At 36.4% G+C, this 170,034-nt stretch carries 144 protein-coding genes, 16 tRNA genes, 2 rRNA genes and 6 pseudogenes (2 of these 168 cut by a window edge); 126 read left to right on the top strand and 42 right to left on the bottom strand.

Annotated elements, in window-relative coordinates:
* The 26 genes from AB1279_RS21525 to yhbH form a co-directional block, all read left to right on the top strand.
* Positions 1 to 1,593: ribosomal RNA gene (locus AB1279_RS21525) — 23S ribosomal RNA — on the top strand (it extends 1,329 nt beyond the left edge of the window).
* Between the two features lie 106 nt (positions 1,594 to 1,699).
* A 5S ribosomal RNA gene (gene rrf / locus AB1279_RS21520) occupies positions 1,700 to 1,815 on the top strand.
* Between the two features lie 9 nt (positions 1,816 to 1,824).
* Positions 1,825 to 1,899: transfer RNA gene (locus AB1279_RS21515), tRNA-Asn, on the top strand.
* A 3-nt stretch (positions 1,900 to 1,902) separates the two neighbouring features.
* Positions 1,903 to 1,994, top strand: a tRNA-Ser gene (locus tag AB1279_RS21510).
* Between the two features lie 9 nt (positions 1,995 to 2,003).
* Positions 2,004 to 2,078, top strand: a tRNA-Glu gene (locus AB1279_RS21505).
* A 4-nt stretch (positions 2,079 to 2,082) separates the two neighbouring features.
* Positions 2,083 to 2,158, top strand: a tRNA-Val gene (locus tag AB1279_RS21500).
* Between the two features lie 20 nt (positions 2,159 to 2,178).
* A tRNA-Met gene (locus tag AB1279_RS21495) sits at positions 2,179 to 2,255 on the top strand.
* Positions 2,256 to 2,258: 3 nt separating this feature from the next.
* A tRNA-Asp gene (locus AB1279_RS21490) sits at positions 2,259 to 2,334 on the top strand.
* A gap of 8 nt (positions 2,335 to 2,342) precedes the next feature.
* A tRNA-Phe gene (locus AB1279_RS21485) sits at positions 2,343 to 2,418 on the top strand.
* Positions 2,419 to 2,452: 34 nt separating this feature from the next.
* Positions 2,453 to 2,528 (top strand) — tRNA-Thr (locus AB1279_RS21480).
* 8 nt (positions 2,529 to 2,536) lie between these two features.
* Positions 2,537 to 2,620: transfer RNA gene (locus AB1279_RS21475), tRNA-Tyr, on the top strand.
* Between the two features lie 14 nt (positions 2,621 to 2,634).
* A tRNA-Trp gene (locus AB1279_RS21470) sits at positions 2,635 to 2,708 on the top strand.
* A 10-nt stretch (positions 2,709 to 2,718) separates the two neighbouring features.
* Positions 2,719 to 2,794: transfer RNA gene (locus tag AB1279_RS21465), tRNA-His, on the top strand.
* 113 nt (positions 2,795 to 2,907) lie between these two features.
* Positions 2,908 to 2,982 (top strand) — tRNA-Gln (locus AB1279_RS21460).
* Between the two features lie 5 nt (positions 2,983 to 2,987).
* Positions 2,988 to 3,062, top strand: a tRNA-Gly gene (locus tag AB1279_RS21455).
* Positions 3,063 to 3,072: 10 nt separating this feature from the next.
* A tRNA-Cys gene (locus AB1279_RS21450) sits at positions 3,073 to 3,146 on the top strand.
* Between the two features lie 6 nt (positions 3,147 to 3,152).
* A tRNA-Leu gene (locus AB1279_RS21445) sits at positions 3,153 to 3,234 on the top strand.
* 235 nt (positions 3,235 to 3,469) lie between these two features.
* Positions 3,470 to 4,237 (top strand): transglycosylase domain-containing protein, encoded by a 768-nt coding sequence (locus tag AB1279_RS21440; RefSeq protein WP_429760865.1) that lies wholly within the window; start codon positions 3,470 to 3,472, stop codon positions 4,235 to 4,237.
* A 192-nt stretch (positions 4,238 to 4,429) separates the two neighbouring features.
* The gene (locus AB1279_RS21435) at positions 4,430 to 5,080 is read left to right on the top strand and encodes a DsbA family protein (protein ID WP_429760863.1); all 651 of its coding nucleotides are present in this window, start codon (positions 4,430 to 4,432) and stop codon (positions 5,078 to 5,080) included.
* 113 nt (positions 5,081 to 5,193) lie between these two features.
* Positions 5,194 to 5,267: transfer RNA gene (locus AB1279_RS21430), tRNA-Gly, on the top strand.
* A gap of 479 nt (positions 5,268 to 5,746) precedes the next feature.
* Positions 5,747 to 6,886 (top strand): tRNA epoxyqueuosine(34) reductase QueG, encoded by a 1,140-nt coding sequence (gene queG / locus AB1279_RS21425; RefSeq protein ID WP_429752421.1) that lies wholly within the window; start codon positions 5,747 to 5,749, stop codon positions 6,884 to 6,886.
* A 48-nt stretch (positions 6,887 to 6,934) separates the two neighbouring features.
* Positions 6,935 to 7,831, top strand: coding sequence for an amidase domain-containing protein (locus AB1279_RS21420; protein WP_429760862.1), 897 nt, complete (start codon positions 6,935 to 6,937; stop codon positions 7,829 to 7,831).
* A gap of 55 nt (positions 7,832 to 7,886) precedes the next feature.
* On the top strand, positions 7,887 to 8,375 hold the full coding sequence (trmL, locus tag AB1279_RS21415) for a tRNA (uridine(34)/cytosine(34)/5-carboxymethylaminomethyluridine(34)-2'-O)-methyltransferase TrmL (protein ID WP_429752418.1): 489 nt from the start codon (positions 7,887 to 7,889) through the stop codon (positions 8,373 to 8,375).
* A 132-nt stretch (positions 8,376 to 8,507) separates the two neighbouring features.
* Complete coding sequence (locus tag AB1279_RS21410; protein WP_429760860.1) at positions 8,508 to 10,601, top strand: sensor domain-containing protein; 2,094 nt, start codon at positions 8,508 to 8,510, stop codon at positions 10,599 to 10,601.
* Between the two features lie 299 nt (positions 10,602 to 10,900).
* Complete coding sequence (locus tag AB1279_RS21405) at positions 10,901 to 12,796, top strand: PrkA family serine protein kinase (RefSeq protein ID WP_377882737.1); 1,896 nt, start codon at positions 10,901 to 10,903, stop codon at positions 12,794 to 12,796.
* A 378-nt stretch (positions 12,797 to 13,174) separates the two neighbouring features.
* The gene (yhbH, locus tag AB1279_RS21400; RefSeq protein ID WP_429760859.1) at positions 13,175 to 14,350 is read left to right on the top strand and encodes a sporulation protein YhbH; all 1,176 of its coding nucleotides are present in this window, start codon (positions 13,175 to 13,177) and stop codon (positions 14,348 to 14,350) included.
* 59 nt (positions 14,351 to 14,409) lie between these two features.
* Here the strand turns inward: yhbH and AB1279_RS21395 are convergent, their stop codons facing one another.
* Complete coding sequence (locus AB1279_RS21395; protein ID WP_429752410.1) at positions 14,410 to 15,672, bottom strand: S-adenosylmethionine decarboxylase related protein; 1,263 nt, start codon at positions 15,670 to 15,672, stop codon at positions 14,410 to 14,412.
* A 1,041-nt stretch (positions 15,673 to 16,713) separates the two neighbouring features.
* Between AB1279_RS21395 and AB1279_RS21390 the strand changes: the two genes are divergently transcribed.
* The 4 genes from AB1279_RS21390 (at position 16,714) to AB1279_RS21375 (ending at position 21,348) form a co-directional block, all read left to right on the top strand.
* Positions 16,714 to 17,259: an NfeD family protein gene (locus AB1279_RS21390; RefSeq protein WP_429760858.1), complete on the top strand. Its 546-nt coding sequence runs from the start codon at positions 16,714 to 16,716 to the stop codon at positions 17,257 to 17,259.
* 9 nt (positions 17,260 to 17,268) lie between these two features.
* Positions 17,269 to 18,795, top strand: a complete 1,527-nt coding sequence (locus tag AB1279_RS21385; protein ID WP_429761528.1) for a flotillin family protein — start codon at positions 17,269 to 17,271, stop codon at positions 18,793 to 18,795.
* A 254-nt stretch (positions 18,796 to 19,049) separates the two neighbouring features.
* Positions 19,050 to 20,651 carry an ATP-binding protein gene (locus tag AB1279_RS21380; RefSeq protein WP_429760857.1) on the top strand — a complete coding sequence of 534 codons (1,602 nt, stop codon included), beginning with the start codon at positions 19,050 to 19,052 and terminating at the stop codon, positions 20,649 to 20,651.
* A gap of 1 nt (position 20,652) precedes the next feature.
* Positions 20,653 to 21,348, top strand: coding sequence for a response regulator (locus tag AB1279_RS21375; RefSeq protein WP_429752405.1), 696 nt, complete (start codon positions 20,653 to 20,655; stop codon positions 21,346 to 21,348).
* 241 nt (positions 21,349 to 21,589) lie between these two features.
* Here AB1279_RS21375 and AB1279_RS21370 read toward each other — a convergent pair whose 3' ends face one another.
* Positions 21,590 to 22,897 carry a CitMHS family transporter gene (locus tag AB1279_RS21370; protein ID WP_429752403.1) on the bottom strand — a complete coding sequence of 436 codons (1,308 nt, stop codon included), beginning with the start codon at positions 22,895 to 22,897 and terminating at the stop codon, positions 21,590 to 21,592.
* Between the two features lie 317 nt (positions 22,898 to 23,214).
* Here AB1279_RS21370 and AB1279_RS21365 point away from each other — a divergent pair, with 317 nt between their 5' ends.
* From AB1279_RS21365 to AB1279_RS21350, 4 genes are all read left to right on the top strand, one after another.
* Complete coding sequence (locus AB1279_RS21365; protein ID WP_429760855.1) at positions 23,215 to 23,469, top strand: hypothetical protein; 255 nt, start codon at positions 23,215 to 23,217, stop codon at positions 23,467 to 23,469.
* 219 nt (positions 23,470 to 23,688) lie between these two features.
* A complete protein-coding gene (locus AB1279_RS21360) occupies positions 23,689 to 24,234 on the top strand; it encodes a helix-turn-helix domain-containing protein (protein WP_429760853.1) in 546 nt (181 codons plus the stop codon).
* 5 nt (positions 24,235 to 24,239) lie between these two features.
* Positions 24,240 to 25,184, top strand: a complete 945-nt coding sequence (locus tag AB1279_RS21355) for an alpha/beta hydrolase family protein (protein ID WP_429760852.1) — start codon at positions 24,240 to 24,242, stop codon at positions 25,182 to 25,184.
* Entirely contained in the window at positions 25,157 to 25,921 is a 765-nt protein-coding gene (locus AB1279_RS21350; RefSeq protein ID WP_429760851.1) for an ankyrin repeat domain-containing protein, read from the top strand. Before AB1279_RS21355 ends, AB1279_RS21350 begins: the two co-directional genes overlap by 28 nt.
* A 126-nt stretch (positions 25,922 to 26,047) precedes the next feature.
* Here AB1279_RS21350 and AB1279_RS21345 read toward each other — a convergent pair whose 3' ends face one another.
* The gene (locus AB1279_RS21345) at positions 26,048 to 27,409 is read right to left on the bottom strand and encodes a transglutaminase domain-containing protein (RefSeq protein WP_429760849.1); all 1,362 of its coding nucleotides are present in this window, start codon (positions 27,407 to 27,409) and stop codon (positions 26,048 to 26,050) included.
* A gap of 461 nt (positions 27,410 to 27,870) precedes the next feature.
* Between AB1279_RS21345 and AB1279_RS21340 the strand changes: the two genes are divergently transcribed.
* From AB1279_RS21340 to AB1279_RS21305, 8 genes are all read left to right on the top strand, one after another.
* The gene (locus AB1279_RS21340; RefSeq protein WP_429760848.1) at positions 27,871 to 31,887 is read left to right on the top strand and encodes a Pls/PosA family non-ribosomal peptide synthetase; all 4,017 of its coding nucleotides are present in this window, start codon (positions 27,871 to 27,873) and stop codon (positions 31,885 to 31,887) included.
* A 254-nt stretch (positions 31,888 to 32,141) separates the two neighbouring features.
* Positions 32,142 to 32,606: a hypothetical protein gene (locus AB1279_RS21335; RefSeq protein ID WP_429760847.1), complete on the top strand. Its 465-nt coding sequence runs from the start codon at positions 32,142 to 32,144 to the stop codon at positions 32,604 to 32,606.
* 15 nt (positions 32,607 to 32,621) lie between these two features.
* A complete protein-coding gene (locus tag AB1279_RS21330) occupies positions 32,622 to 32,915 on the top strand; it encodes a DUF2653 family protein (RefSeq protein ID WP_429760845.1) in 294 nt (97 codons plus the stop codon).
* A 231-nt stretch (positions 32,916 to 33,146) separates the two neighbouring features.
* On the top strand, positions 33,147 to 34,172 hold the full coding sequence (locus AB1279_RS21325; protein ID WP_429760843.1) for an efflux RND transporter periplasmic adaptor subunit: 1,026 nt from the start codon (positions 33,147 to 33,149) through the stop codon (positions 34,170 to 34,172).
* Positions 34,173 to 34,174: 2 nt separating this feature from the next.
* On the top strand, positions 34,175 to 34,912 hold the full coding sequence (locus AB1279_RS21320) for an ABC transporter ATP-binding protein (protein WP_429752385.1): 738 nt from the start codon (positions 34,175 to 34,177) through the stop codon (positions 34,910 to 34,912).
* Entirely contained in the window at positions 34,860 to 36,029 is a 1,170-nt protein-coding gene (locus AB1279_RS21315; protein ID WP_429760841.1) for an ABC transporter permease, read from the top strand. The genes AB1279_RS21320 and AB1279_RS21315 overlap by 53 nt, the downstream gene beginning before the upstream one ends.
* Before the next feature lie 338 nt (positions 36,030 to 36,367).
* Positions 36,368 to 37,039, top strand: a complete 672-nt coding sequence (locus AB1279_RS21310; RefSeq protein WP_429760840.1) for a response regulator transcription factor — start codon at positions 36,368 to 36,370, stop codon at positions 37,037 to 37,039.
* Positions 37,036 to 38,331, top strand: coding sequence for a sensor histidine kinase (locus AB1279_RS21305; RefSeq protein WP_429760839.1), 1,296 nt, complete (start codon positions 37,036 to 37,038; stop codon positions 38,329 to 38,331). The genes AB1279_RS21310 and AB1279_RS21305 overlap by 4 nt, the downstream gene beginning before the upstream one ends.
* 300 nt (positions 38,332 to 38,631) lie before the next feature.
* On the opposite strand, the pseudogene AB1279_RS21300 reads toward AB1279_RS21305, so the two are convergent.
* Positions 38,632 to 39,275, bottom strand: a pseudogene (locus AB1279_RS21300) (alpha/beta family hydrolase).
* A 202-nt stretch (positions 39,276 to 39,477) separates the two neighbouring features.
* Here AB1279_RS21300 and AB1279_RS21295 point away from each other — a divergent pair.
* Together AB1279_RS21295 and AB1279_RS21290 are read left to right on the top strand one after the other, a co-directional pair.
* On the top strand, positions 39,478 to 39,915 hold the full coding sequence (locus AB1279_RS21295) for a hypothetical protein (protein WP_429760838.1): 438 nt from the start codon (positions 39,478 to 39,480) through the stop codon (positions 39,913 to 39,915).
* A gap of 89 nt (positions 39,916 to 40,004) precedes the next feature.
* Positions 40,005 to 40,775 carry a transporter gene (locus tag AB1279_RS21290; protein WP_429761526.1) on the top strand — a complete coding sequence of 257 codons (771 nt, stop codon included), beginning with the start codon at positions 40,005 to 40,007 and terminating at the stop codon, positions 40,773 to 40,775.
* 547 nt (positions 40,776 to 41,322) lie between these two features.
* Here the strand turns inward: AB1279_RS21290 and AB1279_RS21285 are convergent.
* Together AB1279_RS21285 and AB1279_RS21280 are read right to left on the bottom strand one after the other, a co-directional pair.
* Positions 41,323 to 41,856 carry a DUF4871 domain-containing protein gene (locus AB1279_RS21285; protein ID WP_429760837.1) on the bottom strand — a complete coding sequence of 178 codons (534 nt, stop codon included), beginning with the start codon at positions 41,854 to 41,856 and terminating at the stop codon, positions 41,323 to 41,325.
* Between the two features lie 80 nt (positions 41,857 to 41,936).
* Positions 41,937 to 42,875 carry a DMT family transporter gene (locus tag AB1279_RS21280; RefSeq protein WP_429760836.1) on the bottom strand — a complete coding sequence of 313 codons (939 nt, stop codon included), beginning with the start codon at positions 42,873 to 42,875 and terminating at the stop codon, positions 41,937 to 41,939.
* A 129-nt stretch (positions 42,876 to 43,004) separates the two neighbouring features.
* Here AB1279_RS21280 and AB1279_RS21275 point away from each other — a divergent pair, with 129 nt between their 5' ends.
* Together AB1279_RS21275 and AB1279_RS21270 are read left to right on the top strand one after the other, a co-directional pair.
* On the top strand, positions 43,005 to 44,402 hold the full coding sequence (locus tag AB1279_RS21275) for a PLP-dependent aminotransferase family protein (protein WP_429760834.1): 1,398 nt from the start codon (positions 43,005 to 43,007) through the stop codon (positions 44,400 to 44,402).
* Between the two features lie 238 nt (positions 44,403 to 44,640).
* Positions 44,641 to 45,159, top strand: coding sequence for a hypothetical protein (locus AB1279_RS21270; RefSeq protein ID WP_429760833.1), 519 nt, complete (start codon positions 44,641 to 44,643; stop codon positions 45,157 to 45,159).
* A gap of 75 nt (positions 45,160 to 45,234) precedes the next feature.
* On the opposite strand, the gene AB1279_RS21265 is transcribed toward AB1279_RS21270, so the two are convergent.
* From AB1279_RS21265 to fdhD, 5 genes are all read right to left on the bottom strand, one after another.
* Positions 45,235 to 45,750: an N-acetyltransferase family protein gene (locus AB1279_RS21265; RefSeq protein WP_429752365.1), complete on the bottom strand. Its 516-nt coding sequence runs from the start codon at positions 45,748 to 45,750 to the stop codon at positions 45,235 to 45,237.
* A gap of 127 nt (positions 45,751 to 45,877) precedes the next feature.
* A complete protein-coding gene (locus AB1279_RS21260; RefSeq protein WP_429760832.1) occupies positions 45,878 to 47,254 on the bottom strand; it encodes an ATP-binding protein in 1,377 nt (458 codons plus the stop codon).
* A gap of 288 nt (positions 47,255 to 47,542) precedes the next feature.
* Entirely contained in the window at positions 47,543 to 48,214 is a 672-nt protein-coding gene (locus AB1279_RS21255) for a response regulator transcription factor (protein WP_429760831.1), read from the bottom strand.
* An 814-nt stretch (positions 48,215 to 49,028) separates the two neighbouring features.
* On the bottom strand, positions 49,029 to 49,535 hold the full coding sequence (locus AB1279_RS21250) for an N-acetyltransferase family protein (protein ID WP_429752359.1): 507 nt from the start codon (positions 49,533 to 49,535) through the stop codon (positions 49,029 to 49,031).
* A gap of 258 nt (positions 49,536 to 49,793) precedes the next feature.
* The gene (gene fdhD / locus AB1279_RS21245; RefSeq protein WP_429760829.1) at positions 49,794 to 50,594 is read right to left on the bottom strand and encodes a formate dehydrogenase accessory sulfurtransferase FdhD; all 801 of its coding nucleotides are present in this window, start codon (positions 50,592 to 50,594) and stop codon (positions 49,794 to 49,796) included.
* A 433-nt stretch (positions 50,595 to 51,027) separates the two neighbouring features.
* Here fdhD and fdhF point away from each other — a divergent pair, with 433 nt between their 5' ends.
* From fdhF to AB1279_RS21205, 8 genes are all read left to right on the top strand, one after another.
* Entirely contained in the window at positions 51,028 to 53,970 is a 2,943-nt protein-coding gene (fdhF, locus tag AB1279_RS21240; protein WP_429760827.1) for a formate dehydrogenase subunit alpha, read from the top strand.
* A gap of 11 nt (positions 53,971 to 53,981) precedes the next feature.
* A complete protein-coding gene (locus AB1279_RS21235) occupies positions 53,982 to 54,467 on the top strand; it encodes a DUF1641 domain-containing protein (protein ID WP_429760825.1) in 486 nt (161 codons plus the stop codon).
* A 118-nt stretch (positions 54,468 to 54,585) separates the two neighbouring features.
* Positions 54,586 to 56,925, top strand: coding sequence for a xanthine dehydrogenase family protein molybdopterin-binding subunit (locus AB1279_RS21230; RefSeq protein WP_429760823.1), 2,340 nt, complete (start codon positions 54,586 to 54,588; stop codon positions 56,923 to 56,925).
* On the top strand, positions 56,922 to 57,764 hold the full coding sequence (locus tag AB1279_RS21225) for an FAD binding domain-containing protein (protein WP_429760821.1): 843 nt from the start codon (positions 56,922 to 56,924) through the stop codon (positions 57,762 to 57,764). Before AB1279_RS21230 ends, AB1279_RS21225 begins: the two co-directional genes overlap by 4 nt.
* The gene (locus AB1279_RS21220) at positions 57,761 to 58,228 is read left to right on the top strand and encodes a (2Fe-2S)-binding protein (RefSeq protein ID WP_429760819.1); all 468 of its coding nucleotides are present in this window, start codon (positions 57,761 to 57,763) and stop codon (positions 58,226 to 58,228) included. Before AB1279_RS21225 ends, AB1279_RS21220 begins: the two co-directional genes overlap by 4 nt.
* Positions 58,228 to 59,184, top strand: coding sequence for an XdhC family protein (locus AB1279_RS21215; RefSeq protein ID WP_429760817.1), 957 nt, complete (start codon positions 58,228 to 58,230; stop codon positions 59,182 to 59,184). The genes AB1279_RS21220 and AB1279_RS21215 overlap by 1 nt, the downstream gene beginning before the upstream one ends.
* A gap of 1 nt (position 59,185) precedes the next feature.
* Positions 59,186 to 59,776 (top strand): NTP transferase domain-containing protein, encoded by a 591-nt coding sequence (locus AB1279_RS21210; protein ID WP_429760815.1) that lies wholly within the window; start codon positions 59,186 to 59,188, stop codon positions 59,774 to 59,776.
* Positions 59,777 to 59,785: 9 nt separating this feature from the next.
* On the top strand, positions 59,786 to 59,887 hold the full coding sequence (locus AB1279_RS21205) for an FbpB family small basic protein (RefSeq protein WP_429752341.1): 102 nt from the start codon (positions 59,786 to 59,788) through the stop codon (positions 59,885 to 59,887).
* Between the two features lie 99 nt (positions 59,888 to 59,986).
* Here the strand turns inward: AB1279_RS21205 and AB1279_RS21200 are convergent, their stop codons facing one another.
* Positions 59,987 to 60,652, bottom strand: coding sequence for a Crp/Fnr family transcriptional regulator (locus tag AB1279_RS21200; RefSeq protein WP_429760813.1), 666 nt, complete (start codon positions 60,650 to 60,652; stop codon positions 59,987 to 59,989).
* A gap of 173 nt (positions 60,653 to 60,825) precedes the next feature.
* Entirely contained in the window at positions 60,826 to 61,455 is a 630-nt protein-coding gene (locus AB1279_RS21195) for a Crp/Fnr family transcriptional regulator (protein ID WP_429760811.1), read from the bottom strand.
* Positions 61,456 to 62,058: 603 nt separating this feature from the next.
* Between AB1279_RS21195 and AB1279_RS21190 the strand changes: the two genes are divergently transcribed.
* The 22 genes and pseudogenes from AB1279_RS21190 to AB1279_RS21085 all read left to right on the top strand — a co-directional run bounded on the left by AB1279_RS21190 (position 62,059) and on the right by AB1279_RS21085 (position 83,939).
* Complete coding sequence (locus AB1279_RS21190) at positions 62,059 to 63,537, top strand: 4-hydroxyphenylacetate 3-hydroxylase family protein (RefSeq protein ID WP_429760809.1); 1,479 nt, start codon at positions 62,059 to 62,061, stop codon at positions 63,535 to 63,537.
* A gap of 84 nt (positions 63,538 to 63,621) precedes the next feature.
* Positions 63,622 to 64,158: an FAD synthetase gene (locus AB1279_RS21185; RefSeq protein WP_429752333.1), complete on the top strand. Its 537-nt coding sequence runs from the start codon at positions 63,622 to 63,624 to the stop codon at positions 64,156 to 64,158.
* 56 nt (positions 64,159 to 64,214) lie between these two features.
* A pseudogene (locus AB1279_RS21180) lies at positions 64,215 to 64,436 on the top strand (NADH-dependent FMN reductase); the annotation flags it as partial.
* A gap of 49 nt (positions 64,437 to 64,485) precedes the next feature.
* A complete protein-coding gene (locus AB1279_RS21175; RefSeq protein ID WP_098308999.1) occupies positions 64,486 to 64,677 on the top strand; it encodes a tautomerase family protein in 192 nt (63 codons plus the stop codon).
* Positions 64,678 to 64,773: 96 nt separating this feature from the next.
* Positions 64,774 to 65,313 carry a 3-hydroxyanthranilate 3,4-dioxygenase gene (locus AB1279_RS21170; RefSeq protein ID WP_429761524.1) on the top strand — a complete coding sequence of 180 codons (540 nt, stop codon included), beginning with the start codon at positions 64,774 to 64,776 and terminating at the stop codon, positions 65,311 to 65,313.
* Positions 65,304 to 66,341: an amidohydrolase family protein gene (locus AB1279_RS21165; protein ID WP_429761523.1), complete on the top strand. Its 1,038-nt coding sequence runs from the start codon at positions 65,304 to 65,306 to the stop codon at positions 66,339 to 66,341. Before AB1279_RS21170 ends, AB1279_RS21165 begins: the two co-directional genes overlap by 10 nt.
* Positions 66,313 to 66,771, top strand: a complete 459-nt coding sequence (locus tag AB1279_RS21160; RefSeq protein WP_098309001.1) for a RidA family protein — start codon at positions 66,313 to 66,315, stop codon at positions 66,769 to 66,771. Before AB1279_RS21165 ends, AB1279_RS21160 begins: the two co-directional genes overlap by 29 nt.
* A 13-nt stretch (positions 66,772 to 66,784) precedes the next feature.
* On the top strand, positions 66,785 to 68,251 hold the full coding sequence (locus tag AB1279_RS21155) for an aldehyde dehydrogenase (protein ID WP_429760807.1): 1,467 nt from the start codon (positions 66,785 to 66,787) through the stop codon (positions 68,249 to 68,251).
* Between the two features lie 223 nt (positions 68,252 to 68,474).
* The gene (locus AB1279_RS21150; protein WP_429760805.1) at positions 68,475 to 69,254 is read left to right on the top strand and encodes a 2-keto-4-pentenoate hydratase; all 780 of its coding nucleotides are present in this window, start codon (positions 68,475 to 68,477) and stop codon (positions 69,252 to 69,254) included.
* Between the two features lie 15 nt (positions 69,255 to 69,269).
* The gene (locus tag AB1279_RS21145) at positions 69,270 to 70,169 is read left to right on the top strand and encodes an acetaldehyde dehydrogenase (acetylating) (protein ID WP_429760804.1); all 900 of its coding nucleotides are present in this window, start codon (positions 69,270 to 69,272) and stop codon (positions 70,167 to 70,169) included.
* A 24-nt stretch (positions 70,170 to 70,193) separates the two neighbouring features.
* Positions 70,194 to 71,222 carry a 4-hydroxy-2-oxovalerate aldolase gene (gene dmpG / locus AB1279_RS21140; protein WP_429760803.1) on the top strand — a complete coding sequence of 343 codons (1,029 nt, stop codon included), beginning with the start codon at positions 70,194 to 70,196 and terminating at the stop codon, positions 71,220 to 71,222.
* Between the two features lie 2 nt (positions 71,223 to 71,224).
* Positions 71,225 to 72,013 carry a 2-keto-4-pentenoate hydratase gene (locus tag AB1279_RS21135; RefSeq protein WP_429760801.1) on the top strand — a complete coding sequence of 263 codons (789 nt, stop codon included), beginning with the start codon at positions 71,225 to 71,227 and terminating at the stop codon, positions 72,011 to 72,013.
* Positions 72,014 to 72,503: 490 nt separating this feature from the next.
* Positions 72,504 to 73,292 carry a DeoR/GlpR family DNA-binding transcription regulator gene (locus AB1279_RS21130; RefSeq protein WP_429760799.1) on the top strand — a complete coding sequence of 263 codons (789 nt, stop codon included), beginning with the start codon at positions 72,504 to 72,506 and terminating at the stop codon, positions 73,290 to 73,292.
* A gap of 170 nt (positions 73,293 to 73,462) precedes the next feature.
* Positions 73,463 to 74,329 (top strand): carbohydrate ABC transporter permease, encoded by an 867-nt coding sequence (locus AB1279_RS21125; protein ID WP_429760798.1) that lies wholly within the window; start codon positions 73,463 to 73,465, stop codon positions 74,327 to 74,329.
* A gap of 1 nt (position 74,330) precedes the next feature.
* On the top strand, positions 74,331 to 75,158 hold the full coding sequence (locus tag AB1279_RS21120; RefSeq protein WP_429760796.1) for a carbohydrate ABC transporter permease: 828 nt from the start codon (positions 74,331 to 74,333) through the stop codon (positions 75,156 to 75,158).
* A 25-nt stretch (positions 75,159 to 75,183) separates the two neighbouring features.
* Positions 75,184 to 76,545, top strand: coding sequence for an ABC transporter substrate-binding protein (locus AB1279_RS21115; protein WP_429760795.1), 1,362 nt, complete (start codon positions 75,184 to 75,186; stop codon positions 76,543 to 76,545).
* 115 nt (positions 76,546 to 76,660) lie between these two features.
* Positions 76,661 to 78,079: a CehA/McbA family metallohydrolase gene (locus tag AB1279_RS21110; RefSeq protein ID WP_429761522.1), complete on the top strand. Its 1,419-nt coding sequence runs from the start codon at positions 76,661 to 76,663 to the stop codon at positions 78,077 to 78,079.
* Positions 78,072 to 78,779 carry an HAD family hydrolase gene (locus tag AB1279_RS21105; protein WP_429760794.1) on the top strand — a complete coding sequence of 236 codons (708 nt, stop codon included), beginning with the start codon at positions 78,072 to 78,074 and terminating at the stop codon, positions 78,777 to 78,779. The genes AB1279_RS21110 and AB1279_RS21105 overlap by 8 nt, the downstream gene beginning before the upstream one ends.
* A 40-nt stretch (positions 78,780 to 78,819) precedes the next feature.
* Complete coding sequence (locus AB1279_RS21100; protein ID WP_429760792.1) at positions 78,820 to 79,920, top strand: ABC transporter ATP-binding protein; 1,101 nt, start codon at positions 78,820 to 78,822, stop codon at positions 79,918 to 79,920.
* Positions 79,921 to 80,627: 707 nt separating this feature from the next.
* Positions 80,628 to 81,761: an alanine dehydrogenase gene (gene ald, locus AB1279_RS21095; protein ID WP_377882791.1), complete on the top strand. Its 1,134-nt coding sequence runs from the start codon at positions 80,628 to 80,630 to the stop codon at positions 81,759 to 81,761.
* An 88-nt stretch (positions 81,762 to 81,849) separates the two neighbouring features.
* Positions 81,850 to 83,265, top strand: coding sequence for an amino acid permease (locus tag AB1279_RS21090; RefSeq protein WP_429760791.1), 1,416 nt, complete (start codon positions 81,850 to 81,852; stop codon positions 83,263 to 83,265).
* 113 nt (positions 83,266 to 83,378) lie between these two features.
* Entirely contained in the window at positions 83,379 to 83,939 is a 561-nt protein-coding gene (locus AB1279_RS21085; protein ID WP_429752301.1) for a class I SAM-dependent methyltransferase, read from the top strand.
* A 30-nt stretch (positions 83,940 to 83,969) separates the two neighbouring features.
* Here AB1279_RS21085 and AB1279_RS21080 read toward each other — a convergent pair whose 3' ends face one another.
* Positions 83,970 to 84,587 (bottom strand): class I SAM-dependent methyltransferase, encoded by a 618-nt coding sequence (locus AB1279_RS21080; RefSeq protein ID WP_429752299.1) that lies wholly within the window; start codon positions 84,585 to 84,587, stop codon positions 83,970 to 83,972.
* A 148-nt stretch (positions 84,588 to 84,735) separates the two neighbouring features.
* Between AB1279_RS21080 and AB1279_RS21075 the strand changes: the two genes are divergently transcribed.
* Together AB1279_RS21075 and AB1279_RS21070 are read left to right on the top strand one after the other, a co-directional pair.
* A complete protein-coding gene (locus AB1279_RS21075; RefSeq protein ID WP_429760789.1) occupies positions 84,736 to 85,110 on the top strand; it encodes an ArsR/SmtB family transcription factor in 375 nt (124 codons plus the stop codon).
* A 26-nt stretch (positions 85,111 to 85,136) separates the two neighbouring features.
* Positions 85,137 to 87,497, top strand: coding sequence for a heavy metal translocating P-type ATPase (locus AB1279_RS21070; protein ID WP_429760788.1), 2,361 nt, complete (start codon positions 85,137 to 85,139; stop codon positions 87,495 to 87,497).
* Positions 87,498 to 87,549: 52 nt separating this feature from the next.
* On the opposite strand, the gene AB1279_RS21065 is transcribed toward AB1279_RS21070, so the two are convergent.
* Positions 87,550 to 89,013, bottom strand: coding sequence for a nicotinate phosphoribosyltransferase (locus AB1279_RS21065; RefSeq protein WP_429752293.1), 1,464 nt, complete (start codon positions 89,011 to 89,013; stop codon positions 87,550 to 87,552).
* A gap of 196 nt (positions 89,014 to 89,209) precedes the next feature.
* Here AB1279_RS21065 and AB1279_RS21060 point away from each other — a divergent pair, with 196 nt between their 5' ends.
* The 3 genes from AB1279_RS21060 (at position 89,210) to AB1279_RS21050 (ending at position 92,753) form a co-directional block, all read left to right on the top strand.
* Entirely contained in the window at positions 89,210 to 90,478 is a 1,269-nt protein-coding gene (locus AB1279_RS21060; protein WP_429760787.1) for a tetratricopeptide repeat protein, read from the top strand.
* A gap of 2 nt (positions 90,479 to 90,480) precedes the next feature.
* On the top strand, positions 90,481 to 90,609 hold the full coding sequence (locus AB1279_RS21055) for an NprX family peptide pheromone (protein WP_429760786.1): 129 nt from the start codon (positions 90,481 to 90,483) through the stop codon (positions 90,607 to 90,609).
* Between the two features lie 461 nt (positions 90,610 to 91,070).
* Entirely contained in the window at positions 91,071 to 92,753 is a 1,683-nt protein-coding gene (locus AB1279_RS21050) for a M4 family metallopeptidase (protein WP_429760784.1), read from the top strand.
* Positions 92,754 to 92,803: 50 nt separating this feature from the next.
* On the opposite strand, the gene AB1279_RS21045 is transcribed toward AB1279_RS21050, so the two are convergent.
* The gene (locus tag AB1279_RS21045; protein WP_429760782.1) at positions 92,804 to 93,352 is read right to left on the bottom strand and encodes a TVP38/TMEM64 family protein; all 549 of its coding nucleotides are present in this window, start codon (positions 93,350 to 93,352) and stop codon (positions 92,804 to 92,806) included.
* 153 nt (positions 93,353 to 93,505) lie between these two features.
* On the opposite strand from AB1279_RS21045, the gene AB1279_RS21040 reads away from it, so the two are divergent.
* Both AB1279_RS21040 and AB1279_RS21035 read left to right on the top strand, forming a co-directional pair.
* Complete coding sequence (locus AB1279_RS21040; RefSeq protein ID WP_429752285.1) at positions 93,506 to 94,024, top strand: RNase A-like domain-containing lipoprotein; 519 nt, start codon at positions 93,506 to 93,508, stop codon at positions 94,022 to 94,024.
* A gap of 16 nt (positions 94,025 to 94,040) precedes the next feature.
* Positions 94,041 to 94,313 (top strand): hypothetical protein, encoded by a 273-nt coding sequence (locus AB1279_RS21035; RefSeq protein WP_429752283.1) that lies wholly within the window; start codon positions 94,041 to 94,043, stop codon positions 94,311 to 94,313.
* Between the two features lies 1 nt (position 94,314).
* Here AB1279_RS21035 and AB1279_RS21030 read toward each other — a convergent pair whose 3' ends face one another.
* From AB1279_RS21030 to AB1279_RS21015, 4 genes are all read right to left on the bottom strand, one after another.
* A complete protein-coding gene (locus AB1279_RS21030) occupies positions 94,315 to 95,571 on the bottom strand; it encodes a VanW family protein (RefSeq protein WP_429760781.1) in 1,257 nt (418 codons plus the stop codon).
* Positions 95,572 to 95,863: 292 nt separating this feature from the next.
* Positions 95,864 to 96,334 carry a nucleoside deaminase gene (locus AB1279_RS21025; RefSeq protein ID WP_336484023.1) on the bottom strand — a complete coding sequence of 157 codons (471 nt, stop codon included), beginning with the start codon at positions 96,332 to 96,334 and terminating at the stop codon, positions 95,864 to 95,866.
* Positions 96,335 to 96,722: 388 nt separating this feature from the next.
* Positions 96,723 to 97,736, bottom strand: a complete 1,014-nt coding sequence (locus AB1279_RS21020) for an LCP family protein (protein WP_429752279.1) — start codon at positions 97,734 to 97,736, stop codon at positions 96,723 to 96,725.
* Between the two features lie 510 nt (positions 97,737 to 98,246).
* Complete coding sequence (locus AB1279_RS21015; protein ID WP_429752277.1) at positions 98,247 to 99,425, bottom strand: NupC/NupG family nucleoside CNT transporter; 1,179 nt, start codon at positions 99,423 to 99,425, stop codon at positions 98,247 to 98,249.
* 153 nt (positions 99,426 to 99,578) lie between these two features.
* On the opposite strand from AB1279_RS21015, the gene gloA2 reads away from it, so the two are divergent.
* Both gloA2 and AB1279_RS21005 read left to right on the top strand, forming a co-directional pair.
* A complete protein-coding gene (gloA2, locus tag AB1279_RS21010; RefSeq protein WP_429754375.1) occupies positions 99,579 to 99,965 on the top strand; it encodes an SMU1112c/YaeR family gloxylase I-like metalloprotein in 387 nt (128 codons plus the stop codon).
* A gap of 114 nt (positions 99,966 to 100,079) precedes the next feature.
* Positions 100,080 to 101,390, top strand: coding sequence for a hemolysin family protein (locus AB1279_RS21005; RefSeq protein WP_429760780.1), 1,311 nt, complete (start codon positions 100,080 to 100,082; stop codon positions 101,388 to 101,390).
* 24 nt (positions 101,391 to 101,414) lie between these two features.
* Here AB1279_RS21005 and AB1279_RS21000 read toward each other — a convergent pair whose 3' ends face one another.
* Complete coding sequence (locus tag AB1279_RS21000) at positions 101,415 to 103,037, bottom strand: lactate permease LctP family transporter (RefSeq protein ID WP_429760779.1); 1,623 nt, start codon at positions 103,035 to 103,037, stop codon at positions 101,415 to 101,417.
* A gap of 643 nt (positions 103,038 to 103,680) precedes the next feature.
* Between AB1279_RS21000 and AB1279_RS20995 the strand changes: the two genes are divergently transcribed.
* The gene (locus AB1279_RS20995; protein WP_429752272.1) at positions 103,681 to 103,968 is read left to right on the top strand and encodes an ArsR/SmtB family transcription factor; all 288 of its coding nucleotides are present in this window, start codon (positions 103,681 to 103,683) and stop codon (positions 103,966 to 103,968) included.
* A 144-nt stretch (positions 103,969 to 104,112) separates the two neighbouring features.
* On the top strand, positions 104,113 to 104,292 hold the full coding sequence (locus AB1279_RS20990; RefSeq protein ID WP_429752270.1) for an acid-soluble spore protein H: 180 nt from the start codon (positions 104,113 to 104,115) through the stop codon (positions 104,290 to 104,292).
* Positions 104,293 to 104,324: 32 nt separating this feature from the next.
* Here AB1279_RS20990 and AB1279_RS20985 read toward each other — a convergent pair whose 3' ends face one another.
* Together AB1279_RS20985 and AB1279_RS20980 are read right to left on the bottom strand one after the other, a co-directional pair.
* Positions 104,325 to 105,716 (bottom strand): peptide MFS transporter, encoded by a 1,392-nt coding sequence (locus AB1279_RS20985; RefSeq protein WP_429760778.1) that lies wholly within the window; start codon positions 105,714 to 105,716, stop codon positions 104,325 to 104,327.
* A gap of 601 nt (positions 105,717 to 106,317) precedes the next feature.
* Positions 106,318 to 107,049, bottom strand: coding sequence for a class I SAM-dependent DNA methyltransferase (locus tag AB1279_RS20980; RefSeq protein ID WP_429760776.1), 732 nt, complete (start codon positions 107,047 to 107,049; stop codon positions 106,318 to 106,320).
* Positions 107,050 to 107,265: 216 nt separating this feature from the next.
* Here AB1279_RS20980 and AB1279_RS20975 point away from each other — a divergent pair, with 216 nt between their 5' ends.
* Positions 107,266 to 108,456 carry a glycine C-acetyltransferase gene (locus AB1279_RS20975; protein WP_429752264.1) on the top strand — a complete coding sequence of 397 codons (1,191 nt, stop codon included), beginning with the start codon at positions 107,266 to 107,268 and terminating at the stop codon, positions 108,454 to 108,456.
* Positions 108,457 to 108,490: 34 nt separating this feature from the next.
* On the top strand, positions 108,491 to 109,465 hold the full coding sequence (locus AB1279_RS20970) for an L-threonine 3-dehydrogenase (RefSeq protein WP_230575157.1): 975 nt from the start codon (positions 108,491 to 108,493) through the stop codon (positions 109,463 to 109,465).
* A gap of 333 nt (positions 109,466 to 109,798) precedes the next feature.
* Here AB1279_RS20970 and AB1279_RS20965 read toward each other — a convergent pair whose 3' ends face one another.
* From AB1279_RS20965 to AB1279_RS20950, 4 genes are all read right to left on the bottom strand, one after another.
* Positions 109,799 to 110,056, bottom strand: a complete 258-nt coding sequence (locus AB1279_RS20965) for a hypothetical protein (RefSeq protein WP_429760775.1) — start codon at positions 110,054 to 110,056, stop codon at positions 109,799 to 109,801.
* Positions 110,057 to 110,248: 192 nt separating this feature from the next.
* Positions 110,249 to 112,132, bottom strand: a complete 1,884-nt coding sequence (locus AB1279_RS20960) for a vWA domain-containing protein (RefSeq protein ID WP_429760774.1) — start codon at positions 112,130 to 112,132, stop codon at positions 110,249 to 110,251.
* Positions 112,133 to 112,135: 3 nt separating this feature from the next.
* Positions 112,136 to 113,029: an AAA family ATPase gene (locus AB1279_RS20955; protein ID WP_429752259.1), complete on the bottom strand. Its 894-nt coding sequence runs from the start codon at positions 113,027 to 113,029 to the stop codon at positions 112,136 to 112,138.
* Positions 113,030 to 113,231: 202 nt separating this feature from the next.
* Positions 113,232 to 114,758 (bottom strand): cardiolipin synthase, encoded by a 1,527-nt coding sequence (locus tag AB1279_RS20950; RefSeq protein WP_429760772.1) that lies wholly within the window; start codon positions 114,756 to 114,758, stop codon positions 113,232 to 113,234.
* A gap of 877 nt (positions 114,759 to 115,635) precedes the next feature.
* Here AB1279_RS20950 and AB1279_RS20945 point away from each other — a divergent pair.
* From AB1279_RS20945 to AB1279_RS20920, 6 genes are all read left to right on the top strand, one after another.
* On the top strand, positions 115,636 to 115,995 hold the full coding sequence (locus AB1279_RS20945; RefSeq protein ID WP_336484003.1) for a 6-carboxytetrahydropterin synthase: 360 nt from the start codon (positions 115,636 to 115,638) through the stop codon (positions 115,993 to 115,995).
* 13 nt (positions 115,996 to 116,008) lie between these two features.
* Entirely contained in the window at positions 116,009 to 118,420 is a 2,412-nt protein-coding gene (locus tag AB1279_RS20940; protein WP_429760771.1) for a 6-pyruvoyl-tetrahydropterin synthase-related protein, read from the top strand.
* Entirely contained in the window at positions 118,417 to 119,001 is a 585-nt protein-coding gene (gene xrtG / locus AB1279_RS20935; protein ID WP_429760769.1) for an exosortase family protein XrtG, read from the top strand. The genes AB1279_RS20940 and xrtG overlap by 4 nt, the downstream gene beginning before the upstream one ends.
* Positions 119,002 to 119,003: 2 nt before the next feature.
* Complete coding sequence (locus tag AB1279_RS20930) at positions 119,004 to 120,353, top strand: TIGR03111 family XrtG-associated glycosyltransferase (RefSeq protein ID WP_429761520.1); 1,350 nt, start codon at positions 119,004 to 119,006, stop codon at positions 120,351 to 120,353.
* Between the two features lie 39 nt (positions 120,354 to 120,392).
* On the top strand, positions 120,393 to 121,127 hold the full coding sequence (locus AB1279_RS20925; protein ID WP_429760768.1) for a Firmicu-CTERM sorting domain-containing protein: 735 nt from the start codon (positions 120,393 to 120,395) through the stop codon (positions 121,125 to 121,127).
* A gap of 332 nt (positions 121,128 to 121,459) precedes the next feature.
* Positions 121,460 to 123,172 (top strand): putative bifunctional diguanylate cyclase/phosphodiesterase, encoded by a 1,713-nt coding sequence (locus tag AB1279_RS20920; RefSeq protein ID WP_429760767.1) that lies wholly within the window; start codon positions 121,460 to 121,462, stop codon positions 123,170 to 123,172.
* A 41-nt stretch (positions 123,173 to 123,213) separates the two neighbouring features.
* On the opposite strand, the gene AB1279_RS20915 is transcribed toward AB1279_RS20920, so the two are convergent.
* On the bottom strand, positions 123,214 to 124,638 hold the full coding sequence (locus AB1279_RS20915) for an amino acid permease (RefSeq protein WP_429752248.1): 1,425 nt from the start codon (positions 124,636 to 124,638) through the stop codon (positions 123,214 to 123,216).
* Positions 124,639 to 125,201: 563 nt separating this feature from the next.
* Here AB1279_RS20915 and AB1279_RS20910 point away from each other — a divergent pair.
* Complete coding sequence (locus tag AB1279_RS20910) at positions 125,202 to 127,160, top strand: electron transport protein (protein WP_429760766.1); 1,959 nt, start codon at positions 125,202 to 125,204, stop codon at positions 127,158 to 127,160.
* Positions 127,161 to 127,386: 226 nt separating this feature from the next.
* On the opposite strand, the gene AB1279_RS20905 is transcribed toward AB1279_RS20910, so the two are convergent.
* On the bottom strand, positions 127,387 to 128,277 hold the full coding sequence (locus AB1279_RS20905) for an SDR family oxidoreductase (RefSeq protein WP_429752245.1): 891 nt from the start codon (positions 128,275 to 128,277) through the stop codon (positions 127,387 to 127,389).
* Between the two features lie 271 nt (positions 128,278 to 128,548).
* On the opposite strand from AB1279_RS20905, the gene AB1279_RS20900 reads away from it, so the two are divergent.
* The 15 genes and pseudogenes from AB1279_RS20900 (at position 128,549) to fsa (ending at position 141,722) form a co-directional block, all read left to right on the top strand.
* On the top strand, positions 128,549 to 129,187 hold the full coding sequence (locus tag AB1279_RS20900) for an NAD(P)-dependent oxidoreductase (protein WP_429760764.1): 639 nt from the start codon (positions 128,549 to 128,551) through the stop codon (positions 129,185 to 129,187).
* Positions 129,188 to 129,423: 236 nt separating this feature from the next.
* Positions 129,424 to 129,627, top strand: a complete 204-nt coding sequence (locus AB1279_RS20895; RefSeq protein WP_429752241.1) for a hypothetical protein — start codon at positions 129,424 to 129,426, stop codon at positions 129,625 to 129,627.
* 193 nt (positions 129,628 to 129,820) lie between these two features.
* Positions 129,821 to 130,795, top strand: coding sequence for a phosphotransferase enzyme family protein (locus AB1279_RS20890; protein ID WP_429760762.1), 975 nt, complete (start codon positions 129,821 to 129,823; stop codon positions 130,793 to 130,795).
* Between the two features lie 402 nt (positions 130,796 to 131,197).
* Complete coding sequence (locus AB1279_RS20885) at positions 131,198 to 131,926, top strand: amino acid ABC transporter ATP-binding protein (protein ID WP_429760761.1); 729 nt, start codon at positions 131,198 to 131,200, stop codon at positions 131,924 to 131,926.
* 12 nt (positions 131,927 to 131,938) lie between these two features.
* Complete coding sequence (locus tag AB1279_RS20880; RefSeq protein WP_429760760.1) at positions 131,939 to 132,769, top strand: glutamate ABC transporter substrate-binding protein; 831 nt, start codon at positions 131,939 to 131,941, stop codon at positions 132,767 to 132,769.
* A gap of 73 nt (positions 132,770 to 132,842) precedes the next feature.
* Positions 132,843 to 133,499 carry an amino acid ABC transporter permease gene (locus tag AB1279_RS20875; protein ID WP_429760758.1) on the top strand — a complete coding sequence of 219 codons (657 nt, stop codon included), beginning with the start codon at positions 132,843 to 132,845 and terminating at the stop codon, positions 133,497 to 133,499.
* On the top strand, positions 133,500 to 134,144 hold the full coding sequence (locus tag AB1279_RS20870) for an amino acid ABC transporter permease (protein WP_429752229.1): 645 nt from the start codon (positions 133,500 to 133,502) through the stop codon (positions 134,142 to 134,144). It abuts the gene before it with no gap.
* Between the two features lie 135 nt (positions 134,145 to 134,279).
* On the top strand, positions 134,280 to 135,707 hold the full coding sequence (locus tag AB1279_RS20865; RefSeq protein WP_429760757.1) for an amino acid permease: 1,428 nt from the start codon (positions 134,280 to 134,282) through the stop codon (positions 135,705 to 135,707).
* Positions 135,682 to 136,059 (top strand): OsmC family protein, encoded by a 378-nt coding sequence (locus AB1279_RS20860; protein WP_429760755.1) that lies wholly within the window; start codon positions 135,682 to 135,684, stop codon positions 136,057 to 136,059. The genes AB1279_RS20865 and AB1279_RS20860 overlap by 26 nt, the downstream gene beginning before the upstream one ends.
* A 238-nt stretch (positions 136,060 to 136,297) precedes the next feature.
* Entirely contained in the window at positions 136,298 to 136,756 is a 459-nt protein-coding gene (locus AB1279_RS20855) for a MarR family winged helix-turn-helix transcriptional regulator (RefSeq protein ID WP_429752224.1), read from the top strand.
* A 19-nt stretch (positions 136,757 to 136,775) separates the two neighbouring features.
* Positions 136,776 to 138,395, top strand: coding sequence for an MDR family MFS transporter (locus AB1279_RS20850; RefSeq protein ID WP_429760754.1), 1,620 nt, complete (start codon positions 136,776 to 136,778; stop codon positions 138,393 to 138,395).
* Positions 138,396 to 138,543: 148 nt separating this feature from the next.
* The gene (locus AB1279_RS20845; RefSeq protein WP_429760752.1) at positions 138,544 to 139,515 is read left to right on the top strand and encodes a LacI family DNA-binding transcriptional regulator; all 972 of its coding nucleotides are present in this window, start codon (positions 138,544 to 138,546) and stop codon (positions 139,513 to 139,515) included.
* Between the two features lie 13 nt (positions 139,516 to 139,528).
* Positions 139,529 to 140,428 (top strand): ribokinase, encoded by a 900-nt coding sequence (rbsK, locus tag AB1279_RS20840; RefSeq protein ID WP_429760751.1) that lies wholly within the window; start codon positions 139,529 to 139,531, stop codon positions 140,426 to 140,428.
* Positions 140,429 to 140,500: 72 nt separating this feature from the next.
* A pseudogene (rbsC, locus tag AB1279_RS20835) lies at positions 140,501 to 140,801 on the top strand (ribose ABC transporter permease); the annotation flags it as partial.
* A 273-nt stretch (positions 140,802 to 141,074) separates the two neighbouring features.
* Positions 141,075 to 141,722 (top strand): fructose-6-phosphate aldolase, encoded by a 648-nt coding sequence (gene fsa / locus AB1279_RS20830; RefSeq protein WP_429752214.1) that lies wholly within the window; start codon positions 141,075 to 141,077, stop codon positions 141,720 to 141,722.
* A 254-nt stretch (positions 141,723 to 141,976) separates the two neighbouring features.
* Here the strand turns inward: fsa and AB1279_RS20825 are convergent, their stop codons facing one another.
* Positions 141,977 to 143,131, bottom strand: coding sequence for an MFS transporter (locus AB1279_RS20825; RefSeq protein ID WP_429760750.1), 1,155 nt, complete (start codon positions 143,129 to 143,131; stop codon positions 141,977 to 141,979).
* A gap of 392 nt (positions 143,132 to 143,523) precedes the next feature.
* Between AB1279_RS20825 and AB1279_RS20820 the strand changes: the two genes are divergently transcribed.
* Both AB1279_RS20820 and AB1279_RS20815 read left to right on the top strand, forming a co-directional pair.
* On the top strand, positions 143,524 to 144,372 hold the full coding sequence (locus AB1279_RS20820) for a phospholipase C (protein ID WP_429760748.1): 849 nt from the start codon (positions 143,524 to 143,526) through the stop codon (positions 144,370 to 144,372).
* Between the two features lie 218 nt (positions 144,373 to 144,590).
* On the top strand, positions 144,591 to 144,791 hold the full coding sequence (locus AB1279_RS20815; RefSeq protein ID WP_336483978.1) for a hypothetical protein: 201 nt from the start codon (positions 144,591 to 144,593) through the stop codon (positions 144,789 to 144,791).
* Between the two features lie 58 nt (positions 144,792 to 144,849).
* On the opposite strand, the pseudogene AB1279_RS20810 reads toward AB1279_RS20815, so the two are convergent.
* Positions 144,850 to 145,371, bottom strand: a pseudogene (locus AB1279_RS20810) (methyl-accepting chemotaxis protein); the annotation flags it as partial.
* Between the two features lie 966 nt (positions 145,372 to 146,337).
* Here AB1279_RS20810 and AB1279_RS20805 point away from each other — a divergent pair.
* The 5 genes and pseudogenes from AB1279_RS20805 to AB1279_RS20785 form a co-directional block, all read left to right on the top strand.
* Positions 146,338 to 147,139 (top strand): annotated as a pseudogene (locus AB1279_RS20805) (coiled-coil domain-containing protein); the annotation flags it as partial.
* An 83-nt stretch (positions 147,140 to 147,222) separates the two neighbouring features.
* Positions 147,223 to 147,540: pseudogene (locus tag AB1279_RS20800) on the top strand (3D domain-containing protein); the annotation flags it as partial.
* Between the two features lie 96 nt (positions 147,541 to 147,636).
* Positions 147,637 to 147,855 (top strand): helix-turn-helix transcriptional regulator, encoded by a 219-nt coding sequence (locus AB1279_RS20795; RefSeq protein WP_429752205.1) that lies wholly within the window; start codon positions 147,637 to 147,639, stop codon positions 147,853 to 147,855.
* Positions 147,848 to 148,321 (top strand): DUF2178 domain-containing protein, encoded by a 474-nt coding sequence (locus AB1279_RS20790; protein WP_429760747.1) that lies wholly within the window; start codon positions 147,848 to 147,850, stop codon positions 148,319 to 148,321. The genes AB1279_RS20795 and AB1279_RS20790 overlap by 8 nt, the downstream gene beginning before the upstream one ends.
* Before the next feature lie 104 nt (positions 148,322 to 148,425).
* Positions 148,426 to 149,061, top strand: coding sequence for a class A sortase (locus AB1279_RS20785; protein ID WP_429760746.1), 636 nt, complete (start codon positions 148,426 to 148,428; stop codon positions 149,059 to 149,061).
* Positions 149,062 to 149,241: 180 nt separating this feature from the next.
* Here AB1279_RS20785 and AB1279_RS20780 read toward each other — a convergent pair whose 3' ends face one another.
* The 3 genes from AB1279_RS20780 to AB1279_RS20770 form a co-directional block, all read right to left on the bottom strand.
* Positions 149,242 to 150,627: a peptide MFS transporter gene (locus tag AB1279_RS20780; protein ID WP_429760745.1), complete on the bottom strand. Its 1,386-nt coding sequence runs from the start codon at positions 150,625 to 150,627 to the stop codon at positions 149,242 to 149,244.
* Positions 150,628 to 150,814: 187 nt separating this feature from the next.
* Positions 150,815 to 152,371, bottom strand: coding sequence for a DNA-binding protein (locus AB1279_RS20775; protein WP_429760743.1), 1,557 nt, complete (start codon positions 152,369 to 152,371; stop codon positions 150,815 to 150,817).
* Between the two features lie 236 nt (positions 152,372 to 152,607).
* Entirely contained in the window at positions 152,608 to 154,005 is a 1,398-nt protein-coding gene (locus AB1279_RS20770) for an amino acid permease (RefSeq protein WP_429760741.1), read from the bottom strand.
* A 314-nt stretch (positions 154,006 to 154,319) separates the two neighbouring features.
* Between AB1279_RS20770 and AB1279_RS20765 the strand changes: the two genes are divergently transcribed.
* Positions 154,320 to 155,612, top strand: a complete 1,293-nt coding sequence (locus AB1279_RS20765; RefSeq protein ID WP_336483968.1) for an NCS2 family permease — start codon at positions 154,320 to 154,322, stop codon at positions 155,610 to 155,612.
* Between the two features lie 61 nt (positions 155,613 to 155,673).
* Here the strand turns inward: AB1279_RS20765 and AB1279_RS20760 are convergent, their stop codons facing one another.
* The 7 genes from AB1279_RS20760 to AB1279_RS20730 form a co-directional block, all read right to left on the bottom strand.
* Positions 155,674 to 156,111: a GNAT family N-acetyltransferase gene (locus tag AB1279_RS20760; protein ID WP_429760739.1), complete on the bottom strand. Its 438-nt coding sequence runs from the start codon at positions 156,109 to 156,111 to the stop codon at positions 155,674 to 155,676.
* Positions 156,112 to 156,476: 365 nt separating this feature from the next.
* The gene (locus tag AB1279_RS20755; protein WP_429752194.1) at positions 156,477 to 156,701 is read right to left on the bottom strand and encodes a DUF4022 family protein; all 225 of its coding nucleotides are present in this window, start codon (positions 156,699 to 156,701) and stop codon (positions 156,477 to 156,479) included.
* 397 nt (positions 156,702 to 157,098) lie between these two features.
* Positions 157,099 to 157,398: a cytochrome aa3 quinol oxidase subunit IV gene (gene qoxD / locus AB1279_RS20750; RefSeq protein ID WP_429752192.1), complete on the bottom strand. Its 300-nt coding sequence runs from the start codon at positions 157,396 to 157,398 to the stop codon at positions 157,099 to 157,101.
* Between the two features lie 2 nt (positions 157,399 to 157,400).
* Positions 157,401 to 158,003, bottom strand: coding sequence for a cytochrome aa3 quinol oxidase subunit III (qoxC, locus tag AB1279_RS20745; protein ID WP_336483964.1), 603 nt, complete (start codon positions 158,001 to 158,003; stop codon positions 157,401 to 157,403).
* 13 nt (positions 158,004 to 158,016) lie between these two features.
* The gene (gene qoxB / locus AB1279_RS20740) at positions 158,017 to 159,951 is read right to left on the bottom strand and encodes a cytochrome aa3 quinol oxidase subunit I (RefSeq protein WP_429752188.1); all 1,935 of its coding nucleotides are present in this window, start codon (positions 159,949 to 159,951) and stop codon (positions 158,017 to 158,019) included.
* A gap of 33 nt (positions 159,952 to 159,984) precedes the next feature.
* Positions 159,985 to 160,860 carry a cytochrome aa3 quinol oxidase subunit II gene (gene qoxA / locus AB1279_RS20735; protein ID WP_429760738.1) on the bottom strand — a complete coding sequence of 292 codons (876 nt, stop codon included), beginning with the start codon at positions 160,858 to 160,860 and terminating at the stop codon, positions 159,985 to 159,987.
* 295 nt (positions 160,861 to 161,155) lie between these two features.
* Positions 161,156 to 162,562, bottom strand: a complete 1,407-nt coding sequence (locus tag AB1279_RS20730) for an amino acid permease (RefSeq protein WP_429760736.1) — start codon at positions 162,560 to 162,562, stop codon at positions 161,156 to 161,158.
* Positions 162,563 to 162,851: 289 nt separating this feature from the next.
* Between AB1279_RS20730 and AB1279_RS20725 the strand changes: the two genes are divergently transcribed.
* The 7 genes from AB1279_RS20725 (at position 162,852) to AB1279_RS20695 (ending at position 169,388) form a co-directional block, all read left to right on the top strand.
* Positions 162,852 to 163,601, top strand: coding sequence for a C39 family peptidase (locus AB1279_RS20725; RefSeq protein ID WP_429760734.1), 750 nt, complete (start codon positions 162,852 to 162,854; stop codon positions 163,599 to 163,601).
* Positions 163,602 to 163,607: 6 nt separating this feature from the next.
* The gene (locus AB1279_RS20720) at positions 163,608 to 164,081 is read left to right on the top strand and encodes an IS200/IS605 family accessory protein TnpB-related protein (protein WP_429761518.1); all 474 of its coding nucleotides are present in this window, start codon (positions 163,608 to 163,610) and stop codon (positions 164,079 to 164,081) included.
* A 99-nt stretch (positions 164,082 to 164,180) separates the two neighbouring features.
* On the top strand, positions 164,181 to 165,356 hold the full coding sequence (locus AB1279_RS20715) for a M20 family metallopeptidase (protein WP_429760733.1): 1,176 nt from the start codon (positions 164,181 to 164,183) through the stop codon (positions 165,354 to 165,356).
* A gap of 114 nt (positions 165,357 to 165,470) precedes the next feature.
* The gene (locus AB1279_RS20710) at positions 165,471 to 166,940 is read left to right on the top strand and encodes a spore germination protein (RefSeq protein WP_429760731.1); all 1,470 of its coding nucleotides are present in this window, start codon (positions 165,471 to 165,473) and stop codon (positions 166,938 to 166,940) included.
* A 1-nt stretch (position 166,941) separates the two neighbouring features.
* Positions 166,942 to 168,060 (top strand): GerAB/ArcD/ProY family transporter, encoded by a 1,119-nt coding sequence (locus AB1279_RS20705; protein WP_429760730.1) that lies wholly within the window; start codon positions 166,942 to 166,944, stop codon positions 168,058 to 168,060.
* Entirely contained in the window at positions 168,044 to 169,231 is a 1,188-nt protein-coding gene (locus AB1279_RS20700) for a Ger(x)C family spore germination protein (protein ID WP_429760728.1), read from the top strand. The genes AB1279_RS20705 and AB1279_RS20700 overlap by 17 nt, the downstream gene beginning before the upstream one ends.
* Before the next feature lie 16 nt (positions 169,232 to 169,247).
* Positions 169,248 to 169,388 (top strand): hypothetical protein, encoded by a 141-nt coding sequence (locus AB1279_RS20695; RefSeq protein WP_429760727.1) that lies wholly within the window; start codon positions 169,248 to 169,250, stop codon positions 169,386 to 169,388.
* Between the two features lie 18 nt (positions 169,389 to 169,406).
* Here the strand turns inward: AB1279_RS20695 and AB1279_RS20690 are convergent, their stop codons facing one another.
* On the bottom strand, positions 169,407 to 170,034 hold the final stretch of the coding sequence (locus AB1279_RS20690; RefSeq protein WP_429760725.1) for a nucleoside recognition domain-containing protein. The gene runs 773 nt beyond the window's last position; 628 of the gene's 1,401 nt are visible here — the last part of the coding sequence; its start codon lies off the right edge, out of view — the gene reads right to left on this strand; its stop codon occupies positions 169,407 to 169,409.

Genomic DNA, 170,034 nt, shown 5'->3' with positions numbered 1-170,034 from the left:
ATCCCGTCCACCGAATGCCTAAGGTTTCCTGAGGAAGGCTCGTCCGCTCAGGGTTAGTCAGGACCTAAGCCGAGGCCGACAGGCGTAGGCGATGGACAACAGGTTGATATTCCTGTACCACCTCTTTATCGTTTGAGCAATGGAGGGACGCAGAAGGATAGAAGAAGCGTGCGATTGGTTGTGCACGTCCAAGCAGTTAGGCTGGTAAGTAGGCAAATCCGCTTACCGTGAAGGCTGAGCTGTGATGGGGAAGCTCCTTATGGAGCGAAGTCTTTGATTCCCCGCTGCCAAGAAAAGCTTCTAGCGAGATAAAAGGTGCCTGTACCGCAAACCGACACAGGTAGGCGAGGAGAGAATCCTAAGGTGAGCGAGAGAACTCTGGTTAAGGAACTCGGCAAAATGACCCCGTAACTTCGGGAGAAGGGGTGCTTTCTTAACGGAAAGCCGCAGTGAATAGGCCCAAGCGACTGTTTAGCAAAAACACAGGTCTCTGCGAAGCCGTAAGGCGAAGTATAGGGGCTGACACCTGCCCGGTGCTGGAAGGTTAAGGAGAGGGGTTAGCGCAAGCGAAGCTCTGAACTGAAGCCCCAGTAAACGGCGGCCGTAACTATAACGGTCCTAAGGTAGCGAAATTCCTTGTCGGGTAAGTTCCGACCCGCACGAAAGGTGTAACGATTTGGGCACTGTCTCAACCAGAGACTCGGTGAAATTATAGTACCTGTGAAGATGCAGGTTACCCGCGACAGGACGGAAAGACCCCGTGGAGCTTTACTGTAGCCTGATATTGAATTTTGGTACAGCTTGTACAGGATAGGCGGGAGCCTTTGAAGCCGGAGCGCTAGCTTCGGTGGAGGCGCTGGTGGGATACCGCCCTGGCTGTATTGAAATTCTAACCTACGGGTCTTATCGACCCGGGAGACAGTGTCAGGTGGGCAGTTTGACTGGGGCGGTCGCCTCCTAAAAAGTAACGGAGGCGCCCAAAGGTTCCCTCAGAATGGTTGGAAATCATTCGTAGAGTGCAAAGGCATAAGGGAGCTTGACTGCGAGACCTACAAGTCGAGCAGGGACGAAAGTCGGGCTTAGTGATCCGGTGGTTCCGCATGGAAGGGCCATCGCTCAACGGATAAAAGCTACCCCGGGGATAACAGGCTTATCTCCCCCAAGAGTCCACATCGACGGGGAGGTTTGGCACCTCGATGTCGGCTCATCGCATCCTGGGGCTGTAGTCGGTCCCAAGGGTTGGGCTGTTCGCCCATTAAAGCGGTACGCGAGCTGGGTTCAGAACGTCGTGAGACAGTTCGGTCCCTATCCGTCGTGGGCGTAGGAAATTTGAGAGGAGCTGTCCTTAGTACGAGAGGACCGGGATGGACGCACCGCTGGTGTACCAGTTGTTCTGCCAAGGGCATAGCTGGGTAGCTATGTGCGGAAGGGATAAGTGCTGAAAGCATCTAAGCATGAAGCCCCCCTCAAGATGAGATTTCCCATAGCGTAAGCTAGTAAGATCCCTGAAAGATGATCAGGTTGATAGGTTCGAGGTGGAAGCATGGTGACATGTGGAGCTGACGAATACTAATAGATCGAGGACTTAACCATATAATATGTATACTACATTGATGTTATCTAGTTTTGAGAGAATATAAAAACTTGTTGACTTTCTTTTTGAATCAAGTATAATAATGATTGTCTCAATTGAATATAGTCTGGTAATGATGGCAGAGAGGTCACACCCGTTCCCATACCGAACACGGAAGTTAAGCTCTCTAGCGCCGATGGTAGTTGGGACTTTGTCCCTGTGAGAGTAGGACGTTGCCAGGCTTACAGTATTCCGCAGTAGCTCAGTGGTAGAGCTATCGGCTGTTAACCGATCGGTCGTAGGTTCGAGTCCTACCTGCGGAGCCAATTGGAGAGCTGTCCGAGATGGCCGAAGGAGCACGATTGGAAATCGTGTATACGTCATAAGCGTATCAAGGGTTCGAATCCCTTGCTCTCCGCCATAACATTTTGGCCCGTTGGTCAAGTGGTTAAGACACCGCCCTTTCACGGCGGTAACACGGGTTCGAATCCCGTACGGGTCACCACTTTGGAGGATTAGCTCAGCTGGGAGAGCACCTGCCTTACAAGCAGGGGGTCGGCGGTTCGATCCCGTCATCCTCCACCATATAATTTTATAAATATCATCGCGGGGTGGAGCAGTCTGGTAGCTCGTCGGGCTCATAACCCGAAGGTCGCAGGTTCAAATCCTGTCCCCGCAACCAAATGGTCCCGTGGTGTAGTGGTTAACATGCCTGCCTGTCACGCAGGAGATCGCCGGTTCGACCCCGGTCGGGACCGCCATTTATGAAGGCTCGGTAGCTCAGTCGGTAGAGCAGAGGACTGAAAATCCTCGTGTCGGCGGTTCGATTCCGTCCCGAGCCACCATTTTAAATAAATAGCAATTTTTATACATTATAATGCCGGCTTAGCTCAATTGGTAGAGCAACTGACTTGTAATCAGTAGGTTGGGGGTTCAAGTCCTCTAGCCGGCACCATGTAAGTCGGAGGGGTAGCGAAGTGGCTAAACGCGGCGGACTGTAAATCCGCTCCTTCGGGTTCGGCAGTTCGAATCTGCCCCCCTCCACCATTTACATTTTATATAGGGGCATAGTTTAACGGTAGAACAGAGGTCTCCAAAACCTCCGGTGTGGGTTCGATTCCTACTGCCCCTGCCAACACAGCATGGCGGCTGTGGCGAAGTGGTTAACGCATCGGATTGTGGCTCCGACACTCGTGGGTTCGATTCCCATCAGTCGCCCCATTTTTAATATTACTTTACAATTCAAATTAATTGTGATAATATACTAAATGTCGAGTTTGGATATTTAAAGTAATAAAAATGATAATAAATCATATAATGTATTAATTATTCGATGGGCTATAGCCAAGCGGTAAGGCAACGGACTTTGACTCCGTCATGCGCTGGTTCGAATCCAGCTAGCCCAGCCATTTTTGCGGAAGTAGTTCAGTGGTAGAATACAACCTTGCCAAGGTTGGGGTCGCGGGTTCGAATCCCGTCTTCCGCTCCAAATTTAATATGGCGGCATAGCCAAGTGGTAAGGCAGAGGTCTGCAAAACCTTTACCACCGGTTCGAATCCGGTTGCCGCCTCCATATTATGCCGATGTGGCGGAATTGGCAGACGCGCACGACTCAAAATCGTGTTCCGTAAGGAGTGTCGGTTCGACCCCGACCATCGGTACTGTTTAGACGAGGATAACTCGTTTTTTTTGTGTTTATTTATAAGTGTAAAATATGAGTGGATACTCTATAATATTAAGCGTTTCCTACTGCAGTGGGAAACGTTTTTTTCTTTCAAGTGATTTCTCTTACAACTTTGTAAGGTAGTTGTAAGAGAAATCGATTGGATATTTTTAAAAAGCAAGGTATTCTTAAATCAAGAACAATGAATGTTAGAGAAACGGGGGGTGTCTGTCGTGAAAGAACGAACAGTATCTCGTACTGCTTTTGATCATAATATTACTTTAATTCCGAGAACAAAATTTTTGTATAAAGCTCTTATATTATTAGTAGTACTAAGTTGTGCATTATTATTTGTTGGAAATAAAATGATTGAACAAAAAGATATAAGTAAATTGAAAGTACCTGTTCATTTTGAGGTGCCAGAACAGTTAGGTAATGCATTTATTGCAACAGAAGATAAGCGCTTCTATCATCATAATGGGCTAGACTATATTGCAATTGTTAGAGCGGCAGTGGAAAATATAAAGGCGGGCGGTGTTGTACAAGGTGGCAGTACAATAACTCAGCAGCTTGCTAAAAATGTTTTTTTAACAACAGACCGAACATTTTCTCGTAAATGGAATGAAGTTTTCTATACAAAAAAAATTGAGCGAACATTTACGAAAAATGAGATTTTAAAACTGTACTTAAGCAATATTTATTATGGAGAAGGAGCATGGGGCGTTGAGAATGCGGCGAAGCTTTATTTTGGTAAAACGGTAGATCAATTAACATTAAGTGAAAGTGCTATGCTTGCAGCTGTTGTGAAAGCTCCTACTTATTATTCGCCTGTACAGCACTATGATAAAGCTGTAGAAAGACGTAATATGGTGTTAAAGCTTATGGAACGAGAAGGATATATAACTCACGCGGAATATGTACAAGCTACAAATGAAAAGCTTATTATTCGTAATGATATTCCAAAAAGTCAACCAGTACAGCAGGAAAAAGCGGTTAGTTAAGAGTAAGTTCAAAATGAACTTACTCTTTTTTTAGTGAATGAATTTAAGAGAAGTGAGACACAATATTGTCACATTTGTTTAATTTTGCTGATTTTGTGAGCGACTTCAATGGACTGTTTATATGAGAATTGATATCATGAGTAATGTGTATAAGCATCATACAAAGAATAAAAACATTAAAGAGGAATGTGTATGAAATCAAAAAATATTATAATTCTCGGCGTTATTTTTTCTATTGCGGCACTGATTGTAATTGGGACAATTGCATATAGCATCGTGAGTAACAAGACGGAAAATGGAAAAGATACATTTTTATATGGCACACAACAATCGTTAGGAGAGAAAGATGCTCCGATTCATATTGTTGAGTTTGGAGATTTTAAATGTCCAGCTTGTCGTACATGGGATGCAACGGTATTACCACGTTTAAAAGAAGAGTATATTAACAAAGGGAAAGTTCAGCTGCATTTTATTAACTTTCCATTCATTGGGAAAGATTCTGATTTAGGAGCAGCTGCTGGAGAAGCGATTTATAAGCAAGATCCAAAAGCTTTTTGGGCATTTTATGATGAAATATATCAAAATCAAAAGAATGAAGATGAAAAGTGGATTACAGAGGATCTATTAGTAAATATCGTAAAGCAAAAGCTACCTAGTATTGATGTAACGGAGTTTAAAAAGGATTTAAATAGTAAGGAAATAAAAGATAAAGTACAGAAGGATCTTGACCTTGCTCAGAAGTTAAAAGTACAAGGTGCACCATCCATATACGTAAATGGTAAACTTGCTAACCCAGACTATGATAGTATTAAAAATGCAATTGAGAAAGAAGCGAAAAAGTGATGAATAATTCATCACTTTTTCGACTTTTTTCGATAAAATTCTTGCAACACCTAATATTCCATGCTATACTTCTTAACATAAGTTAACAAAAAATTAATATTTTCTTTATATTTGCGGGTGTAGTTTAGTGGTAAAACAAGAGCCTTCCAAGCTCTGGTCGAGAGTTCGATTCTCTTCACCCGCTCCAAATCTCATTCCAAATTCCCATAATAATTGTGATCAACGCAGTGTTTCGTTTCTTAGATAAACGAGGTATTGCGTTTTTTTATGTTTGGAATGCAGGAATATATGTGAAAATAGTAATGTGGAATTTCCTATAATATGTATTGTTTAACAAAGTGGGATATTTATCAGTGAATATATTAAGAAGCGGTGAATCGTTTGTAAATATAAATGAAACATAATTAATGAGGACATTAAAGCGTGAACAGCAACCTCTATATGGATTCTATAAAAAGAAAGGCGGTAAAACTGTTACTGAAAAGAGGCGGAACCTCAATAAACAGAATATGTTGTATGAATTTAATTAATCAACATATATACCAGTAACTAGGCGGAAATTTACGCCTATGGAACTATACAAGCCAAAGTGTCGAGGCAGGGTTTGTAGAAGCAGGAAAACTCTGAATAGGTATGTTTGTACACATTTTCAGTAGCAGAGTAAGTGTGAACTTTGAACAATTAAAGCAAGATGTGATAGCTTATAGTAAAACAATTGGAATTGATAAAATAGGTTTTGCGAGCGCTTCGCCATTTGAAGAGTTAAAGCAACGACTTATGCAGCAGCAACAATTAGGATACCAATCTGGATTTGAAGAGTCTGATATAGAAAAAAGAACGAATCCGCAATTATTATTACCAGGTGCAAAATCAATTATTGCGATTGCATTGGCTTATCCTTCAAAATTGAAAAATGCACCGCTAAGCAAACGTGGTGAGCGACGAGGTATTTTTTGCCGTGCTTCTTGGGGACAAGATTATCATCTCGTTCTGCGTGATCGTTTAGAGAAGCTGGAAGCATATTTAATTGAACGTTTACCAGGGATAGAAGTAAAATCGATGGTAGATACGGGAGAGTTAAGCGATCGAGCCGTTTCAGAGCGAGCAGGCATTGGGTGGAGCGGAAAGAACTGTTCCATTATTACGCCGGAATTTGGTTCGTATGTGTATTTGGGTGAGATGATTACAAATATTCCTTTTCCACCAGATACTCCAATTGAAGATCAATGCGGGAGCTGTACAAAGTGCATTGATGTTTGTCCAACAGGGGCGCTTGTCCAAGGCGGACAATTAAATGCTCAAAAGTGTATTGCGTTTTTAACGCAAACGAAAGGATTTCTTCCGGAAGAATACCGAGATAAGATTGGAAATCGCATTTACGGATGCGATACGTGTCAAACTGTTTGTCCAAAAAATAAAGGGATGGATTTTCATAATCACCCAGAAATGGAACCAGATCCTGAACTTGTAAAGCCGCTATTAAAGCCCCTTCTGACCATTAGCAATCGTGACTTTAAAGAAAAGTATGGTATTATGTCTGGTTCGTGGCGGGGGAAAAAGCCATTGCAGAGAAATGCGATTTTGGCACTTGCGCATTTTAAAGATACGACGGCTATTCCTGATTTAGTTGCCGTAATGAAAGAAGATCCTCGTCCCGTTATTCGTGGAACAGCGGCGTGGGCACTAGGTAAAATTGGTGGAGAAGGGGTTCAAGAGGCTATTGAAAAAGCAAAAGAGCGGGAGAAAGATGAAGAAGTACTTCATGAAATGAATCGTGGTCTTGAACTATTAGCTGAGAAAAAATAGCAGATTATTGCCCATTCCCTCATATTGTAATAGGGGGAGGGAAGCGTTATGACTGTAAAACAGCATCTTCAAGAATGCCTTCAAAGGCAATTGGATTATATAACAAATAAACGTATAGATGAACAAGAAATTTCAGATGATATTGTTGATATGCTACAGCGTAAACGGACGCTCTTTAAGCAGCGAAATGCTGAAATTGTAAAGAGCAATGCTAATGTATCTTTTATTAGACAGTTAAAAGGCGTTAACTATGATGAGGTAGATTATCAAATTCATTTTCAGTATCTCATTCGTCATCATCATTTATTTTATGTAGAGGAAGAACAAATGGAGAGGCGTTTACGATTAGAAGATGGATGTATCACGCAAGATATAATGATTGGAACACCAATGGATGAAGAGAAAATTGGAACGTTAGAACGAGAAGTAATAAAGGGAAAAGGACAATATATCCCATATAGTTATAATCGATTAGAGGCAGTAAAATATGCAGAGCGGTGGTGGGATGACCGTAATCCAGCTTATCAGAACTTCCCTGATAATTGTACAAATTTTATTTCACAATGTCTTCATGCCGGGGAAACGCCGATGACTGGATATCCGAATATTCGCAGTGGGTGGTGGCAGCAAAACAGCCAATGGAGCTGGAGCTGGGCGGTAGCACATTCCTTTCATTGGTACTTATCAAGTACTTCCGCAGGACTTCGAGCAAAACAAATGGAGAAACCAGAAGATCTTATGCTTGGGGATGTGATCGTATATGATTTTGAAGATGATGGAAGATGGAATCATACAACGATTGTCGTAGCAAAAGATGCGAATGGTATGCCCCTTGTAAATGCGCATTCTGCCAATAGTCGCAGGCGTTATTGGAATTATGAAGACTCAAGTAAGTATACACCGCAAATGAAATATAAGTTTTTTCATATTCTCGATAACGACTAGAGATTTTTTGCCCAAGTGGTATAATACGTAGTAGAAAAAGATTGAGGTGAACATTGTGGGAATACATGTTGTTTTATATCAACCAGAAATTCCAGCGAATACAGGTAATATCGCGCGTACTTGTGCAGCAACGGGTACGGAATTACATTTAATTAGACCGCTTGGATTTTCTACTGACGATAAAGCGTTAAAGCGTGCTGGATTAGACTATTGGGAACACGTAAAAATTACGTATTATGATTCTATTGAGGAATTTTATGAAAAAAATGCAAATGGTGAGTTTTTCTACTTAACAAAGTATGGTGAGAAAGCCCACACGACATTTGATTATGGCAATGTAGAACAAGATTACTATTTCGTATTTGGAAGAGAAACAAATGGTCTTCCAGCAAATGTGATTGAAGAGAATTTTGATCATTGCTTACGCATCCCAATGACTGATAAAGTCCGTTCTTTAAACTTATCTAATACTGCAGCAATTTTAATTTATGAGGCATTGCGTCAACAAAATTATCCAGGATTAGATGTAGAAATCGTTTATTAAAAGCCGTCCTATGACGGCTTTTTTTTGGAAGAAAATTAATATTTTTGATAAAAATTTGCATCTGTTTAAAAAAACGACAAATTACGCTAAAATAGTATATATAAATACAAAATAAGACAGGTTGCGATGCTGATGAAAGAATTATGTAAAAACAAGAAAAGTATAGTTAGCTTTTTACAGGATATAGATATGAATTTAATTCACCAAGGATTGCTTCATGCCATTCAAGATTTAGTGTTTATTGTAAAAGTTGTAGAAAATAAATGGTTTCAATATATATATGTGAATGAGAAAGGGCTGCAATATGCGAATTTAGATGAAAGTTGTTATGGTAAGACATTTCAAGAATTATTACCTTCAGATGTTGCCCATTTACTACAAGTACAATATGAGGATGTCTTACAAAAGAAAAAAGCAAGTACGTTTCGTGATTATGTGACCTTACATACAGGAGAAATTTCACATTATGAGTCATCATTAAATCCAATATGTTCAGAGGATGGCACATGCCAATATATTATTTGTATTACACGTAACATTACAGAGCAGATACAGGAGAAGGCAGAAATCCAAGAAAAGCAAATGTTATTTCAATCCTTATTAGAATATAATGATGATGCTATTATATCGCTTGACTTAACGGGAAAAATTATGTATACAAATCCTGCGACATATACGATTTTTGGTTACAGTGATGCTGAGTTGAAAAATCAATCTATCTTTCAATATATTGCAGATGAGGACATAAATAAATTTAAAAACATGTTTCAAGATGCGTTACAAGGTTATACTAACCAGGTTTCTGCCAAAAAATCTGATCATAAAAATGGCTACGAATTGTATGTATCGTTTAAAACTGTTCCAATTATTATTAACAGCCAGATTACTGGTGTATATTTTATAGCACGGGATATTACGAAGCAGATACTAAATGAACGGAAAACAGAACATCTAGCCTACTATGATCAACTGACAGGCCTATTGAATCGTATTTCATGTACAGAAATGTTAGCTCATTTGTTAAGGGGAAAAAAGAACTTTACACTGATTCTTATAGACTTAGATCAGTTTCATTTGATCAATGATATATTTGGTTATGAAACTGGAGACGAAGTATTAAAAAAAGTGGCAAGACGTTTAAAATCTCTTCTTCCAAAGGAAGCATATCTCTTTCGAGAGCATGGTAATCAATTTGTGATTGTAAAAGAACATACAGATAAAGAGTGCGTTGAAAAATTTGTTCGGATGTTATTAAAAGGAATGGAGAAGCGTTTTGTCATAAAGGAAGAGGAAGTATATATAAATGCTTCTATTGGAATTGTAATGTCACCTACAGACGGAGAAGATGAGAAAATATTATTAAAATGTGCGGACGTAGCATTAGTACATGCAAAAGAGCAAGGAAAAGGTAACTATAGCTTCTACCATTGCGGTCTCAATGCGCAGCGTGAGAAACAATTTATGATGGAAAATCAATTGCATCAAGCTCTAGAGCGTAATGAGTTTACAGTATATTATCAGCCGCAAATTAATATTGTGACAGAAGAGATGGTAGGGATGGAAGCTTTGCTTCGTTGGAACAATAAAGAACTCGGAAATGTGTCACCTGAAGAGTTTATTCCACTTGCAGAAAAAACGGGATTTATTCTTAAAATTGATGAGTGGGTATTACATGAAGTGTGCAGACAAATACGTGAATGGTTGGACAAGGGGATTACTCCTGTACCAATTGCAGTAAATATTTCTGCAAAGCATTTTCGTTCTTTTAAATTAATAGAGGCCGTTACGAATGCTTTAACAACATATCGTATTCCGTCGCATTTACTAACAATTGAAATTACAGAAGGAGCTTTAATGCATAAAGAATTATCAGAGAAAGTGCTTATTCGCTTAAAAGAAAAGCAGTTGGAAATTCATCTTGATGATTTTGGAACAGGATATTCATCGCTTAGCTACTTAAAACAATATCCCATTGATACTTTAAAAATTGATCGATCTTTTATGCAAGAAGTGGGTGCGGATGAAAAGGGGACAAATATTACGACAGCTATTATTGATCTTGCCCACACACTGGGATTGAATGTTATTGCCGAAGGAGTAGAGGAGGCAGAACAAATTCAATTTTTGAAAGAAAAAAATGCGATTTTGGCCCAAGGTTATTATTTTAATAAGCCTCTTTCTATAAACGATATTGAGAGATTCTATTTTAAAACAGATAAAAAGTGATGAGCATCAAGCTCATCACTTTTTATTTTGTTCCTGGTTTATCATTATATCCTGATGTAAAAATTGCAGTGAGAAATGTGAGCATAACACCCAAAATTAATAAAAGTTTCATGAGAATTTAGCCTCCCATTCATATTCATTCCCCATTACTTGTATTATAACGAATTTTCTTTCAATTTTGGTAATAAAATTTATAAAGTTTGTATGTGATTTCATTTTGATTCGTATGAATGTTTAAGGACATCCTCGCATAGTTTTATAATAATCCGCTTGAACAAGGAGATGGGGGAGGAGCTATAATGGATATTTTAAAGAAAATCGAACAGCACCGGGAAGCAGAAGAACGCTTAAAGTGGGAAGGTACATTTGCTGACTATTTAGAAATTCTGAAAGAAAGACCATGGGTGGCGCAAACAGCACATTCTCGTATTTATAATATGATTAAGGATGCTGGAATTGAGGAAGTAGACGGCCGGAAAAAATACAATTTCTTTAGTAATCAATTATTTGGATTAGAAGAAGCATTAGAGCGCCTTGTAGAAGAGTATTTTCATCCATCTGCAAAACGTTTAGATGTAAGAAAACGGATTTTATTGTTAATGGGACCAGTTAGTGGTGGGAAATCTACATTAGTTACGATGTTAAAGCGCGGATTAGAGGCATATTCACATACAGATCGCGGTTCAGTTTTTGCAATAAAAGGGTGCCCAATGCATGAAGATCCGCTTCATCTTATTCCTCATCATTTACGTGATGATTTTTATGCAGAGTATGGCGTGCGAATTGAAGGAAACTTGTCACCATTAAACTTAATGCGTCTAGAACAAGAGTATGGGGGCAGAATTGAAGATGTAATTGTGGAGCGTATTTTCTTCTCAGAAGATCGCAGAACAGGGATTGGAACATTTAGTCCATCTGATCCGAAATCACAAGATATTGCTGATTTAACAGGTAGTATTGATTTTTCTACTATTGCTGAATTTGGTTCAGAATCAGATCCACGCGCTTACCGCTTTGACGGAGAATTAAATAAAGCGAACCGTGGGATGATGGAATTTCAAGAGATGTTAAAATGTGACGAAAAGTTTTTATGGCATTTATTATCGTTAACGCAGGAAGGAAATTTTAAAGCAGGGCGATTTGCACTGATCTCCGCAGATGAATTAATTGTTGCGCATACGAATGAAACAGAATATCGTTCTTTTATTTCTAATAAGAAAAATGAAGCACTTCATTCGCGGATTATTGTAATGCCAATTCCATATAACTTACGGGTAAGTGAGGAAGAGCATATTTATGAAAAAATGATTCATGAAAGTGATGTTGCCAATGTTCATATTGCACCGCATACATTTCGCGTTGCAGCAATGTTTACAATCTTAACACGCTTAAAAGATCCGAAGCGGCCAGACATCGATTTAATTAAGAAAATGCGTTTATATGATGGTGAAATGGTAGAAGGATACAATGCTATTGATGTAGAGGAACTGCAGCGCGAATATCAAGATGAAGGTATGAGTGGAATTGATCCGCGTTATGTTATCAATCGTATTTCTTCTACAATTATTCGTAAAGAAGTAGCATCAATTAATGCTTTAGATGTACTACGTTCTTTAAAGGATGGCTTAGATCAACATCCATCTATTAGCAATGAAGATCGTGAGCGCTATATGAATTTCATTTCATTAGCACGTAAAGAGTATGATGAAATTGCGAAGAAAGAAGTACAAAAAGCATTTGTATATTCATATGAAGAATCTGCGAAGACACTTATGGATAATTATTTAGATAACGTAGAAGCATACTGTAATAAATCGAAACTACGTGATCCATTAACTGGAGAAGAAATGAGTGCGGATGAAAAACTTATGCGCTCCATTGAAGAACAAATTGGCATTTCTGAAAATGCGAAGAAAGCGTTCCGTGAAGAAATTTTAATTCGTATCTCTGCATATGCTCGCAAAGGGAAGCGATTTGATTATAATTCACATGAGCGTCTTCGTGAAGCAATCCAGAAGAAACTATTTGCCGATTTGAAGGATGTTGTGAAGATTACGACTTCAACGAAAACGCCGGATGAAAATCAGCTGAAGAAAATTAATAATGTTGTAGCACGATTAATTGATGAACATGGCTATAATTCCACATCTGCAAACGAATTACTGCGTTATGTAGGTAGTTTGTTAAATCGATAATAATCATAGTTGTAGAAAAAGAAAAGCTGTCTCTTGGAAGGAGGCAGCTTTTTTATATTTTTTCAATTATAAGAGGTGCTTGTCCATTATGAGTAAATTAAAATGCAATCTTATGAATTTATTTGTCAATTATTTTCACAACGAGCATATGATAGAGTAACCAACCATTCATACAGAAAAAAGCCAACACAATACAATATGTTGTGCAGCTGTAAAGTGTGCAACAATGCATTGTGTTTCTTTCTTAATTATGAAAATGTAGAAGGAAATTTTTCTTAGTAGGATTTGTTTTTTCACTGTTTGTTTTCTAACGAAGAAGCTAATGTTTTAATCTGTGTTTAAGTGAAATCATAAAAAACTAAGTAAGGAGGGAAAGGAATGGAAGAAGAAAATCAATATAATTATACGGTTTCACAGGAAAATTGGTCCCTCCATCGGAAAGGACATGATGACCAACAACGGCATCAAGAAAAAGTACAAGAGGCAATAAAAAATAATTTACCAGACCTTGTTACAGAAGAAAGTATTATCATGTCCAATGGCAGGGATGTTGTAAAAATACCAATTCGTTCATTAGATGAATATAAAATTCGTTATAACTATGATAAAAATAAACATGTCGGTCAAGGAACAGGTGATAGTAAAGTCGGTGATGTTGTAGCGAGAGATGGATCGAGTGGCCAAAAGCAAAAGGGACCAGGGAAAGGGAAAGGAGCCGGAGACTCTGCAGGAGAAGATTACTACGAGGCAGAGGTATCGATTTTAGAGCTTGAGCAAGCATTTTTTAAGGAATTAGAGCTTCCTAACTTAAAGCAGAAAGAACGGGATGAAAATCGTATTGAACACATTGAATTTAACGACATTCGTAAAACAGGACTTTGGGGAAACATTGATAAAAAACGGACAATGATATCTGCTTATAAACGAAATGCAATGAATGGCAATCCAGCTTTTCATCCAATTAAACAAGAAGATTTAAAATTCCGTACGTGGAACGAAGTCTTGAAGCCGGAATCAAAAGCTGTTGTGTTAGCGATGATGGATACGAGCGGTTCGATGGGACTTTGGGAAAAATATATGGCTCGTAGCTTTTTCTTCTGGATGGCACGTTTTTTACGCACGAAATATGAAACAGTAGATATTGAATTTATCGCACACCATACAGAAGCAAAGGTTGTTACAGAAGAAGAATTTTTCTCAAAAGGTGAAAGCGGTGGAACAATTTGTTCATCAGCATACAGAAAAGCATTAGAATTGATTGAAACAAAATATTCTCCGGAACGCTATAATATATACCCGTTCCACTTCTCAGATGGAGATAATTTAACATCTGATAATGCCCGCTGTGTGAAACTTGTGCAAGAGTTAATGACAGTATCTAACATGTTTGGGTACGGAGAAGTGAATCAGTACAATCGTCACAGTACACTCATGTCAGCATATAAAAATGTGAAAGATGAGAAGTTTCGCTATTATATTTTAAAACAAAAAGCTGACGTGTTTCATGCGATGAAAAGCTTTTTCCGTGAAGAATCGAAAGAGCAGATGGCTTAAACCCCTAAGTGCAGGGGTTTTTGTTTTTAAGTGAAACCAAAAAGATTGAGTAGAAAAAACTACTCAATCTTTTTCATGCGATCAAATAATAAACCATCTGTTGTATGATTTTCTCCTATTACAAAATCTTTCATATAATAAGAAAGATACTGACCGTACTTTGAATCTGTATTTAACAGAAGTTCATCTACAAAATGACAACCAAGTGGTAAATCATCGAGTAAGAGGCTAGCGAGTGCCCCGTAAACGCCGCAAGCTACTTGAAAATAGGTTGCGTTTGTTCCGTATTGTGTGTACACATGTTGGGTAGCAGTTGTATTGTACATATATACTTCTTTGTCTTTATACACAAGTAATACACCAATTAAGTCTTCACCGATAAGTTGTCCCATTTCGGGATTTAATACGTGATGATTCCAGCTCCATAGTTCATCAATGTTATGTTGATTGTCATGGATTAATTGTGTCATATAATCATTGATACGATACAGAAAGCCAACCTCCATATCGTACAATTTTCCGAGATTAATTACTTCTTCGTGCCCCATTAAACAACCGAAAAACTGTTTATCTCCTAATGTTACTTTAAACTCTTGTTCATAAGCGGTGTTACATAAGAGAATGGGGGTTTGATGTTTCATAAAAAGAGGATAGTTTAAAATGCCTTCTTCTAAAAAACCTGCTGGAGACCATGTCGAGTATACTGTTTTTTCTTTAATAAGAGTTGGATCATGATAGAAAGTTGTATCGTGTTCGACGATGAAACAAGCGACGGGGATTTCCGTAGGATTTTGCTTCATTAATTTAATTGCCATCCATTGAACGACGCCGGGATTCATACCGGAACAAATAATACCTGTCATTTGTGTGAAGGTAGGTTTATGCTCCTCAAAGAAATTTTGTCTTTCTAGTAAACTGAAGCGTTTTATATGCTCATTCGCATCGATTTTTGGTGATTGCAGTGCCGTATTAATATAATGCACACCAAATTCATTACAGCATGTTAACATTTCTACTGCATCTGCTAAGGAAGCATCAATGACTAGGGTTGTCCCCGTTTTTTGTAGATGATTTCGAAATAATGTGTTATCGCTTAGATCGAACACATGGAATGTAAAACTATCGTATAATGCAGGATACGTATCTTTAAAATAGGATTGCGGTTTTTGCTTTATGTCAATTAAATGAATGGAACAGTTTTGCAACTGAGAGTATAAAGGATTATGAATGTCTTTCACAGCATGATTTAATAAAGATAAAAATGCGCGAGCAGCACCGCCGCTGCTTCCAAGTATAGTAAGAATGAGTTGTTCTTTTTTCATGTTTTCCCTCCTATGTGATTAAGATATTCTCTTCACATGAGGAAGGCTTATTTGTTTGTCCATAAATGCATAAAAATCCGCGTCTATTTATAATACAGATTTTTGCTCCATGTTTATCATTTCTAGCGATTCATCCCCTAAGGCGGGGGGAGTTCAATAATAAAAACTATGTTATATACCGAAAACAATACAACTACATATTAAAATTAGAAATATAATTAATAAACCTTTAGAGAAATTTTCCATAGGACAAGACTCCTTATTTATAGGATGCTTAAAAGATTTTATCATAAATTGAATTAGAGAATAATAATAAAAAAAGACATTGTTTCTACAATGTTTTAAAGTTTAAAGTAATATTTAATTCAACTTCAAATGAAATGTCAAACTTGCTAGAATTCCGTGTTGTTTGTTCGTTTTTTTCGAACTCTTTATTTACAGAGTTTTGAATGTATACTTTTGTTGTGCGAACACAACGTACAAGTTCAAAGGAGTGAAGTTTTGTTTTTCCTGCGATAAAGTCTATTGAATCAAAAATAGTCATGGGTGATACTAAACTTGCTACAGCAGCAGTATTTTGTTTGGATAATTCGAGTTGATTTACAGTATTTTTTATAAAAATATATAATTTTAAAAACGAAACATTATATTTTATTGATATGATCATAATGAATACATCAATAAAATATAGATAGTATAGGGATAAAATTGAGTTACAAAGAAAACACCAATATATATAATTCTTTACTTTTTATGTAAAAAAATGTATTCTATAAATGTATAATATAGTAATTTATTTTCAGGAGGAGGCTGTCACCATAGCTTCCTCCTGTTCTTTTTTTGGGAGTCTGTAGTATAAGGCTCTATTTTTAAAAGTTTAAATAACTGAAAATTAAGATAATTAGAAGGGAGGTAGAATGCATATTAAGAAAAGGGCAGTGATATCACTATTTCAAAATTCAGCAAAAAGGGAAGAGGGTAAATTGGAGAAAAAACCTTCATTGATTAAAGTTTCGCTTATGGTGAAAGGGGTGAAGCAGTATGTTATTTCATTTTCCAATTGAAACAATTTATTTATATGGACTTATTATAACTGCAGCTATTGCCATTCTTTATTTGCTTTTTGGGGATATTTTAGAATCTCTTTTTAGTATATCAAGCGGAGCTACTTCGCCTTTTACACTGTTATTTAGTTTTCTTGCTATGCTATGTGGGTTTGGTTACATATTAGAATATATATTTCCTTGGAGTAGTGTTTCTATTTTTGTTATTTCTTTTTTTCTTGCACTTGTTGGTGTTATTACAATGAAAATGCTTGTTTTAGCACCCATTTCTAAAGCAGAGCAAAATACAGTGCAGCGTATGGATGAATTTATTGGCTGCAAGGGTGAAGTGCTGATTACGATTCCGAAAGAAGGTTTTGGTGAGGTGCTGGTGTCCTCTCAATTTGGAAGCAATGCGATACCGGCAAAAACAGTTGGGAAAAAAGATATTTCCCAAGGGTCTTATGTCATTGTAGAAGGAGTACAAGATGGTGTTTTGCTTGTGCAAAACATAACTTGTTCTTTAAAAAAACCTAAATTGTAAGGGGGATATATTATGGTTCCATTAATTATTGGCGGTGTTTTATTAGCGATATTAGCAATCCTTATTTTAGTTTTTATTACAAAATATCGTACTGTTGGGCCGGATGAAGCCTTGATTGTAACAGGAAGTGGGCTCGGCACCGGGAAAAATGTTGTTACAACAGATGATGGTAAGAAGATTAAAATTATTCGCGGCGGCGGTACATTTGTTGTGCCGATTATGCAACAAGCGGAACCTCTTAGCTTACTAAACTATAAGCTAGAAGTAGGAACACGCGATACATATACGAAGCAAGGTGTTCCTGTAACAGTAAATGGTGTTTCTATTATTAAAGTAGGTTCTACAATTGAAGAAGTATCAACAGCAGCAGAGCAATATTTAGGAAAAGAAACAGAAGAGCTAAAGGTAGAGGCAAAAGAAGTGTTAGAAGGGCATTTACGAGCAATTCTTTCTTCGATGACAGTAGAAGATGCGTATAGTAACAGAGAACAGTTTGCCCAGAAAGTACACGAAGTTGCTTCGACTGATTTGAAGAAGATGGGACTTCGCATTGTATCATTTACGATTAAAGAGATTAGTGATAAAAACGGATATTTAGATGCACTTGGCCAACCGCAAATTGCGACAGTAAAACGTGATGCACAAATTGCAAACGCAGAACGAGAAAAAGAGGCAAGGATTGAAAAGGCGCGTGCTGAAAAAGAAGCAAAAGAAGCAGAGTATCAACGCGATGCACAAATTGCTGAAGCTGAGAAACATAAAGAATTAAAGGTGCAATCATATAAAAGGGAGCAAGAACAAGCACGTGCTGATGCGGACCTTTCATATGAATTACAGCAAGCAAAAGCACAACAAGGTGTAACAGAAGAACAAATGCGTGTAAAAATTATTGAGCGTGAAAAACAAATTGAATTAGAAGAAAAAGAAATTGCTCGCCGTGAAAAGCAATACGATGCAGAAGTAAAGAAAAAAGCAGACGCTGATCGTTATGCAGTTGAGCAAGCGGCCGAAGCAGAAAAAGTGAAACAAATTAAAAAAGCAGATGCTGATCAGTATAAAATTGAAGCGGAAGCAAAAGCGCGGGCAGAAGAAGTACGCGTTGAAGGTTTAGCAAAAGCAGAAGTACAAAAAGCACAAGGTACAGCCGAAGCAGACGTTATTAAACTAAAAGGTCTTGCCGAAGCAGAAGCAAAACAAAAAATTGCTGAAGCATTCGAACTATACGGTCAAGCAGCGATTATGGATATGGTACTCAAAATGTTACCAAGTTATGCGAAAGAAATTGCAAGCCCGCTTAGTAATATCGACAAAATTACAGTTGTGGATACAGGCGGCGGTGGAAAAAACAGCGGTGCTGGTAAAGTAGCAGGCTATGCAACAGATTTAATGGCGACCATGCAAGAAACATTAAAAGCTTCTTCTGGCATTGATTTAAAAGAATTGCTGGAGAGTTTTGCAGGAAAAGGTGCAGTGCAGCAGACACCTAAGGAAAAAATGGTTGTGCAAGTAGTTGAAGAAAACAAAGAGAATAATTAGTTAAAAATAAGAAAACTCTAGAAAAAACTCTAGGGTTTTCTTATTTTTAATATATCTAAAAAAGGGGTTGGATATAATTGAATCAAGTAACATAGGGATTACATTGCTATAAGGCTGGTTATAGATTCATAGCTTGTATAGGAAATAGATCTCTTAGTACAATATAGATAAGGGGAATATGGTTCATATCATGCAGAATTAAATTTCTGTATATTCTAAAAAATAAAGTGTGGTATCAGTTAGGGGATCTTGCTTTGAAACTGAAAAAACTAAGATTGCAGCCAAGAGTTGCATTATTTATAGGTATTCTTGTTTTGTTTGTTATCGTTCAAATGAGTATTTTATTTTATTACATATTATCTGATAGCATGGAAGATCAAATTGGGAAAAGAGCTTTACAGGTAGCTAAGACAGTGGCTTCTATACCAGAAATTCGTAATGCATTTCATACAAATCATCCATCTGAAGTGATTCAGCCAATTGCAGAACAAATTCGAGCTGAAACGGGCGCAGAATTTATTGTAGTCGGTAATAAGGAAGGAATTCGTTACGCGCATCCTGTACCAGATAGAATCGGTGAAAAAATGGTTGGTGGAGATAACGAAGGTGTGCTAAAAGAGGGAAGGTCTTACGTATCAAAGGCGACTGGAACTTTAGGGCTTTCTGTACGCGGGAAAGTTCCAATTCGTGATGAAACGAATAGGGTTATAGGAGTTGTGTCCGTGGGGTTTCTTGCGGAGGATATACATGAAGTAATAGAAAAACATAGTGTTCCAATCTTGTGGGTAGCTGTATGTGGACTTGTAGTAGGTATTGTTGGTTCTGTCTATTTGGCACGGGGTATTAAAAAATTAATGTTTGGATTAGAGCCGGAAGAGATTTCTTCTTTGTATGAGGAGCATAGCGCTGTAATTCAATCTGTACGTGAAGGGATTATAGTTATTGATAAACGAGGATGTATTAGTTTAGTAAATCATGCAGCCTGCGACATCCTTTCTCTAAGGCAAGAGGAGTCTGTTATTGGGGAGCCTATTTTGCAAATTGTGCCCAATTCTTCCATATTAGAAGTACTTCGGACTGGAGAGGAACAATTGGATCGACAAATGGATTTAAACGGGAAAGTAGTGATTGTAAATCGATTGCCTGTCAAAGTAGAAAATGAAGTAATCGGAGTTGTTTCTAGTTTCCGTCTAAAATCAGAGATTGATCAGTTAACTGAAGAACTCTCACAAGTAAAAACATATACAGAAGCACTTCGTGCGCAGACACATGAATATAAGAATTTTTTATATACATTATCAGGATTAATTCAACTAGAGTCTTATGAGGAAGCGATAGAACTCATTCATAAAGAAACGGCCATTCAGCAGGATTTTGTACAATTTATTATGACAAAATTACAAAATCCGTGGTTAGGAGGAATTATAGTTGGTTTTTATAATCGTGCTAGAGAGTTAAAAATTGATTTAACAATAGATCGAGAGAGTTGTTTGAAACAATTGCCAGCTCATATAGATAGTAACCATGTTGTATCAATTCTCGGCAATTTAATTACGAATGCTTTCGAAGCAGTAGAGAGAAAAGAAGAGAATAAGAAAATAGTAAACTTATTTGTAACAGATATTGGAGATGAAATTATTATTGAAGTAGAAGATTCTGGACCTGGAATTGATGATAAGATTGTTGCACATATCTTTCATAAAGGTTTTTCCACGAAAGAAGGCGAAAAGCGTGGATATGGATTGGCTAAAGTGAAAGAATTAGTAGATGAATTGCATGGTAACATTACGATTGAAAAAGGGGACTTAGGGGGAGCTTTATTTATTGTGGCGTTACCAAAGGAAAGAGGGGAATAACATGTCTCAAACTATTGAGGTGTTAATTGTAGAGGACGATGTTCGCATTGCTGAAATTCATCGCCGTTTTACTGATAAAGTAGAAGGGTTTACTGTAGTGGGTACAGCAATAACAGGGGAGCAAGCAAAGGAATGGATAGAGCTTGTAAAGCCGCAGCTTGTATTACTTGATGTTTATTTACCTGATATGAAAGGAACAGATTTAGTAACGTTCATTCGTCATAATGTGCCAGATACAGATGTCATTATGATTACTGCAGCATCTGAAGTTGAGGTTGTTCAGCGTGCACTCCGTGGCGGGGTATTTGATTATATTGTAAAACCGCTTATGTTTGAAAGGTTCAAGGAAAGTCTCGAAAACTATCAAAATAAAGTGGAGAAATTGAAGCAATCTCAAAAATTATCACCAGAACAGATTGAAAGTTTATGGAACAGGAGAAATCAGGGGGGGAGTACTCATATAGAACATTCGCCTAAGGGGATTGATCCTTTGACTCTAAAAAAAATTTTACAGTGTGTGTTAACAATGGAGGATAACGGAATAACTGCGGAAATGCTTAGTAAAGAATCAGGAGTCAGCCGTTCGACAGCAAGGCGATATTTAGAGTATTTAATTTCACAGAAGAGAATTTATGCTGAACTGATTTATGGAAATGTGGGACGACCAGAAAGAAGATATTTTCCTATTTCTTCATAATTTAAAAAAGGGGAAGAGCAGCTCGTATACAAAGGGGCTGCTCTTTTTTGTGGGAAATAGCCCAGAGTAGATAAACAAAGAAACTCCTTATGAGAAAGGAGTTTCTTGTATAGAATAAGTGAGTCCGATTTCTATCTTATTAGCCTAAAACATGATTATACATGTTACAAATTATTATGATGCAGGCTTTTTTATCCCGCTATTCGCGGACAGTAAGACCCCCACTGATGGAAGTTTCACTTTAAAAAGAAATTACTCCTGTAAGAATAGCAATGAACAACATAAAGAGTGTCGTTCCAACTGCCCATTTTAATGTAAATCGTTGATGATCTCCAAAATCAACTTTTGCCATTCCTACTAATAAATATGTGGATGCAACGAGTGGGCTAAGCATATGAACAGGTTGTCCTAATAAGGAAGCTCGTCCCATCTCAGCAGCGCTAACGCCATAGTTTGCCGCAGCTTTTGTAAGAATAGGTAGTACACCGAAATAGTAAGCATCATTGGACATAAAGAACGTGAATGGCATACTTGTAATGGCTGTAATGATTGGAAGATGTGGGCCAAGGGAATCTGGAATAAGAGCAACTAAACTATGTGCCATCGCATCGACCATTTTTGTGCCTGATAAAATACCCGTGAAAATACCAGCTGCAAATACTAAGGAAACAACTGATAATACATTTCCAGCATGAGAAGCAATCCGTTCTTTTTGTTGTTCGAGGTTCGGATAGTTAATCATGACAGCGATTGCAAAGGCAATCATGAATAAAACAGGAAGAGGTAAGATTTCCATAATTAAACATGTCATAAGAGCTACAGTTAATAAGAAATTAATCCATAATAATTTTGGGCGTTTATAATCATAGACTTCTACAGTTGCTGCTTGTTCTGTAAAAGCTGATTTCTCTGCTTTGGAAAATTGAATATCGACGATTCCTAATCGTTTCTGTTCCTTTTTTCCAAGCATGTAAGCAACAAAAATAACCCATAGTGCCCCTCCAATTAACGCAGGAATAAGCGGTGTAAATAATTGAGAAGCATCAAGGCCAAGTGCGCTCATTGCTCTAGCAGTAGGACCACCCCATGGAATAATATTTGTTACACCAGCGCCTAGCATGACAATTCCGGCCAAAATGAGTGGATTCATATTAAGGCGTTTATACAGCGGATACATAGCAGATACAGTAATCATATATGTTGTAGTTCCATCGCCATCTAAAGAAACAAGTAATGTTAAAATGGCTGTTCCAACAACAATTTTTAATGGATCACCTTTTACCACTTTTAATATTCTCGAAATAACGGGATCAAATAAACCGCTATCAATCATAATGCCAAAGTATAAAATTGCAAACATTAACATGATACCAGTAGGTGCTAGATTTTTAATCCCCGCTAGCATCATCGGACCTACATTAGCATAAAAACCGCTTATTACAGCAAATAAAGTAGGAATAAGCATTAAGGCTACTAGTGCGGACATTCGCCTTGTCATAATTAAAAACATGAACACAAATACCATCGCAAATCCAAATAGTGCTAACATGAAAAATCCCTCCTTAATAGATTGATTGCGCTTACAATAAAAGATTTAATTTTCAGATAATAAAGTTATTACGGTCATAATACGTGATAAAGGATAACTGGTAAATAATTAGAGAAATAAATTTATTAAAAGCATAATTTTTATATAGTTCATTTTGTTCACAGGTTTATGATATGACGGATTTATTATATTGGTATAGATAACTAGAAAATGTAATACAATTCAAACCTTTTAAAATATAAAAGATCTGGAATAACAGTGTTAGAATGGGTGAGGAAAATGAGATTTTGAATAGGAAAGTAAGGAGTAGAGCTTGTATGAAAGCAGTTATTGAAAGTGTCTATAGTCCATGTAATGGAGTAGTAGAAGAAGTGTTAATCAATGAAACGTCTTATGTATATGAATGGGAAAAGCTGCTTATTATTAGAAATAATAAAGGGATATTAGAAGAAGCAGCGGTTGGAATTAGTGGAAATGTATTATCTGTAGATGTAGCAGTTGGACAGGAAGTAGATACGAATACAGTATTGTGCAAAGTAGAAGATGATTTTTTAATAACGGGATGCGAATAAATTTCATTTTATTAAAATATAAAAAATACAAAAACGAGTATGTGTGTAAGTAATACATGTGCTCGTTTTTTTGTAACGAAAAATGATATACCGAAGGGTTCTATTCATTGCTATCTATTAATATTTTTAATATGAATTAAAATTAATTTTGTATTTATTTTTGTTATCATAATTGATAATATAATCATAAGATATAGAAAAGGAAGTAGGGTTTTAAATATGAAAGAAAAAAAGATGGATATATTATTTCATCCGATTCGATTTCAACTTATTCAAGAGTTTATTGGAGGGGAAAAATTAACTGCAAAGCAGCTTGCTAAAAAATTACCTCATATTCCACAAGCGACGTTATATCGTCATTTAGAAAAATTAACAACAGCAAATATTTTACAAGTTGCTCAGGAAACACAAATACGAGGAACAGTTGAAAAACTATATGTGTTAAATATCAGTGTGGCCAATGTTTCACAAAATGATTTGCAAGATGTAACAAAAGAAGAACATATGCAATATTTCATGATGTTTGTCACACAGCTTATAGCAAATTTTAAAGATTACTTGCAGCAAGATCATATTGATTTTGAGAAAGACGGAGTGGGATATCGACAAGCAAGTTTTTATATGAGTGATGAGGAGTTTCAAGAATTTATACAGGAAATGAGTGGAGTATTTTTAAAAGCAATGGAGCGCAAGCCATCTCCAGAGCGTAAGCGAAGAACAATTTCAACAATTATCATTCCTGAAAGAAATGGGAAGGGAGAATAAAAAAGATGGGGAAAGAATTGTTTGTTACAATTGCAAGTACAGTTTCACTTCAAGGGACGTTAACAATTCCGGCATACGACGCACCAACATACCCGGCAATTTTACTTATTGGCGGCACTGGAAAAGGAGATCGGGATGGAAATGTTCGCGGTTTAAAACTACATTTATATAAAGATTTAGCAGATTATTTCACGTCATTAGGATTTGCAACGCTGCGTTACGATAAGCGTGGTACGCACAAAAGTGAGGGCGATTATTACAAAACAGGTGTTGCAGACTTAATTGATGATGGGGTTGCTTGCGTACGCTTTTTGAAGGAGCATCCGCAAATTGATCCAAAGCGAATCGTAATTCTGGGGCATAGTGAAGGTGCTTTACTTGCGCCCGCAATTTATGTAAGGGAATCAGTTGCTAACTTAATTTTACTTAGCGGCGTAGCTGAACCTTCGAAAACGGTACTTCCAAAACAAATGGAAATGGTAGTAAAAGAACTAGAAGAAACAGATGGATTTCGAGGATGGCTATATCGCTTTTTAAAACTTCCACAACGTATTAAGAAACAGAATGAAACGGTGATGGGAAAAATACAACAATCATCAAATCCTGTTATGCGAATAAAAGGGGCAAAGGTAAATGCAAAGTGGATACGTGAACAATTTCAATACAATGTCGTAGAGTACTTAGAGAGAGTAACATGTCCTGTTTTAGCGATTACTGGAGATCGGGATATACAAGTGCCGCCAGAACAAGCAAAGGATATTGCTGAATATGTAGCAGGTGAGGCAGAGTGGCACATCATTCCGAATATGAATCATATTTTACGAGAAGTTGAGAAAAATCATACAATGCTAGGCTTAATGAAGGAATATAAAGGGCTTGTGGATAAGAATATTCAAGAAGAGTTATTGTATGTTATGAAGGAATGGTTAGCAAAATACAATCTTCCATAGGGGATGAGACTGTGCAAAGAAAAAACGGTTCATTTCTCGTGTTACTTGGATTATTGGTGGTAATGACGGCTTGCGGAAAACAGAATCAAACAGAGTTGATGATAGTGAAAAAGGAAGACGTAGATACAAAGAAAGAGAACTGGATGGATAAGCAGTTATTACTTTCAGCACAGCTCGGAGATACAGAAACAGTTGTAAAATTGATAAACAGCGGAGCAAATTTGAATGTAAGAGGTACACAAGGGGAAACACCAGTTATGGCAGCGACGTATTATAACCATATTGATACTGCGAAAACATTACTGGCAGCTGGAGCAGATGTAAATATTCAAGATAATCACAAAGATAATCCATTTTTATATGCTGCAGCAGAGGGGACTTTAGAAATTTTAAAGTTAACAATTGAAGCAGGTGCGGATCCAAAGATAATGAATCAATTTGGCGATACAGCATTAATTCCGGCAGCAGAGCGCAGCCATGTTGAAGTTGTAAAGGAACTTCTCACTTATACAGATATCGATGTCAATCATATTAACAATCTTGGCTGGACTGCATTAATGGAAGCTGTTCTTTTAGGAAGTGGAGGTAAAGAATATCAGCAAATTGTACAGATGTTAATAGAGCACAATGCTGATGTAAACATTCCCGATAAAGAAGGGGTTACTCCGCTTCAGCATGCTAAAGAAAGAGGATTTACAAACATCCAGTCCATACTAGAAAAAGCGGGGGCTTATTGAATGGGCAACCCTCACATATTTTATTATGTGAGGGTTGCCGTTTAACCGTTGAAAGTATTATTTTTTGTTTATCCCGCATTAGCGGGCAGTGAGGGATGAAGCCCCCCACTGATAAGAAGTTTCACTTTATTTCCAAGAACCATCTTGATTCAAGAAATACCACTTACCATTATCTTGAATCCATCCAGTTTTCATAACACCAGAGGAATCGAGGAAGTACCATTTCCCTCCGTTTTGCACCCATCCAGTCTTCATAGCTCCGGAAGAATCAAGGAAATACCACTTACCGTTATCTTGAATCCATCCGGTTTTCATAACACCAGAGGAATCGAAGAAGTACCATTTCCCTCCGTTTTGCACCCATCCAGTCTTCATAGCTCCGGAAGAGTCAAGGAAATACCACTTACCGTTATCTTGAATCCATCCAGTTTTCATAACACCAGAGGAATCGAAGAAGTACCATTTCCCTCCATCTTGCACCCATCCAGTCTTCATAGCTCCGGAAAAATCAAGGAAATACCATTTACCATTCTTTTGAATCCATCCTTTTTGTATGGAATTATTTTGGTTTTGTGATTCATAAGGTAGATGTGCATCTTGTAAGATTTTTTTATAAGCCGCTGCTTTTGGAGCACCGTTATTCACTTTTTGTGAAAGTTCTTTTGCATAATTTGTTGTCGCAGAAGGATATTGGCTGCGGTCCCACACGTGGTCGCCCGAGATTTGGTCGTCTGTTAAATTAAAATAAGAATATGTAACCCGATTTTGTACATCTGGAACGGGATCATCAAAGGTCGTATCAAGATGGTACCATTTCCCTTCTATTTCAACAAGGTTCCATGCATGTGGTTGTCCATTTCCAGTTCCCTCAACAATCTTTACATGAAGTCCAGCTTCTTTTAACAATTGATATGTTAATAACGCATAGCCTTGGCATACAGCAGAATGATTGGTCAACGCTTCGTATGCTGTATGCGCTTGCAATGAAGTGTCATATGAGATGAGTTTTACAACATAGTCATGCACGGCCTTTACTTTTTCATGGTCATCCATATTTATTGTAATAATGGAATTGATAATTTGTTTCGCTTGTTCTGCTACATATTGTGTCTGTTCTTTTGATTCTAAGTAGTTCATAGTTAATGTAAGTGTATAACTACCTGGTAGTCCCCGAATAGAAAAGTTAGCGGTACCTACAGTGAAATGTAAATAATCGTTTTGTTTAAGTATCTCATTGTATGAATTCATAAGTTGGTTGAGTACTTCTTGTATATTACTACTTTGCGTATTATATGGAAGGACAATTTGTGTTTCACGATTGTTGAGATGGGCTGTGAGTTGTTGCTTAAATTGCTGTAATAATTGTTCATCATTTTGCGAGATTGCTAGTTTTGTTTCTGCATAACTATGAGAAGGTATAGTAGATATGCCAAGAACGAATGTAGAACAAAGAGTTAGTGTAGAAATATGTTTTTTTAATGATTTCATAGTAATGTGTTCACTCCCTTAGATATGCTTCGTATATTTCTAAATAAAAGTCCTATCAATTATTTATTAAAATTTATCTGAATAAATTTTACAAGTGTATTTTTTATGAATTTATTACATTATTAGGAAATATAAATTTATAATGATAGTTCCGCTATAAAAACTTTATTATCAATTAACTCAATAAATGTAATGGAATACAGTGAAACTTCCATCAGTGAATAATGAAGAAAATTCCTGTTGACGGAGGGATCATATATATCGTTTTTTTTGTATATATATTGAACACATGGCGGACACACATTTGACATATTTGTGTGCTATATTTCAAATTAAAGCTGTTTGCTCTTGTTCTTCGTGTTTTTTGCGTAATAATACGAGCACGCCAATCATACAGCTTTCGGTGATAAAAAACGATTTGTTATTCATCATATGTTATTTTTTGGAAAGGGTTGAATTGCATGAGGTCTATACTTGAAGCATCTACACATACGCATTTTCCTCCTTTCGAATGGAATTACGGTCAAAGAAAACCAGAACTTCTTAAAGAGGAATGTTTACATTATATATTTGAAGAAACTGTAGATCGTTACGAAAATAGAGTAGCTGTTATTTGTGACGATAGAACGATAACGTATAGGGAGCTAGAAGTAGAAGCGAATAAATTAGCAAGATATTTACGATTGAAAGGAATTAAACGCGGCAGCTGTGTAGCGATTCTTCTAGATAAGTCTATAGAATCTTATATAGCAATGCTAGGTATTATGAAAGCGGGGGCAGCATATGTACCGCTAGATCCGAGTTATCCGGAAGATCGGGTGCAATATATTGTACAAGACTGCGGGATTGCTGCAGTTATTATGACTGAGGAAATTGCCGCTCGGTATCATGTAGGATGCTTAGCTGTACGATTGGATCAAGAGGCTGTGTTGATTGCAAATCAAGACGGTGAACGCTTATGTAGGGAAGAAGTGCAAGTACAATGTAATGATTTGTCTTACATTATTTACACTTCAGGCACCACAGGGCGTCCAAAAGGTGTGCTAATCGAGCATCATACTGCAGCTCATGTTGTGAGAGCTTCGCAAACTTTTTATAACGTTGTGCCAGAAGATCGAGTGTATCAAGGATTTACGACTGCGTTTGATGCCTCTGTGGAAGAAATTTGGATGGCATTTTCAAACGGTGCAGCTCTTGTAGTTGGTACACGTAAGTTACAGCAAAGCGGAATGGAGTTACCGAAGAGATTGACGGAGCTTGGCGTGACTGTTCTTTCTTGTGTACCAACATTGCTTACCATGTGGGAAGAAGATATTCCGACACTTCGTTTGCTAATTGTAGGAGGAGAAGAGTGTCCAAGTCATATTGTGAAGCGCTGGTGTCATCCAGGAAGGCGCATGATGAATACGTACGGTCCAACAGAAGCAACAGTAATTGCTACTTATGCAGAATGTGATCCGAATAAACCAGTGACAATTGGAAAACCTCTGCCTAACTATAGTGTTTATATTTTAGATGAGCAGATGAATTCCGTTCCAATTGGAGGATCTGGTGAATTATATATTGGAGGCGCCGGATTAGCTCGTGGCTATGTGAATCGAGAAGATTTAACGAAAGAAAAGTTCGTTAATAATCCATTTTGTAAAACGCCTTTTGATTCTTCACGTTTATATCGGACAGGAGACTTAGTTCGTTTTAACGAGGAAGGAGACATTGAATTTTTAGGCAGAATTGACAGTCAGGTGAAAATTCGTGGATATCGAGTTGAGCTGAACGAAATTGAAGCAGTTATTATGGACGTTCCTGATGTACGCAATGCTGTTGTGAATGTACATGAGCAAGCACCTGGACTACAAGTATTAGTTGCTTATATTGTATTGGATGAAGAAAAAACGTTGGATATATCGGTTATACACAATCGTCTTAAAGAACGTCTTCCAGCATATATGGTACCTTCTTACATTGAGGTACTTGATGAGCTTCCGACTCTTCTAAGCGGGAAGGTTGATCGTAAGAGTTTACCGGCACCGACAGGGCAGCATCGTTTCAATAAAGAATATACAGCGCCTAAAAACGAAACAGAAGAAATAATCGCAAAGGCATGGCAAGAAGTTTTCCAGCAAGAGATGATTTCTGTTACAGAGCATTTCTTTGATGACTTGGGCGGACATTCCTTATTTGCTGCACTTGTTGTATCAAAACTTCGGGAACATAGTATGATGACAGGCATGGCTGTTTCAGATGTGTATGCACATCCAACGATTGAACAGCTTGCTGACTTTATACAATCACAATCTAGAACTGAAATAAAGCAACCAGTTCGTAAAGAATTACCGCCTGTATCAGACGGTGTATATAAGAGAAATGGGTTTATGCAGGGAATCAGTATATACGCTCTTACACTGCTAGCATCTTTGCCATTTGTACTTGTGTATTTACATTTATCTAATAGTCCGTGGGGAGATGAGCAAATTTTCTTAGCTGCAGTTTCTATGTTTGCTATTTATTGCCCGGCTATGATTATTATTTCTATTGCGGCAAAGTGGCTCTTAATTGGTCGTTTTAAAGAGGGAGAGTATCCACTTTGGGGAAGTTATTATTTTCGTTGGTGGCTTGTGCGCCGAATTCAAGCACTTGCACCGGTTAGCTTCTTAACAGGAACACCATTTTTAAATTGGTATTATCGTCTGATGGGAGCAAAAATCGGAAAAGATTGTTATATTGGCACGCAGCACTTGCATTCGTTTGACTTAATTGAAATCGGAAATGAAAGCAGTATTGGATTAGACGCCCAACTGCTTGGTTACACAGTTGAAGGGAATATGCTGAAAATCGGTAAAATTTCAGTGGGAAGCAACTGTTATATTGGATCAAATGCTGTTATTTCACCTAATACAACTGTCCAAGATCACTCGCAATTAGGAGAGCAATCGATGCTTCCTTCTAATATGGTCATACCATTCAATGAGCGTTGGAGCGGCTCTCCTGCAAGACAAACAAATGTAAAAGATGAGCATGTAGAGGCAATGGCGGCTGTTACAGAAAGCCACAGCAGATTTCACCGTTTTGGGCTTGGGGTATTGTATGTAATGGGCGTCATTATGCTTATGCTCGTTCCAAGTATGAGCTTTTTACCAGCTATTTTTATAATACGAGGCTTATTTCCGTATACGGGAGCTTGGGAATTGCTTCTAGCACCTATATTTTCGCTTATTGGTGTAGTTACGTTAAGTTTTGTAATCGTATTGCTAAAACGAGTTATACTAGGCCGAGTAAAAGAAGGACAATATTCGCTCTATAGTACATTTTATGTACGAAAATGGTTTGTAGATAAGCTGCTTATGATGAGTTTAGTATTCAACAATTCGCTGTATGCAACAATTTATGCAGCACCATTTTTACGTCTACTCGGTGCGAAAATGGGGAAAATGGTTGAAGTTTCTACAGTTACGAATATTGCTCCGGATTTACTAATCGCGGGTGAAGGCAGCTTTATTGCTGATGCTGTTTCTATTGGTACACCAAAAGTATTTCATAATCAAATTCATATTGCGAAAACAAAGATTGGAAGCCGTACGTTTATTGGAAACAGCGCTCATATTGAAGGAGGAAAAACAATCGGAAATGGTTGTTTAATTGGAGTCATGTCTATTCCTCCTGAAGAAAAAGAGATTTCGGATGATACATCATGGTTAGGTTCACCATCTATATTTTTACCAAACCGAGACATTAATACTTCTTTTTCGGAAGAGGAAACATATCATCCAACAAGAAGTCTTTATATAAAACGACTTATGATTGAATTTTGTCGCGTTACGCTGCCTGGTGCTTTTGCGATTTGGATTAGTGGCTTGTTAGTGTTTAGTCTCTGGGAGGAAACTCGCTATTTTTCTGCCTTCGAGATCATTGCGTTGTTTCCATTGTTGGCTATAGGATCGGGTTTGCTAGCATCAGGAGCAGTTGTTATTATTAAAAAGTTGCTCATTGGCAGTTATGAGCAGACAGCGAAGCCATTATGGAGCACATTTGTATGGCGCAGTGAATTAGTGACAGCTTTATACGAAAATGTGACTGTCCCTTACTTGTTAAATCTATTTCTTGGGACACCATTTGCTCGCTATATCCTTGGTTGGTTTGGTGTGAAAGTAGGAGAAAGAGTCTTCCTGGATTCTACACACATATCAGAATTTGATTTGGTTCATATTGGAAATGGGGCTGCTATTAACTTGAACAGTACATTGCAGACTCATTTATTTGAGGATCGTGTGATGAAAATGTCCAATCTTGTTATTGGTGATAATTGTTCAATCGGAAATGGTTCTGTTGTTTTGTATGATACAGTTATGAATCAAGGATCATCGCTTGGAAATCTTTCGCTTGTCATGAAAGGAGAAACTTTGCCAGCTTATACACATTGGGAAGGGACATCTGCTCGTTATTGTTATGCCAAGCAGGGACAAGTTAAGGAAGTTGGGTGATTTCATATGCTAAAAATATATGCTGTGCATATGGAGAAAGAGACGTTCATCAATTGGGAACGTCCTCTTTCTTTTATTACAATCATAGCGGGAAATACAGAAGAACTGTTCTGATTTTTGTTGTTTTATCTTAAAAAGCATAGTGTTAGCAAGGTATTTCAGCTGTAGTTATCCCTTGTACAAAATACGTGCAAGAAATAGAAAAGTTGCTTATACTATTGCTACACTTCATTTTGATTAAAAGAGGGATTCAGATGAATATAAGTAAGAAAATTTTTACGCTAATGTTAGCTTTCACGTTGTTTGCCTTACCAACATTTGCACAGGCAAAAACCTTTAGTGGCGGCAAATCGTCAGTTTCATCTCATTCTAGTAGTAGTGGATTTAGCACGAAAGGATCGACTTCTGGTAGCTATCGTTCTTCAGATGGGACATATCATTCTGGCTATAAATCTTCGTCATCAAATGTGCAATCGAAGAAACCAGCTTCTGTAGATCAACATACATCACAGCCACAGCCAGCTCCTAAAAAATCTAGCTTTTGGGGTCATGCAGCATCATTTGGAGCAGGAGCTTTACTAGGTAGTATGCTACATCCATTTGGAAATCATGGAGTTGGTGGAGTAGGCGGCAGCTTTTTCTCTAGTGGTTTATTAATAGATATTGTCATCATTTTAGCAATTGTTTGGATTCTGCGACGTATTTTCGCAAGACGTTAAGAAGGAGAGAGAACGATGAAGATTTTCTTTATTGAACAAGATGTAGTTGATGCGGTTTGTGTACATGCGGCTTCTATCCACGCGTATCGTCCGGAACAAATTGATGTTGATTTGCAGTTTCATCCGAATAGAGGATTTGGCGCCAATGCTCGTTTACCGTACCGAACTGTAGAGCTTGGTGAGCAGGAGTTAATTGATGCAATTGCATTTTATCTAAGGGAATATCACAACTTTATTCCAGAAAGTTTGCGTATTGACTTACAATTCAATGAGCAAACAGGATTTGCAGCGGATATCGAAGTAGCGTAAATAAGAAAACATTCCGTAAGTTAAGTTGCTTTAAGAAGATTGTATGAAAAATGTTGTTTTACGGAATGAATAGATAGAAATGAAAAAGTAAATTGATTATAGTACATGAGATATGTTTAAAAGACTAGCATCTAAATAGACGCTAGTCTTTTTATTTTTGTTAAGGGAATTTTAAGGAATAGATTCGATAATAAGTCTTATTTAATGAACCATAGAAAAGGAGATAGGACTGTGAAAAAATGGATTAGTATTTTAGGGGTTCTTATCATTGTATTTGGTGCAGGGGCTTGGTATGTATTGAAGAATAAGTCGCAACCAGTGATGAATCAAGCAGTAAGTGTGGCAGTTCAAAAAGGGAAACTAGATGTGAAAGTAACAGGTTCTGGTTCTACTCAATCTGTGACAAATGAAGATATTACAGCAGACGCAAATAAAGTAGTCGATTCCGTATTAGTTTCAGCAAATGATGTAGTAAAAAAGGGTCAGGAGTTAATTACATTTACAGATGGAAGTGATTCAATTGTAGCACCAGCTGATGGAACAATTACATCTATATCAGTGCAAGCTGGAGATCGTGTAACGAGTGGGAAGGCTGTTGCTCATATTACAAACTATAGTGATTTAGAAACAGTTACTCAAGTTGATGAATTAGATATTCCAAAAGTGCAGGTTGGACAAAGTGTAACGGTAAAAGTAAATTCATTTCCAGATACAACCTATACAGGAAAGGTAACAGATGTAGCAAAGGAAGGAACAGTTTCTAATGGTGTATCTACATTCAATGTAACAATTCATATTGATAATCCAAAAGATTTGAAAATTGGAATGACAACAGAAGCTAGCATTTTGACTGATAGTAAAGATAATGTTCTATATGTTCCAGTAGAAGCAGTTCATACAAGAGGAGATCAAAAGTTTGTTCTCGTTCAATCTTCAACAGCTTCTTCTAATGGACAGACAAGTTCTAATGGACAAGTAAGTTCTAAGGGTAAGACAAATTCTAATGGACAGGCAAATATGGAACGAAAACTTGTTAAAACAGGTATTCATAATGAAGATTACGTAGAAATTACGGAAGGATTGCAAGAAGGGGATCATGTTCAATTACCTATGGCTGCACAAGGAAATGCAGCAAATAATAACAATAATAAACAAAGAGGCTTTATGATGTCACCAGGCGGAGGCATGGGAGGCGGCTACGGTGGCGGCTACGGCGGCGGAGGTATGAATAGAAATAGAGCTGGAGGGAGAGGGTGAGAATGAAACCAATTATTGAGATTCATAATATGGCTAAATCATATGAGATGGGCGGCGAAATTGTACGTGCGCTCGATAATGTTTCTCTTACAATCTATGAAGGTGATTTTCTCTCCATTATCGGTCCTTCTGGATCAGGAAAGTCTACGTTTATGAATATGGTTGGTTGTTTAGATCGTCCAGATGATGGACAGTATCTATTGGATGGAGATGCAGTAGATAAGATGAATGATAATCAACTAGCCACGATTCGAAATGAAAAAATCGGATTCATTTTTCAAAACTTTAATTTGCTTACAAAACTAACTGCGCTTGAAAATATTGAATTGCCCCTTTTATATCGAGGGATGAGTCAAAAGGAAAGAACAAATATGGCGTATAGCTGTTTAGAGAAAGTGGGTTTACAAGAGAGGGCTCATCATTTGCCGAGTCAATTGTCAGGTGGACAGCAGCAGCGCGTTGCGATCGCACGCGCTTTAGCTGGAAACCCGCCAATCTTATTAGCGGATGAACCGACAGGGGCATTAGATAGCAAAACAAGTGAAGAGATTATTGAGGTCATGAAAGAGCTTCATATGCAAGGACATACAATTATTTTAATTACGCACGATTTAGAAGTAGCAAAACAAGCAAGCCGGATTGTTCGTATACAAGATGGGCAATTGTTTGAAAGTAGAGGTGAGTACATTGGGACTGATACAATCCGTCAAAATGGCAATGCGCAGTATCAAAGGCAATAAGTTACGAGCATTTTTAACGATGCTAGGCATTATTATTGGTGTTGCGTCTGTTATTGTACTTGTCTCGATTGGTCAAGGCTCAAGTCAAGCTGTAACAAATCAAATTAATAGCTTAGGAACGAATTTGTTAACAGTAAACATGATGGGATCTGACACGATAAAACTTACTGAAGAAGATGTTGCAAAGTTTCAAAAGATTGATGGGGTAAAAAACATGTCCCCTGTTGTTTCAGGACGAGTTACTGTAAAAAATGGGAAAGTTTCAACACAAGTATCACTTACTGGAACAAATAGTTCTTATGAGCAAGTTCGCGATATGAAAGTAAATGAAGGTCGTTTTTTATCAGATATGGATGTAGAATATAGACAAAAAGTTATTGTACTTGGTGCGAATACAGCACAAAATCTATTTGGATTTGAAAACCCAATTGGAAAATATGTACAAGTAAATGGTGCGTCTTTTAAAATAGTAGGTGTACTTGCTTCAAAAGGTGGTTCTATGGGACAAAGCGGTGACGATGTTATTATTATGCCGCTAAGTACAGCGCAGCGAGTTGTGAAGAATACAAGTATACAAACGTTGTATGTGCAAGTGAGTAGCGAGGGAAAAATAGATACTGTCATGGCACAAATTCAAAATAAATTAGCTGTAATGTTCCCAAATAAGCAAGATAACTACAGCGTATTTAGTCAAAAAGATTTAGTAGATACGATGAGTTCGGTAACAGGTACAATGACGATGATGCTCGGAGGAATTGCTTGTATTTCTTTATTAGTTGGCGGAATCGGAATTATGAATATTATGCTTGTATCTGTCTCAGAACGAACGAAAGAAATTGGCATTCGTAAAGCAATTGGTGCGAAAAGAAGAGATATTTTATTACAATTTCTCATTGAATCAGTGGTACTAAGTTCGCTTGGAGGATTAATCGGAATGGGAATAGGGCTATTGGTTGCAAAGGTTCTTTCCGCGGCAACGGGTATGACGGTTGCTTATTCTCTTCCTATTACATTGCTAGCATTTTTATTCTCCTTATTAGTAGGAGTTGGATTTGGGGTGTTTCCAGCCAATAAAGCATCAAAGCTGCATCCTATTCAAGCACTTCGATATGAATAGAACATGTTATTGACGGCATTTTTGCCTAGAAAAGAAAGCGATCGCATATTGCGGCCGCTTTCTTTTGCTAGTAGAAAGTGGAACTTCCATCAGCGGAGGAGTTACTCTATGATAGTCTTATAAGTAAATTTCTCTTGTGGTTCCTCATAATCTAGGGGTGTTACTACTCGTTAATGCGGGATAAAGTAGAGATTTTTCATTCCTACTGATTAGCATCATCAATCGGACCTTTACGAACATTCATTGTCCACCTATCTTCTTTGTTTTTTAGAATGATGATGTGAAAGTCTTATTGTTTGTGAATATATCGAAGAAAAAATAAGGGGTGAAGAAGTGAGATGCGTTTATTAGTTGTGGAAGATCATCCTCCATTATTGGAGTCAATTACACAAATTTTACGAAATGAATTTGAAGTAGATACAGCAAAAAGTGGTGAAGAAGGATTATTTCTAGCATTGCAAAATATTTATGATGCAATTCTTCTAGATGTGATGCTTCCAGAGATGGATGGATTTGAAGTAATTCAGCGGATTCGAAGTGAAAAGATTCAAACGCCAGTTTTATTCCTTACTGCAAAAGACTCTTTAGAAGATCGAGTAAAAGGATTGGACTTTGGCGGAGATGATTATTTAGTGAAACCATTTCAGGCACCAGAACTTCAGGCAAGAATTCGCGCTTTATTAAGAAGGAGCGGGAGCCTAACAACTAATCAAACGATTCAGTATCGTGGCATTGAGTTGTTTGGAAAAGAGAAAGATATTCAAGTGGATGAGGTACCTATAAAATTAACGTTAAAGCAATATGAGCTATTAGAGTATCTAATTCAAAATAGCGGGAAGATTTTAATGCGCGAACAAATTTTTGATAGAGTATGGGGATTCGATTCTGATACAACAGTAGCCATCGTGGAGGTATATGTGCATCATCTGCGAAAAAAATTAGAACCATTTGGATATCATAAAGATATACAAACTGTTCGTGGGATTGGATATATATTAAAAGAACAATGAGAAAACAGAGTATGTTTCAAAAAACGCGCATTCAACTTACGATTTTGAACTCATTAGTATTCATCATATTCATTGGTATGTTAGGAAATGTTATTTATTCATATACACATAAACGGCTATATGAAGGAATAGATGATTCAATGGATAGGTCCATTAAGAAACTAGAACAAGGAGCCAATTCTATTCCAGGTCAGTTTGATTTTAACAAAGACGTGCATATTGGTGATTCCCGGACTATCGTTTTACAATGGGATGCAAAGAATCAACTGGCAGGGATGGAACCACGATTTATAGATCCAAGCTTTTTTGAGAGAAATCAATCTAAATTATTTCCTAAAACATTTGGAGAACGGCAGGATATAGAAGTAGAAGGCGTAAATTTTCGGATGATTGCAGTTCAAGGAGATATTGATTCAGGAAAAATTACGTTTCAAGTGTTACGAGAAATAAACGCTGAAAAGGAAATGCTGCATACACTTCTGCTTATTCTAGTAATTGGATGCAGTATAGCAAGTATATGTGCGGTAGGAATTGGATTTTTCTTAGCTGGCAAGGCGCTTATACCAATTACGAATGCTTGGCATAAACAACAGCAGTTTGTTTCAGATGCTTCACATGAGTTACGAACACCTTTAGCAGTAATTCAATCTAAAGCAGACGTATTGTTTCAATCACCTACCGCAACAATAGAAGACAAGGCGATGGATATTTCAATTATATCAAAGGAATGCCGACGCTTATCCAAGCTAGTTGCAAGTCTGCTGACATTAGCACGTTCTGATTCAGATCAAATTGAAATGGACAAGAAAACTTTTGCATTAGATAAATTGCTAAGTGAAATTGTAAATCCTTATTCGGAAATTGCTTTATATGAAGAAAAAACAATCACGTTAGATGTAGTTCCTTCTATTTTGTTTATGGGAGATAAAGAGCGTATTCATCAATTAATTGTAATTTTATTAGATAATGCGATGAAGTATACAAATGCAGGTGGAAATATTGAGGTATCTTGCTCTGAAACAACAAATGGGATTGTAATTCAAGTGAAAGATGATGGTGTTGGTATCGCTGAAGAAGACATCTCAAAAATTTTTGACCGTTTTTATCAAGTTGATAAATCAAGAGCAGCATCAAACGGAGCTGGATTAGGCCTTTCTATCGCAAGCTGGATAGTTGAAAAGCATTCTGGAAAAATAAAAGTGCATAGCAAAGTTGGAGAAGGTACTTGTTTTGAAATTATATTTCCAAAGAATCCAAAGTACGAAATATTTATAAGAAAGAAAAATAGGTAATTACAAAGACAATCTTGTTTTATCCCGCTATTCGCGGGCAGTAATACTCCCACCTCAAAACTCGGCGAAAGCAAAGAAGTTAGGTGGGAGATAAACTGCCCGTAAAAGCCCGATTGGTTCAACTAATAATCAGTGGGGGATGGAGAAAATCCCCACTGATTAAAGTTTCACTTTATACTGATGAGTTCGGATTTGAAGAAAAATAACCATTTAAAAGAGGTGCAATTCGCACCTCTTTTGCATTTACTTTAGCAATGAAATTAGCACCCAAATTGGTGAACTTTTGATAGCAGTTTATCCCTAATTTGTCCTAACGATTTCTTGGAGTTTTTCTATTACCCTTGATAAAGCTAAAATTGAATTTGTTGTTTCAAATTCTTCAACATCTAAGGAATGGTTTGCATTTTGGACAACATCAATCTTTAAATTTGATTTACTTAATTGGTCAATTTGATTTGAATTGTAATGATGATCTTTATCCCCGATAACTAAAAGCCCTTGATGTTCACTATTCAAGATGGAATCAAAAATTGAATCAGACTGTAACAGTGGAGTAAGTAAAATCATTTTTGACTTTAAGAATTCATCTCTCTTCATTAAGTCATTCGCAATTGGAATTGTTCCGAGTGATTTTCCTAAAAAAATTGAATTGTTGTATTGCCCATTTTTAAAAACATCTAAAATCACAGGATTAATGTCATCCATCATTATTTTGGTTAGTTCTTCAATCGTTTTTTTCATTGTTTGCTCATCATAGGAGTAATGGATTGGACAATATCGATGTTGTTTTGGCGCATTACCATCGTCGAATAATAAAACAAGGGTTTGTCGTAATTGTAACCTGAACCTGAAAACATAAAGCAAATCGTTTTGGAACCCATTTCTATATGTGTATAACGAATCGTTTTGTCGTTTACTTGTATTTCCTTTTTATTTCCTTTCATCATTTTCCCCTCCGAAACTTTTATAATATCATAACATAAATTACCAATTTATTTATTGGAAATAGATTATATCCTTACCTGTTAGTTTTATACAAGACTGTCTTTTTTAAGGAAAAGTTAAGGAATCCTTTTCATAATAAATATAGACATAATGACGAATTACAAATGAGAAATGATGAAAAAGGAGAGTGAAGAGTGGAAAATGAAAAGAATGAGAAAACTCCATTTTTGGATTGGGTTAATTGCTTCGGTATTTATTTTTATTCAATCTGTAACAGGGATATATATGTATTTTAATGAAAAAGGCCACGGTGAAAGAATAGGAGGAGCTGCTAATTTTAAAGAACGAGGATTTGGTGGAAATGGTGCTATAGGGAATGGACAAAATGGACAAGGAATGCAAGCTGGGAATTCCAATTTTAATCAAAGAGATGCAGCGACAAATGGACAATTTTTTCAAGATAGAAATAATGGGGGATTCAATTCTCTATCAAAATTAGTTAAGGAACTGCATACAGGAGTAATTGGACTAATTGGTGCGATTATTATGCTTATTTTAACTGGAACTGGACTATGTATATCTTTTGTCATGTTGCGAGCAAGATGGAGAGTAAGGCGTCAAAAAGACATAACGGCTTAAGGAACAGTCATGATGAAGGGAGGAAGTGAAAGGTGGTTAGAAAAAAGACGTTTGGTTTACTGGTTGTTGGAGTATTAAGTCTCAGTGTAATGGGTGGAGCTTCTGCTTGTTCAAATAAGGAAGCAAATCAAGGGAAATTATCTCAACCTAGTAGTGCACAAGTAAATGGTGAGACTGTACATGCTGCATATACAGAAGATAAAGCACAGAATTTAGGAATTTCCACAGAAGGAAAAGAGCTACTTACACTTGAGAAGGAAATTCATGAAACGGAAGTAGAAAAAGAAGCAAATCAGCTGGGAATTTCTACAGAAGGAAAAGATGCTGGAACACTTTCTGAAGAAATATATGAAGCGAAGGTCAAAAAAGAAGCAGAAAAACTTGGAATACCAGTAGGGGGAAAAGCAATTGTAGATTTAATAGCGGAAATTAATAAAATTAAAATAAAAAGTGAAGCAGAAAAATTAGGAGTTTCTACAGAAGGGAAAGAGACTGGTGCGATAGCTGAAGAGCTTTATGGCACAAAAGTAAAAAACGAAGCAAAGCAACTTGGTATTTCGGAAAAGGGAAAAAGTATGGAAGCGTTAGCGAAAGAAATATATGAAACGAAAATTCAAACAGAAGCAAAAAACCTTCATATTGATTTGTACGGAAAAGATATTTATCAAGTGTTACAAGAAATTAATGATCAAAAGGCTTTGCAAGTGGCAAAAGAACTTGGGATAGATGTGACGGATAAGGATACAGAGCAGCTTACAGAGGAAATTGGAAAACAACAGCCAGACCGAGTGCAAGAACTTCACTTTTCACCTTGGATACAAACAGATGCAGATGCATTTTACTATTATTTAACATCCTAAAAAGAAGTTTTATAACGTATGCTGGCTTTTCGAAAAAAGAGATAAGGGATCGAAACAATGAAACCTTATCTCTTTTTATTTGATTGTATGAGTGATATTCATTATTTGTTTAACTCCATTGCAATAGTTTTACCATTCACTAAAACTAAGACTACCGCTACTACAACTTCCATTATTTTTTTCATCTCTTATCTCTCCTTGTTTTTGGTTTTATTTCTTACTCTTAGTATAAATGGGAGGAAGAGATGGAACCATTGAATTAGATGACGTGAGAATTACAGTTTTGTAAGGAAAATGCTATGATCTGTCCCGCTATTCGCGGGCAGTAAGACCCCACCTCAAGATGCAGAGAAGATCGTTGTTAGAATCTCTGGTCGTTTCGCTCCCTCGGACGAGGCAAAAAGCGCCTCTCTGCCTTGAGCTCCAATGTCCTGTGATTCTGGGCGAGCCGCTTCCGCTTTTCTATAGAAGTTAGGTGGGGGAATAACTGCCAGTAAAAGCCCGATTGGTTCAACTAACCATAAGTGGGGATGAAAAAACTCCCCACTTATGGAAGTTTCACTTTATCACTTTCTTCTACATGTACAACAATCTGTCCATACAACATTTCTCCGATGTATACATTTAATAGCCATAAACCAGAAGAAGGGAGTGACATACTAGAGGGAATACTCGTGATATCTTTTGTAATCTCTTGCGGTGCCGTCCATATATTACCTGTTACTTTATCTTGAGAAAAGACAGGAACTGGTTTTGTTGAGCCTTGTTTTATTGCAATGACGGTTAGCTTTCCAGAGGGGATATTTGGACCCAGAAAGAACCACATATATTTATTTGGTTGATTAGCAATCCAAGTAGTATCTACAAGTGCGACCTTATTTTCTATACCTTTTAGAGATATTTTATCATGCTGAAATGATGGACTTTCCTCCCAATTGACATCTTTAAGAATGCTGAGGTGAAAGAAAGAGGGAATGTTATTTTGTGGTTGTGTCGTTTCCATTATTTTTTTTGAATCTACTGTAATCGTACAGCCAGTGATGAGAGAGGAGAGAAGTAGCACGGTTCCAAGTTTTTTCATTTTGCCACGCTCCTATGCATATTTGTATTTTAATTGTATTGGACAAAAGAAAGAACAATTCCTGTAAAAGAAAAGAGAGGCTACGCGGACAGCGTTTCCCCTTTTCTTACATGTGTTCTGTTGCTAGATTTTTCTGGCATTGTTAAAAAGACAACTGCGACAATAATGAAAATACCACCTAATAATTGATAGGCTCCAAATGATTCATTTAACCAGATAATTGAAACAATAGCTGCTACGAGTGGTTCAATACTTGATAAAATACTTGTTTCTGTTGCAGATAAATATTTTAGACTACCAATATAGAGAAAGAAAGAAAGTGTTCCACTTATAATTACGAGAATAAGCATAGAAAATGTGCTCATTGTTAATGTATTTGCTACATGACGGAAATGGAATTCTTGATTATATAGAAATAAAGAAATTCCTCCAAGTAACATCCCCCAACCGACAATTACTGATGTTCCCCATTGTTTAATAAGAGAAGCGGGATGGAGTGTGTAAAAAGCAAAGCCGACTGCTGTTAAAATACCAAATAATATCGCTTGTTTAGAGAGAACAATATTTTCAATTGAACCGTTAGTAATAAGAAAATACGTACCTGTCAGTGCAGCGACGATTGCTATAACCTGCATAAAGGAAGGAAGTTTTTTATGCTGCATTGTAACATAAATAGTAATAAGAACTGGACCGAGAAATTGAAATAGTGTCGCGGTTACAGCATTACTTATATGCACTGTTTCAATAAATGCATACTGAGCACCAAGCATGCCAACAATCGCAAAAATTAGTAGTTGAATCCAATGACTTGGATACTTCCAAATCCCAAATATATTTTGTTTTGTAAGTAGTAAGAAGCATAAAATAAACATGCCTGCTAATAGTAGGCGTATGACTAAAAAATCAGTAGATGATAGTTCAGTATGGTTAAATAGCCATTGAATCATAGGACCAGATAATCCCCATAATGTTGCTCCACTAATAATCATCATCAGACCGAGATGTCGAGGTGATTTCATGATGTATCCTCCTTTGATATGAAAGTTCTTGATTTATTAAAACAGAAATGATAAGCATGAAAGTATTATATATAACTTCTGATACTGTAAAAAGTGTCAGTTTTTTATAAAATAAAGGGGTCAGTTTGTATGTTAGAATTAACACCGAAATTTGATATTCATAGTAAAGAGCCATTATATGTACAACTATATAATTACATAAAAGAGGAAATGAAATCTGGAAATGTCCCACCTCATACGAAATTACCATCGAAGCGTAAATTAGCTCACTATTTGCAAATTAGCCAAAATACAATTGAAGCTGCATATGGTCAGCTTGTTGCAGAAGGTTACATAGAGGCGATTTCACGTAAAGGATATTTCGTATGTGAAATGGAGCAAAATGTATTGCATGTACAACAAAAAATGCAACATGTAAAAGAAATGCTTTATGATGAACGAGACTATGTATTTGACTTTACGCATACAGGTGTTGATGCTCAGTCATTTCCATTTGCCCTATATCGTAAATTGACGAATGAAGTGCTGCAGATTGAGAATGAAAAAGTACTACTGCTTGGGCATCCGCAAGGGGAACTTGGATTGCGAAAAGAAATTGCAAAATATCTGTACGAATCGCGAGGTGTCCATTGTTCACCAAGTCAAATTATTATTGGAGCAGGAACACAATATTTAATAAGAATGCTATTTCAATTGTTAAAGGAAAGTACATTTGCGGTAGAAAATCCAGGATACCATCGAAAAATTGTTACGTATGAAAAAGGGATAGAGCATGTGGAACTGCTTCCCCTTGATAAAGATGGAATTATACTTTCGCATTTAGAAGAAAGCGATGCAAATGTCGTGTTTGTTACGCCGTCCCATCAATTTCCGTGCGGGATGATTATGCCGATTTCAAGGCGAATGCAGCTCTTACATTGGGCAGAGAAAGAGGAAGGGCGTTATATTGTAGAAGATGATTATGATAGTGAATTTCGCTATTCTGGTAAACCAATTCCAGCTCTCCAGGGACTGGATAAAAACGGAAAGGTTATTTATATGAGTACTTTTTCGAAAGCGCTGCTACCATCGTTACGTATCAGTTATATGGTGCTCCCAAAAGCGCTAGTTGAAGTATATCAACAAGACTATTTCTTTTATACGCAGACTGTATCGCGAATTGATCAAGAAATTGTGAAACGCTTTCTCGAAGGTGGACATTGGGAAAAGCATATTCATAAAATGAGAGTTGTGTATCGAAAGAAAAGAGATACATTAGTTTCAGCAATTTCAACACATTTTCCGAAATATGTTGAAATAATTGGACAAGATTCAGGACTGCATATATTATTACGCACAAATAATGGCATGACAGAACAAGAACTTATTGAACGAGCGGCAGTATATAGTATTAAGGTATATCAGGTTTCTATGTACTATGATGAGATGAACGCTGATAATAAAACAATCTTGCTTGGTTTTGCGATTTTATCTGAGGAAGAAATTGAGGAAGCTGTTCAATTGTTGGCAAAAGCATGGTTTAACTGAGGAGTTTAACGATTTTTTTTAGGAAGGCTACATATAATCCTTCTCCTGAATGAAACTTATTCACAAGTCTACTTCTTTATCTCATATTAATGGAGCGTAATCCCTCTATCGAAGGAAGTTCTACTCTATGTAAAAGTGGCTACATCCACATATACATAATGGTGGAAGAACAATCATAGGTTAGGAAAAGAAGAGGAAAAGCTTGCAGCATAGATATTGAGATGGGAGGGAATGGCTAGTGGAGGATGCTTATAGGGAGATATTTTGGAGAATAGTCCTTGCAGCTATTTGCGGCTGTGTTGGAGGAATTGTAAACATTGTAGTAAATGGGAATTATATTAAAAGTCGAATGATACTCTCAGATCAAAGTGGAATTGAAAGTCGATATGTGTTTGGAACAATTAAAGAGCCTATTGCAGGTATATTTAGTGCAATTTTAGTAACACTACCGATGGATGTAACGAAAGAGCACTATTTATTCATACAAACAGCTTTAATTGCAGGTTTTGGGAGTAGCACATTTCTGAAAAGTTATGTGCAAAAATCAATGGTAATAGAAGCTCAAAAGAGTAGTGATATTATTAAGAAATATGAAGGGAAACTTGCTTCATTAGAAATAAATTTAGAAGATGAGGCTAAAGAAAAACTTAAAAATTTACAAATGCAAGTAAAAACGGCTGTTAGTCCATCAGAAATTCGGTTTTATAATAAACAAATTGAAGGGATATTAAAAGGAGCAACTCATTTTACTTCATAAATTGAGTTCAGTGTTTGTAAAACAAAAAAGTTTCTATAATTATAAAGAAAAAGGGACTCTTGCAAGTTCCTTTTTCTATGCGTTTTCTTCATGTAAAAATAAAACCATATGCTCTTCGTCCCAATATTGATCGTTATATTTTAATGAACGTTCTTGTACGCCAAATGTTTTAAAGCCTAATGATTCATAGAGTTTTTTTGCACCTTCATTGCCAACGACAACATCAAGCATCAGTTGTTCTACTTCTAATTCTTTTGCTTTTTCAATGGCTGCTTGCATAAGTGCTCTACCAGCACCGAGTCCACGCGCTTTTGGAGAAACATAAACAGCACCGATTTTTGCTTTATGTTCCTGCTTTAAAAATGATTTCGTTTCCAGAGTTGCAGCACCGATTAATTCGCCATCTTTAAAAGCGCCAAGTGTATAATTTTCATTTTGAGATAATACTTCTGCTTTATATTCAACAGGATCTTCTTTGTTAAGAATATCTTCGTAAGCGGAGCTGAAGGCTTCTGGGTTTTGCTTTAATCCTTCAACGCGAAGTTCTAAATAAATTTCTGCATCCTTTTTTGTCAATACACGAATTTCCAATCATATCACCTTCTAAATCTTTGGTAGTTGTATATACATATTATATTAAAGTAATAATAATTTCAAAAATATACTATTTATGGTTAATGTTATTGGTTGAAAATTATTTACTAAAATAATAAAAATGTTATTGAATTGGTAATTCTATCGTAAATACAGTTCCAGCTCCAACTTCACTTGTTACATGTATAGAACCACCGTGTAATTCTACGATTTCTTTTGCAACAGCTAAGCCAATACCTTTTCCACCAGTTGCTCGTGTTCGGGATTTATCGACCCGATAGAAGCGCTCAAAAATATGCGGTAAGTCTTCACTTGGAATTCCCTCTCCTTCATCTTGCACATGTATAAGAAAAGTATGCTCCTTTTTTAATACTTGTACTGTAATTTGAGAATCTTCGTGAGAATGTTGGTGTGCATTATGGAGTAAATTCAGCATGACTTGCTCCATGCGGCGTTCGTCTATGCAGACAGATAAATCTTCAGGGCAATATAAAGAGATGTCCATTTTCTTTTTTTGAAGAGATGGTTTTATTTTTTCAACCATACGCTCTACAAATGGTAGCAGTGAAATGGGCTGCTTTTTTATAGCAAATTGGTGTTGTTCAAGCTGTGCAAGTTCAAATAAATCTTGTACGAGTTCGGTAATATTTTCTGTTTCTTCTTCAATGATTTGTAAATATTCTTCCCGTTCTTCTTTCGATAAAGACTCTCTTTTTGCAACTTTTGTATATCCTTTTACATATGTGAGCGGGGTTAATAATTCATGTGCGACACTTGCGAGAAATTCGTTTCGTTCCTTTTTCATATAGGTTAGCTCACTAGAAAGCTGTTCAATTGTTCCTGCTAAACTTCCTAATTCGTCCTTACTCTTAATACCTAATGTAATCGGTTCATTTTGCTTCATCATTTTTTCGGTTGCTCGCTTCATTTTGATAAGTGGATTTGTAATAACTCTTGAAAATAAAAACACTAAAATTGTTGTGAGAGCCACTGTCAATGCACCGACGGTAACGAACTGTTTCGTTAAGCGATAAATCATTTCTTTTATAGAAGCAGTTGCTAAAAACATATGGACATAGCCAACCACTACCCCATATTTTGTAATAGGACTGACTGTTGAAATATATTTTGACGCTTTCCAGCGATCTTCTGTTATCATTCCATCTCTAGGAATATACGTAATCTTTTTTACAAGTTGTTTGTGCATGTCTTCTGTAATGGGATCAGAAGAAGATAAAATATTACCCGCTGCATTTGTTATGACGAGTTTCGTATGAGAAGGGGAGTTAGATTCCATCATCGTTGCGCGTTCAACGGCTCGTTCGCTATAGCGTTTTTCAATAATATCACGATACCAATTTCCCTTTGCTAATAAGGATGTAGTTTCTTCATTTACACGCATTTGCGCCAGTGTTGTATGAAAGGATACAAATAATACGGATTCAATGCAAAGAGATAATAATAAAAAGTATGTACCAAGCTTTATAGAAAGTTTATTCATTATGATTCACAACCTTTTTCCTGTACTAACAGGCAGTAAGACTCCCGCCGCAAAGTTCTGAAGAAACAACGAAATTCGGTAGAAGAAAAACTGCTGGCATATGCCCGATTGGTGAGGGCTAACCATCGGAGAAAGGCATTCCGATGGAAGTTTCACTTTACCCCGCTCTAACAGTCGGTAAGATGCTTAGCTACGAGGTAATACCAAACCGACTGTAAGAGCCCGATTGGTTCAACTAATCTTTTGGAGAAGAGCGTTCCAAAAGGAAGTTTCACTTTATCTTTACGATTAGTTACCTTTCCATTTGTAACCGATTTTATAAACAGTTTCTAGATAATCTTCAATAGGGAATCCTACTTTTCGAAGCTTTTCGCGTATATTACGAATGTGAGAATCAACGGTACGATATTCAATATCTGTTTGAAATCCCCATATTTTTTCGATAAGTTCATCACGGCTATAAGCACGGTTTATATTTTGCAAAAAGAGTCCAAGTAATGAAAATTCAATTGGTGTAAGAGCGAGCTTTTCATTATAGACAGTCACGGTATGCCTCGTTTTATCCCAGTCAATTCCGTTAAAGCTTACGAACCCTTCCTTTTTCGTACGACGCAGTACAGCTTCAATACGAGCAATTAATACTTGCTCATCAAACGGTTTTGTAATATAGTCATCAGCACCTAAGGTGAGACCTTTTACCATGTCATAATTTTGATTACGTGCAGTTAGCATAATAATGGGTACGTTACTTATTTGCCGAATTTGAAAGCAAGTTTCCCAGCCGTCCATTTTTGGCATCATCACGTCTAATAAGATAAGATCAAATTCTTTTTGTTGAACGAGTTCAAGTGCTTCTTGTCCTGAAGTTGCCTTCATGCAAAAATGCCCGCGCGGACTTAAAAATAAATCTAATAAGCGCAGCATACGTTCTTCATCATCTACTAATAATAGTTTTGCCATAACGATGTACACCTCAAATTTCCAGTATTTATCCCGCTATTAACGGGCAGTAAGCCCCTCACTTCAAGATTCAAAGAGGAACAAGGAAGCTAGGTGGGGGATAACTGCCCGTAAAAGCCCGATTGGTGAGGGCTGACCTGTTGGAGAAGAGCGCTCCAACAGGAAGTTTCACTTTATCCCGCTATTCGCGGGCGGTAGGTCCCCACTTCAAGATTGAGAGAGAATCGTTGTCCAGCTCTAGCGGCTAGAATCCCCGGTCGTTTCGTCCCCTCGGGCGAGCCGCTTCCGCTTTTCTACAGAAGATAGGTAAAGTTAAGTCCTCATTGCTAGAAGTTTCCCTTATATATTTTACATGAACTTTATAAAAAACACTGTTCATATTATAAAGAAAAGGACAATTGCCATAAAAAATGCACTACTTTTGCAAATCTTTCTTTTATAATTGGGAATGTAGCAGCACAAAAAATACCCTATGTTGCGACATAACGTCTTGTCATTTTGTTTTTCAAAATGGCAAATTCCATTCTATTGTGTAAGTGAGATAGAGAAAATTTTTCGTATTCACCTCGCATCGGATAAGAAAAATTTCTATCTCACCTTTTTTTGTTAATAAAGGGAATTTAAATAATGAACATAAAGAAGGATTCCTAAAAAATAGAAACGAAATGCAGCTATAGCCTGTATTACGGTAACGATGATAATGAACTGAGCCAATTGGGCTCTTATAGATGAGTTTGTATTAAAACCCGCCTGGACGGGATAAAAATAAGAAGCCTCGCACAATGTGCGGGGCTTTTTTAGTGGTCTTCTATGACTAAGTATTTAAAAATAAAACCATATGCTCTTCATCCCAATATTGTCCGTTATATTTTAAACCGCGTTCTTCTACGCCATATGTTTGGAAACCGAGTGATTCGTATAGTTTCTTTGCCGGTTCATTTCCGACAACAACATCAAGCATGATTTGTTCTATATTTAACCTTGGTGCATTTTCAATGATTGTTTCAATTAATGCTCTTCCAGCACCAAGACCACGTGCCTTCGGAGAAACATACACAGAGCCAATTTTTGCTTTATGCTCTTGTTTAATAAATGGTTTAATTTCAAGTGTAGCGATGCCGATTAATTCATCGTCTTTAAAAGCACCTATTGTAAATTTTTCAGGATTGTCTAATCGTTTCGCCATTGCAGCAACAGGATTTTCTTGTTTCATAACATCTTCATAAGAGGAACTAAATGCTTCAGGATTTTGAGTTAACCCTTCTACGCAAAGCTGTAAATATATACTTGCATCTTCTTTTGTTAAGACACGAATGTTCATACAAGCAACCTCCTAATGGTTTTATGTAATGAAATTATATATTAACTTTATTAATTATTCAATAGCTATATATGTTACGTTTTTATAACTAAAAAGGTTCCTCATGTGAGAAACCTTTTTAATTTTTTATATGGAAGCTTCACTTTACCCCGCTCTAACAGTCGGTAAGGCGCTTAGTTGCGAAGTAATACCAAACCGTCTGTAAGAGCCCGATTGGGTCAACTAACCTTTTGAAGAAGAGCGCTTCAAAAGGAAGTATCACTTTATAAACCCTTCGATTCGCTGTGGATGTGTGTAAATATTACAAGAATCACCGCGAATAAAGCCAACGACAGTAATTCCTAAATCTTGAGCAAGCTCTAAAGCTAATTTTGTCGGGGCTGATTTCGATAGGACAATTTCACAGCCGATTTTTGCTACCTTGAGTAAAATTTCCGATGATATGCGGCCGCTAAAGGCAATTACTTTTCCATGTATTGAAATGTTATTACGTAAGCAATGACCGTAAATTTTGTCCAAAGCATTGTGGCGCCCAATGTCCATTCGGGAAATAAGAATTTGTGTTGCATCACATAACGCAGTGTTATGTACACCGCCTGTTTGCTTGAAAGTAGTAGAGGACTCTTGTAAATCTTTCATTAAGCGAAAGCAATCTTCTGGCTTGAGAGTAATATGAATATCGTGCATTGTTTTTGCTTTTGCAGCATCATTGACAAATACAAAGCCTTGTCTGCTTTTCCCGCAGCAAGATGTAACATAACGTTTGTTATAACAAGTTTGATATAGTGGATTTGTTTGCGATGTTGTTACATGCGCAAATCCTTTTTCTTTTTGGATCCATAATTGTTCAATGTGTTCATAGGAAGGAATGATCCCTTCTGATACTAAGAAGCCAACGACCATATCTTCAATATGATCAGGTGTACAGACAATCGTTACATATTCTTCACCATTTAGTTTAATTGTAAGTGGATATTCTGTTACAATTTCATCATCTTTTTGATGAAATGTACCATTTCGGTACTGAATCATTGGATATGTACCTTGAACAGACTCCATATAAAATTCCCCTTTATCAATTATTCTCCCATTTTCATCCCGCTATTTTAGGGCAGTAAGACCCCCACCTCAAGATTGAGAGAAAAGCGAAGAAGACAGGTGGGGGATAACTGCCCGTAAAAGCCCGATTGGTGAGGGCTGACCTTTTGGAGAAGAGCGCTCCAAAAGGAAGTTTCACTTTATCATAAAACAATAGAAAAGGAAACGCATTCGTTTTGTATTTTTGCTACATTTCTTGGTGATTATTTGTGTTCTACGATATAATAGAATAGTAGTAATATACATCGATTGTAAGCTTATTTTATACATCAAGAATCTAACTCTAAGAACTGCTTTCTATTTTGAAAAATAGTGTATAGCAACATTGTTTTGAAAACGTATTCAAAATGTGTTTAAAACATGTTGTACAGTTGGTTGTAAGGAGAGGGGAAAGATGTCAGAACACACAATTCGTGTAACTGTTGATGGCGTAGAGTATATTTCATCTGGTAAGAAAACGATCTTGCAGTTATTAAACGAAAGAAAGCTTGAACATCCGCAAATTTGTCACGTACCAGAAGTAGATCCAATTCAGACATGTGATACGTGTATTGTTGAGGTAAACGGGAAGTTGGTGCGTGCATGTTCAACGAACCTTGAAGAAGGTATGTATATTGAAAGAAAATCAAAGCGAGCGATTGAAGCACAAACAGAAGCGATGGATCGGTTATTGGAGAATCATCTATTGTATTGTACTGTTTGTGATAATAATAACGGGAATTGTAAAGTGCATAATACAGTGCATATGATGGGGATTGAAGAGCAGAAATATCCATATGAACCAAAGGTGAGCGCTTCAGAAGTGGATATGTCTCATCCATTTTATCGTTATGATCCAAATCAATGTATTGCATGTGGTCAATGTGTAGAAGTATGTCAAAACTTACAAGTAAATGAAACCTTATCAATTGATTGGAATTTAGATCGGCCGCGTGTGGTTTGGGATAATGGCGTATCAATTAATGATTCGTCTTGTGTAAGTTGCGGTCAATGTGTAACTGTTTGTCCATGTAATGCTTTAATGGAGAAGTCGATGCTTGGGGAAGCTGGCTTTATGACAGGTCTCAAACAAGATGTTTTAAATCCAATGATTGATTTTGTTAAGGATGTAGAACCGGGTTATAGCAGTATTTTAGCTGTTTCGGAAGTAGAGGCAGCAATGCGTAAAACGAAAATAAATAAAACGAAAACTGTTTGTACGTTTTGCGGTGTAGGATGTTCATTTGAAGTATGGACGAAAGACCGTCAAATTTTAAAAGTACAGCCTGTATCAGATGCACCGGTAAATGGGATTTCAACGTGTGTAAAAGGGAAATTTGGATGGGATTTTGTAAATAGTGAAGAACGTATTACAAAGCCGCTTATCCGTAAAGGAGACATGTTTGTTGAAGTAACTTGGGAAGAAGCGATGGAAGTTGTTGCAGCAAATATGAGTCATATTAAAAATCAATACGGCAGTGATGCTTTTGGTTTTATTTCTTCGTCTAAAGTAACAAATGAAGAGAACTATTTAATGCAAAAGCTTGCACGCCAAGTATACGGAACAAATAACGTGGATAACTGTTCCCGTTATTGTCAATCACCGGCAACAGACGGTCTATTTAAAACTGTAGGCATGGGCGGTGACGCAGGGACAATTAAAGATATCGCAGAGGCTGGGCTTGTTATTATTGTTGGGGCAAACCCAACAGAAGGTCATCCAGTTCTTGCAACGCGCGTGAAACGTGCACATAAATTGCATGATCAAAAATTAATTGTGGCTGATTTACGTAAACATGAAATGGCAGAGCGTGCCGATTTATTTGTTCACCCGCGTCAAGGGACAGACTATGTTTGGCTTGCAGGTGTAACGAAATATATGATCGATCAAGATTGGCATGATAAAGCATTTGTGACTGAAAACGTAAAGAATTTTGATGAATATAAAACAATGTTAGAGAAGTATACGCTTGATTATACAGAAAGTATAACAGGCATTTCCAAAGATACATTAAAAGAAATGGCAAAAATGATTCGCGATGCAGATGGCACATGTGTACTTTGGGGCATGGGTGTGACGCAGAATACAGGTGGAAGTACTACGTCTGCTGCTATCTCAAACTTATTGCTTGTAACAGGTAACTACCGTCGTCCGGGTGCTGGAGCATATCCGCTTCGCGGGCATAATAACGTACAAGGTGCTTGTGACATGGCAACATTACCAAACTGGTTGCCTGGTTACCAAGCGATATCGGATGATGCACTGCGCGCAAAATTTGAAAGTGCATACGGCGTACCTATTCCGAAAGAACCAGGATTAAATAATATTGCGATGCTGATTGCTGCAGAAGCAGGGAAATTACGTGGCATGTATGTCATGGGGGAAGAAATGGCATTAGTCGACTCTAATGCTAATCATGTGCAGCACATTTTAGGAAATCTTGATTTCCTTGTTGTACAAGATATGTTTTTAACAAAAACAGCTCGTTTTGCAGATGTCATTTTACCAGCAGCACCGAGTTTAGAAAAAGAAGGCACATTTACGAATACAGAACGCCGCATTCAACGTTTATACGAAGTAATGCCGCCGCTTGGTGATTCGAAACCAGACTGGTGGATTCTTCAAAAGGTAGCTCGTACGCTAGGAGCAAATTGGAATTATGAACATCCAAGCGAAATTATGGATGAAATCGCATCACTTGCTCCGTTATATTCACAGGCAACATATGACCGTTTAGAAGGATGGAATAGCTTGTGCTGGGGCAGTCATGATGGCAGTGATACACCATTATTATATGTAGATGGATTTAATTTTCCTGATAAAAAGGCACGTCTATCACTTAATGAATGGGTACCGCCAGTCGAGGCCCCGGAAGAATATGATTTATTATTAAATAATGGCCGAATGCTCGAACATTTCCATGAGGGGAATATGACAAAAAAATCGGCAGGTATTTTATCGAAAATGTCAGAGGTATTTGTTGAGATTTCTCCAGAGCTAGCGATGGAGCGAAATGTGAAAGATGGAGGTCTCGTAGAACTTGCATCACCGTTTGGAAAAATAAAAGTTCCGGCACTTATTACAGATCGTGTGACTGGAAACGAATTATATTTACCGATGCATGCAACAGTAAATGAAGAAGCAATTAATATTTTAACAGGAACGGCGACCGATCTTTATACATGTACACCGGCATATAAACAAACACGCGTCAAAATGCGTGTGCTGCGTGAAAAAGGAAATCGTCCGCTGCCTGCTTCTAACCCGCGAAATAAAAAGCGTCATCCGCAAAATGGTGTTGAAGTGCAGAAGAAATGGCAACGAAAACAATATGTATCACTTGTGGATGAAAACTAGGGGGGAGCACTGTGGCAAAAGAAATTACGATGATTCAAAAAACGGTTGTAACAGAAGAACAAAAGAAGCAACAGGCTTCTGAGGAATTATTACAGCAATTAGGAGAGAATCAACAGGCAATTGAAGAAACGATTCATTTGCTAGCACAGCTTCAAAAAGCTGGTTTGTTAGATGCTGCAGTGAGCTTGTTGGCAGCGAAAGAAGATGTTTCGAAAATTGCGATCGAACAACTAAACCGTGAACCAGTAAAAAATGCATTAAATAATATGATGGGTGCAGGAGAAGCACTATCTTCAGTAGACCCAGAAGTGACTAAGCAAGTAACATCCAGTTTAGTTACAGGTTTACAATATGCAACAGATGAATTAAAAAAAGGTCAGAAAACAAGTGTAATGGATTTCTTTAAAGTATTACGAGATCCAGATATAAATCGAGCAATTACATTTGGATTTAACTTTTTGAAAGCATTTGGTCAAGAACTAGAAAAGAAGAACTAATAAGAAAAATAGGCTGCTAGCTAAATACTAGTAGCCTATTTTTTGTATAGAGAGATTTGTACTAAATTGTTAGTAGTGTAAATAGGATGGTAGAAGGATACAACAAAGGAGGCTCGGAATGGAACGGTATCGTATCATTGGGAAAAGTGTTAAGCGAAAAGAAAGTGCCGATAAGGTAACGGGAAGAGCGAAGTATATTAATGATGAAATAGAGGTTGGCACGCTATACGCAAAACTTCTTACGAGTACATATGCGCATGCTTATATTAAGAGTATAGATATTCGTGAAGCGAAGAAAGTACAGGGCGTACATGCTGTGATAACAGGAGCTGATTATCCTATTCTTGTCGGTTCAAGCATCGTTGATCGTCCTCCGTTAGCCTTTGAGAAAGTACGATATTTTGGTGAACCTGTTGCGCTTGTTGTAGCGGATAATGAAGCGATTGCAAGAGAGGCAACGACACGGATCCGTGTGATATATGAAGAGCTTCCGGCTATTCGTTCGCCCTTGCAGGCCTATAACGAATCAAACATATTAGTACATGAACATGTGGAACAATATGACTTAGAAGACAAAGTATACCCAAAGCCGCATACAAATATCGCAAATCGGACGAAAATCCGTAAAGGTGATATTCAAAAAGGATTTACTGACAGTGATGCGGTTGTTGAAGAAACATTTTCTTTTCGGCAATCCGATCATGCGGCAATGGAAACACGGTGTGCTAGGGTAGAAATTAAGCCTAATGGAGACGTTATTGTTCATTCTACTTCGCAGGCTCCTTTTGAAATAAAGAGGCAGTTAAGTAAATCGTTTCAAATTGATGAAGGGAAAGTCATTGTATACGTGCCGTTAGTTGGAGGCGCATATGGGGGGAAAACAGCGGTACAACTTGAATATTTAGCATATCTTGCTTCAAAAGCAGTAGGGGGAAGACGAGTTACTCTTCGAAATAGTAGGGAAGAAGATTTTATTACGTCTCCTGTTCATATCGGTTTACAAGCAAAAGTAAAGCTTGGATGCACAAAAGATGGAAAGCTACAAGCAGCCGAAATTTTGTATTTATTTGACGGCGGTGCTTATGCTGGTCGGGCAGTAAAAATGAGCCAGGCGGCTGGACTGGACTGCACAGGCCCATATGCTATCGAGAATGTTTGGTGTGATTCGCTTGCTATGTATACAAACCATACATATGCAACGTCGTTTAGAGGTTTTGCGCATTCGGAGTATACGTTTGTAATGGAACGAACGATTGATATACTTGCTCAGAAGTTAGGGATGTGTCCGCTTAAATTTCGCCTGAAAAATGCGATTAGACCAGGAGATACAACACCGACACAAGTACCTGTCACATCAAGTAATACGGGAGACGTGACAGCGTGCCTACAAAAATTAAAATCGCTTATAAATTGGGAAGCGGGAAATAAAGTTGTTCTATCTAATGGCATGGTACGTGCAAAAGGGATTAGCTGCTTCTGGAAAAATTCCACTACACCAAGTAATGCCGGAGCAGGTGCTGTGTTAACCTTTAACGGTGATGGCAGTGTCAATATTAATTGCGGTGCTGTTGAAATTGGGCAGGGAACAAAAACGGTGCTCACACAAATGGTTGCAGAGAAAATGAACATGAATACTGATGATGTACATGTAATGATGGAGGTAAATACACAAGTTTCTCCAAAACATTGGAAAACAGCAGCGAGTCGAACGACACTCCTTGTTGGAAATGCGGTTGTAATGGCTGCAGAAGATGCAATGAGACAGTTGCGACAAACGGCTTCAAATTTACTTGGATACCCCGTGGAAGAATTAGAGATTGCAGGAAAACAAGTCTATGTCAAAATGAATCCGACTATGTATGTACCTTTTTCGAAAATTGTGTTTGGATATGTAGATTCAAATGGAAATGTAAAAGGAACTGAAGTGGTGGGGAGAGGTAGTTACGTATCTGAGGGACTTACAGAAATTGATTATGAGACAGGGAAAGGCAGACAAGGACCTGAATGGGGAGTAGGAGCGCAAGCAGTAGAAGTGGAGTTTAATCCTAAAGACTATACATACCGATTGTTGAATGCTGTAACAGTTGCAGATGCGGGAACAATTTTAAATAAAAAGGGAGCAGAGACGCAAATTATGGGAGCCATGAGTATGGGGCTAAGTTTTGCAACGCGAGAAACATTTCACTATGATGCAAAAGAAAGGAACTTGAATCATCAGTTTCGTTCTTATAAAGTCATCCATTATGGACAACAGCCAAAGTATATAGTGGACTTTGTAGAAGTACCGCATGAGCAAGCTGCATTTGGCTCTAGAGGACTTGGGGAACATGGAATTATTGGCATGCCGGCAGCTTTAGCGAATAGTCTATCAATTGCGGCTGGTATTTCATTGCGAAACTTACCGCTTACTCCAGAATTACTTTGGAAAGAGACGCAAAAAAAGGATGGGATTGAATGATACCATTTGATTTTGAGTATTATCGTCCGAATTCTATTCAAGAAGCAATTCAGTTATTTCACCAGCTAGATAAAGAGGGAAAGAAGCCGCTTTACTATGGAGGCGGCACAGAAATTATTACGATGGGGCGTTCACAGCGAATTAGAACAAAAGCTGTTATTGATATAAAAGATATTCCGGAATGTAATGTTTGTGAATGGAAGGACGACAAACTTATACTTGGTGCAACATTAACGATAACGAGTGTTCAAGAAGCGCAAATCTTTCCGCTTCTTGGTGAAACTGCAGGCCGGGCTGCGGATCGTACAGCAAGAAATAAAATTACGATTGGTGGAAATGTTGCGGGAAGGATTAAATATAAGGAGGCAGTGCTGCCTTTTTTACTAGCTGATAGTACATTTATCATTGCAGGGATAGAGGGGATTCGGTATGTACCTGCTCATCGAGCCTTTGTGGAAAAATTACAATTACAAAAGGGTGAGTTTCTTGTACAAATCATTACAGAGAAGCGGTATGTAACATCGCCATATTATAGTGTGAAAAAACGGCAACTTGAAAAAATTGATTATCCTCTTGTGACAGTTGCAGCGATAAAATATGGTGACGAAATTCGGATGGCGTGCAGCGGCTTGTGTGTTTTTCCGTTTCGTTCATTTAGGATGGAAGCGGATTTAAATAATAAGCATATTCCATTTGAGGAAAGAATTGAACGAGCTCTAACCCATACGCCTGCTCCTGTATTAGATGATATAAGAGGCTCGCATGCCTATCGGACATTTGTATTTCAATATGTACTTCATGATATGCTGATCAAGCTTGAAGGGATGGGAGAATCATGAGGGACGTCCAACTTATTTTGCATGTAAATGGCGAAAGACGAGAAGTAGTTGCCAGGATGGCTGATACGCTGCTACATATATTACGTTATGAACTTGATTTAACAGGAGCGAAGCCTGGCTGTGAAAATGGTGATTGTGGTGCTTGTACAGTTCTTGTTGATGGGACACCCATTAAGTCTTGTATTATGTTAGCTGTTGAAGCAGTTGGAAAGCAAGTTACAACGATTGAGGGATTACAAGGAGCACCCATTCAACGAGCTTTTGAAGAGAAATGGGCTTTCCAGTGCGGGTACTGTACACCAGGATTTATTATGAATTGCCACGGACTTGTGTCGCAAAGGCCTGATGCAGATGATCGAACGATTGAGGAATGGTTAAGTTCTAATATTTGCCGATGCACAAGTTATCAAGAAATTGAAGAAGCTGTAAAGTCTGTCTTACAAAAGCAGCGAGGAAATTCATAATGGCTTCCACATATGATGTACTAGAAGCGCTTTTATGTTGTGAAAAACGCTGTGCGTTAGCGACGATTATTCATGTTGAAGGATCGGCATATAGAAAAGAAGGAACGATAATGCTTTTCCGAGAAGATGGTACAAAAGTAGGAATGCTAAGCGCAGGTTGCATAGAAGAAGAGCTTTTCTACTATGCAACAGATGTTATGGAGCATAACACTTGGGCGATCCATACATTTAATACGAAAGCAGAAGATGATTTGTCTTGGGGAGTAGGATGTAATGGTGTCATTCATGTATTAGTGGAGCATATAGATGATAACTATAAAGCGATTTTACAAGAGTTATATATTCACCTTACAAATGGTTCCTCCGCTTGGATGGTGAAAAATCTTTCCTTAGAGCAAACTGCACTTATATATAACAATGGTAATACGCGTGGTAATTGGGAAGGATTTATTCCGCAGGCAACTGACTTGAAAAATGGTTTACAAGATGACTATTATAGCCAACATTTTATACCAAAGCCCCGCCTATTTATTTTTGGCGCAGGAGAGGATGCAAAGCCACTCGTTCGTTTTGCGAAGGAAACGAGCTTCTTTGTATCAGTTTGCGATTGGCGGGAGGCCTTATGTAATACTGATCAATTTCCACATGCTGATGCATGTGTAGTTGGTTTTCCAGTAGAAGTGATACAACAACTTTCATTATATCCAAGTGATTTTCTTGTAATTATGACGCATCATTTTGAAAAAGATCGACAATTACTATCTCTCTTATTAGAAAAAAATGTTCGTTATATAGGTGTTTTAGGACCCCGTCATCGTACAGAGCGCTTATTAGAAGGGAAACCAATCCCTCATCATCTCCATTTTCCAGTTGGAATTTCAATTGGTGCACAAGGTCCAAGTGAAATTTCCATTAGTATCATGGCTGAAATCATCGGGCAGTTGCGGGGAAAGTGAGATGAACATCATTGGTATATACTTGGCGGCTGGAAATAGTAGACGAATGGGACCGGGAATACATAAACTTTCTCTTCCTTTACATAATGAACCACTAGGTAATGCAGCCCTCAAAACTGCCTTGTCCTCAAACCTCTCCGATATTATTATTGTCACGAATGACGCGAGTTGGGTTTCACAATCATTACGATATGAGAACTTGCACATTCTTTCTTGTTCCCATTCTAGCCAAGGACAATCACATTCACTTCGCTGCGGTGTTAAGAAAGCAATGCATATGAATGCCGATGGAATTGTTGTCTTACTGGCTGATCAACCCTTTATTAAAACAGAGCTAATTAATGAATTAATAGATTGTTATAAACAAAATGAAACGGTCCATTATGTAGCAGCAAAGTATCGCGGAATTGTAAGACCGCCTGTTTTATTTGCAAAGAAAGTATTTCCTTATTTGCAAAGATTAAAAGGTGATCAAGGAGCTCGTACTATTTTTCAAGAGTCATTTGTAAAGGGCATAACGATACCATATGAAGAAGCGGCCTTTTTTTATGATGTGAATAGTTGGAGTGATTATACGAAAATTATAAAGTGATGAATATATTTGGTACAAGAAAATACACAAAAAATAGTCAATGATAAAAAAGCCTTAGAAAAAATTGAGCAACGAATCGAACAATCTTATATAACAAAAAAACTAGCCTAGTAATGGCTAGTTTTTTATTCATTCACTAGTTGACGAAAAATTCAATTATTTGAAGATATTCTTCTTTCATATATATTTTTTAGATGTTCCCCAATACATTTATTTTTGAGAGGATGATAATATTAGCATATCCAAGTTTGGTAAATTTCTCATACCAGAGCCTTGAATTTCTTTCATTTTATTAGTATCAATAATATGGATTGTTCGATCAGAAAGTTTAATTATTCCATCCTTATTCCACTTTTGGAAAATTTTATTTACGGTAATACGAGATGTGCCAATGTAACGGGCAAATGATGTTTGATTAATGGTAAACTTACCGTTTTCATTAACAAGCTTTAGTAAATAGTGTGCCATTTGTTGTTCAACAGGGCTATCAAGAAAAGCAATAATCTCTGCCAACAATCTGAATTTATAAATTAAGGAATTCGTAAATATAGTCGCTGCATTTGGGTGTTCTTTACATATTCTTGTTAATGCTTCATCGGAGAAATGATACAAAACTGAAGGAGATGTTGTGATTGCGGTAGTTAAATAGACTTCTTTATTAATTCCATTCTCCCCAAACAGCATACCTTTCGGAACATAGTTAACGGTACGCTCTTCTCCTTTATCGGATAGAATTGTAATTTTTATTTCTCCTTTGCTTAAGTAATAAAATCCTTTTCCGTCACTTCCCTGGTGGTAAATAACTGTATTTTCTTTCACCTCGATAAATTGTCCATATTTTAAAAATGAACTCCATGCGTAGCGAAGATTTAACATTTGACACCCTCTTTTGATAAATAATGTGTTTTTCCTTTAGGTAATGCAACAGAAATTTTATATTTCAACTAATTATCCACTTTTTATCTCTGCCAAAGTGGATAATTAAGGAATATATACGAAATGAATGTTAGAGGAAAAAGTTTTGCACTATATGCGTTAAGTACAATTGTCTATGAATTGATAACATAGTTTCTTAATAAATCTGGATTTGTAATTATAAATTTTCGCTTATGAATGTCTATTATATTTTCTTTCTGCCATTGTTTTAATATTTTGTATACAGTTATCCGTGTTAAGCCTGTACACTTCACGAGATCTTGTTGTGTTAGAAGAACTTCATAATTTTTAAATTCATAACAAATATTTAGAAGGATTGAGGCAATTTGTTTCTCTGCAGAATGCGTGTTTAAATGAATTTGCTCAGTAAGAAGGTGCATTTTTTGGATTACCGTTTTTGTAAAAAGGTTTAATAACGTTGGATGTAAGCTTATGAGTTCTTGGAACTTCTCATAAGAAAAATAATAGAGTATGGAGTCTTTTGCTGTTATAGCCGTTGTAAAGTGAACCTGTCGATCCATTGTTTGGACACCTAATAACTGGCCAGGGACTACGATATTTAATATACGGTCACTTTCCTTTATTGTAGAGGTAATCACTTTAACTAAGCCCTTATGAACATAGTAAAAGCCATCTCCGATTGTACCCTGCTCATATACCACTGTTTTTTCTTTGAAAAATTGCCTAGTTCCAAATTTTAAATACTCATTCCAATTAATGTGATTATTAAAGAACATAATCATAGTATTCACTCCTGGAATATTTATTTTTGAAAATTAGGAATATTCACTCTGGATCTATCAGCACTGTCCCCCTCTTTATAAGGAAATAGAAGTAATCGGCACCATAATATTTCGTTATATTAAATTGATTTTCTATGAATATTTTTTGATGGGAAATCTACTTCACATATAATTGGTAGCGCTTTCTTTTTTGAGGGTTTGATTACCTTTTATAGGATAAGACTCTTTAAATCATTCCTATCATACCTGCGCTGAAAAAAATTAAAAAATGTTAAATACTTTACACTAGTTTAAATTTAAATGTATTTAAAATCAATATAACACAGATTATTATCTGAAAAATCAATAAAATGTTAACTGGATTACAGTGATCCAGATGATTCATCACTATAATATGCCTTAGGTAAGCAATAACAATTGAGATCTGTAAAAAATTATGAAGGAAGTGACAACTGAAAGGACATTAAAAGCAGCTTATCAATAATTTACGGAATCTTCAGTGTGATTATCGAGCGAGAATTTAAGTTAATCTTGTTTAAAGAGGATATTATTTGAAATCAAAGAGATGAAAAGATATAAAACTATAAAACTAGGAGGATTGTTATGGGAATCCGTACAGGTGATCAATATATTAATGCTGTAAAGTCTCGAAAACCAGAGGTATGGCTTGCAGGAAAAAAAGTTGAAAACGTGTTTGATGAGCCGGTATTAAAGCAAACAGTGCTAGAAATCGCAAAGCTATATGATATGCAACATGATCCGGAATATCAAGATCAGATTACCCACATCTGTGAAGAAACTGGAGAAAGAGTGAACAATGCGTTTTTGGTTCCAAAAAACTATGAAGATTTAACGAAACGCAGAGCGGCATTTGAAGCTTATGCAAAGGCTACTTTTGGTTTAATGGGAAGATCTCCGGACTTTTTAAACATAGTAATTACCTCAATGTATAGTAATTCTGACTTTTTTGAAGGATACAATAAGCAATGGGCTGAAAATATACGCAAATATTATCGCTATGTTCGCGATAATGATTTGTTTTTAACGCATGCCATTATCAATCCTCAAAATGACCGAAGCAAATCTTCTCATGAGCAACAGGATATGTTCACTCATTTAGGAGTCGTTGAAGAGACGTCTGAAGGACTTGTCGTGAGAGGTGCTAAATTTTTAGCTACACTTGCTCCTGTCACAGACGAAGTTATTATCTATACCTTCCCAGGATACAAACCTGGTGATGAACGTTATGCGCTATCATTTGCGCTGCCAATTGATACGCCAGGTCTTCGAATCATTTGCCGTGAACCGATGCAGGATGGAACCCGTCCGTTGTTCGATCACCCATTAGCATCACGCTTTGAAGAAATGGATGCGCTATTAGTCTTTAAGGATGTTTTAGTTCCTTGGGATCGAGTATTTATTTATAACAATGTGGAAGCCGCAAACCTTCTTTATCCAAAAACAGGAATTGCACAGCAGCCAGCGCATCAGTCTGCAGTGAGAGGGCTCTTAAAACTTCAATTTGCTACGGAAGTAACATGCAGGTTAGCTGATTCAATTGGAGTAGATGGATTTTTACATGTTCAAGAAAGCCTCGGGGAGTTACTCCAAGCTGTGGAATCCATAAGGGCATTATTGCGTGTTGCAGAGTATGAGTATGAGATTACCCCTAAGGGTGAGGCTATGCCAAATTGGGTGCCTCTTGAAACGATTCGTGGCTTATTGCCAAAGATGTATCCGCGTGCCATTGAACTGATGCAAACCATAGGGGCTGGCGGATTATTGTTGTCTCCAACTGGTGCTGATTTTGAAAGCCCGGAATTGAGAGAAGATATGGATCGTTATTATGTTGGAAGAGCGGGCGTATCTGCAACAGAACGTGTAAGCGTATTCAAGTTAGCTTGGGATTTGTGCGGCGAGGCTTTCGGTCAACGATTACTTCAATATGAACGTTATTATACAGGTGACCCAATCCGGAAAAAAGCTATATTTTACAATTCAATTAAACGTCAGCGTACATTTGATATGGTTGATGACGCATTACAAGTAAGTAAATTGAAAGAAATAGTAACAAATAAATAGATATAGAGTTTATCTGCAAATATATGAAGTTTGTGCTCATGATTCAAATCGAAACAGCTTTTAATCCCAAGAGGAGGCGGGGATATGGAAACGCATGTAAATGAAATTTTAAGGTTACCTGGATCGGTGATAGCAATTGGCGCTTTTGATGGAGTTCATCAAGGGCACCAAGCTGTGATTAGAGAAGCGGTGAAAAAAGCTAGGATTCTAGGGGTACCAAGTGTGGTGTATACTTTTGATCCGCCTCCTCGACATTGTTTCCAAGGGGCACGTATTTTGACACCAGTTCCAAAAAAATTGATTCGATTGGGACAGTTGGGAATAGATCATGTAATCATTGCAAGGTTTGATGAATTATATGCTAGTCGCCATCCTCTTGATTTTATTAAAAATTTAATGAATCTGAATCCTTTAGAAATCATGGTGGGAGAAGATTTCCGCTTTGGGAAAAACAGAGAAGGGGATATAAATCTTCTGGCACAGCATTTTTGTGTTCAAATTGCTCAACCTGTTTGTTGTTCAGATGGAATTCTGATTTCGTCTACTAGAATACGTCAATTGATTTCTAAAGGAGACATTAAACAATCTTATTCTTTATTAGGATGGCCGCTTGGAAGCTAAGGTTTGAAAGAATTAAGAATGTGCCATAGTATTGTCCATCGTCGTTATGATGAAGGGGGACTTATCAACATTACCTGGTGATTGAAAATCAATTAAAACCAATTGCTGGTTACTTCCGCGCCTATGTGGCACCGGGCTCTGTTTACGCTCATACCGACCATTTCAATAAGCAGAATGAAATAGTAGATGAGGAAGTATTAAGCAGAATTGCGGATTTGGCTAAAGAAGTAGTATGGATGCAAAAAGGATTAAAGAATAATACATTAGCTCTGTTGTAATGCGTCTGAATGGTAATTTGGTTTTTAATTTTGTAAACGGGGGATTCCAATGCCTATTGTTGAACTGAAAATTATCGAGGGTCGAGATCAAGAAGTAAAAGAACGTTTGATTGAAAATGTAACACAAACGGTATCTGAAACGTTAGCGGTTTCTCCTGAAAGGGTTAGGGTATTAATTTACGATATTCCATCGACACATTGGGCAATTGGTGGAACGACGGTGGAAAAAAGAAGAGGCTGAAAATAGAAAACATTCATCTTTGTTTTCGCTTCAAAATAAAGTGTCAAGAAATACAGCCAATATTAAATGATATGAGGAGTGTATAAAACGATGAAAATGACGAGTGCATTCAAACCGATTCATTTGTGGAAATTTATCGAGGAAAATAAAGATCAGCTAAAACCACCAGTAAATAATAAAGTGATATGGAAAGATTCAGAGTTAATGTTTATGGTACTCGGAGGTCCGAATAAACGACGTGATTTTCATGTAGATCCCTCAGCGGAAATTTTCTATCAACTACAAGGGGATTGTTACGTTGAAATTATTAATGAAGAAGGAAAGCGAGAAGTAATCACTGTAAAAGAAGGAGAAGTATTTTTACTCCCTCCGAATGTTCCCCATTCCCCGCACCGAGTTGCTGATACAATCGGTATTGTTATAGAACGTAACAGGAATGAAGGGGAATTAGAGGATTTTGTATGGTTCTGCGATGAGTGTGATTCTGAAATGCATCGGGTTAGTGTGCAATTAACTAACATTGAAGTTCAAGTAAAGGAAGCCATCAACCAGTTCAATGGCAGCCTGGAATTACGAACATGCAAACATTGCGGACATGTTATGTCGCCGGAAGCGAGTGAATGGAAATGCGAATAGATTTTCATACACATATTATTCCAGAAAGCTTTCCGGACTTTGCAGAGAAGTATGGAGGGGAACGCTGGCCGGTGCTGCAACGGACATGTACGTGCGGTGCATCTATTATGGTGGGAGGAAAGAACTTCCGCGATGTAACCGATCAGGTGTGGTGTCCTGAAAAACGTATAGCGGATATGGATCGTGAAGGGGTAGACATTCAAGTATTGTCACCGATTCCTGTTACTTTTTCTTATTGGGCGGAGCCGAAGCATGCGGCGGAAATGGCACGAATTCAAAATGACTTCATTGCCGAAACGGTTGCCAAGTATCCCGATCGCTTCGTTGGATTAGGAACGGTTCCGATGCAGGATGGACCAACCGCTGTAAAAGAGATGGAACGCTGCATGAACGAATTACAGCTGCATGGGATTGAAATCGGTACGAATGTAAACGGCCAAAATTTAGATGATCCTTCCTTCATCGAATTTTTCGAAATGGCTGAGAAGTGGGAAGTGCCTCTTTTTATTCATCCATGGGAAACGTTAGGCCGTGATCGAATGCCGAATCATAATTTCATGTATACAGTAGGGATGCCGAGTGAAACGGCTCTTGCTGCGGCGACGTTAGCATGGAGCGGTATCATGGAGAAGTTTCCGAGATTGAAAGTTTGTTTTGCGCATGGAGGCGGATCCTTCCCGTACATACTTCCGCGATTAGATAAAGGGTGGGAAGTATGGCCGCATTTACGGTTGACGACACATCCTCCAAGTCACTATGCAAAGCAGTTTTATTTTGATTCGTTAAATTATGACCCACTAAATATTAAATACATGATTGAGCGTTTCGGACATGAGAAGATTTTCATGGGTTCGGATTATCCGTTTTTGCTTCGTGAAATCGACCCTGGAAAAGTCATCGATGAAACGATTGAATTAACAGAGCAGCAAAAAGCAGATATGCTGGGCGGCAATGCTGCCAAGTTTTTAAATATTGAAAAGAAGAAAAGAGGAGCTGTCTATGCCAACAGTGCAAACGCCGGAGAGTAGATTAAAGGAAATGGGATTAACGCTGTCGCCCGTTCGTTCTGCGGTAGGAAATTACGTGAGCTGCGTACGGACAGGAAACTTATTGTTTACAGCTGGACAGGGTGTTGACCAATATCATGGGAAATTGGGAAGAGATTTGACAGTTGAAGAGGGGTATCTGGCCGCCCGTCAATCGATGCTAAATTTATTGAGTGCTGTTAGCCATGAACTGGGCGGATTAAGCAAAGTGAAGCGTGTTGTCAAAATTCTTGGATTTGTGAATAGTACGGAAGATTTTACGTCTCAGCCTAAAGTGATGGATGGGGCTTCTGACTTGCTTGTGAAAGTATTCGGAGAAAAAGGGAAGCATGGCCGCTCTGCAGTAGGAATGGCTCAATTGCCGAACAATACAGCTGTTGAAATTGAAATGATTTTAGAGATTGAGGAATAGGAGGAGGGATCGTATGAGCAAGATTTTAGAAAATCAAATAAAAATCAAGGATGCAAAGCTATTTATTAATGGCGAATATATAGACTCGATTTCCGGAGAGACATTCGATACGATCGATCCTTCGACCAATCGAAAGTTAGCATCCGTGGCGAATGCAAATGAGCAAGATGTTGAAAAGGCAATTACAGTGGCTCAGCGCACGTTTGAAAGCGGTATTTGGAGCGAAATGCCGGTTGAAGAGAGATCAAAAATCCTTTGCAGAATGTCTGATCTTGTGATGGAAAGAGTCGATGAGTTAGCTATGATTGAAACGCTTGATGTAGGGAAACCAATTAAAGAGAGCCGAGGTTTTGATATTCCTAGAGCGGCATCTAATCTACGTTTCTTTGCCGAAATGGCCAAATATATCAATCACGAACATTATGATCAATCTAAGCACATGAGCTATTCGAAATATGCACCAGCAGGTGTAACGAGCTTGATTATTCCATGGAACCTTCCTTTTATGCAAATGACTTGGAAGGCATCCGCAGCATTAGCTGCCGGGAATACCGTGGTCGTGAAGCCAGCTTCTTATACTCCTCTCAGTGCTGTGATGTTAGGGGAGATTGCTAATGAAGCAGGTCTTCCTCCGGGGGTATTGAATATTATTACAGGTCCAGGTGGGACGGTTGGTACAGCAATGACGACTCACCCTCATGTTCGACGGATTTCTTTCGTTGGGGAAACTACTACTGGAAAAACGGTTATGAAGAATGCAGCTTCCCAGTTAATTCCTGTATCACTTGAATTAGGTGGAAAGTCAGCTAACATTGTTTTTGAAGATGCAGACCTGGATGAGGCAGTAAAAGGTTCAATTGAGGCCATTTTTAGGAATCAAGGAGAAATATGCTTAGCTGGATCTCGCTTATTAGTACAAGAAAGTGTGTATGATAAATTCCTAGAAAAGTTTGTTGAGGCTGTGAGAAAGATTAAAGTTGGAAATCCATTGGATGAAGATACAGATATGGGTGCTCTTGTTTCCCGTGGTCATCTGGAAACAGTGGATAATTATGTACAAATCGGGATTTCTGAAGGTGCGAAGCTTGCTATTGGCGGTAAGCGGGTTGAAGGATTGACTGAAGGGAATTTCTACGAGCCGACTGTTTTCTATGATGTAGATAACAAGATGAGGATAGCGCAAGAAGAAATTTTTGGTCCTGTACTAGTTGTGATTCCGTTCAAAACAGAAGAACAAGCGATCCAAATTGCAAATGACTCTATTTATGGTCTTGCGGGTGTCGTTTGGACAAATGATTTACGGCGTGCTAATCGTGTAGCATCTCGAGTAAATTCAGGATTGCTATGGATCAATTGTTGGTACCATAGGGATTTAAGAACGCCTTTCGGAGGATCGAAGGCGAGCGGAATTGGCAGGGAAGGCGGACGCCATAGCTTTGAATTCTACACTGAAGCGAAAACTATAACAATGAAGTTATAAAGTGAAACTTCCGTCAGTGGGGGTTTTCTTCATCCCCCACTGACGGTTAGTTGAACCAATCGGGCTTTTATGGACAGTTATCCCCCACCTATCTTCTTTGCTTCTCTCTGAATCTTGAGGTGGGGGTCTTACTGCCCGTTAATGCGGGATAAATTTCAAAACATAAAAGGTGGCCTATAAGCCACTTTTTATGTATCTAAGCAAACAAGGAAGGAGCAAATATATGAAACTATTAATTGAAGAACTTGCGAATGAATTGATAGAAGCGGAGCGAAGCAAACATCCAATTGCCCCTCTTACGCAGCGATATTCCGAATTAAATACTACGGACGCTTACGAAATTCAGCTGGCAGTCATGGAGAAAAAGAGAAAAGAAGGGCGTCAAATTATTGGTAAAAAAGTAGGGCTGACGAGTATAGCTATGCAGGAAATGCTTGGGGTCGATGAACCTGATTATGGTCATTTATTTGATGATATGCAGGTATCTGATGGTGAGGTCGTAAAAATAAGTGATTTGGTTAGTCCGAAAGTAGAGGCGGAAATTGGTTTCATTCTCGGTCAAGACTTGATAGGCCCGAATGTCAACTATCTTGATGTATTGATGGCTACTAAGTATGTAGTACCAACAATTGAGATTATTGATAGCCGCATTGAGGATTGGAAGATTCAATTGGTGGATACCGTCGCTGACAATGGTTCTTCAGCCAAAGTAGTTGTAGGAAACAAGCTGAGTACGGTCGATGGTTTGGATTTGCGAAGTGTAGGGATGGTTCTTTATAACAATGATGAACTGGTAGCAACGGGTGCAGGAGCTGCAGCACTTGGACATCCGGCACAGGCTGTCGCATGGTTAGCGAATAAATTGTACGAGTTTGGTATTGGACTTAAAGCGGGAGAATTAATACTTCCTGGAGCCCTTTCCGGTGCACTGACCGTTAAGCAAGGGGATACCATTTCAGCCTACTTCGGTCCTCTTGGTTCTGTTTCTGTAACATTTGAGTAAAGGGAGGTTGTTATTGTGAGTAAAATTAAAGCGGCTATTATCGGTTCAGGCAATATCGGTACGGACCTTATGTATAAGCTCGAAAGAAGCGAAGTAATCGAATTGACCACCATGATTGGCATCGATCCTGAATCCGATGGATTGAAACGGGCAAAAGAGCGAGGTTACCATGTGTTAGCGAACGGAATTCAAGGCTTAGTGGATAATCCTGATTTGGCGCATATTGTGTTTGATGCGACATCAGCCAAGACGCATGTCAGACATGCGAAAATCCTTAAAGAATTGGGGAAACTTGCAATTGATCTTACTCCTGCTGCTAGGGGGCCATTTGTGAGTCCGGCTGTCAATTTGGGTGCCAGCCTGGATGCTGAGAATGTCAACATGATTACATGTGGTGGACAGGCGACAATTCCAATTGTACACGCTGTTAATCGTGTAGCTGATGTATCATATGCTGAAATTGTCGCTACCATTTCAAGTAAAAGCGCAGGACCGGGAACGCGTGCTAATATTGATGAGTTTACGATTACGACACGCCGTGGAATTGAAGAAGTGGGAGGTGCCGATCGAGGAAAGGCAATCATCATCCTAAACCCGGCAGAGCCTCCAATTCTCATGCGCGACACAGTCTACTGTGAAGTAAAGAATATGGATAAAGAAGCAATTCGCAAGTCCATTTATGACATGGTGAAAACTGTGCAGCGATATGTGCCGGGGTATCAACTCAAACAGGAACCTTTATTTGATGAAGATCGAGTGACGGTTTTCCTTGAGGTAGAAGGAGCAGGAGATTACTTCCCGAAATATGCGGGGAATTTGGATATTATGACTGCTGCAGCGACACGCGTAGCCGAGGATTTTGCACGCGATATTTTGAATAAGAAAACCGTTGGAATTGCTGCAAATGAAGAATAGTCAGAAAGGAAGAGGTGATCACCGATGAATCGTAAAAGCGATAAACCTATAAAAATTACGGAAGTATGTTTACGCGACGGAAGCCATGTTATGGCACATCAATATACGGAGGAACAGGTTCGTAAAGTTACTCGTGCACTGGATGATGCAGGCATGCACTATATTGAGGTTAGTCATGGTGATGGATTAGGAGGTTCGACACTTCAATACGGCCGTTCTCTTGTTGATGAAATGAAATTGATTGAAGCTGCTGTAGAAGAGTGTAAGCAGGCGAAGGTTGCGGTCCTGTTGCTGCCGGGAATCGGTACTGTTCATGATTTGAAGCAGGCGAGGGAACTCGGAGCAGGGTTGGTTAGAGTAGCGACACATGTAACAGAAGCAGATGTATCAGCTCAGCATATTGGTAAGGCACGGGAGCTCGGAATGGAAACATTAGGATTTCTTATGATGGCTCATATGGCTCCTGTAGAGAAGTTAGTGGAACAAGCCAAATTGATGGAAAGTTATGGTGCTCAAGCGGTGTATGTGACCGATTCGGCCGGTGCTCTTTTGCCTGATCAAGTTCGTGAACGAATCAGCGCCCTTCGTAATTCCCTAGACATTGAGATTGGTTTTCACGGACATAATAATTTATCTGTTGCCGTTGCCAATACCCTTGTGGCCATTGAAGAGGGTGCAACGCGAATTGATGGCAGTATTCGCTGTTTAGGAGCGGGAGCGGGAAATACACAGACGGAAGTCTTATTAGCTGTATTGGATCGAATGGGAATCGATGTAGGAATGGACCTTTACAAAATGATGGATGCTGCTGAGAATATTGTGGGCCCTTTGCTTCCTCGACCACAGGAGATTAATAAAGGAAGTTTGGTTCTGGGGTATGCCGGTGTTTACTCCAGCTTCCTTCTTCACGCGGAACGGGCGAGCAAACGGTTTGGCCTTGACCCAAGGGATATCCTAATTGAACTTGGAAAGAGAAACGTGGTTGGGGGTCAAGAAGACATGATCCTTGATGTGGCAGCCGAATTGGCGAAAGCCCAAAAAGTGGAGGTGTAAAAATGACAATTGTGCAAGGAGCAGATATGGAAATTGTTGATTATCTTTTGTCAGCGGAAAAGGAACGCCGGGAAGTCGTAAAAATCACGGATAAATACCCGAATTTGACTTTTGAGGAAGCGTATGTGTTACAGGAAAAGTTGATTCAAAGAAAAGAACAAGAGGGTGCAAGGCGAATTGGATTGAAACTTGGTCTTACAAGTAAAGCTAAGCAGCAGATGATGGGTGTTCACGAGGCTATTTACGGATATTTGACGGATGATATGCTAGCCTTGGAATGGGAACCTATTGATTTCAATCAACTCATCCATCCAAAGGCAGAACCGGAAATTGCCTTCTTTATCAATGAAGATCTTCAGGGAACTAACATTACAGCAGTAGATGTTTTGCGTGTAACCCAATATGTGGCGCCGGCGATCGAAATCATTGATAGCAGGTATTTAAATTTTAAATTTACTCTTGCAGATGTTATTGCAGATAATTGTTCTTCGTCCCGCTTTATAGTAGGAAACAAGTGGCTGTCACCTGCTGGGCTGGACTTGGCTAATTTGGGAATGGTTATGTCTAAAAATGGAGAAGTGGCTACGGTAGGAGCAAGTGCTGCTGTCTTAGGCCATCCTGCTACCTCTGTTGCCTGGGCGGTTAATAAGCTTGGAGAAATCGGAAAGGGCTTAAAGAAAGGAGATATCGTGCTAAGCGGAGCTATATCGGAAGCGATCTCCTTCCAACCGGGTGATTCAATTTTTGCCCAATTTGCAGAACTAGGAAGCGTTTCATTTACTTGCAAATAGGACGACAATGTTTAATTGTGTATAAAAATGGTTGGTGCTTAGTATTTTTCGCTAAGCACCAACCATTTGTTATATTATATAAAAACAATTTATGAGTTTGATATGAATTTCGTCCATCGCCAGCTTTCTCGAAAGCTGGCGATGGACGAAATTCAACTTCATGTTGAAAATTCATTTAGGATATATAGAGATTTACGGTCATAATTTTATGAATTGAGTAGGATGACTTCTGTTCCACGAAATATTTTAGCAAAGCAATGAGACATTCCTTTCAAACTATGTGATGTGCCCTTTGGAATGTTTTCAACGAAAGTATTGGCTAGTTACTACTAGTTACACTATACTTTAAGTAAATGAGTAAGATGCACTGAAGAAAGATGATTTTTTTAATACTACTATAGATAGTGTCATTCTAAAAGTATTATTGTAATCTTTATAAGCATTTCTAGAAATATGTATATTTTGTGTAATACAAAGAGGTGTGAATTGGATGAAATCTTATACACAATTTGAACGAAGAAAATACATACTTGATGAGTTAGAAAAATACAATCGGGTAATGGTAAATGATTTAGCTAAAGCGTTAAATGTTACCACAGAAACAATTCGAAGAGATTTAGATATGATGCATAAGGAAGGTAAGCTTACAAAAATACATGGTGGTGCAGTTAAGAAAAAAGATCATACTATTGAATTCTATTTTGATAAACGTCGATCTGAGAATATTGAAGAAAAACGAAAAATTGCTATGGAAGCAAGTAAATTAGTAGAAGATAATGATATTATCGCAATTGAAATTGGGACAACCACGATGCAAATTTTAGATTTTATACATGATAAAAAGAACTTGACGATTCTAACAAACTCGATACCAGCTGTTAATAAAGTTATTGAGCTTAAAGAGCAGTATCATTCATTTGATTGCAAATTAATAGTATTTGGTGGAATGCTAAACTCAAATTCATTAGCATTGTCTGGAGAAATGATGTTAAATTATCTTGATCAATTTACTGTTAATAAGTTATTTGCTTCATGTGATGGAATTTCTTTAGAAAAGGAGCTGACGTGTTCGTATATTGAGGATGCGCAAGTTTTTCAGCAATTAAAGAAAAATGCAAAACAAGTTGTGATGATGATAGATGAGTCAAAGTTTAATTTAACAAAGTTTTATAAAAGCGGAAATTTTGAGGATATCGATGCGCTGTATACAAATGCTAAACTCGATGAAAAATGGCAAACCGCTCTATTAAGTAAAGGGATTGAAGTAATAACGGTATAGAAAGAACATCTTAAAGTAGACTATTTCTTAATGAGAAATAGTCTTTTTTGTTATGTTTTTTGTAAATGTATTGTTTTACTTGGGTATTATGTTGATTTTACAATTCATTAACATAAGAACAACATTGTATTAATAATGTGCCCGTACAATATGAATTAGGAGGTGCGAGAATGCAAATAAAATTATCAAAAGCTGTGTTCTTTTTATTACCGGTTGGAATACCTCTAATATTGTTTTGGATCATTCCGAATTTCATTAGTTTGGGTATTAGTTTTACAGACTGGGATTTCATGACCAATGGCTTTAATTTTGTTGGTTTAAATAACTATATGAATTTGTTTACGCAGGATTCTTTTATACAGGCATTGTTAAATACTCTTTATTTTGGAATTGGGACAGTCGTTCCAACGATTGTATTAGGTTTAGGTTTAGCATTATTCTTCCGAAAGAAGTTCAGAGGTTCTGCAATTTATCAATTAATGATTTTTTCACCTTGGGTAACGCCAACGGTAGCTGTATCCATTGTATGGTCACTTCTATATGAACCTCAATTTGGAGCTATCAATAAGGTGCTAGAATTTTTCGGGATACCGGGTTTGGACTGGCTGAAGAGTAGTCATACAGCGATGCTAGCGGTCATTATTGTAACGGTATGGAAACTAGTTGGATGGACGATGCTTTTCTATATCGGTGCACTAGAGAAAGTACCAGATAGCTTGTATGAAGCTGCTAGTATTGATGGAGCAAATGCATGGCAGAAATTTCGATATGTAACACTACCGATGGTTTCACCAACAACATTCTTCTTAGTTGTTGTCAATATCATTACTTCGGTGCAGGCTTATGATCAAATTAAAATTTTAACACAAGGTGGACCGAGCGGTTCGACACGAACGTTACTTTACTTATTCTTCCAACAAGCGTTTGAACAGTTCGATATGGGGTCTGCAACGGCAATCGCATTTATTATATTAATCATTACAATTCTGCTATCCGTTATAAACAAGATAGTAGGTGACAAGTGGGTGAACTATTAAGATGAATGATACGAAAAAGAAGCCATTAATTCTAAAGCATATCTTTTTGATCCTATCAAGTATTGTGTTTGTCTTTCCATTCATATGGATGGTACTTGGTTCGTTTAAAACGTCCAGTGAAGTATTACAAGGAGGTTTTTGGCCTACGCAATTTCACTGGGAAAATTATCGTCAAGTATTAGACACTCTTCCATTTGGCACGTATATATTTAATAGTTTTTATACCTCTTTCCTTATCACGATCTATGTACTTGTTTCTTCTGCACTCTTTGCTTATATGTTGGCATTTTATAAGTTCAAAGGAAAGAACTTGACATTTAGTGTTGTTATGGCAACGTACATGATTCCTGGGGCTGTATCTTATGTTCCGGTATATGTGATGTTAGGAAAAATGGGCTTACTTAATTCACACTTTGGATACATGATTACTATGGCTGTTAGTGTATTCGGTATTTTCTATTTAAAACAATCATTCCACAAGGTTGGTTATGAAACAGTAGAAGCAGCCAAAATTGATGGAGCAAGTGATTGGCGTATTCTTTGGAAGATTGTTTTTCCGATGACGCGATCATCATTTGTAACATTAGGTTTAGTTACATTTATCGGTAATTATAATAACTATATTTGGCCAGCTCTTATATTGAATGATGGCCACAAAAAATTAATTACTAACGGAATTGCTGATTATTTCATTAATAGTTCTTTAGGCCGAGATTGGTCGCACATTATGGTTGCAAGTACAATCGCCACAGTGCCGCTCTTAATCGTATTTTTAGTTTTACAAAAATGGTTCCTCTCAGGCGTTACTGATTCAGGAATAAAAGGCTAACTAAACATTAAAGGAGACATTCGGGATGAGAAAATTATTAATGCTTTTAACAGTTTTGTCCTTATTTGTTGGTGCACTTGCAGGCTGTTCAGGTGGAACAGGAAGTACCGTCAAAGTAAGTAAAGAAGGAGATAAGATTGTTGTTCCGTTTATTAATGGTGTAGGTGGTTCACTTGCAGACAAAGTAGATAAGATTGTCGAGGAATACAATAAAAGTCAAAACAAATATGTAGTGAAAACAACAAAAGCAGGTAACTACGATGAGTCTTATCAAAAGCTTCAAAGTGGATTTGCAGCGAATAACCAAGAGGCAATTGCATTGTTAGGTTCAGACGTTGTGCAAGAATATGCGAAGAAAAAGTTAATTGTACCTTTAGATCAATATGTTAAAGATGATAAGCAATTTAACAAAGAAGATTACGGAAAAGGTTTTATGGATCAAGCGACAATTGATGGGAAATTATATGGAATTCCTTTTTACGGTACAACTCAAATCTTTTATTACAATAAAAAAGTGTTAGCGGAAAATGGCTTTACACCTGACGATTTAAAGACGTGGGAAGGTGTAGAAAAAGTAGCGAAAAAAGTAGCAAAACGTGACGCAAGCGGAAATGTAACATACGCAGGTTGGATGCCGATGTGGGGTACGTCAAACTTAATTGATGCGGTTCGCAGTGCTGGAGGAAATGTATTAAGTGAAGATGGAACAAAAGTATTAATCAACGATGACACTTGGGTTACAGTGTGGGAAAAATTCCGTACATGGCTTCACCAAGATAAAATTATGAAGATTAATTCAGGTGGAACTGGATGGGAATATTGGGATAAAACAATCATTGATTTAGTTGAAGGTAGAACGTTAGGATTTACAGGCTCATCTGGTGACCAAGGATTTGTATTTAAATCGTTAGGTAAAGGAATGACTGAGCAAGAACGCCTTGACACATTTGGAGCAGTACCACAACCAGCTTGGGGTAATAATAAACCAGCACCAAAATTAGAAAGTTATTTATTCACATTAACGAGAAATGTTGATCCAGAAGTAGCAAAAGGTGCATATGACTTTATGAAATTTGCCACAAGCACTGAGAAAACGGCTGAATGGTCAATGGCAACAGGCTATATCCCTGTTCGTAACCATGTAACAGATTATGCTCCTTATGCTGAATTTGTTAAAAAACAACCACAAGCATTAGTTCCATTAGAGCAAGCTAACAAATATGGAGTTGCGCCATTTGTGGATCCAACAGGCGGTAAAATCAATGACGCATTAAATGTAGCTAAGGATAAAGTAGAAATTGAAGGCGTCCCTGCAAAACAAGCATTAGATGAAGCAGCTAAGGTTGCGCAGGAAGAATTAGATAAAGTTTTGAAAAAGCAGAAATAAATTTTCCATGAATTAGTTTGTAGAGAAACGAGGGGTGCTTTTGAATCAAAGAGGTACCTCTCCTCTATATTTTGGTAAGTAAAAAAAGAAAAAAGGTGTGGAAATCATGATTGAAATGAAAGGTGCCATGACTCTTTCTCCATTCGTCAAAAATAAACATTGTTTCCAAATAGATTCAACTGACATTGTCAACTTTACATTAACTATCGATCAAGGGATCGGCCGAAAAATTCCGCTTTTACTAATTTTGAGAGATCCTAATGGGTATGTACGTATACAGTATCAAACGCCAATTGTTGATGAAAAACTAGTTGTTGCAAAAGATCCAAATTTTTGTTCAGCTGGTTGCGTTGGAGGGGAAATACCATCTGGTAATTGGGAATTAGAAGTAGTATATACCCCTCATTGTGCAAATAAAGCACTAAAGTTTACCGGAAGAGAAATGGACTATCAGGTAAATATATTGGTGAATGACGAGGTAGAACGAGAATATGATCGAGAGCATTTTTGCAAAGAAAATGTTTTTATTCAGGAACGTGATTTTGAAAAAGTAGTGAATGAAGAGCATCGTTGGTACAAAGGAGATTTTCACGTCCACACAGATTTAACAGATGGCGAGATGGATGACGAGCTGGCAATGAGCGTATGTGAAAAACAGGAGTTAGATTTTTTATATGCGACGGAACACAATATCGTTATGCCATCTTATCAAAAAGGAAGCACATTGATCATACCATCTATGGAACTTACAACTCCTTACGGTCATTACAATGTGTTCGGGATGAAAGAATACGTGAACTTCACAGAGTATTTAGATGAATCGCTTAACGCTAAAAGCATGGATGAACTATTTTCTTTCATAAAAGAAAAAGGCTATTTAATTAGTGTGAATCACCCATTTATGAAACCTTGGACGAATCAAATTGATATTGATCTAGAAAATATTCATACAATGGAAATCATGTGTGACCCAACTTATAGCAAAAGTAAACCGTCTACTTTAGAAGCTTTAAAGTTCTTCGATCAAATGTGGTTAAGTGGTCTTAAAATCTGGGGAATTGGCGGAAGTGATTCTCATTTACATCCATCTAAAACATTCCCAGGATCTAAAGACCCATCGATTTATGGTGACCCAGGAACGTACGTATTATGTGATGGCTTATCCATGAAAAACTTAAAAGATTCTATTCAAAGAGGCAGAATTTATTTTTCTCGATTTAGAAAATTAGAGATAGCTATTCAAAACGAAGGTAAAACCATTTATGTCGGTGACGAGGCGCAAGGAAATATTCGTTACAGCATTCATACAGATAAACCGTGCGAGTGGAGATTCATTGTGAATGGCCAAGTGATTGAAAAAGAATTTGGCAGCCAAGTAGCTTTTGACTTTTCTTTAAATGAAGGAGCATATGCTAGAGTTGAAGGTTGGGAAGATGATGAATTAGTAGCGTTTATAAATCCTATTCATAATAACGTTAAGCGTCAGAGCATAAAAACATGGTATGAAGTTTTAGGAGGACCAGAAGGTGAATAAAGGAATTATTTTTGATAAAGATGGAACACTCATACAGCTAGATTCTGTATGGTACAAGGTTGTTCATCGTGTGCTAGATGATATATTTCAAATGCATCCAAATGAAAAAAGTAAACGAAATGAATACCTTAAAATTATTGGTATGGGTGATAATGATTTTGAGAGTACGAGTTTACTAGCTTGTCAAACAAATTACTTTATTGCGGCTGCATGGTTTTCGTTATTAGAAAATCAAAATGTGGATAAAGAGAGTTTTATTGATCATGTATGTGCATTATTTAAAAAACATTCTACAGCAGATGATCTCGTATTTACAGAAGTGAAAGGTGCAAAGGAAACCTTAAAATATTTAAAAGATCATAAATATGTAATAGGGGTTGTTACAGCAGACGACGTTGATGCAGCTGTTCACTCACTTAAAATGACAGGATTATATGATTATGTAGACTTTTTAGGTGCAGATGATGGTGTTCATAAGACAAAGCCTGAAAGTGATTTCTATTATATGTTCAAAGAGAAATTTTCACTGAATGAAGAAGATGTTTTAATGGTAGGCGATACACTAACAGACATTAAATTTGCAAGAAATAGCAATATTAAAGTAGTGGGCGTTTTATCGGGTGCAAGCAGTAAGGAAGATTTAGAAGGCGAAGCGGATTATATTTTAGACAGTATGAAGGATATTACAAAAATTTTATAAAGTGAAACTTTAAAAATAGTTAAAATTCTAGGAGGCAATTATGGCTCAGCTATCATTCAAAAATATTTATAAGAAATATGATCATGATGTGACAATCGTAAAAGATTTTAATCTAGAAGTGAATGATGGGGAATTTATCGTTTTGGTTGGACCTTCAGGATGCGGAAAATCGACGACATTACGTATGATTGCAGGACTTGAGGAGATTTCAGAGGGAGACTTTTATATTGATGGAGAGCGTGTAAATGATGTTACACCGAAAGATCGAGATATCGCAATGGTTTTTCAAAACTACGCTCTTTATCCACATATGACAGTTTATGATAACATGGCGTTTGGCTTAAAGCTGCGAAAATATAGTAAAGAGGAAATTGATCAACGTGTGAAACATGCGGCACAAATCCTTGGACTTGAGCAATATTTAGATCGAAAGCCAAAAGCACTTTCTGGTGGACAACGTCAGCGTGTTGCATTAGGTCGAGCGATTGTTCGGAATGCAAAAGTTTTCTTAATGGATGAGCCATTGTCAAACTTAGATGCGAAGCTGCGCGTTCAAATGCGTGCCGAGATTACAAAGTTACACCAACAGCTGCAAACAACAACCGTGTATGTTACGCATGATCAAATAGAAGCGATGACAATGGCAACACGCTTAGTTGTATTAAAGGACGGTATCATTCAACAAGTTGGCACACCTAAAGAAGTTTATGAAAAACCAGAAAATGTATTTGTCGGAGGCTTTATTGGTTCTCCTGGAATGAACTTTTTCAAAGGAACATTAACAGAAAATGCTGTTATGATTGATAAATGGAAAATTGAAGTTCCAGAAGAGAAGATGAAGAGTTTACGAAACAAAGGCTATGTGAATAAAGAAATTATCATAGGTATACGTCCAGAAGATTTTTATTACGGCAAAACACTTTTAGAGTCACCTCATAATACAAAGATAACGGTAACGATTGATGTGTCAGAATTAATGGGATCAGAAACATATCTTTATTCTAATATCAATGGTCAATCCTTCGTTGCGCGTGTTAATTCCTCAGTTGATGTGCATAGTCAATCTGAGATGGATCTAGCTTTGAATATGGACAAAGTTCATTATTTTGACTCTGAAACTGAAAAACGAATTGTGTTATAGATTATTCAACGAACCAGTCATTAATATTTCAACAAAGGCCTATCCCAAACTTGGGTAGGCCTTTGTTGTTGATTACTTTCTTTAATTTTTAATAAGGTGAAACCTCCGTCAGTTGCCCAAATTAGGGTGCAGCTGATACTATTTCGGAAAATGCAGATGATGTAAGAAAAAATTATTCGAAATCGTATAGAAGCTTATATATGATGTAACTTAACTATACTTGGCATTCTTTTAAAAACACGGATTGATGTAAAAAGATACAATAATAATGCTCTGCTTTATAAGCGATTTTGTTCAATTGAATGTAATGAGCATAGTAGTTGATTTAGTTTCGGGAATTATACTGATAAAGGAGTAAGTATGTAATCTAAGCTTTTGTAAAGGTGTTAAACAGGAATTTAAAAGAACCATTTCTGAAGTTTTACCTATATAATCCAAATTAATCTTCTGATATTTGTCTATTTTAGAGCATTTTCTGGGAATAATAAAAATAGAATGGTAGAATAGAGAAAGAGAGTATGCACCCTTTTTAAATAAATATAATTCCTTATATTTACACTATTCGAAATATAAAGACTTTTACTTTTTAAATATGTTAGCGTTTTCATAAATATGAAGTTATGCTAGAATAAATTCATAAGTTATTAATTATTATAAAAAGAAAAAAGAATTGCTTTTTTCTGTTAATTATAAGGGGGCATTTCATTATGCGTATTGGGGTACCAGGAGAAATTAAAAACAACGAAAACCGTGTAGCTATGACACCAGCTGGTGTTGTACATTTAATTCGTAACAACCACGAAGTATTCATTCAAAAGGGTGCAGGATTAGGATCTGGTTTCACTGATGAGCAATATGTAGAAGCAGGAGCAAAAATCGTAGAAACAGCTGAAGAAGCTTGGTCTATGGAAATGGTAATGAAAGTTAAAGAGCCAATTGCGAGCGAATACAAATATTTCCGTGAAGGTTTAGTGTTATTCACTTACTTACACTTAGCTCCAGAACCAGAATTAACAAAAGCATTAATTGAAAATAAAGTAGTAGCAATCGCTTACGAAACAGTTCAATTAGAAAATCGTTCTTTACCATTATTAGCACCTATGAGTGAAGTTGCAGGTCGTATGGCAGCACAACTTGGTGCACAGTTCCTTGAGAAAAACAAAGGCGGAAAAGGTATCTTACTTGCGGGTGTTCCAGGAGTAAAACGCGGTAAAGTAACAATTATCGGTGGTGGACAAGCTGGTACAAATGCTGCTAAAATTGCAGTTGGTCTAGGTGCTGAAGTAACAATTATCGACTTAAGTGCAGAGCGTCTTCGTCAATTAGATGATATTTTCGGCAACCAAGTAGCAACTTTAATGTCTAATCCTTACAATATTGCACAAGCTGTAAAAGAGTCTGATCTTGTAATCGGTGCAGTATTAATTCCAGGAGCAAAAGCACCAAAACTTGTAACTGAAGAAATGATCAAATCTATGGAGCCAGGTTCTGTTGTTGTTGATATCGCAATCGACCAAGGCGGTATTTTTGAAACTACTGACCGTATTACAACTCATGACAACCCAACTTACGAAAAACACGGCGTAGTTCACTATGCAGTTGCAAACATGCCTGGTGCGGTTCCACGCACATCTACACTTGCATTAACAAACGTTACAGTACCATATGCAGTACAAATCGCAAACAAAGGCTACAAAAAAGCTTGCTTAGAAAACACTGCATTATTAAAAGGTATTAACGCATTAGAAGGCTATGTAACATTTGAAGCAGTTGCAGAAGCTCATGGTGTAGAATATAAAGCAGCAAAAGAATTATTAGAAGCAGAAGCAGTATCTTGCTAATTTAAATATCGGACAATATTTTCATGCATCAGGATAAGAGCTAAGAGAAATGCCTCTTAGCTCTTCTTACTAGAAGGAGGTAAGAAGAGTGGCCAACTTATTCAAAAAGAAATCTGTGACACAATTGTTAAGCCAAAGTCAAGGTAAGACTTTGACAAAAACATTAGGGGCATTTGACTTAACAATGTTAGGAATTGGTGCGATTATCGGTACAGGCGTTCTTGTATTAACTGGAATCGTTGCCGCAAGAGATGCTGGTCCAGCTGTTATTTTCTCATTTATGATTGCAGCAATTGTTTGTGGCTTTGCGGCATTATGTTATGCAGAGGTTGCCACAGCACTACCTGTATCAGGGAGTGTATATACGTATGCATATGCAACGATTGGAGAATTTATTGCTCATTTAATGGGATGGACATTGTTGGCAGTGTATGTCGTAACAATAGCAGCAGTAGCTGGTGGTTGGACAGGTTACTTTAGTAATTTAGTGAGTGGATTCGGATTAGAAATTCCGAAACAATTGTTAACGATTCCAGCTCATGGCGGAATTGTGAACCTTCCAGCGATTGTAATTACGTTAGTATTAACATGGTTACTATCTCGTGGTACGAAAGAGAGTAAACGTGTAAATAATGCAATGGTATTAATTAAACTCGGTATTGTTATATTGTTTATTGCAGTTGGTGTGTTCTATGTAAAACCAGCAAACTGGACACCGTTTGCACCTTATGGTTTAAGTGGAATTTTCGCTGGGGGAGCTGCGGTATTCTTTGCTTTCTTAGGGTTTGATGCGTTAGCAACTTCGGCTGAAGAAGTAAAAAATCCACAGCGTGATTTACCGATTGGTATTATTGCTTCACTTGCAATTTGTACAGTTATTTATATTGCAGTTTGTCTTGTTATGACAGGAATGGTGTCATACAAAGAATTAAATGTACCAGAAGCGATGTCTCACGTATTAGAAGTTGTTGGACAGGATAAAGTAGCAGGTGTTATCTCAATTGGTGCAGTAATTGGTATCATGGCTGTAATTTTTGCTTACATTTATGCAACAACACGTGTATTTTTTGCAATGAGCCGTGACGGTTTACTTCCGAAATCATTTGCAAAAATTAATCCAAAAACAGAAGCACCGGTATTTTCAACATGGTTAACAGGTATCGGAGGTGCTTTAATTGCCGGATTTGTCGATTTGAAAGAATTGTCAAACTTAGCGAATATTGGAGCGTTATTAACATTTTTGATGGTAGGTATTGCAGTACTGATCCTTCGTAAAAAACATCCGAATTTAAAACGCGGTTTTATGGTGCCGCTTGTACCAGTACTACCAATCATTTCGATTGCATGTTGTTTATTCTTAATGGTTAACTTACCATTGACAACATGGTTATACTTCGGTGGATGGCTTGCATTAGGTGTTATTGTATACTTCGGGTATTCTAAGAAACATAGCCATTTAAAAGAAGATGAAAGTTCGCAAGATCATTTAAAACAAGCAAATTAAAGGGAGAAAGCCTTGTACGCTTAGGAGCGTGCAAGGCTTTTTGGTTTTTAGAAGGAAGTTTAGGAAAGTATATAGAAACCTTTATGTCGAAAGATGTAAAAGGGGGAGAAATAATGTTTGTAAAAGAAGAAATAAGAGTTGTAGTTGGAGCAGAAGGATATAACAATAATCCAGGGTGGTTGCATACACAAGAAGATGAACTGAATTTATTAAAAAGGGAAGATTGGATGAAAAAGTTTGCTCCAAACTCTATAGCAGCAATCTTGGCAGAGCATGTGTGGGAGCATTTAACGTATGAAGAGGGAATAGAAGCTGCGAAAGTTTGTTATGAATTCTTACAGCCAGGCGGCTATATTCGCTGTGCAGTACCAGATGCGTTTTTTCCAGATGAAGATTATCAAGCTGGGGTACAAGTCGGGGGGCCGGGACCGCTAGATCATCCAGCTGCAAGTCATAAAATTGTTCATAACTATAAAACAATGACTTCGATGTTTGAAGAAGCTGGTTTTGAAGTAAATGTACTAGAGTATTGTGATGAAAATGGAGAATTTCATTATAATGAATGGAATGAAAAAGAAGGCTTTATTTACCGATCAAAACGCTTTGATCATCGCAATCAAGATGGGAAACTTGGTTTTGTCTCATTAATTGTCGATGCAGTTAAGTCTGAATAAAAGAAAAAAGAACTGGTGGGCAAATCTCATTCAGTTCTTTTTTTTATATTTTAAAAGCACAATGCGGTAATTACCATGCAAAATAGATGACTCTTCGTATTGGATGATGAGTGGCAACGTTCCTATAATATTACTCAACTTACGATTAATGTTTGTTCCAAGTCGCTCGGTAATAAAGTTCATTAATTTCCTTGATGTATGTAGTTGTTTTTCTTCAGGAAGAAACTTATCTAAAATTACAATAGTCCCTTCTTCCTTCATTACGCGCCGCGCTTCTGAAAGCGCGGCATTAGGATGTTCTACAACGCTTAAAATGAGATTTAAAATAACGACATCAAATGAATTATTTGGAAATGTAAGCTCTTCGGCATTCATTTGTTGATATGTAACATGAGAATAAGGATACTTTCTTTTGGCTTGCTTTAGCATATGTTCTGAGAGGTCAATTCCAGTGATGAGGGTATCTTTCGGAAGAAGAGGAATATCTTGTCCTGTACCAACTCCAACTAATAATATGTTCTGATTTTCTGTAAAAGGTATAAGCGAAAGTGCTCGTTTTCTTGCTTTGATAAAGAAACGGTTTTGCATAAACAAATCATAAAAGCTAGATAATATTTTATAAATTTTTTGATTTTGCTTATTTTTCATGACAATTCCTCCAGTTTTTTTACTTTTACATATAATGTTCAAAAAATAAAAGCGGAAATTATTGACACATATGAGCAATCGTTCATATAATAAAAGTATAACATATATGAATGATTGTTCATATGTTCAAATAAAGAGGTGAGCTATTGTGACTGAACAAAAAGTAGAAACAACCGAAGAAACGTGTTTACAAAATGTCATTCATCAAGAAATTGTAGAACAAGTACAACAAACAATTCCCCAAGATGATAGCTTAAGTCAAGTAGCAGAGTTATTTAAAGTATTAGGAGATCGTACACGCACACGTATTTTGCATGCTTTATTTGAAGCAGAGCTGTGCGTATGTGATTTAGCATATTTACTCGGAATGACACAATCGTCTATTTCTCATCAATTACGTGTATTAAAGCAAGCAAAGCTTGTGAAAAATCGTAAAGAAGGAAAAGTAGTGTACTATTCACTTGCTGACGATCATGTCATTCGCATTTTCGAACAGGCATTTGAGCATGTAAACGAAGAGTAGTAGTAGAGACACAAGGAGGGAAACATATGGGGGACGCATTGGTAAAACGAAAACTTGTGTTAGAGGGATTAGATTGTGCGAACTGCGCAATGAAAATTGAAAAAGGTGTTGGGGAGTTAGAAGGAGTATCTTCTTGTTCTGTTAATTTTGTAACGAAAACAATGACGGTAGAAACAGCGAAACAAAAAGAAGAACACGTTGTAATGGAAGCAAAGCAAATTGTAAATAAATTAGAACCACATATTCATGTGAAAGAAGAACAAAAAACAAAAGCAACAAAAGAAACATTTGTGTTAGAAGGCTTGGATTGTGCGAATTGTGCAATGAAAATAGAAACAAAAATAAACGAAATGCCTGCAGTTGCATCTGCGTCTGTTGATTTTGTTTCGAAAAAATTAAGAGTAGAAGTAGCAAATAAAAAAGAATTAGAGACTACTATTGAAAACATAAAAGAAATTGTACAGCGACTAGAGCCAGAAGTGAAAGTAGTACGAGAGAAAGAGCAAACAGAGCATGATCATAGTCATGACCACGGAGACGCTGGTATGAAAAAAATGATTTGGCGCTTATCGATTGGGGCAATTTTCACAGTTGTTGCTGCACTAGCTTCATTACCGCAAGTCATTGCAATCCCGCTTTTCCTTATTGCTTATATTATTATAGGTGGAGAGATTGTTTTACGTGCTGTAAAGAATATTACACGCGGGCAAGTGTTTGACGAAAATTTCTTAATGGCAGTTGCGACGCTTGGTGCTTTTGGGACTCAAAACTATCCAGAAGCTGTCGCGGTTATGCTCTTTTATCAAGTAGGTGAACTGTTCCAAAGTATTGCGGTGAATCGTTCGCGTAAGTCGATTAGTTCGTTAATGGATATTAGACCTGATTATGCAAATTTAAAGCTAGGAAATGAAACGAAACAAGTATCACCAGAAGATGTGCAAATTGGTGATTTCATTATCGTCAAGCCAGGTGAAAAAGTACCGTTAGACGGTAAAGTAATAGAAGGAACATCGATGGTAGATACATCAGCGTTAACTGGAGAATCTGTGCCGCGTGAAGTAGAAGTCGGCGGTGATGTATTAAGCGGTTTTGTGAACCAAAATGGTGTATTAACAATTGAGGTGACGAAAGAATACGGTGAATCTACCGTTTCAAAAATTCTTGATTTGGTGCAAAATGCAAGTAGCCGTAAAGCACAGACGGAAAACTTTATTACGAAGTTTGCTCGTTATTATACACCGGCGGTTGTAATTACAGCTGCAGTATTAGCATTTGTCCCGCCAATTATTTTGGAGGGAGCAACGTTCTCAGATTGGATTTACAGAGCGCTAGTCTTTCTTGTTATTTCTTGTCCTTGTGCATTAGTTGTTTCTATTCCACTTGGTTTCTTCGGCGGTATTGGCGGAGCATCTAAAAGCGGAATTTTAATAAAAGGAAGTAACTATTTAGAAGCGTTAAATGATGTGAAACATATTGTATTTGATAAAACAGGCACGTTAACAAAAGGTGTATTTAAAGTAACAGATATGCAGCCAAGTGAATTTGTGTCGAAAGAAGAATTATTAGAGTATGCAGCATTTGCAGAAGTATATTCAAATCATCCAATCGCCCAGTCGATTCGAGCTGCATATGGAAAAGCAGTGAACGAGCATATGATCGAGGAGTATAATGAAATTTCTGGTCATGGTACAGTTGTGAAAGTAAGCGGAAAAGAAATTTTTGCTGGAAACGCAAAGTTAATGAGTAAAGAAAATATTACATTCCAGCAACCGCAAACTGTTGGAACACTGGTACACGTAGCCGTAGATCGTGTGTATGCCGGATACATTGTCATTTCTGATGAAATCAAAGAAGATGCTAAGCAAGCAATTCAATCATTAAAACAACTTGGTGTGAAGAGAACAGTAATGTTAACTGGTGATGCGAAATTAGTAGGTGAAGCAGTTGGAAAACAGCTTGGGGTTGACGAAGTACATGTAGAACTGTTGCCGCATCAAAAAGTAGAAGAAATCGAAAAAATTGATGCGACAAAACATCCGAAAGAAAAAATTGCGTTCGTTGGAGATGGCATTAACGATACACCAGTATTAGCAAGAGCAGATGTTGGTATTGCAATGGGTGGTTTAGGATCGGATGCAGCAATTGAAGCAGCTGACATTGTTATTATGACAGATGAACCTTCGAAGATTGTAACGGCTATTCAAATTGCGAAACGTACACGGAGTATCGTATGGCAAAATATTATTTTTGCTTTAGGAATAAAGGGAGTTTTTCTTTTATTAGGAGCATTTGGCATTGCGACAATGTGGGAAGCAGTCTTCTCAGATGTTGGTGTAACTTTGCTAGCTGTGTTAAATGCGATGCGTGTATTACGAGTAAAAGCCTGATAGAAGTTTCACTTTATAAAAGCAAAAGGAGAGAAGCGAGATGCTTCTTTCCTTATTTTTTTGTAGAATTTGCAATTTGTTCTCGAACTGTTTGAATATAGTTCATTTTATGATCCCAGCACGCTTGACTTAAATCGACGGGGTATTCTTCTGGATTTAGTGTCCGTTTATATTCTTCCCACAAGGATGCTAAACTGTGTTGTGTGTGACTCTGAATAGTAAGTATGTCCGGCAATTCGTATGTGCGCTGTCCGTTTACGAAAATATCATGATGTAGTTCTTTTGCTTCAAAGTCCGTCACAAACTTACTAATATACGTATGAACAGGGTGGAACATTTTTAAGCGCTCTTCTTGTTGCGGTTCTTCTGTTTCTAATGCAATATAATCACCTTCTGCATGCTGATTGACGCGATTGATAATACGATAGAGACGCTTTAATCCTGGTGTTGTAATTTTTTCGGGATTGGAAGAAATTTTAATCGTGTCGTTTAGTACGCCGTTTTCGTCTTCAATACAAACTAGTTTATAAACGGCGCCTAATGCTGGTTGTTCAAATGATGTAATTAATTTTGTTCCAACACCCCATACATCAATTTTTGCTCCTTGCGATTTCAAATGTAAGATGGTGTATTCATCTAAGTCACTTGAAGCGATAATTTTTGTATTTGTAAAACCTGCAGCATCTAGCATTTTACGTGCTTCTTTTGATAAGTATGCCATATCACCGCTATCGAGACGAATGCCATAGAAGTCAATACGTTCACCAAATTCTTTCGCTACGCGGATGGCATTTGGCACACCAGATTTTAATGTGTCATATGTATCGACAAGAAAAACGCATTTCTTATGTGTTTCTGCATATTTTTTGAATGCCACATATTCATCACGATACGCTTGTACAAAAGAATGAGCATGTGTGCCGGCAACAGGGATGCCAAAACGTTTTCCTGCCCGAACATTACTTGTTGAAGAAAAACCACCGATGAATGCTGCACGTGTTCCCCAAAGTGCCGCATCGAATTCATGAGCGCGGCGTGTTCCGAATTCGAGGAGCTCATTATCACCAGCTGCATGCTTCATCCGAGCAGCTTTCGTTGCGATTAATGTTTGGTAATTCACGATATTTAAGAGAGCCGTTTCAATAATTTGCGCTTCTCCAAGTGGTGCTTCTATACGTAAAAGCGGTTCGTTATGAAAGACAACTTCGCCTTCCTGCATGCTGCGAATGGATCCACTAAACTTCATATTTTGTAAGTAGTGTAAAAAATCTTCTTCAAATTGAAGTTCCTTTAGATAGGCAATATCACTTTCTGTAAACTGAAAGCTCTCCACGTACTCTATAATCTTTTCAAGCCCTGCAAAAATAGCATAACCATTGTCAAAAGGCAGCTTGCGAAAGTATAAATCAAATACTGCACGACGGTTATGAATATTATCTTTCCAATATGTATAGGTCATATTAATTTGATATAAGTCTGTGTGTAAGGCGTAACTATCGTCTTTATAATGCGTCATAACGTAAACACCTCCATATTTTGGTTATAGTATACCTCTTTTTTCTAGTTTTTGCTAAAATGATAACTATCATGAATATTATAGAGTAAAAATAAACGAAAAATATTCGGAACATTTCTATTTATCAATTTATATTTCATCCAATTTTATGTATTATTAAAGTAATAGGGTATACATTAGAATGGAGGAGGGACGTATGCAGCAAAATTTAGAAAAAATGGGTAAACAAATTTTTTATAAACGACTTCAACAAAGAATGACTCAAGAAGAGCTCTGTCAGGGCATTTGTTCCGTCTCATATTTAAGTAAAATTGAAAATGGAAAAATTGAAGCTTCTGAAGAAATATTGCAGTTGCTATGTACGAGATTAGAGATTGCGGTTTCAGATTTAAGAGATATTGAGGCGGAAGTGAAAGAGAAGTTAGATGAGTGGTTACAAGCGCTAGTTCATTTAAATAAGCATAAAGTTGAAGAGCTATATAGAGAATTAGAAATTGAAATGAAACAAATTAGTGATTTTGAAATTGTGAATTATTATAAATTGTTATATACGCGGTATTTAATTATGAAGAGAAATATACCAGTCCTTAAAGAGGAATTGGAGAAACTTAAAAAAGTTTATAAAAAATACTCTCCATTTCAGCAACTGTTGTATAAGTATAGTCAGGCTTTATGCTATTGCCTACAGCATAAATGGCAAGAGGGATTGCAGCTTTTAATTCAGACGGAGTTAATGATAAAAGAGCAGAATTATTATGAAACCGGAATTTATTATAATTTAGCACTTGCATATAGTTATTTGGAAATTCCACATATGGCACTTCATTTTGCTAATATTGCTATGGAAGGATTTCGTAGTGAATATAAGTTCCGAAATGTGATTAATTGTCAAATCATCGTTGCGATAAGCTATGCTGAAAAAGGACAGTATGATGAAGCATTAAAAATTTATGAAAGTATACTGCGTGAGGCAGATTCTTTTTCAGAAAAAGATGCATTAATGTCAATCACATTAAGTAATGTTGGAGATATATACAATAGAAAGAAAAATTATGAAGAGGCCAAAAAATATTATGTAGAAAGTTTACAATATCAAAAAGAAGATGTGAATTACGTTGATACTTTATATGAGATGGCCCTTCAATGTATTCATCTTGAACAATTAGAAGAAGCAAAAGAGTGGATTGATAAGGGGATCATTTCTGCTAAGAAAGATGAAAGGTGCAATACGAAGTTGTACTTACTCCTTATGCTTCGTTATAAGTATTTTGCAGAGCCAAGTGCGTATAAACTATTTTTAGAAACAGAGGCAATTCCTTTTTTCAAAAGTGCAGGAAGTATAAAAGAATTAAAGAAAGTATATGTAGAGATCGCTGAATATTTTGCTAATTGCTTGGAATTTAAAGAAAGTAATAAGTATTATAAACTAGCCATTGAGGCTCTAGAAACAATCCGGGAGGGATAAGAATGAAAAAAATAGTACTCGGTATCATTGTAACAGTAGTTTCAATAGTTGTAATAGCTGATACGCAGTATGCTAATAGACCAGATGTTTTTGGACAAGGGACAAATGAAGCTGAAGTTGTAAATATATAATGGAAAGCTCTCACCAATCGGGTTCTTACTGCCTAAAAGTAGCGGAGAATCTTTAGAAACGCAAGAATTTAAAAGATGGTTTCGGTACTATACCGAGGCCATCTTTTTTAGTGTTCGCTGGTAGCGATGATGATTGTAATCCTGCATATGATGATCTATCCGCTCTGGAGAGGCTTTTCAAAAAGTGTTAGTCGAAACTCTCCAAAACTTGAGAAATAATATATTTTAATATTGCGACTTTGATATGTTGATTGTTAGAATCAACCCGACATAAATATTTAAATAGCATAGCGTAGAAGAGAAAACCTCTTTTCATCAGGAAAGAGGTTTTTCAAAAATTGTTCGTCAAAATTCTCCAAAACTTGAGAAAGAAATTATTTAAATTTTCAGTATTTTAATAGTGGAAACTTAATGCTACTATAAAGCTACTCTTTTAAAAAAATTTTTAGGGGGAAGAGAATATGAAGAAAAAGGGTTTAGCGTTTGTGTTAGCAGCTGGAATGGCAGTGACAACATTTGGAGGGACAAGCTCTGCATTTGCAGATTCAAAGAACGTACTGTCCACAAAGAAATACAATGAGGCAGTACAGTCTCCTGAGTTTGTATCGGGCAATCTAACTAGTGCATCAGGAAAGAAGGCAGAATCTGTTGTATTTGATTATTTAAACTCTGCTAAAAAGGAGTATAAATTAGGAGCAAAAAGTGCAGAAGAATCTTTTAAAGTACAGAAAGTTGAAAAGGATTCTGTTGGAGGAGCAACAGTTGTACGCTTACAACAAATGTATGAAGGTGTACCAGTATGGGGATCTACTCAAGTGGCTCATGTTGGGAAAGATGGTGCATTACAAGTTGTATCAGGAACAGTTGCGCCTGAGTTAGACAAGAAAGAGAAATTGAAGAACAAAAATAAAATTGAAGGCAAAAAAGCAATTGCAATTGCACAACAAGACTTAGGATTCACTCCAAAGTATGAAGTAGATCCATCTGCAGACTTATATGTATATCAAAATGGTGAAGACACAACGTATGCATATGTTGTGAAATTAAACTTCTTAGATCCAGAGCCAGGAAACTATTATTATTTCATTGAAGCTGATAGCGGTAAAGTTTTAAATAAATATAATACAATTCATAATGCAACAGAAAATAAGTCACCAATTAAACCTGCAGCTGGTACTAGTGTGAAGCCTGTAACAGGAACAAATAAAGTAGGAACAGGCGTAGGTGTGTTAGGTGATACAAAGTCTATTAATACAACATTATCTGGCTCTAGCTATTATTTACAAGATAATACACGCGGTGCAGTAATTTACACATATGATGGGAAAAATCGTACGACTCTCCCAGGAACGCTATGGGCGGATGCAGATAACATCTTTAATGCTACTCGTGATGCAGCGGCAGTGGATGCGCAGTACTATGCTGGTGTAACGTATGATTACTATAAAAACAAATTTAACCGTAATTCTTATGACAACGCTGGTGGGGCGTTAAAATCAACAGTTCATTATGGAAGCAACTATAACAATGCTTTCTGGAATGGAACACAAATGGTGTATGGTGATGGAGATGGAACTACATTTATTCCATTATCCGGTGGTATTGATGTTGTCGGACATGAATTAACGCACGCTGTGACAGAAAGAAGTTCTAATCTTATTTATCAAAATGAATCTGGTGCATTAAATGAAGCAATCTCTGATATTTTTGGGACATTAATAGAATACTATGATAACCGTAATCCAGATTGGGAAATTGGGGAAGATATTTATACACCTGGTAAAGCTGGGGATGCGCTTCGTTCTATGAGCGATCCAACAAAATATGGTGACCCAGATCATTACTCTAAACGTTATACTGGAACGAGCGATAATGGCGGCGTTCATACAAATAGCAGTATTATCAATAAAGCTGCTTACTTATTAGCAAATGGCGGTACACATTATGGTGTAACTGTGAATGGTATTGGTAACGATAAAGTAGCTGCAATCTACTATCGTGCAAATACAGTATATTTCACTCAATCTACAACATTTAGTCAAGCTCGTGCTGGATTAGTACAAGCAGCGGCTGATCTATATGGTGCAAACTCTGCAGAAGTGGCAGCTGTGAATCAGTCTTATGATGCAGTTGGTGTGAAATAGGTTCCACTCCCGTTTATAAAAAATGAAAAAAGGAGCATTTGCTCCTTTTTTCATTTTTTCCTCCATGTTTTCCATACATAAAACAAGCCGATACAACCAGCAATGGCAATAATCCACTTTGCTTCATTTGTTCCCTTCATGACGTGATAGGTGGAATACACTTCAATAAGTAATGCTGGTATTTTACCAAGTGTACTAGCGACGCTAAAAGTTAAAAGGGACATCGTTCCTAAAGACGCAAATAATGTAACGATGCCAGAAGGGATAAAGGGGAAGAGGCGAAATGATAAAACGAGAAAGAAAGCCTCTTTTCCTTGTACATAAAGAAGTTTTTGTACTTTTGGATGCTTATCTATATTTTTTTGAGCTATTTTTTGAAAACCAAGTCGATATAAATAAAAAGAGAAAATAGCGCCTAACGCTTCCCCAGCAATGGATATAAGTGTCCCCTCAGTTATTCCAAATAACGCGATGTTAATAGCAGTTAAAAAAATACTAGGAATAAAGGCTACTAAGCTAATAAGAATATTGAGTAAGATGCTAAGTGGGATTGCAATTGTATGATGCGCTGTGAGAAAAGATTGAATCGTTTCTTCCATATGAATTAAATTTCCTTTGCCTTTTTAAGAATTACATCACATTTTTCATATGAAGACAACATCTATCTATGGTTCATCCCCCATTTTTTTGTGATAAACCATAGAATTGACTTTTTCTAAAGATAATACAATAATCATGAAAGAGGTGATACGATGAAACGATTATGGAATGTTGTTATAAGCGTAATGCTTATGATGATACTTGTATTAAGTGGATGTTCAGGACAACAACAAAAACAAACGAAGCAAAAAGAAAATAATGCAGCATCAGTTGTAAAAGTTAGTGACAACATTTTAGATGAAATGGAAGGACCACCGAAAAATGGTCATACGTTAGAGCGTCACGTTGGTAAAACAGAAGAGCAGTTAAAAGAACGATTGCGTACAGATAAAGTATCTGCTGCAAGTACATATTATGATAAAGAAACGGCAACAAAGGCGGTAAAAGATAGTTTAAAGCAGCATGAAAAAGAAATTGATACATGGCTGAAAGAATCGAAGGAAAGTCGTCTTGTATTGAATACAAAGCATGCATTTCCAGTTGGAAAAGCAGTATTAAAAAAAGATATGCGTGTAAAAGATGGGCTTCGTAATACGGTAACTGTGTTGCAGAAAGATAAGGGAAGTCAGCTCGGTTTTAAAATTATTACTTCTTATCCTTCTGAGAAATAAGAAAGGCGGGGAATTTATGTATTCGACATTTCAATATTTCCTTAAGGCATATTGTACATTAAGTATATATGAAGAAGAAATGAATGATATTATGCAACAGTTTGAAGAACAGGAAGAACAAGAAACGAAAGAGAAATTATTACAAGAATTTGCTCAAATGCAAAAAACAGCAGATTGGAAGAAAGCATGTCAAGAAGCTGAGCGGTATGGGAATCGTATATGGACAATAGAAGAAACAAAAGCACATATAAATAATTTTGTTTCTATATTACAAAACAAAAAGGCGTGAATTATCCCGCCTTTTTGTATGTGCTTTTTGAAATTTGACCGTTGGAGAGCACTTGGCCATTTTGTGTTACTTTTTTATATGTTACAGCTACAATGTTTTGATCAGTTTCACTTACAACTTTCGAAGAAATTTCTACATTTTTTCCTGTATCTGTACCGAAAATACGAGCAGTTACACTACTACCATTCGTGAATGATTGAATGTAAATATACTTGCCAGTATTATTTGTAAATTTCAAATCAGGACCATAGTCAGCAACAGCTGCATCTTGACCAAGTGGTAAGTAATGTACTGGTAAAGAATGATTACTCCGAGCTACAACACCTAAATCAGCACGTAATACAGCACCATATAATGTACTACTTACTTGGCAAACACCACCACCAGCACTTTGTTCAACTTTTCCGTTTACATATACAGCAGCTGATTTATAGCCATGTGCCCCATCTGTTATGCCAACACGGTTGTTAAAGCTAAATGTTTCACCTGGTGCAATAAGTACTCCTGTTAATGTATTCGTAGCGCGTTGTACGTTAAATGTTTGGTTTGCATTTCGTCCAGCCAGCGGAGTAGAAAACTCACCAATTACTTCTTGAATCCCCATGTTTTTTATATCTTCTGTTGAGTGTTCGGGTTTCACGGCTACGACTGGAACTTGGATGTCCTGCTTATTTGTAGCAATTGCTTCTGCTGTTAAAGATTTTAATTTTTCTTTATCAACCTTTTCGCCATCCTTACTCTCGCTAATATTAACTGTTGTTCCCGAAACAGATAATTCTGCATTGGCAGGCTCTACTAAGAGATCATTGTATTTATCTTTTATAAATGCATCGTATTTTGCTGTGTTTATAGAAGGATCTATCTTATAGTCACGCTTTAGTTCACCTTTTTCAGCTTGTTTACGCATTTTATAACGATTGGAAATATTTCCTGTTTGTTCTTTGAAAATTTTATCTGCAACATCTGTTTCCTTATATTCAACGCCTAGTTCTTGCCAAGTATATGTATGTGCGTTGTCTTGTAAGGCATAGTTTACGGATTTTTTATTTAATTCATCAACTTTTTGCTGAATAATTTTTTGAACGTCAGCTTTCGTTTTGCCATCTAAGGAAATACCTTCAAATGTTGTGTGGGGTAAAACGTATGTATCTAACTGATGATTCAATTTGGATACATATTGATATGCGCCAACACCGCCAGCACAAAGCACGATTCCACCAGCAATCGCAGAACCAATAATCCAATTGCGTAATTTCATTTATTTCCCCCCAAAAAGAAAATGTTTAGGTTATTATATGTATGATTTCTAACGTATAAAATGATAAAAACGATATTGATTACAAACTAGTATACTACTAATTTTATCGTCTGTGTAATATTTTTGTAAAAAAACGTTACATTTTTGTAATATAATTACCTTTAATTAGGATTTTTATGTGGGGGAATGAAAGAAATTCATGCTTGTATTGCAGTATGAAATGTATATTTCGATGTGTAATGGAAAGATAAGTGTGTATAAGAAAAAAAGCAGCTGTTGTATACAGTAATGATTAGTACAATGTTTTGTTTTCTGTATTATTCCATGTTGTAAAAGGTTCGTGGTGTTCAATTGAAGAAAGGTGATAAAATGGTAGGGAGCGTTTCTCTGGTTCTAGTGGTACTTCGTCATAAATAAAATCATCATCAAATCCAGCGTGTGCTGCTTCTTTTCGTGATGCTGCATAATACACTGCATTAGGTCTTGCCCAATATATTGCTCCTAAACACATTGGACATGGTTCGCAACTTGTATATAAGGTGCATCCACTTAAATCAAAGGTTTGCAGTGTTTGACAAGCATTACGAATCGCAACAACTTCGGCATGAGCGGTTGGATCACAAGAGTCTGTGACGCGATTAACTCCTTTTGCAATGACCTTTCCATCTTTTACAATGACAGCTCCAAACGGTCCGCCTTGATTCTTTACATTTTCTGTTGCAAGTGTAATGGCTTCTTTCATAAACCTACTATGTATGTTCATTTTGTTCTCCTTTTTGCTTTATCGGTGAATACTATTATTCAGCGTCTTCATCGTATTTTATTAGATTTACATGATAATTAGCACACAAAATAACATAGTTTTTGACAACGTGACAACGGATATTGTCAATGTGATGAATGCGATGAAGATTTATATGAATTTGAAACGCATATTTCAAAAAAGTAATAACGGCATAAGGAACTGAACAATTTGAGAAATAAGTACAGTAAAGTAAAAAACACAAAGAACAAAATGTCCTTTGTGTTTTTTACTTTACTTGTTATTTGTTAGGTTGATTACATTGCGTTTTTGTTAGCTTTTTGCTTTTTTATTTGCAATTTTCTTCACGTTATCTGAACTACTTATTGTATACAACAGCTGGTTTTTCTTATAGTTTCTTATGATCTGATTTACCCGTAACACCGAGGTGGTTTTGTAGTTCTTCAGAAATAGATTGAACATTTTTTTCGTCAGGGATGTAATAATATACACCATCGATATATTCGTCTTTCCCTTTTACTTGTAATTTATCCATTTTCAGGCCGGAATCCATTGTGTTTTTAGTAATTGCCATCATATCATCGAAAGTTAAGTTTGTTTTAATATCATTGTCTACTGCATCTAGTAAGCCACCAAGTTTGTCAATCGAATTTACAGATAATGCTTTTTTAGCAATTGCTTCTAAAACAAGTTGTTGACGCTGACCACGCATATAGTCAGTATCAATATGACGTGTTCTTGCTAATGCAAGTGCTTGTTCGCCATTTAAGTGCTGACGACCTTTTTCAAGGTGAATAGCACCAGGTTGGTCTTTACTGTCTTGTTCAGTAAATGTAACTGGTACATCTACATCAATGCCGCCAAGAGAATCAACAATTTTTATAAATGATTTAAAGTTAAATTTTACGTAATAATCAACAGGAACATCTAAAAAACGTTCTACTGTATTTATTGTACTATCAACGCCACCAAATACGTGTGCGTGTGTAATTTTATCTTCTTTCTTTTCTGATGGAATATATACGCGAGAATCACGAGGAATGCTTAATAGCTTTACAGATTTATCATTTTTATTAATAGTTGCAAGTAATAATGCATCTGTACGAATTGCTTTTCCGTATTCTTTTGCGCGTGTATCACTTTCATCTACACCCATGATTAAGATGGAAACATTATCTGTCATCGGTTTCACTGCTTTTTCGCGTTTATCAGATTTATCTCCTCGTCCTAATTGGGAGTATGCACCATCCGCAACAGCTTGTGCTTTGTTATATATGTGGAAGAAATAGCTGCCTCCTCCAATAATCACAAGGAATAAAGGAACGAGAACAAACCATAGTATACGCTTTTTCTTAGAGTGTCTTGTTGATACTCTATCTGTCGTTTCTAAATCAGGCTTCATTAATATTTCTCCTTTTAAACAATCAATTAAAATATTTTCTTATAATTTTAAAAAAGGCACACTTTCTATTGTACATAAATACAATGGGTTTTCACTATATATTTCTAATTGACATGAAAATGAAATATATGAAACATATAATTTGACATAAAGTGAACTTTCCATCAGTGGGGCGCATGCCAGCAGTTATCCCCACCTATCTTCTGTAGAAAAGCGGAAGCGGCTCGCCCAGAATCGCAGGATGCCCGCGCCTAAGGCAGAGAGGCGCTTCTTGCCTCGTCCGAAGGGGTGAAACGACCGGAGATTCTTGCCGCTAGAGCTGGACAACGATTCTCTCTGAATTTTGAGATGGGGATTTTACTGCCCGCGAATAGCGGGATAAATGTTTCATACGTTACACTGTATGAAAAGGTTCTATACAAAAAACAGATACCTTACACATAATGAAGGCATCTGTTTAAAAATTATTGTATACAAAAAATAAAGGAAAAAAGATCAACATTTACCTATTTAAATCATAATACTGACAATAGTTGCAGATAGAATACTTACTAATGTTGCTCCGTATAGGAGTTTTAAGCCGAACCTTGCAACGACATTTCCTTGTTTTTCATGTAAGCTTTTTACTGCTCCTGAAACAATTCCAATAGAAGAGAAATTTGCAAAAGAAACTAGAAAGACGGAAATAATACCTACAGTACGAGGAGAGAGTGTATGGGCAAGTTTATTTAAATCCATCATGGCTACAAATTCATTTGTAATAAGCTTTGTTGCCATAATACTGCCTGCCTGTACAATTTCTGTAGCAGGTACGCCAATAATGAAAGCAATTGGAGAAAATGCATATCCGAGTAATTGTTGAAATGTAATACCAAAAATGATTGCAAATAAGCCGTTTATGGCGCTTATAAGAGCAACGAAACCAATCAACATTGCTCCAACAACAACTGCGACACGAAATCCATCTAAAATGTACTCTCCTAGCATTTCGAAGAAAGTCTGTTTTTCTTCCTTGATTTCTAAAATATCTTCTTCGTCTTTCACATCGTATGGATTAATGATTAATACGATAATAAATCCACTAAATAAGTTTAAGACGAGAGCAGTTACAACATACTTTGGTTCAATCATCGTCATATAGGCACCAACGATAGACATGGATACTGTGGACATTGCTGAAGCACATAGCGTATATAGACGATGTTTTGGAATTTGCCCGAGCTGTTTTTTTACAGTAATAAACACTTCTGATTGTCCAACAATAGCAGATGCAACTGCGTTATAGGACTCTAGTTTACCAAGTCCATTTATTTTGCTAAGTAAAAAGCCAACCCAGCGAATAATAAATGGTAAAATTTTAAAGTGTTGTAAGATTCCAATTAACACAGAGATAAATACAATTGGAAGTAAAACACTTAAAAAGAAGGACATTTCTCCTTTGTTTAAAAGACCACCAAATACGAAATTTACACCTGCAGCAGCGTATTCTAATAATTTACTAAACAAATTAGAAATTGCTGTTACAAGGATAAGCCCCATTTGTGTATTTAATAATAGGAACGTTAAAATTAATTGGATGATAAGCATGATAAGAATTGACTTGAACTTAATATGTTTTCTATTGTTACTTGCTATAAAAGCAAGAAAAAAAACAACAATGAGTCCGAGCACAAATGTGAAAAATTTCATAGTAAGCCTCCTTATGAACTGTTTTATCCCGTAAAAGCCCGATCGGGCGGGCTTTCCATCAGTGGGAGATGAAAGAACTCTCCACGGATGGAAGTTTCACCTTATATAGGTTTTTCATTTCATAGAAGAATATGCAAGAAAGGAAAAGATACGATGAATATTACTCATGTTCACCACATCGCAATTATTTGTTCAAATTATGAAGCATCAAAAAAATTCTATACAGAAGTACTTGGTTTTCAAGTTTTACGTGAAGTATATCGAGAAGAAAGAGAGTCATATAAGCTTGATTTATGTGTTGGAGATACATATCAAATTGAATTATTTTCATTTCCTAATCCACCAAGGCGAAAAACGTTTCCGGAGGCAGCGGGATTGAGACACTTAGCGTTTGCTGTTGAATGTATAGAAGAAGCTGTGTCATATCTACAGCAGCATGGTATACAAACGGAAGCAATTCGAATCGATGAAATTACTGGAAAACGTTTTGTGTTTTTTCAAGATCCCGATGGATTACCGCTGGAATTATATGAGAAATAAAAATATGTGAAATTTATACAGGTTTTCTTATGAAGGAATGAGGGAAAATAAAGAAAGTTAAACTTATCTTTTGCAGGAGGTGTAACCTTAGCTGTCTGCAGCTGAGGGAGGTATTTGGAAATAGGAAATTTAATACTGGTTGCCGTTTTAATTGCGTTAACAGGCTTTTTTGTTGCAATTGAATTTGCCATTGTTAAAGTACGCAGTAGTCGCATTGATCAACTCGTAGGAGAAAAAAGGCGAGGAGCAATAGCGGCAAAAAAGGTGATTTCTAATTTAGATGAATATTTGTCAGCGTGTCAATTTGGGATTACAATTACGGCACTTGGACTTGGATGGTTAGGTGAACCAACTGTAAAACATGTATTAGAACCTGTATTGATTACACTTCGAATGGCTCCTCCAATTGCTAATACTGTATCTTTTATTATCGCATTTGCTGTTATTACTTTTTTACATGTTGTAATTGGAGAATTAGCACCAAAAACATTTGCAATTCAAAAAGCAGAGCAAATTAGTCTAATGTTTTCAAAGCCATTAATTTATTTTTATCGCATAATGTATCCATTTATTTGGACATTAAATCATGCCGCTCGTTTTGTGACGAGTTTATTTGGACTAAAACCTGCTTCTGAACATGAAGTTGCACACTCAGAAGAAGAGCTCCGCCTTATTTTATCAGAGAGTTATGAAAGCGGAGAGATTAATCAAGCGGAATTCAAATACGTAAATAATATTTTTGAATTTGATAATCGTCTTGCGAAAGAGATTATGGTGCCGCGAACGGAAATTGTTGGATTATATGCGGAAGATTTATTTGAAACACATATTGAAATTATTCGGCAAGAAAAATATACAAGATATCCAGTATTCGGTGAAGATAAAGATGAGGTTATAGGAATGGTGAATGTGAAGGATTTCTTTATCCGTTATATGGATGGAGAAAAGCAAGAAGCAAAATCAATCACGACATATACAAGGCCTGTTATTGAAGTAATGGAAAACATTCCAATACATGATCTATTGTTAAACATGCAAAAAAAACGTATTCCGTTGGCCATTTTATATGATGAATACGGTGGAACAGCAGGACTTGTTACGCTTGAAGATATTTTAGAAGAAATTGTGGGAGAAATTCAAGATGAATATGATGAGGATGAACATCCACCTATTCAACATGTTACTGACGATTGTAAAATAGTTGACGGAAAAGTATTAATAAGTGAGATTAATGATTTGTTCGGTTTACATTTGGATGAACAGGATGTTGACACAATTGGGGGATGGTTAATGATGCAAGGACAACCAATTGCAGAAGGGGATACGGCTGTTGTTGGTGAATGGACATTTACTATTCTTGAAAAAGATATTCATCAAATTAAGCGAGTAGAGATTAAAAAAATGGAAACGAAAGAAAAAGGCTGATGAACGAGTCATCAGCCTTTTATATTAGAAAATATGGAACACAGCGTTAAGCTGAAGTAAGCTAATAATTAATAAGAAGATTAAACTATATTTCATTGTTGTTTTAAATAACGCTGATTCCTTACCAACTAGTCCAACTGCCGCACAAGCTACAGCAACTGATTGTGGTGATACCATTTTTGCCATTGTACCGCCTACTACGTTTAATGCAACAAGAGTAGAAGGAACGATATCTAATTGAGCGGCTGTAACAGCTTGAAGAGGCGCAAATAGAGAACCGCTGGATACTACAGAACCAGTTAAGAATACGCCAATCCAACCTAAGATTGGAGAAAGAATAGGGAATGCATCTCCAGTAGATGATAAAGCTAATCCAAGAGTTGAAGACATACCAGAATAGTTTGTTACATATGCTAATGCAATTACACTACAGATTGTATAAATTGGTGTTTTTAACTCTTTTAATGTTTCAATAGTTAATTCTTTTACTAACTTACCGCTGACACGAAATACAAGTAAAGATACGATAATTGCAAGTACAATTGCAGTAGTTGTTGATGAGAATACATCTAATTTAAAGATTGCTGGAAACGGTGTATTTGCTTTAACGATTGGCGCTGTTTTAATCACGTGATTGTGCAGGCCAGGTACTTGAATATTCCATACTAAGTTACTTAATGCACCATTTGGAGCGAATAAAGCTTTTACTACTTTTAAGTTGAAAATTGTTACAAATACAGTTAAGAATACAAATGGTGACCAAGCATATAAAATTTGTTTCATTGTATAACTTTGTTTTTCATTTTGTTTTGCTTTCTCTTTTGTTGAAGATTTTGGTTGCCATACACGTAAAAATAATGCTAATGCAACCATGCTAACTACAGCTGCGAAAATATCAGTAAGTTCTGCACCAAGGAAATATGTTACAACGAATTGAGTAAGAGCGAAAGAACCGCCGCTTACAAAAATACCTTGCCAAGTTTCTTTAATTCCTTTAAAACCATCAACGATTGCAACAAGTAAGAATGGTAAGACGAAACTAATAAATGGTAAAATTCCAACTGTATAACGACCAACAGTTAATGCGTCAAGTTGAGTTAATTGAGCAGGTACTGTAACTGGAATACCCATTGCACCCATTGCACCGCCGGCAATATTAGCAACTAAGCATATCCCTGCTGCTTTTAATGGATCAAATCCCATACCTACAAGCAGTGCTGCTGTAATAGCAACTGGTACACCGAAACCTGCTGCACCTTCTAAGAAAGCGCCGAAGGAAAAAGCAATTAATAATACTTGAAGGCGAGGGTCGTCTGTAATGCTAGAAATACTGTCACGAATGACGTTAAATTGCTTAGTTTTTACAGTTAATTTGTAAAGGAATATGGCTGCGATAACAATTGTACAAATTGGATAAAATCCAGCGGCTACACCAAAGGCAGCGGATGTTACAGCCATAGTTGCGGGCATTTTATAGACAAATATAGAAAGAATAATAGCTAAAATAACACTATAAAGTCCAGACAAGTATCCTTTAATTTTAAAGACTGTTAAACATATTACGAAAAATAAAATTGGTAGAGCGGCTACAAGTGCTGATAGCCAAATGTTGTGTAATGGGTCATAAATCTGTGTCCATGTACTCATAATTGCGACATCTCCTATATATAATTTGTGAAGCTATTCACATTTATTTGTGAAATAATTCACAATCAACTTACATTGTTAGTATAGTCTCCTTCAACACTATTGTCAACGTGGAAAAGTATAATTATTCCATAGAACCTTTAACTGTAAAAAATCTGCTACATTTTATGAAAAAATTGGAAGATGTAAAAGGGGGTTGGTATACAGTAAAAAGCGTGCATGAATAGGATATGTTATATGGTGCTTATATATTCTTTGATTTTATATGTTCTATCCCGCTATTCGCGGGCAGTAAGATCCCTCTTCAGGAGTTAAAGAGATAGGGGATATGTCTTGTACGTGCCGAATTGAAGAGAACGATTACTAGTGGGATCTAATATAGAAAAATGAGATGTAAAAAATATAACAAAAGTATTGAGAAAATAGTTTTGGAAAGCAATGAACATGATTAGAGATACTTTGCTTTTTGTCGGAGTCGTATAGTATAATATTCAAACATCAAAAAGAGGATTTTCTCTTTATATAAAGGGGGAAGGTAGGTTTTATTGTTAGAAATTATTCAGTATAAAATTTAATAATAGGTAGAAATATAAAAATAAACGTGTACAAATAGAAAAATAAAAAGAAAAAATGAGGGGAAAGTATGTGTCCAAATCAATTTGAGTGTCGTATTTCAGAAGAGGATGTACAAATGTTGCGAGCGCTGGCTCATCCGCTTCGTCTTCGTCTTGTAATGGAGCTTATGCAGCGTGGAACTTGTAACGTAACACAGCTACAGGAAGTATTAGAAATTCCGCAATCTACAGTATCACAACATTTAACAAAGTTAAAGCAAAATAAAGTCGTACGTTTTGAAAGACGTGGTTTAGAAGTATATTATCAAGTTTACAGTGATAAAGTAAGTGAAGTTGTAAAAACATTATTTTCTTAAAATTTGGATATTATGGAAAAAAAGGTATGTATTTGTACATGCCTTTTTTTTGTGAAGTTAGGTTATAGAAGTGAAGGAGGATAAAATTCATCCAGACATGGCAATATAAAAAAGAATGTAATAAAGAATAAGGAGGGACCAATAGTGGATATAAAGCGAGCGAAACAAATTTTATCATCATCAAGTAGAATTGACGTTACATATCACGGTGTGCCTGTCTGGATTGAAAGCTGTGATGAGGCAAGTGGACTTGCTAATGTACACGATATAAAAACACCACATGAAACAGTACAAGTAGATATTACTGCATTAGAAGAGCATTAAAAAAAGCGGAGATATTTCTCCGCTTTTTACATTTATTCCATCATACGTGAAATCATTTTAGAGAACATAAGAAGTATTAAACCGAGTACCATAACGATAATACCGATGCTTGCAAATACTTCTAAGTAGCCTAAAGATTGTGTGAAGGAAGCTAGTGCACCAGCTAGATAGTTCGCCATACCAGAACCCGCTAACCATACTCCCATTAATAGAGATGCTAATTTTACAGGGGCAACTTTACTTACCATTGATAGACCGATTGGTGATAGGAATAGCTCACCAATTGTATGGAATAGGTATGTGAAAACAATAAATAGTAAGTTAGCTTTTGTAACAATATGAGCTTCATCACTACCTGTTTTTAGAACTGCTAATGTTAATACAAGGTAACCGATTCCTAACAAAATCATACCAAGTGCCATTTTTGTCGGGATTTTTAAATCGCCATTTTTTGTTTTAGAAAGTTTTACCCATAACGTAGAAACAAGTGGTGCTAATAAAACGATAAATAATGGGTTAACAGATTGGAACCAAGGTGTTGGAATTTCCCATCCGAAAATCGTACGATCAACGAATTTATCTGTATAAAGAGTTAAAGAACTACCGGCTTGTTCAAAACCTGCCCAGAAGAAAACAACGAAGCAAGTTAAAATGATGATTGCCCAAGTACGGTTCTTTTCTTGTTTTGTTAAAGGTTTTTTCTCAATTACTTTTGCGCTTTTGTCTTTTGATTTTTTACCTATAACTGTTGTTCCTGCTTTACCAAGGTAACGAGGAGCTAATAGGTTAAATAAAATCTGACCGATAATCATACCGATACAAGCAGCTAGGAAGCCATATTTGTATCCCATTACCATAGTACCGTTAACGCTTGTTTTAAAGAAATCTTGTGCTAGGAAACCACAAACAAGTGGTGCAAAGAAAGCCCCTACGTTGATACCCATGTAAAAGATTGTGAAAGCACTGTCACGGCGTGAATCATTTTCACCGTATAGTTCACCTAATAGGGTAGAGATATTTGGTTTGAAGAATCCATTACCAATAACTAATAATCCTAATCCTAAAAAGAGTCCAGTTTTTGTATTCATTGAAAATAATACAAAGTTACCAAGTGCCATAACAATACCACCAATAGTAATTGCAAGACGTCTTGGGATAAAGCGGTCAGTTAACCATCCACCAAAAATTGGTGTGAAATATACTAAAGCTGTAAAAGTTCCGTATAATTGCACTGCAAAAGCTTTGTCAAATCCAAGTCCACCGCTAACAACTGCAGTTGTTAAATAAAGAACTAAAAGTCCACGCATTCCATAATAGCTGAATCTTTCCCACATTTCTGTTAAGAACAACAAGTATAATCCCGGAGGATGTTTCTTCGGTGATTGTTGTTCTTCAGCTTTTTGTAACTTTAAAGCTGCATCCATATTTTTTCCTCCTAATCCTGTCCTGTATAACGGATATTTATGTAATCATTTTAATTTACAAAATATTTAGAAGTCAATAGAATTATATGGAAATATAATAAAAACATTTCGTTAATTCTAAAAAAACCTCGTCATAATTTGTATTTTTCCCCGAAAACCTTAAAATAAGCGTTTTCAAATGTGTTCTTTTTTGTCCAAAAAGAATAAAAAAGTGTACTAATTCAGAAAATTCCAATTAAAATAATTTTTCTGATATATATAATATTTTTCTGATATACTTTTGGAATATAACATATTTTGAATAAGAATACAAAGTAAAAAACAACTTCTATACTATAGAAGTTGTTTTTTACTAGATATTTTATTTTACAAAGTAAAGTATTATTCAATGCTATCTAGCATTAAGTTAGCAACCAGTACGTCATCAGTTGTATTTAAAACATTATCACTAATTTTGTATATTTTATCGTTTTTCGCAGCATTAATAAAGGAGCATTGATGTATTCTTTTGCTAATTTTATCCCGCTATTCGTGGGCAGTAAGATCCCTCCGCCTCAAGATTGTGAAGTGGGGATGAAAAAACATTGATGAAAGCTTCACTTCATTTTGTACATGAAAATAATAAAAACAGAGGAATACGCAGTCTACGTTCATATTCTTCTCCACTTTGAAAATGCTGAGGTTCTGGTGTTGCTTCGCGTAAACGAGTAATTGTGAAACCAGCCTTTTGTAAAGAGAGGAAGTATTGCTCAATTGTACGATGATATTTAATAACTTGCTCATTCATCCATGGCTCGACGCGTTTACCAGTTTTAAAATAATCATCAACAAGCCAGCTAGTTCGTTTTCCACTTGTTTGTAAGCTTTCAAATGCGGAAGTAATAACTGGGTGTTGAACACTAAAGGAAAAAGTGCCACCAGGTTTTAACGTTTGAAAAATTTGTTTGAAAGTATCATCAATATGTTCAATATAGTGAAGGACAAGTCTAGATGTAACGATATCAAAAGTAGAAGGTGGGTATGTATAGTCCTTGAGGTTTAAGAGATGAACAACTCCATTTGTATTTTGTAATTGCTTTTGAGCTTCTTCATACATACGATGAGAGCCTTCAATTCCGGTATAAGATTGGCAGCCTTTCTGCATTAGCTCTACTCCAAAGTGTGCATCGCCGCAGCCAAGGTCAAGAATACTTTTATCTTTTATATGGCCAAGTAACTGTAAGAGAGCGGGCTTTTCAATCGTGTCGTTTGGATTATCGGTTCGATGTCTACGTTTCATATATTGTTCAAAAAATAGGTCCTCATTGTAAACATCAGATTCTGTATAAGACATTCACTCATCTCCCTGTAAGCGTTTTTTAAATTCTAACAAAATCCAAATAATAATAATAGATTTCTGCAATTGTATAATATATAATCATTATTTGTAAGCGTTTACTTTTGGCTATTTTCCTATAATATTTTTTTGAAACGTGTTAAGCTATTAAAGGGAGTATTGCCTATATTATGATAATGCTTTCTTTAATATGAATGATAGGGAGGTTTCACGATGTCTAGCAAAACACTTGACAAATTTTTAGTAGAAAACCTAGATGATTTGAAATCAAAGGGGCTTTATAACGTTATTGATCCGCTTGAAAGTTCTAATGGACCAGTCATTACAATTGGCGGAAAAGAATATATTAATTTATCTTCAAACAACTACCTTGGTTTAGCAACAGACGAACGTTTAAAAGAAGCAGCAATTGGTGCAATTCATAAATATGGCGTTGGTGCAGGTGCTGTTCGTACAATTAATGGTACGCTTGATTTACATGTGAAATTAGAAGAAACAATTGCAAAGTTTAAACATACAGAAGCAGCAATCGCATATCAATCTGGTTTCAACTGTAATATGGCAGCGATTTCAGCTGTTATGGATAAAAATGACGCAATTCTTTCTGATGAATTAAATCATGCATCTATTATTGATGGTAGCCGTTTATCAAGAGCGAAAATTATTGTTTATAAACATTCCGATATGGAAGATTTACGTAAAAAAGCAATCGAAGCAAAGGAATCTGGCTTATACAATAAATTAATGGTTATTACAGACGGTGTATTCTCAATGGATGGCGATGTAGCAAAACTACCAGAAATCGTTGAAATTGCAGAAGAACTAGATTTAATGACTTATGTTGACGATGCGCACGGTTCTGGCGTACTTGGAAAAGGTGCTGGTACGGTTAAACATTTTGGACTATCTGATAAAGTTGATTTCCAAATCGGTACATTATCTAAAGCAATTGGTGTAATTGGTGGATATGTTGCTGGTAAGAAAAACTTAATCGATTGGTTAAAAGTTCGTTCACGTCCGTTCTTATTCTCAACAGCATTAACGCCGGCTGATGCAGCAGCATGTATGAGATCCATTGAAATTTTAATGGAAAGCACAGAATTGCACGATCGTTTATGGGAAAATGGTCGTTATTTAAAACAAGGCTTAAAAGAGCTTGGTTTTAACATTGGAGACAGTGAAACACCAATTACACCTTGTATTATTGGTGATGAAGTATTAACACAACAATTTAGTAAGCGTCTAAATGAAGAGGGCGTATATGCAAAATCAATTGTGTTCCCAACTGTAGCAAAAGGCACAGGCCGTGTTCGTAATATGCCAACAGCAGCACATACGAAAGAAATGCTTGATGAAGCAATTCGCACGTATGAAAAAGTTGGGAAAGAAATGGGAATTATTTAACACATTCGCATCTATGAAAGCTTGCAAATGAGGAGTGGGGAAAATGAAAAAAATTCTAGTAACCGGTTCTTTAGGCCAAATTGGTTCTGAACTTGTAACGAAACTTCGTGATGTATATGGTGCATCAAACGTTATCGCAACAGATATTCGTGAAACAGATAGTGAAGTTGTAAAGTCTGGCCCATTTGAAATACTAGATGTAACAGATGGTCAAAAGTTACATGAGATTGCAAAGCGTAATGAAGTGGATACAATCATTCATTTAGCAGCATTACTTTCTGCAACGGCGGAAAAAAATCCACTATTTGCTTGGAACTTAAATATGGGTGGTCTTGTAAACGCGTTAGAAGCGGCTCGTGAATTGAACTGTAAGTTCTTCACACCTAGCTCAATTGGTGCATTCGGCCCGACAACACCAAAAGATAATACGCCACAAGACACCATTCAGCGTCCAACTACGATGTATGGGGTAAACAAAGTAGCTGGAGAACTTTTATGTGATTATTACTATCAAAAGTTTGGCGTAGATACACGCGGCGTACGCTTCCCAGGTTTAATTTCTTATGTTGCGCCTCCTGGAGGGGGAACAACTGACTATGCAGTTGAGATTTATTATGAAGCAATTAAAAAAGGTACGTATACTTCTTACATTGCAGAAGGAACATACATGGATATGATGTATATGCCTGATGCACTGCAAGCTATTATCTCTTTAATGGAAGCAGATCCAAGTAAGTTAAAACATCGCAATGCATTTAACATTACAGCAATGAGCTTCGAGCCAGAACAAATTGCAGCATCTATTCGTAAGCACATTCCAACATTCACGATGGATTACGCAGTTGATCCAGCTCGTCAAAAGATTGCAGATAGCTGGCCAAACTCAATCGATGCAACGGCAGCGAAAGAAGAGTGGGGCTTTAAAGCAGACTACGACTTAGACAAAATGACTGCTGATATGCTTGCGAAATTAAAAAAAAAATTAGAAGCTGAGCTAGTACTTGGCTAATTGAGAAGAAGCCGATTCAATGTATTGAATCGGCTTTTTTGTCTGCATGTCCAGTTAGCTTGAGGGCTACTTGCTGTTGAAAGTTCAATTTAGGTAAGAAACAAGTCGCCTAGTAGCGATTAAAGACGTTATCCCGCTATTTGTGGGGGAAGAAAATCCCCGCTCTGATGGGAGTTTCACTTTATCCCGCATTAACTGGAAGTAATACTCCCACCTCAAAATTCGGTGGAAGCAAAGAAGTTAGGTGGGAGATAAACTGCCCGTAAAAGCCCGATTGGTTCAACTAATAATCAGTGGGGGATGAAGAAAACCCCCACTGATTAAAGTTTCACTTTATCTAGACTTTCGTTCATGCGTGTCTATATTTTCCGCTTCTGGGTATTGGTATTCTGTTTCTTCGTATTGTTTTTCATATTCGTAGCTAAATGCTTTATGTGTTTTTTGATCCGCATTCCAAGGTGTCGATTTTCCTAGCTTTCTGTTAGTGGGAGAACCGTAAGGTCCTTCAGGAAGTTCCTCAGGAATGACATATTGATGTCGAGCTTTAGCAGCAGTAACATCTGTATATTGTTCATCTTTTTTGGGAGACAAATGGAACACCCTTTCAAATATATTTAATAGTAGACTTCTTTCTTAATATACCCAAAAAGATTTCTATGGATTTTGAATTTCCTTTTATCCCGTTATTTGCGGGCAAAAAAATCCTCACTGAGGGAAGTTTCACTTTATCGACGCTTCGACGCAAGACGACTAAAAAACAGGAGCTGCCCCCAGCTCCTGTTTCTATTCGATCGTTTTCAATAATAACTTCTTCAATAAAGGCTTAATCTTTAATCGTAAATCTTCAGCATGATTCGCTACTAAGAAATGGTGGTTATAAATGTTTTTCATCAACTGATAGGTCGCTTCTTTTGCTTCACCTTCCTCGATGAAGATTCCAATGACTTCTATGCCGCTTTTACGAGCTAGTTTTACAGCTTCATGTGTATCTAAAATACCATCTTGTTGATAATCTAATGCAGATGGTTCGCCGTCTGTAAATACAAGTAGGAATTTATGTTTTTCAGGACGTTTCGCAAGTTTTTCTGAAACGATGCGAATGATGTATCCGTCGCGATTATCTTCTTCTTCACGAAGTTGCATGACTTCTGGGCCGATGCTTGGAATCGTTGAATTTTGATACGTTACGACTTCGTGAATGACATTTGGTTTGTTTTCTGGGGTCGCGCTAGAAGCATCTTCCCAAAACCCACTAATTGCATGCGGGATTTTTAATGATTTTAAAGCTTCATGGAAAAGAACAACGCTTTTTTTCGTTTCTTCCATTTTGTTATACATTGAACCAGAGCAGTCAACTAATAAGTGGAACACAACGTCAAGTTCTTGTGATTCTTGTCCTTTTTTATAGAACATACGTGGTTGTTTTTCTGTATAAATACGCAGGAATTTTTTACGAAGTCTCCCGTAGAATTTATCAGCATGTGCGTTTGTTTTATTTTCAATCGTTTTTTCGATAATTTTCTTTAGTTCTTTCACATCTTTATTAACGACAGATTTAATGGCCTGATAGTCTTTCTTTTCGTCAGGATTAGGCTTTCGTGCTTCTTTAAATGTATGTGATGCACCGACGTTATACTTACCGTACACACCTTCATTTTGACTAGAAGCATGGGATGCTCTCGTATCTTCAGTATCCGTTCCGTCGAAATTCGACTGCGTACTTTTTTGTGAAGTACCTTGTACAGAAGCGAGCGCTTGATCGCTATCCTCAGATTCCCGGGCCGTATCACCCATCATGTTCGTTTTTGTGCCGCTTTCTAATTCAAAGCGCAAGAAGTTTTCGTTTTCATTGTTTTTATTTTCACGATGCCAAGTTGAAAAGCTTTCGTTTATTTTGCTTTTATTATCGTCATCATCAACAATTTGAACATCGTCATTTGCTAATTCATCTACGCGTTCCTCTATTTTTTCAAAAACTACAGAAGTATTGAGCGGCGCAAGGCCAAAGTAGTTATTAATCATATCGTTCTCTAAGAGATCTTCTAAACGATAGCGAATTTTTTCTACAATATACATTGTATCTTCTGTAGTACGCGTTTGGAATGTTTCGTGTAAGATTGCTTCAATGTGTTCAAAGTAATCGTTGTTAAACATTTCGTATTTGTCGCTTGTTAATGTTAAGTAACATAAACAAATGAGCATATCAGTATGATAGTTACGAATACGGTTAATTTCGTATTGTGAGCTGAAATAATTCCGATACATTTCTTTTCGGCGTGCAAAAATTGGTTTTGTACCAGGGCGCTCTCGTTTAACAATTTCTTCAACTCGTAAATCTTCTAATAGAACAAATAATTGCGTTAAAAAATTTTTAAGTGGTGATTGCTGCAATTCTTTTGCATAGTTGCGAATAAGTTGCATATCGGAATGATGTTTGTAGCCGAGAGCTTTTAAATATACCTCACTTTTTAAACCGACCACTTTATCGGTTTCGCTTCGATCATCCCAAAAATGACTGATGACAATTTTATTTTCGATTTCGTCATAATATGCTTTATATCCATATTCTAAATATGCATTTTCTTCTTTTAGAAGGGCATACATTAAATTTTCCATTTGCAGAAACAGAGACGCATCGATTTTTTTGTCACTAAAAATTTGTCTCATGAATTATCCCTCATAGAAATAACTTTCTGCTAATTCACGCACCGTCATTTGTTCTGTTTCATCGCTTAATTTTGCAATAATGCTTCGTTCAATTGCACGCATTACTGGAATATATACACTTAAATCACATGCATCGATAATACCGCGAATACTTGCAGCTTCTTCACTTACACGGCCATCGCGAGCAAGCGGCATCAGGTCACTTGCGAATGCTACAAAATTTTCGATTGTTGCTGTTTCCTTTAATTTCGATTCTGCTAATAAGAGTTCTTTTAATGTATCACCTTGAATATAAGGAACTTCAATAATAACAAAGCGATTTTTTAATGCTTCATTTAGTTCGCTCGTTCCAACATAGCCTTCGTTAATCGCCGCAATTACACGATATTCATCACTACCGTACACAACTTCTTGTGTGAATGGATTTGTAATCATTTTACGATAGTCTAGTGCACCGTGAAGAAGCGGAAGTGTTTCTGGTTTTGCCATGTTAATTTCGTCGATATAAAGGAAGTGACCGTTTTTCATTGCTTTCATTAATGGACCATCAACGAAAGTAACTTCAGATGCACCGTCTGTTGTTGTTAATGTGTTGTATCCTAAAATACCTTCTACATCTAAATCAACAGAACAGTTAATGCTATGCATTGGCTTTTGGAATAAATAAGATAACGTTTCCGCAAGAACGGTTTTCCCACTTCCAGTAGGGCCTTTTAATAAAACGTTTTTCCCAAGAAGTAATGCAGTAATTGCATCTTCAATAATGCTGTTATCTGATGCTTTATACATTTTTGTTCCAATTAAAGTAGCAGCATTGCCAGCTGTATGTTTATTTGTTTCGTGAATATTTACAAGTTGCTCTTTTAATCCTTCATGTATATGAAATTGTTCTAACATGTATTTCCCACCTAACATTATTTTCATAAAGTAAACAATCCTTCTTATGATAACGCGTTTTCATAGGCGAAGCAAAGAAAAAACATCTTCCAATTTGGAAGATGTTCCCTTATCTCGCTATTCGTGGGCAGTAAGACTCCCACCTCAATATTTAGAGAGAAGCAAAGAGGATAGGTGGCCCCACACTGATGGAAGTTTCACTTTATAAAAGTGGCGAAATAAGTCGCATTAGTGATTCAAGCATTCTTTTTCGAATGCTTCTCTTTTGAAATACTTCCCAGCGAATTTCTGTGGAATCTTTAAAGTCTTGTTCGAAATCACGTTTAATATCAAGGACAGTCGAAGAATCATATAACATAGCGATTAATTCATAATTCAGTTCAAAACTACGAATGTCCATGTTCGCTGTTCCAATTGTTGCAATTTCCTCATCAATTAATACAATTTTAGCATGCATAAATCCGTCTTTATAACGATAAATAGAAACGCCTGCTTCTAATAACGGGGCAAAATAAGATTGAGAAGCTTGATCGCTTATAACGCTATCGCTTATACCAGGATATAGAATACGGATATCAATTCCAGCGATTGCACTTAAACGTAGTAATGTTAATGTTTCTTGATCGGGAATAAAGTATGGCGTTGCAATCCAAATGGAACGTTTTGCAGATGTCATAGCCGCTAATAGGGCATTTCGAATTGTTTTGTCATTTGCACTCGGGCCGCTTGCGACAATTTGGACAGCACCTTCTGCGTCAACGGTCCACCTTGGAAAATATTCTTTATTCATGAAAGGTTCCCAAGAATAGCTATTTAATCCACTACATGCGTATAACCAATCTTCTAGAAAGATGGCTTGTAGCTTGTACAATGCTTTCCCTTCAAGTTTTAAATGACTATCTCGCCAAATTGGAAATTTCTTAGAACGACCAAGATATTCATCTCCAACATTCAATCCGCCTGTAAATCCAATTTTTCCATCAATAATAATAATTTTACGATGATTCCGGTAGTTGACGGTTTCGATTAGCCACGGAGAAAGGATAGGTTCGAATTCTACTACTTCAATTCCTGCGTCCTTCATCGGTTGCAAAAAGCTGCTTCGTAACTGGGAGCTTCCGAGGTCATCAAATAAAAAGCGGACAATTACACCAGCTTTTGCTTTTTCAATTAAAGCATCCCGGATCTTTGTTCCAATTTCATCAGCTCGATAAATGTAATATTGAATATGAATGTGATGTTTTGCCTCTTGAATGGAGGTCAAAATTTCTGTAAATGTTTCATCTCCGTTTGTTAGTAATTTTGTTGCAGTTTCATTAGCGATGGGTCCCCCGCCAAATTTTTGAACGATAGTAGCCAAATGGGCAGCGCGTTCATTTAGAGGTGCTGGTATTTCTTGTTTTAATCGACTTCCTTCTAAAATTGCGCGGAACACCTTTCTTCGCTCTTCATCACGATGTAAATGTTTTTTTCGGCGCCATCTGCTTCGACCAAATAGTGCATACAAAAACACACCAAAAACAGGAAGAATTGCTAATACTAAAAACCAAGCTAACGTACTTTGTGGGGAGCGGTTTTCAATAAAGATGATGAAAGCAATACCAAGAGATGTAATAAAGAATACTGTTCCAACGAAGGTATATAACGATATGGATGATTTGTTTAATAGAAATAATATAACAGTTGTAATTGCAATAACGAATAATAATTGCAGAACGCGATTTTTCATTGGTAGGAATGTCACCTTTTTCTGATTAGTTATATCCTTATTATAAAGTGTTTCATTTTCATTAAACAATAGCCCGCGCTTCCTAAATTTGTCCTGTGTATATCTGTATTGTCGGCGGGTTTGGTCATGTGGCATGCCGAACTACAGTTACGTATTATTAAAAGGTACTGATTTAAAGGAGATTTTTGAGTGTGGGGTCTAAAAACTATTATAGGAAGAGATATCATCTGTTAGAGCGGGTAGTGTTTTTTTGTTCTTCATTTCACTAGTTAAAAAGAGTGTAGATAATAGAGGGAGATCTAGATTCGAGACCTTCACTCCTATAAAGCTGTGGAAGTTTTCATAATTATAGTTAAAACGAGGAGGATTATACTTGTTGTGTTCAAGAAGCATAAGGTTTTATGATAAGGTATCTATACAAAATTCATTTAATTTAATATGATCATAATAAAATTTCAAATGTTAAATATGATAGGAAAAGGAGGAGATGGCTGCTAAATAGGCTGTATAATCGCAAAATCGTTAAGTATTTATTGGTAATTGATTTTTTAGTATCAATGCGTGTTATTATATATTTCGTCATTCATCTCTTGTTCCTCAAATATTGGTGTTATGAGTATTGCTGTGCTTCATTATATATTATGTACTCGTTATGTATTTTCAACTAAGACAAATTCATAGACTGGCTCTGTTTATTTATTAACCTTTATGAGGGGAAATTTTTTCTTAAATTCTATTTTACGGATCTTGTATGATGTTTTACATATTTCGTTTCAATATTCTAAAGTAATTTCAGTAGGAGAAAGTTTTTTTAAAATTATGGAGTTCGTAATGTATGATTTACGAATGCTGAAAAATGGTTAAAGGAGAAATTGTAATGATTACAAAATATCGTTTACATTTTTATTTGAATGCAAGACATTATGTATCTATCAATGGAAATAAGTCTACTGTACATCCACATACATGGGAAATTACATTGCTTATTTCACATGATGGAGCTGAAGAGTTAAATTTTGCTCATATTGAAGATGTCATTGGGGGGTATTTAAATGAATACCAGGGAACATGCTTAAATGATTCTCCTAGATTTTCAGGAAAAAATTGTACGATGGAGCAAATTGGGAGAATCTTTTTTACAGACTTAACAGAGAATTTAAGAAAACAGCACGTGCCATTAGAAGAATTAACAATTAGTGAAAATCCAATGCGACAATATGTTATTCAAAGAGGATAGAGAGGAAAGTAGTATGACAATTGAACAACGAAAACGAGTTTGGCTGTTTTTTTTTCAATTTTCTTTATTAGTAGCATGTGCTTTACTTATGTCATGGTATGTGAATCGTTTCGGGCGTTATCCGTGGGGTTCGGACACGTATGGACACTTATATAAAGCAAATTTACTATATGAAGAGTTTCAAAAAGGAAACTGGTATGTTAATTACAGTGCTGAATGGTATAACGGATTTCAACCATTTCGATTTTGGGCACCTTTATCTTATTATATCTTAGCTGTATTACGAATGTTTACAACGGATATGATTGGAGCTTATCAATTATTTTTTATTTTTCTTTTTATTGTAGGGGGCTTGGGCTGGTTATTGTGGGGAGTGTATACAAAACGGCAATGGCTAGCATTTTTTATTAGTATATTATGGTTCTTTGTTCCGGAAAATCTTCGCATTTTATTTGCAGAAGGAAATGTTCCCTTTTGTACTATAACATCGATATTACCATTTCTATTTTTAATATTTTACCGTGCAGTACGTGAAAAAAGAATTCACTTGTACATAATTCTTTCTATATTAATGGCAATTATAACACTCATTCATCCGATGTTAACAGCTATGGTTGGTATTTCATTCTTTTTATTTTGTCTTATCGACTCAATTGTAAACAAAGAGATGATTCATAAGTTTATTGTTCTCATCTATGCTGCATTAGGGATTTGTTTATCTGGATTTTGGCTATTTCCAGCACTAAATGGCGGTATTATTGGAATGGACCGAGATGCTAATTTAGAAGTAATGGCACTACACTCTTATCCATTAACTGTTTCGTTGCATCCATTTTTACGTTTTAATGATATTGAAATGTATTATTTTGGACTTTCGTTTGCCTTGCTTGCTTTATTTGGTTTACTTTTTGGATCCAAAAAACAGGTGACAGGGTTTTCGGTTGCATTATTAATTATGATAGGCACAACAAAACTAGCTCTACCACTCTTACAGAATATGCCTCTTGTTCAAGTATTATGGATGCGCCGCTTTACTGCAATGGCCATGGCGATGATCTTATTTTCTTTTTTATTATGGAAAAATCTTCGTAAGTCTCTTATGTGGATGTTTATTTTGTTGTTAGCTGTTGATTCAGGTGCTTCTTTTTATACAGTTGGATTTAACCGAGAGTTTCCGAAAGGACAAGCTGAAGATTTAGATGTAGCGATTTCTGCAGCATCGCAGCGTATATCAATGTTAGATAACTCCGAATATGGTTCTTTTCCAAGTTACTATTTATCCTATCATGGAAAACAAAATAAGGTAAAAGATCAAGTGTATGGATGGGCATGGCAAGGCGCAACAACGACACAAAATTTAGTACAAATTAATACAGCATTAGAACATGAATATTATGATATTTTATTTGATCGTACTTTAGAAGCAGGAGCGGATACATTTGTATTAAAGAAGAATTTTGTTAAGCACCCAGAGGAAATGAAGAAATGGGCCAAACAAGTAGGATATGAATTAATAAAGGAGACACCTAGTAACTATATTTATAAATATCCTATCGAAGGAAATTTTGGAACGAAAGTGCAATATGAAGGGATTGCAATTGGAAAATATGCACCCAATATCACTTATATGTTTCCACAATTGTTAATAGGGGACAAAATGAACATTGATGACTACACTTTTAGCGAGTTGAAAAATTATAAAGTTGTTTACATTTCAGGATTAGCTTATAAAGATAAGAAAGCGGCGGAACAGTTAGTAAAAAAATTGGCTGATTCTAATATTAGAGTGGTAATTGATACAGCTGGAATGACAGAGCCATTTCTGAATGTAAATGTGCAACCAATTTCGCTGCAAGGTGAGTATGGGGAATTATATTATAAAGATAAAAAAATAAAAACAAAACCGTTTCCTAAAAAATCAAGTGATTGGAGAACGAATATTATTAGTAATACAAACAATTCAGAATCACAGTTATATGTTAATAAACAGATTTTGAATTATACTTCTACAAGCAAGAATGATAACTTAATTTTTATGTCATTAAATATTCCTTATTATACATTTTTAACGAAAAATGAAGATACATTGCAAGTTCTTGAGGATGCTTTGCAATTAAAAGCTAATACATTACCAAAAAGAGAAGTCGTACCAGTACGTTTAAAACGAAATCATAATGAAGTAATTGTTGATAGTGAACAAGTAAATGTGCTTGTACCTGTTGCAGCAATTGATGCTTTCCAAACAGTAGAAGGTAAATATGAAAAAATGAATCAATTTATGAATGTGAAGACGAAACATGTGAAAGTACATGTTGGGTACCCATATATGCTACAAGGTGTTATTTTATCAGTGAGTGCTTTATGTATAATTTGTAGTTTATCGTATGGAATGTATAGAAGACAAAGAAGGGAGGGAGAAGCATGAGTTTTATTATAATGGGTATTTTATTAATTACACTTTGTGCTTTCGGTTATATGATGATGCAACGTATTGGATTACGTTTTTTTGCTTTTGTAGTAGGAAGCGTAGGTTTTTTTACAATTTGTATGATGTACTTTCTGTCTTATATTGAGAAATACACAAACCTTATGAATTCCTATATGTTAGAGTGGATTTCGAATGTAGTTCCAGTATTTCATGTACATAGTGAATTTGCATTAATAACAATTGAAACAGGAAAAGATATTGTAACCATGGTATTGGATTATGAATGCTCTGGTGGTATTGAGTTACTTGTGTTTCTTTCTCTAGTGCTTTTCTTCCCGTTTGGAAATATAAAAACAAAGGTATTATCAACTATTTTTGGTGTATTGTTTTTATTTGTAGCAAATATTTTGCGGTTGTTATTCATTATTGTTATGACAAAGATATTTGGAGCAGAAGCATATAAGCTTGTTCATATGGTATTTGCTCGTATTCTTTTTTTTGGTTTAACAGTATATCTTTATTATGTATTATTTACACTTGTTCAAATCAAATATCAGAAAGTGGGTGAATTAAAGTGACGATGGATGCTTTTTTACAGGAAGCCTTTTTTTGGACTGCGTGGCTTATTATTCCGTTACTTGTTGATTTTCTCACTGGCTTTGCAAGTGCTATTGTTGTATTGCATGCTTACTTAAAAAAGAAAGAGGTAGAATTAACCTTTTTTCCATATGTAACCATTCTTGTTCCTGTATATAATTCTGAGAAAACATTGGGAGATTGTTTGAATTCAATTGTAGCTCAACAATATCCATTGAAAAATATACAAGTTATTTTAATTGACAATGGTTCGGAAGATAGATGTTTTGAGGTGTTTCAACAATTTCAAATGGAGAATCCGGTTTTAAACATTAGATATATAAAATCAAAGCAAGGAAAAGCACAAGCTTTGAATCAAGGAATCTATCTTTCAAGAGGAAGATATATTTTAAATGTGGATTCAGACGGTATGCTTGATTCAAGAGCCGTTTATAATACAGTAAGAAAATTTGAGCAAGATATGAGTATTTCAGCAATGACCGGTGTGGTTATGATTAATCCTGAGTTAATTCAAGAAAATAATAAACCATTATTAAAATTATTACAGCGCTGTGAGCTGTTTGAGTATGTAGAAGCATTTTTAGTAGGGCGAGGCTATCAATCAAAGCGTAATTCTATTTTTACGTTATCAGGAGCGTTTTCAGCATTTCGAAAAGAGGTATTAACAAAAACACAAATGTATAATATTGAAACGCTTGGAGAAGACACGCATATGACAACGCAAATTCGTCTTATGTACGATGGAAAAGTAGCATTATGTGAAGACGCTTTTTTCTATGTAGATCCAATTGAATCTGCGGACCGTTTGTACGTACAAAGGCAACGCTGGCAACGTGGCAGTATAGAAGTTACTGCGTTATTTAATAAATTCTTAAGTAAAAAAATGCGAGGTAGTTTAGATGTACTTCGCTATACAATGATTAAAGATCATACATTAATTTTTTCAAGAATGATTTGGCTTTTTGCGCTAGTATACTTAATGTTTTTAGATTATCCATTATATTTAATTGTAACTGCAAATATTATTCTTTATTTTTGTTATGTAGCAAATTCGTTGTTGTTTTATGCCGTTTCAAAATTGTATTTGAAGCCACAACCACATGTAAAGAAATATATGCGTAAGCATATATATGCAATATTTTTACTTCCATTTTATCGGATGTTTATCTTTTTTTGCCGCATTGCTGGAACGATTAATGCAAAAGAAGAGAAAGCAAGCTGGAATGTGCGTGCATTAAGTGAAGAAATGCAGATGATTCGTGAGAAAATGAAGAAACAGTTTTCCTTCTATTTTAAATTTAAGAAATGGATTAATGGCAGCAGTGATAAATGATTTTATATGAGCACGATTCATTAATGGAGGATATCTACTATGAAATCTAGAAAACTACTTGCGTCACTTTTAGTCAGTATAAGTTTATTAAATATCGGACAACTACAAGTATTCGCAGAAACTAAGAAATCTCCTATTACAATTGACGGGAATTTTTCTGATTGGAATAATATGCCGTATGTTTCGGATAGAAAAGGTGATGTGCCAAATGGAATGAATAATGAAGATATTACGGGTGTTAAATATTACTCCGATGGTGAGTACTTATATTTATATGTAGAAAGACAATCGGCAGGACATTCTAAGCAAGATGGCTGGACATTTCACGTGATTTTTCCAGATGCGAAACAAGGCGGGAGAGGTAACTCGGAATCCATTGAGGTAAATGGTAAATGTCAAATGGTTCAGTATCGTTATGCAATTGTAAATCTTATTAGTGGAAAAGGGAATGAATATTCTCTAAATGTGGACTCAGGAAAATACCAAGAACAAACCCTTTCTGTAAGTGATAATAAGAAGGAAATGGAATTCCGAGTTCCTTTAAAAGAATTTGGACTAGATAAGCAGAAGGAGATTCGCTTTGCATTAAAATCAAATGTAAATGGAGAAGTTTGCCCGGCAAAAAATACAATTGACTGGGTTCCAGACAGAGATGGCTGGATTAACATTGACAATGGTCCAACATTATGGCAATTCTCTGCAATCATAGGATTTGGAATCGCAGGATTTGCAGCATATCGCATTTTTCGTTTTCAAAAGCGAAGTAAAAACTAGTCGTTTAGTAGACTAGTTTTTATTTTATACATCAGATGAGTAGATTATCGCATTTTAAATGAAATGATTTCCAATTTTTTAATGAAAAAGTGTAAATATTTTGGTATTATTATTTTATAATTTTATATATAGTTATTGCGTTGATAGTGAACAAGAATAAAACGTGCTATGATGTTTGTATTCAAAAGTTGTAATTAGAGATATTTATAAAATAAAATTCTTGTCAGTGAGGTTTCTATTGATTGGTAGCTTAATCAATGGAACTTTTATAAGTATAAAAAAGAAAACGTATTGTCTTGTTATTAAGAGAGGAAAACAAGGAGAGATAGTGCATGATAGAGCAGCAAGATCTTGTGTTACATGATTCGTCGCTCAATGGGGCGATGAAAGCATTGCAAGATATAAAATTTGCTTTAGATGAATCATCAATTGTTGCTATTACTGACCGGGATGGTTATATTACATACGCAAATGAAAAATTTTGTAAAATTTCGAAGTATACAAAGGAAGAACTAATTGGACAGAATCATCGCATTTTAAATTCTGGATATCATCCAAAGTCTTTTTTTAAGCACTTATGGAAGCGTATTCTAAGTGGAAAAGTTTGGCGTGGAGAAATACGTAATAAAGCAAAAGACGGATCCTATTATTGGGTAAGTACTACCATTGTTCCTTTTCTAGATGATAGCGGGGAACCATATCAATTTGTTTCCATTCGAAATGAGGTAACAGGACGAAAAGAGATGGAGCAACGGTTAAGGGTAAGTGAAAGTCGCTATCGTAAATTAGCATATCATGATATGCTAACGGGCTTGCCAAATCGTTTACAATTAACGACATTAGCAAATAAACATGTAGACGGAAAAACACCGTTTAGTCTTATTTATTTTGATTTAGATCGTTTTAAATTGGTAAACGATACATTAGGACATGCGATGGGGGATTTATTACTTGAAGAAGTGGCATCACGTCTCTACTATGAATTAAGTGATATGGATGTGCTCTCAAGATTTGGCGGGGATGAATTTGTCTTATTAACGCAAAAGAATACCTTAAAAGATCTACAACAGTTAGCAAGTTTGATTCTTTCTTGTTTTCAAGAACCATTTATACTAGATGGAAATGAAGTATATGTTTCTGCTAGTTTAGGAATATGTTCATATCCAAAAGATGGTGAGGATATTGAAGTTTTATTAAAAAATGCAGATTTATCAATGTATAGTGCAAAAGAGCAAGGCAATAACCCTATTTGTTTTTTTACAGATGATTTACGAGCAAAAGTGCATCGGAAAATGGAAGTTGAACTTGTATTGCAAAAGGCAATTCGTGACGAAAAATTAAAAGTAGTAATGCAGCCAATCGTCGATTTACAAACAAAGCAATACTCTGGGGTAGAGACATTACTACGCTGTTATACGGAAGAAGGGCCGATTTCTCCGTCTGAATTTATTCCAATTGCAGAAGAATGTGGATTGATTTCAAAGTTAGGGGATTGGATATTAGAGCAATCATGTAGAATATTTAAAACATTGCCGGCATATGCAGAAGGTTTACAGTTATCTGTAAATATATCCATTCAACAAATTATGCAAAAGCGTTTTATACCTGCTTTGCGTAGTATATTAGCGCGTACGTCATTTTCACCAAATCGATTAATTTTAGAGATTACTGAGAGTATCGCGATAAGCCACTTTGAGGATATTATTGCTTCCCTTCAAGAATTAAGAAATATGGGAATTTTAATTGCACTAGATGATTTTGGAACAGGGTATTCATCGTTATATTATTTAAAGCGGTTACCACTTGATATTGTAAAGATTGATCGTAATTTTATTCAAGAATTTCATCATATCCAGGCACAATCTGAAAGAACAATTGTAAAATCGGTTATTGACATTGCACATAGTTTAAATATGAAGGTTGTTGCAGAAGGGGTGGAAACTGTTGAACAAGAAACGTTACTACAATCAATGGGATGTGACTATGTACAAGGATTTTATTATGCTAAGCCGTTAACAGTATCAGAATTAAAAAATGAATTTTAACCGAAAAACACTAGCTCTTTAGGGAGCTAGTGTTTTTAAGTTTAACTAATTTTTGTATTAAGTGTTTCTATGTTCTTTTCAGTAGTATTTTTCATGATAAATGGATAAATAATTAATCCGATTACGAATAATCCTATTCCTAGGAAAAAAGTTTTCATATCAGCTGTTCCTGTTTTGATAACCCAAATGGAATAGATAAGAGCAAGTACTGTAACTACACCGTCAAGTTTACGAGAGCCTTGCATGTTCTCATATGTTTCACCAGTAATAATAAGTTTTAATTGATATAATGTTGAAACAAGATATGGAATTAAATAAGCAAGCGTAGCGACAACAACAGCAAAGCTATACGCCTCTGATACTGAACCGGAAATAGTAGAGAATAAGAATATTTGTGTCATGATATTTGTTAGTAATAATGAGTTCTTTGGGCTTCCCTTTTTATTTGTTTTTCCAAAGAAAGCTGGGAATAATCCGCTTTTTGCTGCTTGATAAGGAACTTCTGCACTTACAACAATCCAGCCGACTGTAGAGCCGAATAGGGAGACAAGTGCTAGGAATGCCATAATATATGCACCCTTATTACCGATAGCCATATTTAATGCATCAACCAATGGTTTTTGTGATGCTTTCAGCGCATCTTGTGGAAGAGCACCCATTGTTAACAATGTAATTGCTACATAAATTAGAAGAGCAATTACTAATCCGAAAATCGTAGCTTTTTTTACATCGCGTTGTGACTTTGCGCGGTTGGAAAGCATAACAGCTGACTCGATACCAATAAACGCCCAAAGTGTTGAGATGGCAGCAGCATTGATTTGTCCGCCTAATGGAATGGACTTTCCAGCTTCATTCATAAAAGTTTGACCATCACCGAAATTAGCTGCATTAAAAATGAATAATGTAATGATAATAAACATTGTAAATCCAATAATTTTTGCGACAGTTGCCAGTAAATTCATATTACCAGCACGATCAATATTTTGAGAAAGAATATATTGAATGCCCCATAGCATAATACTACATACAGCAAATGTTAAGGCTTTTCCAAGCTCTAATGAAAAACCATTTGTTGTGAATAAAATTTGTTTACTTTGCAGAACTGGGAAGAACGTAGATAAATATCCAGCAAATGAAATAATGACAGAAGCTGTTGCAGCCCAGTTTGCAGCCCAGTATCCCCATGCCATGCTATAACCAGCCACTTTACCAGCTTTTGGTGATGTAAACATTGCTTGCGCATAGCTTTGCGGACCTGCTTTTAAATTTGGTTTTCGCATTGCTAAGTTTCCGAACACGAGTGCAATCATAAATACACCAAGACCAGTAATTGTCCATGCAAGCGTGGATCCCATTGGTCCTGATACTTGCGCTAAATTTGCTGGAAGCATAAACACGCCGCCGCCAACCATATTTCCAACAACGAATGCTGTTAAAACCCATAAACCCCATTTTTTTGTTGCCATGATTGTCTAACTCCTTTTTGTAATAGTTTTTTTGTTTTATTATTTTTTGTACCTAGTGTTTTTTGGAAATAAAAAAGAGCCATGTAGATAAAAAATACCTACATGGCTCTTTGCCTAACGTAGGTACAACGGGAATAACCCTTGTACCTACGCGTGAATTTTTCCGCTAGGTTTCAAGGGTTTACGTATGATGATGATGTTTTTGTGCAAATGTAACTACAGTTGTATAAGTAAGCATAGTTCTTTGCTCCCTTTCTCCTCTGATTTTGAAGTAAGTATACTACATGTTTTTTAGAAAGGGAAGAGAAAAATATAAACTTTTTTATAAAAATTCATACAGGTGATTAAATATTTACCCTGTTTTTTCTTACTATTTGTAAAGTAACAAATTTAGGAATTCATTTTTAACATACTGTAATCACAAAATTGTAGGCGCTAGATGTTCATGAGATGAAAACAGAAGACGGAAAGTATGTTTTCGTATTTATATCTCTTTTTACAGGGAATAGTAAGGTTGTTACTGAGCGTTTGTAATATTTTTTGATGGACATGGAGGAAAGTAAATGGAAAATAGGAAGTCCGCTAGAGCTCTTATGTGGGGGATAATCTTTGTATGTGTTGTCCTTTTTAACTTTTCAAAACCAACATACGCTTATATTCCTTCTGAAGATCAAATTGTAAAGAGCAAACCAAATCATTATGGAACTGAGGAAAACCAACCGGCATACGATATTTGGGGACAAACGATTTCGCAAAAAAAGGCGAATGAGTTGTTGAAAACGAATGAAGGCAAAATGTTATTATCACCACAAAACGGAGCAGTGAAAATTGACAAGAATTTATTAAAAGTGGGGAGAGAGTCTTTTTATGAAGAAACATTTGGAAATGAAGTGTTTCTTACAGACATAATGGGGATTTTAAATGGTGCGTTAACTTTAGAAAATATTAAAAAAGCAATTTACGACTTGCATGGAAAAGGGACAACAAATTTACGTGTCGAACTGGCGAAAACTGTGAAAATAGGAGATAAAACGTTTGAAAAAGGAACAAAGGTTGATACGGGTTTAGATGTTGCAAGAGGTTCTAATGAAGTGTTAGGGATGCCTATTATTAAGCCTGAAGGAAAAGAGAAGATAGGAGTAAGCTGTGCTGCATGCCATGCAACGGTAACTAGAGATACAAAAAAAGTGATTGAAGGTGCTGCAAATAATGATTTTAATGGTGGCCTCATTTTAGCACTAGGGACAAATTCAGCAGCTTATTTTTCTCGTGCAGAAATTAAGTCATTACAAGACTATATAAAAGATTTAGGGCGAACAGTAGTGACTTCTGATGGGAAAAAAGCTCCGCTTCCTGATCCAGAGATGATAGAGGAGACTGTAGATCGTACTTTATTAAAATGGCCAAGCGGAAATTTTGATGCGAGTAGTGATTTGGTGAATAATCCAACACAAATTCCAGATTCTTTTACATTTGGAGATCATCCTTATGGGTGGAATGGGTTTGCACAAGCTGGTCCGTTTAAAGGGCTAAGTGTAATTAATAGTGCTGTAAATATTCAAGGATCAGATTTAACGACATTAGCACATGCTAGTCCATTCCTTTTCAAAATTGACAAGGAAGTTTATTTAGGAACAATGTTACAAAATGCAGCGAATCCAAAATATCGATATGATCCTAAAAGTGGAAAGAAACCATCTGATTTTTTTGCTTCAGTTGATCCGACCCCAGGAGTTCCAGGAGTAAATGAGTTAATTATGCTTCCGACATTTCCAAGGCCGTCTTTAATCTCTCCTAATGGTTTATTATCAAGTTCCCCTGGCTATCGGGTTATGGAGCAAAATAATGGAATGTCGGCATTACAAAATACATTTGTTTCTCCTAAGCCCCCATTATCTGTTGATGAAAAGACGATAAAACAAGGGAAGAGTGTGTTTATACGTGCAGGTTGTATTACTTGTCATGCTGGACAAGCCTACACAAATAATCGAATTATCCCAGTTAATGAAATTAAGACCGAGCCATCAAGAGCGAAATCATTTGAAGCGATAGGTAAAAGTTTAGCAGATCCTATCATATATTCACCAGATACACCAGTACCTGTACCGAAAGGAGCGAAACAGTTAAAAGTTCCGGCTTATTCGTTAGATAAGGAGAAAATTGATTTAGCATATATGTTAAATGGTTCACCTGGTGGTTACAAAGTTCCAAGTTTGTTAGGGCTTTATTGGGGAGCGCCGTATTTACATGATGGAGGTATTGCGGTTGGCCAAAACGTGGAGAGTGAACTAGGTATGACAGGAACGGTATCAAAAGGAATTGAGCCTAATCCGTTTAACAGTTTACGAGCATTAATTGATCAAAACTTGAGAAGAAAAGTAATTGAAGCAAACAAAAGTTCAAAGGATTTACAAGACACACATATTACGGGAGAAGGACACGAATATTGGATAGATTCTTCTACAGGTTTTTCAAAACAAGAGCAGGAAGCTTTAATCAACTATTTACTCACATTAGAATGAAAACTTCTGCCACTTATCCCTTTCGGATCTTGAAGTGGGGGTCTCTCCGTGTATCACCTTCAAGAGATGCTTAACACGACAGCTGCCTGATGGTACAACCCCTCTATTCCATATGTAACAGGAAATAAAAAAACGTCATTTTGAAAATAGATTGATCAAAACGGCGTCTTTCTTTTCACTAAAATACAATTTTTTATAATAGAGTTTGAATCGAAGGCATTCACTCTTATCCATTTATAATCACTCCACCGTTTACATGAAGAATTTGTCCTGTCACATATGAGGAGTCGTCCGACGCCAAATAAACATAGGAAGGTGCCAGTTCAAAAGGTTGTGCAGTACGTTTCATTGGCGTAGTGCTTCCAAGTGTTGCATAAAGTTCCGGCGGAGCGCTTGAAGGGATAAGAGGGGTCCATACAGGCCCTGGAGCAACGCCATTGACCCGGATTCCTTGATTAATGACTGATAATGCTAACGAGCGGGTAAATGCAACGACAGCTCCCTTGGAAGCGGCATAATCAATGGCGGGATCAAGTCCGTTGTATGCGGCGAGTGAAGCCGTATTGATAATAGAGCTTCCATTTTTTAAATAGGGCATGGCTGCTTGTGTTAAATAAAAATATGAAAAAATGTTTGTTTTAAAAGTACGTTCGAGCTGCATTGCTGAAATGTCGCTGATACTTGCTTGTGTATGTGCTTCTCCCGCATTATTGACCAGGATTTCAAGGTGGCCAAATACTTCCATTGTCTTTTTAACGACAGAATGACAAAACCCGATATCCCCAATATCACCTGCGATTGTCAGGCATTGTCTGCCCAATTGGTTCACTCTGTCTTTTGTTTCGGATGCATCCCCATGCTCATTTAAATAAACAATTACAATATCCGCCCCTTCTTTTGCGAAAGCAATGGAGACAGCCCGGCCGATACCGCTGTCTCCCCCAGTAATGATGGAGACTTTGTTCAATAGTTTGTTGCTTCCAGAATAATTAGGGTTTTCGGAGAGAGGTCTTGGAATCATCAAAGATTCAATACCCGGCTGCTGAGGTTGGTACTGCGGGGGAAATTCGATTGGAACTGTATCGCACTGTTCTACAAACCCAAAATGCTTAGACATAATAAGCCAGCCCCCTTCGGTTATATGTGATTTAGCATATTCTTCAAAAGATTATAGGTGCATGCCCATTCCCTATCTGCGTAAACACAAAGTTGGACATCATTAGGTACTTCCATTTCAGTTGTGATTTAGGCTGTTATTTAGGGTGTTAAATGAAAAATCCAGAAGAAACAGGAAATTTATGTTAAATTATAAAGAGAAATGATAAAATTCTTTACTTGCTTAAGAAAAGAACAGGATTGATTTTTTATATATTCTTAGGGGTGGAAGTATGGATAATCTTTATAAAATAGCTGTAATTGGTGGAACTGGTAAGGTAGGACGTTATATAGCTTCAGAAGCGTTAAAAAATGGCTATCAAGTTCGTATGCTTGTTCGAAATCCAAAAAAATTAAAATGTAGCGATGATAAAATTGAAGTTGTAACAGGTGATGCAGGGAATATTGATACAATAGGACAACTACTCGAAGGGTGTCAAATCGTTATAAATTGTTTTGGTCAACCAATGAGAGATACACCTATGTATAGCAGAGTTACAAGAGATATACTTAAAGTAATGAAGGAAAAGGATATTAAGAGATATATTGGAGTTACAGGAGCTTCTCTCAACATTATAGGAGATGAAAAAAGTCTTTTAAATAAGATTGGAGCAAAAATGTTTGAAATGTTCTTTTCCAAAATGATGAAAGATAAAAAAGAAGAGCTGGATATTCTTTTGGAAAATAAAGAACTAGATTGGACACTAATAAGACTGCCTTTTGTAAAAGAGGGTGTTGAAGTAAGAACAGTCAAAGAAAGTCTTACCGATATGCCTGGAACAATGATTTCAAACAAAGAAATAGCAAGTTTTATAATTAGTCAGATTGATAACAAAGCGTATATTCATAAAACACCTTTTATTGCGATTTAATATAGGACTATCCTCATATGACAATAGGGAGCCTTCAGGGTATAACTCCATTATAAAAAAAAGCTCAGAGTATAAAAACTCTGAGCTTTTTGTACGCTATTTACTATGTGAATTAACTTGCGAATTCAACTGTTATTTCTTTTGTTATTTGCATGATAAATATTATTTAGAAATTACTGTAAATAAAAGGGGGATGTGATAATCTTATAAGGAGTGTTTTGTTAAGGAGTGGGAGCTTGCCGTATGTCGTACATATTTTAAGTATTTTCATGATTTTTGTAGGAGGAATCAGTTTATATCGCTCTCTTAAATATAAAGGGCATGGAGCTTATTTTAAAGTGAAAAAATTGAAAATTCCGTTATGGATCATTACATTAGGCGTTTCACTATTTGTTATGAGCATGGGTATTTATGCACTAATATTAGAGGGGAAATGGTAAGGAATATAGGAATGGAGTATATCACTATGTAAGTTTAAATCTAAGTGAATTGTAATAAATTTGTTTACTTGTATAGTTATAGTCTTCCATTGCTTGGATTGAGAAGGAGTAGAACGTTCTGCTTCTTTTTTTATTTTATAGCAGTGATTCTACGATTTATGGCGAATTACGTAGAGAGGAAAGGAGTGGTCATATGGAATTAGTAGTTGAACGAGTATTTACAAAAGAAATTTTACAAGAAGGGGCAAAACGCTTCGGTGTAACTGTTATGGAAGAACCGCTTGGAGACTTTGAAAATTATATTTTTCGTGCGGAGGGAGAAGGAAGTACATCATATGTGCTTCGTTTGACACATTCATCTCATCGTACATATAAGCAAATTGAGGCCGAATTAGATTTTCTAGCATATCTCGGGAAAAACGGTGCAAAGGTAGCTGCGCCGCATCGCTCAAAAAATGCTCTATTTGTTGAAAGTCTACAAGCAACTGATGGAACTTTTTTTTATGTTTCTCTTTTTGATTATGCAAAAGGAGAAAGGGCGAAAGATAACGATCCCAACATTTGGAATGATAAGCTCTTTTATGCTTGGGGGAAAGCAATTGGTCAGTTACATCGCCTTACAATGCATTATCCGAAAACAGAGAATCGTGTTACATGGATGGATGATGAGATTACGATTATTGATATGTTAAAAGAAGATAATGAACTGCATCAAATTGCCTATGAAATTGTAGCAGAAATTAAGAATTCACCTTCTACAAGTCGTACATTCGGACTCATTCATGGGGATATTCATCACGGGAATTTTCACTATGAAAATGGAGAGTTAACAATCTTTGACTTTGATGATGCAACGTATAATTATTTTGTCCATGACCTTGCAATGGTTGTATATTATTCAGTTTTACGAAAAGATTGGTCAGAGGAAGAAAAGGCGGCTTTTACACGTCACCAGTTGCAAGTATTGCGAGAAGGGTATGAGACAGAGCATATTCTTGATGATTCCGTATATGATACGATACCACTTTTCATGCGCCTTCGAGATGTTACTTTATATGGAACAATCATGAAAAAGTTTAACGGTAAGGAAATGCCAGAGCATTTTCAAACATTAACAAAGGCTATTCGTCAAAGAATTTTGGCAAAAATAGCAATTGTTGAATGTTAAAAAAAAGCTGACTTAAGACACCCTTTCGTGGAGTCATAGTCAGTTTTTTCTTTTTTGGGCTACTTCGATTATATAGATTATATTAGATAGTTGCGATTCTGTTTTTTTTACTAAATAAATATATTCTGTGTTTTTATGCGAAAATGTGTTTATTTTCTCGGGATAATATTAAATTGCATAAGGTGTATATTTTATACCTTATGTATATCCTGGAAATTCCAATTATAAAGAAGGAATATAGAACAGATAAACAAGAAGGGGTTTCGTAAAAAGAATGAAGAAGCAAAGAGAGCGATTTCTTTGCTTCTTTTTTATGCCTAAAAGATTACTAGTTATTTTTTTAGATGTTTTCGAATATAAAAAACTATACAAGCTTTTTGAGTTGTAAAGGAGGGGAGTAGATTGATTGTTTTTCGCGATGTTAACAAATATTACGGCAGCTTTCAGGTTTTAAAAGATATTAATTTACAAATTGAAAAAGGGGAAGTTGTCGTAGTCGTTGGCCCATCGGGGTCAGGGAAAAGTACGTTGCTGCGCTGCATAAATCGACTAGAGATGATTACTGATGGTGAATTGTTTGTGAATGGTGTAAACATATATGGTGTAAAGAAAGATATAAATCAATTAAGACGAAGCATCGGCATGGTATTTCAACATTTTTATTTATATCCTCATAAAACGGTGCTTCAAAATATTACACTTGCCCCCATAAAAGTACTCAAAAAGTCGAAAGAAGAAGCAGAAAAAATTGCTATGTTTTATTTAGAAAAAGTAGGAATTACAGATAAAGTAAATGCTTATCCGCACCAGCTATCAGGCGGACAGCAACAGCGCGTTGCCATTGCGAGGGGGCTAGCGATGAAGCCGGAAATTATGCTGTTTGATGAACCAACTTCTGCACTTGATCCTGAAATGATTGGCGAGGTACTCGACGTTATGAAAACATTAGCAAAAGAAGGCATGACGATGGTTGTTGTTACACATGAGATGGGATTTGCCAGTGAGGTAGCTGATCGTATTTTATTTATGGACAAGGGTCAAATTGTGGAAGAAGCAGCACCTGCTGATTTCTTTGCGAATCCAAAGCAAGAACGAGCCCGATTATTTTTAAGTCGTGTGCTTAATCGTTAAGGGAGGAATTAGATGATTAAAATGAAAAAGTGGTTCACGCTTATTGTTTGTGCGTGTTTATTTATACTGATTTTAGCTGGGTGTGGAAATAAGAAAGAGGAAACGAAAGAAGCTGTAAAAAATGAGAAAGAAACCGTTATTGATCAAATTAAGAAACGTGGAAAATTAGTTGTCGGTGTGAAGTATGATACGAATCTATTTGGATTAAAGAATCCGGCAACGGGAAAGGTAGAAGGATTTGATATTGATATTGCAAAAGCACTTGCGAAAAAAATTTTAGGCGATGAGAATAAATTAGAATTAAAAGAAGTTACTTCTAAAACGCGCATTCCAATGCTGAAAAACGGTGATATTGACTTAATTATTGCGACAATGACAATAACCGAGGAACGTAAAAAAGAAGTTGATTTCTCAGATGTGTATTTTAAAGCTGGGCAATCTTTACTTGTAAAAAAAGGAAGTGGAATTAAGGATATAGCTGATTTGAAAAAAGGGGTAAAAGTGTTGGCTGTAAAAGGCTCTACTTCTACGAACAATATTCGTGCCAAAGCACCGGAAGCGACTGTACTTGAATTTGAAAATTACAGCGAAGCATTTACGGCATTGAAGGCAGGACAAGGTGATGTTTTAACAACAGATAATGCCATTTTATATGGTATGGAAAAGCAAGATGCAAACTATGAAGTAGTTGGAAAAAAATTCACGGACGAACCGTATGGCATTGCGGTGAGAAAAGGCGAAACGGAGCTTACGAAAGTAATTAATGAGTTGCTAAAAGAGATGCAAGCAAGTGGAGAATACGATAAATTGTATGAAAAGTGGATTGGGAAAAAGCCTGAATAAAACTACAAAATATAGGATAACAAGAGGATGAGAAATAATCATCCTCTTGTTATGAAGAAAGAGGGGAGAGTTTGTGCCCAATTTTTCTATTCTCTCAAATAATCTAGATTTGTATTTAGAGGGATTCAAATATACGGTGATGTCTAGTCTTACTGCGTTAATTGGTAGTTTTATTGTTGGTATCATAATCGCAGTGATGCGAATTGCACCAATTCGGATTCTAAATTGGCTTGGTGCAGCATATGTAGAGTTTATTCGGAATATCCCTTTAGTTTTAATTGCATTTGCTTTTTATTTTGCTTTTCCGGTAATTGGCATTACATTAAGTGGCTTTGTTGCTGGTACAACTGCACTTACTATATATACAGCGGCTTTTATTACAGAGGCAATTCGGGCGGGAATTTTATCAGTTCCGAAAGGGCAGATGGAAGCAGCGCGTTCTTCTGGCTTAACGTATGTGCAAGCGATGTATCATATCATTTTGCCGCAAGCGATAAAAATTGTGATTCCGCCGCTAGGCAATCAATTTCTAAATTTAGTGAAAAACTCTTCTATACTAGGTATTATCGCTGGGGCGGATTTAATGTACCAAGGTGATTTAATCTCTACAAGAACATTTGTCACATTTGATGTATATATATTTGTTGGTATGTTTTATTTACTTTTAACTGTTCCGCTTAGCGTGGGTGTTCGATACTTAGAGAAACGCTTGGCGAAGGGAGCTGTGTAAATGGATTTTCGAGGTGCTTATACAGGGGATCATATTATCTTTTTACTAAAAGGATTACTTGTTACGTTAGAAATTGCTCTTATAGCAATCTTTCTTAGTTTTGTAATTGGTAGTGTAATTGGTACGTTACGATATACGAAAATGCCTGTTGTATCAGCAATACTTGCCTGTATTGTTGAAATCATTCGTAATTTACCGTTGTTATTAATTATTTTCTTTACATATTTTGCGCTCCCAGAAGCTGGATTGAAATTAGAGATTACAACAGCGGCCATTGTGGCTTTGACGATATTTGAAGCAGCGATGATATCAGAAATTATTCGCAGTGGTTTATTATCAATTGAGAAGGGACAAATTGAAGCAGCGCGTGCCTCTGGACTATCGTATGTACAGACGCTTCAGCATATTATTTTACCGCAAGCACTGCGGCGTATGGTGCCGCCGCTAGTCAGTCAATTTATATCTCTTTTAAAAGATACATCGTTGGCGGTCGTAATTTCATTGCCAGAATTAATGCATAATGCTCAAATTATTAATGGTCAAAATGTAAACTATATGATTCCAATGTTTCTTCTCGTTGCATGTATGTATTTCATTGTAAATTATAGCTTGTCGATTTTTTCAAGACGTTTAGAAAGCAGATAACTCTTGCATTTTTTTTATGCAAGAGTTATTTTTTTAGAAAAGTTTTAATTTTATATAGAAATTGTAAACGCTTTATTGTATATTTTATATTATCAGAAATTTTAAAATACAAAGAGCGTTTAGGGGAGGAAGAAGATGAGTCAGACAACGAATGAGCAATTACATCGTACAATGAAAAGTAGACACTTATTTATGATTGCACTCGGAGGAGTAATCGGAACAGGTTTCTTTCTCGGATCAGGATATACAATTCATGAAGCAGGACCAGGGGGAGCAATTCTTTCTTATTTAGTCGGCGGTTTTATTATGTATTTAACGATGCTTTGTCTTGGTGAACTAACAGTTGCAATGCCTGTTTCTGGATCGTTTCAAAAGTACGCGACGAAATTTATCGGACCTGGAACAGGATTTATGATTGGCTGGTTGTATTGGCTTGGCTGGGCTGTAACGGTTGGTTTAGAGTTAACGTCAATTGGTCTAATGATGAAAAGATGGTTTCCGGATGTTAATGTTTGGGTATGGTGCCTTGTGTTCGGTAGTCTTTTATTTATTTCAAATGCAGTATCAGCAAAAAGTTATGCAGAATTAGAGTTTTGGTTTTCAAGTATTAAAGTAGTTACTATTATTGCATTTATACTTCTTGGTGGAAGCGTATTGCTTGGATTTTTACCATACGATGGAAAAGAAGCAGCACCGCTTTTTTCTAACTTTGTACAAGATGGCGGATTATTTCCACACGGAATTGGAGCGGTATTATTGACAATGATTACTGTAAACTTCTCTTTCCAAGGAACAGAGTTAATTGGAATTGCAGCAGGTGAAAGTAAGGAACCAGAAAAAACTATTCCACGTGCAATTCGTAATACAGTATGGCGTATTATGTTATTCTTCGTTTTAACAATGACGATTTTAGTAGGACTGATTGATTGGAAAGAAGCAGGAGTTATTGAAAGCCCGTTTGTTGTTGTATTTGATAAAATCGGTATTCCATATGCAGCGGATATTATGAACTTTGTTATTATTACTGCTTTATTATCTGTAGCAAACTCTGGTTTATATGCAGCAACACGTATTTTATGGTCATTAGCAAATGAAGGTATGGCACCAACTTCCTTTAAGAAGTTGAATAAAAGAGGTATACCTGTTACGGCATTAGTTATAACGGTAGCTGTTGCAGCACTATCATTATTAACAAGTGTATTCGCGGAGAGTACAGTATACATGTATTTACTATCTGTTGCAGGTTTATCAGCAGTAGCGAGTTGGGTTGTTATCGCATTTTCACAAATTCGATTTAGACAACAACATTTAAAAAATGGTGGTAAGCTGGAAGATTTAAAATATAAGACACCATTATATCCAATTGTTCCAATTGCCGCGCTTATTTTAAATAGCATTGTTATTATTAGTTTAGCTTTTATTCCAGAACAGCGTATGGCACTATATTGTGGCATCCCATTTATCATTTTTTGCTACGTATATTATTATATAAGTAAAAAGCGAAAGCAAAAGGTGCAAGCAGAGATGGGGAATGCATATGAAACTGACAGTCAAGCACAATGAAATAACAACTGATCTTCCGTATGGTGAATTGCAAATCGGAAAAGAAAATGGGTATACGCCATTAAATCTTCTTATTGCTTCGATTGCAGGATGCAGTGCAATTGTGCTTCGAACGATTTTAGAAAAAAAACGTATTACGTATAATAAGTTTACAATTGCAACTGAAATTGTAAGAAGTGATGTTTTGCCAAAACCAGTGGAGAGCATCCATTTGCACTATACAATAAAGGCGGAAGGAATCACACAAGAGCAGTTAGAAAAGGCGTTAGAGCTTGCTGTGAAGAATTGTACAATTGTTCAATCTGTGAAGGATAGTATTAAAATTACTGAAACAATTGAATTGATTTTATAAAAGAGAGAAGACTACCATTGCTATGGTTTGTATACATAGTAATGGTAGTTTTTGTTGTGGAGAAATCATCCTATATTTTAATTTAAACATGCTCTTCGCTATTGTTTTCATCAAAAAAATTATGAAAATTTTTAAGAAATGAAATCATTGACATTATTAATTAGAGGGTTTAATATTTAAAAGTGTTAAATATTTAAAGTCGTTAAATATTTTATTGTTTAAATAAGAGGTGGAACAAATGCAAAATGATATAACTCATATTGATAAAATTCAAGCTCTTACATTTTCTATTACAAAGAAAATGCAAACGGAGTTATTAGAGCAATTGCAATCATCTGGACTAACACCACCGCAATTTTATATTTTAAAAATTTTAAGTCATCACGGCACAGCAAGAGCGACAGAATTAGCAAAAATAATGTATGTGAAACCAAGTGCAATCACAGTGATGATTGATCGGTTAGTCGATCAAGAATTGGTTTTACGTTATCATGATAAAAATGATCGCCGCGTTGTCGTAATTGAGTTAACTGCGAAGGGGAAAGATGTATTAGAAGAGGCAATGACTGCTAGGAATCAACATATTGCAAAATATTTTTCACAACTAGAAGTACAAGAGAGAGAAGATTTACTTCGTTTGTTTGAAAAACTAGAAGCAATTATTTGCCAAACATCAGAGAAGAAAGAGAGAAAATAAAGAGAATCGAGGAGATTACATGGAACAACAAGCAAATCAAAATAGAACATTGTTGTTAATTGGTTTAGTTATCGCGATGTTATTTGCTGCATTAGACGGAACAATTGTCGGTACAGCAATGCCGCGTATTGTCGGTGAACTTGGTGGATTAAGTTTAATGACATGGTTAACAACAGCATATTTGTTAACATCAACAACGGTTGTACCGATTGCTGGTAAATTAGCAGACTTGTTAGGTCGCCGTAATGTATATATGACAGGATTAATCATCTTCATGGTTGGTTCTGCACTTTGCGGTATGGCAAATGGCATGACAGAATTAATTATTTTCCGTGGTATTCAAGGGCTAGGCGGCGGTATTATGATGCCGATGGCTATGATTATCATTGGGGATATGTTTACAGGGAAAGAACGTGCGAAATGGCAAGGGATTTTTGGAGCACTTTATGGTCTTGCTTCTGTCGTTGGTCCACAAATTGGCGGTTGGATTGTTGATTCAATGAGCTGGAGATGGGTGTTCTACATTAACTTACCAGTTGGGATTTTAGCTACAATCTTTATTGCAATGGGCCTAAAAGGTAAGAAACAAACTGGTCCAATTCAAATTGACATCGCGGGTATTTTCACTATGATTCTCGGTGTTGTGAGCTTATTATTAGCATTAACATTTGGCGGAAAAGACTACGCTTGGGGTTCTTGGCAAATCATTGGATTATTTGCGCTTGCAGTTATTGGTCTTGTAAGCTTTGTCATTGTTGAAACAAAAGCAAAAGAACCGATTTTACCTGTCCATTTCTTTAAAAATCGTACATTTACACTATTAAATGCAATTGGTTTCTTTATGAGTGTTGGAATGTTTGGAGCGATTACGTTTGTTCCATTCTTTATGCAAGGTATTGTCGGTGTAAGTGCTGCTCAATCTGGAACGATTATGACGCCAATGATGATCACGATGATTATTACAAGTATTATTGGTGGTCAGCTTGTATTAAAGGTAGGAGTAAAGCCGCAAATTATTACTGGTATGCTGATTATGGCCGGTGGATTCGGACTTTTAACGACAATGGATATGCATACAAGTAAGCTTGTAGCAACATCGTATATGGCGGTTATTGGTTTAGGAATGGGTCTTGTAATGCCAACCTTAACATTAGCATTACAAGAAAGCTTCCCGAAAAAAGATCTTGGAGTTGTAACTTCATCAAGCCAATTCTTCCGTCAAATCGGTGGTACATTTGGAATTACGATTTTAGGTTCCATTATGAATAACACATCTGGTACAGTATTAACAGAGAAGTTAGTACCTGTACTGAATACATTCCCGCCACAAGCAGGAGAAATGGTGACGAAGTTTAAAGATATGATTCATACAAATCCACAAGGGCTGTACTCAATGCTATTTAGTCCAGAAGCATTGAAGCAAATGCCAGAAGCAATTGCAAACAGCATTGTACCTGTATTGAAGACATCATTATTAGATTCTCTTCATCATGTATTTATGACTGGATTAGTGTTCATTATAGTCGGTGCCTTCTTTACACTTTTCTTGAAGAAAATTAAGCTTTCTGGTCGTAAAAAGGGAACAGAAGAACAAAAGAATGAAACAGAAGAGAAAGATGCAAGTGTATCTTATTCATAATAAGGAAGAGCATCGCCTATAATGGCGATGCTCTTTGTATTTTTACATAGATTTAATCGCGTCTTTTTACTTATAAACAATTGACGGATTTTACTGAATAAGTTATATTATTTGTGTAAACGGTTACATAGGATGGAGATGGAAAAGAATGAGTACGATAAAAGACGTCGCCAAATTAGCAGAGGTATCCGTTGCTACTGTTTCTAGAGTATTAAATCAGAATGGCTATGTGCATGAAGATACGCTCAAAAAAGTAAAGCGAGCAATTGAGTTATTAGATTATAGGCCAAGTACGGTGGCACGTTCTCTAAATAATAAGAGTTCTCGTCTAATCGGATTAGTTGTCCCAAACATCGTAAATCCATTCTTTCCAGAGGTAGCTCGGGCAGTAGAAGACGTAGCTCATAAACAAGGATATACGGTTGTGCTATGTAATTCTGATGAAAGCTTAGAAAAAGAGAAACAATACATTGATGTGCTTATACAAAATAACGTCGATGGCTTTATTGTCGCAACAAGTCCGCAAAATAGTAGTAATTACATGAATTTACAAGTGCCGGTTATAGCAATTGACCGCATGTTTCATGAAAGTATTCCAACCGTATATGCCGATAACTATGCTGGAAGTAAACAAGCGACAGAGCTTTTATTAGCAAAAGGATGTCAAGCGATTGCGCATATTCGTGGACCGCGAAATCTCAGTACTGCAAATGAGCGTTTTCAAGGATTTATCGATGCTGTTACGAAGCAAAATGTTTCTTACGTTATTGCAGAAAGTGAATTTCATCCTACGAAAAGTGAACATGTTGCCTCAGAATTGCTTGAGAAACATCCACATATTGATGGTATTGTAGCAGGAAATGATTTGATTGCATTAGGTGCAGTCAAAGCTGCATTGCAAAAGGGAATATCTATTCCAGATGAATTACAAATTATCGGATTTGATGGAATTTCTTTAGCTGAAATGATGTATCCAGCTATTACAACAGTTGCACAGCCTATTTATGAGATGGGTAAAATAGCAACGCAGTTATTAATTGAGAAAATAGAAGGACGTCAATTAAAGGAAGAGCATCATCGTTTAGCAATTACAATTATAGAGCGAAATACAACGAAGTAAGGGGAGAAAAGGATTGGCGAATATTGCGGTAATCGGCAGTATTTCCGTGGATTTAGTTGCCATTTCAAAAAAGCGCCCCAAAGCTGGTGAAACAGTAATTGGAGAAGCATTTCATACTGTTCCAGGTGGAAAGGGTGCAAACCAAGCTGTAGCTGCAGCGCGTTTAGGCGCGAATGTTGCGATGGTTGGAGCGATTGGAAATGATAATTACGGAAAGTTTGTTCGAAAAAATTTAGAGAATGAACGCATTTTTATTGATTTTTTGGAAACGATTACACATGAAACAACAGGAATTGCCCATATTGTATTGGCTGAAGAAGATAATAGTATCATTGTTGTACAAGGTGCAAATCGTCTTGTAAGTGAGCAACTTATAAGTCATGCAAAAGATCTTTTTACAAAAGTGGATATGGTTGTTTTGCAGCTAGAGATTCCACTCGAAACAGTAAAGTATGTACTAAAAATTTGTGAAGAACATCAAATTCCAGTAATTTTAAATCCAGCTCCAGCACAGATACTGCCAGAGGAAGTCCTGCAAAAGGCAACGTACATTACGCCAAATGAACATGAATGTCGAATTGTGTTAGATGATTTCACGTCACCAATTGAATCGTTGCTTGCAAAATATCCTAATAAACTGTTAATGACAGAAGGTAAAAACGGTGTTCGATTCCATAATGGAAAAGAGATTGTTCATGTACCAAGTATTTCTGTAGAAGTCGTCGATACGACAGGAGCTGGAGATACATTTAACGGTGCATTAGCAGTTGCGATTGCAGAAGGAGAAGAATTGCAAAAAGCGATTCATTTTGCAAACATTGCAGCAGGGCTTTCTGTAACAAAATTAGGAGCTCAAGGTGGAATGCCATCACGAGATAAAGTACGAGAAGTGCAGATGATTGTAGGATGGTGAGGTTTTAATTAGCGTGTATTGAACTGTCAAATACATTTAAAATTATGACTTTTAGCGTAATTTTAACTTTGAGGTATTGACTTATTAGTAGGTTCTATTTTAGCATTATTACGTACACTTATTGCTGGTATGAATTCATTCTTTGCAATAGGAGTGGGATTGCTTGCCGTTCTTATAATGGGAATTATAAACGGTGTCATCCTTGAGAAAGGGGAAGTAGCAGCTTTTATCAACAATGATGTTTTTTAGGGGCTTTACACTCGTTTTTATGGACAGACGTCTGATCACTGATCTTGATTATTGCTTTGATATTTCTGTATGTGATATAACGAAGATAACTGCTGTTGCTATACAATACTTGATTTTAAAGAAAAACAACGTATTGGTTGGCATGAAGAAGCAGAGGTGATAGCAGATACTGGCGTTAAATGAATAGTAGTTGATGTACAAAATGATGCAGAAAATGTCATTCAAAAAAGCGTATATGTAACCGGTATCACTTTAACAGATTCCAAAGCAGTTGCGTCAGCGGTAAGTGTGGAAAAAGAAAAAAGCAAATAAAAAAGTAAAAAAATTATTTTGGTTGAATTAGGCCTTATTAAGCAAAAATAAACATATACTCGAATTCAGAAAGGAAGAAAAAAACATGAAATTTTTTATTGATACAGCAAACATTGATGAAATTAAAGAGGCAAATGCTCTTGGCGTATTAGCAGGTGTAACAACGAATCCATCTCTTGTTGCAAAAGAAGGCGTAGATTTTCATGAGCGCATTCGTGAAATTTGCAGCGTTGTAGAAGGACCTGTAAGTGCAGAAGTTATTAGCTTAGAAGCAGATAAAATGATTGAAGAAGGAAAAGAGTTAGCAAAAATTGCACCTAACGTTGTTGTAAAAGTACCGATGACAACAGAAGGTTTAAAAGCTGTAAAAGCATTTGCTGATTTAGGCATTCGTACAAATGTAACATTAGTGTTCTCAGCTGTACAAGCATTAATGGCTGCACGTTCTGGTGCAACATATGTATCACCATTTTTAGGTCGCCTAGATGATATTGGTCATAACGGTATGGACTTAATTCGTCAAATTGCTGATATCTTTGCAATTCATGACATTAAAACAGAAATTATTGCAGCATCTGTTCGCCACTCTGTACACGTAACAGACGCAGCATTAAATGGTGCGCACATTGCAACAATTCCAGCAAATGTTATTGCGTCATTAGTGAAACATCCATTAACAGATCAAGGAATTGAAAAGTTTTTAGCAGATTGGGAAAAAACACAAGGAAAATAATTTTTTTATGAAGCGGTTCAACTTTTGAGTTGAACTGTTTTTTTATCCTGCTATTTGCGGACAGTAAGCCCCCTACTTCAAGAGGCAGAGAAAAGCGAAGAAGATAGGTGGGGGTAGTTTGAGTTTCTAACGGATTTTGTAGGAGAAATGAATATTTCCCAGGGAATTGTCGAAATGTGGATGGGATTTGCACAGCTTTTCTACAAATGGATTGTATCGACATGCTTTTTAAAATAAAAAAACAATGATGGGATCTATCCCATCATTGTTTTTTTGAATCTTCCTCTTACATAAATCATCGAAGCGAATGTAAGCAAGAAAGCTGTTCCAATTACAAAACTTACGCTTGGTGATGCGCCAATTGCTCCAACTGTAAATGATCCGCCAACGACACCGAGTGAGAAGAACGCATAGAATAACCCGAATGCCTTTCCGCGATTATCTTCTGTTGTATTTTCAACAAGTAAGGCATTAATAGAAGGAAAGAGAATTGCAAATCCAATTCCGTAAATGATCATAACAATAAAGAGCATGCCTTTTGTTGTAAATATACCAAGTAAGGATAATGCAAATGCCATAACTGTAATACCAATGACCATCATTTTTTGACGGTTAAAGTAATCGTATATACGGTTTGTTGGCAGTAAGAAGAAAAGAATTGCGGTGATTCCAAAGACACTAAGCATCATTCCTGTTAGGGATGCTTTAAGTCCTAAAGCTTCTATTTTCATAGGTAACATATAGGTGACAATTCCTTGTGAGAACATTAACGTAAAGGCACCGATGTATGCTTGTAATAACGGTTCAGATTTTAATAATCCAAGCATATCTTCTTTGTTCATCATTTGCGTCCGTAATGTATTTGTTTTTGTTATATGATTTGGCAACAAGAAGAGCGAGACAATTGTACCAAGTATCATTAAGATAGAAATTGTAATAAAGACCCAATGTATGCCCGCGGTTGCTTTCATAATCCCACTGAAAGCTGGACCGACGATAGCTGCTGTTCCAACAGCTGCACCAGATAAAGCCATTGCTTTCCCTTGTTTTGTTGCTTTTGTTTGTTTTGATAAGAAAGTAAAGGCAGCTGGTATTAAGAAGCCGTCACTAAATCCGTGTAGAAAACGAACGATAATAAGTTGTTCGCCGTTTTGGACAACCGTATACAATAAGACTATGAGACTTGTAATTGCCATGCTAATAGAAAGAACTTTTTTGGCTCCATATTTATCAACAGACGCACCTGCGATGATATTGCCGATCATATTTGCAAATGAGTACATTCCAATGACAAGGCCAATAATTAGAGGTGTTCCTCCCAGGCTTTGTGCGTATGTACTCATAATTGGTAATTGTGAAAATGTATCTAAAAATGCAATGATAACAATAAAATAAATAAAGTATTTCAAACTTTTCACCTCTCCTTGCTATTATGGCATAATGCTATTTTTCTCTGCAATGAAATTAAATTGTTATGTGTGGAAATTTGTATACTTTGTTAGAGGTTAGTGAAATGTAGTGTGTTTTATAGCTCTTTACGAAAATTCGGGAAAATCATAACAAATTAATTTTTGTAATATTTACATTATTTTATCGATTATCTTATATAAGATTAATATTTTTCCATTATAGTTTGAAGTGTAACATTATAATTATATATTAATTCATTGAGATATGAACATTTGCATATTTTGTTTTAATGATAGGAAATCATCAAAAGATGGGATATCCTTATAATAGATTTACTAAATAACATCAGAGGTTCTACTTCATATATAAATATAAAATGGGAGGATTTTGTATGAAAAAGAAAGTATTAGCATTAGCAGCTATGGTTGCATTAGCTGCACCAGTTCAAAGTGTAGCATTTGCGCAAACAAATAATAGTGAAGGTCCTAAACCGATTTTAAGGTGGTCAGCTGAGGATAAGCATAATGAGGGAGTTAGCACTCATTTGTGGATTGTAAATCGTGCAATTAATATCATGTCTCGTAATACAGCGACTGTGAAGCCGAATGAAACTACTTTATTAAATGAGTGGCGTACTGACTTAGAAAATGGTATTTATTCTGCTGATTACGAGAATCCTTATTATGATAATAGTACATATGCTTCTCACTTTTATGATCCGGATACTGGAAAATCATATATTCCTCTTGCAAAACAGGCAAAAGAAACAGGTGCAAAATACTTTAAACTTGCTGGAGAGGCATATCAAAATAAAGATATGAAACAGGCATTTTTCTATCTAGGGTTATCTCTTCATTATTTAGGAGATGTAAATCAGCCGATGCATGCAGCAAACTTTACGAATCTTTCTTATCCAATGGGCTTCCATTCTAAATACGAAAATTTTGTTGATACAATAAAAAATAACTATATAGTTTCAGATAGTAATGGATATTGGAATTGGAAAGGGGCAAATCCAGAAGATTGGATTCAAGGAGCAGCGGTAGCAGCTAAACAAGATTATCCTGGTATTGTGAACGATACGACAAAAGATTGGTTTGTAAAAGCAGCTGTATCTCAAGAATATGCAGACAAATGGCGAACGGAAGTGACACCGGCGACAGGAAAGCGTTTAATAGAAGCACAGCGCGTTACAGCTGGTTATATTCATTTGTGGTTTGATACGTATGTAAACCGTTAATGACTTATAGAAAGACCAAATACTTACTCTTTAAGTATTTGGTCTTTTTTTATATGAACTTAGAAACAGTTCTAGCTAAAGGGAGATGCCTTATAATTGTTTAATTAATAATTAGTAAAATAAATAATTTTAAATTTAACTTTAAATAGCCTATAATTTAAATATAATGTTAAATTAATTTTAACAATGGATTCTGGCTGAGGGAGAGATGACAAACTATGAAATATGAGCTGTTTTTGGTAAATGGGGGTCATATAACAACGTTTGATAGCATGTGGCAGTTTAAGGAAGGGGAACAAATTTTTTTTCACGAAGAAAAAGAAAAACGTAATTTTATTATTATCCGTTTAACACATGATGTATTTCATAAAAATGAACATGTCATTCGTTTATATTGCCAAGAAAAGAAAGTATATTAATTATGAAAAGCACTGAAGCTATATTGCTTCAGTGCTCTTTTTAGTAGGTTCTATATTATTAGTTTTTCGTTACAGTTATTTCTCCTAAACTTGTAGATAATTTTGAATCAACTTTTTGAGTATCATTTATATGTTTTACCATCATGTCATTTAATTTTTGGAACATATGCTGTGTTTTTGTAAATTCACGTAATATGTCTTCGTTGCAATGCTTTTGTTGCTCAATTGATTCAATGACACTTGTAGCACCTGTTTGTAATGTTTGAACCATCATTAATATTTTTTCAATTTTTGCATTTGTATCTGCACTTACTTCAACACCTTCATCAACGAGATGAAGATTATCTTTTGTATTTTCATATGCTTTTTCAATTTCTTCTTGAATTTTCTTTGTTAAATCTCCGATGTTCTTTGTGCTTTCTGCAGTGCTTTCTGCAAGTTTTCGAACTTCATTGGCAACGACTGCAAATCCTTTTCCATGTTCGCCAGCACGAGCAGCTTCAATACTCGCATTTAAAGCAAGGAGATTTGTTTGTGCAGCAATATTTTGAATTACCTCTACGATTTGTTCAATTTCCTTTGAGCGCTCACTTAAATGATTCATACTACTAGATGTACGTTGTGATTGCTCACCTAATTTGTTAATAACAGTCAGTAATCCGTGAACAGAATCCTTTCCTTCATTGGAACATGTTACGATTTCTTCAATAGCTTGAATAAGGCCTTGTTCTTTTTGCAGCATATCACTATTGATCGTGTTGGAATGATTTGTACGCGTTGTAACGTTGTTAAAGCAATCACTTAATTGTTGAATTAAATTTTGTAATGTATGATGCTGTCGATTGATTTCTTCATGTTCACTTACAACTGTTAATACATTTTCATGTAATGAAGTGATAACATTTTGATGTTCTTTCTCTTTTTGATGTAATTGTTGTTCTAACTCTTGTACTTGATTTTGTAATTGAGTAATTTCTTTTTCTAGTGATTTTGTCTTTGTAAACATAATATTCTCCCCAAGCTTCTATGATTTTCTATTTCTTTTGTTACTAGATAGTAAGAGTTTGCTTATAGAAGTTTCATTTTATCTTGCTACTTGTAGGCAGTAAGACTCCCACCTCAAGATTATGAGAAAAACGTTGTCCAACTCTAGCGGCTAGAATCTCCGGTCGTTTCGCCCCCTCGGACGAGGCAAAAAACGCCTCTCCGCCTTGAACTTCAACGTCCTGCGATTCTGGGCGAGCCGCTTCCGTTTTTCTACAGAAGCTAGGTGAGAGATAACAACGGCCCGTAAGAGCCCGATTGGTGAGGACTTTCCATCATTAGAGATGACAAACAAACCCACTGATGAAAGTTTCACTTTATATTGAAATTGTAGCATTATTTTTAAATATATACATATAAAATTTTAAAAATATCAAAGGTATTTATTACAATTTTTTCAGTATTCGTTATTTTTCGTCATGAAAAATAAACTGTATTTAATGATTTTGTAAACAAACTGTAAAACAAATCATGTATAACTGTAGAAGAAGGGAGTCGGATTATGAACTATTTTAAGCGTATCAGTAGCGTTGTATTAGCTGGATTCATTTGTTTTTCTAGTACAGTTGCTGTAAAAGCTGAGTCAAACGACGATAAACTAAACAACATGCAGCAGCAATTGCAGCAAAATAACAATACTATTCAGCAAAAAGAGCAAGAACAACAAGCTGTAGTAAAAGAAATTGAAGGTATTCAAAAAGAATTAAAAGATTTAAATGATACAATTTCTAAAAATAAAACAGAGCAAGACCAAATTCAACATAAAATTGATGAAACAAATAAACAAATTGAACAAAAAAAGAAAGAGATTATTGCTTTAGAAAATAAAGTACTTATGCGTAAAGATATTATGAAAAAGCGTATGGTCTCTGTTCAAAATAGTTCAAATGTGAGTTTAGTAGTAGAGGTAATTGTAAACTCAAAAAATATTGCAGATCTCTTAGAACGTATGAATGCGGTTTCTACAATTATGGATGCAGATAAAGAGATTCTTCGTTTACAAGAACAAGATCTTCGTCAAATCGAAGCTGATAAAAAAGTGATTGATGAAAAAGAAAAATCTTTAGAAGTAGATAAACAAAAATTAGCAAAGGCACAGAATGAGTTACAAGAGAATTTAAAGAAACGCCAAGAAAACTTGCAGGCTGTGCAAACAAAATATAATGAAATTTCAAGTCAACTTACGCTTGCTGCGCAAGAAAAAGCACAACTTGAGGCCAATATGAAGAGCGTACAAGATGCAATTGCTCGTGAGCAAGCAGCGGCTGCTGCTGCGGCAGAGCGTGCAAAAGCTCAAGAAACATCAAAAGCAGGCCAAAGCCAAAGCCAAAGCCAAAGCCAAAGCCAAAGCCAAAGCCAAAGCCAACCAGCTTCAGACAAACCAGCTAAAGGCGGAGGCAATGAGATTTATGTAGAGGCTACGGCTTATACAAATGATCCAAGCGAAAATGGGAATTCGCAAGGCGAACATGTATATTCTGCTTGGGGACACTATGATTTAACGGCAAATCCAAATATGAAATTAATTGCTGTTGATCCAAAAGTTATTCCATTGGGCTCACACGTATGGGTTCAGGGATATGGAGATGCGATTGCTGCTGATACTGGTAAAGATATTCAAGGATATAGAATTGATGTATTCATGCCAGATAAAGGATCCTCTAACGCTTGGGGAAGAAAGCAAGTTCGTGTTATCATTTATTAAAAAACCTACTTTTAGTAGGTTTTTTTTATATTAAATGTTAAGTTGAGTTTACATTTTGTAAAGTTTAGCATACAATAATGGTAAGGGGTGGTAAAATTGTCCATTTGTAATCGGGTAAAGGAGTTACGAGCCCGTTTTAATTTCACACAAAGCGTATTGGCTGAAAAAGTAGGTGTAACGAGGCAAACCATCGCTGCTATTGAAAAAGGGGATTATGTACCATCATTATTATTAGCGCTCATGATTTGTGATGTGTTTAGTTTACAGATGGAAGAAGTATTTGTATTACAAAAGGAGGAAGAAGAAAATGAATAGAATTGGTCTTTCTTATGTAATAAATATATTTATTCTTGTTATAACGAGTTGGGCATTTGTTGAGTATTTTCATATCATTATGGATCTTGCAAACATCATCCGTACTGAAGAGCAAACGTGGACTGTTACGATGAATATAACGCCAATTACATTGATGTTGATTGTAGCGGTAGGGGTATTCATTGGTTACAAGGTACAAAAAAAGAAATATAAGAAATTATCATTTTGGACATTTCCGTTGTTATTTCCAAGTGAAGATGAGAGAGAAGAAATATTGACTGCAAAAGCGTGTCGCACTACACTTCTTTCATTATGGTTTATTATACCTTTCGCGGCTGTCTCGTTAACTGTCTATCCACTATTCAATCGAAAGATTCCAGAATATCCGCTATATGTATTATTTGTCATTTTATTAATTCAAATAACAGTATTTCATATTTCTTTATATCGTAATAAGGTTGTGTAAAAGATGTGCCCTTTCCCATATCTTACGTATGTTGCTTGTATATCTAGCATTCTTACTTTATCATTTTATATAAGAGGAACTTTGTGAAGGAAAGGAATTGGGGTATGAATAAAAAAAGGATTTATAGTATATTAGCACTTTTATTATTTGTCGTAGGTGGTATTTTAATTGCAAAACCTTTTTATGACGGTTATAAAGCTGAAAAAATACAAGGAGAAAACCTACAGAATATTAAGAGAATGAAGTATGAAAAGCAAGAAACAAAATTTGTTGATGCTTCTAAAATAAAACAACCGGGTTTAGCGGATGTGGCAAATGCTTCATTAGATAAGAAGCAAGTTATCGGGCGCATGGCTATTCCAACCATTGGATTAGAGTTGCCAATTCTAAATTCTTCGACAGAGAAAAATTTATTATCAGGTGCAGCAACGGTAAAAGAGAAACAAGAGATAGGAAAAGGGAATTACGCATTAGCAGGACATAATATGTCAAAAAAAGGTGTATTATTTAGTGATATTTCGAAATTAAAAAAGAACGATAAAGTATATTTATATGATAACGAAAATGAATACGAGTATGAGGTACAACGCGTGACAGAAGTAACGCCGGATAAGTGGGAAGTTGTTGAAGATCATGGAAAAGATGAAGTGACGCTTATTACGTGTGCATCTGTGCTTGATAATTCAAAGCGATATGTAGTGTCTGGAGACTTAATGCATGTGAAGAAAGTAAATAGTTAAAAAAAGATGAGGGGTTGTCCCCTCATCTTTTTTATCCGGCTATTCGCGGGCAGTAACCCCCCATCTCAAGATCGAGAGAAGCGAAAAAGCCAGGTAGGGGGACTGCCCGTAAAAGCCCGATTGGTGAGAGCTTTCCATCAGTGGGGGATGAAGAGGACCCCCACTGATGGAAGTTTCACTTTAGTCCATCATTTTTACTAATTTTTTTGAAAGCAATAGCAATATACAACCTAAGAAAATAGCGGCAGCTCCAATAACAGCAAATATTTCTGAATAACCTAATGAAGTTGTGAGATTTGCTAACTGTCCGCCTAAAATATTAGCTACACCTGTACTTGCGAACCAAACACCCATTAATAAAGATGCGAGTTTAACAGGAGCGAGTGCACTTACCATTGATAGTCCAACTGGAGATAAGAACAATTCACCTAACGTATGGAATAAGTAAGTAAAGACAATAAAGAGCAGATTTGCTTTTTCTGTAATGTTTTGCTCATTACTTCCTGTTTTTAATGTAGCGACAAGAAGAACCATATAACCAATTCCAAGTAAAATCATACCGAGACCCATTTTTGTTGGAATTTTCAAATCACCGCGTTTTGTAGAAGCGAGCTTTGTCCAAAGTGCTGAAACAATTGGTGCTAATAAAATAATAAATAGTGGGTTTACAGACTGAAACCAAGATGTTGGAATTTCCCAACCGAATACAGTACGATCTACAAAGCTATTTGTATATAAAGTTAAAGAACTACCAGCCTGTTCAAATCCAGCCCAGAAGAAGACAACGAAACACGTTATAATGATAATAACCGCTGTATTCTGTTTTTCTTTTTTTGTTAATGGTGTATTTCCAGCTGTTTTATTGCCTGTTCCTGTTTGTAAAGCTGCTGTCGGTTTTTTACCAATGTCACCAAGAAAACGATTGGATAATGTTGTGAATAAAATTTGTCCGACAATCATCCCGATGGACGCAGCTAAAAATCCATATCGGAACCCATAATGAATAACACCATCTGCAGCAGTTTTAAACAAATCTTCTGATAAATATCCGCAAACGAGTGGAGCAAGGAATGAACCAACGTTAATTCCCATATAGAAAATCGTAAAGGCACCATCACGGCGCGAGTCATTTTCTGCATATAACCCTCCGACAAGAGTAGAAATATTTGGTTTAAAGAAACCGTTCCCCATAATAATGAGCGCTAATCCGAGGTATAATCCTAATTGGCTTTGCAGAGCAAATAACGTAAGGTTACCAAGTGCAATTGTTATACCGCCAAGTGTAATAGCTAATCGTTTGCCAAGATAACGATCTGTTAAGAATCCACCAATCATTGGGGTAAAATAACAAGCTCCTGTATAAAAACCGTAAATCGTAAGTGCCCAGCTTTTACTAAACCCAAGACCACCGTTTATTAAGGCTGTTGTTAAATATAATGTTAATAACCCTCGTAATCCGTAATAACTAAATCTTTCCCACATTTCTGTGAAGAAGAGTAAGTATAAACCTGGAGGATGTTTCTTTTTTTGCTGCTGTTTTTCATCAATATGCATCGCAGTTTCCATATATAGTTCCTCCTTGCATAAACAAAAACAAAGTTAATAGTTTTTAATATTTAATAGTTTACCTTATTAACTATTAAAAGTCAATAAAGGCTGATTTTTTGGAAGAAATTAATAATGAAAAATAAAAATCAAGAAAAAGTGTTCATGTATAAAGAGACCCCCTTTTCATAAGAAAAGGGGGCTGCTTTTATTGAAGGGCAGGTGCTCCAATTACAACAGTTTCACTTACTTTTGCAGTTGTATTTTGACGAAGGCGTAAAGTAGCTTGACCTACTGTATTAGGTGCAATTTGTACATTAAATATTTTTTCAGCAGAACCTAGGTTATTAGTAGTAAGAGAAAAGGAATTGCTATAACCATAGGAAGAAGGCCAAGTGCCATTTTCGTTTTGAATTTTTGCGACTTGCATACCGCCACTTGTATAAATACCTAAAGAATAATTATTATAGGTAGCGTTTGGTAATAAATGATTCACTTGTACTTTAACCTGAAATATACCGCTGTTTGGAAGGATACTAGGATGGATAAAGCTATAGTCACTCGTTGAGATATTTCCATTATAGCCGTATGAACCCGGCTTAAATGTACTGGTATTAAACCATTGGTATCCTGCATTAGGAGCGCTCCAAGGTTCTGGCTGCGGCTCAGTTGATGCACTTGGTTCTTCAAATGCTTGTAATGGTGTTGGCTTGTCTAGCTGTAATCCGGCTACTTGGTCTAAACTTGTATATGTTTCTTGTACAGAAAGCCAATTTATGACATTGGTTAATAAAGCAGCGTCATTTTCTTCTTTATACCCATCGTATGTTGTTTTTGACAGACCAGTATCTTCACGAACATATTTTGGCGTTGCATCTTCAACTGGTGAAGAGTCACCGATAAAAGCAGCTTTTCCTAATCCAACCTTTGCAATAGCGACATAAGGGCCTTCAGCGATGCCGCCGCCATTATACACACCGCTATCAACGGCATTGTTCCACTTTGGTAAACCTTCTGGTAAGTAGACGATTCCTTTTGCTAAATTAGGGTTTACAATTGCAAGTGTGGACCCAGCGTGCATGGCAATGGATGAAACACCTGTAGTAATTCCGAATGATTGATCTGGCGTCTCCGTTTTATTTGTAGAAACGTCACCAATTGCATTATATCGAAAGCGTACGCCAAAGTTGTTTGCAAGCCAGTCAGAGCTTTCTACACCTTGCATAGCTTGTGAAGATGCTTCTTCTATAGACATCCCTTTAGCCGGATTATCCCAGGCTCCGCGGCGATATCCGTTGAAAACCTCTGAGGAATCCCAGCGGTTTTTATTACGGTCAGCATTATAATGATCGGCAATAAAAAAGATACTACCCCCATTTTTTACATATTGTAGCATGGCATCTTGTTCTGATTTTTTGTAGGGAATATTTGCTTCTGGAATGATAAACATATTGTAATCTTTTAAGTCATCATACGTAATAGATGTTGATTTACGAAGTTCTTTTACAAAAAAGCCTTTGTTTGCAATACCGTTTCCAAAATCAGAAAATCCTCCATCAATAACCCAATCAGCTGTTCCTGCTGTTTGCCCGTGCGTATTATCAAATAGTACTTTTTTTCCAGCATTTTCATTGACAATTTTTGCAGAAATCTCTGGAGCTGGATCCACAGCACTTTCAGCAAAAGTTTTTGTACTAAATATGGTAGCCATACTTAAAGTAATTCCTGTTGCTAATGTAAGGTTCAGCCATTTGTTTTTCTTCATAATAATCCTCCTAATCATAATAAAATGAGTTGTTTGTTTCTGCACTAAAAATCAGTCGGGCCCAACTGATGGAAGTTTCTTCTTATTACTCTAGTTAATTATTACTCTAGCTAATTTTAGAAGGATAAAAAAGATGAAAATTATAAAAATTTCGTAAATTTAGGGTGAATTTTATTGAGAAATATTTTTTAGATTCATAGAAAAACTCCCTTCCTAATATGAGGAAGGGAGTAGCTTTACCCGATTCTTGAAGAAGATTTTTGAGTTTTACCTATTACATGAAATCCTTTCATATAATAGACAGCAACTAAAGCGATAATCCAAATCGGTCCAACGATTAATGCGATACGTGTATCAGTAGAATATGCCATAACTCCTAATACTAAAACAAGGAAAGCGAGTGTAATATAAGAGCTAAGTGGATACAGTGGCAATTTGTACGTTAATTTATTTTGTGCTTCCTGTGATAAGCCTTTACGGAAGCGTAGCTGCGCAACTAAAATGACGCCCCAAGTCCAAATTGCTCCGAATGTTGAAATACTAGTTAGCCACGTAAATACTTTCCCAGGAACAAGGTAGTTTAAAACAACACCTATTAATAATACGAAAGCTGTTGCTAAAATTCCTTTACTTGGAATGCCGTTTTTATTTAAATGACCAAACTTTTCTGGTGCTTGTTTTTGCTGTGCTAATGTAAATAGCATACGGCCTGTACTAAAGAGACCGCCATTACAAGAAGACAGGGCAGCTGTTAATACAACAAAGTTAATAATTCCTGCTGCTTTCGCAATGCCGATTTGTTCAAACGTTAGTACAAATGGACTTCCTTTTTCGCCAATCTCATTCCATGGGTAAATTGCCATCATGACGAATAGAGCCCCTACATAGAAAATTAAAATGCGCCAAAATACGTTATCGATTGCTTTAGATAATGTTTTTTTCGGATTTTCTGCTTCTCCAGCTGTTACACCGATTAACTCCACTCCTAAGTAGGCAAATAGTACCATTTGTAGAGAAAGAAGAAGACCAGAGAAACCATTCGGGAACCAACCACCGTGAGACCAAAGATTTGAAATTCCAGTCGCTACGCCGCCGTTTCCAAAACCAAATAGAATAATACCAGTACCAATTACAATCATACAGATAATTGTGACAATTTTAACTAGAGCAAACCAAAATTCAAGTTCTCCATACACTTTAACAGATAAAAAGTTTAATGCACTCATTAATACGAGAGCAATTAAAGCCCAAATCCAACGTGGAATGTCAGGGAACCAATATTCCATATAAATACCTGCAGCTGTAATTTCCGCCATACAAGTAACAACCCATAAAAACCAATAATTCCAGCCTGTTATATAACCTGCTAATGGACCTAAATAGTCATGCGCATATTTACTGAAAGAACCGGCAACAGGTTGTTCAATTGCCATTTCTCCAAGCGCACGCATAATGAAAAAGATAGCAAGGCCTGCAATGATATAACCAAATAAAATGGATGGTCCTGCTAGTTTAATAGCAGAAGCGGATCCTAAAAATAACCCAACTCCAATAGCAGATCCAAGAGACATAAGTGTAATATGTCGTTGTTTTAATCCACGGTTTAAAGTGTCTGCTTTGTCTGTGTGCTTCATAGTAAACCTCCTTTATTATAAGAAAAAATATTGTATTCGCTTTCGAAGTATCTAACTATTTAAAATTATAAAACATTTATCCCTGTTATGCTACAAAAAAAGACAATGTTTTCTGTACTATATCTATAGAGTGTTAAACTTAATTTTAAAATTCGAACTATTAGTAAGTGTATTGACGCTCCTTTTTAGTAATTGATAAGATTAAGTATTATATTTTTTTGCACAATAAAGTCTTTATTTTATTGCTGTTAGAAGAAGTTAATTTGAAAAGGTAGTTATAATCATAATTTTATTAAATAGGAAGGATAGCTAGTATGTTTCAATTAAAGAAATACAATACTTCTGTAAAGCAGGAGATTTTAGCGGGAATTACGACGTTTTTCACATTTGCGTACATTCTTGTCATCAATCCGAAGATTTTATCTGATGCAGGAGTACCGTTCGATCAAGCTTTTACGGCAACAATTATTGCAACAATTGTTGGAACATTATGTATGGCATTTTTAGCAAATTATCCAATCGTCATTGCACCAGCAATGGGAATGAATGCTTACTTTGCTTACTCTGTTGTTCAACAAGCAGAAGGCATTACATATGTTATTGCATTTTCAGCGGTATTTTTGACAGGTATTATTTTTCTTTTACTTTCATTTACATCGTTTCGTCAAAAATTAATTGAGTCTATTCCTGATAGTTTAAAGCATGCGATTGCAGCAGGAATTGGTTTGTTCATTGCGTTTATAGGGCTTCGGTTATCTGGTATTATCGTAGATCATCCTACAAACTTAGTTACCATTGGAAATTTTCATTCTCCCTCTGTTGTGCTAACGTTAATTGGTTTAGTGTTAGCTGCAATATTAATGGTATTAAACGTAAATGGTGCACTATTTATTAGTATGATTGTAACGGGAGTCATTGCCTTTTTTACAGGACAATTGAAGTTTAGCGATAAACTTGTAGCAGTTCCGCATTTACCAGAAGGAATGATTACATTTAATCCGATTCACGCTGTGACGGATGTAATTCACTATGGATTATATGGTATTGTTTTTTCATTTTTGCTTGTATTGTTATTTGATACAACAGGAGCATTGCTTGGGTTAATTAAGCAGGCGGGTTTAAATACGGATAATGCGGAAGGACGTTTTGGAAAAGCGTTTATTGCAGATGCAATTGGAGGAACAGTAGGGGCAATGTTTGGAACAAGTCCAACAGCAGCTACAATTGAATCTTCTGCTGGTATTGCAGCAGGAGGAAAGACAGGATTAACAAGTATTGTCGTTATTGGATTAACAATCATTACAGCTTTTTTGAGCCCTGTAATCGCATCATTATCAAGTGTAGCGGCAATTACAGCACCTTCTCTTATTATTGTTGGCAGCCTTATGGCGCAAAATATTCGGGAAGTAAATTGGAATGACTTTGAAGATGCACTTCCAGCATTCTTTATCTTTGTTGGTATTCCACTCACATCAAGTATCGCGAACGGTATAGCACTTGGCTTCTTAATTTATCCGATTTTAAAAATTGTAAAAGGAAAAGGGAAGGAAGTACATCCGTTTCTTTATTTCTTTGCTATATTATTTGGTTGTCATTTGTTTTTATAATTCATTATAAAAAAGAGCTTCTCAAAAGGAGACGCTCTTTTTTGCATACAATAAAGTAAGATCATAATATTTTGTACATTAATTTGTGTAATCCGATTGGAGGAATATCGAATATTTCACCATATTCTTGAAATCCTAATCGTGTATAATAATTTGCAACAGTGATTCTGGCGTTACACCATAGAAGCTGTGCATGGCGCTCTGCTAATATTGCTTCAGCACTGTGAATTAATGTACTCCCAGCATGTTGTTTGCGGAAATTTTGTTCTGTGGCCATTCCTCGTAAACGATAATGAATGCCTTCTCCTAAAGAGGGATGAATTTCATAAGAAAAGGAAGCAATGCTAATAAGCTTATCGTCCATAAATGCTCCAAGGTGAAAGGTATTTTCTTCATTATCAGAAGTATATCTACAGTCTTCTAAACTTTGATTAGGCCGTAAAATTTCGTGTCGAAGTGCATATGTCTGAGAACAATCAATTCGTTTTATTTCTATCATACACATACCTCTCTTCTTATAGTATTAACGGACAGGAACAGTCCTTATTTCTAGTTTTTATCTCGCTATTCGCGGGCAGTAAGAACCCCACCTCAAGGCTAGGAGAGAATCATTGTCCAGCTCTAGCGGCTAGAATCTCCGGTCGTTTCGCCCCCTCGGACGAGGCAAAAAGCGCCTCTCTGTCGGGTGCGCGGGCGTCCTGCGATTCTGAGCGAGCCGCTTCCGCTTTTCTTAAGAACATAGGTGGGGGATGAAGAAAACCTCACTGATGGAAGTTTCAATTTATAAGGGATTAACGAAGGGGATAGGGATGAAATCTGCTCATATACTTCAATTGATTCGACGAATAATTAATAGCCATATGGTTAAAATTTAACCTTATCTGTAAGTTGTATAAAAAAATAAGCTGGTGCTATACAAAGTCCCAATACACTGCTAGTTCCAATAATAAGAGAAAGTAAAATGCAAGAATACTTTACTCCGTTTGTTTTTTTCCACCCATAGCTCCAAATTTCAATGCTGAGCCCAATCAGAATAATTGCGACAAGTACTTCTCCGAGTAATAAAAGAGCTAAAGTTGATATTGACATGTCTTGACACTTCCTTAGTTATATATGATAGTAATATTTTACCATACATAAAAATAGAACTTAAGGAATATTATGGATTTTCTATGCAATTAAGGTTTTATAAATTAATTTCTTTCTAGAAAGAATAAAGTGAAACTGTCATTAGTGGGGGAGGGAAGTTACTGCCTATTACTTACTCTAATCTACTCCTTTTGAACCTGCTAAAAAGGGAGTATCTGCATGCTATAGATGAAATATTAAATTACCTAAGGGGAGCAGAAGACGCAGTGCTAACCATTATATATAAGTATTTAATATCCCGCTATTCAAGACTCAGAGAGAAGCGAAGAAAATAGGTGGAAGTTTTACTTTATATAAAAAAGCCTGCTGAGACATTGTCCCAACAGACTTTTGAAAATTACATAGAGAAGAAAATCCAAACCGTACCAACAACAGTTACTATAGCGATGAAGAAGCTGAATAGTATTGCTATTGTTTGTGTTATGCCTTCTCCTTCTTTTAAGTGCATAAACATAATTAATTGTAATGCTGCTTGTGCCAATGCCATTGCAATAATGCTTGTTAAGATTGTTGAAAGTGGCAAACTTGTATATAACGCTACGTATACAGCAAGGAACGTTAATGCAAGTGATAAAATAAATCCGAAAACGTGTGACCAAGGAAACCCGCTATGAGCGTGTGTATTGTTTTGTCCCATTATTACGCCACCATCCCGTTCAAGTAAACTAGTGTGTAAATGAAGATCCAAACAACGTCAAGGAAATGCCAGTACAAGCTGATAATAAATACTTTACGTGCTGTAACTGGTGTTAGTCCTCGTTTTAAAATTTGGATAATAACACAAGTTGCCCAGATGATACCACCCGTTACGTGGGCACCGTGCGTTCCAAGTAGAACGAAGAATGCTGATAAGAAACCACTTGTTTGAAGTGTAGCACCGTGGCTTACGTACATCATGAATTCTTCAATTTCCATGTAAAGGAAGCCTGCACCTAATAGTAATGTAAGGATAAACCAAACGAGCATAGCATTTTTGTTTTCTTTACGCATTTCATGAATTGCAATCCCGCATGTGAAACTACTTGTTAAAAGTAAAAGTGTTTCAATCATAACAGGCTTTAATTCAAAAATTTGTGCTGCTGTCGGCCCATCTGCCGAACGACCAGCTAATACTAGGTAAGAGGCGAAAAGTGTTGCGAACAGCACGATTTCAGCCCCAAGGAAAATCCAGAACCCTAAAATATTCAATCTGCTTTGTTCAGATTGATATTCTAGAGGTAAGCTTTTATCTAAAGCCGCCATTTCGTTTCACCTCTCATGCAACATGTTCTGTCTTTTTAATTTCATCTACGCTAATGTAGTATCCGTCGTCGTAATCAAACGAACGCCAAATCATACAAGCTAACATACCAATACCACCGATAATAGCTAACGTGAACCAGCTAAATACTAATGCAAAACCAGCAAGGCCGATGAAGCAAGACATAATAATTGGAACACCTGAATTGCTCGGCATATGAATTGGTTTTAATTCTTCAGGTTTTGGTGCAATAGTTTCACCGTTTTTCTTCATTTCCCAGAATACATCGCTATGCTTAATTTCTGGGATTTTTGCAAAGTTGTAATGTTGTACAGGAGATTGTGTTGCCCATTCAAGTGTACGGCCATCCCAAGGATCTCCAGTTAAGTCACGTTCACCATGACGAATGCTATAAACTACGTTGTAGCATAATAAGATAAAGCCAATACCCATCATTACTGCACCGACAGATGCGATTTGGTTTAATAAGCCCCATCCAAGGTTTGCAGAGTATGTGTACATACGACGTGTCATACCATCTAAACCTAGGAAGTACATTGGGAAGAAACAAATGTTAAATCCGCTCATAAAGATCCAGAATGTCCATTTACCAATACGTTCATTTAGCATATGGCCAGTCATTTTTGGATACCAGAATGTAAATCCAGCAAGCATCGCAAATACTGTACCTGCGATTAATACGTAATGGAAGTGAGCAACTAGGAAGTAGCTGTTATGGTACTGATAGTCAGCTGCTGCCATCGCAAGCATAACACCCGTAACCCCACCAATTACGAAGTTTGGAATAAATGCCAATGACCAAAGCATTGGAACTGTAAAACGAATACGACCTTTATAAAGTGTAAACAACCAGTTAAAGATCTTAACACCGGTTGGAATTGAAATTGCCATTGTCGAAATCGAGAAGAATGAGTTAACTGATGGTCCTGCACCCATTGTAAAGAAGTGATGCAGCCATACAAGACCACTCAAGACTGCGATAGCAATCATTGAATATACCATTGCGCTATATCCAAATAGACGTTTACGCGAGAATGTACTTACGATTTCAGAGAAAATACCGAATGCCGGTAAAATAACGATATATACTTCAGGGTGACCCCATACCCAGAATAAGTTCGCCCAAAGCATTGGCATACCTTCGCTCGCCATCGTAAAGAAGTGAGCATCAAACAGACGGTCAAATGTCATTAATGCAAGAGCAACTGTTAATACTGGGAAAGCAAAGATAATGATGACACATGTGATTAAAATAGACCATGTGAACATTGGCATTTTCATTAATTTCATGCCTGGTGCACGCATTTTCAAGATTGTAACAAGGAAGTTAATCCCTGTCATCAGCGTACCGAGACCCGCAATCTGCAATGCAATTGAATAATAGTTGTTTCCTACGCCTTGACTAAACTCTTTCCCAGCCATTGGGAAGTACGATGTCCATCCAGCGTCTGGAGAACCACCGATAACGAAGGAGATGTTAAATAACATAGCACCTACGAAAAATAACCAAAAGCTTAAGGAATTTAGATAAGGGTATGCAACGTCACGTGCCCCGATTTGAAGAGGTACAACAACGTTCATAAGTCCCATAACAAATGGCATTGCCATGAAAAGAATCATAACAGTACCATGTGTTGTAAAGATACCGTTGTAGTGTTCAGCATTTAAATAAGTTGTGTCAGGAAACGTTAGTTGGGCACGCATCATTAATCCGTCCATACCACCACGGAACAGCATTAAAATTGCTGAAATGATATACATGACCCCAATTTTCTTATGGTCAACAGAAGTTAACCACTCATCCCAAAGCCATCTCCACTTTTTGTACTTTGTTAGCACAAAAATGATTCCTAACGTCACAAGAACGATAGATGCATCCGCTCCGTATAGAATCGGATCGCCTGTGACAAAAAATTCATCAAGCTTCACTATATTCACTCCAATCTGTTGGAATAGTCGTTATTACTTTTTGTTTTTGTAGTAGTTGTAATCACAATATTCAAGTGATTTTGGATCTACATATTTTAAATGGTTGCTAGAGAACGACATACGCCCTACTACACCTGGTTCAACAATTTCTTTATATTTGCTTTCAGATAATTTAGGGGCAGTTTGTTGTACTTCTTTTACCCATTTGTTATAGTCATCTTTTGTTTTAGCTTCAAGTTCAAACTCCATGTCAGTAAATCCTTTACCAGAGAAGTTTGCACTACGTCCAGTGTAAGAACCTGGTTTATCAGCTTGTAGGTATAAGTCCATGACCATACCATCCATGTTGTACTTCATTCCACCAAGCTCTGGAATCCAGAAAGCATTCATTGGACCAACAGAAGTTAACTTAAATTGAATTGGAACACCTGCTGGTACATTTAAATAGTTAACGGTTTCAATTCCTTCCTCAGGATAACTGAATAACCATTTCCAGTTAGCAGATGTAACGTAAATTTCTACAGGTTTTATATCTTTTGATTGCTCTGGTGGCTTTTCCGATGCATATGTTGCTTTTACTGTCGGGATTGACAATGCAATCACGATGATAACAGGGAAAATAGTCCAGATAATTTCTAAAAGAGTATTACCATGTATATCAGGTGGCTCATAGTCCATATTCTCTGGTTTTTCACGGTAACGAATTAAAATAACTGTAAACAGGACGAATACGACTACAATAATTACAGACATCAGTATGAGCGACCAAATAATTAAATCATACTGCGTTTTTGCAACAGGTCCTTGTGGATTTAATACAGCAATTTTTTTGTCGCATCCACCGAGGAACAAGAGTAATGATAGTGGAAGAAGTGAAGCCAACTTCCAAAATTTTTTTTTCAGTTGCACGATTGAAAATCTCCTTTCTCCTTGGATTGAAACTATGCCAATAAAACAATATAAACCTATTAATTTATAGATGGCAATAGTTTTTAAGATATTGTTAAAAAATAGACACAAATGCACAGTTTTTACGATGAAAAACTTTTGTAACTTGCTAATATTGTAAACTATTTTTGATGCCATATCGCGATTTTTAAAATTTTAAGATAAATAAAGTTATACCAGGATATCCAAAAAATAGAAAAAAGCTATCTTATAATAAGTAAAGATAGCTGAATATTTTATATATTTAGTATACTTCTTACGAAACATTTTTTTGCTGTTCAAATGTGACAATTTTTTTATATTTTACTTTATAAAAAATGTAACAAATAATCATGAATGGGATTCCGCAATATAAAGCAATACGTTGATCTGGAATAAACGCTAAGCTTATAAATGTAATGAAGTTTAACGAAAATGCTGCAATAGGAACAAGCGGATATAGCGGCGCACGATATTTTAAGTCTCGTATATCCCCGCCATTTTTTATAAATTCTCTTCTAAAGAAAAATTGAGATGCAGCAATGGACATCCAAACAACGACAGCTGCCATGGCCGCAATCGATGTTAATACTAAAAAGACTGTATCAGCGGCAAATACACTTGTTAACAGAGAAAGACCGGCAAAGAGTAAGCTGAAAATTAAGGCGTTGATCGGTACCCCTTTTTTCGTTAATTTTGTGAAATGCGGACTTCCCATTCCTTGTTTTGCCATCGCCCACAGCATACGAGAGTTTGCGTATAAACCAGAGTTTGCTACTGATAATACAGCCGTAATAATGACAAAGTTCATAATGTCTGCTGCATATGGGACTCCAGCTGTGTCAAAAACGAGTACGAACGGGCTTTCTACAAGATTTGCTTCTTGCCATGGTAATAATCCTACGACTACAGAAATGGCAAGAACGAAAAAGAAAAGTGTTCGCCAAATTGTACTTTTTATAGCACGTGGTATTGTTATTTCTGGCTGCTTACTTTCACCCGAAGCAATACCAATTAATTCTGTTCCTTGGAACGCATAATTAACAGTAATCATTGTAAGCAGAACAGCTGGAAGTCCATTTGGAAATAATCCGCCATTTCCTGTGAAGTTATGGAACATTGGTGCCGGCTTACCGTTAAAGTCTAATACACCAAACATAACAGCACCGCCGAGTAGAATAAAAAGAATAATTGTTATTACTTTAACACTTGCAAACCAAAACTCAGCTTCAGCATACGCACGCGCAGAGGAAGCGTTTACAATAAAGAGTATGGCCGCAAATATAACACACCATATCCAAGATGAAACATCTGGAAACCAGCGCTTCATTAAAATACTGACAGTCGTTAATTCAACTCCGACGGTTACAGCCCAGTTTAGCCAATACATCCATCCAACCACAAATCCAAAACCAGGTGAAATAAATTTGCTGGCATAACTTTGAAAAGAACCTGCTTCAGGCATTGCAACTGTTAATTCGCCAAGACAAAGCATCGTTAAATACATAACAAATCCGCCGACTAAATAGGCAAGAATGGCTCCGCCGGGTCCAGCATTGTGAACAGTTTGTCCAGATCCCATAAATAATCCGGTTCCGATAACTCCTCCTAGAGCAATCATGAAGAGGTGTCTGCTTTGCATCGTACGTTTTAGTTCATTTGACTGCTTCTCCTTTTGTATCATATACCCCTCACCTCATATTTTTTAGTTAAAATTACAATGAAAACTGCTAGTGAATTCGCTTATCTTTATTGAAGAAATTTCACTATATTAAGCATATTTCATTCTAACAAAATATTCTGAAATTGTATATTAAAAAATCTTTTTATTTTAAAAAGTAAGAATTTTACGTTGATATCCTAAAATCACAATTCGTAGAATCATTCTAGTAAACTAGTGAAAACAACGGTACAATAAAGAGGGTATTATTTTGGGAAATGTAAGAAAATAATTATGTAATGGAGTTAGATATATGTTTAGGATAATGAAATACATATGTATTTTAGGAGTTGGAGTTCTTGTCGGTGCGGCATGCAGTAAGGATGTTATGGGAGTATTTGAAAAAGGGAAAAATAAAATTTTTCAAAAAACTGAGGAACTTCGCTTAGACTTTTCATATGAAATGAAAGAGCAAGTGATGATTGAAAATGTGCCATTTATAAAGCAACTTCCTGAATTAGAAAGAGGTTGTGAAGTGACAAGTTTAGCAATGTTACTGCAATATAACGGAATTCAAGTTGACAAAATGAAGCTTGCAAATGAAATTACACGTGTACCGTTTGAGGCAAATGGTTTGCGAGGAAATCCTCATGAAGGATTTGTAGGAAATATTTATACAAAGTCTGAACCAGGTTACGGGGTATATCATCAGCCGATTTTTCAATTAGCGCAAAAATATGTTCCAGATAAAACAATTGATTTAACAGGAAGAGATATAAAAGATATATATAAAGTGCTTAGTGCTGGTTCACCGGTATGGGTTATTGATAATACAACTTTTCAGCCACTAGATGAAGGAAGCTTTGAAACTTGGAATACAAATGCTGGAGAATTAAAGGTTACATATTATGAACATAGCGCTGTTATTGTAGGTTATGATCAAAATTTTGTATATATAAATGATCCATTGGCAAACAATCCGCGTAAAGGTATTCCGCGTGCTCAATTTGAAAAGTCATGGGAACAAATGGGGAAACAAGCGATTACGATTCTAAAAAAATAAAAAGCTATCAAATTTGATAGCTTTTTTATTTTTTTCATCGTTCAGATAGCGATTCAACAGGAAATCTCTACGATTGCGATTGGAAAAAATACATCATGGAAACAAAACAGTAAGATGGGGGAACGACAAAATCAATCATTTTGTCATGTCCCACATAATTTACTCATTGAAATGATCATCTATAAGGCAAAACGAAAAGGTATTGCTGTACAAGTTGTAGAAGAATCGTATACAAGCAAGGCATCCTTTCTAGACAATGACGTGATCCCAACTTATGGTGAGGAAGATATTCCTATATTTAGTGGAACACGTATCAAACGTGGCTTGTACCGTACGAAAGAGAACAAACTACTGAACGCAGATGTGAATGGTGCCTATAACATCTTAAAAAAAGCAGTTCCAAAGGCGTTTGCTGATGGAATAGAGGGGTTGTGCCATCGGGCAGCTGTGTCAACTCTACTCGTGTTAAGCACCTTTTGAAGGGGATCCACGAGAAACCCCCACTTTAAGATCTGAATGAGATAAGTGGCGGGAGTTTTCATAATAACAGGTAATGTAGTGAAGAAAGGATGATTGTATATGGATATTATACAAGAAGTATCTATTTCGAAAGAGCAGCTTATTCAATGGAGAAGACAGTTTCATATGTATCCTGAGCTCTCTTATCGTGAAGAAAAGACATCTCAAACGGTTTATGACATACTGCAAACATTTCCTCATTTAGAAGTTTCACGTCCAACGCAATATAGTGTAATGGCAAAATTGGTAGGTAAACAGCCAGGAAAAACAATTGCGCTTCGTGCTGATATGGACGCATTACCTATTGAAGAAGAGAATAAATTTGATTTTGTTTCTAGATATCAAGGAGTTATGCATGCGTGTGGACATGATGGACATATGGCGATGTTACTTGGCACGGCATACACACTTTCACAAAAGCGAGATCAAATTCAAGGGGAAATTCGTTTTTTGTTTCAACATGCTGAGGAGAACTTTCCGGGCGGTGCACAGGAAATGGTTGACGCTGGTGTTATGGAAGGAGTCGATTATATTATCGGCGCGCATCTTTGGGCACCACTGGAAGTTGGCAAAGTTGGTGTTGTGTATGGTCCAGCAATGGCTGCTCCTGATGCGTTTTCGATTACGATTGTTGGGAAAGGCGGACATGCTGGGATTCCGCATGAAACAGTTGATAGTATCGCAATTGGTACACAAGTTGTTTCTCAATTACAACAAATTGTCTCCAGGCTTACTAATCCATTAGATTCATTAGTGTTATCTGTAACACAGTTTCATGCAGGGACAACTCATAATGTAATTCCTGATAGTGCGATAATTGGAGGGACAGTGAGAAGTTTACGGGATGAACTTCGGAAGCAAACGGCAGAACGAATTGAGAAAATTGTAAAATGTATTACAGAGGCATACGGGGCATCTTATAAATTTACATACGAATACGGATATCGTCCGGTTGTAAATGAAGAGAATGTAACAAGGCATGTAGAAAATACGGCATTGCAACTTTTAGGAAGGGAACAAGTTGTTCATTTGCAGCCAACGATGGCTGGAGAAGATTTTTCAGCATTTTTACAAAAAGCTCCAGGCACATTTTTCTTTATAGGGGCTGGAAATCAAGAGAAGGGAATTATCCACCCTCATCACCATCCGTGTTTTACAATTGATGAGGATGCCTTGCCGATCGGTGTAGATATATTTGTTTCGTCTGTTTTGAACTTTATGCAAAATAGGGAATAAAATAGTGTTTTATTCGAGTTATCCAGTTACTAATGGATAACTCTTTTTGTATATATTTTCTTGAAATAGAGAAATATAACTACACCATTTAAAAAAGAAAGTTAGGTGATAAAGATGGTTCAGTTAGATGCTAACTTATCGAAAATAATCAATGCAATTCGAGAAAAGTTAGATTCACCTAATGACTTAACTGTACGTGAATTTTCTCTTTCAGGAACGAATGATCGGTGTGCAGTTATATTTTTATGCGGACTAAGCAATAAAGACATGATTCACCGTTTTGTTATTCGCCCATTGCAGTATGAGGAAATTCCTAAACAAGCTCCAATTATTCAAACATTAATCGATCAATTTTTATCAGTTGGAGAAGTGAGTATTGCAAAGACATTTCCTGATGTTATGAATGCGCTATTAGCAGGCGATACAATTGTGCTACTAGATGGTATTCCTTCTGCAATGATTATAAATTTTCGTGAATGGGAGAAACGAAGTCTTGATGCACCTTCTACGGAGACAATTATTCGAGGGCCTAATTTAGGATTTATTGAAGATGTGAATGTAAACAAAATGTTAATTCGGCGTCATATACGTGACCCGCAGCTACGTTTTCGTTCTTATATTATGGGAAAGCGTTCGCAGAAGGAAGTAACATTAGTTTACATTGAAGATATTATTAATCCTTATATTGTAAAAGAATTAAACCGGAGACTGCAGTCTATTGAAACAGATATTATTTTTGAGACAGGAACGATTGAACAATTCATACAAGATAATAATTTGTCTCCTTTCCCTCAATTTTTAAATACAGAAAGACCAGATAATGTCGCAGCATCACTTGCAAAAGGGAAAGCAGCTATTTTAGTAGATGGTTCACCATTTGCGCTTATTGCTCCAATGGTAATGATTGATATATTTCAATCACCAGAAGACCACTATGAACGCTGGATGATTGGAACGTTGTTAAGAGGACTTCGAATGTTAGCGGGCACGATTGCGATTTTATTACCTGCTATGTATGTAGCTCTTGTTTCTTATCATCAAGGACTTATTCCCTCTACTCTTGCATATTCAATTGCTGGAGCAAGAGAAGGTGTTCCGTTTCCGGCATATATTGAGACGCTCATAATGGCTTTTACAATGGAACTGATTCGTGAAGCTGGAATTCGTCTTCCTAAACCAATGGGGCAAACAATTGGTATTGTAGGAGGCCTTGTTATTGGAGAAGCTGCTGTAAGTGCTGGTATTGTAAATCCGTTTCTTGTGATTATTATTGCGGTTACGGCAGTCGCTACATTTTCATTACCAGTATATAGTATTACAATTACCTTTCGTATTTTATTGTTTGCGTTTATGTTGGCTGCCACGGTCTTTGGTTTGTATGGAATTATTTTGGGGTTAATTGCCTTAGCGATTCACATCGTAAATTTAACAAGTGTTGGAGTGCCATATTCTGCACCGATTACACCTGCTTTTTATAAAGATTGGAAAGAAGATGTTGTACGTCTGCCTAAAGCGATGTTGACAGAAAGACCGGAGTACTTACAACCAAAGGATAAAACATTGCGTTCAAAGGAGAGGAGATGAAGTGAAGCCATTTGAGTATGGAGATGAAGAAGTTGGTACTCGTGAACTCACGTTTGCTGTATCTTCTACTATTATTGGTACAGGTGCACTTTCCATGCCGCGTACTATGGCGAATCATGCGCTTTTTGCGGATGGATGGATTCTTTTACTCTTAAGTGGGTTAGTATGTACTTGTTTTGCGTGGCTTATCATGAAGGTTGCTATTTTATTTCCGAAACAAAATTTTGTTCAATATACAAGCGTGCATTTAACAAAGCCTATTACTTATCTTGTCTGTTTTATTTTAATGCTAACATTTATGGGAATTACGGCTTATGAAGCGCGAACAATTTCTATTATTTCTCAAACCTATTTATTTAGTGATACACCTGTTCAGCTTTTGTCTTTTTTTTATTTGCTCGTTGTTATTTATGGCGTTTGTGGATCTAGGGCAGGATTATTAAGACTTAGTGTTCTGTTTTTACCTATTGTCTTTATTGCTATTATTTTGTTATCGCTGTTAAATATTAATGTAATGGAATTTGAAAATTTAGCTCCATTTTTTCAAACTAAAATGAGTAAATATATGGGTGGAATCAGAGAATCCGCCTTTACATTTATTGGATTTGAGGTAGCCTTTTTCTATGCTGCTATACTGAAATCAACAAAAAAAGCCCCTACGGCAGTAGCAAAAGGGGTTATGATTACTGTTTTATCCTATATATTAATTTATATTACTTGCATAAGTGTATTTACTTATTTAACAACTAGCACTTTAACATATCCAACGATTGAACTTGGAAAGGAGATTGAAATAGGAGGAGGTTTTCTAGAGAGGTTTGATGCAATCTTTTTTATAACATGGATTATTACTGTTTTTAATACAACTGCATTGTATTATGATGTCGCTATTTTTTTATTGTGTGCAATGTTTCCTGCAATAAAAAAACATACGTTTATTTTTATTAGTGCACCTATCATTTATATTGTAAATAATATTCCAGGGAATTTGGATGTAATAAGTAAGTATGGTACATATTTGGCTTGGGTTGACATGTCTGTTATGTTTGTTGTCCCTCTTCTTATTTTTATGGTCTATAAAATAAAAGGAGGGGGGAATAAAAATGAACCTTCTTCTTAAAATAATGAGTTGTCTGGTTTTGATTTTACTTATAAGTGGCTGCTCTGAACGGCAGGAAATTGAAGAAAGAGGGTTTGTTGTTGGTGTTGCATTGGACCGGGCAACAAATAAGGGAGAAAAAAGTGAAACGACAACTACCGGGTATTCCCCCCTTATAAAAGGAACATATCAAATTGTGTTGCCTAGTTCTTTAACGCAGCAGGGAAGTAAAACATCAAGTAAAGAAAATTACATTAATATTAATGCGACGGCTGATAGTGTATTTGCTCAAATTCGGATTATCTCTAAGAAAATAAGTCGGTCCCTATTCTTTCCCCATATAGAAGCACTCATTTTTTCTGAGGACTTATTGAAAAAACCTTTCGTTTTAAAAGATACATTAGATGTATTTTTTCGTGACCATGAGATGCGAAGGAATATACGGATCTTTATTTCAAAAGGAAGAGCGGAAGAAATTTTAAAGCAGAGTGCAAAACCAGAAAATTTACCAGCTAAATACGTAAGTATGATATCAAATCATGCGCAGAAAAATGCCCAAATGTTAGAAGCGATTCGAATTGGTGATTTACAAGAGAAAATGTCTGCTGATAGAAGTTTTGTTCTTCCTGTCTTAGGACTAACTCGGCAGGGAATTAAAATGGAAGGAGCAGCTGTATTTCGCGGAAAAGATACTAAATTTGTAGGTAGTCTGAATGGGATGGAAACATTAGGACTAAATTATATTATTGGAAAAAAAGTAGGGGGCTTTTTTAAAATAAAAAAAGGAAATCAGCTTATTGTATTTGAAATTCGTGAGATGCGTCGGAAAATCCATACATTCTTAACAAATCCTACAAAGCCTAAATTTGTAATTGATGTATATTTAGACGGAACATTAGCAGAAGTGTATTTAAGGGAAGATAACAAGGTGATGAGTCCTAAAGAAACTAGTAAATACCTTGCAAGTGAAATGGAAAAAGAGATACAAAAAACAATTAAAGTTGTCCAAAAAGATTTAAAAGTGGATGCATTTGGATTAGGGGAGTATTATAAGCGGCAAAATTATAAGCAATGGATAAAAATTAAAAAAAATTGGGATCAAGGTCAAAATTACTTTAGCACGAGTAACATTATTGTTCGTGTGCATCCAAGTATTGAACATACGGGATCCATGTTACCGGTAAGAAGGTAAGTAAAGGAGCAGCATCATGTTTACAACTTTAGGGATAATATGTACGATTTTAATGGCAACACTGCCCTATACTGCTTATTTCATTCATAAAAAAATAAAAGAATACGGTGCACAACCTTGGCAAAAACAAATACCGCAAAAAAAGAAACCCGAGTAATACTGGGTTTCTTTTCTATTATATAAGTCCTAACCACTGTACCAATTGTGCTGTAAGGAATGTAACAACAATGGCAATTACAGTAGGGATTGCAAACGAAAGAAATGTCCACTTTGCACTTTTTGTTTCTTTATATATATTAACTAGTGTGGTTCCGCATGGGAAATGCAGAAGAGAGAACAACATCATATTTAATGCAGTTAACCAAGTCCAACCATGTTCAAGAAACAGTTGTTTAATTTGTGTTAAATCTGCTAACTCTGTTAAGGAACCTGTTGATAGATAAGACATTAATAAAATTGGAACAACAATTTCGTTTGCGGGTAAACCGAGAATAAATGCTGCTAAAATGTATCCGTCAAGTCCGAGTAATTTTGCAAACGGATCTAAAAAATTTACGATATACATAAGAAGACTTGTGTCTCCAATAAATACATTTGCTAATACCCATGTTAATACTGCAGCAGGTGCCGCAACGATAACAGCACGTTTTAGAACGTATATTGATTTATCGAGTGTCGCACGTACGATTGTATCCCAAATTTTAGGCTTTCTATACGGGGGTAATTCTAGCGTATAGTGAGTTGGAACACCTTTTAAAGCCGTTTTTGAGAGTGCCCATGAAACGGTTAAAGTTACAATAATT

The sequence above is a fragment of the Bacillus sp. S14(2024) genome (genome assembly GCF_050473785.1).
Taxonomy (GTDB): domain Bacteria; phylum Bacillota; class Bacilli; order Bacillales; family Bacillaceae_G; genus Bacillus_A; species Bacillus_A yunxiaonensis.
The sequence above is the reverse complement of the archived record's forward strand: the minus strand, read 5'-3'. Positions and strand labels throughout refer to the sequence as shown.

Bases quoted from the DNA above. Each gene is read 5' to 3' on its own strand.
- AB1279_RS21435 (WP_429760863.1), top strand. From the start codon at position 4,430: ATGAAATCAAAAAATATTATAATTCTCGGCGTTATTTTTTCTATTGCG.
- AB1279_RS21420 (WP_429760862.1), top strand. From the start codon at position 6,935: ATGACTGTAAAACAGCATCTTCAAGAATGCCTTCAAAGGCAATTGGAT.
- AB1279_RS21410 (WP_429760860.1), top strand. From the start codon at position 8,508: ATGAAAGAATTATGTAAAAACAAGAAAAGTATAGTTAGCTTTTTACAG.
- AB1279_RS21405 (WP_377882737.1), top strand. From the start codon at position 10,901: ATGGATATTTTAAAGAAAATCGAACAGCACCGGGAAGCAGAAGAACGC.
- yhbH (WP_429760859.1), top strand. From the start codon at position 13,175: ATGGAAGAAGAAAATCAATATAATTATACGGTTTCACAGGAAAATTGG.
- AB1279_RS21395 (WP_429752410.1), bottom strand. From the start codon at position 15,672: ATGAAAAAAGAACAACTCATTCTTACTATACTTGGAAGCAGCGGCGGT.
- AB1279_RS21390 (WP_429760858.1), top strand. From the start codon at position 16,714: ATGTTATTTCATTTTCCAATTGAAACAATTTATTTATATGGACTTATT.
- AB1279_RS21375 (WP_429752405.1), top strand. From the start codon at position 20,653: ATGTCTCAAACTATTGAGGTGTTAATTGTAGAGGACGATGTTCGCATT.
- AB1279_RS21370 (WP_429752403.1), bottom strand. From the start codon at position 22,897: ATGTTAGCACTATTTGGATTTGCGATGGTATTTGTGTTCATGTTTTTA.
- AB1279_RS21365 (WP_429760855.1), top strand. From the start codon at position 23,215: ATGAAAGCAGTTATTGAAAGTGTCTATAGTCCATGTAATGGAGTAGTA.
- AB1279_RS21360 (WP_429760853.1), top strand. From the start codon at position 23,689: ATGAAAGAAAAAAAGATGGATATATTATTTCATCCGATTCGATTTCAA.
- AB1279_RS21355 (WP_429760852.1), top strand. From the start codon at position 24,240: ATGGGGAAAGAATTGTTTGTTACAATTGCAAGTACAGTTTCACTTCAA.
- AB1279_RS21350 (WP_429760851.1), top strand. From the start codon at position 25,157: ATGGTTAGCAAAATACAATCTTCCATAGGGGATGAGACTGTGCAAAGA.
- AB1279_RS21345 (WP_429760849.1), bottom strand. From the start codon at position 27,409: ATGAAATCATTAAAAAAACATATTTCTACACTAACTCTTTGTTCTACA.
- AB1279_RS21340 (WP_429760848.1), top strand. From the start codon at position 27,871: ATGAGGTCTATACTTGAAGCATCTACACATACGCATTTTCCTCCTTTC.
- AB1279_RS21335 (WP_429760847.1), top strand. From the start codon at position 32,142: ATGAATATAAGTAAGAAAATTTTTACGCTAATGTTAGCTTTCACGTTG.
- AB1279_RS21330 (WP_429760845.1), top strand. From the start codon at position 32,622: ATGAAGATTTTCTTTATTGAACAAGATGTAGTTGATGCGGTTTGTGTA.
- AB1279_RS21320 (WP_429752385.1), top strand. From the start codon at position 34,175: ATGAAACCAATTATTGAGATTCATAATATGGCTAAATCATATGAGATG.
- AB1279_RS21310 (WP_429760840.1), top strand. From the start codon at position 36,368: ATGCGTTTATTAGTTGTGGAAGATCATCCTCCATTATTGGAGTCAATT.
- AB1279_RS21305 (WP_429760839.1), top strand. From the start codon at position 37,036: ATGAGAAAACAGAGTATGTTTCAAAAAACGCGCATTCAACTTACGATT.
- AB1279_RS21295 (WP_429760838.1), top strand. From the start codon at position 39,478: ATGAAAAGAATGAGAAAACTCCATTTTTGGATTGGGTTAATTGCTTCG.
- AB1279_RS21290 (WP_429761526.1), top strand. From the start codon at position 40,005: ATGGGTGGAGCTTCTGCTTGTTCAAATAAGGAAGCAAATCAAGGGAAA.
- AB1279_RS21285 (WP_429760837.1), bottom strand. From the start codon at position 41,856: ATGAAAAAACTTGGAACCGTGCTACTTCTCTCCTCTCTCATCACTGGC.
- AB1279_RS21280 (WP_429760836.1), bottom strand. From the start codon at position 42,875: ATGAAATCACCTCGACATCTCGGTCTGATGATGATTATTAGTGGAGCA.
- AB1279_RS21275 (WP_429760834.1), top strand. From the start codon at position 43,005: ATGTTAGAATTAACACCGAAATTTGATATTCATAGTAAAGAGCCATTA.
- AB1279_RS21260 (WP_429760832.1), bottom strand. From the start codon at position 47,254: ATGAATAAACTTTCTATAAAGCTTGGTACATACTTTTTATTATTATCT.
- AB1279_RS21255 (WP_429760831.1), bottom strand. From the start codon at position 48,214: ATGGCAAAACTATTATTAGTAGATGATGAAGAACGTATGCTGCGCTTA.
- AB1279_RS21250 (WP_429752359.1), bottom strand. From the start codon at position 49,535: ATGAACATTCGTGTCTTAACAAAAGAAGATGCAAGTATATATTTACAG.
- fdhD (WP_429760829.1), bottom strand. From the start codon at position 50,594: ATGGAGTCTGTTCAAGGTACATATCCAATGATTCAGTACCGAAATGGT.
- fdhF (WP_429760827.1), top strand. From the start codon at position 51,028: ATGTCAGAACACACAATTCGTGTAACTGTTGATGGCGTAGAGTATATT.
- AB1279_RS21230 (WP_429760823.1), top strand. From the start codon at position 54,586: ATGGAACGGTATCGTATCATTGGGAAAAGTGTTAAGCGAAAAGAAAGT.
- AB1279_RS21225 (WP_429760821.1), top strand. From the start codon at position 56,922: ATGATACCATTTGATTTTGAGTATTATCGTCCGAATTCTATTCAAGAA.
- AB1279_RS21220 (WP_429760819.1), top strand. From the start codon at position 57,761: ATGAGGGACGTCCAACTTATTTTGCATGTAAATGGCGAAAGACGAGAA.
- AB1279_RS21215 (WP_429760817.1), top strand. From the start codon at position 58,228: ATGGCTTCCACATATGATGTACTAGAAGCGCTTTTATGTTGTGAAAAA.
- AB1279_RS21210 (WP_429760815.1), top strand. From the start codon at position 59,186: ATGAACATCATTGGTATATACTTGGCGGCTGGAAATAGTAGACGAATG.
- AB1279_RS21200 (WP_429760813.1), bottom strand. From the start codon at position 60,652: ATGTTAAATCTTCGCTACGCATGGAGTTCATTTTTAAAATATGGACAA.
- AB1279_RS21195 (WP_429760811.1), bottom strand. From the start codon at position 61,455: ATGATTATGTTCTTTAATAATCACATTAATTGGAATGAGTATTTAAAA.
- AB1279_RS21190 (WP_429760809.1), top strand. From the start codon at position 62,059: ATGGGAATCCGTACAGGTGATCAATATATTAATGCTGTAAAGTCTCGA.
- AB1279_RS21185 (WP_429752333.1), top strand. From the start codon at position 63,622: ATGGAAACGCATGTAAATGAAATTTTAAGGTTACCTGGATCGGTGATA.
- AB1279_RS21175 (WP_098308999.1), top strand. From the start codon at position 64,486: ATGCCTATTGTTGAACTGAAAATTATCGAGGGTCGAGATCAAGAAGTA.
- AB1279_RS21170 (WP_429761524.1), top strand. From the start codon at position 64,774: ATGACGAGTGCATTCAAACCGATTCATTTGTGGAAATTTATCGAGGAA.
- AB1279_RS21165 (WP_429761523.1), top strand. From the start codon at position 65,304: ATGCGAATAGATTTTCATACACATATTATTCCAGAAAGCTTTCCGGAC.
- AB1279_RS21160 (WP_098309001.1), top strand. From the start codon at position 66,313: ATGCCAACAGTGCAAACGCCGGAGAGTAGATTAAAGGAAATGGGATTA.
- AB1279_RS21155 (WP_429760807.1), top strand. From the start codon at position 66,785: ATGAGCAAGATTTTAGAAAATCAAATAAAAATCAAGGATGCAAAGCTA.
- AB1279_RS21150 (WP_429760805.1), top strand. From the start codon at position 68,475: ATGAAACTATTAATTGAAGAACTTGCGAATGAATTGATAGAAGCGGAG.
- dmpG (WP_429760803.1), top strand. From the start codon at position 70,194: ATGAATCGTAAAAGCGATAAACCTATAAAAATTACGGAAGTATGTTTA.
- AB1279_RS21135 (WP_429760801.1), top strand. From the start codon at position 71,225: ATGACAATTGTGCAAGGAGCAGATATGGAAATTGTTGATTATCTTTTG.
- AB1279_RS21130 (WP_429760799.1), top strand. From the start codon at position 72,504: ATGAAATCTTATACACAATTTGAACGAAGAAAATACATACTTGATGAG.
- AB1279_RS21125 (WP_429760798.1), top strand. From the start codon at position 73,463: ATGCAAATAAAATTATCAAAAGCTGTGTTCTTTTTATTACCGGTTGGA.
- AB1279_RS21120 (WP_429760796.1), top strand. From the start codon at position 74,331: ATGAATGATACGAAAAAGAAGCCATTAATTCTAAAGCATATCTTTTTG.
- AB1279_RS21115 (WP_429760795.1), top strand. From the start codon at position 75,184: ATGAGAAAATTATTAATGCTTTTAACAGTTTTGTCCTTATTTGTTGGT.
- AB1279_RS21110 (WP_429761522.1), top strand. From the start codon at position 76,661: ATGAAAGGTGCCATGACTCTTTCTCCATTCGTCAAAAATAAACATTGT.
- AB1279_RS21100 (WP_429760792.1), top strand. From the start codon at position 78,820: ATGGCTCAGCTATCATTCAAAAATATTTATAAGAAATATGATCATGAT.
- ald (WP_377882791.1), top strand. From the start codon at position 80,628: ATGCGTATTGGGGTACCAGGAGAAATTAAAAACAACGAAAACCGTGTA.
- AB1279_RS21085 (WP_429752301.1), top strand. From the start codon at position 83,379: ATGTTTGTAAAAGAAGAAATAAGAGTTGTAGTTGGAGCAGAAGGATAT.
- AB1279_RS21080 (WP_429752299.1), bottom strand. From the start codon at position 84,587: ATGAAAAATAAGCAAAATCAAAAAATTTATAAAATATTATCTAGCTTT.
- AB1279_RS21070 (WP_429760788.1), top strand. From the start codon at position 85,137: ATGGGGGACGCATTGGTAAAACGAAAACTTGTGTTAGAGGGATTAGAT.
- AB1279_RS21065 (WP_429752293.1), bottom strand. From the start codon at position 89,013: ATGACGCATTATAAAGACGATAGTTACGCCTTACACACAGACTTATAT.
- AB1279_RS21060 (WP_429760787.1), top strand. From the start codon at position 89,210: ATGCAGCAAAATTTAGAAAAAATGGGTAAACAAATTTTTTATAAACGA.
- AB1279_RS21055 (WP_429760786.1), top strand. From the start codon at position 90,481: ATGAAAAAAATAGTACTCGGTATCATTGTAACAGTAGTTTCAATAGTT.
- AB1279_RS21050 (WP_429760784.1), top strand. From the start codon at position 91,071: ATGAAGAAAAAGGGTTTAGCGTTTGTGTTAGCAGCTGGAATGGCAGTG.
- AB1279_RS21045 (WP_429760782.1), bottom strand. From the start codon at position 93,352: ATGGAAGAAACGATTCAATCTTTTCTCACAGCGCATCATACAATTGCA.
- AB1279_RS21040 (WP_429752285.1), top strand. From the start codon at position 93,506: ATGAAACGATTATGGAATGTTGTTATAAGCGTAATGCTTATGATGATA.
- AB1279_RS21035 (WP_429752283.1), top strand. From the start codon at position 94,041: ATGTATTCGACATTTCAATATTTCCTTAAGGCATATTGTACATTAAGT.
- AB1279_RS21030 (WP_429760781.1), bottom strand. From the start codon at position 95,571: ATGAAATTACGCAATTGGATTATTGGTTCTGCGATTGCTGGTGGAATC.
- AB1279_RS21025 (WP_336484023.1), bottom strand. From the start codon at position 96,334: ATGAACATACATAGTAGGTTTATGAAAGAAGCCATTACACTTGCAACA.
- AB1279_RS21020 (WP_429752279.1), bottom strand. From the start codon at position 97,736: ATGAAGCCTGATTTAGAAACGACAGATAGAGTATCAACAAGACACTCT.
- AB1279_RS21015 (WP_429752277.1), bottom strand. From the start codon at position 99,425: ATGAAATTTTTCACATTTGTGCTCGGACTCATTGTTGTTTTTTTTCTT.
- gloA2 (WP_429754375.1), top strand. From the start codon at position 99,579: ATGAATATTACTCATGTTCACCACATCGCAATTATTTGTTCAAATTAT.
- AB1279_RS21000 (WP_429760779.1), bottom strand. From the start codon at position 103,037: ATGAGTACATGGACACAGATTTATGACCCATTACACAACATTTGGCTA.
- AB1279_RS20995 (WP_429752272.1), top strand. From the start codon at position 103,681: ATGTGTCCAAATCAATTTGAGTGTCGTATTTCAGAAGAGGATGTACAA.
- AB1279_RS20985 (WP_429760778.1), bottom strand. From the start codon at position 105,716: ATGGATGCAGCTTTAAAGTTACAAAAAGCTGAAGAACAACAATCACCG.
- AB1279_RS20980 (WP_429760776.1), bottom strand. From the start codon at position 107,049: ATGTCTTATACAGAATCTGATGTTTACAATGAGGACCTATTTTTTGAA.
- AB1279_RS20975 (WP_429752264.1), top strand. From the start codon at position 107,266: ATGTCTAGCAAAACACTTGACAAATTTTTAGTAGAAAACCTAGATGAT.
- AB1279_RS20960 (WP_429760774.1), bottom strand. From the start codon at position 112,132: ATGAGACAAATTTTTAGTGACAAAAAAATCGATGCGTCTCTGTTTCTG.
- AB1279_RS20955 (WP_429752259.1), bottom strand. From the start codon at position 113,029: ATGTTAGAACAATTTCATATACATGAAGGATTAAAAGAGCAACTTGTA.
- AB1279_RS20950 (WP_429760772.1), bottom strand. From the start codon at position 114,758: ATGAAAAATCGCGTTCTGCAATTATTATTCGTTATTGCAATTACAACT.
- AB1279_RS20945 (WP_336484003.1), top strand. From the start codon at position 115,636: ATGATTACAAAATATCGTTTACATTTTTATTTGAATGCAAGACATTAT.
- AB1279_RS20940 (WP_429760771.1), top strand. From the start codon at position 116,009: ATGACAATTGAACAACGAAAACGAGTTTGGCTGTTTTTTTTTCAATTT.
- xrtG (WP_429760769.1), top strand. From the start codon at position 118,417: ATGAGTTTTATTATAATGGGTATTTTATTAATTACACTTTGTGCTTTC.
- AB1279_RS20930 (WP_429761520.1), top strand. From the start codon at position 119,004: ATGGATGCTTTTTTACAGGAAGCCTTTTTTTGGACTGCGTGGCTTATT.
- AB1279_RS20925 (WP_429760768.1), top strand. From the start codon at position 120,393: ATGAAATCTAGAAAACTACTTGCGTCACTTTTAGTCAGTATAAGTTTA.
- AB1279_RS20920 (WP_429760767.1), top strand. From the start codon at position 121,460: ATGATAGAGCAGCAAGATCTTGTGTTACATGATTCGTCGCTCAATGGG.
- AB1279_RS20915 (WP_429752248.1), bottom strand. From the start codon at position 124,638: ATGGCAACAAAAAAATGGGGTTTATGGGTTTTAACAGCATTCGTTGTT.
- AB1279_RS20910 (WP_429760766.1), top strand. From the start codon at position 125,202: ATGGAAAATAGGAAGTCCGCTAGAGCTCTTATGTGGGGGATAATCTTT.
- AB1279_RS20905 (WP_429752245.1), bottom strand. From the start codon at position 128,277: ATGTCTAAGCATTTTGGGTTTGTAGAACAGTGCGATACAGTTCCAATC.
- AB1279_RS20900 (WP_429760764.1), top strand. From the start codon at position 128,549: ATGGATAATCTTTATAAAATAGCTGTAATTGGTGGAACTGGTAAGGTA.
- AB1279_RS20890 (WP_429760762.1), top strand. From the start codon at position 129,821: ATGGAATTAGTAGTTGAACGAGTATTTACAAAAGAAATTTTACAAGAA.
- AB1279_RS20880 (WP_429760760.1), top strand. From the start codon at position 131,939: ATGATTAAAATGAAAAAGTGGTTCACGCTTATTGTTTGTGCGTGTTTA.
- AB1279_RS20870 (WP_429752229.1), top strand. From the start codon at position 133,500: ATGGATTTTCGAGGTGCTTATACAGGGGATCATATTATCTTTTTACTA.
- AB1279_RS20865 (WP_429760757.1), top strand. From the start codon at position 134,280: ATGAGTCAGACAACGAATGAGCAATTACATCGTACAATGAAAAGTAGA.
- AB1279_RS20860 (WP_429760755.1), top strand. From the start codon at position 135,682: ATGAAACTGACAGTCAAGCACAATGAAATAACAACTGATCTTCCGTAT.
- AB1279_RS20855 (WP_429752224.1), top strand. From the start codon at position 136,298: ATGCAAAATGATATAACTCATATTGATAAAATTCAAGCTCTTACATTT.
- AB1279_RS20850 (WP_429760754.1), top strand. From the start codon at position 136,776: ATGGAACAACAAGCAAATCAAAATAGAACATTGTTGTTAATTGGTTTA.
- AB1279_RS20845 (WP_429760752.1), top strand. From the start codon at position 138,544: ATGAGTACGATAAAAGACGTCGCCAAATTAGCAGAGGTATCCGTTGCT.
- fsa (WP_429752214.1), top strand. From the start codon at position 141,075: ATGAAATTTTTTATTGATACAGCAAACATTGATGAAATTAAAGAGGCA.
- AB1279_RS20820 (WP_429760748.1), top strand. From the start codon at position 143,524: ATGAAAAAGAAAGTATTAGCATTAGCAGCTATGGTTGCATTAGCTGCA.
- AB1279_RS20815 (WP_336483978.1), top strand. From the start codon at position 144,591: ATGAAATATGAGCTGTTTTTGGTAAATGGGGGTCATATAACAACGTTT.
- AB1279_RS20790 (WP_429760747.1), top strand. From the start codon at position 147,848: ATGAATAGAATTGGTCTTTCTTATGTAATAAATATATTTATTCTTGTT.
- AB1279_RS20785 (WP_429760746.1), top strand. From the start codon at position 148,426: ATGAATAAAAAAAGGATTTATAGTATATTAGCACTTTTATTATTTGTC.
- AB1279_RS20780 (WP_429760745.1), bottom strand. From the start codon at position 150,627: ATGGAAACTGCGATGCATATTGATGAAAAACAGCAGCAAAAAAAGAAA.
- AB1279_RS20775 (WP_429760743.1), bottom strand. From the start codon at position 152,371: ATGAAGAAAAACAAATGGCTGAACCTTACATTAGCAACAGGAATTACT.
- AB1279_RS20770 (WP_429760741.1), bottom strand. From the start codon at position 154,005: ATGAAGCACACAGACAAAGCAGACACTTTAAACCGTGGATTAAAACAA.
- AB1279_RS20765 (WP_336483968.1), top strand. From the start codon at position 154,320: ATGTTTCAATTAAAGAAATACAATACTTCTGTAAAGCAGGAGATTTTA.
- AB1279_RS20760 (WP_429760739.1), bottom strand. From the start codon at position 156,111: ATGATAGAAATAAAACGAATTGATTGTTCTCAGACATATGCACTTCGA.
- AB1279_RS20755 (WP_429752194.1), bottom strand. From the start codon at position 156,701: ATGTCAATATCAACTTTAGCTCTTTTATTACTCGGAGAAGTACTTGTC.
- qoxD (WP_429752192.1), bottom strand. From the start codon at position 157,398: ATGGGACAAAACAATACACACGCTCATAGCGGGTTTCCTTGGTCACAC.
- qoxC (WP_336483964.1), bottom strand. From the start codon at position 158,003: ATGGCGGCTTTAGATAAAAGCTTACCTCTAGAATATCAATCTGAACAA.
- AB1279_RS20730 (WP_429760736.1), bottom strand. From the start codon at position 162,562: ATGATACAAAAGGAGAAGCAGTCAAATGAACTAAAACGTACGATGCAA.
- AB1279_RS20725 (WP_429760734.1), top strand. From the start codon at position 162,852: ATGTTTAGGATAATGAAATACATATGTATTTTAGGAGTTGGAGTTCTT.
- AB1279_RS20715 (WP_429760733.1), top strand. From the start codon at position 164,181: ATGGATATTATACAAGAAGTATCTATTTCGAAAGAGCAGCTTATTCAA.
- AB1279_RS20710 (WP_429760731.1), top strand. From the start codon at position 165,471: ATGGTTCAGTTAGATGCTAACTTATCGAAAATAATCAATGCAATTCGA.
- AB1279_RS20700 (WP_429760728.1), top strand. From the start codon at position 168,044: ATGAACCTTCTTCTTAAAATAATGAGTTGTCTGGTTTTGATTTTACTT.
- AB1279_RS20695 (WP_429760727.1), top strand. From the start codon at position 169,248: ATGTTTACAACTTTAGGGATAATATGTACGATTTTAATGGCAACACTG.